This is a genomic window from Curtobacterium sp. MCBD17_035 (assembly GCF_003234815.2).
Classification (GTDB): domain Bacteria; phylum Actinomycetota; class Actinomycetes; order Actinomycetales; family Microbacteriaceae; genus Curtobacterium.
Window position 1 is genome coordinate 1,820,244 of record NZ_CP126279.1, and the last position, 230,686, is coordinate 2,050,929.

Consider the following 230,686-nt stretch of genomic DNA (forward strand, 5'->3'; position numbering starts at 1 on the left):
GCACGTCGGTCTGGGGCTGGGGGCTGGTGGCGGACATCTAGCCGACGGATCCTTCCATGCTCATCTCGATGAGCTTGTTGAGTTCGAGCGCGTACTCCATCGGGAGCTCCCGGGCGATCGGTTCGATGAAGCCACGGACGATCATCGCCATCGCCTCGTCCTCGGGCAGGCCCCGCGACATGAGGTAGAACAGCTGCTCCTCGCTGACGCGCGACACCGTGGCCTCGTGACCGAGCTGGACGTCGTCCACCCGGATGTCGATCGCCGGGTACGTATCCGACCGCGACACCGTGTCCACGAGCAGCGCGTCGCAGCGGACCGTGTTGGCGGCATGATGGGCGTCCGGATCGACCCGGACCTCACCGCGGTAGCCCGCGCGGCCCCCACCGCGGGCGATCGACTTCGAGACGATCGACGACGTGGTGTACGGCGCCATGTGGATCATCTTCGCGCCGGCGTCCTGGTGCTGACCCGGACCCGCGAACGCGACCGAGAGGGTCTCGCCCTTGGCGTGTTCACCGGCCAGGTAGATCGACGGGTACTTCATCGTGACCTTCGAGCCGATGTTCCCGTCGATCCACTCCATCGTCGCGCCCTCGTGGGCGATCGCACGCTTCGTGACGAGGTTGTAGACGTTGCTCGACCAGTTCTGGATCGTCGTGTAGCGCACGCGCGCGTTCTTCTTGACGATGATCTCGACGACCGCCGAGTGCAGCGAGTCCGACTTGTAGATCGGGGCCGTGCAGCCCTCGATGTAGTGCACGTACGAGTCCTCGTCCGCGATGATCAGGGTCCGCTCGAACTGGCCCATGTTCTCGGTGTTGATCCGGAAGTACGCCTGCAGCGGGATCTCGACGTGGACGCCCTTCGGGACGTAGACGAACGAACCGCCCGACCAGACGGCCGTGTTCAGCGCCGCGAACTTGTTGTCGCCGGCCGGGATCACGGTGCCGAAGTACTCCTCGAAGAACTCGGGGTGTTCGCGGAGCGCCGTGTCCGTGTCCATGAAGATCACGCCCTGGGCCTCGAGGTCCTCGCGGATCTGGTGGTAGACGACCTCGGACTCGTACTGAGCCGCGACGCCCGCCACGAGACGCTGCCGCTCGGCCTCGGGGATGCCCAGGCGCTCGTACGTGTTGCGGATGTCCTCGGGGAGGTCCTCCCACGACTGCGCCTGCTTCTCGGTCGAGCGCACGAAGTACTTGATGTTGTCGAAGTCGATCCCGGTGAGGTCCGCGCCCCACGTCGGCATCGGCTTGCGGCCGAAGAGCTGCAGGCCCTTGAGCCGGTTCTTGAGCATCCACTCGGGCTCGGACTTGAGCCGGGAGATGTCGGTGACCACCTCTTCGGAGAGACCACGGCGGGCGGAGGCGCCAGCGGCGTCGGGGTCGGCCCAGCCGAACTCGTACTGGCCGAGCCCTTCGAGCTCGGGACGGTCGATGAGCACGTCGGACATGGTCTCCCTCTATCTCTCTTCGGGCCGTTCGGTCCGTTGGACGACAACGCCGGGGTCTCCGGCACCATTCCTCGGACGCCGTCCGCGGTACCGGCCGTCTGACGATGGTCGCACCGGCTCCGGCCATCAGCGACGATGTGCGGCGGTTTCGAAGCCCGGAGTCAACTTCCAGCGCTCCGCTGAATACACTTGACTGCTCCGTCCCCGTCCGCCGGCCCCTGCGGGCCGACCCGCGGGGCCGTCGTGCCGAACCCGCTGAGTCTACAGGTTCGACCCCCGGAACAACAGGAAGGCACCCACTCCGTGACACGCGTCGGGACCCCGATCGACCGATCCACGCCGACCCGGTGGTGGGGGCTCCCCCGCACGGTCGACGCACGGGTCGTCGTCCTGGCCTGGGCGTCGTTCGTGATCGAGGTCGTGCTCATCGGCACAGGCGGGCTCGTCCGCCTCACCGCGTCCGGACTCGGCTGCCCGACGTGGCCCGAATGCACGAGCGGCTCCTTCGTCACGACACCCGAGATGGGCCTCCACGGGGTCATCGAGTTCGGCAACCGGCTCCTGACGTTCGTGCTCGTCGTGATCGCGATCGCCATGTTCCTCGCCGTCGTGCGACTCCGACGCACGCGGCCCGAGCTCTTCTGGCTCGCGTTCGCCCAGGGCGCGAGCATCCCCCTCCAGGCCGTGGTCGGCGGCATCAGCGTGCTGACGAACCTCAACCCGTACGTCGTCGGTCTGCACTTCGTCATCTCGACCGCGCTCGTGTCCATCACGGCCCGCCTCGTCTACCGCTCCCTCAACGGTCCGGGGCGCCCCGGCACACTCGTCCCCCGCTGGTACCGGACGGTCGTGGAGGCCCTCATGGGCGCCGTCGCGGTGACGGTCCTGCTCGGGATCCTCACGACGGGATCGGGGCCGCACGCCGGCGCGGGCGAGTCGGTGCAGGGCGGCAAGCTCGTCCGGACGGGCTTCGACCCGGCGGTCATCGAGGACCTCCACGCGGTCCCCGCCTTCGCGGTCTTCGCGTTGACGCTGGTCCTGCTCGTCGCCGCGGTGCGACTCCGCATCTCGAGCCGCTGGGTGCTGCTCCTGCTCGTCGTCGAGTTCGTGCAGATCGCCGTCGGCATCACGCAGGCCCGCAGCGCGCTCCCCGTCGGTCTCGTCGGGACCCACATGGTCCTGGCCGGGTTGCTCGTGGGTGCCACGACCGCGGTGTCGCTGTCCTCGCACCCGAGCGCTGGCCGGGACGCCGTCCGGTCCTGAGCGCCGGCACCGGCTGCGCTGCGCCCCGGCCCGGAGGCCCGCTGGCAGCTGAGCGGTGCGAGCGGACGACCCGCCTCCCGGCCGCCACGCCGGACTGGAGGCGCACTGCCAGCCGGTCCCGCGCCTCCCGTCGGCTGCGCCACGCGCGGCGGGACGGGGGCTGCCAGCCGGTGGCGGTCCTCCCGGATGTACCGGCGGCGTCGGGCGACCGCGCCCCGCGTCGCTCGGACCGCTACCGCGTCAGGGCGTTCTGCATCCGGACCGCTACCGCGTCAGGGCGTTCTGCAGGAGCGGATCGATGCCCACCGCCAGGAACAGGAGCGTCAGGTAGATGATCGAACTCCGGAACACGCGCATCGGGTGCACCTGCTCGACGTGCTGGATCGCCCGGCCGTACAGCTGGTGGGACTCGACGACGAACCACGCGCCGGCCGCGAGGGCGACGACCGTGTACAGGACGCCCATGTGCGCCACGGGCACGAGCATCACCGAGCAGACGACGGTCGCCCAGGCGTAGAGCACGACCTGCAGCCCGACGACCGTGCGCCCGCGGACGACCGCGAGCATCGGCACGCGCGCCGCGGCGTAGTCGTCGCGGTACTTCATCGAGAGCGGCCAGTAGTGCGGCGGCGTCCAGAGGAAGATGACGCCGAACAGGATGACCGGTGCCCAGCTGAGCGAGTCCGTCACCGCTGCCCAGCCGATGAGCACCGGCATGCAGCCCGCGACGCCGCCCCAGACGATGTTCTGCGGCGTCCGACGCTTGAGCCAGAGCGTGTAGAACACGACGTACAGCAGGATCGCCCCGACGCTGAGCGCCGCCGCGAGCCAGTTCACCAGGAGCCCGAGCTCGAGCGTCGACGCGATCGAGAGCGCCCACGAGAAGACGAGGGCCTCGCGGTCCGAGACCGCACCGGTGACGAGCGGACGGTCGCTCGTGCGCTTCATGACCCTGTCGATGTCGCGGTCGATGTAGCAGTTGAACGCCGAGGCGCCGCCGGCGGACATCGCGCCCCCGATGAGCGTCCACAGGACCAGCCAGAGGTCCGGCACACCGCGAGCCGCCAGGAACATCGTCGGCGCGGTGGTGACGAGCAACAGCTCCATCACGCGCGGCTTGGTCAGGGCGACGTAGGCGCGCAGTTTGCGGACGAGTGTCGGTTGGACGATCTCGGGCCGGGTCACGACGGCTGTCGGCATGGAACCTCTGTCTCGGGGAGTGGGCACCCGCGTCGGAGACCGGGCCGCCTCCCACTTTACGTGATGGTCCCCGCGGGCACGCTCGCGATGGTCCCCGCGGGCACGCTCGCGTTGCATCGGCTCCGCCGACGGCTGAACGCCGACTGAGTGCGTCTTCACTATGCTGGGAGACGCCTGCCCGCAGTGTGCCCGACGTCGTGCGCACCAGCGCACTCAGGGCCGCCGGACCACCCGACGACCACGGGACCCGGGTGGGCGTCATGTCCGTGCGGGAGCACGAGCCCTCGCACATGTCGCATCAAGAAGGGTCAATCCACCAGTGGCTGAATTCACATGGGATTCCATCGACAAGAAGGCCGTCGACACGGCCCGCGTGCTCGCCGCCGACGCCGTCGAGAAGGCGGGCAACGGCCACCCCGGCACCGCGATGAGCCTCGCCCCGCTCGCCTACCTGCTCTTCCAGAAGGTGATGCGGCGCGACCCGAGTGACAGCACCTGGATCGGCCGCGACCGCTTCATCCTGTCGGCCGGACACGCCTCGATCCTCCAGTACGTGCAGTTCTACCTCGGTGGGTACGGCCTCGAGCTCGAGGACCTCGAGCACCTCCGCAAGTGGGGCTCGAAGACCCCGGGTCACCCGGAGTACGGCCACACCGACGGCGTCGAGATCACCACCGGTCCCCTCGGCCAGGGTCTCGCCTCGGCGGTCGGCTTCGCCTACGCGCAGCGCTTCGAGCGGGGCCTGTTCGACCCCGACACCGCGCCCGGTCAGAGCCCGTTCGACCACTTCACCTACGTCGTCAGCGGTGACGGCGACAACCAGGAGGGCGTGACGAACGAGGCCGCCTCGCTCGCCGGCCACCAGGAGCTCGGCAACCTCATCGTCTTCTACGACTCCAACCAGATCTCGATCGAGGACGACACCGACATCGCCTTCACGGAGGACGTCGCGGCACGGTACGAGGCGCTCGGTTGGCACGTGCAGCACGTCGACTGGAAGAAGACCGGCGAGTACTCCGAGGACGTCGAGGCGCTGTACGCCGCCGTCGAGGCCGCCAAGGCCGAGACCGTCAAGCCGTCGCTCATCGTCCTCAAGACGATCATCGGATGGCCCTCGCCGAAGAAGCAGAACACGGGCAAGATCCACGGGTCGGCTCTCGGCGCGGACGAGCTCGCGGGCCTCAAGGAGGTCCTCGGATTCGATCCGGAGAAGACGTTCGAGGTCGCTCCCGAGGTGCTCGAGCACACCCGCGGCGCGGTCGAGCGTGGCCAGGCCGAGCACGCCGAGTGGCAGCAGGCGTTCGACGCCTGGGCCGCGGCGAACGCCGAGAAGAAGGCACTGTTCGACCGGGTCCAGGCGCAGGAGCTGCCCGAGGGCCTCGAGCAGGCGCTCCCGGTGTTCGAGCCGGGCAAGGACGTCTCGACGCGTGCGGCCTCCGGCAAGGTGATCAACGCGATCGCCGCGCTCATGCCCGAGTTCTGGGGTGGCTCGGCCGACCTCGCCGAATCGAACAACACCACGATCGAGGAAGCCAAGTCGTTCGTCCCGACGAAGTTCTCGACCAAGATGTGGAAGGGCGACCCGTACGGTCGCGTCCTGCACTTCGGCATCCGCGAGCACGCCATGGGCTCGATCCTCTCCGGCATCGTGCTGCACGGGAACACCCGCCCCTTCGGCGGCACCTTCCTCATCTTCAGCGACTACATGCGCCCGGCGGTCCGCCTCGCATCCCTCATGAAGGCGCCGGCCATCTACGTGTGGACGCACGACTCGGTGGCCCTCGGTGAGGACGGCCCGACCCACCAGCCGATCGAGCAGCTCACCGCACTCCGCGCGATCCCGGGGCTCGACGTCGTGCGACCGGCCGACGCCAACGAGGTCGCGTACGCCTGGCTCGCGATGCTGTCGCGTCGCGAGGGCCCGGCCGGCATCGCGCTGAGCCGACAGAACCTCCCGGTCTTCGAGCGCGGTGACGGCGACGCCACCGGCGACACCTTCGCCTCGGCGAAGAACGTCGCCAAGGGCGCGTACGTGCTCGCCGAGGCGCCGAACGGGACGCCGGACGTGATCCTCATCGCGACCGGCTCCGAGGTCCAGATCGCGGTCGCGGCTCGGGAGCAGCTCAAGGCCGAGGGCGTGAACGCGCGCGTCGTGTCCGCCCCGAGCCTCGAGTGGTTCATGGCCCAGCCGGAGGAGTACCGCGAGAGCGTGCTCCCGTCGGCGATCACCGCGCGCGTCTCGGTCGAGGCGGGCATCGCGATGAGCTGGCGCGACATCGTCGGCGACAAGGGCCGCAGCGTGTCGATCGAGCACTTCGGCGCCTCGGCGGACTACCAGACGCTCTACAAGGAGTTCGGTCTCACGGCAGAGGCCGTGGTCGCCGCCGCGAAGGAGACCATCGCGGCGTCCTGAGCCAGGAGGGCCGGGTCCGGTTCACCGGACCCGGCCCCTTCCTCGTCGGACGACGACACCACCAGACCGGACCCGCCCCGGCAGCTCGCCAGGGAACGGGTCGATGACGAAAGAGATGAAGCGAGAAATGACTGACACCACCCCCACCGCCGCGCTCTCCGCTGCGGGCGTGAGCATCTGGCTCGACGACCTGTCGCGCGAGCTGCTCCAGACCGGACGACTCGACAAGCTCATCGCCGACCGGAACGTCGTCGGTGTGACGACGAACCCGACGATCTTCGCGTCGGCCCTCGCCAAGGGCGAGCGGTACGACGACCAGGTCAAGGAGCTCGCCGCGGCGGGCACCTCGGTCGTCGACGCGATCTTCGAGATCACGACGCGCGACGTCGCCGACGCCAGCGACAAGTTCCGGTCGATCTACGAGTCGTCGAACGGCTTCGACGGCCGCGTGTCGATCGAGGTCGAGCCCGGTTACGCGCACGACGCGGCCGAGACCATCAAGGAGGCGAAGTTCCTGCACGAGAAGGTCGGCAAGGAGAACGTCCTCATCAAGATCCCGGCGACGATCGAGGGCCTCGAGGCCATCACCGAGGTCATCGGTGCCGGCATCAGCGTCAACGTGACCCTCATCTTCAGCCTCGAGCGCTACCGCGCCGTCATCGACGCCTACCTCGGTGGGCTCGAGAAGGCGAAGGCCGCCGGCCACGACCTCTCGAAGATCCACTCGGTGGCGTCCTTCTTCGTGTCGCGCGTCGACACCGAGATCGACAAGCGCCTCGACGCGATCGGCTCCGATGAGGCGAAGGCGCTCAAGAGCAAGGCCGGCATCGCCAACGCGCAGCTCGCGTACCAGGTGTTCGAGCAGGCGTTCGCTTCCGAGCGCGCCAAGGGCCTGCTCGAGGCCGGTGCGAACCCGCAGCGTCCGCTCTGGGCCTCGACCGGTGTCAAGGACCCGTCGCTCCCCGACACGCTCTACGTCGTCGAGCTCGTCGCACCCCAGACCGTCAACACGATGCCGGGCAAGACCCTCGAGGCCACGTTCGACCACGCCGAGGTCCGCGGTGACACCATCACGGGCTCCTACGACGCGGCCAACCAGGTCATGGACCAGCTCGCGGCGGTCGGCATCGACTACGACGACGTCGTGGCGCTCCTCGAGAAGGAGGGCGTGGACAAGTTCGACGTCTCCTGGGGTGAGCTCGTCGACACCGTGAAGACCGCCCTCGAAGGGGCGAAGTGACGGTTTCCATCGCCGCTTCGGGCGACGCAGCGACTGCGATCGAGACCGTGGTGTCCCGAGTCGTCACCGATCAGGTGGCCTCGGGCATCACGGTCGAGGTCGGACCGCTGTGTGGCCCGGAGGCCGAGTCCGAGGCGTCACGGCGCCGCGGCTGGGTCGAGGCGGTCTCGGCGTCGCGCCTGCTCGTGGAGCAGGTCGCGGCACTGAGGTCGGAACTGCAGGACGAGGGCGTCGACCACGTCGTCCTCGAGGGCATGAGCGGTTCGTCGCTCGCGCCCGAGATCATCGAACGGACGAACGACATCGAGCTCGTCGTCCTCGACGCCGGCGATCCCGCGCCGGGGCGATCGGCCGTCGGCGCGGCGCTCGAGCACGGATCGTGGCTCGAGCGGACCCCACGAGGGGCTGTCGACCGCGTCTCCACCGCCGACCCCGAGGTGGGCGGGCAGTACGAGGTGGGCGGGCAGTACTCGAGTGCCGTGCTCGCAGGCACCGATCCCCTCCGGGACGCGACCGAGATCGTCCCGGACGGCACCCGGAGCCGGAAGCCCCGGACTTCGTGGAACTGGGCGTCGCGATCCCGGACCGTCCGTCCACCTTCGGTCAGCTCGTCCAGGCCCAGGCAGCCCGTGACGCGAGCGTGCTCGCGGCACGGGGTCGCCCGGTCCTGACGCTGACCGTCTCCGACGTCGAGGTCGCGGCACCCATCATCGCCGCGGCCCTGCGTCCCCAGAACATCGAAGGAGCTCACCGACACATGTCACCGGTGGCCATCACTCCGGAGCACAATCCGCTCCGACTGCCGTCCGACCGACGCCTGAACCGGATCGCGGGCCCCAGCGCCCTCATCATCTTCGGAGTCACGGGGGACCTCTCCCGCAAGAAGCTGATGCCCGCGGTCTACGACCTCGCGAACCGCGGGCTGCTCCCGCCCGGCTTCGCGTTGGTCGGGTTCGCCCGGCGCGACTGGGAGGACCAGGACTTCTCGCAGGTGGTCCACGACGCCGTGCGGGACTACTCGCGGACGCCGTTCGACGAGGCCGTCTGGCACCAGCTCGCGCAGGGCATCCGGTTCGTCCAGGGGTCGTTCGACGACCCGGAGGCGTTCCGACAGCTCAAGGAGACCGTCGACGAACTCGACGCCGAGCGCGGGACCATGGGCAACCACGCGTTCTACCTATCGATCCCGCCCAAGGCGTTCCCGGTGGTCACGGAGCAGCTCAAGCGCTCCGGCCTCACCGAGAAGCCCGACGAGGCCTGGAGCCGGGTGGTCATCGAGAAGCCGTTCGGCTCGGACCTCACGACGGCGCGGGAACTCAACGCGATCGTCGAGACCGTGTTCGCGCCGGACGACGTCTTCCGGATCGACCACTACCTCGGCAAGGAGACCGTCCAGAACATCCTGACGCTCCGCTTCGCCAACCAGATGTACGAGCCGCTGTGGAACGCGAACTACGTGGACCACGTCCAGATCACCATGGCCGAGGACATCGGCGTGGCGGGTCGGGCTGCGTACTACGACGGCATCGGTGCGGCGCGCGACGTCATCCAGAACCACCTGCTGCAGCTCCTCGCGCTCACGGCGATGGAGGAGCCGGTCTCGTTCAAGGCGGGGGATCTCCGCGCCGAGAAGGAGAAGGTCCTGTCCGCGGTGCGGCTGCCGGCCGACCTCGCGACGGCGACCTCGCGCGGCCAGTACGCCGGCGGGTGGCAGGGTGGCGAGAAGGTGCTCGGGTTCCTCGAGGAGGCCGGGATGAACCCGGAATCCACCACTGAGACCTTCGCGGCGATCAAGCTCGGCATCGCGACGCGCCGGTGGGCCGGAGTCCCGTTCTACCTGCGGGCCGGCAAGCGCCTCGGCCGACGCGTGACCGAGATCGCGATCGTGTTCAAGCGGGTGCCGGAGGAGATCTTCGGCATCGGTGAGCGCTCGCCCCTCGGCCAGAACGCACTGGTCATCCGTGTGCAGCCCGACGAGGGTGTGACGCTGCGGTTCGGTTCGAAGGTCCCGGGCGTCGGTACGCACGTGCGCGACGTGACCATGGACTTCGGCTACGGGCACGCGTTCACCGAGGCGAGCCCCGAGGCGTACGAGCGGCTCATCCTCGACGTGCTCCTCGGCGACCCGCCGCTGTTCCCCCGTCACCAGGAGGTCGAGCTCTCCTGGAAGATCCTCGACCCGATCGAGGAGTTCTGGGCGACCCAGGGTCAGCCCGAGCAGTACCGTCCCGGCACGTGGGGTCCGGCGTCCGCCGATGCCCTGCTCGCCCGCGACGGCCGGAGTTGGAGGCGTCCATGAAGATCGATCTGCCGAACACCACGGTCTCGAAGATCCAGAAGTCCCTCATCCGCATCCGTGAGGAGGGCGGCGCGGTCGCACTCGGACGGGTGCTCACGCTCATCGTCGCGACCTCGCTCGGTCACGAGGAAGAAGCGATCGAGGCGGCCAACGAGGCCTCTCGCGAGCACCCGATGCGAGTCGTGATCGTGTCCCGGAACGAGGGTGACCGGAAGTCCCCGGGGCGCCTCGACGCGCAGATCCGAGTCGGAAGCGACGCCGGTGCGAGCGAGGTCATCGTCCTCCGGGCCTACGGCGAGACGGCGTCGGACGAGGAAGGCCTCGTCACGGGGCTCCTGCTGCCCGACGCGCCGGTCGTCGCCTGGTGGCCGGAGCGCGCTCCGGAGACCCCCGCGGACTCCGCACTCGGCCGGATCGCCCAGCGCCGGATCACCGACGCCGCCAACCAGCCGGACCCGCGGGTCGCGATCGAGGCGCTCGGGGCCTCGTACACGCCCGGTGACACCGACTTCGCGTGGACACGCTTGACCCTCTGGCGGAACCAGCTGGCTGCCGTGCTCGACCAGCCACCCTACGAGCCGGTGACCGCCGTGGAGGTCTCGGGTGCCAGCGACTCACCCTCCACCCACCTGCTCGCCGGATGGCTGCAGCTGCAGCTCCAGGTCCCCGTCACCCAGGTGACCTCGCCGCGGGCCACGGGCTCGAGCGGGATCCACGGTGTGACGTTGACGCGCGAGTCGGGGGACATCGTCCTCGAGCGGTCACTCGTCGATGTCGCGACGCTGTCGCAGCCGGGACAGCCGGTCCACGACCTGTCGCTGCCGCGCCGGAGTCTCCGGGACTGTCTCGCGGAGGAACTCCGTAGACTCGATCCCGACGTGCTCTTCGGAGACGTCGTCAAGCACGGAGTCCGCCAGCTCGGCGACACCGTCGCCGGCTGATCGACCGCGTCAGTCGCAATCGAAACGGAGTCACGTGACCAACGAACGACGGGTGCTGGTGCACCCGGACAAGCAGGCCCTCGGCGCGTCGGTCGCCGCTCGCTTCATCACGAAGATCATCGACGTCATCGACGACCAGGGGCAGGCGTCCATCGCCATCTCGGGTGGTTCGGTGTCGACGCTGGTCCTCGCAGCGATCGGGCAGTCTCCCGCCCGCGAGAGCGTGGACTGGGCGAAGGTCCACGTCTGGTGGGTCGACGAGCGATGGGTCCCGAAGGGCGACGCCGACCGGAACGACACCGGCACGGAGTCGGACTTCTTCGCCCACGTGTCCATCCCGGACGACAACATCCACCGGATGCCGTCGAGCGATGAGGGCCTGACGATCGACGAGGCCGCAGCCAAGTACGCCGAGGAGCTGGCCGGTTCGGCATCGTCCGACGCGATGGCGCCGAGCTTCGACATCACCCTCCTCGGTGTCGGGCCCGACGGCCACACGGCGTCGCTGTTCCCGGAGTTCCCGCAGCTGGCCATCACCGACCGCAGCGTCGTTCCCGTCGACGACTCCCCCAAGCCGCCGCCGCAGCGGCTCACCCTCACCTACCCGGTGATCAACGCGTCGCAGCGCGTCTGGGTGGTCTTGTCCGGCGCCGAGAAGGCTTCGGTGCTGGGTCTCGCCCTGGCCGGCGCCTCGGTCGAGGACGTCCCCGTCGGCGGTGTGCAGGGTCGGAAGCGGACCGTGTTCTTCATCGATCAGGACGCCGCGCGCGACGTGCCAGAGAACCTCATCGCGTCGACGTACTGACGTCCGCACAGCGTCGTCCGACGGCCCCGGTGCTCCCTCGAGGAGCACCGGGGCCGTCCTCGTTCCCCGAGCGCCAAGCTCCGCCCGAGGCCGCCGGATGGTCGCCCATGGGCGAGACGGACCCGGCGATCGCCGGGACGACGAAGCCCCGGCCTCCCGCGATGGGAGCCGGGGCTTCGTCGACGGGCGACGCCGCGGGCTATTCCGACTTGAGCGTCCCGCGACGAGCTCGGAGCTGCTGGAGCGCTTCCTCCAGGAGCTGCGCAGCTTCCTCTTCGGTACGACGCTCCTTGACGTACGCGAGGTGCGTCTTGTACGGCTCGGTCTTGGTCACGAGGGGTGGGTTGTCCTTGTCACGCCCGGCCGGGAGACCCGACGACGGTGAGTCGATGACCTCGGGGATCTCCTCGTCCGGCAGACCGGCGGCGAAGTACCGCACGGTCTCGTTGCCGAGCGCGTCCCAGTACGAGATCGCCACTCGGTCCGCCTGGATGCCGCGGTCCTGCTCCCCCATCGGGCCCGCGCCGACGCGTGACCCTCGGATTGCACTGCCTCCGGATGCCATGTATTCAGCTCCCCGCCGTGAACTTGCTGATGAGACCGAGCACGATGATGCAGACGATCCACACCAGCCCGAGGATCACCGTGATCCTGTTGAGGTTCCGCTCTGCGACGCCGGACGCTCCGAGATTGCTCGTCACGCCACCGCCGAACATGTCGGAGAGACCGCCGCCGCGACCGCGGTGCAGGAGGATGAGCAGCGTCAGCAGGAGGCTCGTGATGGCGAGCAGCACCTGGAGGACGACCTGGAGGATGACCACGCGGACCCTTTCGTGTCAGTCAGCTGTACGAGTATAACGGCACGGCCACGCCGAACAGCGCGCCGGACCGGGAACGTGAGGCACGGTACCGGCCGGAGTCGAGCCTCCCGGGCGGTGCCGGGCCGGCTGCCACGGCATGCGGAGGAACGCGTCCGGCACCGAGGTGTGGCCCGAGGCGAGACGTGCGGCCCGAGACGTGCGGCCCGCACCGACGGTGGTCAGAGGCCGACGTGCTGCCGGAAGCGGCAGATGGCCGCGAACTCGGCGACGTCGAGGCTCGCGCCGCCGACGAGGGCGCCGTCGATGTCGGGCTCCCGCATGAACCCCGCGATGTTGCCGGACTTCACGGAACCGCCGTAGAGCACCCGAGTGCTCGCGGCGATGTCGTCGCCCCATGCGGTCGCGATCGCACGACGGAGCGCGGCGCAGTCGTCCTGCGCCTGCTCGGGCGTCGCGGCCTGACCGGACCCGATGGCCCACACGGGCTCGTACGCCACCACGATCTCGGCGGCGGGCACGGCGCGGAGCACCACCTCGAGCTGCTCGACCGGTACCTTGCCGGCACCGTGGGACTCCCGGTCCTCGGCGGTCTCACCCACGCACACGACCGGAACCAGGCCGTGCCGGAGCGCCGCGGCCGTCTTCTCCGCGACGATCTCGTCGGTCTCCCCGTGTTCGGTCCGCCGCTCCGAATGCCCCACGATCACGTACGTCGCGTCGAGGGCGGCGAGGAACGCCCCGCTGACCTCGCCCGTGTGCGCGCCGGACGAGTGCCGTGAAAGGTCCTGTCCGCCGAAGCGGATGCGCAGCTTGTCCGCCGAGACGAGCGTCTGCACGCTCCGCAGGTCCGTGAACGGCGGGAACACCGCGACCTCGACGTCGTCGTGGTCGTGTCGGGCGTCCTTGAGCGTCCAGGCGAGCTTCTGCACCGTGGCGATGGCCTGGAGGTGGTCCAGGTTCATCTTCCAGTTGCCCGCGATGAGCGGCGAGCGGGTCATGCGCTCCACCCGAGGGCTTCGAGGCCGGGCAGGCTCTTCCCCTCGAGGAACTCGAGGCTCGCCCCGCCACCGGTCGAGATGTGACCGAACTGGTCGTCGTCGAAGCCGAGTGAGCGGACCGCGGCCGCGGAGTCACCGCCACCGACGACCCCGAGGCCCTCGACCTCGGTGAGCGCCTGGGCGACCGTCTTGGTCCCAGCGGCGAACGCCGGGAACTCGAACACACCCATCGGGCCGTTCCAGAACACCGTCCGCGAGCCGCGCACCGCGTCCGCGAACCGCGCCGCGGTCTCCGGCCCGATGTCGAGACCGATGCCGTCCGGGCCGAAGCGGGCGGACTCGATCGCGTCCGCCGCGACGACCTCGTGCTCGGCGTCGGCCGCGAATCCGGACGCCACCACGACGTCGGTGGGCAGGTCGATGGTGACGCCGCGCTGCGCTGCCTCGTCGAGGTAGCCCCGCACGGTGTCGAGCTGGTCGCGTTCGAGGAGCGACGACCCGACACCGTGGCCCTGCGCCGCGAGGAACGTGAACAGCATGCCGCCCCCGATGCACAGGGTGTCCACTCGCGGGAGCAGGTGCGCGATCACGCCGAGCTTGTCACTGACCTTCGAGCCGCCGAGCACCACGGTGTAGGGGCGCTCCGGTTCGCTGGTCAGGCGTTCGAGGACACCGAGCTCCTGTTCGATCAGGAGTCCGGCCGCGCTCGGCAACGCTCCCGCCAACTCGTAGACGCTCGCTTGCTTGCGGTGCACGACGCCGAATCCGTCGGAGACGAACGCCTCGCCCATGGCGGCGATGCGGTCCGCGAAGTCGCCGCGCACGCCGGCGTCCTTCGCGGTCTCCTCGCTGTTGAACCGGAGGTTCTCCAGTACCAGGACGTCGCCGTCCTCGAGGGCCCCGGCGGCTGCGGTGGCGGCGTCACCGACGGTCTCGTCGCAGAAGGCGACCGGCTTGCCGAGCAGTTCGGAGAGCCGCTGCGCGACGGGTGCGAGGCTGAACTCGGCCTTGCGTTCGCCGTCGGGCCGCCCGAGGTGCGAGATCACGATGACCCGTGCGCCGACTCCGATGAGTCGATTCAGGGTGCCGAGCGACGCGCGCACGCGGCCGTCGTCCGTGATGGTGCCGTCGGCCAGCGGGACGTTCAGGTCACACCGGACGACGACGCGCTTGCCCGCCAGGTCGCCGAGGTCCTCGAGGGTACGGAGTGCCATGGGTTACAGGCGCTCCCCGACGTACTCCGTCAGGTCGACCAGGCGGTTTGAGTAGCCCCACTCGTTGTCGTACCACGAGGTGATCTTGACCAGGTTGCCCATGACCTTCGTCAGGCCCGAGTCGTAGATCGACGAGTGCGGGTTCGTCGTGATGTCGCTCGACACGAGCGGCTCGTCGCTGTACTCGAGGATGCCCTTGAGCGGCCCCTCCGCGGCGGCCTTGTACGCCGCGTTGATGTCGTCGATCGTCACGTCGGAGGAGGTCTCGAGCGTGAGGTCGGTGATCGACCCGGTCGGCACCGGCACGCGGAGCGCGAATCCGTCCAGCTTGCCCGCGAGCTCCGGGAGCACGAGACCGATGGCCTTGGCGGCGCCGGTCGAGGTCGGCACGATGTTGAGCGCGGCGGCGCGGGCGCGGCGGAGGTCCTTGTGCGGGCCGTCCTGGAGGTTCTGGTCCGCGGTGTAGGCGTGCACCGTCGTCATGAGACCGCGCTCGATGCCGAACGCGTCGTTGAACACCTTGGCGAGCGGCGCGAGGCTGTTCGTCGTGCAGGACGCGTTCGAGATGATGTGGTGCGACGCCGGGTCGTAGGTGCCCTCGTTCACGCCGAGCACGATCGTGACGTCGTCGCCCGTGGCCGGCGCCGAGATGATGACCTTCTTGGCGCCCGCCTCGATGTGCTTCCGCGCGTCCTCGGCCTTCGTGAAGAACCCGGTCGACTCGATGACGATGTCGACACCGAGCTCGCCCCACGGCAGCTTGGCGGGGTCGCGCTCGGCCAGGACCTTGATCGGCTTGCCGTCGACGACGATGCTGTCGCCCTCGAGCCCGACCTCAGCCGGGAGCTTGCCCGTGATCGAGTCGTACTTCAGGAGCTGAGCGAGCGCCTTGTTGTCGGTGAGGTCGTTCACCGCGACGACCTCGAGCTCGCTGCCCTTGGCCAGGGCGGCCCGGAAGAAGTTGCGGCCGATCCGGCCGAAGCCGTTGATGCCGATCTTGACGGTCAATGGAACTCCTGTGTCTGTCGAGCGTGCTTTCGACGCTGGTGTTCGGAGTGCAGGTCGGGGCCTGCGCCTGAGGCTGACGATACGCCCGAGACGTCGTCGGGACGACAGTAGCAGTCGGCACAGACCCCTCGACGCACGCCGTCGAGCGACGTCATGGACGGGCTCGGGAGACGCGTCCGCGGGTCCGTGGCCGAGCGCTCAGGCCTCGTCGAGGTCGTCCGGCAGGTTCGCCTCGGTGCCCGGGACACCCAGGTCGAGCGCCTTCTTGTCGGCCATCGCGAGCAGGCGCCGGATGCGTCCGGCGATGGCGTCCTTCGTCATGGGAGGCTCAGCGTGCTGCCCGAGCTCGTCGAGGCTCGCATCGCGGTGGGTGAGCCGCAGTGCCCCTGCGTACTTCAGGTGGTCCGGGACGTCGTCGCCCAGGATCTCGAGCGCTCGCTCGACCCGGGCGCACGCGGCGACCGCCGCCTGCGCCGAGCGACGGAGGTTCGCGTCGTCGAAGTTCACGAGCCGGTTCGCGGTCGCGCGGACCTCGCGACGCTGACGGAGCTCCTCCCACTCCGCGCTGCACCGCGCTGCGCCCATGACGGTGAGCATCTGGCCGATCGCCTCACCGTCACGGATCACGACGCGGTGGACGCCCCGGACCTCCCGGCCCTTCGCGGCGACACCGAGGCGGGACGCCGCTCCGACGAGCGCCATCGCAGCCTCGTTCCCGGGGCAGGTGACCTCGAGCGCGGCAGCGCGCCCCGGGTCGGTCAGCGTGCCGGTGGCGAGGAAGGCGCCACGCCAGATGGCGGCGAGGTCGTCACGGTTGCCGGTCGTCAGTCGGTTCGGGAGGCCCCGAACCGGGCGACGACGGGCGTCCATGAGACCGGTCTGGCGCGCCAGGGTCTCGCCCGCCTCGAGCACGCGGACCAGGTAGCGGGTCCCGCGCCGCGCGGATGCGGACGAGCCGACGCTCGCCTCGCTCCGCACGCCGTACAACTCAGCGAGGTCCTTCCGCACGCGGTGCACGATGATCCGGGTGTCGAGTTCGACCTCGACCGCGATCCTGCCCGAGATGACGTGCAGGCCACCCGCGAACCGCAGCACCGTCGCGAGTTCCGCGGCGCGGACCGTGTTGCGGTTCACGGCCACGCGGGCCAGTTCGTCCTTGACCTCGGCAGTCAACGGCAATGCATCATTCCTTACGTTCGGGGGCACGCGGGAAGGGAGGGTCGGTCACTCCCTACCGAGGTCGCGGTTCTTGACGCGCACGGCCACGTTCGGCATCCCGCGGATGAGACTCGCCAGCTCGGCGACGATGGCGACGGACCGGTGCTTGCCGCCCGTGCAGCCAATGGCGATCGTAGCGTGTCTCTTGTTCTCTCGCTGGTACCCGGCCAGCACCGGCTCGACCGCCGCCGCGTAGCGGTCGATGAACGGACGTGCTCCGTCCTGGCCCAGGACGTAGTCCGCGACGTCGGCGTCGAGGCCCGTGTGCTCGCGGAGTTCCGGCACCCAGTAGGGGTTCGGGAGGAAGCGGACGTCCGCCACCATGTCCGCATCGGCGGGCAGTCCGTACTTGAACCCGAAACTCATCAGGGTCACCTGCACGCCCACGAACCGGTCCTCGGCGAACTGCTCCGCGACCCGGGCGGCGAGCTGGTGGATGTTGAGGTCCGACGTGTCGATCACGACGTCCGAGGCTTCACGGAGTCCGAGCAGACGCGACCGCTCTCGACCGATGCCGTCGAGGAGCGTGTCCTCGCCCTGCAAGGGGTGGGGCCGCCGCACCTGCTCGAACCGCCGGACGAGGACGGCGTCGGTCGCCTCGAGGAAGAGCACCCGGACCCGTGCGGTGGTGCTGTCCCGGAGTCGTCGGACGGCCCCCTCGGGGTCGGTGAAGAACCTCCCACCGCGGACGTCCACGACGGTCGCGATCTTCGGCAGCGACTCCCCCGCCCGCTCGGCCAGGTCGGTCAACGGACCGAGCATCTGCGTCGGCAGGTTGTCGACGACGTACCAGCCGAGGTCCTCCAGCGCCTTCCCGACGGTGGACCGCCCCGCGCCGGACATGCCGGTCACGATGAGCACGTCGTGCGAGGGACTACTGAGGTCGGTCATTCGTGAGCGCGCTCCGTGGTCACCGTGCGGTGTGGTCGTCATCGGACTGGTCCGCCCAGGCTAGCGGCTCACCGAATGGAGCGCGGGCAGATCCGGCGCTTCGGGCGCTGACCCGGGTTCGGGCGCTTCGGGCGCTGACCCGGGTTCGGGCGCTGACGTCGGTGCCGACGCGTCGAGCTGTCTCCGGACGGCAGCGGCCGTCGCCGGACCGATGCCGGGGACCTCGGCGATCTCCTCCGGTGTCGCATCGCGCAGCCGAGCCACGGACCCGAAGTGCTTGAGGAGACCGTTGACGCGCGTCGGACCGAGGCCGGGGATCTCGGCGAGCCGACTCCGGACATCGCGCTTGCGCCGTGTCCGCTGGTGGGTGATCGCGAACCGGTGCGCCTCGTCACGGATCCGCTGGATCAGGAACAACGCCTCGGAGTTCCGCGGCAGGATCACCGGGAAGTCATCGCCCGGTAACCAGATTTCCTCCAGGCGCTTGGCGATCCCGCACAGCGCGATGTCCGTGACGCCGGCGTCGGCCATCGCCCGGGCAGCGGCCTCGACCTGCGGCTGACCGCCGTCGACGATGAGCAGCTGCGGTCGGTACGCGAACCGCTTGGTGCGTGCGCCCTGCTCGACGACCTCGTCGCTGGTCGGGTCCGCCACGGTCGGGAGGTCGGCGTCCTCGTCGAGCCGCGCGAGGCGTCGTGACAGCACCTGGTACATGCTGTCCGTGTCGTCACGGGACTCGGCGATCGTGTAGCGCCGGTACTGGTCCTTCCGTGGCAGGCCGTCCTCGAAGACGACCATCGACGCGACGATGTTCGTGCCCTGCAGGTGGGAGATGTCGTAGCACTCCATCCGCAGCGGCGCGTCGGTCATCCCGAGGGCGTCCTGGATGTCGGCGAGCGCGGCGGAGCGGGTCGTGTAGTCGGCCGACCGCTTGGTCTTGTACAGCCTCAGGGCCTGGGCCGCGTTGACCGTCGCGGTCTTCGCCAGGCCGGCACGGTCACCACGCTGGGCTGTGCTGAGTCGTACCGCGCGGCCACCACGCTGTTCGGACAGCCAGGTCTCGAGGGCGTCGGCGTCCTCGGGCAGCGCCGGGACGACGACCTCGCGCGGCGGCTCCTCGGCTCCCGCGTACACGCTCTGCACGATCTGCTCGACGAGCTCGCCGGTGCTGATGTCGAGCTCCTTGTCGACCACCCAGCCCCGCACGCCTCGGATCCGGCCACCCCGCACCGTGAACTGCTGGACCGCGGCCGCGAGTTCGTCCTCGGCGACACCGAACAGGTCGAGGTCGACCGAGTCGCGGAGCACGACCGCGCTCTTCTCGAGCACCGCCTCGAGCGCCTCGACCTGGTCGCGGTAGCGGGCCGCTTCCTCGTAGTGCATGGCGTCGGCGGCGGCTGCCATCCGTGCACGACGTTCGCTGATGACCCGCCGGTCGTAGCTGCCCATGAAGCGGACGAACTCCTCGACGATCGCCCGGTGCTCCTCGATCGACACCCGACCGGAGCACGGACCGCCGCACTTGCCGATCTGCCCCGGGAAACAGGGCCGCCCGGTCTGCATCGCGCGCTTGTAGCTCGAGTCCGAACAGGTGCGGATCGGGAACACCTTGATCATCAGGTCGATCGTGTCGTGCACCGCCCAGATCTTCGGGTACGGCCCGAAGTACTTGGCGCCCCGGATCTTCCGGTTCCGCGTGACCATGACCCGAGGGGCTTCGTCCCCGAGGGTGATCGCCATGTACGGGTACGACTTGTCGTCCCGGAACTTGACGTTGAAGGGCGGATCGAACTCCTTGATCCACGTGTACTCGAGCTGGAGGGCCTCGATCTCGCTCCCCACCACGGTCCACTCGACGCTCGCCGCCGTGAGGACCATCCGCCGGGTCCGCTCGTGCAGGGTCGGCAGCGGTGCGAAGTAGTTGCTGAGGCGAGCACGGAGGTTCTTCGCCTTGCCGACGTACAACACGCGCCCGTCGGCGTCACGCCACCGGTACACGCCCGGGTCGGTCGGGATCTCGCTCGCTCTCGGTCGCCACGGGACGGTGTCCGCCACCTACCGGACCTCCGCCGCGACCCGACTGCGTCCGGCCACGTGGTCCGCCGACCGACGGTCGACCGCACGCTGCGCGCCCACTCGGGCGTCCTGGGCATCGAAGATCTCGCGGAGGAACACGCCCGTGTGACTCTCCGGCACGTCCGCGACGTGTTCCGGCGTCCCCGTGGCGAGCACCGTGCCACCACCCGACCCGCCCTCGGGGCCCATGTCGACGATCCAGTCCGCCGACTTGATGACGTCGAGGTTGTGCTCGATCGTGATGACCGTGTTGCCCTTGTCGACGAGCCCCTGCAGCACGAGCAGGAGCTTGCGGACGTCCTCGAAGTGGAGTCCGGTCGTCGGCTCGTCGAGCACGTACACGGTCCGCCCGTTCGAGCGACGCTGCAGTTCGGTCGCGAGCTTGACGCGCTGGGCCTCACCACCGGAGAGCGTCGTGGCACTCTGACCGAGACGCACGTACCCGAGTCCGACGTCGACGAGGGTCTTCATGTAGCGGTGGATCGCCGAGATCGGCTCGAAGAACTCGGCCGCCTCGCTGATCGGCATCTCGAGCACCTCGGAGATGTTCTTGCCCTTGTAGTGGACCTGCAGGGTCTCGCGGTTGTAGCGCGCACCGCCACAGACCTCGCACGTCACGTAGACGTCCGGCAGGAAGTTCATCTCGATCTTGATCGTGCCGTCGCCCGCGCAGTTCTCGCAGCGCCCGCCCTTGACGTTGAAGCTGAAGCGACCGGGCCCGTAGCCGCGGGTCTTGGCCTCTTGCGTCTCGGCGAACAGGTTCCGGATCCGGTCGAACACACCGGTGTACGTCGCGGGGTTCGACCGCGGGGTCCGGCCGATGGGCGCCTGGTCGACGTGCACGACCTTGTCGAGCTGGTCGAGGCCCTTCACGCGGGTGTGCTTGCCCGGGATGTGTCGAGCACCATTGAGCTGGTTGGCGAGCACCTTGTAGAGGATGTCGTTGACGAGCGTCGACTTGCCGGAACCACTGACCCCGGTGACGGCCGTGAACACCCCGAGGGGGAACTGCACCTCGACGTCCTTCAGGTTGTTCGCCCGTGCCCCCTGGACGGTGATGACGCGCTTCCGGTCGACGCGACGACGCTCTGCAGGGAGCTCGATGGCACGACGCCCCGCGAGGTAGTCCCCGGTCGTCGAACCGCGGTTGTCGAGCAGCTCCTGGTAGGGCCCCGAGTGCACGATCCGACCGCCGTTCACGCCCGCACCCGGGCCGACGTCGACGATCCAGTCGGCCGTCCGGATCGTGTCCTCGTCGTGCTCCACGACGATCAGCGTGTTCCCGAGGTCGCGCAGCTTGACCAGGGTGTCGATGAGACGCCGGTTGTCCCGCTGGTGCAGGCCGATGCTCGGCTCGTCGAGCACGTACAGCACGCCGGTCAGGCCCGAGCCGATCTGCGTCGCCAAGCGGATCCGCTGGGCCTCCCCGCCGGAGAGCGACCCTGCACCACGAGACAGGGTCAGGTACGACAGCCCCACCTCGAGCAGGAACTCGAGGCGCGCGCGGATCTCGCGCAGCACGGCGGCCGCGATGTGGGCCTCCCGAGGGGTGAGGGCGAGCGACTCCATGAAGGCGTGGGAGTCCTCCAGGCTGAGGTCGCAGACGTCGGCGATGCTCCGGTCCGCGACCGTCACGGCGAGCACCTCGGGCTTGAGGCGCGTGCCGTCGCAGACGGGACACGGGACCTCGCGGAGGTACCCCTGGAACCGCTGGCGCTGCGCGTCGGTCTCGGCCTCGCCGTACTTGCGCTCGATGTAGGGCATCACGCCCTCGAAACCACTGGTGTAACGCATCTCACGGCCGAACCGGTTGCGCCAGGACACCGACACCTCGAAGTCCTTGCCCGTCAGGATGGCTGCCTGGACGGTGGGGTCGAGCTGGTTCCACGGGGTGTCGAGCCGGAACCCGAGCTCCTTGCCGAGTCCCTGCAGGAGCTTCTCGAAGTAGCTGTAGAGGCCGCCCGTCCCCGTCCACGGCAGGACGACGCCGTCGGCGAGGCTCGCCTCGGGGTCGCCGAGCACGAGGTCCGGATCGACCGACATCCGTGTACCGAGGCCGGAGCACTCGGGGCATGCTCCGAACGGCGCGTTGAACGAGAACGTCCGGGGCTCGATCTCGGTGAGCGCGAGCGGGTGGTTGTTCGGGCACGAGAGGTTCTCGGAGTAGGTCCGAACCGCACCGGGGCCCTCGTGGTCGACGAGGTCGATCGAGACGGTGCCGCCGGTGAGCCGGAGTGCGGTCTCGAGGGAGTCGGTCAGGCGCCCGAGGACGTCGTCCGACGCGACGAGGCGGTCGACGATGACCGCGATGTCGTGCTTGACCTGCTTCTTCAACGTGGGCGGTGTGCTCAGTTGCACGCGCTCGCCGTCGACGATGGCCCGCGCGTACCCGGAGGCCGCGAGTTCCTGGAAGAGATCGACGAACTCGCCCTTCTTCTTCGACACGATGGGTGCCAGCACCTGGAACCGCGTACCGGTTTCGAGCGTCATCAATTGGTCGGCGATCTGCTGCACCGACTGCTTGCTGATCACCTCGCCACACACCGGGCAGTGCGGAACGCCGATGCGCGCCCACAGCAGCCGCATGTAGTCGTACACCTCGGTGATCGTCCCGACCGTCGAGCGTGGGTTGCGGTTCGTCGACTTCTGGTCGATCGACACGGCGGGGCTGAGTCCCTCGATGAAATCCACGTCGGGACGATCCACCTGCCCGAGGAACTGGCGCGCGTACGCCGACAGCGACTCGACGTACCGACGCTGCCCCTCGGCGAAGATCGTGTCGAACGCGAGCGAGGACTTGCCCGAGCCGGACAGACCCGTGAACACGACGAGGGAGTCCCGCGGGATCTCGAGGTCAACGTCCCGCAGGTTGTGCACGCGCGCACCCCGGACGCTGAGCGTCGAGGTCGAGGTCCCGGAGATGCTGGCGCCGGGGACGTGCGGCTCGCCGGGCTGCCCGAAGGCCGCCAGATCGGAGGAAGGAGTACCGCGGTCGGAGGTGATGGTCATCACCTCGATTCTACGAAGCCCGTCTGACATCCGGCCCGCCCCGCGCGTCCCACGGGGTTCGCCCCTCGCGGACAGCGGCGGCCGGCCCGGCACACGTCCGGGGTCAGACCGACGTGACGGCGGGCTCGCGACCCACGACCGCCGCCGAGGCCTCCCAGAGGCGCGCCGCCGCGGTGCGATCGTGGGCATGGGGTTCCGCGGGGACGACGGTCGCCCCTCCGCGCAACTGGAACCATCCGTCCGGGCCCCAGTACGCGCCGGATCGGACGTCATCGCCCACCGCGGCGTGCACGAGCGGGACGGCCCCGGCGTCCTTGCCCTGCGCGACCAGACGGCCCCCGACGCGGAGCCACGGTGCTCCGGGTCCGGACGGCACGACCCCCGGACGCGACGGCGACAGCGAGTCGAGCGCGAGACCCGGGTGCGCCACGACGCTCCGCACGGAGGAGCCGCTGTCCGCGAGACGCTGGGCGAGCTCGAACCCGAACAGCATCACGGCGAGCTTGCTCCGCGCGTACTGGAGGTAGTTCACGTAGGGATCCGCCCGGAAGGGGTCCCGCCCGTCGAGCCGGACCCAGCGGTGGCTGATGCTCCCGACGTGCACCACGCGACCCGCCGTCCGCTCGAGCAGCGGCAGCACCTGCGCCGTCAAGGCGAAGTGCCCGAGGTGGTTCGTCCCGATCTGCAGCTCGATCCCCTGGGCGGTGCGACGTTCCCGGCGCGACCCCACGACCCCCGCGTTGTTCACGAGGGCGTCGACCGGTCCGAGACCGGCGATGGCGTCGGCCGCCTCCGTGACGCTCCTGAGGTCGGCCAGGTCGACGAGGACCTGCGCGATCGATGCGTCCGGTGCCGCGCGACGGATCGCCTGCTCGGCTCGCGCAGCGCGCTCCCGGTCGCGGCACGCGAGCACGACGCGGTGCCCCGCCACGGCGAGCTGCTCGGCCGTGAAGTACCCGAGGCCCGCACTCGCCCCCGTCACGACGACGGTGCGCCGGACCGCCGGATCACCGGACATGTCCGGCGGCCTCCATCTGTCGCAGGGCCTTCTTCAGGTCCTGGACCTCGTCACGGAGCCGCGCGGCCAGCTCGAACTTCAGCTCGCCGGCCGCCTGCAGCATCTGCTCGTTGAGGTCCGCGATCGTCGACTCGAGTTGGCTCGCACCCTCGGCCGCGAGGCCTTCGCGGCGGAGGTTCGGCGTGGGCGAGCGACGGGCGTCGCCGGCCCCGCGGCGCTCCAGGAGCTCGCGCGTGTCGGCGCCCTCGCGCGCGAGGACCTCGGTGATGTCCGCGATCTTCTTGCGGAGCGGCTGCGGGTCGATCCCACGCTCGGTGTTGTAGGCGATCTGCTTCTCGCGGCGCCGCTCGGTCTCGTCGAGCGCCTGCCGCATCGAGTCCGTGATCTTGTCGGCGTACATGTGGACCTCACCGCTGACGTTGCGGGCGGCACGACCGATCGTCTGGATGAGTGAGGTGGACGACCGGAGGAAGCCCTCTTTGTCGGCGTCGAGGATCGCGACGAGCGACACCTCGGGCAGGTCGAGCCCCTCGCGCAGCAGGTTGATGCCGACGAGCACGTCGTACACGCCCTGCCGCAGTTCGGTCAGCAGCTCGACACGCTTCAGCGTGTCGACGTCCGAGTGCAGGTAGCGGACACGCACGCCCGCGTTCCCGAGGAAGTCCGTGAGCTCCTCGGCCATGCGCTTGGTCAGGGTGGTCACGAGGACGCGTTCGTCCCGGTCCACACGGATGCGGATCTCCTCGAGCAGGTCGTCGATCTGCCCCTCACTCGGCTTGATCACGATCTGCGGGTCGACGAGCCCCGTCGGCCGGATGATCTGCTCCACCACGCTGTCGGTCACACCCAGCTCGTAGCGGCCGGGCGTCGCCGACAGGTAGACCTTCTGACCGACGCGGTCGAGGAACTCCTCCCACGTCAGCGGGCGGTTGTCCATCGCGCTCGGCAGCCGGAATCCGTGCTCCACGAGCGTGCGCTTGCGTGACGCGTCGCCTTCGTACATGGCGCCGATCTGCGGCACGGTGACGTGCGACTCGTCGATGACGACGAGGAAGTCGTCCGGGAAGTAGTCGATCAGGCAGTGGGGCGCCTCGCCGGGGGCGCGGCCGTCGATGTGACGCGAGTAGTTCTCGATGCCGCTGCAGAACCCGATCTGCTCCATCATCTCGATGTCGAACGTCGTGCGCATGCGCAGCCGCTGGGCCTCGAGCAGCTTGCCCTGCTGCTCGAGTTCGGCCAGGCGCTCTGCCAGTTCCTCCTTGATGGTGCCGATCGCGCGGTGCATCACGTCGGTGGCGGCGACGTAGTGCGAGCCGGGGAACACGGTCACCGCGGGCAGCTCCTTCACGACATTGCCCGTGAGCGGGTGCAGCGCCGTCAGGGCCTCGATCTCGTCGCCGAACATCTCGATGCGGATCGCGAGTTCCTCGTACACGGGGATGATCTCGATCGTGTCGCCACGCACGCGGAACGTGCCCCGGGCGAAGTCGACGTCGTTGCGCTGGTACTGCATCGCCACGAAGCGGCGCACGAGCGTGTCCCGCGAGATCTGCTGTCCCACCTGCAGCGCGAGGGACGCGTTCATGTACTGCTCCGGCGTACCGAGGCCGTAGATGCAGGACACCGTCGAGACGACCACGGTGTCCCTGCGGCTCAGCAGGGAGTTCGTCGTCGAGTGCCGGAGCCGCTCGACCTCGGCGTTGATCGACGAGTCCTTCTCGATGAAGGTGTCGGTCTGCGGGACGTACGCCTCGGGCTGGTAGTAGTCGTAGTACGAGACGAAGTACTCGACCGCGTTGTTCGGGAGCAGACCGCGGAACTCGTTGGCGAGCTGCGCGGCGAGCGTCTTGTTGTGGGCGAGCACCAGGGTCGGCCGTTGCACCTGCTCGATGAGCCACGCGGTGGTCGCCGACTTGCCCGTCCCCGTGGCGCCGAGCAGGACCACGTCCGTCTCGCCCGCGTTGATCCGCCCCGCGAGTCCCGCGATGGCGGCCGGCTGGTCACCGCTGGGCTCGTACTCGGAGATGACCTCGAACCGACGGAGGGCTCGGGTGGGTTCGATCATCGTGGTCATGCCGTCGATGCTAAGCGCGACGACCGACAGCGGCCCGACTGGTTCGCGGCAGGCTGATCGCTCGCGCGTATCCTGGTGTGATCACGCTCCAAGATGGCTGATAGGGACCGGCGATACCGTGATCGACCGTGGGGAGGCGCTCAGGTCGTCGGCTCCACCGCTCCCCCGCTCACTCCGAAGAACAGGACCCGCGATGACCACCGCAGCGAAACCGGCCGCGGCCCCCGTACCCGTCAAGGCGAGCCCCTTCCGCGGACGCCTCCGCGGACGGGTCCTGCTCCTGCTCTGCGTCATGTACGCGATCTCGTACGTCGACCGGACGAACATCTCGACCGCCCTCCCCGAGATGGCGAAGGACCTGGACCTGTCGACGACGGCGCAGGGTGCGATCGTGTCCGCGTTCGCGCTCCCCTACGCCTTCGTCCAGATGGGCGGCGGCTGGCTCGGCGAGAAGATCGGTCCGCGCCGCTCGCTCCTCGCCATCGGTGTCCTCTGGGGCGTCGCGACGATCTGGACGGGCCTCGCGGGCGGCGTCCTCAGTCTCTTCCTCGCTCGCGCACTCCTCGGCCTCACCGAGGGATCCGCGTTCCCCACCGCGACGCAGGCGATGAGCCGGTGGATCCCCCGGGACCGCAACGGGTTCGCCCAGGGGATCGTGCACTCCGCCTCACGGCTCGGCAACGCCCTCGCCCCGCTCCTCGTCGCGGCGATCATCGCCGCCGCCGGCTGGCGCGAGTCCTTCATCTACGTCGGCCTGCTCAGCGCCATCTGGGCGGGATTCTGGTGGTTCCTCTTCCGCGATCGTCCGGAGACCGCACCCGGCATCTCGCAGCGGGAGCTGGACGAACTCCCGCCCGCCCAGGTCCGCGCCACGCGTCCGCCGGTCCCGTGGCGCCAGCTCATCAAGCAGATCCTGCCGGTCTCGTTCGTCGACTTCGGCTACGGCTGGACGCTCTGGGTGTTCCTCACCTGGATCCCGTCGTTCCTCGCGGACTCCTACCACCTCCCGCTCACGACGTACGCCGGCTACACGTCGGTGATCCTCCTCGCCGGTGTCATCGGCGACACCGTCGGTGGCATCGTCTCGGACCGACTCATCCGTCGTGCCGGCGACGCGCGCAAGGCCCGTCGCACGGTCCTCCTGATCGGGCTCGTGGGTTCCGCGGTGTGCCTGCTCCCGCTGCTGTTCTCGCACCACCTCTGGCTCGCGTCCGCCTCGCTCATGCTCTCGTTCTTCTTCCTCGAGCTGACGAACGCGAACCTGTGGGCGATCCCGATGGACGTCGCCCCCCAGTGGTCGGGCACCGCGAGCGGCATGATGAACACCGGCTACGGCTTCGCCGGCGTGTTCTCCCCCATCGTGTTCGGGTGGCTCGTCGGGGTGTCCGGGTGGCAGTGGCCGTTCGCCCTGTCCGTCGCACTCCTCCTCGGCGCCGCGATCGTCGCCTGGTTCATGAACCCGAGGCGCCTGACGGTCACCGACGGCGTGCTCGAGATCGGCGTCCCGGCGGCGGAACGCAGCGCCTGAGACCACGACGGACGGGCCGTCCCACCTGGGTGGGACGGCCCGTTCGCGGGTCACCGCTCGGCGTGCGACCCGCCGACGTCGTCCGTCTCGCCGACGAGCGCGTCATCCGGTTCGACTGCCTCGCTCGAGGGCTCGCGTCCCGCGTCGCGGACGGCACGAGCCGTCGTCGTGGTCGTACCGCCAGCGGACGCGAGCCGCTCCCGGCCGCGGCGCCGGGCCTCCCGGGCACCCCGGGACCCGAGCGACGGACGCCCGGTGAGCGGGATGCTGAGCGGCGTCCAGCGGAACAGTTCGGTGATCGCGACGGCGAGCACGATGACGAGCACGTACGTGACCGGCGTGAGCCACGGCTGCGCGACATGCCGCTCCAGCCAGCTGTCGCCGTAGAGCAGCAGGAAGATCACGAACGGGTGGCTCAGGAAGATGCCGAACGACCGGTCGGACCCGTAGTCGATGACGCGCGCCAGGAGGGTCGAGGGGTCGCGTCGGTCGGCCCACGCCGCGCCGAGCGCGAGGAAACCCATCCCGATCGCGGCGCTCCAGACGACCTCGATCGGCTGCAGCGGGGTGCCGGCCGCGTACAGGGACTGGCCGAGGAGCACCTGCCCCGCCCACACGGCGAGGGTGAGCACGCCGACCCCGGTGACCCCCCAGCCGATGAGTCGCCGACGCACCCGGATCCAGGTGAGGAACGCCTCCGCGTGGTCCGCGGCGACGGCACCCGAGACGATGAAGAAGACGTACATGAAGAAGAACTGCTTGCTGTACCCGTGCATCCAGTCGAACGAGTGCGGCCAGTACTTGTACGCGCCGTAGACGACCAGGTTGACCACGAGCGCGACGACCGTCAGCAGCACGTGGTGACGGCGCGTGCGTCGGACCAGCCACATGATCGCCGGGAGCAGCAGGTACACCTGCATGGTCACGAGCAGGAAGTACAGGTGGTACATCGCCGTGCCGGTCACGATCCCGTGCGCGAGGTCCGTCACCAGGAGCGGGACGTCCCCGCGCTCGGTCGCGCTGAGGAGCCACGCCGACCCGACGTACACGAGGGACCACGCCAGGTACGGCACACCGACGAGCAGGAACCGCTTCGGCCAGAACTGCGACATCGGCTTCGGTCGCAGTGTGTAGCTGTAGACGAGGACGAACGCCGTCAGCGAGAAGAACACGAGGCGGGTGAAGTGCAACAGCGCGAGCAGGGCGTAGTAGAAGTGGTTGTCCGACGCGGTCGTGTGGCTCGTCGTGTGGACGCCGATCACACACGCGAAGGTCAGGATCCGCAGGACGTCGACCTCGTACAGGTGACGCGGGCGGCCGTTCTGCCGTGTCGGTGTGGTGACGTTCGTGTCGGTGGCGGCGGGGGCGGGTTGCACCGCTCAAGGCTACGGCGTGATCCGATGAAGGTCCCGCAGGCGGTGACTACTCCACCGAGGCCATCGCCCGCACGCGCGCGCGCTGCACCTTGCCGGTCGGCGCCCGGGGCAGGTCCGGGACGACGATGATCTCGACCGGCCGGCGGAACCGGGTCAGCTGCGCCGCGCAGCGGGCGGTCAGGTCGGCGACGAGCGACGCGGCCGCCGTGTCCTCGCTCGGTTGCGGGATGACGTAGGCGACCGGAACGTGCCCGAGGATCGGGTCGGGGCGCCCGACGACCACGGCCTCGAGCACGCGCGCGTCGCCGAGCAGGACGTCCTCGACCTCGGACGGGTAGACCTTCTCGCCTCCGCGGTTGATGACGTCGTCCGATCGACCGGCGAGCGACACCCACCCGTCTGCGGAGATCGAGCCGAGGTCGCCGGTGGACAACCAGCCCTCGGCGTCGAACCGCTCGGGGGCCCGGCCGAACAGGTACCGGCTCACGACCCCGGGTCCGCGGATCCACAGCGCACCGACCTCGCCGGCCGGGAGGAGCGCGCCGTCCTCTCCACGGACCTGGACCTCGGAGCCGACGGGGACGCCGACGGAACCGGGTCGGGGCGCTGAACCGAGGGGGGTCGCGGTGATCTGGCTGGCACCCTCGGTCATCCCCCAGCTGACGACGAGCGGCGTCGCACCGAGGGCCGCTCGGACCGGGTCGGGAAGTGGGGCGGAGGCGCTCCGGACGAACCGGAGACCCGCGGGGAGGTCGAGCGGCCCCGTCTTCGCGAGGACGGCGAGGACCGCCGGCACGGCGTTGAGCCAGGTGATGCGACGCTCGGCCAGGAGCTCCCAGAAGCCGGTGCGTCGGAACCGCTTGTCGAGCACGAGCGTCGAACCGGCCACCATGGTGGCGAGCAGCCCGACGACCTCGGCGTTGACGTGGAACAGCGGGAGCGAGTTGAAGCCCCGGTCCTCCCGAGTGAGCTCGTTGTGGTCGGCGACCGCTCGTGCCACGAACACGAGCTGGGGTTCGGGCAGTTCGACGCCCTTCGGCGTGCCCGTCGAACCGGACGTGAACAGCACGACGGACCCGGTGTCGAGCGCGTCGGGAGCGCTCGACGGGACGGTGCCGGCCACGACGTCGGTCGGGTGACCGGTGGCGGGGTCGATGTGCGCCGCCGCGGTCCCGGCGATCGTGGCGTCGTCTGCACGGTCGGAGACGACGAGGGAGGCGCCATGGAGCAGGTCCGCGAGGCGCAGGGGCTCGGAGGTCGGCTGCCCGGTGTCCACCGGGACCGCACGACGGCCGGAGGACAGCGCTGCGAGGTGCACGACCGCGAACGACAGCGGGTCCCCGAGATCCACGAGGACCGCGCCGGAGGGGGCGATCCCGAGGTCGTCGAACACCGATGTCCAGGCCTGGACCGCTTCGGCGAAGGCCCGGTACGTCAGCACCCGGTCGGACCGGGCGTCCTCCAGGTAGTGGTGGTCCGGGTCGTCGGTTCCCCGACGTCGGATCAGGGCGGCGAGGGTGTCCGCTGACCTGCCCCCGGAGCCTTCCGGATGCCGGTCTCCGCTGACGTCGTCCACTCCACGTTGCACTCCCCCATGGTATTGCGGCTCCCTATGAACGTGCAGAGGCGCTGGATCCTCACCCCTGGGACGGCGTCGGTGCCGCGGAGCGCGTGGGGTTCGGCTCGTGGGTCTGCGGGAGCGGGACCCGCGTCAGCATCCAGTGCCACAGCGGGAGCATGCGCGGGGTCCCGTTCGCCTGGAGCGGAGTGGCGTCGTCGATGATGAGCGAGTGCGCCTGGTCGGGGTCACCGACGTCCAACCGGGTGAGGATCGCGTGCGGGTCGCCGGATGGAGGCCGCGTCGTCGTGACCGACGGGCCGTGCGGACCGTCGAGACCGAGCACGCGCCACGAGCCGCGGATGCGCGGCCCGAACACGTCACGCACGTCGTCGATCGCGTACTCGCGGGTGATCGGCGTGACACCCGGGCGGTCCATCCACGCCGCGTGCGCCGCCCCGTCGGACTCGACGGGCGACGAGAACATGAGCGCACCGAGCACCGGTCGGATGTGCGCGATGAAGGCCGCCTCGCCGCCGCCCTGGGAGTGGCCGGCCACCACGATGTGGTCCCAGGCGATGTGACCCGAACCGTCCACGAAGCGGTTCCATCCGCCCGCGGGGTCCGCGCTCGACAGGTGCGCCACGGCGTCCCGGAGGCGAGCGGTGATCGACCCGGCAGGTCCGACGTCGCTGAACTGGGAGGCATCGGTGCCGTCGAACCGGTTCCGCTGGACCTGCGTGTAGCAGCGGGGGTTGTTCTCGCACGTCCCGGACAGCGTCGTCCCGAGGTTCCAGTAGTCGAGGCCGAGCACGTTGTACCCGGCCTGGGACGCGACCGACAGGAACGTCCGGTAGTCCGCGGGGCGCGCCCGCGTGGCGGGCAGGAACAGCAGCAGGGGGCCGTCGCCGACCGATCGGGACGCGAAGTCCGTCGCGTTCGGCGTGAGGCGCTGCCCGTCGACGGCACCGATCCGGAACCGACGGAAGTCTTGCGTCTCCGCGGGCGGGCCGACGTGGCCGAGCGACCCCGACGGGCCCCGGGGAGCCTCGGCGGTGGCCTGCTGGTGCTCGGAGGCCGTGTCGACCACGACCACGACCGCGACCACGACGGTGACGGCGAGTACGACCACGAGCAGGGCATGGAGGGCGTGACGCGCGGCCGAGGACACGTGCGGGGACGTTACCGGACGTCGCCGCGCGCAGGCTGCTTGCTCCCTGACGGGTCAGAAGAACTACTCAGGTTGAAACGCGACGATGCGGTCCCACACCTCGTCCGCAGAGCGGATCGTGTCGGCTGGCGAACCGGTCGCGTCGACGACCAGGTCCGCGAGCGCGAGCCGCTCCTCGTCGCTCGCCTGTGCCGCGACCCGACGTTCCGCGTCCCCGCGCTCCATGCCACGGTGGCGCACCAGGCGCTCGATCCGGTCCGGAGCGGGCGCGTGCACGACGACCACGGTGTCGAAGCGGAGCGGCCGTCCCTCCTGGGCCTCGGCCAGCAGCGGCACGTCGTAGACCACCACGGCGTCGGGATCGGCCCGCTCGGCCTCGGCGAAGCGCTCCTTCGCGATGCGCCACACCTCGGGGTGGGTGATCGCGTTGAGGGCGGCGCGCGCCTCCGCGTCGCGGAAGACGACCGCGCCGAGGGCTGGGCGATCGAGGGACCCGTCCGGCGCGATCACCGACGGGCCGAACCGCTCACGGATCGCCGCGAGCCCCGGGCTCCCGGGCGCGACCGCCTCGCGCGCCAGGAGGTCGGCGTCCACGACCACCGCACCGCGCTCCGCCCAGCGCGCGGACACCGTCGACTTGCCCGCCGCGATGCCACCCGTCAGTCCGATGATCCGCACGTCCACCACCTTAACGGGCGAGAGCCCGGCACCCTCGTGGGTACCGGGCTCTCGGGACGCGTCGGGCGGTCAGCTGTTCGAGCTGAGCCGCTCGCGCAGCGCCGCGAGCGAGGCGTCGTCGGCCAGGGTGCCCTGACCAGCCGTCTCGCTCGAGAACGACGACCCAGCGGACGCGGCGGGCGCGTCGAAGGGCGTGGACTCCTCGGCGATCGACGCGGCGACCTGCTTCTTGTGCGCTTCCCAGCGAGCCTGGGCAGCCGCGTACTCCTTCTCCCACGCGTCGCGCTGGGTCTCGAAGCCCTCGCGCCACTCGTTGGTCTCCGGGTCGAAGCCCTCGGGGTACTTGTAGTTGCCCTGCTCGTCGTACTCGGTCGGCATGCCGTAGAGCGCCGGGTCGAACTCGTCGCCCTCGGGGTCGACGCCCTCGTTCGCCTGCTTGAGGCTGAGCGAGATGCGGCGACGGTCGAGGTCGATGTCGATGATCTTGACGAAGACCTCGTCACCGACGGACACGACCTGCTCCGCGAGCTCGACGTGCTTGTTCGACAGCTCCGAGATGTGCACGAGGCCCTCGATGCCGTCGGCCACACGGACGAACGCACCGAACGGCACGAGCTTCGTGACCTTGCCCGGCGCGACCTGACCGATCGCGTGGGTGCGGGCGAAGACCTGCCACGGGTCCTCCTGCGTCGCCTTGAGCGAGAGCGACACGCGCTCGCGGTCGAGGTCGACCTCGAGGATCTCGACGGTGACCTCCTGGCCCACCTCGACGACCTCGCTGGCGTGCTCGATGTGCTTCCAGGAGAGCTCGGACACGTGGACGAGACCGTCGACGCCGCCGAGGTCGACGAACGCACCGAAGTTGACGATCGACGAGACGATGCCCTTGCGGACCTGGCCCTTGTGGAGGTTGTTGAGGAACGTCGTGCGCGACTCGGACTGCGTCTGCTCGAGCAGGGCGCGGCGCGACAGGACCACGTTGTTGCGGTTCTTGTCGAGTTCGAGGATCTTCGCTTCGATCTCCTGGCCGAGGTACGGCGTGAGGTCACGGACGCGACGGAGCTCGATGAGCGAGGCCGGGAGGAAGCCACGGAGGCCGATGTCGACGATGAGACCGCCCTTGACGACCTCGATGACCGTGCCGGTCACCACGCCGTCGGACTCCTTGATCTTCTCGACGTCGCCCCACGCACGCTCGTACTGCGCGCGCTTCTTCGACAGGATGAGACGGCCTTCCTTGTCCTCCTTCTGGAGGACGAGGGCCTCGACGTCGTCGCCGACCTCGACGACCTCGTTGGGGTCGACGTCGTGCTTGATCGAGAGCTCGCGGGAGGGGATCACACCCTCCGTCTTGTAACCGACGTCGAGGAGGACCTCGTCGCGGTCGATCTTCACGACGGTCCCGGAGATCAGGTCGCCGTCGTTGAAGAACTTCAGGGTCTTCTCGACCTCGGCCAGGAAGTCATCAGCCGAACCGATGTCGTTGATGGCGACCTGCTTAGGAGCCTTGGTCGTGGTGGTTGTCATGTAGAGATTGCTCCGAACGGGCATTGATCGGGCCATGACGATCGGGGTCCCCCTGGCGAGCACGGGAGGTCCGTGCACGCTTCGGCATGGCGAAGTGGATGCTTGACGCGGATTGCGCCGCACCAGTCTAGCCGGGCCTCCCCCACGGTCACAACCGCGAGCGGGACCCGCGACGGCTCCGTCCCGGGACCCCCGACAGGGGGTGAAACCGCCCCGGGGCGGGGGTCATTCCCGCTCGGGGAGCAGCGCCGACCGGAGCGTGTCGAGTCCGACCCCGCCGAGGGCCAGGGCGTCGCGGTGGAAGGCCCGCAGGTCGAAGTCGGCACCGGCACGCGCCGCGGCCTCGTCGCGGATGGACTCCCACACACGCTGACCCACCTTGTACGACGGGGCCTGTCCCGGCCAGCCGAAGTAGCGGTCGACCTCGAACCGGACGAACGCGTCGTCCATGTTCACGTTCTGTCGCATGAAGTCGAGCGCGTACTCGTGCGTCCAACCACCGCCGTCGGGGTTCGTCTTCTGCAGGTGCACCCCGATGTCGAGGACGACGCGGGCCGCCCGCATCCGCTGGCCGTCGAGCATGCCGAGGCGGTCGCCGTCGTCGTCGAGGTGGCCGAGCTGCTCCATGAGCCGTTCCGCGTAGAGCGCCCAACCCTCGACGTGCCCCGAGGGGCCGGCGAGCTGACGCCGCCACGTGTTGAGCTCGCCGCGGTTGTAGACCGCCTGGCTGATCTGCAGGTGGTGGCCCGGGACGCCTTCGTGGAACACCGTCGTCTTCTCGCGCCAGGTCGCGAACTCGGTCACGCCGTCGGGCACGGACCACCACATGCGGCCCGGCCGGCTGAAGTCGTCGCTCGGGCCCGAGTAGTAGATCCCGCCGTCGTGGGTGGGGGCGATCCGGCACTCGAGGCGACGGATGGGGTCCGGGATGTCGAAGTACGTCCCCGCCAGGGCCTCGACCGAGGCGTCCGAGGTCTCCTGCATCCAGGCGCGGAGTGCGTCGGTGCCGTGGAGCTTCCGGGCCGGGTCCTCGTCGAGCACCGCGATCGCCCGGGCGACGCTGGCCCCGGACTCGATGCGGTCGGCGATGCGCTCCTGCTCGGACCGCATCCGCGCGAGCTCCTCGAGCCCCCACGCGTAGGTCTCGTCCAGGTCGACGACCGCGCCGAGGAACCGACGGGAGTGCAGCTCGTAGTCCTCGCGTCCGACTGCGTCCACCGGGGTGGCGAGCGGCATCAGCTCGTGCTCGAGGAACCGACCGAGCGATCGGTACGCGGCAGCCGCGACGGCGGCGCCACGGCTGAGATCGGCACGGACCGACTCCGGCAGCGCACCACCGTCGTCGAGGGCGGCGCCGGCGGCCAGCTCGTCGAAGAACCCGCCGTCGCGGGCGTTCCGGAGGGCCTGCTGCGCCACGGCGGCGACCTGTCGCTTCGCGGGGGTCACGCCCTCGCGCGTCCCCTGCAGCAGGGTCTCGCGGTACCCCTCGAGCGCGTCGGGCAGCGCGGACAGCCGGTTCGCGATGTCCGACCAGTCGTTCGCCGTCGCCGTCGGCATGAGGTCGAGGACGTCCCGCAGGTGCTGCGCCGGGCTCGCGATGACGTTGAGGTCCCGGAGGTGGAGTCGCCGGTCGTACGACTCGACGACCAGGTCGAGTTCCGCGCCGAGGTCCGTCTTCGTCACGCGGTCGATCGCGTCGACGGGCTCCGCGGCGTCGAGGCTCCGGCGGGCCGCGCGTGCGGCGTCCGCGAGGGCGTCCGCTCCCGCGGGCGACGTGTCACCGTACTCACCCTGCCGACCGCCCACACCGATGTAGGTCCCGATCGTCGGGTCGAGGTCGACGAGTGTCGTCACCCAGTCCTCCGCGACACGGTCGACGGCGGACGGCTTGCGGACAGGACGCTCGGAGCTCATGGTGCGACCATACCGACTCCGCGATCCGGGAGGCCCGGAGCGACCCCGGCGGATCGTCCGACCGGGCGATCGCGCCTGGTCGCTCAGTGCGCCGCTGCCTCCCAGTTCGGCCCCGTGCCGACCTGGACGTCGAGGGGCACGCTCAGGTCCGCGGCACCGCCCATGCGCCGACGCACGATCTCCTCGACCGCGTCCTGTTCGCCCGGAGCGACCTCGAGGATGAGTTCGTCGTGCACCTGCAGCAACAGGTGCGAGTCGTGGCCACCCGCGTCGAGGTCCGCCGCGACGCCGAGCATCGCGATCTTCATGATGTCCGCGGCCGAACCCTGGATCGGCGCATTGAGCGCGGCCCGCTCGGCGTTCTCCCGGAGCACACGGTTCGGGCTCTTGAGGTCGCCGAACGGACGCCGGCGACCGAAGATGGTCTCGGTGTAGCCGTCCTCGCGCGCCTGTTCCACGACGTTGCGGAGGTAGTCGCGCACCGCTCCGAAGCGCGCGAAGTACTCGGCCATGAGGCCGCGTGCCTCTTTCTGGTCGATCCGGAGCTGCTTCGACAGGCCGAACGCGCTCAGTCCGTAGGCGAGTCCGTACGACATCGCCTTGACCTTCGTGCGCATCTCCGGGGAGACGTCGGCGGGCTCGACCCCGAACACGCGGGCACCGACGAACCGGTGCAGGTCCTCGCCCTCCTTGAACGCCTGGATGAGGCCCGGGTCCCCCGACAGGTGCGCCATGATGCGCATCTCGATCTGGGAGTAGTCGGCGGTGAGCAGGGTCGTGTACGGAGCGGCCACCGTGAACGCGGACCGGATCCGACGGCCGACCGCGGTCTTGACGGGGATGTTCTGGAGGTTCGGGTCGGTCGACGAGATGCGTCCGGTGCTCGTCCCGGTCTGTTCGTAGGTCGTGTGCACGCGACCGTCGACCACGGCGGCGTCGAGGGTGTCGACGATCTGCCGCAGCTTGGTCGCGTCGCGGTGCTGCAGCAGCAGGCCGAGGAACGGGTGCGGGTGCTGCTCCTGGAGGTCCGCGAGCGACGCGGCGTCGGTCGAGAAGCCCGTCTTGGTCTTGCGGGTCTTCGGCATCGCGAGCTCGGTGAACAGGACCTCTTGGAGCTGCTTCGGCGACCCGAGGTTGACCTCGTGCCCGATCTCCGCGAACGCCTGCTGTGCGAGCTCCGAGGCGCGCTCCCCGAGTTCGCCGGACAGGTCGGCGAGGACCGCGTGGTCCATCGCGACGCCCCGGGACTCCATGTCGGCGAGGACGGACACGAGCGGGAGCTCGATGTCGTCGAGCACGCGCAACGACCCGGGGTCGATCCGGGCGCGGAGCGCGGTCTCGACCCGGAGGGTGTACCAGGCTCGTGTCGCCGCGCTCGCCGGCTCCGACTCGGGGACGAGCTGGTTCGGGTCGGCCGTGGGCATGGTCTCGCGGAGCTCGCCGTAGACGAGGTCCTCGAGCGACTGCCCCTGCCGGGCCGGGTTCGCGAGCCACCCCGTCACGCGGGGGTCGCCCGCGAGGCCGCCGAGCGTGAACCCCGCCGTCGCGAGCGCCTGGACCGCCGCCTTCGCGTCGTGCAGGTGCTTCGGCGCGTCCCCGGCGAGCCAGGTCTGCAACTGCTCGTAGTCACGCGCTCCACTGCCCCCGGGCACGAGCACGGCGTCGTCGTGCGTCGCGATGCCGATCGCGCTGAGACGCCCGTCGACGGTCTCGACCGACACCCCGAAGCCGTTGTCCGCGTCGTGCTCGGTCTTGGTGCGGAGCCAGTGTCCCAGCTCCTCGTCGATCAGGGTCCGCGCGGCCGGCGGCGTCGGAGCACCGTCGTCCACCCCGCCCTCGGTCGCAGCGTCGCCGCCGTCACCGGTCCCGGCGACCTTGAACACGCGGTCGAGGAGCGTGCGGAACTGCAGGCGGTCGAACAGCTCACGCACCACGGCCTCGTCGACCGGACGGATGACGACGTCGGCCGGCCCCACCGGCAGCTCGACGTCGCGCACGAGACGGTTCAGGCGGCGGTTCCGCACCGCGCGGTCCTTCTGTTCGCGGAGGTTGGCGCCCACGACGCCCTTGATCTCGTCGGCGTGCTCGAGGACACCGTCGAGCGAGCCGTACTGGGTGATCCACTTGACGGCGGTCTTCTCGCCCACCTTGTCGATCCCGACGAGGTTGTCGCTGGTCTCGCCCACGAGCGCCGCGATGTCCGGGTACTGGTGCGGTTCGATGCCGTACCGCTCGTACACCTTGTCGCGGTCGTAGCGGGTCAGTTCGGACACGCCCCGCACCGACGGGTAGAGCAGCGTCACGTCGTCGTCGACGAGCTGGATGGCGTCGCGGTCACCCGAGACGACGTACACGCGGTACCCCTGCTGCGCGCCCTGCAGCGACAGCGTGGCGAGGATGTCGTCGGCCTCGTAGTCCTCTTTCGTGACCGTGGTGATGCCCATGGCATGCAGGGCCTCTTGCAGGAGCGGGATCTGCCCCTTGAACTCCTCGGGGGTCTCGGAGCGGGTGCCCTTGTAGTCCTCGTACTCACGGGTGCGGAACGAGAACCGCGAGATGTCGAACGCCACGGCGATGTGGGTCGGTCGTTCGCGCTGCAAGAGCATGAGCAGCATCGAGATGAAGCCGTGGATCGCGTTCGTGTGCTGGCCTTCGCGGTTCACGAAGCTGTCGACCGGCAACGCGTAGAACGCCCGGAACGCCAGAGAGTGTCCGTCGATGACCAGGAGGGTAGGCTTTTCCGCGTCCGACACCCGGACAGCCTATCCACGGCCGGTGACAACCCCGGAGGCCACGAGTGACCGACAGCCCGACCATCACCGGCTCCCCCGAGGGCGTCGAGCGGTACGAACAGCGCGGGATCGGTGAACTCGCCGAGAAGATGGGCATGCAGATCCTCGAGCTGAGCGCCGAGCGCGCCGTCGGCACGATCCCGGTCGAGGGCAACCGTCAGCCGGTCGGGCTGCTGCACGGCGGGGCGTTCGTGGTCCTCGCCGAGAGCCTGGGTTCGATGGCGGCGACCGTCCACGCCGGCCCCGGGCGCATCGCGGTCGGCATCGAGCTGAACGCGTCACACAGCCGGAGCGCCACGACAGGCGTCGTCACGGGTACGTGCACCGCGATCCACCTCGGCCGCACCCTGTGCACGCACGAGATCGTGCTCACCGACGACGAGGGGCGACGCTGCTCGACGGTCCGCATCACCAACCTGCTCCGCGACGCCTGACCGCCGCCGCGCCGCTGGCCGGTCGCGCTACTTCTTGACGCTGAGCTGCTCGATGATCGCCTTGGCGACGTCGTGCATGGTGAGCCGCCGGTCCATCGAGGCCTTCTGGATCCACCGGAAGGCCTCGGGCTCCGTCAGGCCCATCTTCTCGTTGAGGAGCCCCTTCGCGCGGTCGACGAGCTTGCGGGTCTCGAACCGCTCGACGAGGTCGGCGACCTCGGCCTCGAGTGTGATGATCTGCTGGTGCCGAGAGAGCGCGATCTCGATCGCGGGCAGCAGGTCGTTCGGCGTGAACGGCTTCACGACGTATGCGAGGGCACCGGCCTCGGTCGCACGCTCGACGAGCTCCTTCTGACTGAAGGCCGTCAGCAGCACGACCGGCGCGATGTGGTTCTTCGACAGCCGCTCGGCCGCGGAGATCCCGTCGAGCTGCGGCATCTTGACGTCCATGATCACGAGGTCGGGCCGCAGGTCCGTGGCGAGCGCGACAGCGGTCTCGCCATCGCCGGCCTCGCCGACCACGTCGAAGCCGTTGTCCCGGAGGATCTCGACGATGTCGAGGCGGATGAGCGACTCGTCCTCCGCGACGACGACGCGACGGGGTGCGGTGGGGGTTGCTTCTGTGTCACTCACGCGGCAATCCTACTATGCGCATCCCGGCCCTCCCGGAGTCCCGGGACGGTCAGCAGGCGACGTCGTTCCGGCGACCGGTGATCCTGCCGGGCGCCGTCGGTACGAGTGGCGGGACTCGAACCCGCACGCCGTGAGGCAGAGCATTTTGAGTGCCCCGTGTCTGCCGATTCCACCACACTCGCGTCCTGCTCAGGCTAGCAGGAGGGCCGGACCGCACCAGGTGAGGCAAGCCTGTCCATGCTGGCGGTGCAGGTCCGGTGGTGGTTCCATTCCTGCATGTCGCACGCAACGGACCTCGCCCTGCCGGAGACGAGCGCCGTCGACGACGCGACGAGCGCCGGTCGACTCAACTGGCTCCGGGCGGGCCTCCTCGGTGCGAACGACGGGATCGTGTCCGTCGCGGCGATCGTCGTCGGCGTGGCGGGTGCCGGCGCGTCGACCGGAGCGATCGCCGCCGCCGGCACGGCCGGACTCGTCGGAGGCGCCATCTCGATGGCCCTCGGCGAGTACGTCTCGGTCAGCGGCCAGCGGGACGCACAGCGCACCGGACTGGCCGCACGCCAAGCGGAGCGCGCGGCAGAGGCCGAGGACGCCGGCGCGATCGCCGGTCACTACGCCGCCCTCGGCGTCGACCCCGACACCGCAGCGTCGATCGCGGCCGAGCTCGTGCGTCCCGAGGTGCGACGTCGACGCGCCGCCATCGCCCTCGCGGACGAGGAAGCCGACATGGTCAGCCCGTGGCGCGCCGCGTGGGTCTCGGCGGCGACGTTCACGGTCGGCGCCCTGTTGCCCCTGTTCGCCATCCTGATCCCGCCAGCCGGTGCTCGGGTGCCCGCGACGATCGTCGCCGTGCTCCTCGCCCTCGCCGTGACCGGCGCGACCGGGGCGACCCTCGGCGGCGCGGCCCGCGGCCGCGCGACGGTGCGGGTGGTGGTCGGCGGGGCCCTCGCACTCGCGGCGACCTACGCCGCCGGACTGCTCCTCGGCGCGCACGTCGGCGGATGATCGCGAGGTCCTCCGTCGGCTCGCTGAACACCCGCTGAGCGCGGCGCCCGCCCGATCGGTACCGTCTGCCCGGAACCCGGAACCTGGATCCGACCCCGAGCCCGGGATCCGACGGAGAGGGACAGCCAACGTGGACACACGTGCGGTCCGGACCTTCCGCGTGTTCGTGGTGACCACCGCGGTCGTCGCGATCGTGCTCGGCGGTGTCGGCATCCTGTGGCCACGCCCGACGCTCGTCGTGCTCGCACTCCTGTTCGGCGTCGATCTCGTCGTCGCCGGGGTCCTGCGGGTGGGCTCGGCGGCGATCGGCCGGGGCACGCACCGGGTCTGGCGCTGGGTGTCGATCGTCGGTGGCGTGTTCGTGGCAGCCGCGGGGCTCGTCTGCCTGCTCGACCCGGCGGCCCCGCTCGTCGTCCTGGCGACGCTCGGCGGGATCGGGTTCGTCGTCGAGGGCGTCGCGGCACTCGTCGGCGCGGTCGTCGGCCACCCGGGCTCGTCGCGCGGACCGAGTGCGGTGAGCGGTGCGCTGTCGATCCTCGCCGGTGTGGCGGTCCTGGTCGCACCCGGACTCGCGTTGGCGGCGTTCGTCGTCCTCGCCGGCATCGTCCTCGTCGTCGTCGGCATCGCGGCGCTGCTGCTCGTCCCGCCCCGCGCCGCCATCCGCGGATGACGCCACGGCACCGTGCGTCCCGCACCGGAACGTGCCGGCGGGAGGACGGCCGGGGACCGGACCACCCGGACGGTCAGATGCCGGCGGTCCCGAACAGCAACCCGAGCAGGTAGGTCACCGCTGCCGCACCGTACCCGATCGCGAGCTGCCGCAGGGCCCGCCGTGCGGGGGACGCACCGGAGAGCACACCGACGACCGCCCCGGACACGAGCAGCGCGATGCCGACCAGCACCGCGGCGACCGCGACGGCGGACCACTCCCCGAGTCCGAACAGGTACGGGAGGACGGGGACCACGGCCCCCGACGCGAAGAACACGAAACTCGAGAACGCGGCGCTCAGCCCGCTCCCGACCGCCTCGTGCTCCAGCGTGCCGACGGCCCCCGTCTCCGACGTCTGCCGGAGTCCGGTGAGCACCTCGTGGGCGTGCTGCGCCGCCGCGGCCTCGTCCATCCCGCGCGCTCGGTAGACGAGCGCGAGTTCGTTCTGGTCGACGTCGAGGTCGACCACGGCCTGGCCGGCCTCGGGATGCGGAGCGGAGGCGTCGAGCAGCTCGCGCTGCGACCGCACGGACACGTACTCCCCCGCCCCCATGGAGAGTGCACCGGCGAGCAGCCCCGCCACGCCGCTCAACGACACGACGTGCTGGTCGGCGCCGGACGCGCCGATGCCGATGATGAGCGCCAGGTTCGACACCAGGCCGTCGTTCGCGCCGAACACCGCGGCCCGGAAGGTGCCGGACAGACGGAGTCGCCCCCGGTTCGCCAGACCGCGCACGACCTCGCCGTGGATGCGCTCGTCCGCCGCCATCGCCGCCGAGGCGTCGACGTCCGCCCCGTACGGAGACCGGTCCTCGGTGCGCTGCATCAGCGCGAGCACGAACACCGAACCGAAGCGCTTCGCGAGGCCCGCGAGGATCCGGGTCCGCAGATCGCCACGGAGGGGACGCCCCACGTCGTCGCCGAGCAGCTCGAGCCAGTGCTGCTCGTGGCGCCCCTCGGCCTCGGCGAGGGCGAGCAGGATGTCCCGCTCCTCACCGGACCGCCGCGCGGCCAGGTTCCGGTAGACCGACGCCTCGGCGCGTTCGTCGGCGAGGTACCGGCGCCAGCGCCGGAGCTCGGTCGGCGGACGTCGCGCGCGACCGTCGGTCGACGTCGAGACCACGCCCCGTGCCTCCTGTTCGGATCCGGCGGTCAGTTGCGGACGTAGGCCGGAGCAGCCTCCGCGTGGGCGTCGCCGACGCGGTGCACGCGGAGGTCGTTCGTCGACCCCGGCAGCCCGGGAGGCGAACCGGCCGTGACGACGACGCGGTCGCCGGGCTTGGCGAGGCCGTGCCCGATGAGGAGGTCGTCGACCTGCGGGAAGAGCTCGTCGGTGTGCGTCATGCGCTCGACCAGGAACGAGCGGACGCCCCACGTCAGCGCCATGCGGCGTCGCGTCGCCTCGTTCGGGGTGAAGGCGATGATCGGCAGACCGTGGCGGAGCCGGGACATGCGGCGAGCCGAGTCGCCGGACTCCGTGAAGACGCAGAGGTACGACGCCTCGGTGAACTCCGCGATCTCGACGGCGGCGAGGGTGATCGCACCGCCGAGGGTGCGGGGCTTCGTGCCGAGCGGCGCGATCCGCTCGAGGCCGTGGTCCTCGGTCGACTCGACGATGCGGGCCATGGTGCGGACCGTCTCCACCGGGTACTCGCCGACGCTCGTCTCGCCCGAGAGCATGACCGCGTCCGCGCCGTCGAGGACCGCGTTCGCGACGTCCGAGGTCTCGGCGCGCGTCGGGATGGGGCTCGAGATCATCGACTCGAGCATCTGCGTGGCGACGATGACGGGCTTCGCCATGCGGCGGGACAGCTCGACGGCGCGCTTCTGCACGATCGGCACGGCCTCGAGCGGCAGCTCGACACCGAGGTCCCCGCGCGCGACCATGATCGCGTCGAAGGCGTCGATGATCTCCTCGAGCGCGTCCACGGCCTGCGGCTTCTCGACCTTCGCGATGACCGGGAGCCGCTTGCCCTCCTCGTCCATGATCTCGTGGGCGCGCTCGACGTCGGCGGCGTTGCGGACGAACGAGAGCGCGATGAGGTCGGCGCCCTGCCGGATCGCCCAGCGGAGGTCTGCCTCGTCCTTCTCGCTCAACGCGGGGACGTTCACGGCGACGCCGGGGAGGTTGATGCCCTTGTTGTTCGACACCGTCCCGGGCACGACGACCTCGGTGCGCACGCGGACGCCGTCCGAGTCGAGCACCCGGAGGCGGACACGGCCGTCGTCGATGAGGAGCGGGTCGCCGGGCTTGACGTCCTGTGGGAGCCCCTTGAACGTCGTCCCGCACACGTCCTTCGAGCCGGGGACGTCCTCGGTGGTGATCGTGAAGACGTCGCCGGCCGCGAGCTCGTGGGGGCCGTCCGCGAACCGCGCGAGGCGGATCTTCGGGCCCTGCAGGTCGACGAGGACCGCGACGGGCTTGCCGAGGTCGTCCGCCGCACGTCGGACGTTCTCGTAGTTCGCCTCGTGCACGCTGTAGTCACCGTGGCTGAGGTTCAGCCGGGCCACGTCGACGCCCGCCTGGATGATGTCCTTGACGGTCTCGTAGTCCGAGGTCGCCGGTCCGAGCGTCGAAACGATCTTTGCGCGTCTCAATGGTGTCCTTCGTGTGGTGGATGTCGTGCTGCGGTGGCGCCCGCACGGGCGGTCCCGGCCGGACGACCGGCCACCGGCAGCCTACCGGCCGGTGCCGCTCCGTCAGACGCTGATCGCGCGGTCGGTCGCACGGACCGGGGCCGGGAGGCGAGTGGATCCCTCGAGGTAGCGGTCCACCTCGGCGGCCGCCGCGCGGCCCTCCGCGATCGCCCAGACGATGAGGGACTGCCCGCGACCGGCGTCACCGGCGACGAACACCCCGGGCTCGTTGGTCGTGTAGTCGACACCCCGCTCGAGGGCGCCGGACGGCGCGAACGGGAGGCCCAGCTGCGGCTCGAGCGTGTCGCGTTCCGGTCCGGTGAAGCCCATCGCGATGAGCACGAGGTCCGCGGGGATCTCACGCTCGGTCCCCGACTTCGGCACACGGCGGCCGTCGAGGTACTCGGTCTCCGCGACCCGGAGGGCCCGCACCTCGCCGGCCTCGTTCGCCAGGAACTCGACGGTCGAGGCGAGGTACCGACGCTCGCCGCCCTCTTCGTGCGCGCTCGAGACCTCGAACACCGTCGGGAACATCGGCCAGGGCTGGTCCGACGGACGCTCGAGCGGCGGCTGCTTGCCGATCGCCAGGTTCGTCACACTGATGGCGCCCTGCCGATGCGCGGTGCCGATGCAGTCCGCGCCCGTGTCACCGCCACCGATCACGACGACGTGCTTGCCCTCCGCCGTGATCTGGTTGTCGACCACCGTGCCGGCACCGGTGCGGTTCTGCTGCACGAGGTACTCCATGGCGAAGTGGACGCCGGACAGGTCCCGGCCCGGGATCGGCAGGTCGCGCGGGACCGTCGCGCCCGTGGCGACCACGACGGCGTCGTACCGGCTCTTCAGGTCGGACCAGCTGATGTCCACGCCGATCTCCACGCCCGCGCGGAACCGGGTGCCCTCGGCCTGCATCTGCTGCAGACGGAGGTCGATCTGCCGCTTCTCCATCTTGAAGTCGGGGATGCCGTAGCGCAGGAGGCCGCCGATCCGGTCGTCGCGCTCGTACACCGCGACGGTGTGCCCGGCGCGCGTGAGCTGCTGCGCGGCGGCGAGTCCCGCGGGACCCGACCCGACGACCGCGACCGTCTTGCCCGTGAGTCGCTCGGGCGGGTGCGGCGTCACCCAGCCGTTCTGGAACGCCTGGTCGATGATCGAGACCTCGACCTGCTTGATCGTCACCGGTGGCTGGTTGATGCCGAGCACGCACGCGGCCTCGCACGGCGCCGGGCACAGCCGCCCGGTGAACTCCGGGAAGTTGTTCGTCGCGTGCAGGCGCTCGATCGCCTGTCGGCCCTCGCCGCGCCACATGAGGTCGTTCCACTCAGGGATGAGGTTCCCGAGGGGGCAGCCCTGGTGGCAGAACGGCACGCCGCAGTCCATGCAGCGCCCGGCCTGGCGCCGGAGCGCACCCGGTTCCTGCTGCTCGTAGACCTCTTTCCAGTCCATGAGCCGCACCGGCACGGGCCGACGGGGCGGCAGTTCGCGTTCCTGGACCTTGAGGAAGCCCTTCGGGTCAGCCACGGGTCATCACCTCCGGTGACGTGTGGGTCGATCGGGGTCGGACGGACCCCGTGGGTGGGACGGATCGGATCCGGGTGCGCTCAACCACCGGTGACCTCCAGGATGCGGTTCCAGACGACGTCGCCGTCGGGGTCGAGCCCCTCGTCGACCGCGGTCTGGCGGGTCTTGAGGACGGCAGCGTAGTCGCGCGGGAGCACCTTGACGAACGCGGTGAGGTCCGGGTCCTCGGCCAGGATCGACCGGGCCAGCCCGGAATCGGTCTCGGCCACGTGACGCTCGAGCAGATCGGTCACGATCTCGGCGTCCGCGCTGTCGAGCGACGACAGGACGAGCTCGCCGGACGCGAGGGCGTCCTGGTTGACGTCCTCCGGTCGGAGCCCGCGGACGTACGCGGTGCCGCCCGACATGCCGGCGCCGAGGTTGCGGCCGGTCGCGCCGAGGATCAGTGCGAGACCGCCGGTCATGTACTCGAGCGCGTGGTCGCCCACGCCCTCGACCACGGCCGTGGCGCCCGAGTTCCGGACGAGGAACCGCTCGCCGACGATCCCGCGGATGAACATCGACCCCTGCGTGGCGCCGTATCCGATGACGTTGCCGGCGATGACGTTCTCCTCGGCCGCGAACCCGGCACCCTCGGTGGGGCGGACGACGATCTCGCCGCCGGAGAGCCCCTTGCCGACGTAGTCGTTGCTGTCGCCGAAGAGCCGGATGCGGACGCCCGAGGGCAGGAACGCGCCGAGCGACTGCCCGGCGGATCCGCGGAGCGTCACCTCGATCGCGCCGGCCGGGAGGCCGTTCTCACCGTGTCGCACCGTCACCTCGTGCCCGAGCATGGTCCCGACCGCGCGCTCGGTGTTCCGGACCGGCAGGTCGAGCGCGACGTGGCCGCCGTGCTCGAGGACGTCGGTCGCGGCGTGGATGAGCCCGTTGTCGAAGTGGGCGTCCAGCTCGTGGTCCTGCTCGCGCAGGTTCCGGCGCGGCTCGTCGTCGGCGAACTCCGGCCCGCGCAGGACCGGGGCGAGGTCGAGCCCGGAGGCCTTCCAGTGCTCGACGGCGCGGTCGACGTCGAGGACCTCGGTGTGCCCGATCGCCTCCTCGAGGCTGCGGAACCCGAGCTCGGCGAGGTACTCGCGGACCTCCTGTGCCAGGAACTCGAAGAAGTTCACGACGAACTCCGGCTTGCCCGTGAAGCGCTTGCGGAGCTCCGGGTTCTGCGTCGCGACGCCGACCGGGCACGTGTCGAGGTGGCACACCCGCATGAGGATGCAGCCCTCGACGACGAGCGGTGCCGTCGCGAACCCGTACTCCTCGCCCCCGAGCAGTGCGGCCACCACGACGTCACGCCCGGTCTTCATCTGACCGTCGACCTGGACCACGACGCGGTCGCGCATCTTGTTGAGCATGAGCGTCTGCTGGGTCTCGGCCAGGCCGATCTCCCACGGCGTCCCCGCGTGCTTGAGCGAGTTGAGCGGGCTCGCGCCGGTGCCGCCGTCGTGGCCCGAGACGAGCACGACGTCGGCGAGTGCCTTCGTGACCCCCGCCGCGACCGCACCGATGCCCGACTGGCTCACGAGCTTGACGTGCACGCGCGCGGACGGGTTCGCTCGCTTGACGTCGAAGATGAGCTGCTTGAGGTCCTCGATCGAGTAGATGTCGTGGTGCGGCGGCGGTGAGATGAGGCCGACACCGGCGGTGGCGTGGCGGGTGCGCGCCACCCAGGGGTAGACCTTGGCCGGCGGGAGCTGGCCACCCTCGCCCGGCTTCGCACCCTGCGCCATCTTGAGCTGGATGTCCGTCGCGTGTGTCAGGTACATGCTCGTCACGCCGAAGCGCCCCGAGGCGACCTGCTTGATCGCGCTCCGGCGCTCGGGGTCGAGCAGTCGTTCGACGTCCTCCCCGCCCTCACCCGTGTTCGAGCGTCCGCCGAGCCGGTTCATGGCGATCGCGAGTGTCTCGTGGGCCTCCCGGGAGATGGAGCCGTAGCTCATCGCACCCGTGTTGAACCGCTTGACGATCGACTCGATGGGCTCGACCTCGTCGAGGGGCACCGGCGGGCGGAGTCCCTTGTGGAACGAGAAGAGTCCGCGCAGGGTCATGAGCTGCTCGGCCTGGTCGTCGACCGCGGACGAGTACTCGCGGAAGATGTCGTACCGGCGGGCGCGCGTGGCGTGCTGCAGCCGGAACACCGTCTCGGGGTTGAACAGGTGCGGCGGTCCCTCGCGGCGCCACTGGTACTCACCACCGGTGGCCAGGCGCTCGTGTGCGCTGACCGCACCGTCCTGCGGGTAGGCGCTCGCGTGCCGTTCGGCGTTCTCGCGGGCGATGACCTCGATGCCGACCCCGCCCAGGATCGACGACGTGCCGGTGAAGTACTCGTCGACGAACTCCTGGCTCAGTCCGACGGCCTCGAACGCCTGCGCCGCAGCGTAGCTCGACACCGTCGAGATGCCCATCTTTGACATGATCTTGAGCACGCCCTTGCCGAGCGCCTTGATGACGTTCTTGACGGCCTGTTCTGGCGTCATGCCGGGGAGCATCCCCGACCGGACGAGGTTCTCGCAGGTCTCCATCGCGAGGTACGGGTTGATCGCGGACGCGCCGTACCCGATGAGGGTCGCGACGTGGTGGACTTCGCGGACGTCGCCGGCCTCGACGATCAGACCGACCTTCATCCGCTGCTCGGTCCGGATGAGGTGGTGGTGCACGGCCGCGAGCATGAGCAGGCTCGGAACGGGCGCGAGGTCCACCGTGCCGTCACGGTCGGAGAGCACGATGAACTGCTTGCCGCCCTCGATCGCGGCGTCGACCTCGTCGAGCATCGCGCGGATCCGCGTCTGCATCGCCTGCTCGCCCGCGTCGACGCGGTAGAGCCCCTTGACCGTGACGGTGAGCTGCCGTCCGGACTCGGTCTCGAAGTGCTCGATCTTGGCGAGCTGGTCGTTGTCGATCACCGGGAAGTCCAGGACGATCTGCTTCGCGTGCTCCGGCGTCGCGTCGAGGAGGTTGCGCTCCGGGCCCAGCCCGAGTCCCATGCTCGTCACGACGGACTCGCGGATCGAGTCGAGCGGCGGGTTCGTCACCTGCGCGAACTGCTGGGTGAAGTAGTCGAACAGCAACCGGGGCCGCTCCGACAGCACCGCGATGGGCGTGTCCGACCCCATGGCGCCGAGGGGTTCGGCTCCCGTCTGCGCCATCGGACGCAGCAGGATCCGGACTTCCTCCTCCGTGTACCCGAAGGCACGCTGCCGTCGGGTCACGGACGCCGGGGTGTGTACGACGTGCTCGCGGTCCGGCAGGTCCTCGAGGTTGATCCGGCCCGCGGCCAGCCACGCGGCCCACGGCCCGGAGGCGGCCAGCTCACGCTTGACCTCGTCGTCCTCGATGATGCGCCCGGCCTCGGTGTCGACGAGGAACATGCGGCCCGGCCGCAGGCGCCCCTTCCGGACGACCCGCTCGGCCGGGACGTCGATGACACCCGTCTCGCTCGCGAGCACGACGAGGCCCTCGTCGGTCACGAGGAAGCGACCCGGCCGGAGGCCGTTGCGGTCCAGCGTCGCACCGACCAGCGAGCCGTCGGTGAACGTGATGGCGGCGGGGCCGTCCCACGGCTCCATGAGCATCGAGTGGTACTCGTAGAACGCCCGGAGGTCGGGATCCATGTCCGCGCGGTTCTCCCACGCCTCGGGCACCATCATCGACACGGCGTGCGGCAGCGATCGGCCCGACAGGCTGAGGAGTTCGACGACCTCGTCGAACGACGCCGAGTCGCTCGCGGCCGGACTGACGATCGGGAGCAACGGCGCCATGTCGCCGAGGAGCTCGTTCTCGAGCTGCGACTGCCGTGCGCGCATCCAGTTGCGGTTGCCGCGCACCGTGTTGATCTCGCCGTTGTGCGCGATCATCCGGAACGGCTGCGCCAGTGGCCAGGACGGGAAGGTGTTCGTCGAGTAGCGCGAGTGCACGATCGCGAGCTTCGAGGCGAACCGTTCGTCGCTCAGGTCCGGGTAGAACGGCTCGAGCTGGAGGGTCGTGACCATGCCCTTGTAGACGATGGTCCGACTCGACAGCGACATGAAGTACACGTCCTGGTCGCGCTCGATCCGCTTGCGGAGGCGGAAGGTCTGTCGGTCGAGCGCGATCCCCGACCGCGGCGTGCCGTCCTGGTCGTGGCGCTCGCTCGCGACGAAGCACTGCTCGAACGCCGGCATGGCAGCTCGCGCGAGCGTGCCGAGCTCGTCCGGGCGCACGGGCACCTCGCGCCAACCGAGGACCCGGAGCCCCTCGTCCGTCGCGACGGCCTCGATCGCCGCCTTGACGGCGGCGCGCGCGTCCGCGTTGGTCGGGAGGTACGCCGTACCCACCGCGTACCCGCCCGCGTCGGGCAGCGCGAACGGCACGACCTCGCGGAGGAAGGCGTCCGGGACCTGGCAGAGGATCCCCGCGCCGTCACCCGTGCCGGCGTCGCTGCCGATGGCACCGCGGTGTTCGAGGTGACGGAGGGCACCGAGCGCCGCGTCGACGATGTCGTGACCGGGCGTTCCGCGGAGCGTGGCGACCATGGCCAGACCGCAGGCGTCCTTCTCGTTCGCCGGGTCGTACGCGCCGACGGCGGCCGGGACCGCACTGAAACGCTGGTGGGGTGGCAGGAGCGCCATGGGAACCGTCCTCACGAGGAGATGGGGAACTGGGACGTCGAGCGGTCGACTGGACCCGGTGGTACGTCGCCGAGCGGCGAGGCGTGTGCCCGGGCACAGCCGCCCGTGACGGTGCTCCGGGCGGCGTGCGAGGTGTCGGGCCACTTGTGGTGACCCTACGACGGTCGGGTCCCGCGCGGGACCCGGACGACATCACGAGTTGCTGTGGACGTGCTGTCGTCGGACCGCGGCGCTGCCGCGGTCGGTCGGAGTTCAGCTCGGGTGTGCCCTAGCTGCGGTCGGCGGCGGTGGCGACCGGTTCCGGATCGGTGACGACGAGCGGTTCGTCGTCGGACTCCGAGTAGGTGTCGTCAGATCCTACACTGCTGGCCGCGCGCGGACCGCGACCGGGCAGGTACCCGCTGGGCTCGGTACCCGGGTGTCGCCGGGTCTGCACGACGAAGATGACGATGCCGAGCACGATCGCCGCGAGTGCGGCCCAGACGTTCGTGCGGACTCCGAAGAAGGTCTCGCTCGTGTCGACCCGGATCGACTCGAGCACGGACCGCCCCGCGCCGTACCAGATCAGGTAGAGCGCGAGGACGCGGCCCCACTGCAGGTGGAAGCGCCGGTCGATGAGCACGATGACCGCGAACCCGACGAGGTTCCAGATGATCTCGTAGAGGAACGTCGGGTGGAACAGCGTCCCGGCCGGCAGACCGACCGGGTACGCGGGGTTCGACTGCTCGATCTGGAGCCCCCAGGGCAGGTTCGTCGGCATGCCGAAGAGCTCGTGGTTGAAGTAGTTGCCGAGTCGGCCGAACGCCTGAGCGACGAGCAGCCCGGGCGCGACGGCGTCGACGAAGGTGGTGAACCGGAGCCCGACGTACCGGCAGGCCCACCAGGCACCGAGGGCGCCGGCGATCAGGGCGCCGAAGATGGCGAGCCCGCCCTCCCAGATGGCGAACGGTTCCCACCATGCGATGCCCGGCCCGAAGTAGTCCCCGACGTGGGTGAACACGTGGTAGGCGCGTCCGCCGATGATGCCGAGCGGGACCGCGCCGATCGCGATGTCGACGATGACCCACTTCTCGACGCCGCGACGCACCAGCCGACGGTCGGTGATGACGACGCAGGCGACGATCCCGAGCAGGATGCAGATGGCGTAGGCGTGGATCCGGAAGTCGAGTGGGAAGGACCACCCGAAGACCCGGTCCAGCCAGTTCGTCAGATCGAAGTACTGCCAGGCCGTGCTCGGGCTCGGGATGCTCAGGGGAAGCATGGAGGGGCGTACGCCTTTCGTCGCTGTTCCGTCAGACGACCGGCGAGGCCGGGCCGTCGTCGGAGATCACTGTAGCGCCACGGGTCAGGTCGGCAGCGCGGCGGCCGACGCCCCGGACGCCCTCGTCCTGCAGGGCCCGGACGAACGCCGAACCGATGATCGCGCCGTCCGCGTAGGCGAGGATCTCCGACACCTGCTCCGCGGTCGAGATCCCGAGACCGACGCAGGTGCGCTCGACCCCCGCGGAGCGCAGGCGCGACACGACCGAGCGCGCAGCGGCGTCGACGCCCGAACGAGCACCCGTCACGCCCATGGTGGACACGGCGTACACGAAGCCCCGGCTCGCCTCGACGGCCTGGCGCATGCGGTCGTCGGACGAGGACGGCGCGGCCAGGAACACGCGGTCGGCGCCGGTGCGCTCGGACGCTGCGATCCACTCGCCTGCTTCGTCCGGGATGAGGTCGGGCGTGATGAGCCCGGACCCGCCCGCGGCGGCGAGGTCGTCCGCGAACCGGTCGACGCCGTAGCGCAGCACCGGGTTCCAGTACGTCATGACGAGGACCGGGACGTCGGCCCGCTCGGTGATCGCGTGCACGGCGTCGAAGACGTGCGCCACGCGGAAGCCGTTCGCGAGACTCGTCTCGGTCGCGCGCTGGATGACCGGGCCGTCCATGACCGGGTCGGAGTACGGCAGGCCGAGCTCGATCGCGTCGACCCCGTTCTCGGCGAGGGCCACCGCGGCCGCCACACTCGTGGGCAGGTCCGGGAACCCCGCGGGGAGGTAGCCGACGACCGCCCCGGCACGCTCGGCGTTCGCGGTGTCGATGGCGGCGCGCACGGACCGCGACGGCGTGGTGCTCACAGCTGCTCCGCTCCCTCGTCGATGAGCCCGAACCAGCGGCTGGCGGTCGCGACGTCCTTGTCCCCGCGCCCGGACAACGACACCAGGACGACGGCGTCGGGGCCGAGCCGCGCCCCCAGCTTCACCGCGCCCGCGAGCGCGTGGGCCGACTCGATCGCCGGGATGATCCCCTCCGTGCGCGTCAGCAGCCGGAAGGCGTCCATGGCCTCGACGTCGGTGATCGGCTCGTAGGTGGCGCGCCCGATCGCAGCGAGGTGAGCGTGCTCCGGGCCGACGCTCGGGTAGTCGAGGCCGGCGGACACCGAGTGGCTCTCGATCGTCTGCCCGTCGTCGTCCTGCATGAGGTAGGACTTCGCCCCGTGGAGGACGCCCGACCGGCCGAGGGTGATGCTCGCCGCGTGCCGTCCGCTCTGCACGCCCTCGCCACCCGCCTCGAAGCCGTACAGCGCCACGGACTCGTCGTCGAGGAACGCCTCGAAGATGCCCATCGCGTTCGACCCGCCACCGACGCACGCCGCGACCGCGTCGGGCAGGCGCCCGGTGAGCTCGAGGACCTGGGCACGGGCCTCCTCGCCGATCACCTTGTGGAACTCACGGACCATCTCGGGGAACGGGTGCGGGCCGGCGACCGTGCCGAGCAGGTAATGCGTGGTGTCGACGTTCGCCACCCAGTCCCGCAGGGCCTCGTTGATGGCGTCCTTGAGCGTGCGCGAACCGGTCTCGACGGCGACGACCTGGGCCCCGAGCAACCGCATGCGCGCGACGTTGAGCGCCTGGCGCTCCGTGTCGACGGCACCCATGTAGACCACGCACTCCATGCCGAACAGCGCCGCGGCGGTGGCGGTGGCGACGCCGTGCTGGCCCGCCCCGGTCTCGGCGATCAGCCGGGTCTTGCCGAGCCGCTTGGCCACGAGCGCCTGCCCGAGCACGTTGTTGATCTTGTGCGACCCGGTGTGGTTGAGGTCCTCGCGCTTGAGGACCACCCGGGCACCACCGGCGTGTTCGGCGAACCGCGGGACCTCGGTGATGATCGACGGCCGGCCGGTGTAGTCGCGCTGCAGGGCGTCGAGTTCGGCGTGGAACGCCGGATCCGCCCAGGCGGCGCGGAAGGCCTGCTCGAGTTCGTCGAGCGCCAACACGAGCGACTCGGGGACGAACCGTCCGCCGAAATCGCCGAAGTACGGACCATGGAGGTCGCGGAGGTGGGTCACGTGGTGCTCCGGTGAGGAGGGTCCGGGCGGGCCCGGCGGATGGGTTCTAGACGACGCGGAACGCGGCGAGCGTCGCCGCCGGGTCGTCACCGGTCACGAGGGCCTCGCCGACGAGCACGGCATCGGCGCCCGCGGCGCGGTAGTGGGCGACGTCGGCGGGCGACGACACGGCGGACTCGGCCACGCGGACCACGCCATCCGGCACCGCACCGACGAGGCGCCCGAAGAGGTCGCGGTCGAGCGAGAAGTCGGTCAGGTCGCGGGCGTTGACACCGAGGATGCGCGCCCCGGCGTCGAGCCCGCGGCTGACCTCGTCCGCTGAGTGGGCCTCGACCAGTGCCCGCATCCCGAGCTGCTCGACGAGCGTGTGGAGTTCGACGAGCCGGGGCTGGTCCAGCGCGGCGACGATGAGCAACACGATGTCGGCGCCCGACGCCCGCGCCTCGAGCACCTGGTAGGGATCGGCGATGAAGTCCTTGCGCAGCACCGGGACGGCCACCCGGGCCCGGACGGCCTCGAGGTCGGCGAGGCTCCCCCGGAACCGGCGCCCTTCGGTCAGGACGCTGATCGCGCTGGCGCCGCCAGCCTCGTACCGGCTCGCGAGCTCGGCTGGATCGGCGATCTCGGCGAGCGGCCCGCGCGAGGGGCTGGCCCGCTTGACCTCCGCGATGACGTGCACGCGGTCACCGGGAGCGAGGAACGCGAGCGCGTCGCGCGGCGAGGACACGCGGTCGAGGTCGCGCTCGACGTCCGCCGCGGGACGGTCGAGCCGTCGCGCCGCGGCGTCCTCCAGCGCTCCCGCGACGAGCCCCGCGAGCAGATCCGTGGTCGGCTCGGCCGTCATCGGGTCACTCGTGGGTGCGCGTGACGTACTTCGGGCCGTTGACGCCGTACCCGAGCTTCGCGAGCACGCCGCCGAGGATGAGCCCGACGACGAGGAGTCCGGCGGACGCCCAGACCGCCCACGCGATGCTGAACCAGAAGCAGATGACGCCGATGGCGAAGGCGACCAGCATGATGATCACGGCCGTCCAGGCGGCGGGCGAGTGTCCCTCGCCGAGTTCTGCGGGCTCAGTGTTGCTCACGGTGCTCCTCGTGGTCCGGTGCGTCGTCCTCGGTGCGACGCTCCCCCGATCCTACCGTGCGGTCCTCCGCCGTCCCGTCAGCGGCGGCCACCCCGTCGACCCCGGCGGTGGAGGTCCCGGCAGCCGTGGGGTCGACGCCCGCGCTGAGGTCGTCCCAGTCGACGATGGCATCCCGCGGCGCGTCGGCCACCGGCACCCGTCCAGTGCCCCCGTACCGGCGACTCGGGCCGGGCCAGGACCGCTGGACGACGAGCACGAGCAGGCCGAGCGCCACGGCGAGCACGCCACCCGCGATGCCGACGTACGGCCACGGGGTGACGTCGATGCTCCGTACGATCGAGCGGATCGCGGGGACGTCCTGCACGCCGGTGACACCACTGATCGCGGACTGCGCGGCGACCACGGGATCGGTCAGACGGCCGATCCCCGTCACGACGACCGCGATCCCGAGCAGCACCTCGACGACCGCGAGCACGACGCGGAGCACGCGCCCCGCGATGGTCAGGGCGATCGACAGCGCCAACATGGCGATCGCGAGGGCTGAGTAGGGCACGACGGAGCCGTCCGCCGTCACCGTGCTCGCCGTCGCGCTCGTGGCGTCGAGGTGCGCCGTGAACCAGGTCTGCGTCCAGGACAGGAGCACGATGCCCGCGACCGCGAGACCGGCGAGGACGACGAGCGGGCGTGAGCGCCTCACGACCGGACCGCCCGCATGGCGTTGGCGGTCGCGACGGCGCGCAGCGGCGCCGCGGCCTTGTTCTGGGCCTCCACGTGCTCCGTGGCCGGGTCGGAGTCGGCGACGAGCCCCGCACCCGCCTGCACGCGGGCGACCCCGCCCTGGATCAGCGCCGTGCGGATGGCGATCGCCACGTCCGCCGAGCCCGCGAAGTCGAAGTAGCCGACGACGCCGCCGTACACGCCCCGTTGGGCGGGTTCGAGCTCGTCGATGATCGCGAGCGCACGCGGCTTCGGCGCACCCGACAACGTGCCTGCCGGGAACGTCGCGCGGAACACGTCGATCGCGCTCGCCCCGGGGCGGATCGTCCCCTCGACACTCGACACGAGGTGCATGATGTGGCTGAAGCGCTCGACCTGCATGAACTCGGTGACGGCGACGGTGCCGGGCAGGCACACCTTCTGGAGGTCGTTCCGCGCGAGGTCGACGAGCATGAGGTGCTCGGCCCGTTCCTTCGGGTCGAGGAGCAGTTCGTCGGCGAGACGCACGTCCTCCTCGGTGGTGCGACCGCGAGGCCGGGAGCCGGCGATGGGGTGGGTCATGGCGCGACCGTCCTCGACCCGCACCAGGGCCTCCGGCGAGGCACCGACGATCCAGTACGGCTCGTCGCTCGTGTCCGCGAGACTGAGGAAGTACATGTACGGGCTCGGGTTGAGCGTCCGGAGCACGCGGTAGACGTCGAGCGGGTCGGCCGTGACGGGCTGGTCGAACCGCTGCGAGATGACGACCTGGAACACGTCGCCGTCCCGGATGAAACGCTTCGAACGCTCGATCGCCGCCGCGTACTCCTCGGGGGTCGAGCGAGCGGACGGGGACGGCGCCGCCACGTCGAAGGCCTCGGCGACCGTGGCCACCGACGGCTGCACGAGGTCACGCTGGAGACGGTCGAGCCGCGCCTGCGCATCCGCCCACATGGCGTCGGGGTCGTCCGCGCCGTCGTTGAGGGCGCTCGCCACGAGGAGCACGAGTCCGGTCCGGTGGTCGATCGCCGCGAGCTCGGAGACGAACGCCACCGCTTGGCCCGGCACCGTGAACTCGGCCGGTGGCGCGTCCGGGAGGTGCTCGAGCTGACGGACGGCCTCCCATCCGATGAACCCGACGGTGCCCCCGACGAGCGGCGGCATGCCCGCGAGCCGCGGGGTCGCCCACCGCTCGTGCAGTCGTGCGAGCACGTCGAGCGGCGCGCCCTCGAGCGATCCGACCGCGCGCTCCGCGTCGATGCCCGTGTCGATCCACCGCGCCTCGGTACCGTCCTGCGTCAGGACGCCGAAGCTGCGGACCCCGACGAACGACCAGCGCGACCAGAGTCCGCCCTGGCCCGCGGACTCGAGCAGGAAGCTCCCCGGACGCCCCGCTGCCAGTTTCCGGTAGACGCCCACGGGCGTCTCGCTGTCCGCGAAGAGCGCTCGTACGACCGGGACGACGCGGTGGCCGTCGAGCATGGCCTCGAACTCCGCTCGCGCGGTCGTGTGCGGGTGGTCCACGGGTGCCGCCTCGGTGCCCGGGATGGTCGCCTCAGGCACCGGTCGCCTCCCTCGCGTCGACGTCGGCCGCGTCGCCACCGGCTGCGGCGGTGCGGGCCACGGCGGTGCCGGCCGTGCCCTCGGCGCTGCCCACGACCGGTGCGAGCGGGTCGACGTCGAAGCACCGGTGCGCACCGGTGTGGCACGCGGCGCCGATCTGGTCGACGGTGACGAGGATCGTGTCGGCGTCGCAGTCGAACGCCGCCGCTCGGACGAACTGCGCGTGCCCCGAGGTGTCGCCCTTGCGCCAGTACTCCTGCCGGGACCGCGACCAGAAGGTGACGCGACCCTCCGTCAGGGTCCGGCGGAGGGCCTCCCGGTCCATGTACCCGAGCATGAGGACGTCCTTGGTGGCGGCTTCCTGGATGACGGCGGGCAGGAGGCCGTCGGCCCCGAAGCGGGCGCGGTCGAGGACCGCCTCGGTGGACGAGGGGGACGGTACTGCGGTGCTGGTGCTGTCGGCCATGTCGTCCATGTCGTCCATCAGCGTACGGCGTGTCCGGCCGCGCGCAGGGCGTCCTTGACGTCGCCGATGGTCATCTCGGCTCGGTGGAACACGCTGGCCGCGAGGACCGCGTCGGCCCCGGCGTCGATCGCGGGCGCGAAGTGCTCGAGCGCGCCCGCGCCTCCCGACGCGATCACCGGCACCGAGGCGACGGCGCGCATGGCGGCGACGAGCTCGAGGTCGAAGCCCGCCTTCGTGCCGTCGGCGTCGATCGAGTTGACGAGCAGCTCGCCCGCGCCATGCTCCACGGCCTCCCGCGCCCAGGCGAGGGCGTCGATGTCGGTCTCGCGCCGACCGCCGTGCGTGGTCACGACGAACCCCGAGGGCATGCGATCGGCGCGCTTGACGTCGAGCGACAGCACGACGGCCTGGGCTCCGAAGCGGTCCGCGATCTCGCCGACGAGTGCCGGTCGGGCGATCGCCGCGCTGTTGACGCCGATCTTGTCCGCGCCGCACTGCTGGAGACGGGCGACGTCGTCGACGCTGCGGACGCCACCACCCACGGTGAGCGGGATGAACACCTGCTCGGCCGTCCGGGTGACGGTCTCGTACATGGTCGCGCGGCCCTCGACGGTCGCCGACACGTCGAGGAACGTGAGCTCGTCCGCGCCCTGCTCGTAGTACCGCGCCGCCAGCTCGACCGGATCGCCGGCGTCCTGCAGGTCGAGGAAGTTGACGCCCTTGACGACCCGGCCCGCCGAGACGTCGAGGCACGGGATCACCCGGACCGCGACCGACATGCCCGTGCTCCCGCTCACAGTCGCGCGGCGTGGATCGCGCTGACGAGGATCGCGCGCGCACCGAGTTCGTAGAGGGCGTCCATGATCGGGTTCGTGTCGGCCCGCGGGATCATGACGCGCACCGCGGACCACTCGGGGTCGTGCAGGGGCGACACGGTCGGTGACTCGATCCCGGTCGCGATCGCCGTGGCCTGGGGCAGGAGCACGGACGGGATGTCGTAGTCGAGCATCACGTAGCTCCGGGCCACCAGCACACCGTGGAGCCGTCGTCGCAGCACGGAGATGCCCTCGATCGACTCGTCCGTCGTCACGAGCACGGCGGTGGACTCGAGGATCACCGGCCCGAAGATCTCGAGTCCCGCGGCGCGCAGCGTGCTCCCCGTCGAGACGACGTCGGCCACCGCGTCGGCGACACCGAGCCGCACGGCGCTCTCGACCGCGCCGTCCAGCTTCACGAGGACGGCGGTCACCCCGTGCCGAGCGAGGAAGTCGCCGACGAGCCCCGGGTAGCTCGTCGCCAGACGCACGCCCTCGAGGTCCGTCAACTCCGTGAAGCGTCCGGGCGGCCCGGCGAACCGGAACGTGGAGTCCGCGAAGTCGAGCTCCTCGATCTCCGAGGCCGTCGAACCGCTGTCGAGCAGCAGATCGCGTCCCGTGATCCCGACGTCGAGCGCGCCGGAGCCGACGTAAGTCGCGATGTCACGTGGGCGGAGGAAGAAGAACTCGACCCCGTTGCGCTCGTCGACGAGGTGGAGCGCCTTCGGGTCACGCCGGCCGGCGTAGCCCGCCTCGCGCAGCATGTCGGTCGCGGTCTCGGACAGGGATCCCTTGTTGGGCACGGCGACGCGGAGCATCGGGTCTCGCTTTCTGGAGGAGCGGCTCGGGTGATCGGGGAGGCCGCCGGTGGTCACCGGCGCGGCTCACAGATGCTCGTAGACGTCCTCGGGGGTCAGGCCCTTCGCGACGAGCAGGACCTGCAGGTGGTACAGGAGCTGGGAGATCTCCTCGGCGGTCCGTGCGTCACCCTCGTACTCCGCGGCCATCCACACCTCGGCGGCCTCCTCGACGATCTTCTTGCCGATCTGGTGGACGCCGGCGTCGAGCTCGGCGACCGTCCCCGACCCCGCGGGACGCGTCCGTGCCTTCTCGGACAGCTCGGCGAACAGGTCATCGAACGTCTTCACGGCGATCAGGCTACCCGGCTCGCAGCCGCCCGCAGGCCCGCGATCCGCTCAGCCGGGTCCCCGCCGTAGACGGCCGAGCCGGCGACGAGGGTGTCGGCGCCGTTCGACACGGCCTCCTCGACCGTGTCGAGCGCGATGCCGCCGTCGACCTCGAGCCACACGTCGAGACCGGACGCCGCGACCGCCGCGCGGGCGGCGGCGAGCTTCGGCATGACCTGCGGCATGAACGCCTGACCGCCGAATCCCGGCTCGACGGTCATGAGCAACACCATGTCGTACGCGTCGAGGTGGTCGAGCACGGGCGCGATGTCCGTCCCGGGCTTGACCGCCACGGCCGCGCGAGCGCCGTTGCTCCGGATCGCCGCCGCGGTGGCCACGGGATCCGTCGCGGCCTCGATGTGGAACGTCACGCTGGCCGCCCCCGTCTCGGCGTACTTCGGTGCGTTGCTGTCGGCGTCGGAGACCATGAGGTGCACGTCGAGCGGGACGGGCGAGACCTGCTGCAGCCGCGTCACGACGGGCAGACCGATCGTCAGGTTCGGCACGAAGTGGTTGTCCATGACGTCCACGTGCACCATGTCCGCCGTCGCGATCCGCCCGAGCTCCCGCTCCAGGTTGGCGAAGTCGGCGGACAGGATGCTGGGCGCGATGCGGATCGTCACGCGACGAGCGTACCGGGAGCGCCCGGAGCGCGACGACGGGGCGGAGCCGCTCCCGCCCCGTCAGCGCCGACGCAGGAGGGCGATGAACATCGCGTCCGTGCCGATGCGGTGCGGCCAGAGCTGGACGGTGGCGCCGTCGGCGACCTGCGGGTCCCGAGCGGCGATGCTCCGCACCACGGAGGCCGTGTCGACCTGCTCGAGGACGTCGCCGTGCCGGGCGAGGAGCGCGTCCACCTGCCCACGGGTCTCGGCGAGGTGTGGCGAGCACGTCACGTACGCGAGCGTGCCGCCCGGTGCGAGCGACGCGACGGCGGCGTCCAGCAGTTCCGCCTGCACCACCGCGAGCTCCGAGACGTCCTCCGGGTCCTTCCGCCATCGCGCCTCCGGTCGACGACGGAGGGCGCCGAGGCCCGTGCACGGCGCGTCGAGCAGGACGCGGTCGTAGCTGCCCGGCGCGGTCGGTCCGGCCTCCCCCGGGCGTCCGAACCGGCGGCCGTCGCCTTCGGTGACCGTCACGGTCTCGGTGAAGCGTTCGAGCGCCGATCGGACGAGTCCCGCACGCGCCGGGACGAGCTCGTTGGCGACGAGCGTGGCGCCGGCGACCCGGGCCTCCGCGGCGAGCAGCGCGGCCTTGCCGCCCGGGCCGGCGCAGAGGTCGAGCCAACGCTCCCCCGGAGCGATGGCCGACGAGCGGGTCAACGCGAGCGCCGCGAGCTGCGACCCCTCGTCCTGCACCCGCGCTCGGCCGTCGGCGACCGCAGGGACCCGCGACGGGTCCCCGGCGACTCCGCGGACCCCGACCGGCGAGACGGGAGGCTCCGCCTCGGCATCCGGCAACACGTCGCCGGGTTCGACGAGCCCGGGCAGCGCCGCCAGGGTCACACCGGCCGGCACGTTGTCGGCCGCGAGCAGGGCGACGAGCTCGTCGCGGGCGCGCTCGGCGGCGAGGGCGTCGCGGAGGGCACCGACGACCCAGCGCGGGTGTGACCAGCGCCTCGCGAGCAGGTCGTCGCCCGTCAGGCCGCGGGTGATCTCGGCGTCCCAGCCGTCCGCGTCGCGCCCACCGACCTTCCGGAGCACGGCGTTGACGAACCCGCTCGCCCGACGCGCTCCGATCGCCCGGGTGAGGTCGACCGTCTGCGACACGGCCGCGTGGGACGGCACGCGCATCCCGACGAGCTGGTGGACGCCGAGGCGGAGGACGTCGAGCACGTCGGCCTCGATGTTCGCGACCTGGCGCCCGGACGCCGCCTCGATGATCGCGTCGTACGTGCCGATCATCCGGATGGTGCCGTACGTCAGCTCCGTCGCGAAGCCGGCGTCCCGGGCGGAGAGCCCCGCGCGTCGGATGCGGACCGGGAGCAACAGGTTCGCGTACGCGTCGTCCGCCTGGACCGCACGGAGCACGTCGAGCGCCACGCGCCGGGCGCTCGTCCCCGCACCGCGGTTCCCCCAGCCGCTGCCCTCGGGCGTCGTGGGTGTCACGCGAGCACCGCCGACGTGAGGTCCCCGAGACCGCGGGCCCACGACGCGCCGGGCATCGGACGCCCACCGGCCGGCTGCACCTCGAGGAGCTCGAGCGGCTCGGTCGCGGTGCCCACACGGAGCGCGCCGCCGACCAGCCCGAGCGCACCGGGTGCGAGCTCCTCGGTCGTCGTCACCAGGCCTGCCGGCCGTGTCGTCGGTGTCGTGCGGGCGGTCCGGAGCAGCTTGACCCGCGTGGCACCGAGGTAGGCGTACGCGCCCGGTTCCGGCGTCACCCCGCGCACGTGGGCGTGCACGACCGCAGCCGGACGGTCGAAGGCGACGTGGCCGTCGGCGGAGGTCGTCTTCGGAGCCGTGGTGGGTTCGCCCACCTGCGCGACGCCGACCGCACGGCCCGCCGCGACGTGGTCGACGACGCGCGCGACGAGCTCGGCGCCCGTCTCGGCCATGGCGGCGAGGACCTCGCCGGCCGTCGCGTCGGGCCCGATCGGGAACGGCTCGGAGGCGTACACCGGTCCGGCGTCGAGCTCCTCGACGAGGCGGAACACGGTCGCCGCGGTCGACCGCTCGCCCGCCATGACGGCGCGCTGGACGGGCGCAGCGCCCCGGAAAGCCGGGAGCGACGAGAAGTGCAGGTTGAGCCAGCCGTGTCGCGGGACGTCGAGCGCGGCACGACGGAGCAACGCACCGTACGCGACGATGACGCCGAGGTCCGGTCCGAGGAGACGGAGTCGCTCCGTGACGTCGGCGTCCACGCGGGACGCCGTGATCACGGGGAGCCCGAGTTCCTCGGCGGCGACCGCGACCGGGGTCGGGGTGAGCACGCGCTTGCGGCCCTGCGGCGTCGGAGGCCGGGTCAGGACGGCGACGATCTCGTGGTCCGTCGCGGCGAGGCGACGGAGAGTGGGGACGGCGGCTGCGGGGCTGCCCGCGACGACGAGACGCATGGACTCCGGGTGGTGGTCGGTGGAGGGGGCTCAGGGGCCCTCGGAGAACGGTTCGACGTCGTCGAGCCGCACCCTGAGTGTAGGTGCGGCGCGGCGACGGTTGCCCCCGGGCAGCACCCGACGGGTCGACGACCGCCGGATCACCTCGGCCTTGAGCGTCGCCGCGACCTCGGTGCCGTGCGCGTACGGGAACCGCACGATCGTCCGGACCGTCCCGGGTACGGGGTCGTCGACGGCCACCGGACCGAGCACGGGCCCGACGAGGGCGTCGCCGAGCGCCTCGACCGCGGCGGCCACCGCCTCGTCCGTCCCGGTCAGCGTCGCCACGCGGACGGCGGGCGGGAAGTGCAGGACCCGGCGGTCGGCGAGCTCGTCGTGCGCCGGGACCTCGAGCCGCCACGTGGCCATCGCCGTCGCCAGCCGTCCGCCGACGCCGACGAGGAACGTCGTGCCGCCGCGCGCCGTCCGGGCCGCCGCGTTCGCCCAGACCCGGAGGACGTCCTCGGCGACGCGCAGGCCTTCGCGGGCGAGCATGCGCTCGCCGTCGAGCAGGAGGACGCACGCGTACCCGCCGGGCGTCGACGGTTCGGCGCCGCGGGTCGCGACCACGACGGCGGGTCGGTCGTCGACCTCGTCCACCGGACGGGCGCCGTCGGCGACGACGATCCGCGTCCCGGGGAACGCCCGTCCCAGCTCGTCCGCGGTGCGCTGCGCGCCGTGGCCGACCGGACGGAGCGTGGACCCCTGGCAGGTGGGACACCGGTACCCGACCGCCAGGGCCCCGCACCAGCGACACTGCGGCACGCCGGACGACGTCGCCCGGCCGAGGGGTCCCCCGCACCGCGGACAGCGGGCCCGGTCGCCGCAGTCGGCACACACGAGCCCCGTCGCGAACCCCGGACTCGCCACCTGCACGAGCACGGGACCGGTACGGCTGGCCTCGCGTGCCGCACGCCAGGCCGCGGACGGGATCCGGGCGTGCGCGGCCCAGCCCTCCGCGGACGTCTGCTGCGCGGTCGGCACCACGCGCGGGACGACCGCGCGGACGGGCCGGACGTCGTCGAGCCACCCGAGTTCGACCAGACGCTGGACGTCGGTGCTCCGCGCGTGCGCTGCGAGCAGCAGGGCCGCCCCCGACTGCGCGGTCCGGAGCAGCACGGCGTCACGGGTGTGCACGTAGGGAGCGCGTTGCTCGACGAACGAGGGGTCGCCGTCGTCCCAGACGGCGAGCAACCCGAGGCGCTCGGCCGGTGCGTACACCGCCGCGCGGTTGCCGACCACGACGACCGGACCCGACCGGGCCGTCAGGAGTGCGCGGGCGCGCTGCCCGTTCGTCTGCCGCGCGTCGAACCGCACCACACGCTCCGCGGGGACGAAGGCGGCGACGGCGCGCTCGACCTCGGCGAGATCCCGGAAGTCCGGCACCACGAGGATCGCGGTCCGCTCCGACGCGAGCACCCGGGCCGCCGCCTCGGCGAAGGTGCGCGCCCACCCGTCCACCCAGGAGTCGTCCGGCAGCCGCACCGGATGCGCGATCGCGGTCATCGCGGCGCGACCGCCGTCCTCGAGCAGGGCCTCCACGCGGCCCTCCGGGTACGCCGTCACCACCGGCGCGGTGACGACCGGCGGCACCGTCGTGGTGTCCCCTGCGAGGAACGCCTTCTCGGCGCGGACCTGACGCGGTGGCACCGCCAACCGGAGGACGTCGCTCGCCACCCCCGCCGCGCGGTCCGCGACGGCGCGCGCCAGCCGCCAGACCTCCGGCGCCAGGACGGGGACGGGCGACACGACCTCCTCGAGCGGACTGAGGTCGCCGGGGAACGAGCCTTCGGTGGCGACCTCGACGACGAAGGCGTCCGCGATCCGGGCGCCCGTGCGGAGCGGGACGCGCACCCGGACACCCGGGAGGCACGCCTCGCGCATCGCGTCCGGGATGCGGTAGTCGAACAACCGGTCGAGCTGCGGGAGCGGTGAGTCGAGGACGACGCGTGCGATCCGCGGGGTCGCGGACGCGGGCGAGGCCGCGCCCGCGGGCGCCGCCGCGGCCTCGACCGTCGGCACCGTTGCGGCGCCGGGCAGGGGCGGCCGCGCGTCCGCGCGCGGAGACCGCGCCGCTTCAGCGGGCGCTGGCGCGTCCTCCGGCACGACGGACCGTCAGACCCCGGCCGTCACGAGGCCGGCGGCGACCCGCAGCGCCTCGACACGGTCGAGGGCCTCCCAGGTGAACCCGGGGAGCTCCCGACCGAAGTGTCCGTAGGTCGCCGTCGCGGCGTACGTGGGGCGGAGCAGGTCGAGGTCGCGGATGATCGCCGCGGGCCGCAGGTCGAAGACCGCCCGGATGGCGTCGACGATCACGGCGTCGTCCACGTGGCCGGTCCCGAAGGACTCGACGTACAGCCCGACCGGGGCGGCGCGGCCGATCGCGTAGGCGACCTGGACCTCGAGCCGGTCGGCGAGACCGGCGGCCACCGCGTTCTTCGCGACCCACCGCAGGGCGTACGCGGCCGAGCGGTCCACCTTCGACGGGTCCTTGCCGCTGAAGGCACCACCACCGTGCCGCGAGGCGCCGCCGTAGGTGTCCACGATGACCTTGCGACCCGTCAGCCCCGCGTCGCCCTGGGGACCGCCGATCTCGAAGCGGCCGGTCGGGTTCACGATGACGTCCACGGCGCTCGAGTCCAGCGCGACCGTGTCGAGCACGGGGCGGATCACCCGGGCCGTGATGTCGACGGTGAGTTGCTCGAGCGACACGGTCGGCGCGTGCTGGGTCGACAGCACGACGGTCTCGACGGTCCGCGGCGTCACGCCGTCGTACCCGATCGTGACCTGCGTCTTGCCGTCGGGTCGGAGGTACGGCAGCTCGCCCGATTTGCGGACCGCGGCGAGGCGCTCGGCGAGCCGGTGTGCGATCCAGATGGCGACCGGCATGTACTCGGGCGTCTCGTTCGTCGCGTAGCCGAACATGATGCCCTGGTCACCGGCACCCTGGCGATCGAGCGGATCCGTCGCGCCCGTCCGGGCCTCGAGCGCGTCGTCGACGCCCTGCGCGATGTCGGGCGACTGCGAGCCGATCGAGACCTCGACCCCGCAGGTGTGGCCGTCGAAGCTGACCTCGGACGAGTCGTACCCGATGCCGGTGATGACGTCGCGCACGATCGTGGGGATGTCGACGTAGCCGGCAGTCGTGACCTCGCCCGCGACGTGCACGAGACCGGTCGTCACGAGGGTCTCCACCGCGACTCGGGCGTGGGGGTCGACGGTCAGGAGCGCGTCGAGGATGCGGTCCGAGATCTGGTCACAGATCTTGTCCGGGTGCCCCTCGGTGACCGACTCGGAGGTGAAGAGGCGAAGTGCGGACGTCACGGATCAGGCGTCGGGCGTCTGCGGCGTGGCAGTCAGCTTGTTCTCGTTGATCTCGTGGAGCGCGACCGACAGCGGCTTGTCGTCGATGGTCGAGTCGACGAGCGGGCCGACGTTGTCGAACAGGCTGCCCTCGTGCAGGTCGGCGTAGTAGTCGTTGATCTGCCGCGCACGCTTCGACGCGAAGATGACGAGCGCGTACTTCGACTCGACCTTGGCGAGCAGGTCGTCGATGGGCGGATCGATGATGCCCTGGGAACGGTCGGCCATGGGAGCTCCTCGGTAGGTTGACGAGCGCCGGGTCACGGCGCGGAGAACAAGTCTACGACCTCCTGCGCAGCGGTACGGACATCGGAGTTCACGATCCGGACGTCGAACTCGTCCTGGGCGGCGAGCTCCACCTTCGCCGTGTCGAGCCGCCGTTGCTGCTCCGCGGGGCTCTCGGTCCCCCGCCCGATGAGCCGCCGGACGAGTTCCTCCCACGTCGGCGGGAGCAGGAACACCAGGAGCGCCTCGGGCATCGCGGCGCGGACCTGCCGCGCACCCTGCAGGTCGATCTCGAGCAGCACGTTGCGCCCCTGGTCGAGCGCGCGGTCGATGGGCGGTCGGGGCGTGCCGTATCGGTAGGAATTGTGGACCGTCGCCCACTCCAGGAGTTCGCGCTCGCGGACCATCCGGTCGAACTCGGCGTCGTCGACGAAGTAGTAGTGGACGCCGTCGACCTCGCCCGGGCGCGGTGCCCGGGTCGTCGCGGAGACGCTGAGGAGCACCTCCGGGTGGTGTTCCCGGATGTACGCCGAGACCGTGCCCTTGCCGACCGCGGTGGGCCCGGCGAGCACGACGAGCCGCGAGGCGCGTCGGCGACGACCGGACCGCGACGCCAGCCAGTCCGCGAGTTCCCCGCGCTGCCGCGTGCCGAGGCCGCCCAGCCGCTTCGTCGGCGCGATGCGGAGCGTGGCCATGACGCTCTCGGCACGCGCCGGACCGATGCCCGGGAGGCTCGTCAGGAGGTCGCGGACGCGGAGCGACTGCTCCGCGGTGGCCGCGTCGCTCCCCCAGGCAGCCCGCGCGACGTCGAGCCCGGACCGGGCACCGGAGGCCACGTCGGCCTTCACGGCTGCCCGCGCTCGGCGTGCGGCGACGGCGGCCCGGGCGGCCGCGGCCCGGTCGACCTCGGGCGGCCGGGACCCGCGAGAGCCGGACGCCCCGCCCGGGGGGACGTCCTCCTGGCCCGTGCCGTCCGCGTTCACGCGAGCGCCGCCGCGATGCGGTCGACCCGCGCGGCGACCTCGTCCTGGACCCCGTCGGGACCGGACGCCAGCAGGCCACGCGACTCGTTCACGAGGACCTGGTCGGCGACGGCGCCGAAGCGCTCCCGGAGGTCCTCGATCCGGGCTCCCTGCGCGCCGAACCCCGGCGCGAGCACCGGTGCCGACCCCACGGCGTCCGTGCGGAGACCGAAGTCGGCGAGGTCGAGCGTCGCGCCGATGACCAGTCCGACCGAGCCGAGCTCCCCCGGCCCGCCCGTGTGCTCCCCTGCCCTGCGTCGGTTCTCGTCTGCCACGTCCAGAACGATACCGGCGGCGACGGACGACCCGGAACGGGCCCCCTCCTGCATCACGGCGGTCTGCAGGACCCGGCCCTCGGGGTTGCTCGTGGCGGCCAGGACGAACACGCCCGCCCCCGCCGCCGCCGCGACGTCGAGCGTCCCGGCGAGGGCGCCGAACCCGAGGTACGGGGACACCGTCAGGGCGTCGGACGCGAGCGGCGAGGAGGGGTCGAGCCACGCGGCGGCGTAGTCGTCCCCCGTCGACCCGATGTCCCCGCGTTTCGCGTCCGCGATGACGAGGAGGCCGGCGTCCCGTGCGCGCCGGACCGTGGCCTCGAGCGCCCGGTAGCCGGCGGCGCCGGCGACCTCGAAGAACGCGACCTGGGGCTTCACCGCGGCGGCGCGGCCCACGGCGGCGTCGACGAGCACCGCGCCGAACGCGGTCAGACCGGCCTCGTTCCGTGGGAGTCCCCAGGCGCGGAGCGTCGCGGCATGCGGGTCGATCCCGACGCACAGCGGCGACCGCTCCCCCATGGCGGACCGGAGGCGCGCACCGAACCGTGTCGCGCCTCCCGTCCGAGCCGACGGAGCGGTCGCCTCGTCGATCACCAGGTCGCCCGCTCGAGGGCGTAGTCCTGGAGGCTGCGCACGCTGTGCGGGGTGCCGATCGTCTCGATCGCCGCGACCGCCGCACCGAGCTGCGCGATGGTCGTGAAGAGCGGCTTGTCCGCCGCCACGGTCGCGGCGCGGATCTCGTACCCGTCCGCGCGACCGGCCGCCCCGCTCGGCGTGTTGATGACGATGTCGACCTCGTCGCGGGCCAGGAGGTCGACGACGTTCTCGCCACCCTGGCTGTACTTGCCGACCACGCGGACGTCGATCCCGTTGCGGCGCAGGATCTCGGCGGTGCCCTCGGTCGCGATGATCGTGAACCCGAGCTGCTGGAGGCGGTGCACGGGCAGGACGATGGCCCGCTTGTCCGTGTCCGCGACGCTGACGAACACGGTGCCCGAGGTGGGCAGACCGCCGTACGCGGCGATCTGGCTCTTGAGGAACGCCCGCGGGAAGTCGCGGTCGATGCCCATGACCTCGCCGGTGGACCGCATCTCGGGGCTGAGCACGCTGTCCACGACCTGGCCGTCGCGGGTCCGGAACCGCCGGAAGGGCAGCACGGCCTCCTTGACCGCGATCGGGGCCTCCATCGGGACGACCGAGCCGTCACGCTCGGGGAGGAGACCCTCGGCGACGAGGTCGTCGATCGAGCTGCCGGTCATGACGCGCGCCGCCGCCTTGGCCAGCGGGATGCCGAGCGCCTTCGACACGAAGGGGACGGTCCGGCTCGCACGGGGGTTCGCCTCGATGACGTGGAGCACACCGGCCGCGATCGCGAACTGCACGTTGAGGAGACCCGCCACGCCGACCCCGCGGGCGATCCGCTCGGTCGCCGCGCGGACCGCGTCGATCTCGGCACGACCGAGGCCCACCGGCGGCAGGGTGCAGCTCGAGTCGCCGGAGTGGATCCCGGCCTCCTCGATGTGCTCCATCACGCCGCCGATGTAGAGCCGCTGGCCGTCGAACAACGCGTCGACGTCGATCTCCACGGCGTCGTCCAGGAACCGGTCCACGAGCAACGGCAGATCCGGGCCGATGATCGCCTGGTCGGCGACGCGGTCGAAGTAGTCGACGAGCGAGGGGCTGTCGTACACGATCTCCATGCCGCGACCACCGAGGACGAACGACGGACGGACGAGCACGGGGTAGCCGATCTCCTCGGCCACGGCGGTCGCGCTCTCGAGGTCGTGCGCAGTGCCGTTCCGCGGGGCCACCAGCCCGGCCTCGTCGAGGATGCCGGAGAACAGCCCCCGCTCCTCGGCCAGGTCGATCGACCGCGGGCTCGTGCCGAGGATCGGGATGCCGGCGGCCTCGAGCGGCTTCGCGAGCCCGAGCGCGGTCTGCCCGCCGAGCTGCACGACGACGCCGACCAGCTCGCCCGACGCCGCCTCGGCCTCGATGACCTCGAGGACGTCCTCGGCGGTCAACGGCTCGAAGTAGAGGCGGTCCGAGGTGTCGTAGTCGGTCGACACGGTCTCGGGGTTGCAGTTCACCATGATCGTCTCGAAGCCGGCGGCCGCGAGTGCGAAGGACGCGTGCACGCACGAGTAGTCGAACTCGACGCCCTGCCCGATCCGGTTCGGACCGGAACCGAGGATGACGACCTTCTTGCGGTCGCTCGGCGCGACCTCGGTCTCGGCGTCGTAGCTCGAGTAGTGGTACGGCGTCAGGGCCGGGAACTCCCCGGCGCAGGTGTCGACCGTCTTGAACACTGGGCGGATCCCGAGCTCGTGGCGGGTCGCCCGCACGGACTGCTCGTCGGTCCCGCGGAGCTCCGCGATCTGGGCGTCGCTGAAGCCGTGCTGCTTGGCCCACCGGACCGTGCCCGCGTCGAGCGTCGACGCCCCGCGGACCTCGGCAGCGACCTCGTTGATGAGCACGATCTGGTCGACGAACCACGGGTCGATCCCCGTCGCCGCGAAGACCTCCCCCGCCGTGGCACCCGCGAGGAGCGCCTGCTGCACCGTCACGATGCGACCGTCGGTCGGCACCCGGGAGGCCGCGAGCAGGACGTCCTTGTCGCCCGGTTCCGCAGGCCAGTGGAAGCTCGATCCGCGCTTCTCGAGGCTGCGCAGCGCCTTCTGCAGTGCCTGCGCGTAGTTGCGTCCGATCGCCATGGCCTCCCCGACGCTCTTCATCGTCGTCGTGAGCGTCGCGTCGGCCGCGGGGAACTTCTCGAACGCGAACCGCGGCACCTTGACCACGACGTAGTCGAGCGTCGGCTCGAAGCTCGCCGGCGTCTTCTGGGTGATGTCGTTCGGGATCTCGTCGAGGCGGTAGCCGATGGCGAGCTTCGCCGCGATCTTCGCGATCGGGAACCCGGTCGCCTTCGACGCGAGCGCGCTCGAGCGGGACACCCGCGGGTTCATCTCGATCACGATGACCCGGCCGGTCGCCGGGTCGACCGCGAACTGGATGTTGCAGCCGCCGGTGTCAACCCCGACCCGACGGATGATGTCGATGCCGATGTTCCGCAGGTTCTGGAACTCGCGGTCGGTCAACGTCAGGGCGGGCGCGACGGTGATGGAGTCGCCGGTGTGCACGCCGACGGGGTCGACGTTCTCGATCGAGCAGACGACCACCGTGTTGTCGGCGTGGTCGCGCATGAGCTCGAGCTCGTACTCCTTCCAGCCCAGGATCGACTCCTCGAGCAGGACCTCGGTCGTGGGGCTCGCGTGGAGGCCGTCCCCCACCATGCGGACGAGCTCGTCCTCGGTGTAGGCGAACCCGGAACCGAGACCACCCATCGTGAAGGACGGGCGGATGACGAGCGGGTAGCCGAGATCGAGCGCGAACGCCTTGGCCTCGTCGACGGTGTGGGCGATGTGGCTCCGGGCCACGTCGGCACCGGACTCGAGCACGAGCTGCTTGAAGAGCTGCCGGTCCTCACCGCGCTGGATCGCGTCGACCTTGGCGCCGATGAGCTCGACGCCGTAGCGCTCGAGGATGCCGGCCTCGTCGAGCGCGATCGCCGCGTTGAGCGCCGTCTGTCCGCCGAGCGTCGGGAGCACGGCGTCCGGGCGCTCGATCTTGATGATCTCCTCGAGCGAGTCGTTCGTGATCGGCTCGATGTACGTGGCGTCGGCGAAGTCCGGGTCGGTCATGATCGTCGCCGGGTTGGGGTTGACGAGGACGACCCGGACGCCCTCGGCGCGCAGGACGCGGCACGCCTGGGTGCCGGAGTAGTCGAACTCGGCGGCCTGCCCGATGACGATCGGCCCGGAGCCGATGACGAGGACGGATGTGATGTCGGGGCGCTTGGGCATCAGTCGTTGCTGCTTCCGGTCGTGGTGGCCGAGCTGTCGCTCGGCCGGTCGTGCGTCGGGTCGGCGGCGGGCGTGGTGGCGGCGGCCGTGACGGCGTCGAGCGGACGCCCCTCGCGCCGGGCGATCACCATGTCCCGGAACCGGTCGAACAGGTACATGCTGTCGTGCGGGCCCGCCGCGGCCTCGGGGTGGTACTGCACGCTGAACGCGGGGATGTCGAGCGCGCGCAGGCCCTCGACGACGTTGTCGTTGAGGCTGAAGTGGCTCACCTCGACCCGTCCGAAGCCGATCGGCGACTCGAGCACCTCGCCGACGGGTGCGTCCACCGCGAAACCGTGGTTCTGGCTCGTGATCTCGACCCGCCCGGTCGTCGTGTCGAGGACGGGCTGGTTGATGCCGCGGTGCCCGAACGGGAGCTTGTACGTCCCGAACCCGAGCGCCCGACCGAGCAGCTGGTTACCGAAGCAGATGCCGAAGAACGGCCGGCCGTCACGCAGGGTCTCACGGAGGAGCTCGACCTGGGCGTCCGAGGCCGCCGGGTCGCCGGGACCGTTCGAGTAGAACAGGGCGTCGGGGTCGAGTTCGCGCAGCCGGTCGATCGAGACGTCCTGCGGCAGCACGTGGACCTCGAACCCGCGCGCCGCCAGGTACCGCAGAGTCGACGTCTTCACACCGAGGTCGAGCACCGCGAGGGTCCCGATGCGGTCGCCCTCCGGCTCGAGCACGTACTCCTCGCGGGTCGAGACGGCCGCGGAGAGGTTCTGGCCCGTCATGTCGGTCTGCTCGCGCACGACACGGAGCTGCTCGTCGGGTCCGAGGTCCGCGTCCGCGCCGCTGAACACGCCGCCCTTCATGGCCCCGGCGTCGCGGATCCGGCGGGTGACCGCGCGCGTGTCGATGCCGGAGATCCCGACGATGCCGTCACGCTCGAGGTGGTCGTCGAGGCTCGCGTTCGCGCGGTGGTTCGACACGATGCGGCTCGGGTCCCGCACCACGTAGCCCGCCACCCAGATCCGACCGGACTCGGGGTCCTCGTCGTTCACACCCGTGTTGCCGATGTGCGGTGCCGTCTGCACGACGATCTGGCCGGCGTACGACGGGTCCGTCAGGGTCTCCTGGTACCCCGTCATGCCGGTGGCGAACACGACCTCGCCGAGCGTGCGGCCGCGGGCGCCGTAGGCCCAGCCCTCGTAGCGGGTGCCGTCCTCGAGGACGAGCAGTGCCCGTTCGCGTGTTGTCATCGTGTCGGTTCTCCTCCGTCGCCCGTGTCCGGGCCTCGCTCGCCCGTCACCGGGCTGGTCGTCTGGGTCAGTTCCCGCAGGGCCGCGAGCGGAGCCGCATCACCCGAGGGGAACCGGAAGTAGCTGTCGAGGTCCGTCGCACCCGCGGCGCCGGTCGCCCGCCATCGCAGTCGGACGAGTCCGCCGCGCTCGACGACGCGGTCGATCGTCCAGGTGGCGCGGTCCGCCCCGCGGACTGCACGACGATCCACGAACCGCTCGGGTTCGCCGGCGATCGAGAGCACGACGCCCTCGTCGTGGACCCTGAGCGCGGCGCGCCCACGGAACCCGAGGCCTCCGCCGACGATCCGCTCGAGCGGCTGGTCGGCGCGGGTCGTCGCCACGTACAGGCCGTCCCAGGAGCCGAGCGCCGTGTGCAGTCCCGGGGGCACCGGGACGGGAGGCACGACCGCGTCCTGCCCGCGTCCTCGCCGCCGCCACGTCCGCGCCATCACGACGAGCAGCGCGACGATCACGAGGAGGATCACGGCCTCGGTGGACCAGGTCATGCCGACACCGCCGTCGCGGCGCGCGCCGTTGCCGCGACGCGCTCGGCGTCGACCGCACGGCCGTCGAGGACCGTCGCGTAGCCGTGGTGGAACGTCGCCACCACCCGTCCGGGCAGGCGCATGCCGAGGTACGGGGAGTTCGTCGACTGGCCCGCCAGGTCCTGCCGCTGGAACGTCCGCGACGCTGCGGGGTCGTAGAGCAGTACCTCGGCCGGTGCGCCCGCCGTGATCGCCTGCCCCTGGCCGGCCACCTGCCCGATCCGCGCGGGCGCCGAGGACAACACGCGCGTCACGTCCGCCCAGTCGAGACCACCCGTGGCGACCACGGACTCGTGCACGACGCTGAGCGCCGACTCGAGCCCGGCCATGCCGTTCGCCGCGGCCGGCCACTCGCAGCACTTCGCCTCGTCGGTGTGCGGAGCGTGGTCGGTGGCCACGATGTCGATCGTGCCGTCGGCCAGCGCGGATCGCAGCGCCTCGACGTCCTCGCGACGGCGCAGCGGCGGGTTCACCTTGTACTGGGCGTCGTAGCCGTCGACGCCGTCCGGGCCCCCGGCGATGAGGTCCTCGGTGAGGAGGAGGTGGTGCGGTGTGACCTCGGCCGTCACGGCGATCCCGCGGGACTTCGCCCACCGGATGACCTCGACGCTGCCGGCGGTCGACACGTGGCAGACGTGCAGACGCGCGCCGACGTGGTCCGCGAGGAGGACGTCGCGGGCGATGATCGCCTCCTCGGCGACCGCGGGCCACCCCGCGAGCCCGAGCTCGGACGAGAGCGCGCCCTCGTTCATCTGCGCGCCGATCGTCAGACGCGGTTCCTGGGCGTGCTGCGCCAGGACGCCGCCGAAGCCCGTGATGTACTCGAGCGCCCGACGCATGAGGAGCGGGTCCGAGACGCACGAGCCGTCGTCGGAGAACACCCGCACCCGCGCTCGGGAGGTCGCCATCGCGCCGATCTCGGACAGCTGCGCGCCCTGGAGCCCCTGGGACACGGCCCCGATCGGGCGGACGGTCACGTAGCCGGCGGCGTCGCCGAGCGCCTGCACCTGCTCCACCACACCGGCGGTGTCGGCGACGGGCGAGGAGTTCGCCATGGCGTTGACCGCGGTGAACCCACCGACGGCCGCCGCGCGCGACCCGGTCAGGACCGTCTCGGACTCCTCGAAGCCCGGCTCGCGGAGGTGCGTGTGCAGGTCGACGAGCCCGGGCAGGACGAGCAGGCCGTCGGCGTCCACGACCTGCGCCGACCCTGCGTCCACGCGCGGGCCGACCTCCGCGATGCGGCCAGCGCGCAGGAGGACGTCGGCTCGGGTTCCGTCGGCGAGGGTGCCGCCGCGGATCAGGTGGGTGGTCGTCATGCCGTCGCCTCCTCGGCGGTCGGGGTGCTCGTCGTCGGGGCACCCGTGCGGTCCCCTCCGGTGAGGCAGAGGTAGAGCACGGCCATCCGGACCGACACACCGTTCGCGACCTGCTCGACGACGGTCGACCGGGGGTCGTCGGCCGCGATGCCCGCGATCTCGAGACCGCGGTTCATCGGCCCGGGGTGCATGACGATGGTCCGATCCGGCAGCGCCGCGAAGCGTCCCGCGGTGAGGCCGTAGTGCCGGGTGTACTCGCGGGGGTTCGGGAAGAACGCGTCGTGCATGCGCTCCTGCTGCACCCGGAGCATCATGACGACGTCCGGGGCCTCCGCCAGCGCGGCGTCGAGGTCGTGGTGCACCGCGGCACCGAACGGCCGTGGCGTGACCGGCAGGAGCGTGGGCGGTGCCGCGAAGGTCACGTGCGCACCGAGCGTGCGGAGCAGCCACGCGTTCGAGCGGGCGACCCGGGAGTGCAGCACGTCGCCGACGATGAGGACCCGCACGCCGTCGAGGTCCCGGCCCCGCGAGTCGGCGCCGTGGATCCGACGGCGCATGGTGAACGCGTCGAGGAGGGCCTGTGTCGGGTGCTCGTGGGTGCCGTCCCCGGCGTTCACGACGGCCGCGTCGACCCAGGCGCTGTCGGCGAGCACGCGCGGGGCGCCCGACGCGCCGTGGCGGATGACGATGCCGTCGACCCCCATCGCTCCGAGCGTCTGCACGGTGTCCTTGAGCGACTCCCCCTTCGAGACGCTCGATCCCTTCGCCGCGAAGTTGATGACGTCGGCGGACAGTCGCTTGGCGGCCGCCTCGAACGAGATGCGCGTCCGGGTGGAGTCCTCGAAGAACAGGTTCACGACGGTCTTGCCGCGGAGCGCCGGGAGCTTGCGGACCTCGCGGGTGCCGGTGTCGGCCATCTCCTCGGCGACGTCGAGCACCTCGATGGCCTCGGCACGCGGGAGGTCCCGGGTGGACAGCAGGTGCCTCATCGGACGGTGACCTCGGGTGCGGTCCGGGCACCCTCGATGACGACCTCGTCGACACCGTCGGTCTCGGCGAGGTGGAGCGAGATGCGCTCGTCCGCCGCGGTCGGCAGGTTCTTGCCCACGTGGTCGGCCCGGATCGGGAGTTCCCGGTGCCCCCGGTCCACCAGGACGGCGAGGCGGACGGCCCTGGGCCTCCCGATCGTCTGCAGCGCGTCGAGCGCGGCGCGCACGGTCCGGCCGCTGTAGAGCACGTCGTCGACGAGCACCACGACCTTGCCGTCGATGCCGCTCGCCGGGATGACGGTCCGGTGCGGCGCGCGACCGATGCCCCGGCCGAGGTCGTCACGGTGCATGGTGACGTCGAGGGTGCCGACCGTGCCGGCGCCCGTCTCGATCGACTCGAGCACCCGTGCGAGGCGCTCGGCGAGGACGGCGCCGCGCGTCGGGATGCCGAGCAGGACGAGGTCCGAGCCGCCGTGGTTCGCCTCGAGGACCTCGTGGGCGATGCGCGTCATCGCGCGCGTGATGTCAGCGGACTGCAGCACCGTGCGGGCGCCCATGCCGACCTCCTTCCCCGCCTCACAGGACGGCATTAAAGGACTCGATCGCCAGCAACCCTACCGACCCGGATCGGGCTCCGCCACCACACCGGCGTCGTCGGCCGTCGTGGCCGTCCGGGCCCGCGCGCGGCCGGCGACCGCCCCGAGGACCCCGTTGACGAAGCCGGCGGAGTCGTCGGTGGACAGCGACTGGGCGAGTTCGACGGCCTCGGCGATCGCAACCGCGTCGGGGACCTCGTCGTTCCAGCGGATCTCCCACACCCCCATGCGGAGGATGCAGCGGTCGAGCACGGGCATCCGCGCGATCGTCCAGCCCTGGGCGTGGTCCACGATGATCCGGTCGATCTCCGCGCGGTCGTCGTCCACTCCCGTGACGATCTGGCGTGCGTAGTCCCAGCTCGAGGCCCGCTCGGGCTGGTCGAGGTGGCGGACGGTCTCGGTCGCGAGGACCTCGGCGATGGGCAGGCCGCGGACCTCGGCGACGTAGAGCATGTCGAGTGCGCGTTTCCGCGCCTTCGAACGGGCGCTCATCGAACCCCCGCCTCAGTCGTTGACGCGGCCGAGGTAGTCACCCGTGCGGGTGTCGACCTTGACCTTCGTGCCGGTCTCGAGGAAGAGCGGCACCTGGATCTGGTAGCCGGTCTCGACGGTGGCGGGCTTCGTGCCGCCCGTCGAGCGGTCGCCCTGGAGGCCCGGCTCGGTGTACGTGACCTCGAGCACCACGCTGGCGGGGAGCTCGACGTACAGCGGGTTGCCCTCGTTCATCGCGATGGTGGCCATCGACGACTCGAGCAGGAAGTTCTTGGCGTCACCGACGATCTCGCTCGGGATCGTGACCTGGTCGTAGGTGTCGGTGTCCATGAACACGTAGCCGTCGCCATCCGTGTACAGGTACTGGAAGTCGCGTCGGTCCACCGTCGCGAACTCGAGCTTCGCCCCCGCGTTGAACGTGCGGTCGACGACCTTGCCGGACGTGACGTTCTTCATCTTGGTGCGGACGAACGCGCCGCCCTTGCCCGGCTTGACGTGCTGGAACTCGATGACGGACCAGAGCTGGCCGTCCATGTTGAGAACGGCGCCGTTCTTGATGTCCGTGGTGCTCGCCATGCGCGTGTGTTCCGTTCGATGTTGAGATGGTGGTGTTCGTCGGGTGGCCGGAGGCCTCGGACAAGTGTAGCGGAGCCGACCCGGTGCCCCTCCGGGCCGCCGCGGGAGGAGGGGCTAGACCCCGACCTCCTGGTAGGCGGTGAACAGGAGGGCCGGCTCCGGCCCCTCGAGCACGATCGGCTTCGCGAGGCCGTCCAGCACGATGAACCGCAGCATGCCGGCCCGTGCCTTCTTGTCGCGGCGCATCGTCGCGAGCAGGCCCTCCCATCGGCCGAGGGGGTAGGTCGTCGGCAACGAGAGCGACTCGAGCACGGTCCGGTGGCGGTCCACCGTCGCGTCGTCCAGGTGACCGGTCAGCCGCGCGAGTTCGGCCGCGAACACCATGCCCACGGCGACCGCAGCTCCGTGCCGCCACTGGTAGCGCTCCGCGTGCTCGATGGCGTGCCCGAGCGTGTGCCCGTAGTTCAGGATCTCGCGCTTGCCCTGCTCGGTGAAGTCCGACGAGACGACCCGCGCCTTGAGGTCGATCGCGAGCTCGACCACGCGACGGAACTCCGGGGTGGTCGGATCGGTGACGCGGTCGACGTCGCGCTCGATCGTGTCGAGGATCTCGGGCACGGCGATGAACCCGGCCTTCACGATCTCGGCGAAGCCCGTGAGGATCTCGTTCCTCGGCAGCGTCGTGGCCAGGTCGAGGTCGACGACGACGGCCCGGGGCGCGTAGAAGGCACCGACGAGGTTCTTGCCCTCGTTCGTGTTGATCCCCGTCTTGCCGCCGACGCTCGCGTCGACCATGCCGAGCACGCTCGTCGGCACCTGCACGAGCGCGACCCCGCGGAGCCACGTCGCGGCCACGAACCCGGCGAGGTCGGTGACCGCACCACCCCCGAGCCCCACCACGGCGTCGGTCCGCGTGAAGTCGGCCTGCCCGAGGATCTGCCAGCAGAAGGCCGCGACCTCGACCCGCTTGGCGGACTCGGCGTCGGGCACCTCGGCGATGAGGGCCTCCAGACCGGCGTCGACGAGACGCGCGCGGAGCACCTCGGCCTGCTCCGCGAGCGGCGCAGCGTGCACGATGAGCACCTTCGCGACGCCGCGCGGCAGGACCGTCGGCACCGCCTCGAGGAGACCGTGCCCGACGGCCACGACGTACCCGTCGTCCCCGCCCACCCGGATCTGCGTCGTGCCGTCCGGCAGCGCCGTGCTCGTCGTCATGGTTCCTCCTCTGGTGCCGGCGCGCCAGCGGCCGCCACTGGTGCCGATGCTGGTCCTGGTGTCTCGGCGGCGCGGACCCAGGCGACGACGTCGTCGACCACGCGGCTCATCGGACGCCGTGAGGTGTCCACGACCACGTGCGCGAGGGACGCGTACGTCGCTGCGCGCGCATCCGCGATCGCGGTCCACGCGTCGATGCCGCCGACGGCCAGGAGCGGGCGGTCGGTCCCGACGATGCGCTCGGCGACGGCGTCGGCCGAGACGGTGAGCAGCACCACCCGGCACGTCGCGATGGCCGCGCGGGTGGCGGCGTGCGTGACGGCGCCGCCACCCACCGCCACGACGCCGCCCGTGTCGAACGCGGCGTCGACCGCGGCCCGCTCGAGGTCGCGGAACGCCGCCTCGCCGCGTTCGGCGAAGATGCGGTCGATGGATCCGTGTTCCCGCACGATCTCACGGTCCGTGTCGGTGAAGGGCACGCCGAGCGCCTTCGCCGCGCGCTTGCCCACGGTGGACTTGCCTGCGCCCATCGGACCGATGAGCACCACGGGCACCGCCAGCCGATGCGGCCGGGTCCACGTGTCGTCGTGGCGAGCGACGCCCGACGGTCCGGAGCCCGGCGGCGTCGCGCTCACAGGGACGGTGTGGGCTGCTGAACGTCGGCGGACGACGTCACGCCACGCGCCCGCAACGACGCCGGGATCGCCGCGAGGTACGCGTCGAGGTTCCGCTTGGTCTCGCCGACGGAGTCGCCGCCGAACTTCTCGAGCACGGCGTCGGCCAGGACGAGCGCCACCATCGCCTCGGCGACGACGCCCGCGGCTGGAACGGCACAGACGTCCGAGCGCTGGTGGTGCGCCGAGGCGTCCTCGCCGGTCGCGACGTCGACCGTGTGCAGCGCGTGGGGCACCGTCGCGATCGGCTTCATCCCGGCACGGACGCGGAGGACCGTGCCCGTGGACATGCCGCCCTCGGTGCCGCCGGCGCGGTCGGACGTGCGGTAGATCTCGCCGTCGGCCTGGAACAGCTCGTCGTGGGCCGCGGAACCCCGCCGCGCCGCCGTCGCGAAGCCGTCACCGACCTCGACGCCCTTGATCGCCTGGATGCCCATGATCGCGGCGGCGAGCCGGGCGTCGAGACGCCGGTCCCACTGCACGTGGGACCCGAGCCCCGGCGGGAGACCGTAGAACAGCACCTCCACGACGCCGCCGAGCGTGTCGCCGTCCTTCTTGGCGGCCTCGACCTCGGTGACCATGCGCGCGCTCGTGGCGGCGTCGAAGCACCGCAGCTGGTCGTCGTCGAGCCGGTCGACGTCCGTGGGCACGGGCAGCGGCGCGTCGTCCGGTACCCGCACCGTGCCGACCTGCAGCGTGTGGCTCACCGACGTGATGCCGAGTTCCGCCAGGAACGACTTGGCGACGGCGCCGAGTGCGACTCGCGCCGCGGTCTCGCGCGCCGACGCGCGCTCGAGGATCGGACGCGCCTCGTCGAACGCGTACTTCTGCATGCCCACGAGGTCGGCGTGGCCCGGTCGGGGTCGGGTGAGCGGCGCGTTGCGACCGCGGGAGGCGTCCGTCGTCTCGACCGGCTCGGCGTTCATCACCTCGACCCACTTGGGCCACTCGGTGTTCCCGACGCGGATCGCGATCGGGCTGCCGAGGGAGGACCCGTGGCGGACACCACTCGAGATGTGCAGCTCGTCCTGCTCGAACTTCATGCGGGAACCACGACCGTACCCGAGCTTGCGGCGCGCGAGGTCGGCGCGGATCTGCTCGTACGACACCGGGACGCCGGCCGGCAGCCCCTCGAGCACGGCGATGAGTTCGGGTCCGTGGGACTCACCTGCGGTCAACCAGCGAAGCATGGTGTCCATCCTCCCACAGCCCGAACGGCCGGCCGCCGCCCGGGATCACTTGTAATCGGGGTGGGCCTTCATCCACGCCTGCCACTGGGCGACCGCGGCCTCGTGTTCCGCGTAGGTCGTCGAGAACACGGTCGCTCCGGTCTGCAGGTCGACCGTCACGAAGTACAGCCAGCTACCGGCCGCGGGATGCATGACCGCGTCGATGGCGATGTCGCCCGGGTTCGAGATCGGACCGGGCGGGAGCCCCTTGTGCTGGTACGTGTTGTACGGGTTGCCCGCGTCCGCGCGTTCGGCGTCGGTCGTGGTCACCCGGTCCGTGTGCCCGGTGCCGTACGCGACCGTCGCGTCCGACTGGAGCGGCATGCCCTGGTCGATGCGGTTCTGGAACACCCGGGCCACCTTCGGGTAGTCGGCGGCGAGTCCGGCTTCCTTCTGCACGACCGAGGCGAACGTCACGACGTGCGCGCGTTCGGCCACCGGCACCCCTGCGTCGTCGAGGTGCTGGTTCATGGTGTCGACCATCGACTGGAAGTACTGCGTTGCCGTCCACGACGGGTTGATCGGGTACGTGGCGGGGAACAGGTAGCCCTCGAGGCTCGTCACGCCCGCAGGGAGGCCGTAACCCGAGACGTCCGCGGCGGCGGCGGTCACCGACGCCTGCGTGAGGCCGGCCTTGCTCACGAGTGACGCCTCGACGTCCTTGAGCACCGCGCCCTCGGGGATCAGGACCGTCGCGGTCACCTTGTTCGCGCTGTCCTGCAGCGCCGCGAGGGCCGCCTTCGCGCTCATGTGGTGCTTGAGCTGGTACGAACCCGGCTGGAACTGGACGTCCTGCTTGGTGAGGAGGAGCTGGTAGAACGCGGTCGAGGTCTTGACGACACCGCTCCGGTGCAGGGTCTTCGCGACGTCGCTGCCGATGTCACCCTCCTTGATGGTGACCGTCACCTTGCCCGTGCCGCTCCCCGTGTAGTCGGTGGGTTCCTGCTTCTTCGTCAGGCTCGCGACGACCGACTGGACCTTCGGCACCACGAACAGGGTGGCGCCGGCACCCCCCGCGAGCACGATGGCGACGATCACGATGCCCGCGACGACCGCGCCCCGCGAGCGACGGCGGCGCGGCGGCTGCGGACGCCGGGAGGCCCCACCGCGACGCCCGGAGCGACGCCCGTCGCCGACTCCCCCGTCGCGGCCCGCCGCGGCTCCGACGGCGACCGCGGCGCCATCCTGCTCGGCCCGGCCGGGCGCGTCTCGGTCGGCGGTCTCGTCGTCGTGGTGGCCGAACAGCGCACGGACGTCGCTGTGGTGGTGGTCCTGTGGGTCGGTGACGACGTCGTCGCCCCCGCTGCTGCGGTCGGCCCGGGCCGCGGCCTCTCGAGCTGCGCGGCGGGTCAGGTGGGGAGGACGAGCATCGGCGGCGCTGGGTTCGAGCGGAGCTCCGGCTCGGTCCGGAGCGGAAGGTGCCCGGTCGTCGGCGGCCCCGACGGCGCGGTCGTCACGCTGCTGGTCGGCATCGTCGCCGGGCGCGATGATCGCACGCCAATCAAGGTCGTCTGCCACGCTGCTCGATGTTCCTCGGGTCGGTGTTGCTCGGATCGGGTCGCTCTCGCACGAGTCACGGGAGCAGTGACCCCGGCGGAGTGCCTCCCGAGCGCTCTCGGTCGAGCGCATGTTGCAGAATGATAACAGCGGCGGCTTGGTCGATGACGGCTCGCGATCTCCGGCTGTCCCGGCCCGCCTCGCGCATGCCCCGCTGGGCGCTCACGGTCGACAGCCGTTCGTCCACGAGACGCACCGGCACCCGGGTCGCGATCCGTGCGGCGAAGGCCCGCGCGTCCGTGGTCGATGGGGTGTCGTCTCCGGACAGCGACAACGGGAGCCCGACGATCACCTCGATCGCGCCGTACTCCGCCGCGAGCTCGAGGATCCGGGGCACGTCTCGCCGGTCATCGCGACGGACGGTCTCGACCGGGGTGGCGAGCAGGCCGTCGCGGTCCGACACCGCCACCCCGATGCGCGCCCGTCCGACGTCGACGCCGAGGCGCCTCCCGGTGCGCACGCCGGTCAGGCGCCGAGACGATCGGTGACCGCGCGGAGCGCTGCGGGGAGCGCCGCCACGTCGGTGCCGCCGCCCTGGGCGAGGTCCGGCTTGCCGCCGCCGCCCCCGCCGAGGACGCCGGCGGCCTCCTTCGCGAGGGGGCCCGCCTGGACGCCGTGCTGTCGAGCGGCGTCGTTGGTGGCGACGATGACGGCCGGTTTGCCGTTCACGACCGCACCGAGCACGACGACGGCCGCGTCCGTGCCGAGCTGCCCGCGCACGGCGGTCGCGAGGGACCGGAGGTCGTCCGACGAGTTCAGGCCCTCGACCGTCTGCGCGACGACGGTGGTGTCGCCGACCTTGCCAGCGGTCCGAGCGATGCCCGGGACGCGCTGCTGCAGGTTCGCCGACTCGAACTCGGCGATCCGCTTCTCGGCGCTCTTGAGGTCGGCCATCAGTCCGGCGACACGGGCGGGGAGGTCCTCGCGCGGCGCCTTCAACGCGCTCGACAGCTGCGACACGATGGTCCGCTCGACGGCGAGGTCGCGGAAACCCTCGAGCCCGACGAGCGCCTCGACACGGCGGTTCGTCGACCCGACGCTGCTCTCGCCCACGAGGTTGACGAGCCCGACCTGGGCGCTCGACGCCACGTGCGTGCCACCACACAGCTCGCGCGACCAGGGTCCGCCGATGTCGACCATCCGGACCTCGGACCCGTACTTCTCGCCGAAGAGTGCCTGCGCCCCGAGCGCCTTCGCCTCGTCGAGCGGCAGGACACGGGTCGTGACGTCGAGGTCGGACCGGATGGCGCCGTTCACGACGTCCTCGATCTCGGTCCGCGTCGCGAGGGACACGGGCTGGCTCCACGAGAAGTCGAGTCGCATGTACCCGGCCTTGTTGTACGAGCCGGCCTGCAGCGCGTCGGGCCCGAGGATCTCGCGCAGTGCCGCGTTCACCAGGTGCGTCGCGGAGTGGGCCTGGGTCGCACCGCGCCGGTACTCGGCGTCGACCACCGTGGTCGCGGCGTCACCGACCCCGACCTCGCCCGACCGCACCTGCACCGTGTGGCTGTACAGGCCCGCGACCGGCTTCTGCACATCGAGCACCTCGAGGTCGAAACCGTTGCCGACGATCGATCCCTGGTCGGCGTCCTGTCCGCCCGACTCCGCGTACAGCGAGGTCTCGGCGAGGACGATCTCGGCGATGTCGCCCGCCACCGCGCGGTCCACGCCCCGGCCGTCGACGATGATCCCGAGCACACGGGTCTCGGTCTCGAGGGTGTCGTACCCCGTGAACACGGTCTCGCCCTGGGCACGGAAGGCGCTGTAGACGCTGAGGTCCGCCAGCGCGCGCTTCTTGCTCTTGGCGTCGGCCTTGGCACGAGCACGCTGGTCCGCCATGAGGGTGTCGAACGCCGCGCGGTCGACACGCAGGCCGGCCTCCTCGGCCATCTCGAGCGTGAGGTCGATCGGGAACCCGAACGTGTCGTGCAGGAGGAACGCGGTGTCGCCGCCGATCGGCGCACCCCCGTCCTGCTTGGCGCGGTCGACGGCGACGTCGAGGATGGTCGTGCCCTGCTCGAGCGTGCGGAGGAACGCGTCCTCCTCGGCGAAGGCGAGCCGCGCGATGCGGTCGAAGTCGTCGTGGACCTCGGGGTACGCGGCCTTCATGGCGTCGCGGGACGCCGGGAAGAGCTCCGGGAAGGTGGCGTCCTGGACCCCGAGGAGTCGCATCGCGCGGACCGAACGCCGGAGCAGCCGCCGGAGGATGTACCCGCGGCCCTCGTTCGACGGCTGGACACCGTCCGACATGAGCATCAGCGACGACCGGACGTGGTCCGCGATGACGCGCATGCGGACGTCGTCGCCGTGGTCGGCGCCGTACCGACGACCGGAGAGCTCCGCGGCGCGGTCGAGCACCGGGCGGACCTGGTCGATCTCGTACATGTTGTCGACGCCCTGCTTGAGGAAGGCGACGCGCTCGAGACCCATGCCCGTGTCGATGTTCTTGCTCGGGAGCTCCCCGACGATCTCGAAGTCGTACTTCGAGCGGACGTCCTGGATCTGGTACTGCATGAACACGAGGTTCCAGATCTCGACGTAGCGGTCGTCGTCGGTCGCGGGGCCGCCGTCGGCGCCGTAGGCAGGACCGCGGTCGAAGAAGATCTCGGAGCAGGGGCCCGCCGGGCCGGGTTGACCGGTCGACCAGTAGTTCGTGTCCTTGTCGAGCCGCTGGATGCGCTCGTCCGGCAGCCCGGCGATCTGCTTCCAGTACCGGATGGCCTCGTCGTCGTCCTTGTACACGGTGACCCAGAGGTCCTTCGGGTCGAACCCGAGACCCCCGTCCGACTCGTTCGACGTGAGCAGCTCCCACGCGTACGTGATCGCCTGCTCCTTGAAGTAGTCGCCGAACGAGAAGTTCCCGTTCATCTGGAAGAACGTGCCGTGCCGCGGCGTCCGCCCGACCTCTTCGATGTCGTTCGTGCGGATGCACTTCTGCACGCTCGTGGCCCTGGGGAACGGCGCCGGCACCAGACCGGACAGGTACGGGATGAACGGGACCATCCCCGCGACGGTGAACAGCAGCGAGGGGTCGTCCGACACGAGCGAGGCGGAGGGGACGACGGTGTGGCCACGGTCCCCGAAGTACTCGAGCCAGCGGCGGCGGATGTCAGCGGTCTGCATGGTGCTTCCTGGTCGTGACGGTGGACTGGCGGGGTGACGGAACGGGCCCCCGGGCGGAGACCGGGGCCGGCCGCACCGATGGGGTCAGGCGTGGTCGCCGGGGCGTGCCCGCAACTCGGCCTCGCGCGAGCGGTAGCCATCGGCGACGGCGGATGCGAAGGCCTTCGCCGCCGATCCGGCCCGGACCACGGGGCGCTGGGCAGCCTGCGACCGGTCGACCCGCCGCGCGAGGACGAACCCCACCACGAGACCGACGGCGACGAAGAACAGCTGCTTCACGTCCGGCTCCCTCCCACACCCGCAGGCGTGCCCTGCCCAGCTTAGTGCGGTCCGCCGGAACGCCGGAGGGCGGGCCGTCCGCTGTGGACGACCCGCCCTCGGCGGTGGTGCTGTGGATCAGCGGGCGGCGTAGTACTCGACGACCAGCTGGACCTCGCAGGTCACGGGGACCTCGGCGCGCTTCGGGCGACGCACGAGGCGGGCCTGGAGCTTGTCGATCTCGACCTCGAGGTACCCGGGCACCTTCGGGAGGACGTCCAGGTGACCACCGGCGGCGGCGACCTGGAACGGCTCGAGCGACTCGGAGCGCTGCTTGACGTGGATCAGCTGCCCCGGCTTGACGCGGAACGAGGGACGGTCGACGAGCTTGCCGTCGACCAGGATGTGGCGGTGCACGACGAGCTGGCGTGCCTGCGCGGTGGTCCGGGCGAAGCCGGCGCGGAGGACGAGCGCGTCGAGACGCTCCTCGAGGAGCTCGACGAGGCTCTCACCCGTCAGGCCCTTCGACTTGCGGGCCTCTTCGAAGACGATGCGGAGCTGCTTCTCGCGGATGCCGTACTGGGCACGCAGACGCTGCTTCTCACGGAGGCGGACGGCGTAGTCGCTGTCGGCCTTGCGGCGGGTGCGACCGTGCTCACCCGGCCCGTAGGGGCGCTTCTCGAGGTAACGGGCCGCCTTCGGCGTCAGCGGGATGCCGAGCGCGCGCGACAGGCGGGTCTTGCTGCGGGATCGTGACTTGGTAGACACAGGGTCCTTTTCTGTACTGAACGAACGGATCACGGTGGCCCCGCCGTGCGCACACGACGATCACCTGCGGCGCTCCGCTGACGCGGATCGGACCGCCCGTGACGGGATCCAGAGGGATGAGCCTGTGGGATCGGACGGCTACAGTCCGAACCGCGGTCACTGCGGTCCTCGACGCAGCCGCACGCGAGGACCCGGACGTGGGCGCGAACAGCATAGCAGGGCGGCCGCGGCCGTCGGAAGCAGCGAGGCCGTCCGTGTCAGGATCCGCGGATGATGCGCCGCAGTCGGTCGAGTCGCGGTCCGACCTCGCGCTCGTTCCCGTTCGTCGTGGGGCTGTAGTACTCGGTGCCCTCGAGGACGTCGGGGAGGTACTGCTGTCGCGCCACCCCGTGCTCGGCGTCGTGCGCGTAGACGTACCCCTTGCCGTGGCCGAGCCGCTTCGCACCGGGGTAGTGCGCGTCGCGCAGGTGGGTGGGGACGACTCCCATCCGGCCCGCCCGGACATCGGCGATCGCCGCGTCGATGCCGGTGTACGCGGCGTTCGACTTGGGTGCGGTGGCGAGGTAGACCACCGCCTCGGCGAGGGGGATGCGGCCCTCGGGCATCCCGATCAGCTGCACGGCCTGGGCTGCGGCGACCGCGATCGGGAGCGCCTGGGGATCGGCCATCCCGATGTCCTCGGACGCCGAGATGATCACCCGGCGCGCGATGAACCGCGGGTCCTCGCCCGCCTCGATCATGCGGGCCAGGTAGTGCAGCGCGGCATCGACGTCGCTGCCACGGATCGACTTGATGAACGCGCTGATGACGTCGTAGTGCTCGTCCCCCTGCCGGTCGTACCGCAGGAGCGCGCGGTCCACCGCGGCCGCGATCGTCTCGGCCGTGACGACCGGCACGGTCTCGTGGTCGTCCGACGCCGCGATCGCCGACTGCGCGGCCGCCTCGAGGGCGGTCAGGGCACGGCGGGCGTCACCCGAGGCGAGTCGGACGAGCGCCGCACGGGCCTCGTCACCGAGGACGACGGTCCCGGCCAGTCCACGAGGATCCTCCACGGCGCGGTCGACCAGGGTCCCGAGGTCCGCGTCGGACAGCGGGCGCAGTGTCAGGAGCAACGACCGGGAGAGCAGGGGCGCGATGACCGAGAACGAGGGGTTCTCGGTCGTCGCGGCGATGAGGACGACCCAGCCGTTCTCGACCCCCGGCAGCAGGGCGTCCTGCTGGGCCTTGCTGAACCGGTGGATCTCGTCGAGGAACAGGACGGTGGTCGAGCCGTAGAGATCGCGGTGGGCGAGGGCGCGCTCCATCACCTCGCGCACGTCCTTGACGCCTGCGGTGACGGCGCTCAGTTCGACGAAGGCCCGACCGGAAGAACGGGCGATGGCCTGCGCGATGGTGGTCTTGCCGGTGCCCGGTGGGCCCCAGAGGATGACCGAGACGCCACCGGGACGGTCGTCCGCTCCGGACGCCAGGGACACGAGGGGTGATCCGCGCCCGAGCAGGTGCCCCTGCCCGGCGACCTCGTCGAGGCTCGTCGGCCGCATGCGCACGGCGAGCGGCGCCGCGCCTTGACCGACGCCCGGCGCGCTCTGCACGCCCGTCACCGACCGGTCCGCTGCCATGTCCCCCATGGTAAGCGGCGGCACCGACACGATGCGCGGGACCGGGAGGACGCCACCACCGCAGGCCGCGGCGATCGGTCATCGGGTCGTCCACTACGATCCTCCCTGGCACCGGGGCGGCCGGGACGCGGGACCAGGGCGGAGGACACGTGGCACCGAGGAACCAGGGCAGGGATGCCAGGGAGGCGCGCGACCGCCTCCGTCTGTACCAGGCGCGCCAGGGCCTCCACGACCGGCGACGCCGGAGGCGGCGGCGGGACGACCTCGTCGCACTCGTCGCACTCGTCGTCGTCGCGGCACTCGCCACGGGCTCACAGCTCGTGCACGACGAGCGGACGACGGCCTCCGCATCGGCATCGGCATCGGCATCGGCATCCGCCACGAGCACGCCGACCCCGTCCGCCAGCGCCACCGCGGCGGACACCGGGAACGTGCCGAGCGCGTCCATCGCGAAGGCCTCGACCTGGACCGGCAGGCTCACGCTCAACAAGACGGTCACGTTGGACATCGAACTCGACGGGAAGGCCGCACCCCAGTCGACGAGCGTCCTGGTCGACCTCATCCGCAAGCAGTTCTACGACGGCACGTCCTGCCACCGGCTCAGCGTCACGAAGGGGGCACAGTTCATCCAGTGCGGCTCCGCCAACGGCGACGGCACCGGGGACGCCGGGTTCGAGTACGGACCGCTCGAGAACGTGCCCGCGGACGGCGACTACCCGACCGGCACGATCGCCATGGCCAGGAGCAGCTCGCAGTACTCCCAGAACACGCAGTTCTTAATCACCTACGGCGACACGCACCTCGACGGCTCGACCGGCGGCTACACGGTCGTCGGCAAGGTGACCGCGGGGCTCCCCCGGCTCCGGAAGACGATCACGTCGAAGGGGATCGGCACCGCCGGCAGCGACGGTACCGGTGCGCCGAAGGTCCCCACGACCATCACGGGCGCGACCATCGCCATCGAGCGGTGACCCACGGCCTCCCCGGCGGACCGGTTGGTCCTGTGTCGGAGGTGCCGCCGCCACCGGCCGCCCACGCCCCTGGCAAGTGACCCGTCGCCATCACAGCCCGTGCAATAGGCTGGCGTCCTGACCGGCCGACGGTGACGTCGGCGAGCACGACCACGATCGAGGCGAGACCTGTGGGACCTGACGAAGCAACGAGCTGGGGGCGAGTCGACGAGACCGGGACGGTGTACGTCCGGTACGGCGACGACGAGCGTGCGGTCGGTGAGTACCCCGACGCCGCCCCGGAGGAAGCCCTCGCCTACTACGCCCGGAAGTACGCCGACCTCGAGGGTCAGGTGCGGATCGCCGAGCAGCGCGCGCAGCGCGGCGCTTCGGCGTCGGACATCGGCCGGACGGTCGAGCACCTCCGCACGGCGCTCGCCGACGCTCGGGTCGTCGGCGACATCCAGGCCCTCGAGCGGCGCGTGGACGTCCTCGGCGAGCAGGTCGGCTCCCTCGGTCGTGAGCAGGCCGAACAGGCCGAGCAGGCCCTGACCGACGCGCTGGCGTACCGACGGGGCCTCGTCGAGGAAGCCGAGGCACTGGCGGCGGTGGATCCGGCACGGGCGCAGTGGAAGCAGATCACCACGCAGCTCGACGACGTCTTCGCCCGGTGGCAGCGGCACCAGCACGATGGTCCGCGGATCCCGAAGAACGAGGGCAACGAGCTGTGGAAGCGGTTCCGCACCGCCCGTTCCACCGTCGACCAGCACCGCCGTGCCTTCTACGCCGACCTCGACGCGCAGCACCGCGAGGCACGGTCCCGCAAGCAAGAGCTCGTCGACCAGGCCGAGGCGCTCGCGACCCGCGGCTCGGACGGCATCCCCGCGTACCGCCAACTGCTCGAGGACTGGAAGCACGCCGGCCGCGCGGGCAAGCGGTACGACGACGCACTGTGGAGCCGGTTCAAGGCCGCGGGTGACGTCCTCTTCGCGCAGAAGCACGACGAGGTCGCCCGCGAGTCCGAGGAGTACACGGCGAACCTCGACGCGAAGCTCGCGCTGCTGACCGAGGCCGAGCCCCTGCTCCAGGAGACCGACCGGGTCGCGGCACGCCGACGCCTGACCGACATCCAGCGCCGGTGGGACGAGATCGGTCGCGTGCCGCGCGACCGCGTCCGCAGTGTCGAGGACCGCATGCGTGCGATCGAGTCGCACGTCCGCGGGCTCGAGGACGAGCACTGGCGCGAGTCGGACCCCGAGCGCAAGGCCCGGTCCGCCGGGCTCGCGAGCCAGCTCGAGGACGCCATCGGCAAGCTCCAGGCCGAGCTGAACGACGCCGAGGCCTCGGGTGACACCGCTCGGATCAAGGCCGCGCAGGAGGCCCTGGACGCCAGGAGGATCTGGCTGGACGCACTGGGATCGTGACGTCGTCGGCGACCCGCTCGTCGGACGTGCCCGGGTCGCGCCGCCGGCCGCCGGCCGCTGGTCGACCCACCAGCTAGTCGACGCCCAGGATCACCCGGATCTCGCGGTCGTCCTGCCGCATCTGCGCCGCGAGCGCGTCCATGCCGTCGAACGCGACCATGCCGCGCACGTAGGCGACGAACATCACCGTGATGACGTCGTCGTACAGGTCGATGTCGACGTCGAGCAGGTGCGCTTCGATCTGCTTCTCGGGGACGCCCTCGAACGTCGGGTTGTTCCCGACGGAGACCGCGGCCGGGTAGGTCCGGCCCCGATGCAGCACCCGCGCGGCGTACACGCCGTCCGCGGGCACGAACCCCTCGCAGTCGGGATCGAGGTTGGCGGTCGGGTAGCCCATCTCGCGCCCGCGCTCGTTGCCGTGCACGACCGTGCTCCGCACGGCGTGGTCGCGGCCGAGCAGCCGCGCGGCCTCCGCGACGCGACCGACGGACAGCAGCTCGCGGATCCAGGTCGACGAGACGCGCCGTTCCCCCGCGGACCGGCCGTCGTCGACGAGGTCTACGTCATCGATCAACCGGACGGAGAACCCGTGCTGCTCGCCGAGGCGCCGGAGCAGGTCGACGTCGCCGGCACCGCGGGCGCCGAACCGGAAGTCGCTCCCGACGAGCACGACCCGTGCGTGGAGGGCACCCACGAGGACGCGCGCGACGAACTCGGCGGCGGGCAGCGACTGCAGGGACTGGTCGAACGGCAGCAAGAGGGTCGCGTCCACCCCGGCCGCCTCGAGCAGCTCGCGCCGCTGCCGGATGCTCGTGAGCGCCGGTGGCACGTGCCCGGGATCGAGCACCGACAGCGGGTGACGATCGAAGGTCACGACGGTGGACACGAGGTCGCGTTCACGCGCGGCGTCCTCGAGCTGCGCGATGACGGCGCGGTGCCCGACGTGGACGCCGTCGAACTTGCCGATCGTGACCGCGCTCGGACCGAAGCCCGCCGGGACCTCGGCGAGGTCGGCGAAGTACTGCATGGTCACTCCCCCGAGGTCGCGGCGTCGGCACGACCGGCCGCGGCCCGCTCCGCGTCCGGCTCGGGCGCGACGCGCGACGACGGCGGGTCCGCCGCGATGGCCTGCACAGCGGCACGGTGGTGGGTCCGCAACCACCACAGCCCGGCGACCGGCAGGACGAGGGGCACCCAGTAGTACCCGGCTCCGAAGCCCGACCACACGGTGTCGTCGGGGAACAGGGCGTGGTCGAACAGCGACAGGAACCCGATGACGACGACCCCGACCATCTCGAACCCGATCGTCACCCAAGCGACGCGGTACCAGGTGCGGCCCGGGGCGATGAGCGCGACCATCGCGACGATGTAGACCACGGCGGACAGGGCACTCAACGTGTAGGCGAACGGCGCGTGGTGGAACTTCTCGATGATCTGCACGACGCTGCGTCCGGTCGCCGCGAGGGCGAGGATGCCGTAGACGGCGATGAGGACGCGACCGATGCCGGTCGCGCGAGAGGACTTGGTCGGCATCGCCCCGATTCTAGCGGCCGGGAGGCACGGCTCGGTCTGGCGCCGACCGGTCACGCCTGGGCGAACCAGATCTGGGACATCCGGTAGACCATGACCGCGACGGTGAAGGCTCCCGCTCCGAGCACCACGGTGCTCCACCGGGTGCGGTCGATGAGGGCCCAGACGATCGCCGCAGGTGGGACGAGCAGCACCGACACCGCGTACACCCCGAACTCGAGCGCGTTTCCCCTCGGCGGGTTGCCCACCGCGGGTTGCACGATCGCGACGACACCCTGGGCGATGAGCAGGAGCTCGATGAGCACGAGCGCGCCGACGGTCGGGTCGTTCGGCTTCCAACCGATCAGGCCGACCACGACACAGAAGAGGCCGGTGAGGGCCGCGAAGCCGACCTGGACCCAGGTGAACCAGTCGATCATGCGTCCGCTCCTGTCGGGAAGTTCGTGATGACCCGCAGCGCGCCACGTCGGACGGACACGAGTCCGACGAGGCGGTCGTCCGCCGCGGCGACGGCCGCGACCGGACCGTCGGTGTCGGCCAGGTCGGTCGGCACCCGTTTGCCGTCGCTGAGGTCCCGTGCCGCTGCGGAGTCGAGCACGACCTCCCGGAACAGGACGCGGGCGACGTCCGCCGGACGGCGCAGCCGGGCCCGGACGTCTACGTCGTCGTCCTCGAGCACGACGGCGTCGGCGACGGCGAACGGTCCGATCCGGGTCCTGCGCAGTGCGGTGAGGTGGCCGCCGGTCTCGAGGGCCACCGCGACGTCACGGGCGAGGGCGCGGACGTAGGTGCCGGAGGAACACTCGACGTCGACGTCGAGGTCGACGACCGGGGTCTCCACGCCCTCCACGGCCACGACCAGGTCACGCCGGGCCAGGACGTCGAAGCGCGCCACCGTCACACGTCGCGGTTCCAGCTCGACGGTCTCGCCCGCGCGTACCCGGGCGTACGCCCGTCGGCCGTCGACCTTGATGGCGCTGACCGTGCTCGGCACCTGCTCGATGGTCCCCCGCTGCGCGCCCACGGCCTCCTCGAGCCGGACGTCGTCGAGCGCGTCCGGGAGCAGTCCGGGGGACGCGACCACGGCACCGTCGGCGTCGTCGGAGTCGGTCGCGACACCGAGCCGGATCGTCGCGGTGTACCGCTTGTCGAGGCCGACCAGGTGCGTCAGCAGACGCGTCGACGGCCCGACACCGAGGACGAGCAGACCCGTCGCCATCGGGTCGAGGGTCCCGGCGTGCCCGATCTTGCGGATGCCGAAGCGTCGGCGCGCGATCGAGACCGACCGGTGGCTGGAGATGCCGCCCGGCTTGTCGACGAGGAGGATCCCGTTGGGGGCCGGTTCGAGCACCGGGAAAGGGTAGCAGCGCCGGCGCTCAGCCGACGTCGCGCAGGTCGCCTCCGGCTAGCACGCGTCCGCCCAGTTCCGCCGCGGGTGCTCGGGGTCCGTCACGTCGAGGACGGCCGACGCAGCACCCTTCGGGTCGTCCTGACGGACGTACGTGGTGAACGGGTCGTCGGCGCGCGGCTCGGACCGATCGTCGCGCTCGACCCACAGGGACCAGCGCCAGAGGGACCGCACGGACCGCGACAGCAGGCGCTTCCCCGTGACGACGAGGATCCCGGGGTCGGTGCCGATCGTCCGGAAGGGATCGACGACCTCGGCTCGGAGGCCATCGGCATCCGTCGAGGACGCCGCGGCGTGCATGGCCTTGACCCCCTGCTGCTCGAGTGCCGCGACGAGGCTCGCTGCGACGCGCTCCAGGTCGACGCCCGGCCCGCCGTCGACCGCGATCACCGTCCGAGCGGCGCCCGCGTTGTGCGCGACCTCCGTCGCGATCGCCTGCATGGTGTCGGTCTCCTGCGGTGCCCATCGTGCCATCGCTCCACCGTAGGCTCTCCTGGTGGTCCCCGTTCCGCGCCCCGAGCACCCCTCGGACGTCTCCCCAGACGTCGCCGCCCGGGAGGCCCGACCCGGCCCCGACATCGCGACCCCGCTCATCGCGTGGTTCCGCCAGCACGGCCGCGACCTCCCGTGGCGACGACCCGGGTTCCCCGCCTGGGGCACGATGGTGAGCGAGATCATGCTCCAGCAGACACAGGTCGCACGGGTCGTCCCACGGCTCGAGGCGTGGCTCGCGCGCTGGCCGACGCCAGCCGCCCTCGCCGCCGACCCGCCGTCCGAGGCGGTCCGTGCCTGGGACCGGCTGGGCTACCCGCGACGCGCGCTCGCGCTGCACGCCGCGGCGACCGCCATCGTCGACCGACACGAGGGCGTCGTCCCATCGGACGTCGACGCCCTCCTCGCGCTCCCCGGCATCGGCGACTACACGGCGCGGGCGATCGCGGTGTTCGCCTTCGGGCTGCGCCACCCGGTCGTCGACGTCAACGTCCGCCGGGTCCTCGCCCGGGCGCTGCTCGGGCAGGCCGAGCCGGGGCCGGCGAACGCTCGACGTGACCTGCCGCTGATGGCTGCGGTGCTGCCTCCCGATCTCGAGGACGCGGCTGCGACGAACGCGGCGGTCATGGAGCTCGGCGCGCTCGTGTGCGTCGCGAAGCGGCCCGCATGCGACGTGTGCCCGATCTCCGATCGATGCCGGTGGCGCGCGCAGGGGCACCCCGCGCACGACGGCCCGCGGGCGCCCCGGCAGTCGCGGTTCGCCGGGAGCGACCGACAGGTCCGCGGGCTGATCATGGCCGAACTCCGGGCCAGCGACGTCCCGGTGACCCTGGACGAGATCGCGATGGTGTGGCCCGACGCCGAGCAGCGCGACCGCGCGCTCCGATCGCTGGTGCGGGACGGGCTCGCCGTCGGGTCCGACGCCGTCGGCTACTCGCTGCCCGGGTCCGCCTGACGGGTGACGACGTCGGCCGAGTGCTCGTCGTCGTCCTCGTCGTCGTGTCGGTACGGGTCGGCGTCGCCCGCGTAGGACGCGGCGGACGCCTGTGCCCGCGCCGCGGCGTCGCGGTCACGCGCCTCGGCGAGCAACGCGTCGATGTGCGCAGCGTTCTCCGGCACGGCGTCGGCGATGAACTCGAGGGTCGGGGTCAGCCGAGCGGTGATGTTCTTGCCGACCTCGCTGCGGAGCATGCCGGTCGCGGACTTCAGCGCCGCCGCGGTGTCCTGCCGCTCCTCGTCCGAGCCGTACACGGTGTAGAAGACGGACGCGTGCTGCAGGTCGCCGGTCACCTGGACGTCCGTGATCGTGACGAATCCGAGACGCGGGTCACGGATGCCCTTGTCCAGCCGCCTGGCGACGATCTCCTGGATGCGGTCCGCCATCTTGCGGGCGCGCTGTGGGTCGGCCATGGGGTCCTCCTGGTGGTGTGGGAACGAGGGCGGGGCCCCGCCGGGACGCGGTGTGCGTCCCGGCGCGGCCCCGCCGGACGAGCGGACTCAGCCGCGCGGCTTCTCGACCATCTCGATGGTCTCGATCTCGTCGCCGATCTGGATGTCGTTGTACTTGCCGAGACCGACGCCCGCCTCGAAGTCCGTCCGGACCTCGGTGACGTCGTCCTTGAACCGGCGCAGCGACTCGATGGCGAGACCGTCGGCGAGCACGACGCCGTCACGGATGACGCGCGCCTTGGCGTTGCGCGTGATCGTGCCGGACCGGACCACCACACCGGCGATGTTGCCGAACTTCGACGAACGGAACACCTCGCGGATCTCCGCCACACCCGACTGGACCTCTTCGAACTCGGGCTTGAGCATGCCCCGCAGGGACTGCTCGATGTCCTCGAGTGCCGAGTAGATGACCGAGTAGAAGCGGATGTCCACACCCTCGCGAGCGGCACGTTCCCGTGCCTTCGTGTCGGGGCGGACGTTGAACCCGATGATGATCGCGTTGTCGACCGTCGCGAGGTTGACGTCCGACTCCGTGACCGCACCGACACCGCGGTGGATGATCCGGAGCTGGACGCTCTCGTCGACCTCGATCTTGAGCAGCGACTCCTCGAGCGCCTCGACGGCACCGGAGACGTCACCCTTGATGATGAGGTTGAGCGCGTCGACCTTGCCCTCTTCGAGTGCACGGGTGAAGTCCTCGAGCGAGATGCGCTTGCGGGCCTTGGCCAGCTGGGCGTTGCGCTCGACGGCCTCGCGCTTCTCGGCGATCTGGCGGGCCGTGCGATCCTCCTCCGTCACCAAGAAGGTGTCACCGGCACGCGGCACGCTCGACAGACCCTGCACCTGCACGGGACGACTCGGCGTCGCGGCCTCGACCGCGTTGCCGTTCTCGTCCATCATCGCGCGGACGCGGCCGTAGGCGGTGCCCGCGACGATCGCGTCGCCGACGTGCAGCGTCCCGGACTGGATGAGCACGGTCGCGACCGCACCGCGTCCCTTGTCGAGACGCGCCTCGATGGCGACACCGCGGGCGTCCTTGTCGGGGTTGGCACGGAGATCGAGTCCCGCGTCGGCCGTGAGCAGCACGGCCTCGAGCAGGGCATCGATGTTCGTGTTGTTCCGCGCGGACACGTCGACGAACATGACGTCGCCGCCGTACTCCTCGGCCACGAGCCCGTACTCGGTGAGCTGCTGGCGGACCTTGGCGGGGTTCGCGCCTTCCTTGTCGATCTTGTTCACCGCGACCACGATCGGCACGTTCGCCGCCTGGGCGTGGTTCAGGGCCTCGACCGTCTGCGGCATGATGCCGTCGTCGGCCGCGACCACGAGGATCGCGATGTCCGTCACCTGGGCACCACGGGCACGCATGGCGGTGAACGCCTCGTGACCCGGGGTGTCGATGAACGTGATCGGGCGCTCGATGCCCTCGTGCTCGGAGATGACCTGGTACGCACCGATGTGCTGCGTGATGCCGCCGGCCTCACCCGCGACGACGTTCGCGTTCCGGATCGCGTCGAGCAGGCGGGTCTTGCCGTGGTCGACGTGACCCATGACCGTGACGACCGGCGGACGGGCGACGAGGACCGAGTCGTCCTCGTCGTCGAGCTCGGCGTCGAGGTCGATGTCGAAGCCCTCCAGGAGCTCCTTGTCCTCGTCCTCCGGCGAGACGATCTGGATCTTGTAACCGAGCTCCTCGCCGAGGACCTCGAAGGTCGCCTCGTCCAGCGACTCGGTCGCGGTCGCCATCTCACCGAGGTGGAACAGCACCGTCACGAGGTTGCCGGGGCTCGCGTCGATCTTGTCCGCGAAGTCCGAGATGCTCGCACCACGACGCAGCCGGACGACCGTGTTGCCGTCACCGCGCGGGACCTGCACGCCGCCGATCGACGGCGCCTGCCGCATCTCGTACTCGGCGCGCTTCGTCCGCTTCGACTTGCGAGCGCGGCTCTTGCCGCCACCACGACCGAACGCACCAGCGGTGCCACCACCCGGACCACGGCCACGACCGCCACCGCCGGCCGGACGCGCGGGTCCGAAGCCAGGGCGCTGGAATCCGCCACCGGCACCGGCTCCGGCACCACCGGGACGCTGGAAGCCACCGCCCTGGCCGCCACGGCCGGGCCCACCCGGACGCTGGCCGAAGCCGTTCGGACGCGCACCCTGACCGGGCCCACCCGGACGCGGAGCACCGGGCCGGGGAGCGCCCGGACGCGGCGGCTGCGGACGCGGGATGCCACCCGTACCGCCACCCGGACGCGGCATGCCCTGGTTCTGCGAGAACGGGTTGTTGCCGGGGCGGGGCGGGCGCGAGCCCATGCCCTGACTCGACGAGTAGGGGTTGTTGCCCGGGCGCGCGCCGCCCGGCTTCGGGCCGGGGCGTGCGGCGCCCGGCTTCGGCGCCGTCGACGATGCGGCACCGTCGACCTTGTCGGCCTGGTTCTTCTGCGCCTGGGCCTTCTGGGCGGCCTCGGCCTGCGCCTGCCGCTCGGCCACCGACATGGGGGCGGCCGGACGCGGCGCGTCGTTCACCGAGGGCTGCTCCGCTTCGACGGGCGCGGCGGGCGCGGGTGCCGGTGCAGCGGGGCGCGGTGCCTGCGGGCGCGGCGCGGCCTTCGGTGCCGCCGGCTTGGTCGCCGACGACGACGTCGCGCCGGATGCCTCGAGCGCCGCGCGGAGCTTGCGGGCGACGGGCGGCTCGATGCTCGAGCTCGGGCCCTTGACGAACTCGCCGAGCTCCTTGAGCTTCTCGAGCGCGGTCTTGCTGTCGACACCGAGCTCGCTGGCGATCTCGTGTACGCGTGGTTTTGCCACTGTTCTCCTTCTCGGGTCCCACCCGAGAAGGGTGGGACTCACTGAGTGATGGGTCTCATTTCGAGCCGCTCATCAGTTGTCCATAAGCCGTTCAGCCTGTTCTGTCGTGTCGAGGTCCCGTACCGGGTCCTGGCCCGACCGGAGTCGTTCCAGGTACTCGCGGACCGCCGACGTGTCCGGTTCACGATCCAGCCGCAGCGCGCGTCGGAAGGCCCGACGCGAGACGGCCAGCTCGTACGCATCGACCGTCGGGGTGATCCACGCGCCCCGGCCTGGCATGACTGCCTTCGGATCCACCACGACGCGGTCGCCACGGGCGACGACTCGGAGGAGGGAGGATCGGGGTGCACGGCGACGACTGCCGATGCACGTTCTGACGGGTTCCACTCTACTCCCTGCCTCGGACGGACGCGATCCCGGCACGCCAACGAGGCGGTGCGGTCAGCGAACGACCGCGCGCGCTCCGCATCCGGCGCTCAGTCGCCCTCGAGGATGGAGTCCGGCTGGATGTCGATCCGGGCACCGGTCAGCTTCGCCGCGAGGCGGGCGTTCTGCCCCTCTTTCCCGATGGCGAGCGAGAGCTGGTAATCCGGGACGAGGGCGCGGACCGCCTTGGTGGACTTGTCGATCACGAACGAACTCGTGACCTTCGCCGGGGACAGGGCGTTGCCCACGAAGGTCGCGAGGTCCGGCGAGTAATCGACGATGTCGATCTTCTCGGCCCCGAGCTCGTTCGTGACCGAACGGACGCGCTGGCCGAGCTCCCCGATGCACGCACCCTTGGCGTTGACGCCGGGCTCGTTCGCCTTGACCGCGATCTTCGTGCGGTGACCTGCCTCGCGCGCCATGGACACGATCTCGACCACGCCCGACGCGATCTCGGGGACCTCGAGCGCGAAGAGCTTGCGGACGAGACCCGGATGCGTCCGGGACACGGTGATCTGGGGGCCCTTGTGTCCCTTGCCGACACTCGTCACGTACACGCGGAGCCGCTGACCGTGCGGGTAGGTCTCGCCAGGGACCTGCTCCTCGGGCGGGAGGATGGCCTCGATCGTGCCGAGGTCGACGTGCACCATGCGTGGGTTCGGCCCCTGCTGCACGACGCCGGCGACGATGTCACCCTCTTTTCCACGGAACTCGCCGAGGACCTTGTCGTCGCCGATGTCCCGGAGCCGCTGGTTGATGACCTGCTTGGCCGCGAACGCCGCGATACGACCGAAGTCGTTCGTCTCGTCGACGGACTCACCGACGACGGTGCCGTCGTCGTCACGCTCGGGGACGTAGACACGCACCTGGCCCGACTTGCGGTCGAGCTCCACCCGCGCCTGCGGGTCGGCCGGCTCACCGTTCTCGGCTGCGTGCTTCTGGTACGCGGTGAGGATGGCCTGCTCGATGATGGTGACGAGTTCGTCGAACGGGATCTCCCGCTCCCGTTCCATGAGCCGCAGCACCGCGAGATCGATCTGCATCGAGGGCCTCCAGTATTCAGATGATGGGAACCCCGCGCTCGGACACCGCGCGGAAGGCGGCGTCCAGGATAGCGCACGTCGACCGCCCGCCGGCGCCGCACTTCCTGTCCGACGACCGGGAGGCACGACGCAGGCCCGTCGATCCGGACCGGATCGAGTGGACGGCGCGATCAGATCGCGCGCACGGCCGCGAGCACCTCGGCGACCGGGACCTCGCGACGCTCCCCCGCTGCACGGTCCCACAGCTCCACCACGCCGTCGCCCGCGTTCCGGCCCGCGACGACGACCACCGGGACACCGATGAGCTCGGCGTCACCGAACTTGACACCCGGCGACACCTTCGGCCGGTCGTCGTACAGGACGTCCATCCCGGCGTGCTCGAGCTCGGCGATGATGCCCGACGCGACGTCGTAGGCCACCTGGTCCTTGCCCGTGGCCACGACGTGGACATCGAAGGGGGCGACGTCCTTCGGCCAGACGAGCCCACGGTCGTCGTTGTGCGCCTCGGCGAGGATCGCCATGATGCGCGTGATGCCGATCCCGTAGGAACCCATCGTCACCGTGGCGAGCTTGCCCCGCTCGTCCTGCACCTTGAGACCGAGCGCCTCGGCGTACTTGCGCCCGAGCTGGAACACGTGCCCGATCTCCATGCCGCGCGCCGTCTCGAGCGGACCCGAGCCGTCGGGAGCGGGGTCCCCCGGTCGCACGTCCGCGACCTCGACGACGCCGTCGGCCACGAAGTCGCGCCCGGCGACGAGCCCCGAGACGTGACGCCCGGCGGTGTTCGCGCCCGTGATCCACGTGGTGCCGTCGACGACCCGCGGATCGAGGAAGTACCGGAGTCCGGTCTCGCTGTCCGCGCCGAGGAACTGCCGCACCGAGCCCTCGGTCCCGTGCCCGGCAGCGGCCTCCTCGATGAACGACGCGGCCGTCGGACCGATGTAGCCCTTGACGAGCGACCGGTGCTTCGCGAAGTCCGCGTCCGTCGCGGGCTCCACCTCGGCCGGGGCGAAGGCGACCTCCGCACGCTTCAACTCGACCTCTCGGTCGCCGGGGAGCCCGACGACGACGATCTCGCGCGTGCCGTCGAGGTGGGTGAGCGCGAGCACCACGTTCTTCAGCGTGTCCGATGCGCTCCAGCCGCTTCCGTCGCGCGGCGCCACCGCGTTCGCGTGCTCCACGAGGCTCGCGATCGTCGGCGTCTCGGCCACGGGCAGGAGGACGGGTGCCGGGAGTCCGGTCGTGGGCGACGCCTCGGGCACCGGGGTCGTGTACGCCTCGATGTTCGCCGCGTACCCGCCGGCACTCCGCACGAACGTGTCCTCGCCGACGGCGATCGGGTGCAGGAACTCCTCGCTCCGGCTCCCACCCATCGCGCCGGCGTCCGCCTGCACGATCACGTACTCCAGGCCGAGGCGCGTGAAGATCCGCTCGTAGGCGTCGCGCATGACCTGGTAGCTGGCGTCGAGCCCGGCGTCGTCGATGTCGAACGAGTAGGCGTCCTTCATCGTGAACTCGCGCCCGCGGAGCAGACCGGCACGAGGCCGGGCCTCGTCGCGGTACTTGTCCTGGATCTGGAACAGCGTGACCGGCAGGTCCTTGTACGACGAGTACAGGTCCTTGACGATGAGCGCGAACATCTCCTCGTGCGTGGGCGCCAGCAGGTAGTCCGCACCCTTGCGGTCCTGGAGGCGGAAGATCCCGTCCCCGTACTCCGTCCAGCGGTTCGTCGCCTCGTACGGCTCGCGCGGGAGCAGTGCCGGGAAGTGGACCTCTTGTGCGCCTGCGGCGGTCATCTCCTGGCGCACGATGGCCTCGATCCGGCCCTTGACCCGCAGCCCGAGCGGCAGCCAGGCGAAGATGCCGGGCGCCTGCCGACGGATGTAGCCCGCGCGGACGAGCAGCTTGTGGCTCCTCACCTCGGCGTCCGAGGGATCGTCGCGGAGCGTGCGGAGGAAGAGGTGCGAGAGCCGTGTGACCACGCGGAAAGCCTACCGGCCGCGCAGGACGCCCGAGCGGCCCGCAGCAGGACCATCCGCGCGCCGTCCGGTCCGACGCATCTACGCGGTGACGACCTCGGGGCTGCCGACCTCTCCGGCGGGCATCTCGGCCGCGAGGCGGTTCGCCTCGGCGATCAGGGTCTCGACGATCTCGGCCTCGGGCACGGTCTTGATGACCTCGCCCTTGACGAAGATCTGGCCCTTCCCGTTGCCCGACGCCACGCCGAGATCGGCCTCGCGCGCCTCACCCGGTCCGTTGACGACGCAGCCCATGACTGCGACGCGGAGCGGGACCGTCATGCCCTGCAGGCCCTCGGTGACGTCGTTCGCCAGCGTGTAGACGTCGACCTGTGCCCGGCCGCAACTCGGGCACGAGACGATCTCGAGCTTGCGCTCGCGCAGGTTGAGCGACTGCAGGATCTGCAGGCCGACCTTGACCTCTTGCGCGGGCGGTGCGGACAGCGACACGCGGATGGTGTCGCCGATGCCTTCACCGAGGAGGATGCCGAAGGCGGTCGCGCTCTTGATCGTGCCCTGGAACTCCGGTCCGGCCTCGGTGACGCCGAGGTGGAGCGGCCAGTCCCCCCGCTGCGCGAGCAGTCGGTATGCCTGGACCATGACGACCGGGTCGTTGTGCTTGACGGAGATCTTGAAGTCGTGGAAGTCGTGCTCCTCGAACAGCGAGGCCTCCCACACCGCCGACTCGACGAGGGCCTCCGGCGTGGCCTTGCCGTACTTCTGCAGGATGCTGGGCTCGAGCGACCCGGCGTTCACACCGATGCGCAGCGAGACGCCGGCGTCCTTGGCTGCCTTGGCGATCGCACCGACCTGGTCGTCGAACTTGCGGATGTTGCCCGGGTTGACCCGGACGGCCGCGCAGCCCGCGTCGATCGCCTGGAACACGTACTTCGGCTGGAAGTGGATGTCCGCGATCACCGGGATCTGGGACTTCTTCGCGATGATCGGGAGCGCGTCGGCGTCGTCCTGGCTCGGGACCGCCACGCGCACGATGTCGCAGCCGGACGCGGTGAGTTCCGCGATCTGCTGCAGGGTGGCGTTGATGTTCGTGGTCGGCGTCGTGGTCATCGACTGCACACTCACGGGTGCGTCGCCGCCGACGAGGACCTTGCCCACCTTGATCTGGCGCGACTTGCGGCGCGGAGCGAGGGTGACGGGGGCCTTGGGCATACCGAGATTGACTGCTGGCACGGTCGGCAGCCTACGCGTTCCCGGTGACAGCCCGGTGACCGGCGGCCGACAGTCCGCTGTCGGCGTGCCTCCCGGGCCGGGGCGACGGGCGGGGCCGACGGCGGGGCCTCCCGGTCCACCTCAGCCGAACACGCGCACCGGACGCACGATGTCCGCGTAGATGAGGAGCAGGCTCATGCCCCCGAGCAGGACGACGACGGCGAACGTGAGCGGCATCGTCTTGGCCAGGTCGATCGGGCCCGGGTCCCCGCGGCCGAGGAGCTTGGCCGTTCGACGCTTGACGGCCTCCCACAGTGCGCCCGCGACGTGCCCGCCGTCGAGCGGCAGCAGCGGCACGAGGTTGAGCACGAAGAGACCGATGTTGAGCGCGCCGAGCAGCGACAGGATCGTGTAGATCTTGTCGACGACCGGGACGCCGCTCGCCGACGCCACGGTCCCGATGGCGCGGCCGACGCCGACGACGCTCACCGGGCTGTCCTGTGCGCGCTGTTGGGATCCGAACGCGGCGTTCCACACCGCGACGAGTCGCTGCGGCAGGTCGAGGATGAGCGACGCCGACGCCTCGGTCTGTGCCCAGACCGCGGGCAGGACCGCCGCCGGCGACTGCCGGACCAGCGTCTGTCCGATCGAGACGCCGACGACGCCGACGCGTTCCGTCTTCGTGCTGCCGTCCTGCTCCTTCGCCACCGTGCCGTCGGCGCGGTAGACGTCACGCGTCGCCAACCGGGGCGTCACGGTGATCGTGCGCCGCTGCCCGTCGCGGAGGACCGTGAGTCGCACGGGCGAGCTGGCCGACCGCTGCAGGATCGTCGTCAGCTCGGTCGTCGAGACATCCGACCGGCCGTCGACCGCGAGCACGGCGTCGCCGGCACGCAGCCCTGCCCGCGTCGCCGGGGACACCGGATCGTCACTCGTGCACCGGGTCGACTGCGACGTCGGCAGCACGCACGCGGTCGTGCCCGCGATGCTCGTCGTCGGCGCGCCGAAGCCGCACAGCAGGACCGCGAACAGCACGATGCCGATCACGAGGTTCATGGCCGGGCCCGCGATCATGACGATGATCCGCTTCCACGGTGTCAGTCGGTAGAACGCCCGCTCGTCCCCCTGCTCGGCGATCTGCTCCGCGCTGGCGTCTCGGGCGTCCTGCACCATCGCGCTGTAGAACCCGGTGTTCGTGATCGGTGCGGGTTTGCCGGACGCCCGCGGGGCGAGCATCCCGACCATCGAGATGTAGCCGCCCAGGAGGATCGGCTTGACCCCGTACTCCGTGTCGCCGCGGCGGAACGACCACAGCGTCCGCCCGAACCCGAGCATGTACTGCGTCACCTTGACGCCGAAGAGCTTGGCGAAGAACAGGTGTCCGAGCTCGTGGAGGCCGATCGAGACCAGCAGGCCGACGACGAACACGACGACGCCGAGGACGAACAGGAGCACGGATCCGGGGGTCACCGGGGTAGCGTACGGGACCCTCGCCAAGCAGCAGCCGAGGGACCGCTGAGCGGCGACTGCTCATCGCGGAGTCACCGTGCCGTGTCGGGCATCGACGACGGGTCGGGAGACGGGCGTCCTGCCGGGAGGCGCGGTGCGCGTCAGCGACGCAGCAGACGATCCGCCTCGGCGCGCGCCCACCGCTCGGCCGCGAGCACGCCCTCGAGCGAGGACTCCCCCGCGTCGTGTGCGTCGACGACCCGCTCCACGGTGTCGACGATGTCGAGGAACCCGATCGCGCCCGCGTGGAACGCCCCGACCGCCTGTTCGTTCGCGGCGTTGAACACCGCCGGGTAGGTCCCGCCGCGCTCCCCCACCTGCTTCGCCAGCCGGACGGCGCCGAAGGCGTCCTGGTCGAGCGGCTCGAAGGTCCAGGCGGACGACCGTGTCCAGTCGAGTGGCACGCCGACGCCCGCGACACGGTCGGGCCACCCCAGACCGAGCGCGATCGGCAACCGCATGTCGGGCGGGGAGGCCTGCGCGATCGTCGAGCCGTCGACGAACTCGACCATCGAGTGCACGATCGACTGCGCGTGGACCGTCACGTCGATGCGGTCGTACGGGACCCCGAACAGCAGGTGCGCCTCGATCACCTCGAGGCCCTTGTTGACGAGCGTCGCCGAGTTCGTCGTGACGACGAGACCCATGTCCCACGTCGGGTGCGCGAGTGCCGCGGCCGGGGTCACGTCGGCGAGCTCCGCCCGTGAGCGTCCGCGGAACGGGCCTCCCGAAGCGGTCAGCACGAGCCGGCGGACCTCGGTGGCGGACCCCGCGCGGAGTGCCTGCGCGATCGCGGAGTGCTCGCTGTCGACCGGCACGATCTGACCGGGTGCCGCCGCCGCCTGCACGAGCGGACCCCCGACGATGAGGCTCTCCTTGTTCGCGAGCGCGAGCAGGGCGCCCGTCTCGAGGACCGCGAGCGTCGGGCCGAGCCCGACCGACCCGGTGATGCCGTTGAGCACGACGTCCGCCTCGACGGCACGAACCAGCCGTTGGGCGTCGGCCGCGCCGAACGCGACCTCGGTCACGCCGAACCGCTCGGCCTGCTCGGACGCCAGTGCGCGGTTGGTGCCGGCCACGAGGCCGACGACCTCGAACCGATCCGGGTTGCGTGCGACCACGTCGAGGGCCTGGGTGCCGATCGACCCCGTGCTCCCGAGGACGACGACCCGACGCTTGCCGTCCGGGTGCGCGCTCGATCCGGCGCTCGTCACGCTCAGCCCTTGGCGAGGATGTCGACGACGAACACGAGGGGCGCGTTCTTCGGGATGTTCGATCCCTCGGGCGGGTTCGCACCGTACGCGTCCGCGGCCGGGATGGCGATCATCACCTGGGAGCCGACCTTCTGGCCGACGAGGCCGGTCACGAACCCCGCGATGAGCTGGCCGTCCTGCACGGTGAAGCTCGCCGGCTGTCCGCGCTTCCAGGTGGAGTCGAAGACCTTGCCGGTCGCGTAGACCTCGCCCTTGTACTGCACGAGCACGGTGTCACCCTTGGCGACCGTGTCACCCGAGCCGAGCTTGATCACCTCGGTCGTCGTCTTGGCGGGCGCAGCCGTCTTCGGGATCGTGATGGTCGGCTCGCCGCTCGAGGCGTCCTTGACGGTGGGGAGGGAGGGGTCCTGCGTCTGCGGGTGCCCGGTCGACTTCTTGGCGGTCGTGCCGATGACGTCCGCCACCACGACGATCTGGCCGGTGGTGCCGAACCCGAGCGCCTTGCTCGAACCCACCATGGCCAGGCGCGACCCCACGTTCGCGCAGCCGAGGACCTGACCGAACCCGGTGCCACCGACCGAGAGCACCTGCGGGTCGCCCTGATCGAACCCGACGGAGCCGAGCTTCTTCGCCGTCTTCGCCTGGTACACGGAGTACGAGACCTTGATGAAGTCGCCGTCGGCGAGCGCCTTGCCGCCACCCTTGACGACGCGCGACGCCTGCGTGGGGCTCGCCGACAGACCCTTGGCGAACGTGACCTTCGGCGCGGTCGTCCCGCCGAAGTCCCCCGAGACCCGGATGCTGCGCGACGCGGAGCCGGGCGACGGGCAGGCCGCCGACGACGAGCTCGCGCTGGCCGAGCTGGAGGCACCACCACCCGACCCGGACGAGGAACACGCGGCGAGGCCGAGGACGACCGCCGGGACGATCAGGAACGGGACGAGACGGAGACGCTTCACGAGGACCTTCGGTTGGGGTTGAGGTGCGTTCGGGCGGACGACGGCCGCTTCGACCGGACCAGTCTGCCGCACCGTTCCCGTGTGCTCGTCAGCGCACGCGGATCACGGGCTCGTGCCGGACCGGGAACGAAACGGACCGGGCGATGAAGCACAGGGACGAGGCCCGGGCGTGCGCGGCGGTCGCGTCGGCCACGCGGTCCGGCTCGAGGATGGTGACCACGGGTCGGAGCAGTGCATCGGTGAGCTCGCCGGAGCCGTCGGGGTGGACGTCGAGGTGCCCGGTGGCGCGGTCCTCGTACTCGACGACGGTGATCCCGGCGAGCGCGGCGACGTGGAGATAGCTCAGCATGTGGCACTGGGCGAGCGCCGCCACGAGGAGGTCCTCGGGGTTCCAGCGGTCCGCATCGCCGCGGAAGGGCTGCGCCGCCGAGCCGGGGAGGTCCGGTTTGCCCGCCGCGGACACCACGTGGTCGCGGCCGTAGGCACGGTGGTCGGACGTGCCGGTCCCCCGGTCGCCGGTCCACCGGACCTCGACGGTGTGGTCGTGGTCGAGCATGGAGCCTCCTGCCGAGGGGGTGGGACACCGCGGTTACACTCCCCATCATGCCGGGAACCGCCGACGTCCGCTCCGACCGCCACCCCCTCACCGCGGACGGGTCGGTCGAGCTGGCCGTCGTGTCCCGCTCGGGCTTCGACGAGAGCCGGCACGTCGGCGCCGGCGTGGTCGTCGACGCGGACGGGCGGATGGTGGACGTGGTGGGCGACGCAGCCGCGAGCGTCTGGACGCGGAGCACGCTGAAGCCGTTCCAGGCGTTCGCGGTGCGTCGGACGGGAGCGCGGTTCGAGGGAGCGCAGCTCGTGCTCAGCACCGCGAGCCACGCCGGTACGCCCGCGCACCAGGAGGTCGCCGCGGCGATGCTCGCCGCATGGGGTCACGACGAGGACACGTTGGGATGCCCCCCGGACTTCCCCTTCGACGGCGCGACCGCACGACGGATGACCGCACCCCGTCGTCTGGCGATGAACTGCTCCGGCAAGCACGCGGCGATGCTGGCCTCCTGCGCACTGAACGGATGGGACCGGTCGACCTACCTCGCCGTGGACCACCCGCTGCAGCGCGTGGTGGTCGACACGGTGGAGGACCTGACCCGTGAGTCGGTCGACGTCGTCGGCGTGGACGGCTGCGGTGCGCCCGTCGTCCCGCTGACCCTGCACGGCCTGGCCCGCGGCATCGCGACCGTCGTCGGCCCGACGGACGCGGACGGTCGGGCGTTGACGACGGCCGTGCTCGCGGAGCCGTGGGCGATCGACGGGCCGGGTCGCGCCAACACCCTCACCATCGAGCGTCTCGGGGTGTTGGCGAAGCTCGGTGCCGAGGGCGTCATGGTCATGGGGGTACCCGGCTCCGGTGCGGTCGCCGTGAAGGTGCTCGACGGATCACAGCGCGCCGGCACGCTCGCGGCGCTGACGCTGCTCGCCCGTTCCGGCATGGTCGACCCCGACGACGCGCGCGCCGTCATCGCGGCGTCCGTCCCGTCGGTCCTCGGTGGTGGGCAGCGCGTCGGGGGCGTGCGGCCCGGGCGCGGCCTGGTGGCCTGAGGTCGCGGGCGACGGACGGGGCTCGACCGGCGGTCGGCCTGGGACCGGCGGCAACACCGGCACGATGCCATCCGCACCGTCCGCCACGAGGTCGGTCGGCTCGACGGACCCGCCGGGCAGCAGACGGCAGCCCCCGGCGTCCACGAGCAGCCGGGTCCGGACGGCGGGCGGCACGTCGGCGCGCGTCGGGGCGAGGACGACCCAGCCGAGCGCGCCCGGCGGACCGTGCCTGGGGTGCACGACGGCCACCGCGGTCCCGTCCGGCGACCAGCCGAGCCCACCGGCGGGCGGCCGCCCGGCGGCCGGCAGGCCCGACACCACGTCGTCGCCCACACTCCGGATCTCGACGTGCTCGCCTCCGGCGCCGTCGGCCAGCGCCGTCACGACCGCACGGAACACGGCGCGTGCGGCGACGCCCCGGCCGACGACCGCGAGGCCGCCGGCCACGTCCGCGACGACGGCGGACCCGCCGATGACCTCGTCAGGCACGCCGTCGACGTGGTCCCGCATCGCACCGATCCGGGACGCTGCCCCGCTTCGCTCCGGCCGGTGACCGAGGAGCACGGGCAACCGACCGAGGTCCTGAGCATGCTGGGCACGGACGATGTCGAGGCCGGGTGCGCCATCGGGAGTCGACGGGGCCGGACCCGCCCGCCCCGTCGGAGACGGTCCACCACCCGGCCGACGCGACGCCCAGCGGACGGTCACGAGCGCGGCTGTGGAGGCGATGACACCGACGATGCGGGAGACGGCGGCATCAGCCGTCCCCGAGAGCGCGGACACGGCGCTGCCCAGGGCGACCACCGCCGTGGCGAGGGCCAGGACGGCGCGGCCACGGCCCTCCTGACCGTTCTGCATGGCACGAGCGTGACGCACACCGGACGCGACCCCGGCACCGAGGGGGCGCGCGGTGTGGGACCTCCGGATCCCCGCCGTCTGTGGAGGAGGAGCGTCGCGGGTCCTGACCTCGCGTGTTCTCGGATCCGGTCGTCGGCAGGGTCGACACCGCGACCCGTACGTGGACGCCGAGCCGCGTCGGGAGGGTTCAGGCCGCGTGCTCCTGGTCCCCGGTAGCGGGGCTCGACGATCGCGCGCGAGGCCGCGCCGACGTGCTCGTGTGCGACCATCGCGGCCTCGACGCCCTCGACGCCCTCGACGTCCTCGACGCCCTCGACGGACGAGCTCTTGTACAGGGTCGGCTGATGCGCCCGCGACGAACGCCCCGCCGATCGGGAGCCCTCGAGCGCGCGATGGCGGAAGCGCGGATCGACCGCTCGGTGGAACCGACCGCGGATCGCCGGGACGAAGGCCGAGTCGAGGGACACCACGACGCCAGCACGTCATCCCGGCCCCCGAAGGCCCCGTCCGCTCCGCCCGACGCGGCGCCTTCCGCCTACTGCACCAGGAAGAACTGCTCGCCGATGTCGACCCGCGCCCCGCGCTCGACTCGGTAGCGGCGTCCGGGCTCACACCGGCGGATGCTGCCGTCGATGTGCCGGATCACCGTGCCGTTGCCGGAGAACCGGTCGGACACCCACAGGTCGTCGCCCTCCCGCCCCAACTCGAGGTGCGTCTTCGACACCGACTTGCCGGGGTCGACGATCGTGATGACCTCGTCGATCCGCTCGCCCGGCTCGGGGCGCGGGAGGCGTCCGAGCAGCCCGGAACCGACGAGTCCGACCCGCTCGCCCGTGCTGAAGTGCAGGACGACGGGAGCGCGCTGGGGCGAACGGGCGACGATGCGTGTCGCCTCGACGTCCTCGCCGTCATCGTCCTGCCGCCGTCGGCTCCAGGTGCGGAGGGTGTCCTCGGCGACGGGCGACGGTGGGATGGGCGGCAGCGTCGGGCGCAGCGGTGCGGCCGCGGGCGGCTCGTCGAGGCGACCCGGCATCGGCGGGAGGTCGTCCGACGGCGCTGAGGCGGCGTGTCCGGCACGCATCCGGGACGCCGGATCCGGCACGGCAAGGGGTGCTGCGTCTCCGGAGTCGGCCTGCGGCAGCGGCTGCGCGACAGCCACGTGGTCCGCGTCGGCGACCTGGTCCGCGTCGACCTGGTCCGCCTCGGCGTCCTGGTCCGCCTCGGCGTCCTGGTCCGCCTCGGCGTCCTGGGACGCGTCGGCCTGGGACGCGTCGGCCTGGGACGCGTCGGTGTCCTGGTCGGGGTCGGGGTCGTCTACAGCGTCGGAGCCGGCGTCGGTACTGGCCTCGTCCGCGCTCCCGGACACGGGGTCCGAGTCGTCCACGATCGACCAGTCGGGTCGCTCCATCGGGAGCGGCACCACGGGGCCCGTGTACGCCGCGGTCACGGCCGGCACGACGGCGCCGCACTCCTCGCAGAAGATGTCGTCCGGCTCGAGGGGGTGGCCGCACACGTGGCACGTCGCTCCCTGCGCTCCCGGCGCCACGAGCGGCACGGGGCGTGGCGCGACGCGCCGCTCCGGGAAGGGCATGATGACCGCGGTGTCGCCCGGTCCCGGGACGTCCGTGGTGACGCCGGCTGCCCGGGATCGCGAGTCGTCGTCCCAGGTGCGATCGTCCTGGCCACGGGCGTCCCCGCGGCCCTCGAGTCCGTCGTGACCCTCGTCATGGCCGTCATGACCGCTCGCGGCTGCGTCATGACCGCGCTCGGCGTCGTCCGCGGGGCCGCCCACGGCGGCGGGAGCGTCTCCCGCGTTCGAGCGCTCCCCCGGCACCGCGTCGTCGTCTCGGCCCACCGGGTCGGCTTCGGTGCCGGAAACGGCTGCGGTGTCGGCATCGTGGCCCGCATCAGCCGCTGCGGTGGGCCGGTTCCGCCCGACCCACCACGTGGGAGCGGCGGGTTCGGGAACGACCGGATCGGGGACGCGGCGCTGCGGCGTGGGCGGCGCGACGAGCGTCACCTCGGGGTCCTCATCGAGCTGATCCGCCCGGGTGGCCGCACCGGGTGCGTCCACCGGAGCGCCGTCGTCGACCCGACCGGCTCGGTCGTCCGGGCGGTCGTCGACCGGAACGGGCCGGATGCGGTCCGGGTCGAGCGAGGGTTCCGTGGGTCGGCCGGCCCAGCTCGCGAGACCGCTGTCCGAGCCGTTCACATGGCTCGGTGCGCTCCGCGGCGCGAACCGACGGTCGCCGTCGTCGTCCGGGTCGTGCGGGCGCCGGATCTCGTCCTTACCGCGACCGGACTCGTCGCGCCGGTCGGACGCGCCGGTGAGCCAGGCACGCGTCGCGGGGTCCAGCGTGGTCTCCGGCAGCCAGGCATCGGCCGCGGGGTCCGGTCGCCCGGCCGAGAGGGCCGGCGGACGGAGCGGCGGTGGTTGTGGGGCGCGTCCGGGCTCCGGTTCGACGGAGCGACGTGCCGTCGCCACCGACACCGACCGACCACACTCACCGCAGATGATGGCCCCGTCCGGGAGCGGCGATCCGCAGTGCTCACATCTGATCACTCGTGACCTCTGTCCTCGTTCGAACTCCCGCCATGCTACCCAGCGGAACCCGGCGTCGAGGACGACCGAGCCGGAGCGGACGCGCGCGGCGACCGTGGCCGACGCAGGGAACGGAGCGACGTGGCGGCCCGGAACCGCTGCCACCGCGTCCGGCCGTCCTGCAGCGCCCGCACCGCGGTGTCGGTCGCGGACCACATGCGGTCCGCCGTGGCACCGTCCGCGTCGGCGGGGCCGAACACGACCCGGTCGGCGAGCGCGGCCAATCCCGCTGCCGCCGGGTCCGGTGCCATGCCGGCGACGTCCCGCCGTGTGGCCGCACGTCCGATCGGGACGCCTCGGTCGGTCAGGGCGTCGCGGTACTCGTCCCAGGCGCCGACGACCCGTGCGCGGCCCGTGGGAGCACGGCGGCGGCGACGTCGACGCAGGCGTTTGCGGGCGACGACCACGGCGAACGGCAGTGCGACGAGCGCCGCGACGGCCAGCACCCCGATGACCCAGGGCAGCGCCGCCAGCAGGATCCGGAGCCACAGCGGCGCCTCCGGCGGGGTACCGCGGTCGCTCTGTGGCGGGGTCTGGGTGTCCTGGTCCTCCTGTGCCGCGGGCGGTGGCGGCACGACCGTCTCGGGTCGCGTGACGGGCTGCGGGGTCTGGTCCTGGTCCTCGGGGATCGCCCGGACGGGCGGGTTCGGGTCGATCATGACCCAGCCGTACTGGGCGGTGTCGACCTCGATCCGAGCAGTGACGTCCGAACCACGGAAGGTCGTCCGACCGGTGTCGACGCGGTCGGCCCCGGAACCGCCCGACGCGAACCCGAGGACCACCCGTGCCGGGAACCCGAGGTCCTGCGCCATGAGGGACGCGGCGACGGCGTACTGTTCGCCGTCCCCGATCATGAGCGGCGCGGTGAGGAGCTCGGTGATGCGGTCGGCACCATGGCCCGAACGGCTCGGTCGGTCGTCGCCCACACCGTGGCTGACGTACCCGTGCGTGCGCAGCGCCGCGATCACCGCCGCGAGCTTGCGACCCGTGCCGGTGACGCCCTTCGTCGTCGCGGCGACGGTGTCCGACACGGCCTCGGGGACCTGTGTCGGGGTCGGGACCCGGGCAGCACCGGGGCGCGCGCCGGCGAGCTCCGCTGCGGACGGTCGGGCGGGGACCACCGCGGTCAGCGAGTATGCGGTCCCGCGGCCCACTCCGCCGACGACGGCCGCGGTGCCGGTGCTCCGGTCGTAGTAGAACGCGTTCCGTTCGGCATCGGCGTGGGAGCCGGTGAACCGGATCTGTTCGAGGTCACCGACCGTGGGCACCCAGACCCCGCCGTACCCGCGTACCTGCACGTCGACGTGCACCCGGCGGCCTCGGACACCGCTCGTGTCGACGGACGTCGGGACCCGACTGAACGTGCCGGACGCGGAGGCACCCGACGGCCCGCCGACGGAGTACACGACGCCGTCGTAGGTGTCGAGCGTCGCGATCCGGACGAAACCGTCGGCCGGGAGCCCAGTGACGGTGAGCTGCGGGGCGTCCGCGGTTCCCGCCTCCTCGTACGCGCGCAACCCGCTCAACGGGCTGACGTAGTCGCGGGGGTCGAACGGCGCGACGACGCTGCTCCGTGCGACGCGGCGGTCGGCGTGCGGGGTCGCGACCACCCCGAGCCCACTCGCGAGGACCCCGGCGGCGACGATGGTCGCGAGTCCCACGAGCGACGGGCGCACGATCGACCGACCGACATTGACCCGGCTCCCGGCGGTCCCCGCGACCGCGACCGCGCGACGCACCCGCCGGGACACGAGCGCCCACGCCAGGGCCACCCCCACGAGCACGACGCCGGACACCACGGGGTAGGCGAGCCGCGTGGGGCCGACGAGGACGCCGACCGCGAAGAACGCGAGCGGTGGAAGCGCCGCGATCTCCGGACGGGGTGTCCGGACGGCGATGGTCACGCCGACGACGACGACGACGAGCGCGGACGCGAAGTAGGGCACGAGGAGCGCCTCGTAGTCGCCCACCGGCGGCCCGATGGTGAGCAGGCGCTTCCACCCGAGGGCGACCGACGAGAACAGGTCCACGAGACCGGCCGGAGTCGGCAGGACCCCGGCGGCCTCGGTCGGGACCGCGGCGGGCACGCCGACGAGGGTGAACGCCGCCACCGTCAGTGCCAGGAGCACCGGGCCGGGGAGGCGCCACCACGAGCCCGCCAGCGCGATCAGCGCCCCGGCGACCACCGCCGCGACGCCGGCCCCCACCATGGCGGACGACCGGTAGAGCGGCCACCACGCGACACTCGCGAGGCCCACGAGCAGCACGACCACGAGCGTGCCGCCGACGACGCGCAGGACCGCGGGGCGCCGCTGCCGGCGCTCGCGCTCCGCCCGGCGCGAGGAGACGTCGGCGGCGGCCGCGACCGGCTGGGCGCTCACGCCGCTGCCGATCGTCGCAGGGCGTGCCGGAGGTCTTCGAGGTACCCGATCGTGATCACGGTGAGTCCGGGCACCCGGACGACACGCGGCGGCGACTCGGTCTCGCAGATCACCGCGACGACCTCGACGCCGACGGGGAACCGGGTCGCGGCGAGCCGCAGCGCACCGAGTCCGACGGCGGAGCCCACGACGAGGAAGGCGACGGACGTCCCGACGCTGTCGTCACCGACGATCCGGGCCACCTCGCTGGTGGGCAGGGAGGCATCGGAGGCCGCGACGCGCGCGAAGTCGTCGAGCAGCAGCGACGGCGATCGTGTCGTCAGCGGGTGCACCGCGTACACCCGACGCCGCGCGAACTCCGGTGTCCGCGCTGACACGACCACGGTGACCTCGCGACCGTCGCGGATGGCGCGGTCGCCGAGGGACGCCGCAGCGCTCACGGCGAGCTCGAACTCGTCGTCGTCGCCGAACTCGCTCCGGGCCGTCCCGAGCGCGACCACGAGGTGCGATCGGCGTGTCTCCTCGAACTGACGGACCATGAGCGCGCCGGTCTTGGCGGTCGACTTCCAGTGCACCGTGCGCGGGTCGTCGCCCGGCTGGTACTCGCGGATGGCGTGGAACGCGATGTCCGCGGGCGACAGGTCGCGCGTGACCTGCCCTTCGAGGTCGCGGACGAGACCGGTGCTGGTGGACGGGATCGCGATCGTGCGCGGGTGCACGATCACCTGCTCCCGCTGCGTCCAGACGACCTCGCGTCGGACGAGGCCGACCGGGTCGGCACGGACACCCCGGACGGGCCCGACGTCGAGGACGCCGCGGCGGAGGGTCGGGACCGGGACCTCCCGCTCGACCGTGTCCTGCGGGGCGATGCCCGGCAACGCGACGTCGACGAGTCCGGGTCCGACGGGGACCTCGACGCTCGTGGCGACCGTGGGCACGCGGCCCGGGTTCTCCGCCGTGATCCGGACCGTGGCCGTGCCCCCCACCGCGACCCTGCGGGTGGGCAGGTGCATCCGGACGGCCAGGCGCGACCGCCCGACCAACGCGACGAGCGCCACGACCGCGAGCACGACACCGGTCCAGCCGACGGCGACGACCTCACGCAGCCCGTACCGGTACCCGAGGACGAGCGCGACCGCCGTGAGCACCGCCACGGTCCAGCCGAGTCCGGTGACGACCGACGCGACCTGGTCCCCGACCCGCGCGCCGAGCCTCCCGACCGCTCGTGCGAGACGCGCCGCGCCCGCCACGGCGTCCGCCACCCCGCCTCGGGAGCCGCCGACCAGGTGGGTGCGCGCGTTCGTCGCGCCGAGCGTCGCGGTCCGTTCGACGCCCGGGCGACGCGACCGGGTCCCTCCCGGTCGACGGGACGCCGTCCCGGTCGGGGCCCGGTCGCGGGTGGCGCGGTCGGTCACGGAGCCACCCGGTCCACGGGCGGCGGTGTCTCGACCACGAGCTGCGCGACGACGCTCGTCGTGCTGACACCGTCGAACTCCGCCTCGGCGTCGAGCACGATCCGGTGTGCCAGGACCGGTTCGGCCAGCGCCTTGACGTCGTCGGGGGTCACGTAGTGCCGCCCGCTGAGCGCGGCGAAGACGCGTGCTGCTCGCATGAGCCCCATCGCGCCCCGCACGCTGACGCCGAGACGCACCTCACTCGCCGCTCGGGTGCCGTCGACGAGTCGCGCGACGTAGTCCGCGATGACGGGGTCGACGTGGACGGTGCGGGCGAGCGCGGCCATCTCGGTGATCGTGGCGGCGGGCACGACGCTCGCGAGCGGCACCGACGCGGAGGGTGCGGACGGGGTCTCGAGGATCCGCACGGTCGCCGCGTGGTCCGGGTACCCGATCGACGTCTTCATGAGGAAGCGGTCGAGCTGTGCCTCGGGCAGACGGTAGGTTCCCGCCTGTTCGATCGGGTTCTGCGTGGCGATGACCATGAACGGGGCGGCGAGACGATGCGTCACGCCGTCCACGGTCACGGCGGACTCCTCCATCGCCTCGAGGAGCGCGGACTGTGTCTTCGGGCTCGCCCGGTTGATCTCGTCGGCGAGCACGACGTTGGCGAACACCGGACCGCGGTGGAACTCGAACTCGCTCGTGCGCTGGTCGTACACGCTGATGCCCGTGATGTCGCCCGGCAGCAGGTCGGGCGTGAACTGGATCCGGGCAGTCGAACCCTGCACGCTCTGCGCGAGCGCTCGGGCCATGCTCGTCTTGCCCGTGCCCGGGACGTCCTCGAGCAGCAGGTGCCCCTCGCTCAGCATCGCCGTCACCGCGAGTCGGATCACGAAGGTCTTGCCGAGCAGCACCTGCTCGACGTTCGTGACGATGCGGCCGGCGACGTCGGCGAACCAGGTCGCCTGCTCGGGGGTCATGCTCATGCGGATGTCGTTCCTCTGCGGTGGTGGTGACGTCGGTCACGCGCCGTTCAGCCGTCGGTCGATTGTGGAACGGCCGGCGTGGTGATCGGCGCCGACGCGCCAGTGGGGTCCTGCTGTCCGTTGACGGTCGCCCGGACGCGGATGGTGTCGTACGCCGCCGGCACCGGATCCGTCGTGGTGAACGGCTCGCCCGACACCGGGTCCGTGTCGGTGCACAGCCCCGAGGCGCCACCGATGCAGTAGCTGACGTCGTAGCCGCTGGGCGCGAGCCGACCGTCGTTGTCCGGGGCGTTCACGACGGGCGCCTGGCCCTGCACGGCGCTCGCGATGGTCGCACGCGTGGTGAAGGGCTGGACGGACACGGGGTCGCTCGTGCTGCAGTAGTCGTCCGACGCCGTCGCGCAGGCCACCAACCGGATGGCCGCCTGGTCACCGTACCCGGTGCCGGTCGACCACGTGTCCCCGGTCAGCGGCACCGCCGAGCCACCGTTCACGGTGTAGGCGTAGTGGTCCACGCGACTGCTGGCCGAGGACACCCCGCTGATCCGGATCTGCCAGTTCGGCGAGGTCCGGTCCACCTGCTCGACGTCGACGCTGCCCGTCGGCGTCGCCGGCGGCGCGTAGCTCGTGACGCTCGTCGGGGCGCTGGCGCTGCAGAAACGGCCGTTGTCGGCGTACGCGACGTACTGGTAGTCGCCGTCGCCGCTGATCGTGTCGGTGTCGGTGGCTCCGAACGTCGCACCAGCTCCCGTCGGCGGGCAACCGGACGGGATCGCGGCGCCCGGATCGAACCGGGCGATCGTCAGGCGCGTGGCCGTGCCTCCGGCCCAGTCGGCCTCCGCGGAGGACAGCCGCACCGTGGTCCGTCCTTGGCCGTCGGGGCTGCCCGTGGCCGAGAGCGACGGGGTTGCCGGCTGACCGACGGCCGTCGCGGCGGCGGACGTCCGCTCGTTCCAGTCCGCGGTCGAGAGGACGAGGGCCGCGTTCCGCGCCGACACGGTGGCGGTGTACTGGCCGCCCGGCTGCAGGCCGTCGAACGAGGTGGACGTGGTCGCCGCGCCGACCGTCTGCGCCTGCGTGCCGGACGGCCCCTCGAGGGTGACGACGTAGTTCGCGACCGCGGACCCCGTGCCCGGTCGTGGGACGGCCGCCCACTGCACGACGAGCCGACGTGGCGTCTCCTTGGCCGGCGTGACCGTCACCGAGGCCGGGGCCGCCGGGATGAAGTCGTCGCTCATCACGGCGCTCGCCCCGGACGGCTTCGAGCTGCCGGCCGCGTTCACCGCGGTGACGGTGAACGTGTACCGCTCCTGCGGATCGAGGTCGGTGAGCGTGCAGACGGTGCTCGCACCGCAGTCGTGCGTCGCGGTGCGGCCGCCCGAGGTCCGGCTGGTCACGCGGTAGTCCGAGATGGCGGCGTTGTTGGCCGCCGGTGCGTTCCAGGTGAGCGACAACGACCCACCCTGGTACGTCCCCGTCCTGGTGGGCACGGAGGGCTGCTCCGGGACGTCCTGGACCGACACGGTGACGTCGCCCCAGACGTACCGGTCGCGGTCGTTCGTCGCGTCCGCGACCTCGTACTGCAGGTGGGTGTCGACGGGGCGAGCGGACGCGGCCACCCGGAGCGTCAGTCGCGCACGGTCGGCGCTCGGGGTGATCGACACGCCCGCGGGGACGCCGCCGGACAGTCCGCGGATCGCGACCACCCGCAGGGGCCGACCGGGGAACGGGTTGGTCGCGGCGTCGTTCGCCAGGACGTCGACGTCGGCGGTCTCTCCACGCTTGACGACGGCGCGGTCCGCGGCCGGCTGCACGAGCGGACGGGTCGACGCCACGACCTCCACCGCGATCGTGCCGCTGCGACCCGCCGCACTCCGGTCGGCGACGCCGACGCCGACGGACGCCGTCGAGCCCTTGGTCGCGTCGTCGTCGACCGCGAGCGTCATCCGCTGCCCGCTGATCGTCGCCGTGACGCCGCTGGCGGGGCGGCTCACGACGTCGTAGCGCAGCTCGCCGAGGTCCTTCGGGTAGGGGTAGTCCGTCAGCCTCGTGAGGTCCACCGTCCGGCGGTCACCCGGCTGCAGCTCGATCGTGCTCCCGGTGAACGACGGCGGCTGGTTGGTACGCGGGGTCACCTTGATCGGCAGGACGAGCGTCGCCACGCGGCCCTTGCCTCCGTTCGCGTCGGAACCGTCGGTGACCTCGAACGAGATCGAGGCGTTCCCGTAGTAGAGCTTGGCGGAGGTGAACGACAGGGTGGTCGGGTCGACGACGAGGTCGGCCCCGTTCGCATGGGTCGCCTTGACGGTGCTCGGGTCGGTCACGTGCGCGACGGCGCCGTTGGCCGTCACCACGTACTTCGACAGCGGGATCTGGACCGTCGACTCGCTCCGCACCGTGATCGCCGGGGCGGTGCGGTCGATCTGCGGCAGCGCGTCGTCGAGTCCGGGCACGTGCACGAACGCGTACGAGACGACGTCCGGATGGTCGCGACGCGCGACGGAGAACGGGATGATCCGGGACCGGGCCGTCACCGGGACCACGATCCGGCCCGACCGCGTGACCCGCGCGCCGTCCGCGTAGCCGCGGACGAGCCCGACGCGGAGGTCCGCGGTCGAGCCCTCGGCGAAGAACGTGTTCGCGAGGACGTCGACGGAGACCGCCTTGCGATGGAGGATGTCGACGAGGTCGAGGGTGGAGTCCGAGACCTCCGGCCGGAGCGGTGCGGCGTCCCGGTCGACGGTGACGGTGAGGAAGGCCGTGCTCGCACCGCCGTCGTCGTTCGCGACGGTGTAGAGGACCGCGAAGTCGCCGCGTCGGGCCGACGGCGGGGGCGTGACCTTGACCTCCTGGTGCCGCAACACACGGGCCTCGAGACCGGGACCGTTCGGCTCGGCTCGCGTGACCCGCAGGTCACCGCCGTCCGGATCGGAGTCGTTCTCGAGGACCCGGACGGTCACGCTGCCGCCCGGCCGGATGGTGACGTGGTCCGCCTGGGCGACCGGGTTCGACGCCTGTTCCGCCCGCGGCGCGATGCCGACGCGGATGGTCCCGGTCGCACGGGCGCCCAGGGCGTCGACCACCGTGTAGGTGAACTGGTCCGTCCCTGCGGAGTAGTCCCCCGCCGCGTAGTCGAGCGTGGACGCGGTGACGTCGCTGACGGAGCCCTTGTCCGGATTCGACGCGACTCCGACGAGCTGGACGGAGTCGCCGTCCGGGTCGATCCCCGACAACGGCACGGTCACCCGCACCGTCTGCCCCGCCACCGCACGGGCCGTGATCGTGTCCGGGACCGGTGCGGCGTTCGTGGCGGCGTCCCGCTCGCGCACGGCGATCGAGACGACGGCGTCCGCGTGTTGGCCGTCCGGTCCGTCCACGCGGTACACCGCCGTGTAGTTGCCAGGGGTGTCGGGGGCGAGGTACCGGAGGGTGTCTCCCGACACGAACAGCAGACCGGCACCGGCCGGCAGGTTCTGCACCAGGTCCGGCTCGAGCGTCAACGGCTCTCCGTCCGGCTGCGTGTCGTTCGCGAGCACGTCGATCGTCGCCACGTCGCCGACGCGGACGGTCGCGCTGTCGGGCTGGGCGACGGGTGGTTGGACGTGGTCCGGCTCGGGGACCTCGATGACGGTCACCGTGCCGGTGCTCGACGCGAGCCCGTTGGTCTCGGTGTAGGTGAAGGTCACGGGCCCGGAGAGCGGAGCGATCAGCGTCACCCGGACGGTGTGCTGGTCGAGCACGGTGGCCTGCACGCCGCTGCCGCCGTCGACCCCGCTGAGTCCCGTGACGAGCAGGACGCCCCCCGCCGGGTCGATGTCGGTGGCCGTGACGTCCGTGTCCTTCGTGGAGAGCGTGTCCACGAAGACCGTCTTCGGCGTCGTGATGGGCGCGGTCGAGGCGTCCGGCGCCGCCTCGACGGTGACGCGGACGACTCCGGTGGCGGTCTTGGTGCCGTCGGTCACGGTGTAGGCGAGCAGGTGGTCGCCCGGTACGGCGCTCGACACGACGAAGGTGCCCGCGTCGTAGCTCGGCGTCAGCGTGGTCCTGGCCACCGCCGGGACGCTGGTCAGGGTCACCGTGCCGTTGCCGCCGCGCACGTGGTCGAGCGGGTGCACCGTCAGGGGTTCACCCGCGTACGCCTGCACCGCGAACGAATCCGCGGACAGGGGCGCCTTGCCCTGTGCGTCCACGTCGACCGTGAGGGTCCCCCGTCCTTGCAGGCGCCCGTCGCTCACGACCAGCTGCACGGTGCGCTCGCCGGTGCGACCGGAGTGGTCGGTCACGTCCACGACCCCGTCGGGCGTCGTGGTCACGGTGTCGCCGTCCGGCGCGGAGGCAGAGGCCAGGTAGACGGGGTCGCCGTCGGGGTCGACCCAGTCCGACAGCACGTTCGTCGAGACCGTGCCGGCACGGACGACGACGGCGTGGGTGTCGCGGACCTGCACGGGAGCGCCGTTCTGCGCGGGGGTCTTCACGGTGACGCTCACGGTCGCCGAGGCGGTGCCGCCGTTGCCGTCGCTGATCTCGTAGCGGAAGCGGACCGTGCCCGTCGCTCGCGGCGACAGGGTGATCTGGAGCTGTTGCCGCTCGTCGATGCGGGCGACTGTCCCCGTCGTACGATCGATGCTGCCGAGGTCCTCGATGACGATCGGGTCCCCGTTGGGGTCGTAGTCGTTGAGGAGCACCGGCAGGACCGTCGTCCGGCCCGGCCGCGCACCGAGGACGTCGTCGGTGGCGACAGGCGGCTTCTGCTCGGTGTCCGCGGTCGCGTCGTCGGACGAGGCCTGTCGTTGCTGCCGGTCGTCCTGCTTCTGGATCAGGTCGCCCCAGTTGTCGATGAGCTGCCCGCTCCGGTCGATCGCCCAGGTGCGCCCGGACTCCGGGTCGTTGGCCACGACCGTGTCGCCGTTGTGCTGCACGGTGAGTGCCGCCCCCGACGGCACCGCGTCGAGTCGTTGCACGGCTCGACCGTCGCACGTGTCCACGGCCTGGCCCCCGCTCCACGCGCCGAACGTGCACGAGCCGTCGACGTAGGGGCGCGCGGGCGTGCCGGAGACGCCGAGGCGCACCGCCGTCACCCCGCCCGAGGGTGAGACCCGCAGGAGCCCGGCAGCACTCGCCACGGTCACCGCGGTTCCGGACGACGAGGACCGTTGGAGGGTCGCCCGACCGCTCACCCGGTCGCCGAGAGCGACGCGCCGGCCGTCGATCGCGAGCACGGAACTCGTGCGGTCCAACACGGCCAGGTGGTCGCCCACCACCGCGGTCTGGAGGTCGTGCTTCCGGGACATCGCGACGTCGAACGTCCGTCGGACGCTCAGGGACGTCCCCACCGCGACGAGCGACGCGGTGCCGGTGCGTGGCGAGTAGACGGCCACGTCCGAGTCATCGGCATCGAACACGGCGTCGGCACCGAGGGTGAGGTCGGCCTTCGTGGCGGTGTCGAACGCACCGATCGCGTCGGCGGGGGTCGCCCACAACTGCCCGGTGTCACCGTTGCCGATCACCCCCGTGCCGCCGGCCAGGAACACCTGCGGGGACCCCGAGGGCAACGTGACCGGATCCCCGAGGGTGGCGTCGGCGACGTCCACCCGCGTGAGCGTGCCCTTCGTCTCGTCGACACTCCACACCCGGTGGCCTCGCTGCACCACCGCGAGGGTGTCCGAGGCGGCCGCGACCGCCGTGTTGAGCTGGAGCACGCCGGTGTTCGCGCGGCCGACCGCTCCGTACTGTCCGCTCGGGACCCACACGGTCCCGTCGCCGAGGTCCACCCGCTGCGTGTGGTAGCCGCTCGAAACGATCGCGGTGGTGGCGACGACGACCATCACCACGAACGCGACGATCGTGGTGATGAGCACCGAGCGGTGCCGTCGCAGTACGACGCGCAGCACCTAGTCGTCCCCGATGGTGACGCACTTCTGGGCGCTCTGGTCGCCGTTCTTGCCGTCCCGGTTGACCGCGACGGCGACGCATTCCTCGTCGCCCCGCTTGCCCGAGACGACGAAGCTCCGCCCGGTCTGCTGGCTCGTGCCGCCGTTCGAACTGATGACGTACGTGTCACCGGCGCGTGTGCCCGGGTCACCCCAGCGGAACGTGACGGTCGTGCCGACGGTCGTCGCCCGGATGTCCGACACGGTCGGGATCGATCCCGAGCCGGTCCGGGTCAGCACCAGCGTCGCCGACACGGCGACCACGGCGACCACGACGGCGGCCAGGGCCGCCCACAGCAGGGTCGACCGCGACCGCCGGCCGACCCGGGCCGTCGACGCGCTGCGGTGCACCGTGCCGACGCTCCGGGACGCCGTGGTCGTGAGCCCGCCGCGCGGGGACTGCCGCGCACGGCGCCGACGGCCACCGGCGACCGGCGCGGCGACGTTGCGGAGCATGGTGCGGTCCGTGGCGTCACCGACCGACGCCATCGCCCAGTTCTCGACCTCGACCTCGGCCGGGGTCTGCGGGAGACCGAGTTCTGCCTCCACCTGTTGGAGTCCGCGGACGAACTCGATCGCCGTCGCGGGCCGCTGTTCCGGGCGTCGGGACATCGCCGCGGCGAGGAGCCGCTCGAGCGACGGGGGGACGTCGGGCCGCCCGGTCGGCTTCGGCGTGCCCTTGTCGATGCGGCCCATGAGGTCGTCCGCACCGTTCGCGCCACCAGGTACCTCGAAGGGGCTCCGGCCGGCGAGCAACGAGTACACCGTCGCGGCGAGCGAGTAGACCTCGGACTGCACCGAACCGCGGGACTCGTCCATGAGCACCTCCGGCGCGGACCAGGGGATCGACATCCCGATCGGTTCGTCCGGGTCGGCCTCGCCGATGGAAGCGGCGATACCGAAGTCCGACAGCACCGGGCTGCCGTACGCGGTGCGGAGGATGTTGGAGGGCTTGACGTCGCGGTGCAGGACGCCCTCGCGGTGCGCGGTCTCGAGGGCGGACCCGACGCGGACACCGATCGCGAGGACCTCGGACACCGGGACCGGGTCCCGACGGTAGCGCTCGCTCAACGACGCCGAGCAGAGCTCCATCACGAGGTACGGCCGACCGTCGGCCGCCACGCTGGCCTGGAGCACCGTCAGGATCGACGGGTGGGTGCTGAGCCGCGCCATGAGGTTCGCCTCGGACTGGAACGACTGCCGCACCCGGTCGTCGACGACCTCGTCGAGGAGGACCTTGACCGCGACCTGGCGACGCGGCATGTTCTGCTCGTACAGGAACACGTCGGCGAACCCGCCCGATCCCAGGACGTGCACGTACGTGAAGCCGGGGAGCACGGGTGGCGTGGACGGCAGGCGGCGGGCCATGACCTCTCCTTACGACCACGTGCTCCGAGCGCGACCGCGATCCGGCCCGCAACCCCTCGATTCTACGGAGCGGTCCCGGCGTCGTCGGTCGGTCTGTGGACAACTGCACGGCGTCGGCACCCCAGTTCGGGGGTGGTGACGGACCTCAGGCGGACCGGTGGCGGGGCAGGGTGTCCTCGACGTCGTCGGCGTGCGGCGCGGCGTCGACCTGCAGGACCACGACCGTCACGTTGTCGCGGCCACCGGCGACGATCGCGTCACCCACCAGGCGCTCGGCGAGCTGCTGCGGGTCGTCCACCTTCGCCGCGATCCGGGAGATCCCCACGTCGCCGATCTCCTTCGTGAGACCGTCGGAGCAGATGATGTAGCGGTCACCCGCGTGCAGCGGCAGCGTCCAGAAGTCGGGCTCCGGCGTCTCGCCGAACCCGACCGCGCGCGTGATGACGTTGCTGTCCGGGTGGGACTCGGCGTCCTCGGCGCGGAGCAGCCCGGCATCCACCATCTCCTGGACCACCGAGTGGTCGACGGTCACCCGTCGCATCGCGCCGTTCTCGACGCGGTAGGTCCGCGAGTCCCCGACGTTGAACACGAGCGCCGCGGGGACGCCCCCTGCCGCGATGATCGCGACGCCCGTCACGGTGGTGCCGGCACCGATCGCGTTGCCCCCGGCCGCGCGCTCGATGTCCGAGGTCGCGCGCACGAGCGCGGCCTGGATCGCGTCCTCCGAGGCGAAGACGTCGCGGAGCGCACCGAGACGACGGACCACCGCGTCGCTCGCCCGGTCCCCCGCGAGGTGGCCGCCCATGCCGTCCGCCACGACGAAGAACGGCGACTCGACGAGGTAGCTGTCCTCGTTGTGGTCGCGACGCCGACCGACGTCGGTCGCGGCCCCCCACGAGAGCGTGAGGGCACCGCCGTCCGCACCGGGCAGGGCCAGGGAGTGCGCCGACGTCGGTCGGCCGAGTTCCGTCACGGGTGGGTCGCTCTCAGTCGTGGTGTCGTGGGATCGGTGGGAGGTCGAGGGGGTCACCGGCCAGACCGCCGCGGGTCGCTTCCGGGATGCGGAGGTGACGGGACAGGATCTCGACGGTGTTGCCGTCCCCGATGTCCACCACCGTACCGGTGAGCACGACGATCGCGGCACCGGAGGGCATGCGGAACGGACGGGCACCGGGGGCACGCACGACCGTGCCGTTCGTGGACGCGAGGTCCTCCACGACGACGGCGGTTCCCTCAGCGCGGACGGCGAGGTGCGAGCCCGAGACCTCACCGTGCCGGGAGGGCACGGTGACGAGCAGCGGCCGTGCGGTGAGCGGCACCCGCGGTGGTGCGGGACGACGACCGATGACCACCGGCCGGTCGAGCCGGACGACCTGTTCGCCGACCCGGATCGCCGGGACGCGCCCGGACTCGACGCCGTCGGTGCCCGGATGCGGCGACCCGGTCGTGGTCGACCCTGCCGTGGGCCGCGCCGGACCGCCGTCGTCACGGGCGTGCCGCACGTGGGGATGCGGCGGGGACGGCCGCGTCACCGGACGTCCGAGGATGGTGTCGTCGTCCTCGCCCATGTCCACCTCCCCGGATCGGTCGTTCCACCGTAGTCGACCGTGCTCCCCTGCCCGCGAGGGGCGGCACTCGTCACACTGTCGCGGGTTCGAGAGTCTCCGCCACGAGGTCCCATCCGTCGGACGTCCGATCGAGCCCGATCCCGACCGTCCGACCCCAGTCGGCGAGGTCCGACATGGACCCCGGCTCGATCTGAGCCCGACCGAGTGCGGAGACGAGCCGGCCCTTCGCGGTCTTGTTCCAGTGGTTCAGCGCGCGGCGACGGCCGTCCGTCCCCTCCGACACGACGCGGAGCCGGACCGATCCGGACACCGGCCCGAGCGCACGGTACCCCTCGGAACGGAGGTCGAGCACGACGCCGTCGACTCCGCGCGATCCGAGCGCCCGCGCGGTCGACCCGGGCCACACGCTCCCCAGGCGGAGGTTCCCCAGCCGCGCGTCGTGGGACAGGCGGTAGGCCGGGATCGGATCACCAGCCGCGATGGGACCGAACATCGCGGACTGCACGATCACGTGTCGGTGCCACCACTCGCGGACCGCCGGCGGCGCGGAGGACGCGTCGAGTGGGTCGTACAGGACACCCGTGTACCGCTCCACGGCCGGGAGGGTCGGCGCACCCTCCAGGGAGAGGTTGCGGAGACGCTCCCCCACGGATCGCGGACCGAGTCGCAGCGCGTACCGCGCCGACTCGTCGTCAGAACTGACGGAGCGGGCCGCGGCGATCACCGCGACCCGCTCACTGGTCAGTTCCGGGAACGACAGCGCACCGAGGTCGAAGGGGCGCGTGTCGTCACCGCCCTCCCGCTTGGTCTCCGACGGCGGGAGGAGGATCGTCAGTCCGCTCAGGCCCGTCCTCCGGTGGACGCGAGGGCGGCCTGGCGCGCCACGATCGTGACGGTGTCGTGTTCGACCGACAGGAAGCCGTCTTCGGCGTCCGCGTGGACGGTGCTCCCGTCGGCGCGCGAGATCCGCACCTGCCCCTGCGCGAGGATGGCGAGCATGGGCTCGTGCCCCGCGAGGACACCGATCTGCCCCTCGGTCGTCCGGGCCACGACCATGGTGGCGTCGCCCGTCCAGACCTCTTGGTCGGCCGACACGACGCTCACGGTGAGACCGGCCATGATCAGCGGTTCTCCTTCTGGATCTGCGCCCACTTCTCCTCGACGTCGGAGATCGCACCGACGTTGAAGAACGCCTGCACGGCGACGTGGTCGAACTCGCCGTCCGCGATGGCGCGGAACGACTCGATCGTGTCCTTGAGCGGGACGGTGGAGCCCTCGACGCCCGTGAACTTCTTCGCCATGTAGGTGTTCTGCGAGAGGAACTGCTGGATCCGACGAGCACGCTCGACGGTGATCTTGTCCTCTTCGGAGAGCTCGTCCACACCGAGGATCGCGATGATCTCCTGCAGCTCCTTGTTCTTCTGGAGGATCTGCTTGACGCGGGTCGCGGTCTCGTAGTGGTCCTGGCCCAGGTAGCGCGGGTCGAGGATGCGCGAGGTCGACGCGAGCGGGTCGACCGCCGGGTACAGGCCCTGCGACGCGATCTCACGCGAGAGCTCCGTCGTCGCGTCGAGGTGTGCGAACGTCGTGGCCGGCGCCGGGTCGGTGTAGTCGTCGGCCGGCACGTAGATCGCCTGGAGCGAGGTGATCGAATGGCCCCGCGTCGAGGTGATGCGCTCCTGGAGCACACCCATCTCGTCGGCGAGGTTCGGCTGGTAGCCCACCGCGGACGGCATGCGACCGAGCAGCGTCGAGACCTCGGAGCCCGCCTGCGTGAAGCGGAAGATGTTGTCGATGAACAGCAGCACGTCCTGCCGCTGGACGTCGCGGAAGTACTCGGCCATGGTCAGGGCCGACAGCGCCACGCGGAGGCGCGTTCCCGGCGGCTCGTCCATCTGGCCGAACACCAGGGCGGTCTTGTCGAAGACCCCGGCCTCGTCCATCTCGCCGATGAGGTCGTTGCCCTCACGGGTGCGCTCACCGACGCCTGCGAACACCGACACACCGCCGTGGTCCTGGGCGACGCGCTGGATCATCTCCTGGATGAGGACGGTCTTGCCGACACCCGCACCACCGAACAGGCCGATCTTGCCACCCTGCACGTACGGGGTGAGGAGGTCGATGACCTTGATGCCCGTCTCGAACATCGTGGTCTTCGACTCGAGCTGGTCGAACGCCGGGGCCTTGCGGTGGATGGGCCAGCGCTCGGTGATCTCGATGTGCTCACCGGGCTGGGCGTTGAGGATGTTCCCCGTGACGTCGAACACCTTGCCCTTGGTGACGTCACCGACCGGCACCGAGATCGGCGCACCGGTGTCGCGGACCTCCTGGCCGCGGACGAGGCCGTCCGTCGGCTTGAGGGCGATCGCGCGCACCAGGTCGTCGCCGAGGTGCTGGGCGACCTCGAGCGTGATCTCCTGCTGGTTCTCGCCGAGCGTGATCGTCGTGTGGAGCGCGTTGTAGATGTCGGGGATCGCGTCGTGCGGGAACTCGATGTCGACGACGGGGCCCGTGACGCGGGCGATCCGGCCGACGCCGGGTGCCGACGACGACTCGACCGCGATGGTGGCGGTGTCGGTCATGGCTGGTGCCTTCCTGGGGGTGGTTTCTGACCCTGGTGGGGTTACTTCTTGGTGCCGGAGAGCGCGTCGGCACCGCCGACGATCTCGGAGATCTGCTGCGTGATCTCGGCCTGACGCGCGTTGTTCGCGAGCCGCGTGAAGTCGCGGATCAGCGAGTCCGCGTTGTCACTGGCGGACTTCATCGCGCGCTGGCGAGCAGCGTGCTCCGAGGCGGCGGACTGCAGCATCGCGTTGAAGATGCGGCTTTCGATGTAGACGGGCAACAGGGCGTCGAGGACTGCGTCCGCGTCCGGCTCGAACTCGTACAGCGGGAGCGGAGCGTCGTCCGCCGGAGCGTCGACTCCCTCGACCACCTCGAGCGGCAGCAGTCGCACGACCTGCGGCTCCTGGGTCACGAGGCTCACGAACCGGTTGAACACGATGTGGATCTCGTCCACACCGCCCTCGGACGTCTCCTGCAGGAACTTGCCGACGACCGCGTCGCCGATCTGCTTGGCCGTCGAGAAGGACGGCTGGTCCGTCCCGCCGATCCACTGCCGCTCCGAGTCACGCTGGCGGAACGAGAAGTACCCGACCGACTTCCGGCCCACGAGGTAGTAGACGACGTCCTTGCCCTCGCTGCGCAGCAGCGACGCGAGCTCCTCGGTCTGCTTCAGCACGTTCGAGCTGAACGCGCCGTTCAGCCCGCGGTCCGACGTGAACACGACGATCGCGGCACGCGTCGAGCTGGCCGGTTCGGTCGTCAGCACGTGCTCGACGTTCGAGAAGGTGGCCACGGCGGACACGGCACGCGTCACGGCCCGCGAGTACGGGCCGGACGCGGCCATGCGGGCCTGCGCCTTCTGGATCCGCGACGCGGAGATCAGCTCCATGGCGCGGGTGACCTTCTTGGTCGTCTGCGCCGAGCGGATGCGCTGCCGGTAGACCCGGAGTTGTGCTCCCATTGCTGTCCGTTCTTGTTCGGGAGGTGGAGTTCGTCAGGACGCGCGGACCCGGAGGTCAGCGGCGTCCGCGGACGATCTGCTCCTGATCGACGTCGTCGGCGTCCGCAGCGGCGAACTGCTCGTTCCCGACCGAGGCGAGCGTCTTGCCCTCGCCCGTCTGGAACCCCTTCTTGAAGTCGTCGATCGCGGCACCGAGCGCCGAGATCGTGTCGTCGTCGAGGACGTTCGTCTCGCGCAGCGTGTCGAGGATCGACGTGTTGCGCTTCAGGTGGTCGAGCAACTCGGCCTCGAACCGGAGGACGTCCGACACCGGGACCTCGTCGAGCTTGCCGTTGGTGCCGGCCCAGATCGAGACGACCTGGTCCTCGACGGGGTACGGCGAGTACTGCGGCTGCTTGAGGAGCTCGGTGAGCCGGGCTCCGCGGTCGAGCTGACGACGCGAGGCCTGGTCGAGGTCCGAAGCGAACATCGCGAAGGCCTCGAGCGCCCGGTACTGGGCGAGTTCGAGCTTGAGCGTCCCGGAGACCTTCTTGATCGACTTGACCTGGGCGTCGCCCCCGACGCGCGACACCGAGATGCCCACGTCGACCGCCGGACGCTGGTTCGCGTTGAACAGGTCCGACTGCAGGAAGATCTGCCCGTCCGTGATCGAGATCACGTTCGTCGGGATGTAGGCCGAGACGTCGTTGGCACGGGTTTCGATGATGGGCAGGCCCGTCATCGAACCGGCACCGAGCTCGTCGGACAGCTTCGCGCAACGCTCGAGGAGCCGGGAGTGCAGGTAGAAGACGTCACCCGGGTAGGCCTCGCGCCCCGGCGGACGACGGAGGAGGAGGGACACCGCGCGGTAGGCCTCGGCCTGCTTCGACAGGTCGTCGAAGATGATGAGGACGTGCTTGCCGCCGTACATCCAGTGCTGACCGATGGCCGAGCCGGTGTACGGGGCGAGGTACTTGAAGCCCGCGGGGTCGGAGGCGGGGGCGGCGACGATGGTGGTGTACTCCATCGCGCCGGCGTCCTCGAGCGCACCCTTGACGGAGGCGATCGTCGAACCCTTCTGGCCGATCGCGACGTAGATGCAGCGCACCTGCTTGTCGACGTCGCCGGACTCCCAGTTGGCCTTCTGGTTGATGATCGTGTCGATCGCGATGGCCGTCTTGCCGGTCTGGCGGTCGCCGATGATGAGCTGACGCTGACCGCGGCCGATCGGGATCATGGCGTCGATGGCCTTGATGCCGGTCTGCATCGGCTCGTGCACCGACTTGCGGGCCATGACGCCCGGAGCCTGGAGCTCGAGGGCGCGGCGGCCCTCCGACGCGATCTCGCCGAGGCCGTCGAGCGGCGTGCCGAGCGGGTCCACGACGCGCCCGAGGTACCCGTCGCCGACGGGGACGGAGAGCACCTCGCCGGTGCGGGTGACTTCCTGGCCCTCTTCGACGCCGGCGAACTCGCCGAGCACGATGACGCCGATCTCGTCCTCGTCGAGGTTCTGCGCGAGGCCGAGCGTGCCGTCCGCGAAGCGGATCAGCTCGTTGGCCATGACGCCGGGGAGGCCCTCGACGTGGGCGATGCCGTCGGCTGCGTCGATCACGTGACCGACCTCGGCCGTGGAGGCCTTCGTCGGCTCGTAGTTCGAGACGAAGTCCTTCAGGGCATCACGGATCTCATCGGGGCTGATGGTGATGTCTGCCATGGGGATATTCCTTGTTGGTTTTCGAGACCGGTGGCCCCGAGGTGTGTGTGCCCGTTCGAGTCGGACCTCGACGGCCCCACCCTGGTTCATCTCGGACGCGTTGCTGCTGACCGTGTGGTGTCGAGGGTACGTCCTGCCCCCGACCTCGTGCTCAACCGGCGAACTCGAGGCGCAACTGCTGGAGCCGCGTGTTGACGGTGCCGTCGATGACGTCGCCGCCGACCTGGACCCGGATGCCGCCGACGACGGTGGGGTCCACGACCTCGTTCAAGTTGATCGTGCGCCCGTACCGGTTGGCGAGCGTCCGGCCGAGGCGATCCCGCTGCTCGTGCTCGAGCGGTGCGGCGCTGATCACCACGGCGACGACCTGGTCCGCCTCCGCGGCGACGATGTCGGACGCGGCCCGCACGATCTCACCGATCCGGCGACCGCGCGGCTGCTGCACGAGGGCCGACAGGATCGCGATGGTCTGCGCCGAGGCCTTGCCGTCGAGCAGTCGCTCCACCAGTGCCGCCTTCTGCTCGGGGCTCCCGAGCTTCGTGCCGAGTGCGAGCTCGAGGTCGGCATCGGAACGGACGGCGGTCTCGAACGTGAAGAGCTCGCGCTCGATCGACGTCTCGGGTCCGGCACTGCGCGCGAGAGCGCGGATGCCCGCGTCCTCGATGCCCGCGAGGAGGTCCCGGTGCGACGACCACCGCTCCGCGACGACCGCCGAGAGCACCGCGCGGACCGCGTCCGAGCGCGACGCGAACACCCGCTGGACGAGCGCACGCTTGCCGTCGGCGTCCGCCGTGGCGTCGCCGAACACACCGAGGAGCTGGGGAGCGCCGGCGATGGTCCGGCCCGCCGAGAGGATCTCGACACCGGCGGACAGGTCCGCGGCGTCTCCGAGCTCCGCGAGGGTCTCGCGGACGGCCTCGAGTGCGGTCCTGGTGGCGCTGCGCATCCTCAGTGCTCCGTTCCGGCCTCGGACCGCGCGGACGACGCCTCGAGGTCGGCGAGGAACCGATCGACCACCGCAGCGGCCTTCGCGTCGTCCTTGAGGGACTCGCCGATGACACCGGACGCGAGGTCGATCGCGAGCGACCCGACCTCGGAGCGCAGCGACTGCACGGCGCTCGCACGCTCGGCCTCGATCTGGGCCTGCGCGTTCGCGGTGATACGCGCGGCGTCGGCCGCGGCCTGCTCGCGGACCTCGTTGCCGATCGCGGTCGCGTCGGCACGGGCCTGCTCACGGATGCGCGCGGCCTCGGCACGGGCGTCGGCGAGCTGCTTGTTGTACTCGTCGAGCGCGGCGACGGCCTGCTGCTGGGCTGCCTCGGCCTTCTTGATGCCGCCCTCGATGGCCTCCGTGCGCTCGTCGAGCATCTTCGTGATGCGCGGCGTGACGACACGCCAGAACACGATGAAGATGATGATGAACGCGACGAGCGACCAGAGGATGTCATACGTCTCGGGGAGGAGCGGGTTGTGCGTCTCCCCGGCCGCGGTAATCAGTGCGTTCTGCATCGGGAGCCTTACGCGAAGATGTAGTACGTGGCGATGCCGATGAAGGCGAGCGCCTCGGTGAAGGCGATACCGATGTACATCAGGGTCGTCAGGCGGCCCTGGAGCTCGGGCTGGCGGGCGACCGACTCGATCGTCTTGCCCACCACGATGCCGACGCCGATGGCCGGGCCGATCGCCGCGAGGCCGTAGCCAACCGTCGCGATGTTGCCGTTGATTGCCGCGAGAACGGTCGTTGCGTCCACGTGTTTTCCTTCCTGGGGGTCGGTCCCGGCGGACGCCGGGACCGGAGTGAGGTTCGTTAGTGCTCGTCAGCCAGCGCGAGCTGGATGTACACAGCGGTGAGGAGCATGAAGACGTAGGCCTGGAGGAGCGCCACCAGGATCTCGAAGAAGCTGAACGCGATCCCGAACGCGAGCGTCCCGATCCCGAAGACCTTGAACAGGCCGTGCGACTCCGTGAAGAAGAACCAGGTCGCCGAGAAGAACAGGACGAGCAGGAGGTGCCCGACGACCATGTTCATGAGGAGTCGCAGCGTGAGCGTGATCGGCCGGAGCACGAACGTCGAGACGAACTCGATCGGCGTCACGATGATGTACAGGTACCAGGGCACACCGGGCGGGAACAGCGAGTTCCGGAGGAACGTCCCGGCGTGCTTCCGGAGTCCGGCGTAGATGAACGCGATGTAGGCGATCACCGCGAGCAATGCCGGCATCGCGATGCGGCTGGTGCCCTGCAGGTTGAGACCCGGGATGAGTCCGCTGAGGTTCATGAACAGCACGCCGAAGAAGATCGAGGCGAGCAGCGGCAGGTAACGCCGACCCTCGCGCTCGCCCAGGTTGTCGAACGCGTTGCGCCGCACGACGTCGAAGCCGTACTCGATCATCGCCTGCCCACGGTTCGGGACGAGCTTGAGCGCCCGGGTCCCGGCGAAGGCGAACACGATCAGCACAGCGACCGCGATGAACCGGATGATGACGAGCCGGTCGATCTCGATCGGGGTCCCCGCGAAGAAGATCGGGTCGGGGAAGAACTCGTTGATCGAGGGACCCTGGAACGTCGCGGCGTCACTGCTCCCCGCCGCGACGGTCGAACCCGCAGCGGTGAGGGACAGGGGAAGAGCGTGGGATAGCAGCGCTGTCTCCTGTGTCGAGCGCGCAATGAGCACGCGGAGGTGGACTGAGTGGAGGCGATCCGATCGGAGCAACGGGGCTCGGCGACACGGACTTCCAGAAGCCTATCAGGTGTGGGAGCCTTCTCGGTCTCTCAGGCGCGAGGGTCCGACCGGCCGTCGCGGTCTCCCGGTAGCGGCACGTCGATGGGCACACGAGCGCGCGCGACCGCCGAGACGTCGATGACGAGGCTCCCGACGATGCCGACGATGATCGCGACCGCCATGACGACGCGGTCCACCCAGTCCTGGTCCCGCAGGACGGCGAGGATCACCACGAACAGGATGAACTTGACGAGCCAGGTGCCCATCACGATGCCGAAGAAGGCACCGCTGATCATCTGCCCGCGGGAGACCCGGAGCGCGACGAGCACGCTCGCGGCCGTCAGGCCCAGGAACACCACGCTCATCACGGCGCCGACGAGACCACCGGCCAGGCCGGGACCACCCGCGACGAGGAGCCCGACGACGCCGCCGACGACGGCGAGGACGACCGCGAGCACGGCTCCCTGGACGAGGATCCGGCGGAAGACCGGGCGGACGTGGTCGAGCGCGTTCGGCGCGGGGGTGCTCATCAGCGGGACTCTCCGGTGGTCGGTCGGCGCGGCGCTGGCGCCGCGTCCGGGATGGTGCGGGCGCCGTCGCGGCGGGACGCGGCGCGGTCGAGGGGATCGAGGGCCGGGTCGACCGGGACCTCGCCACCCGCCGCGCTCTGGGCGACGATCTCGGCGCGTTTCCTGCCGAGGGGCGCGAACGTGACGACGGCGCACACGAGGAAACCGACCGTCACGAACGCGAGCACCCAGTACCAGGGCAGGAACAGGAACAGCAGGCCCCCGACGGCCACGACGGCGGTCCAGCCGTAGAAGATGAGCACCGCGTGGAAGTGCGAGTGTCCCATGTCGAGCAGCCGGTGGTGGAGGTGCTTGCGGTCGGCCGAGAACGGGGACTTCCCCGCGCTCACCCGGCGGAACACCGCGAGTCCGAAGTCGAGCATGGGCACGACGAGGATCGCGAACGGCAGCAGGATCGGGATGAACACCGGGAGCAGCTGCGTCCGCGTGTGCACCGCCGCGGGGTCGATGTTGCCCGTGAGCGACACCGCGCTCGTCGCCATGAGGAACCCGACGAGCAGCGCTCCGGCGTCACCCATGAACAGCTTGGCGGGATGCCAGTTGAGCAGCAGGAAGCCGAAGCAGGCACCGACGAGGACCGCGGTCAGGAGGGACGGCAGGTTGAAGAAGAACTCGGTCTGGACGACGATGCGGTTCACGAAGAAGCTGTACAGGAAGAACACGCCGCCGCCGATGATCGCGACGCCCGCGACCAGCCCGTCGAGACCGTCGATGAAGTTGACGGCGTTCATGACGAGGACCACCGCGAGCACCGTGAAGATGAGCGACATGTAGCTCGAGCCGACCGTGAGCGAGTTGCCGATCGGGAGCGACACGATCGCGACGCCCTGCCAGGCGAGGATGCCCGCCGCGATGATCTGGCCGGCGAGCTTCGTCATCCAGTCGAGGTCCCAGATGTCGTCGGCGACCCCGAGCACGACGATGATCGTGGCGCCCGCCAGGACCGCCAGGACACGACCGGGCTCGGCGAACACGAGCCGGAAGTAGTCGACGCCCGCGATGTGCGGGAACACGAACCACGCGCACAGCAGCGACACGATGATCCCGAGGAACATCGCGATCCCGCCGAGGCGCGGGGTCGGCGTCCGGTGCACGTCACGCTCGCGGACCTTCGGGTACCACCGGTACCGCATCCCGAGCTTCCACACGACCCAGCTCAGCCCGAAGCTCACGGCGGCCGCGATGGCGCCGGCGAGCAGGTAGTACCTCATGTGACGAGGTCGCCACCGGCGACGCGCTCGATCTCGGCGTCGGGGATCACCCCGTGCCGGACGATGCGGAGCCCGCCCCCGGTCGCGAGACCGGTCGCGTCGACGATGGTCGAGCCGGTCGAGGCCGCGACGCCCTCGTGCGGGGCGAGCCGGCCACCGTCCAGGTACACCGCGACGCTGTCCCCGAGCATGGCCTCGGCCTCGTCGACGTCCATCGCGGCGGGCACGCCCGTGGCGTTGGCGCTCGACACCGCGAGCGGACCGACCTCGTGCAGGAGCTCGAGCGCGATGCGCTGGTCCGGCATGCGCAACGCGACGGTGCCCCGGGTCTCGCCGAGGTCCCAGTCGAGCGACGGCTGCGCCGGGAGGATGACCGTGAGGCCGCCCGGCCAGAACTCCGCGACGAGGTCACGCACGACCTCCGGGACCTCGGCTGCGAGGGCGTCGAGCGTGGCGATCCCCGGGATGAGGACGGGTGGCGGCGACTGCCGCGTGCGGCCCTTGGCGTCGAGCAGGCGCTGCACGGCCTTCGCCGAGAAGGCGTCGGCCGCGAGACCGTAGACGGTGTCGGTGGGGACGACGACGAGCTCCCCGCGACCGAGCGCGGCCCGTGCGAGCCGCATGCCGGTCAGGAGTCCGTCAGCATCGGAGCAGTCGTGTCGGGAGGCCATGGCCCGCCCATGATAGTGCGGGAGGATGGAGGCATCGTGGACCACCAACACCCTGTCTCCGGCGCGTCCTCGCACGCGACCGCCCCGGCACCGTCGCTCCTGTTCCTGTTCGACATGGACGACGTCCTCTACCGGTACGACTGGCGCACCCGCATGGCGGGCATGACGGCGCTCACCGGGCACGACCTCGACGAGCTGCGCCGACGGTGGTGGAACGACGAGGGTGAGTGGCGGGCCGAGGCAGGACACTGGCCGGACGGCGACTCGTACCTCGCGGCGCTCGAGACCGCGCTCGGGTGCCGCGTCCCCGAGCAGGAGTGGTCACGGATCCGCGGCTCGGCGATGACCCCGATCCCCCGCGCCCTCGACGCCGTCCGGATCGCCGCCCAGGCCGGGCGCGTCGCGCTGCTCACGAACAACGGCCCTCTCGCGGCCCGGCACATCGCGCGTTGGGCACCCGAACTGCCCGCGCTGTTCGGCGAGCACCTGAACACCTCGAGCGACTTCGGTGCCCGCAAGCCCGACCCCGAGGTCTTCCGCAGCGCCCTCCGTCACCACGGCGTGCCCGCCGTCCGCACGTTCTTCGCCGACGACCGGGTCGAGAACGTCGAGGGCGCGCGGCACGTCGGCATCACGGCCGTCCACGTCACGCCCGAGACGGACCTCGTCGCCGCCGTCGCCGCGTTCGTCGCCGGGCACGGCCGGCGGGGAGGCCCGGAGCAGCAGGACTAACGGGTCGCGGTGGTCGTGCGGTCCCGCCCGGTGAGGTCCTGGTGGGTCTCCGGACGCCGGAACCCCTCGGCAGCGAGCACGTCGCGCACCGCCGCCCCCTGGTGCTCCGCGTGTTCGACGACGAGTGCGCCGCCGGACACGAGCAACCGGCGGGCCGTCCGGGCGAGCGCACGGACGGCGTCGAGACCGTCCGGGCCTCCGTAGAGCGCGACCGCCGGGTCGTGGTCCCGGACCTCGGGATCACGAGGCACGGCGTCGTCCGGCACGTAGGGCGGGTTCGACACGACGACGTGCACGGTCCCGTCGAGGTCGGGCACCGCGTCGGCGAGGTCGCCCTCGACGAGCCGGACCGCCCCGCCGTGGGCGTCGATGTTCCGACGCGTCCAGGGCAGCGCCTCGGGTGACCGCTCGACGGCGACGACCCGGGCGGTCGGGACCTCGGTGGCGACCGCGAGGGCGATGGCGCCGCTCCCCGACCCGAGGTCGACCACGACGGGCTCCGCGACGGCCGTGGCCCGCACCGCGTCGATCGCGAACTGCGCGACGGACTCGGTCTCCGGACGGGGCACGAACACCCCCGGGCCGACCGCGAGCGTCAGCGCACGGAAGTGGGCCTCGCCCGTGATGTGCTGCAGCGGTTCGCGGGTCCGTCGACGCGCCACGGCCAGCCGGAAGGCCGCGACGTGCGCCGGCTGGACGAGACCGCCGGTGACCGCGCGGGCGAGCACCGCCCCGCGCGACGTCGTGGTCGCCCACGCGAGCAGCAGCTCGGCGTCGACGTCCGGGGACGGCACACCGGCCGCGGCCAACGCGGCCGCCGCTTCCCGGAGGAGGCGATCCGCCGGGAACGCGCCGTCGGCCTCGGTCGACTGCCGGGCCTCCCCGTCGGAGCGCCCGCCCGGGGTGCTCACGCCGTCTGGTCCCCGATGTCGGCCAGGCGCGCCTCCTCGTCCATGCGGATGCAGGACTCGATCACGGGCTCGAGGGCGCCGTCCATGACCCGGTCGAGGTCGTACGACTTGTACCCGGTGCGGTGGTCCGCGATCCGGTTCTCGGGGAAGTTGTACGTCCGGATGCGCTCGGAGCGGTCCATGCCGCGGATCTGCGACCGACGGGCGTCGGAGGCCGCGGCGTCGAGTTCCTCCTGCTGCCGCGCGAGGATCCGCGCGCGGAGGACGCGCATGGCGGCCTCGCGGTTCTGCAGCTGCGACTTCTCGTTCTGCATCGACACGACGATGCCCGTCGGCAGGTGCGTGATGCGGACCGCGGAGTCCGTCGTGTTCACGGACTGACCGCCGGGGCCGGAGGACCGGTACACGTCGATCTTGAGGTCGTTCTGGTTGATCTCGACCTCTTCGGGCTCGTCGACCTCGGGGAACACGAGCACCCCGGTCGTCGACGTGTGGATGCGGCCCTGCGACTCGGTCGCCGGCACGCGCTGCACGCGGTGCACGCCGCCCTCGTACTTGAGGTGCGCCCAGACGCCCTGGGACGGGTCCGTCGCGTTCGACTTGATCGCCACCTGGACGTCCTTGAACCCACCGAGGTCGGACTCGGTGCGTTCGAGGAGCTCCGTCTTCCAGCCCTTGGACTCGGCGTAATGGGTGTACATGCGCAGGAGGTCGGCCGCGAACAGCGCGCTCTCGGCGCCGCCCTCGCCGCCCTTGATCTCCATGATGACGTCACGGCCGTCGTCCGGGTCGCGCGGGATGAGGAGCCGCCGCAGACGCTCCTGCGTCGCCTGCAGGTGCTCCTCGAGCGCGGGGACCTCCTCGGCGAACGCGTCGTCCTCGCGCGCGAGCTCGCGGGCGGCGGCGAGGTCCTCCCCCGCCGCCTCCCACGCCTCGTACGCCGACGTGATCTGGCTGAGCTCCGCGTACCGACGGTTGATCTTCTTGGCCCTGGCCGCGTCCGCGTGGACGGCGGGATCCGACAGCTGACGCGTCAGGTCCTCGTGTTCGGCCAGCAGCACCGCCACCGACTCGAACACCCGTTACTCCTGGTGGCCGTTGTGGCCGCTCGTCGCGGGCACCGACTTCTGGACCTGGACGAGGAACTCGACGTTCGACTGCGTCTCACGCAGGTTCCGCAGCACGATCTCGAGCGCCTGCTGCGGATCGAGACCGGCGAGCGCCCGACGGAGCCGCCAGGTGATCTTGACCTCGTCGTTCGAGAGCAGCATCTCCTCGCGACGCGTGCCCGACGCGTTCACGTCGACCGCAGGGAAGATCCGCTTGTCCGCCAGGTGGCGGTTCAGCCGGAGCTCCATGTTGCCGGTGCCCTTGAACTCCTCGAAGATCACCTCGTCCATCTTCGACCCCGTCTCGACGAGCGCGGTGGCGAGGATGGTGAGCGAGCCGCCGTTCTCGATGTTCCGTGCCGCGCCGAAGAACCGCTTGGGCGGGTACAGCGCCGACGAGTCGACACCGCCGGAGAGGATCCGGCCCGACGCCGGGGTCGCGAGGTTGTACGCGCGGCCGAGGCGGGTGATCGAGTCGAGCAGCACGACGACGTCGTGACCGAGCTCCACGAGCCGCTTCGCCCGCTCGATGGCGAGCTCGGCGACGGTCGTGTGGTCCTCGGCGGGACGGTCGAACGTCGAGGCGATGACCTCGCCCTTGACCGTGCGCTGCATGTCGGTGACCTCTTCGGGACGCTCGTCGACGAGCACGACCATGAGGTGGACCTCGGGGTTGTTCTTCGAGATGGCGTTCGCGATGGCCTGCAGCGCGACCGTCTTACCGGCCTTCGGCGGCGAGACGATGAGGCCGCGCTGGCCCTTGCCGATCGGCGACACGAGGTCGATGATCCGGGTCGAGAGCTTGCCCGGCTCGGTCTCGAGGCGCAGGCGCTCCTGCGGGTAGAGCGGGGTGAGGTCCCCGAACTCGACCCGCGCGGCGGCCTCGTCGACCGTCTGGCCGTTCACGGAGTCGACCTTGACGAGCGCGTTGTACTTCTGGCGGCCCTGGTGGTCGTTCTCGCGCGGCTGCTTGATCGCGCCCACGACGGCGTCGCCCTTGCGCAGGTGGTACTTCTTCACCTGTCCGAGGGACACGTACACGTCGCTCGGCCCGGCGAGGTACCCCGTGGTCCGCACGAACGCGTAGTTGTCGAGGACGTCGAGGATGCCCGCGATCGGGATGAGGACGTCGTCCTCGGTGATCTCCGGCTCGAAGTCGTCGCCCTGACCGCCGCGCCCGCGCTTGCGGTCGCGCTGGCGTCGGGAGCGGGACTCCTCCTGCTGCTGCTCCTGCTGGCTGCCGCGACCGTTGCCGCCCTGGCCCTTGGCCTGGTCGCGCTGGCCGTTCTGCTGCCCCTGGTCACCCTGGGAACGGGCCTGCTCCTGCTGGCCCCGGCCCTGCTGCTGCTCCGCACCCCGGCCGACACCGTTCTGGCCGCCACCGTTCTGGCCGGCACCGTTCTGGCCGCCACCGTTCTGGCCGGCCGCGTTCTGGCCGGCGGTGTTCTGGGCCGCGCCGTTCTGGCCCGCCGTCGTGCCGCCGTTCTGCGCGTCGGCATTCTGGCCGCCACCGTTCTGGCCCTCTGCGCCGTTGCGGTCACGGTTGCGCCCACGACCACGGCTGCGGCGACCGCGGCGTTCGCCCTGCCCCTCACCCTGACCGTCGGCCTGAGCGTCGGCGCCGGCCTGTTCCGACGGCTGGCGGTCGGTGCCCTGCGGCTCAGCCGGCGAGCCGGTGCCGCCCTGCTCGACGATGTCGGCGGTGTCGGCCTCCACCGCGGATCCGGCGTCGGCCGGGGCGGTCGTCGTCGGGGCCTCGGTCCCAGCGGCCGGGTCCTGGCTGGTGGCACGGCGGCGACGCCGCGGCGTGCCCTCCTGCTGGGCGTCGCGCTCCGCGCGGACGGCGTCGAGTCCGGCGAGGAGGTCCTCGGTGCCGGTGTGGCCGGCGTTGGCGTGGGTGCCGGCGGGCGTGGGCTCGGTCGAGACCGTGCCGCCGCTCGTGGCTCGACGCGACCGCCCGCGACCGGTGGCGACGGCACCGGCCGGGGCGAGGTCGGCGCTGTCCGTGACCTCGGCGCCCGCGTCGTGGTGCTCGTGGCGGGCCGGCGCGGCGGTCTCGGAGACGGCGGCGGCCTCGCTGCCGGTGGCCGACTCGGGCTCGCCCGTCGGGTGCACCTCGGTCGGTGCCGACTCGGCGCGCTTGTCCTCGATCGCGGCAATGAGGTCACCCTTGCGGAGCTTGGAGAGGCCGCCGATGCCGAGGCCGGCGGCGATGCGCTGGAGCTCCGGGAGGCGGAGTGCCCGCAGGTCGGCTGTGGTGTCCGCCGCGGAGCCCGCAGCGGTGGTGACGTCGGTCAAGATGGATTTCCTTTCGGACCGCAGAACGCGGAGAAATTCGCCGTCCCCCGCGCGGGTACGCCACGACCGCCGTTCAGACGACGATCGGGAGACGGCTTCTGAAAGAGATGGTTCCCGATGCACCGGGCCCTGGGGATCCGCAGGACGTCAGACGCGGGCGATCGGGTTGTTCGCGATCACTTCGAGACGGGTACGACGAGCGGCACATTCGCCCCTGGGGCCGGGTGCGGCACCACTGTAGCACCTCCGAGGTCGACGGCGAGCATGAGCGGCGTCCAGGACGTGTGCGCGTGTCGCGCCACGAGATCGGCCGCCCGGAGGCGCTGCGCCGGGTCGCTCCCGAGCACGAGGAGGCTCGGTCCGGCCCCGCTGACGACCGCCGCGAGCTCGTGCTCGCGGAGCATCCGGATCAGCCCGTCGGTCTCGGGCATGGCGCTCGCGCGGTAGCTCTGGTGGAGGCGGTCCTCCGTCGCCGCGAGCAGCAGCTCCGGGCTCTGGATGAGGGCGGCGACGAGCAACGCCGACCGCGACACGTTGAAGGCAGCGTCGGCATGGGGCACGGATGCGGGCTGGAGGCTCCTCGCCAGCTTGGTCGAGAGCGTCGACGTGGGGACGAACACCACCGGTGACACCCCGCGGTGCACGAGGAGGCGCTTGTACGCCGGCCCGTCGGGTGTCATCCACGCGATCGTGAGACCACCGAAGAGCGCCGGGGCGACGTTGTCCGGATGCCCCTCCATCTCGGTCGCGACGGCGAGCATCGTGGACGCGGAGAGCTCGGTGACGCCGTCGAGCAGGCCCCGCGCCGCCATGAGCCCGGCGACGATCGCGGCCGCCGACGAACCGAGCCCGCGACCGTGCGGGATCGCGTTCGTGGCGCGGAGTTCGAGTCCGGGCTGCTCGACGCCGGCTGCCGCGAACCCGTGACGGACCGCTCGCACGACCAGGTTCGTCTCGTCCTCCGGTACCTCGCCGGCGCCGACGCCCGACACCGACACGACGAGCCCCGGCTCGGGCAGCACCCGGACCGTGACCTCGTCGTACAACGACAGGGCGAGCCCGAGCGAGTCGAACCCGGGCCCGAGGTTCGCCGTGGTGGCGGGGACACGGACGACGACGGTCCGTCCGGCCGGTGCAGTTCGGAGACCGCCGCCGGACCGGGACGGCGTCTCCTGCCGATCGTGTCCGGGGCGGTCCGCGCTCACCGAGGCGCCCCGACCAGGCCGAGCACGTCCGCCACGGCCGCGGTGTCCACGGGCACGGTCGTCGGCGTGACGTCGGTGCCCTCGGGGCCGCGCAACGCCCACTGCGGGTCCTTGAGACCGTGGCCGGTCACGGTGAGGACGACGCGCGCGCCACGCGGGACCGCGCCGGCCTCGGCCTGCTGGAGCAGTCCGGCGACGCTGATGGCGGACGCCGGCTCCACGAACACGCCGACCTCGGCGGACAGGATCCGCTGCGCGGCGAGGATCGCGTCGTCCTCGATCGCGCCGAAGTGTCCGTCGGTCTCCTCGCGGGCCTCCAGCGCGAACTGCCAGGAGGCCGGGTTCCCGATCCGGATCGCGCTCGCGACGGTCTCCGGGTGCTTGACGACCTCACCACGGACGATCGGCGCGGCGCCTGCCGCCTGGAAACCGAACATGCGCGGCAGCCGGGTCGTCCGTCCGGCGGCCAGGTCCTCGCGGTAGCCGCGCGCGTAGGCGGTGTAGTTGCCCGCGTTGCCCACCGGCAGGAAGTGGAAGTCGGGCGCGTCCCCGAGGACGTCGACGACCTCGAACGCGGCGGTCTTCTGTCCCTCGATGCGGTCGTTGTTGACCGAGTTGACGAGGTGCACGGGGTAGTTCGCCGCGAGGTCCCGGGCGATGTCGAGGCAGTCGTCGAAGTTCCCCTGCACCTGCAGCAACTGCGCGTCGTGCGCGACCGCCTGGCTCAACTTGCCCATCGCGATCTTGCCCTCGGGCACGAGCACGGCGGCGGTGATGCCGGCATGTGCGGCGTACGCAGCTGCCGAGGCGCTCGTGTTGCCCGTCGAAGCGCAGATGACGGCCTCGGCGCCGTGCTCGACGGCCTTCGAGATGGCCATGGTCATCCCGCGGTCCTTGAAGGACCCGGTCGGGTTCATCCCCTCGAACTTGACGTACACGTCGGCGCCCGTCCGCTCCGACAGCGCGCGGGCCCGGATGAGCGGGGTGCCGCCCTCGCCGAGGCTCACGACGGGGGTCGCGTCCGTGACGTCGAGACGGTCGGCGTACTCGCGCAGGACACCCTGCCACTGGTGGGCCATCAGGCTCCCTCTACTCTCAGGACACTCGTGACCGCGGCCACGACGGGTTCGGCTCGGAGTGCCACCACGGTCGCCGCGAGGTCGTGCTCGCGGGCCCGGTGCGTGCCGATCACCAATGTAGCGGTGGCCCCGGGGGTGCCCGCGTCCGACGCCGGGGCAGCCCCGGCCACGGTCTGCTCGACGGTCTCGACGCTGACCGAGTGCCGCGCGAGGACCCCCGCCACGGTGGACAACACGCCAGGGGCGTCCGTGACGCGCATCGTGATCTGGTACCGGGTCGAGACGACGCCGATCGGGAACACCGGCAGGTTCGACTGCGTCGACTCCGCCACACCGGGTCCGCCGATCACGTGCCGCCGTGCCGCCGACACGAGGTCGCCGAGCACGGCCGACGCGGTCTCGACGCCGCCCGCGCCGGCCCCGTAGAACATGAGGTCGCCGGCGGCCTCGGCCTCGACGAAGACGGCGTTCTTCGGGCCGTGCACGGCTGCCAGGGGGTGCCCCTCGGGCACGAGCGCCGGGTACACGCGTGCGCTCACGCCCTCGCGGCCGTCCGCGTCGGTCAGGCGCTCGCACAGCGCGAGGATCTTGACCACGTAGCCGGCCTTGCGGGCCGCGCGGACCTGCTCGATCGTGACGCTGGTGATGCCCTCGCGGTGCACGGCGGCCAGCGGCACGGTGGTGTGGAAGGCCAGGGACGCCAGGATCGCGGCCTTCTGGGCCGCGTCGTAGCCCTCGACGTCCGCCGTGGGGTCGGCCTCCGCGTAGCCGAGCCGGGTGGCGGTTGCGAGGGCGTCCTCGAAGCTCTCGCCCTCGCGGTCCATCCGGTCGAGGATGAAGTTCGTCGTGCCGTTGACGATGCCCATGATGCGGTCGATGCGGTCCCCGGCGAGCGAGTCGTGCAGCGGCCGGATGATCGGGATGGCCCCCGCGACCGCCGCTTCGTAGTAGAGCTGTGCGCCCACCTGCTCGGCGGCCGTGAAGAGCTCGGGCCCGTGGGTCGCGAGCAACGCCTTGTTGCCGGTGACGACGTCGGCGCCGGAACCGAGTGCCTGCAGCACGAGGGTCCGGGCCGGTTCGATGCCGCCGATGAGCTCGACGACGATGTCCGCGCCGAGGATGAGCGACTCGGCGTCCGTCGTGTACAGCGACCGCGGCAGGTCGACGTCACGGGGCGCGTCCACGTCGCGGACCGCGATCCCGACGAGTTCGAGCCCCGCTCCCGCCCGTGACGCGAGCTCGTCGCCGTGCTCGAGCAGGAGTCGCGCCACCTGGGCGCCGACGGAGCCGGCCCCGAGGAGCGCGACGCGGACGTTGCGGTATTCGATCATGGGGGTTCGTGTACCTCGTGCGGGTCGGGCGCGGACGGTGGTCAGGATGCGTCGCCGCGGACGCCGTGGGCGGTCGGGCCGCCGAAGGCGCCGCCGCTCGGGACGAGGCCGGCGTCGCGGGCGAGCAGGTCGTCGACCGTTTCGCCCCGCACGAGGATACGGGCGACGCCGTCGGCCACCGCCACCACCGCCGGGCGCGCCACGTGGTTGTAGTTGCTCGAGAGGCTCCAGCAGTAGGCGCCGGTCGCCGCCACCGCGAGCAGGTCACCCCGGTGGACGTCACCCGGCAGGTAGTCGTCCCGCACCACGACGTCGCCGCTCTCGCAGTGCTTGCCGACGACGCGCACGAGGGCCGGGGCGGCGTCGGAGGTGCGGGCGAGCCGGGCCGTGTAGTCCGCGTCGTAGAGCGCGGGCCGCGCGTTGTCGCTCATGCCCCCGTCGACGCTCACGTACGTCCGGACGGCGGTCGGTCCGAGGGGACGGTGCTCGGCGGTCTCGACCGGTCCGTGCGGCGCCTCCTCGGCACGCACCGGGTCCTCCGCTCCGGACCCGTCGCCCGGTGCAGCGGTCGAGGCGTCGAGTGCGAGTTCGACGGGCTTGACGGTACCGACGCGGTAGAGCGTGATGCCGGGCGGCCCGACGATGTACCGCCCGGGTTCGACGGCGACGACCGGCACGGGGACGTCCCGTGCCGCGCAGGCGTCCGCGATGATCCGTGCGAGGGCCTCGGCGATGTCCTCCGGCTCGAACGCCCGGTCCGACTCGGTGTAGTCGATGCCCCAGCCACCACCGAGGTTGAGCTCCGGCACGGGCCCCTCGGCGGCGAGGGCGGCGTGGACCTCGACGAGGCGACGGGCGGCCTCGCGGAACCCACCCTCGTCGAAGATCTGCGACCCGATGTGCGAGTGGAGCCCGACGAACGCCAACGCCGGCTCCGCCCGGACCGCCCGGCCCGCGGCGACCGCCTCGGTCAGGGGGATGCCGAACTTCTGGTCCTCGCGAGCGGTGGCGAGGTACTCGTGCGTCGAGGCGTGCACGCCGCTGTTGATCCGGATGCGGACGCGCTGGACCACTCCTGCGCGCTCGGCGATCCGCGCGACGCGGCCGATCTCCTCGACGCTGTCGAGCACGATCGTGCCGAGTCCGACCTCGACGGCACGCTCGATCTCGGCGTCGGACTTGTCGTTGCCGTGGAACCCGAGCCGTCCGGGATCGACGCCGCCCGCGAGCGCCACGGCGAGCTCACCGCCCGTGCAGACGTCCACGCGGAGGCCGGCCTCGGCCATCCACGCGGCGACCTGGGTCGTCAGGAAGGCCTTCCCGGCGTAGTAGACGTGCGCCGTCGAACCCACGCGGGCGAAGGCGTCCTCGAACGCGTCACGCACGCGCGCCGCCCGGGCGCGGACGTCGGAGGCGTCGACGACGTACAGGGGAGAACCGTGGCGCGCCACGAGATCGGACGCGGTGACCCCGCCGACGACGAGGTCACCGTCGTCCGTCCGTGTCGCCGAGGCCGGCCAGATGCGGGCGACCAGGGCGTTCGGGTCGTCGGGGACGGACAGACGTGCGGGGGCGAGGGGGTTGCCGGTCACGGGGGCCTTCCGGGGTGGTACGGGGCCCGGGACCACCGGGCCGGTCCAGCCTACCGAGCCGCGGCGGGCCTCCCGGCCGGGTGGACGCGGGGCGTCACGACGGGCCGACCCGTGGGATCAGGAGCACGACCCGGTCGTGCGGAGCGCGTCGTCCGACAGCGGCACGTGCGCGGCGTCGATGCGGATCGTGGCGGCCGAGGCCGTGATCGCGATCGACCGCAGACGCAGCGCGGCCGGGAGGTACCGGGCCGTGCACACGTCGACCGGCGTCCCGGAGACGCCGGGGATGCGGCCGCCGACGTCGATGCCGAGCGCGCTGTTCGTGACGCGCACCTGGTGTGGGGTGATCGTCACGCCCCGTCCGCTCGCCGCTGCGGCGACCGCGGCCGTGACCTGGTACCGGATGTCGGTGCCCAGGAAGCGGGTGCGCCCGGCGTACGCGACGCCGCCGTCGCGGAGACGGACGTCCCCCGCCACCTGGTCGAGCACGCCGGCCTGCCGCACCGCGGACGCGGTGAGACGCACCGTGCCGTCGGCGCGACCCGTCCGTCCCGTCCCCCGCACGGGCACGTCGTGCACCGTGGCGTCGAGCGCGAGCGGGACGCCGCGCACGGTCAGGTCGTGCGTCGTGACGTCGACGTCGTCGAGTCGCCCGGCGACGAGCTGCGGGATGACCACGCCGTGCGCGTCGGCGACGACGTGGCCGGCCGTGCCGGACGGGAGGGACGACTCGATCCGGTCGGCGATCGTCCGGTCGACGACGTGCCGCAGGACGAGCTCGGCGACGACCGCCAGGACGGCGAGGACCAGCACGAGGACGACCAGGACGACGACGACGCGGCGCCCGCGGCGCCGGCCCCGAGCGCCGCCGGCGGTCGCCGTCGCTGCCGACACGCGCTACATCCGCTCGGGTGCGGTGACCCCGAGCATCGTCAGGCCGTTGCGGACGACCTGCCCCGTGGCGTCGTTGAGCCAGAGGCGCGTTCGGTGCAGGTCCGTCACGGGTTCGTCGCCGAGCGGCGTCACGCGGCAGGCGTCGTACCAGCGGTGGTACAGACCGGCCAGCTGCTCGACGTACCGGGCGACGCGGTGCGGCTCCCGGAGTTCCGCCGCCTGGCGCACGACGCGCGGGAACTCGGCGAGCGCGCCGAGCAGTGCGCTCTCGGTCTCGTGGGTGAGCAGCGAGCCGTCGAAGACCGACCGGTCCACGCCGCTCGCCGCGGCGTTGCGGTCCACGGCGCACGTCCGGGCGTGGGCGTACTGGACGTAGAACACCGGGTTGTCGTTCGTGCGCTTGACGAGGAGGTCGAGGTCGATGTCGATCGCCGTGTCGGATGCGAAGCGGACGAGGGCGTACCGGGCGGCGTCGACGCCGACCGCGTCGACGAGGTCCTCCATCGTGACGACGTTGCCGGCCCGCTTCGACATGCGCACGGGCTCGCCGTCCTTGAGCAGGTTGACGAGCTGGCCGATGAGGATCTCGAGGTTGACGCCGGGTTCGTCGCCGAAGGCGGCGCACATCGCCATCATCCGGCCGATGTAGCCGTGGTGGTCGGCGCCGAGCATGATGAGGTTCCGCTCGAACCCGCGTTCGCGCTTGTCGAGGTAGTACGCGATGTCGCCCGCGATGTACGCGGGCTCGCCGTCGGACTTGATCACGACGCGGTCGCGGTCGTCACCGAACGTGGTCGTGCGAAGCCACAGGGCGCCGTCTGCCTCGTACATGTGCCCGAGCTCGCGGAGGCGGGCGATGGCGCGCTCGACGGCCTTCGACTCGTGCAGCGAGTTCTCGTGGAAGTAGACGTCGAAGTCGACGCCGAAGTCGTGCAGGGACGCCTTGATGTCGGCGAACATGAACTCGACGCCCTCGCGCCGGAAGAGCTCCTGCGCCTCGTCCCGCGGGAGGTCGGCGACGTCGCCGTCGAAGGTGGCGAGGACCCGGGCGGCGATCTCGGTGATGTAGGCACCGCCGTAGCCGTCCTCGGGGGTGGGCTCGCCGAGGGCGCTCGCGAGCAGGCTGCGGGCGAAGCGGTCGATCTGGCCGCCGTGGTCGTTGAAGTAGTACTCACGGGTGACGAGCCCGCCCTGCGCCGTGAACACGCGCGCGAGGCTGTCGCCGACCGCGGCCCAGCGGACGCCGCCCATGTGGATCGGGCCGGTCGGGTTCGCGGAGACGAACTCGAGGTCGATCCGGACGCCGTCGTAGAGGTCGCCGCGCCCGAACGCACCGCCCTCCTCGACGATGGTCCGCGCGATCGCTCCGGCGGCGGCGGCCTCGAGCGTGATGTTGATGAAGCCGGGGCCGGCGACGTCCACCGCGTCGACGCCGTCGAGCTCGGTGAGCTCCCCGGCGATCTCGGTGGCCAGCTCACGCGGGTTCGTCCCGAGGCGCTTGGCGAGCTGCATGGCTGCGTTCGAGGACCAGTCCCCGTGTGCCCGGTTGCGGGGGCGTTCGAGGGCCGCGTGGGACTCCCCCACCACGACGGTGTCGGCGGCGCCCCGTCGCTCGACGATCCCGGCGAGGAGCGACAGGTACGCGGCGGAGAGTTCGGCTGGGGTCACGGCGGTCGAGTCTACCGGGGCGTCGTCGCACGGTCCGCGCCGCGGCGACGGCTCGTGCGCGCCGCGCTGCGAGCGGGGTTCGCGCGTCGGGTACGGGGTGCGTCATCATGGTCGGATGACCTCCCGCACCCTCGTCCGGGCGATCACCACGGTCGCGATCGCCGCTGCGAGCGTGCTCGCCGTCAGCGGGTGCACCGGTGGCCACGCGTCCTCCGCCGGACGGAGCGGGACGACGTCCTCCTCGACACCCCCGGCGCCGATCGGCACCCGCGTCGACGTCCCCTGCGCGGCCCTGGTGCCCGAGCAGGTGCTCGCCACGTACGGCCGGACCTTCACGCTCGACACGGACGCGACACCGGCGCACGGCAGCACGGCGGCCGGCATCGCGGCGGAGCGCGGGGACGTCTGCACCTGGCGGGACGCCAGCGGCGGCGCTCGTCTGACGCTGGCGGTCGCCTCGCTGCCGGAGTCGACCCTGACGAAGCTCAAGGACACCCTGTACGAGGACAGCAACAGCGTGCCGACGTACACCGTCGAGGGCTACTTCGAGGCGCGGAAGGGCATCGGGCGGGCCGATGCGTTCACGGATCCGTACTGGATCCACGTGGAGTCGACGGTGTTCGGTGAGCCGGGCGACGCGCAGCCGGTCGTCGACGCGGTCCGCACGGCCCTCTCGTCCGCCACGGCGAGCGCGTCTGCGACGCCGCAGGCCGGGTAGCGCGGTTCAGAGGCCGATGTGACACGTGCCCTCCGGGGCCGGGCAGGGGACAGTCCGTCGACCGCCTCGTGGCGCGCAGCGGTGGCGCGGCCCCGGCGCTGACGTCGACGACGGCGAGCAGCGGGCGACGGATCGGAGCGGGTCGTCCATCCGCTGCCCGGGCAGCGTCACCGGTGTCCGGGAGCGGTCGTGGGACCTGCTACGGTGGGAGCACCCCGGGCCCCCATAGCTCAGGGGATAGAGCACTGCCCTCCGGAGGCAGGGGCGGAGGTTCGAATCCTCCTGGGGGCACCATCGGTCGCTCAGGCCGTCCGTCGCTAGGCCGTCCGTCGTTCACGGCACGACCACGATCCGCTGCCCCGGCTCCTCGTCCCGACCCCACGCCTGCTCGATCTCGCCGAGCGCGACGGGAACGGGCTCGACCACGATGCCGCCCGCGTCGATCTCCGCGACGAGGGACGGCAGCTCGGCCAGGTAGCCCGCCGGCGAGACCGCACCCTGCCCGTTGCCGAGCAGCCGGAGGTCCGCGCCGCGGAGCACGGCCGACGGCAGCGTGATGTCGGGACCGGCCACGGACCCGATCTGGATCCAGTGGAGCGCGGCGCTCCGGTCCCTCCTGGCGGTGAGGACGGCGCGGATCGCCTGTTCGGTCGGCGCGCCCCAGAGGTAGTCGAGCACGATGTCGACGTCAGCGGCCGCCGCACCGAGCGCGGCGTCGGCGGCCGGTACCCCGAGCTGCACGAGGCTGTCGGCGCCGACCTCGGCGAGGGCGTCGAGGCGACGCCGGTCCCGACCCGCCGCGACGACCCGCCCCGCGCCGAGGTGCTTCGCGATGCGGACCGCCATGGAGCCCGCGCTGCCGGTGGCGCCGAGCACGAGGACGGACTGTCCCGGGCGGACGGGGACGCGGCGGCGGAGCGCGACCCACGACGACATCGCGGGGTTCATGGTGGCGGCGACGCGGAGCGGGTCGATGCCGTCCGGCAGGACGACGGAGCGACGACGGTCGACGACGGCTCGCTCGGCCATCGTCCCGATGACGTCGTCGTCCGCGACGAAGTACACGAGCGCCCCGTCCGCACGCCGTCCGACGGCGTCGACGCCGGGGACCATCGGCAGGACGCCGGTGCTCGTGTAGTGGGCACCCGCCGCACCCGAGCGAGTGCGCGGATGGAGGCCGACGGCGACCACGTCGACGAGTTCCTCGTGGCCGGAGCGCGGTTCGGGGACCGGGACCGCACCGCTCCGGGGTGGCTCGCCGAACGCGGTGACGACGGCTGCGTGCATGGTGGGCATCGGTTCCTCCTCGCGCCACACCGATTTGGTACGTGGCACAAACCAGTTTAGTTGGCGCCACGTACAACCACAAGTACGATGTCCGTGTGACCACTGCTCCGGACCCCGACCTCGGGATCGTCGACGCACTCGCGCAGCTGTCGTTCCTCGTCCAGAACACGCTCGCCCGCACCGCGGACGCCGACGACCTGTCGCTCGTGCAGACCCGCCTGCTCGGCGTGCTCCGCGACCGGGAACCGGGCATGCGAGAACTCGCGGCCCTGCTCGACCTCGACAAGTCGAGCGTCACCGGACTCGTCGACCGAGCGGAGCGGCGCGGCCTGGTCCAGCGCGTGCCGTCCCGGGAGGACCGACGCATGGCCCACGTGCGACTCACCACCGCCGGACGCGACGTCGTCGACCGCGTCACGGCCGCCTTCGGTCAGGAGGTCGAGGACATCGTCGCTCCGCTCGGACGGGACGACCGCGACGCACTCCGAACGCTCGCCACCCGGGTGCTCGCCGCTCGGGCCGAGACGACCGGCGTCGAGCTGGTGCCGACCGCACCGCGTCCCTAGGCTCGGCACGTGTTCACGTTCCCCGAGCCCGACGTCCCTCCGCTCCGCGGTGGCCCCGCCCTCCGGTGGGGCGTGATCGGGCCCGGGGAGATCGCGAACGACTTCACCGCCGCCCTGCACGCGGCCACCGACCAGCGCGTCGTCGCCGTCGGATCACGATCGCGTGACCGGGCTGCGGCCTTCGCCGACCGGCACGGCGTGCCCCGGGCCCACACCTCGTACGAGGACCTCGTCGGCGACCCCGAGGTCGACGTCGTCTACGTGGCGACCCCGCACGTGCACCACGCCGAACAGGCACTCCTCGCGATCCGCGCCGGCAAGCACGTGCTCGTCGAGAAGCCGTTCACGACCTCCGCCGCAGACGCCGTCCGGGTGGCGGACGCCGCACGAGCGGCAGGGGTGCTCGCGATGGAGGCGATGTGGACGCGGTACCTGCCGCAGTCGGCCGTCCTCCGGGCCTGTATCGACCGTGGCGACCTCGGCGAGGTCCACCTCGCGCTCGTCGACGTCGGCTGGCCGCACGACCTCGGCGGCCTCGACCGCATCACGGACCCGGCGCTCGGCGGCGGCGCGCTGCTCGACGCGGGCGTGTACGGCCTGTGGTTCGCACAGTTCGCGACGGGGGCACCGGTGCGCATCGACGCGACGGGACGGACCAGCCAAAGCGGGGTGGACCTCCAGTCCGTCGCCGTGCTGACCGGCGCGACCGGCGCTCAAGCGTCGGTGACGACCACCATGCTCGCCTCGACCGACGGGCTCCCGACCATCGCGGGCACCGAGGGCACGGTCCGGTTCACCGAGCACTTCGTGTTCCCGGCCGCGTTCACGCTTCGCCTCGGGGACACCGTGCACGCCTGGCGCGACCGCTCGGGCCTCCGCGGCCGGCAGGGACTCGTCTGGCAGGCCGTCGCCCTGGCGGCGTGGGCCACCGAGGGCCGCACGGACTCCCCCGTCCACTCACTCGACGACTCGATCACGCTCATGCGCACACTCGACGAGGTCCGACGACAGGTCGCGCTCGCGCGCACGTGATCCCGCCGCGCGCCACACCGTCGCCCGCGCCGATGCCCCTGACGACGGGCCCGGACGGCGTCGGCCCACCACCGCACGAAGCGGGGCGGGCCGACGACGACGGGGCCGCTGATCAGGCGTGGGTCAGCCCGATCAGGCGTGGGTCAGCCCGATCAGGCGTGGGTCAGCCCGATCAGGCGTGGGTCAGCCCGATCAGGCGTGGGTCAGCCCGATCAGGCGTGGGTCAGCCCGATCAGGCGTGGGTCAGGGCGATGAGCGCGACGTTCATGGTGGAGTACATCCCCTCGGACCGCGTCGCCTGACGCACCCGTCCTCGGAGGACCTCGTACCGCCCGTCGCGCTCGCGCACGAACCCGATGACACCGCTCGCCGGTGTCGACACCCGGTGGAACCCGTCCTCGAGGGGGACGACTTCTGTCCTGGTCGCTCGCTCCATTGCCCGCTCCCTTCGTCGCCGATGCCGGTCCATGCTACTCCCAACTCGGGGGACATGGACGCCGGACCCGGAGGTCCTGCCCGGGACCCGCGGGAGGAGCGACGCGCCCCGACGGGGTACGAACGCCACCCCGCGCGGACGCGGTCCACCGACCGCCCGGCGACACGGCCACCCAGCGGTGCGGCTCGCTAGACTCCGGGGTCCCAGGGTCCTGCGGCCCACCGCCCGCGGCACGAGGAGGACGGATGCGCGGAACCCGCGACGGCAGCACACGACGAGGACGACACCCGTACGCTCGTCGGGCCGCCGGGCTCGTCACCGTGCTGCTCGCGGCGCTCACCGTCCTCGGGCCGGCCGCCGGCGCATCGGCCACCGCACCGGTCGACCTCGACGGCGCCTACGTCGTCGACGACGCGAACGCCCTGAGCACCGCCCAGGAGCACCGGGTCCGGAAAGCGCTCGACGACCTCTACGACCAGACCCACACCCGGCTGTTCGTGGTCTACGTGCCGCGGTTCACGGACCCGTCCGACCAGGCGGCGTGGGGACGCGCGACGCTCGAACGGAACCAGCTCGACACCGACAGCGTGCTGCTCTCCGTCGCGGTCGACGATCGCGTGTACAACGTCACGCAGTCGGACACGTCCACAACCCTCTCGAAGGACGACGTCCGGACGGCCACCGACGACGACCTCGTCCCGAGACTGCGCGCCGACGACTGGGACGGCGCCGCGACCGCGTTCGCGCAGGGACTGGCGGCCACCCAGGCACCGCCCGACCTGACGTGGCTCTGGGTCGTGCTCGCGGTGGTCGTGGTCGGTCTCGTCGTCCTCGTGCTCGTCATCCGGGCCCGGAACCACCGCCGCGCTGCCCGTGCCGCCGCTGCCGAGGCCGCGGACCTCGCCGCCCTCGAGCGTCGTGCCGGTGTGGCCCTCGTCACCATCGACGACGAGATCCGCAGCGCCGACCAAGAGGTCGGGTTCGCCGTCGCACAGTTCGGCACCGACGCCGCCGCACCGTTCACCGCAGCACTCGACCGCGCCCGACGCGCGGTGCGCGAGGCCTTCACGCTCCGCCAGCAGCTCGACGACGAGGTGCCGGACTCCCCCGCCGACCGTGCCGCGTGGTCGCGGCGCATCGTCGAGATCTGCTCCCGCGTGCACGGGGAGCTCGCCGAGCAGACGGCGGCGTTCGACGCGCTGCGCGCACTGGAGGACGGCGTCGAGGCGAACGCGGCCCAGGTGACCGCCGCGCTGCCCACGGCGAGACGGCAGGTCGCCGACGCGGACGCCACGCTCACCACGCTGCGCGGCCGGTGGACCGGACGCACCATCGCGACGGTCGACGGCAACGTTGACCAAGCACGCGACGTCCTCGCGTACGCCGACGAGCGCGCACGCGCCGCGACGGACGCCATCGCGAGCGGCGACCGTGGTCAGGCGGTGATCGCCGTCCGCGACGCGCAGCACGCCCTCGCCCAGGTCGCCCAGCTCGCCGGGGCCGTCGCGAGCGCACCTCGGACCTTCGACGAGACCGCCGGTCGTGTCGAGGCCCTCCGTGCCGATGTCGAGGCCGACGTCGCAGCCGGTCGATCGCTCCGCGACCCCGGTCCGGACGTCACGACCGCCGTCGCGCGCGCCGCGACCGTGCTCCGCCAAGACCTCGACCCCCGCGATCCGATCAGTGCGCTCGACCGCCTCACGCAGGTCAACGCCGCCATCGACACCGCACTCGCTGCCGCCCGGTCGCGCGAGGAACGCCGCCAGCGGGCCGCGGCCGCGCTCGACGCCGCACTCCGTGACGCCCGGGCCCGGATCGACCAGGCACGGGACTTCATCTCGATGCGGCGTGGCGGCATCGGGCCCCGCGCCCGGACCCGCCTGTCCGAGGCCGAGCGCGCCTTCGACGACGCCGTGCGCGCCGCCACCTCCGACCCCGACACGGCGATCCGCGCAGCGCGCGCCGCCGAGCAGTACGCCGCCGCGGCGATGGACGAGGCCGACCAGGACATGGGCGGTTGGCCGGGCGGCGGCGGCTCGAACGGCGCGCAGCTGGGCGGGCTCGTGACCGGTCTCGTGCTCGGCGGCATGTTCGGCGGTCGCGGCGGGGGCTTCGGCGGCGGGTACGGCGGCGGCTTCTCCGGCGGCGGCCGGTTCTGATGACCAACCGGACGCACGGGCGTTCCGGGACCAGTGACGACACCACCACCAGAAAGGACACGACCATGGCGAAGCAGACCATCTTCGGACGGATCGCGCAGCTCGCGAAGGCGAACATCAACGCGATCATCGACAACGCGGAGGACCCCAAGCTGGCGCTCGACCAGCTCGTCCGCGACTTCACGAACAACATCGCCGACGCCGAGAGTGCGATCGCCCAGACGATCGGGAACCTCCGTCTCCTCGAGCAGGACCACGCGGAGGACGTCGCCGCCGCCGCCGACTGGGGCCAGAAGGCAGCGAGCGCGAGTGCCGCAGCGGACCGCTACCGCGCCGAGGGCAAGACCGCGGACGCCGACAAGTTCGACGACCTGGCCAAGATCGCGCTCGGTCGGCAGATCAGGAGCGAGCAGGAGGCGAAGGACGCCGAACCGCAGATCGCCGCGCAGACGGAGGTCGTCGATCGGCTCAAGTCCGGACTCGAGCAGCTCAAGCAGAAGCTGGTCGACCTCAAGGCGAAGCGCGACCAGCTCGTCGCGCGGCAGAAGACCGCCGAGGCGCAGTCGCGCGTCAACGAGGCCATCGGCAGCATCGACGTCATGGACCCGACGAGCGATCTCGCCCGGTTCGAGGACAAGATCCGCCGCGAGGAGGCCCGGGTGCTCGGGCAGCAGGAACTCCAGGCCTCGAGCCTCGACGCGCAGTTCCAGAGCCTCGACGACCTCGGCAAGGACGCCGAGGTCGAGGCGCGACTGGCGGCCCTGAAGAACGGACACTGAGCCGCACCGCCCCGCTCGGCGACGACGCCGGACCGAACTGACAGGATGGGGACGTGCAGTTCCTCGTGGTCGGTCAGTGGCAGGGTTCGGCGTCGTCCCGCGCGATGCGACTCGCCGACGGCGCGAGCGCGATCGCCGCGGACCTCCCACGGTCGGCCACCACGACCGTTCCGATCCCGGCGGGCGCCGGCGACCGGCTCGAGACAGCCGTCGCCCGCTACACCGCGGTCCGCTCCGTCGCCGAGGCGGTGAGCGAAGAGGTCCGGGTGGCCACCGAGCCGGTCCTCACGATCGGTGGGGACGGCGCCGTGGTGCTCGGCGCGACCGCCGTGTGCACGCCGACCACCGCCCTGGTCCGCCTGTCCGGGTCGAGCGGGTTCCGGCCCCTGAACCGCGCGCAGCCCGTCGCCGCCGAGACCGCCGCGGTCCGCCTGCTGGTCGACCGCCCCGACGACCTGTTCCCGGAGGCGGTGACGTTCGCCGCGCCGATGGTCGTCATCGCGGGTACCCGCGGCCTCGACGACGTCGAACGTGCGGCGCTCGCCCGTGCCGACGTGCGCGCCCTCGACGCGGACGACACCGACACGGCCTCCCTCCGCGCGGCTGTCACGGCCACCGGGGCCGACAGCGTCTTCGTGCACGTCGACCTCGACGTCCTCGACCCGTCCGAGGTGGACGGCCTGCTCGAACCCGTGCCGTTCGGTCTGGGCGGGGGGACGCTCGTCGACCTCATCGCCGCCGCGACGGACGGCCGACGCCTCGTGGGCGCCGCGCTGACCGGCTTCGCGCCGGTGGATCCCGACCGGGCCGTCGACGACCTCGGTGTGATCCTCCGGGTCGTCGGGGCGTTGTCCGCCGCCGCACGCATCTCCTGACCCGTCCGCACCAGCCGGGAGCCCGCCCGGAGCGGAGCGCCCCGTCTCGCGTACGCTCAGCGGCATGACGGACTACGACCTCATCGTGATCGGCGCCGGAGCGGTCGGCGAGAACGTGGCGGACTACGCCCACAAGCGTGGCCTGTCCACCGCCATCGTCGAAGCGGAACTCGTCGGGGGTGAGTGCTCGTACTGGGCCTGCATGCCGTCCAAGGCACTCCTCCGCAGCGGGCACGCGGTCCGCGCCGCCCAGCGGCTCGGCGGCGCGGCGGAGGCCGTCACCGGGACGGTCGACCCCGCGGCCACGTTCGCGCGCCGCAACGGGTTCACGAGCAACTGGCAGGACGACAGCCAGGTGTCGTGGCTCGACTCGGCCGACATCGCCCTCATCCGCGGCCACGCCCGCATCACCGGACCGCGCACCATCGAGGTCGACGGCGTCGAGCACCGGGCGCGTGCCGCCGTCGCCGTCGCCACGGGCTCCCTCCCGCAGCTCCCCGACATCCCGGGGCTCGCCGACGCGGCGCCGTGGGGCACCCGCGAGGCCACGAGCGCCCAGTCAGCGCCGGACAGCTTGCTCGTCATCGGCGGCGGAGTCGCCGGCTGCGAACTCGCCACCGCGTACGCGTCGTTCGGCACCACCGTGACCCTCGTGGCCCGCGGCGGCCTCCTCGGTGCGATGGAGCCCTTCGCGGGCGAGATGGTCACCGACGCACTCCGCGAGCTCGGAGTCGACGTCCGCATCGGCGCGACGCCCGTCCGGGTGGATCGCGACGAGCACGGGCTCGTCACCGCCACGTTCGAGGACGGCTCGACGCTCGTCACGAGCGAGGTCCTCGTGGCGACCGGACGGACCGCGCACACCGCGGAGCTCGGCCTCGAGACGGTGGGCCTGACCCCCGGCGCGTGGCTCGACGTCGACGACACGATGCTCGTGCACGGGACCGACTGGCTGTACGGCGTCGGTGACGTCAACCACCGCGCGCTCCTCACGCACCAGGGCAAGTACCAGGCCCGGGCGGCGGGCGAGGCGATCGCCGCCCGGTTCCAGGGGACGCCCCTCCAGACCGCTCCGTGGGGCGCGCACGTCGCGACCGCCGACCACGCCGCGGTCCCCCAGGTCACGTTCACCGACCCGGAGGTCGCGAGCGTCGGACTGACCGAGGCGGCCGCCCGGCAGCAGGGCCTGAACGTCCGCGCGGTCGAGTACGACCTCGGTGCCGTCGCCGGCTCGGCGCTGCAGGCGGACGGCTACACCGGACGGGCGAAGGCCGTCGTCGACGAGGACCGCCATGTGCTCGTCGGCGTCACGTTCGTGGGGCAGGACGTCGCCGAGATGCTGCAGGCCGCGACGGTCGCCGTGGTCGGGGAGGTCCCGATCGACCGGCTCTGGCACGCGGTCCCGGCGTACCCGACGATGAGCGAGATCTGGCTCCGACTGCTCGAGACCCTCGGCCGACCGTAGTCGGAACGGAGACGACGCCATGCGGACCGACCACCCCCGTACCATCGCCCTCACCGGCGCCAGCTCCGGCATCGGTGCCGCCGCGGCGCGCGCCCTCGTCGCCGACGGCCATCGCGTCGTCGTCATCGGGCGCGACCCGGATCGCACGGCCCGGATCGCGGACGAACTCGGGATGCCGCGGTTCGTCGCGGACCTCGACCGCCTGGAGGCCGTGCACGGCCTCGCGGCGGACCTGCGGCGGGAGGTCCCGGACCTCGACACCCTCGTCAACAACGCCGGTGGCCTCGTGTCCCACCGCTCGCGGACCGTCGACGGGTTCGAGACGACCCTGCAGCGCAACGTGATCGCGCCGTTCGTGCTCGCGAACGCACTCGCGGACGTGCTCACCGCGGCACAGGACGGTCGGATGGTGGTCACCGCGAGCCTCGCGCACCGCTTCGGGCACGTGGTGCTCGACGACCTCGACGGCGCGCGGCGACCCTGGTTCGGCGGCTGGCGCGCGTACGGCACCGCCAAGCTCGCAGCCGTCCTCCTGACCCGGCAGTGGACCCAGCGCACCGGCGTCCCGGCGTACTCGTACCACCCGGGGCTCGTCGCGACGGGCTTCGGGGCCGACTCCCCCTCGATGCGGCTCATGTCGTTCGCGACGGGTGGGAACTACGGTCTCTCGCCGGAGGCGGGTGCGGTCGGACTCGTCCGGCTCGCTGGCGACGACGTGGTCGAGGAGCGGCCCGGCACGTACCTCGACGGGCTCAACGCCGGGACGCTGTCCCGCGAGGCCCGGGACGACCGCGTGGGTGCCGCGCTCTGGGAGCGACTCGCGGCCGTGGTACCCGGCTGGAACTGAGGCGGGTCAGTCCGCCTCGCGGACCGTCGCCGACTCGGCGTCCCCACGGACGGTCGAGGCGGCGCGCCCGCCGGTGCCGTCAGCGCCCCGTGCGGCCGAGCGCGCGGCCGCGGCGGCGCCCGCGCGCGGGACGACGAGCGGCGTGCCGGTCTCCGGGTCCGGGACGACGACGCACGGCAGACCGAAGACCCGTTCGACGAGGTCGGCCGTGAGCACCTCGGCGGGCGGCCCCTGCGCGACGATCCGCCCGCGGTCCATGGCCACGAGGTGCGTCGCGTACCGGGCGGCCTGGTTGAGGTCGTGCAGCACGGCGACGACGGTGCGCCCCGCCGCGTGCAGCGAGGCCGCGAGCTCGAGGACGTCGTACTGGTGTGAGATGTCGAGGAACGTCGTCGGTTCGTCGAGGAGCACGACGTCGGTCTGCTGGGCGAGGACCATCGCGATCCACACCCGCTGGCGCTGGCCACCCGAGAGCTCGTCCACGCTCCGGTCGGCGAGCGCCGCGGTGCTCGTCTGCTCGAGCGCCGCGTCCACGGCCGCGCGGTCGTCCGCGGACATCGGGTGCCAGAGGTCCTGGTGCGGGTAACGACCGCGCGAGACGAGGTCGCGCACCGTGATGCCGGCCGGCGCGACGGGGGTCTGCGGGAGCATCGCCACGCGTCGGGCCACGGCTTTCGACCGGTACGAGCGGATCGGCCGGCCGTCGAGGGACACCGTGCCCGCGGTCGGGGTGAGCGTGCGCGCGAGCGCCTTGAGCAGCGTCGACTTGCCGCAGGCGTTCGGCCCGACGATGACGGTGAGCTCCCGGTCCGGGACGTCGATGTCGAGCGACTCGACGACGACGCGGTCGTCGTACGCGAGGGTGAGCCCCCGCGCCGCGAGCACCGGGCTCGGTGTGCCGGTCGTGGTCCCGCTCAGCACTCGGCGCGCCCGCGGCGCCAGTACCCCATGAAGGCGACGGAGCGCCGGTCCATGCCGGCACCACGGACGAGGTGGCGGCGGATCTCCTTGACACATCCGGCCTCGCCCGCGATCCACGCGTAGACGCTGTCGTCGGCACGGTCGTCGTCCGGGACCTCCCAGAGGATCCCGTTGTCGACGTCGACGTCCGCCAGGACCGGTGCCGCGGCCGCGGCAGCCCGGGAGGCCCGGTGTGCGAGCGCCCACGACCGCACCTGCTCCGTCATGTGGAGGCCGTGGTCCGCGCCGTTCCGCGGGAGCCAGGTGACCTCGACCCCGCGCGGTGCGGCCACCGGGAGCCGGTCGGCCTCGGTCGGGACCTCGATGAAGACGTGCCCGACGGTCCCCGCGTCGAGGGCTTCGAGGATCGCGCAGATGGCCGGGGCGGCGGTCTCGTCGCCCGCGATCATGACGCGCTGCGCGCTCCCGGGTGCGAACTCGGCGGCGCCCCGTCCGGTGTCGGCCTCGGCGCGGGTCCCCCGCGCGACGACCGGTCCGACGACGCGGAGCTCGTCACCGACCGTGGCGCCACCGACCCAGCGCGACGCCGGTCCGATGTCGCCGTGGTCGACGAAGTCGATGTCGAGCTCGCGCGCGCCCGGCCGGAACGACCGGACCGTGTAGGTGCGGATCGGGTTGCGGCGCTCGTCGGGCAGCGCACGCCAGGCGGTGAACCAGTCCCCGGCGTCGTCGCCCGGGACGCTCTCGTAGCCACCGTGCGGCAGTGGCAGGACGACCTTGATGCGCTGGTCGAGACCGACGGCGGCGAAGTCGGCGAGTTCGTCACCCGTCAGCGTCACGCGGACGAAGTGCGGCGTGAGGGGCGTGATGCGCAGGACGCGCACCGCGAAGGTCCTGTACCGGGTCGACACCATCCGAGTATGGCATGCCTTACCTAAATCACCGCAGCCGGTCCAGCAGGTGATCGGCGGACTGCCAGGATGTCGGGGTGACCGAGCCCGACCCCGACGAGTTCAGCGACCTTCCCGCACTCGCGGCGCACCTCGGCGTGACGGAGCCGCTCCGCGCCTCCCGGCTGACCGCGACCGTCGGCGACGGTGCCACGGTGAGCGCCGTCCGTTGGCGCGCCACCACCGCGGCGACCCGGGATGCCCACGACGTCCGCGTCGTGTTCCTGCACGGCGTCGGACTCGAGGCGCACACGTTCGACGCGACCGCGCTGCTGCTCGGCGTACCGGCACTCGCGGTCGACCTGCCCGGACACGGCCGGTCCTCGTGGCGGGCGGACGCCGTCTACTCGGCGGACACCGTCGCGCCGGCCGTCGTCGACGCGCTCGACGCGCTCGGCACGCCCCCCGTGGTGCTCGTCGGCCACTCGCTCGGTGCGATCGTCGCCGCCCGCGTCGCCGCGATCGCGCCGGGCCGCGTGACCGGTCTCGTGTTGCTCGACATGTCACCGGACTTCACCCAGCGCGCCGTGGACCGCATCGTCCGCGCCCTCGAGGAGGAACCCGACTTCGCCGACCTCGAGGAGGTGGTCGTGCGGGCCCTGGCACTCCGGCTCGGCGACGACCCCGTCGCGCTCGCCCGGGAGGCCCGCCACGCCACCCGGCGCGCCCCCGACGGCCGGTGGGTGCGGCGGCACCACTTCCCGCACCTCGAACCGGGGGCGGCGCACATCGGTCGGTTCGCCGACGCGTGGGACGACCTCGAGTCCCTCCCAGTACCCGTCCTGCTCGTGCGCGGGGACCGCGGCTACGTGTCCCCGGCCCTCGCCCGCCGGTTCGCGGAGCGATTGCCGTCGGCCCGGATCGTCACGGTCCCCGCGCGACACACGGTGCAGACCCAGGCGCCGCGGGAACTCGCGGACGTGCTCCGGCGTTGGGAGCCGTCGAACCCCCGGTGACCGCCTGCCGGTACGCTCGTCCGAGCGCACCGCGGCGACCGCCGCCGTCCGCACGGAAGGAACCCCCACGACATGCGTCCGCTCCGCAGCTCCGGGCCGCGCCGCTCCGGCCTCATCGCCGCCGCACTCGCCGTCACCGCGGCACTCGCCCTGACCGGCTGCTCCGGCGCGTCGGACGACACCTCCGGCGGCCGGGACGCCACCGTCCGGGTGGGCCTGGTGCTCGAGCCCACGAGCCTCGACATCCGGAAGCAGTCGGGCGCCGCGCTCGACCAGGTGCTCATCGACAACGTGTACCAGGGCCTCGTCGGACGCACGCAGGACGGGGGCATCCGGAACGTGCTCGCGTCGAAGCGGTCGGTGTCGGCGGACGGTCGCACGTACACGTTCACGCTGCGCGACGGCATCCGGTTCCAGGACGGCACCCCACTCACCGCATCGGACGTCGCGTGGTCGCTCGACGACTTCCGCGCGAGCTCGACCTACGTCGACGCGGGTGACCTCGCGTCGGTCTCGGACGTCACGGCGCCGGACGACCACACCGTGGTGGTGCGGCTCGCCCGTCCCGACTCGAACCTGCTGTTCGCGCTGACCGGTCGCGCGGGTGTCGTCCTCGAGCGTGGCGCCCACAACGACCGCTCCGACAGCGCGATCGGCACGGGGCCGTTCCGGGTCAGCAGCTGGAAGCAGGGCGACTCGCTGACGTTCACCCGCTGGAAGGGCTACTGGGGCGCGAAGGCGAAGGTGGCCAAGGTCGTCTTCCGCTACATCACCGAGGCGTCGACCGCCGTCAACGCCATGGCGAACGGGGACCTCGACGTGGAGACGGCGGTGGACGGCACCCTGAAGGGCCAGCTCCAGGGGGCCTCGGGCATCTCGCTGCACACCGGCGAGACGACCGACAAGTACACCCTCGCCTTCAACGACCGCGAGGCGCCGTTCACGGACGTGCGGGTCCGGCGGGCCATCCGCGAGGCTATCGACCCGAAGGCGCTCATCAAGGCCATCGGCGGCACGGGCGTCGAACAGGGCGGACCGATCCCGGCGCTCGACCCGGGGTACCAGGACCTGACGGACATCGATGCGTACGACCCGGCCGACGCGCGGAAGCTCCTGCAGGAGGCGGGGAAGCACGACCTCGACCTCACGCTCACGTACGCGAACATCTACCCGTCGACGATTGGCGACGTCCTCACCTCGCAGCTCGCGAAGGTCGGGATCACCCTGCACGTCAAGCGCGTCGACTTCACCACCTGGCTCGACCAGGTGTTCGGGAAACACGACTTCGAGTTGAGCATGGTCGACCACACCGAGTCGCGCGACTTCGGCAACTGGGCGAACCCGGACTACTACTTCGGGTACGACAACCCGCAGGTGCAGCAGCTCTACGCCGACTCCCTCGCCACCACGGACACGAGCGAGCGGGACGCCGACCTGCGGAAGGCCGCCCGCATCGTCAGCGAGGACGCCGCGGGCGAGTGGCTCTACACCGCGACGACGATCACCGCCATCCGCCACGGCGTGACCGGCTTCCCCACGAACTCGACGAGCACGCGACTCGACCTGTCGAAGCTCGCCGTCACGGGGTGACGCCGCTCGTAGGCTTGACCCCGTGACCCGATTCCTCGTCGGGCGGCTGCTCCTGCTCGCCGTCGGCCTCCTCGTCGCGAGCGTCATCGTCTTCGCCGCGCTGCGGGTCCTGCCCGGCGACGTCGCACAGGTCGTCGCCGGGACGCAGGCGTCGGCCGCGCAGGTGTCCGCCGTCCGTCGGCAACTCGGGCTCGACCGTCCGCTCGTCGTGCAGTACCTCAGCTGGATCGGTGGGGTCCTGCACGGCGACCTCGGCCGTTCCCTCGTCACGGGTGGCGCGGTGGCACCGCAGATCGCGCAGAAGCTCGCCGTCACCCTGCCGCTCGCGGGCCTGTCCCTGCTCTTCGCCCTCGTGCTCGGGGTGCCGCTCGGCGTGGTCGCCGCGGTCCTCCGACGTCGACCCGCCGGCGTGGTCATCTCGATCGTGGCGCAGGCCGTCGCCGCGATCCCGGTCGTCTGGGCCGCCATGCTCCTGGTCGCCGTGTTCGCGGTGCGGCTCCGGCTCCTGCCGACCCAGGGGTTCCCGCTCGACGGCTGGCACGAACCGGGGCGCGCGTTCGCCGCCCTCGTCCTGCCGGCGCTGACGATCGGCGCGGTCGAGGGTGCGGTCGTCCTCCGGTTCACGCGCTCCGCGACGCTCGGCGTCCTCGGTGCCGACCATCTGCGCACCGCGGCGGCGGTCGGGCTCACCCGGCGGGCAGCGCTCCTGCGGCACGGGCTGCCGTCGGTCGCGCTCACCGTGCTCGCGGTCCTCGGCGTGCAGATCGCGGGGCTGCTCGTCGGCGCCGTCCTCGTGGAACAGGTGTTCGCGCTGCCGGGCGTCGGACGCATGCTCGTCACGGACGTCGGTCGCCGGGACCTGACGAAGGTGCAGTCCGAGCTCCTCGTGCTCACCGGGCTCGTGCTCGTCGTGGGCTTCGCGGTCGACGTGGCGCACCGCCTCCTCGACCCCCGTCTCCGGGAGGCAGCGTGACCGCCCGGGCCGCGGGACGGGGCGAGCACGGCTTCCTCCGACGGCTCGTCACCCGGCCGTCCGGCGCGGTGGCGGTCGTCGTGCTCGGGCTCCTCGTGGTGGCCGCGGTCGTCGCGTCGTTCTGGACGCCGTACGACCCGTTCGACACCGACCCGTTCCACCAGTGGCGAGCGCCGAGCGGCGCCCACTGGTTCGGCACCGACGCCGTCGGCCGTGACATCGCGAGCTACGTGCTCGCGGGCGCGCGGACGACGGTCCTGGTCGCCGTGGGGTCCGGCGTCATCGCCTCGGTGGTCGGGATGCTGCTGACCGCCGTCGGGTCGTTGACGAGCCGGTGGGTCCGCGAGGGCATGGCCGTGCTCCTCGACGTGCTCGTCGCGTTCCCGACGCTCCTCACGGCGATGCTCCTCACGGCCGTGTTCGGCGGCTCGCTCGGCGTCGTCGTCGTGTCGGTCGGCCTGAGCTTCGGCGTGACGATCGCCCGGGTCGCCCGCGGCGAGATCCGCCGCATCGCGCGGAGCGACTACGTGACCGCGGCACGCGCCGCCGGCGTCGGACCGGTCGGCGTGCTCCTCCGCCACCTCGTGCCGAACGCGGCACCGCTGTTCACCGTGCAGCTGTCGCTCGCCATGGCGACGGCCGTGCTCGCCGAGGCCGGGTTGTCGTACCTCGGGTACGGCGCGTCGTCGTCCACCGCCTCGTGGGGCAGTCTCCTCGCCGACCTGCAGACCTACATCGGCGTGCACCCGTGGAGCGCGGCCTGGCCGGGGGCGGCGATCGCCCTCGTCGTCGTCGCGCTGTCCCTGCTCGGCGACGCCGTGCGCGACGCGTCGGACCCACGACTGACCGGACGACGGCGCGACCTCGATGCCGACACCGGCGCGACCGCCGGTGCGGCCGACGCCCGGGAGGCCCGTCCTGCGCCCGCAGGGATGCCCGCCACCGCCGACGCCACGGTCGAGGTCCACGGAGGGACCGCATGACCGCCGTCGACCGCGCCGAGCACGCCGGCGGTCCGGGTCATGGCGCGACGGCGGACCTCACCGTGCGCGGCCTCACCGTGCGGATCGGCGGGCGGACCGTGCTCGACGACGTCTCGTTCGCCGTCCCCGCCGGGGCCCGTGTCGGTGTGATCGGCGCGTCGGGGTCGGGCAAGTCGATGACCGCGTTGGCGGTGATGGGCCTGACGCCCCCGGATGCCGCCGTCTCGGGCAGCGTGCGCCTCGGCCCCGACGAGCTCGTCGGTCTGTCGGACCGCGAGCACGCCCGCTACCGCGGTCGTCGGATCGGCATGGTGTTCCAGGAGCCGGGGACGGCACTCGATCCGATCCGGCGGGTCGGGTCGCAGATCGCGGAGCCGCTGCGGCTGCACCGCGGACTCGACCGCCGCGCCGCCGCGCAGGCCGCCGTGGACCTGGCGGTCGCGGTCGACCTGCCCGACCCGGAGCGCCTGCTGCGGCAGTACCCGCACCAGCTGTCCGGCGGCCAACGGCAGCGCGTGTGCATCGCCATGGCCCTCGCGGGCGAGCCGGCCTTCCTCCTCGCGGACGAGCCGACGACGGCGCTCGACGTGACGACGCAGGCCCGGGTCCTCGAGCTGTTCGACCGCACCGCCGACGAGCGGGGCACCGGTCTGGTGTTCGTCACGCACGACCTCGCCGTCCTGGCGCGCATCGCCGACACCGCGGTCGTGCTCGACGCGGGACGAGTGGTCGAGTCGGGTCCGGTGACGGGCCTCCTGGCCGCGCCGCGGCACCCCGCGACCGCCGCGCTCGTCGCTGCCGCCGCCGCCACCGCGAGGAGGACCCCGTGAGCGAGGACACCACGAGCGGCGGGAGGGGGGTCGGGACCGCCGCGGCGGGGCACACCCAGCACGAGGACTCGCCCGCGCTCGAGGCGCGCGGACTGTCACGGACCTACCGGCTCCCGCGTCGCGGCCCGTTCGAGCCCGGCGCGACGCGGACCGCCGTCGACGCCGTCGACCTCACCGTCCCCGCGGGTGCGCGCCTCGGCGTCCTCGGCGCGTCGGGCTCGGGCAAGTCGACGCTCGTCCGCCTCCTCACCGCGCTCGAGGCACCGACGTCCGGGAGCGTCAGCGCCTGGGGTCGCCCGCTGTCGGCAGCCGCCTCCGCGCGCACGACGCGCTGGTTCCGGCGCCGCACGGGCATCGTGTTCCAGGACCCGTACGCGTCGCTCGACCCGCGCATGCGCATCGGTCGGACCGTCGGTGAGCCGTTGCGCGCCCTCCGCGTGCCGGGCGACCACGCGGCGCTCGTCGCCGAGGCCCTGCACCGGGTCGACCTGCCGGACGACGCCGCCGACCGGTTCCCCCACGAGTTCTCCGGCGGTCAACGCCAGCGCATCGCGATCGCCCGCGCGGTGGTGCACCGGCCCGCGCTGCTCGTCGGCGACGAACCGATGAGCGCGCTCGACGTCGTCGTTCGTGCCCGGGTGATCGACCTGCTCGACCGCCTGACCGAGGACCTCGGGATGACGCTCGTGCTCGTGTCGCACGACGTCGGCGTCGTGCAGCGGCTGTGCGACCGGGTCGCGGTGATGGACGCCGGGCGGATCGTCGAGCAGGGCCCGGCGACCCTGCTCGACGACCCGCGGCACGACGTCACGCGGGGACTCGTCGCGGCCGCGCCGACGCTCCCGCCGGTCTGAGGTCCGGCCCGACCGCTGCGCCGGACGGGAGGCCGTCGCCCTGCACCGCGGACGGCGTCCGGCCCACCGACCTCACCACTGCGGCGGGTGCCGCCGCTGCCATCGCACCCGACGCTCGAGCTGGGCGCCGAGGGCGAGGACCGTGCGCTCCCCACCGGGGCGGCCGATGAGCTGCACGCCCATGGGGAGGCCGGCGTCCGTGGTCGACACCGGCAGCGTGATCGCCGGCAGCCCGGCGACGTTGCACATCGAGGTCCACGACGAGTACCGGCACTGGTCCGCGAAGTTCTCCTCGGGGTCGTCCGAGTACCAGCCGAGCGGTCGCGGCGGGAGCGCGAGCGTCGGGGTGAGCACGGCGTCGTACGACGCGAACGCCTGCACCAGGGCGACCGAGAACGCATCGAGTCCGGCCATGGCCTCGAGCACCGCCACGCCCGAGAGCTCCCGTCCGCGTTCGACGAGCCACGCGGTGAGCGGTTCCAGGCGTGAGGGGTCGAGACCGGGCACGTCCGGGATGCGTGCCGCGGAGGCCTGCCAGGCGACACGGAACCACCGGGCGTACTCCACCCGCGGCATCGCGACGTCCTCGACGCCGTGCCCGAGCGCGTCGAGGAGCGCCAGGGTCTCCGCGACCGCCGCGGCGGCCTCGGGACTCGTCCGCACGTCGACGGCGTCGTCCCACGGTGACCCGTGCAGGAGCCCGACCGTGAACCGGCCCTCACCGCGGGTCGCCGCGGCCGTGAAGGGACCCTCGCCCTCGTCCGGCGTGCGGAGCGCGAACGGCTCCGGGACCGCGCGACCGCTCGGCGCCACGAGGGCGTCGAGCAGCATCCCGGCGTCCGCGACCGACCGCGTGATCGGCCCGGCCACCACGAGTCCGCCGAGTCCGGCGCGCCCGGGCATCGCCGGCACCCGCCCGCGGGACGGCTTGAGCCCGACGAGGCCCGTCGCGGCGGCCGGGATCCGCACCGACCCGCCGCCGTCGGACCCGACCGCGGCGGGCAGCAACCCGGCCGCGACCGCCACCGCCGCACCACCGCTCGACCCACCCGGGCTCGCCGACGTGTCCCACGGGTTCCGCGTCGCACCGGTCGCGAGCGATTCGGTCGTCGACGACAAGCCGAACTCCGGGGTCGCGGTGCGGCCGAGGGACACCGTCCCGGCGTCGTCGAGCGCCCGCACGAGCGGGCTGTCCGCGACCGCCGGCGTCGCGGCGACCGCTCGGGAGCCCGCCCGCGTCACGAATCCGGTTCGGTCCACCAGGTCCTTGTCACCGCTCGGGAGGCCCCACAGCGGCCTGGACGTCGGCACCCGTTCGGCGAGGTGGGCAGCACGATCACGGGCGGCGTCGGCGGTCACCGCGGTGAACGCCCCGAGTCCCGGGTCGATGCGCTCGATCCGGCCGAGGTAGTGCTCCGCGACCTCCAGCGGGGAGGCCTCGCCCCGACGGATCCAGTCCCACAGGTCCTGCGCGCTGAGGTGGTGGAGTTCGAACACGGCTCCCGAGCCTAGCCAGCGGCGCCGGCGGCGGCGCGGAGGCGGATGCTCCCGGCGGTGCGGACGGTCATGCGAGCGGGCGTCGGCCCCGGCCGCCCCGCAACCGGAGCTGCATGGTGACCGTGCCGAGCCACCGTTCGTACTTGTAGCCGACGCGCGCCATCCGTCCGGTCTCGGTGAAGCCGAGCGACGCGTGCAGCCGGATCGACGCCTCGGCGGCCCGGTCGGCGATCACCGCGACGACCTCGCGCACCCCGGCGACCGCACTCTCCTCGAGCAGCGCGGTCAGCAGGGCACGTCCGAGCCCCTTGCCACCCGACGCCGGGCGGAGGTAGATCGAGTCCTCCACCACGCGGTTCGAGCGGTCCCGGGGGTTCCAGGGCGTCACGAGCGCGTACCCGAGGATCTGCCCCGAGGGGTTCTCGGCCACGAGGAACGGCAGCCCGCGGCGGCGCACGTCGTCGTAGCGCTGCTTCCAGGCCGCGAACGAGAACGCCGACGCGTCGAACGTGACCGACGAGTTCCGGACGTAGTGGCCGTGGATGTCACGGACGTCGGGCAGGTCGCTCGGCTCGGCCGCCCGGATCACGTAGGTGAACGCCGGTTCGGGTGTGGTCGCGGGCCGGAGGTGCCGGGGCAACCGCCGACGCGGCTGGTATTCCTCTTCGAGCACCGCACCCGTCCCTCCCGGCCGCGGTGGCCGCGACGCCCGCCAGCCTACGGACCGGCGAGGCGGGGCGTCCGGCGCTCACACCGTGTCGGGGAGGGTCCAGTCCATCGGCTCCGCGCCCTGTGCCTCGAGCAGCGCGTTCACGCGCGAGAACGGGCGCGAGCCGAAGAAGCCGCGTGCGGCCGACAGCGGACTCGGGTGGGCCGACGCCACCACCGGTGTGTCCCCGAGGAACGGCTGCACCGCCGCCGCCTGCGCACCCCACAGCACCGCGACCAGGGGCGCCTCGCGGGCGGCCAGCGCCCGCACGGCCTGCTCGGTCACGCGCTCCCAGCCCCGCCCGCGGTGCGACGCCGGCGCGCCGACCCCGACCGTGAGCACGCGGTTGAGGAGCAGGACGCCGCGCGACGACCAGGCCCGGAGGTCGCCGTGCACCGGCGGCTCGACGCCGAGGTCGTCCCGGAGCTCCCGGTACACGTTCGCGAGGCTCCGCGGGACCGGCCGGACGTGCGGGTCGACGGCGAACGACAGACCGATGGGGTGCCCCGGCGTCGGGTACGGGTCCTGACCGAGCACGAGCACGCGGACGTCGTCGAACGGGTCGGCGAAGGCCCGCAGGACGGACGGCCCCGCCGGCAGGTACGGACGTCCGGCGCGGACCTCCTCCCGGAGCCACGCCCCGATCGCGTGGACGTCGTCCTCCACGGGTGCGAGCGCCCGCGCCCAGCCGGGGTCGACGAGCTCGGCGAGGGGGTGCACCGCGACGCCGTCGGTCATGCGCCGATCGTCGCCACCGAGACGAACTGGTCGCCCTCGCCGTCCTCCGATGCGATGACCCGCCAGACGCTGCCCGAGCCACGGACCTCGAGCGCGCCCTCGCCGACGATGAGGACGGTGTCCTCGTCGATGGCGACACCACCCGCGACGACGCCGGCCTCGGCGGCTGCGACGAGCCGCGAGAGCGTGCCCGCCTGCGCCGCGTGGACGTCGATCGCGAGGTCGACGAGGCCGAGGCCCTCCTGCAGCGTGACCTCGTCGAGGCCCTCGCTGGTCCACTCCGGCGAGACGTCCACCCCGCCGATGCGGAACCCGCCGACGAGCGCTCGGTCCGCCGCGATCATCGCGCCCGCCGAGTACCCGAGGTACGGCAGCGAGTCGGCCACGAGCAACCGGATCTGGTCGACGAGCGGCACCGTCGCCGTCACGTAGTCCGGCGTGCGACCACCCGCGATCACGAGGCCGTCGACGTCGCTGAGCACGCGGGTGTCGAACGTGGCGCCGGCCGCGACGACGTCGGGGAGGAGGTCGCCACCGCCCGCCTCGCCGAGCAGCGCGACCAGGGTGTCGGCCGCGTCGGGTGCGCCGACCGCGAGCACGGCGACCCGCGGCGCGGACCGGCCGACGATCGCGCCGCGCTGTGTCGCCTCGGCGAGGAACCGTCCGTACACGTCGGAGGCCTGGGTGGCGTCGGTGCCGCCACCGACCAGGTGGACGCTCACGATTCGGCCGTCACGGGTGCGAGGGCGCTCCACGGGAACGTGATCCACCCGGAGACGCGCCGCCACACGTGGTCGGGCTCGAGGACGGTTCCGGGCTTGGAGTAGAGGCAGGCGCTCCGGACGTCCGCCCCCGCCTGCCGGACGATGTCGACGACGAGCGCGAGGGTGCGGCCGCTGTCCGACACGTCGTCGACGACGAGCACGCGCTTGCCGGCCAGGCTCGGCGCGTCGAGTGCCGGGGGCAGGACGATCGGCGCGGCGAGCCGTTGCTCGACGTCGGTGTAGAACTCGACGTTGATCGACCCGCACATCTTCGTGCCGAGGGCGTAGGCGACGGCACCGCCGATGAGGAGTCCGCCGCGGGCGACCGCGACGACGACGTCCGGCACGAACCCCGCGTCGAGGACGTCCTTGGCGAGGTGCCGCGCGGCGTCCCCGAACTCGAGCCACCCGAGCACCTCGGCGTGGGACGGGGGTGCGTCGGCACCCGCGGACGTGACGGTGGCGGGCGCCGGATCGGCGGGCGCTGCCGCGGGGACGGCGTCGGCGGGGCAGGTCATCCCGCCACGCTATCGCCCTCACGGTCCGCGGGCGCTACCGGGTGCGGAGTTCGCCCCGGGCGACCTTGTGCTGCGCGGACTGGGCGACGGGCTTGATCGTCACGAGGTCGAGGTTGACGTGCGCGGGGAGCTCGACCGCGTGCACGATGGCGGCGGCGACGTCCTCGGCGACGAGCGGGTCGGCGACGCCCTGGTAGACGGCGTCCGCGCGGTCCTGGTCGCCGCCGAACCGCACGAGCGAGAACTCCTCGGTGCGGACCATCCCCGGGGCGATCTCGACGACCCGGATCGGCTCGCCGCTCAGCTCGAGGCGGAGGACCGCGACGAGCGCGTGCTCCGCGGCCTTCGCGGCGTTGTAGCCCGCGCCGCCCTCGTACGGCACCGTCGCCGCGGTCGACGTGACCGTCACGACGTCCGCGCCGCCCGTGACGTCGGCCCGGGTCCGGAGATGGGGCAGCAGCGCGCTCGTCACCTGCTTCGTGCCGATGACGTTGACCTCGAACATGGCACGCCAGTCGTCGACGCTCGAGGTCTCCACCGGCTCGAGCCCGAACGCGCCACCCGCGTTGTTGACGAGGGCGTCCACGCCGCCCAGCTCCCCGACCCGTGCGGCGAGCGCCGCGACGGCCGATGCGTCGGTGACGTCGGCGACGAACGCCTCGCAGTCGGTCTCCTCGGCGAGCGCCGTCAGCCGGTCCTCGCGCCGGGCGACCGCCACGACCTCCCATCCGTGCGCGCGGAACAGGCGGACCGTCGCCGCTCCGATGCCCGAACTCGCTCCCGTGACGACCGCGCGTCGTGCTGCCATGTGCTGTGTCCTCCTGTGCCGACTCCGGTGCCGACTCCTGTCGTCCAACGGTACCGGGGCGACCCCGAGGGGGCGGTCATCATGGTGCGCGTTCGGGTAGCGTGGCGGGGCATGAGCACGGACGTCCTCTCGACCGCGCCCTCGGCTCCTCCGGTCGCTCCCGACGGGCCTGCACCAGCGCGGGTGCGGGTGCCGTTGTGGGACACCGCGCGGTTCCTCGCGGTGACGCTGGTCGTCATCGGGCACGCGATCCAGCGGCAGACGACCGCGAGCGACCACGCGATGGCGCTCTACACGTTCATCTACGCGTTCCACATCCCGGCGTTCGGTGTGATCAGCGGGTACTTCTCGTCGTCCGCGACCCCGACCGCCGTGCGGATGCGACGCACGATCGCCGAGATCGTCGTGCCGTACATCGTCATGCAGACGATCTGGACGGTGGTGGAGTCGATCGTCGAGGGCCGGAAGCAGTTCAACCCGACGCAGCCGACGTGGACGCTCTGGTTCCTGCTCGCGCTCGGGATCTTCCGACTCGTGCTCCCCTACCTGGCGCAGCTCCGGTGGCCGCTGCTGTGGACGGTCGCCGCGAGCATCGGCGTCGGGTACCTCGACAACGTCGACTCCACCCTGTCGCTGTCCCGTGCGATCGGACTCATGCCGTTCTTCGTCCTCGGCTGGCAGCTCAAGGGCTGGGGGGTGATGGACCGGTGGGCCGGCGCGCCGCGGCGGGTGGTCGTGTGGGTGCGGTCGGCCGCGGTCGTGGTGCTCGCGGCGTGGGGCTCGGCGTGCGTCGTGTTCGTCCGGCCGTTCCGCTCGTTCGAACTGCACCACTGGTTCTTCTACGACGACTCGTACTCGGGGCTCGGGCAGGACGCCTGGTGGGCCGGGTTCTTGCGACTGGGGCTCATGGTGCTGGCGAGCGCCCTCACGGCGTCGTTCCTGCTGCTCGTCCCGCGGCGGCGGGTGTGGTTGTCGGCCTTCGGGCAGGCGACGATGTACGTGTACCTGCTGCACACCTTCGTGCTCTACCCGATCCGGGAGTCCGGGGTGCTGTCGGGTCCGCACTCGGCCTGGCCGTACCTGCTGCTCATGGTGGCGCTCGCGATCACGGTGGCCGTGCTGCTCGCGACGCCACCGGTCCGGGCCGCGACCCGGTGGCTGCTCGAGCCGCGGGTGCCGCTGCTGTTCCGGCGCGACCCGGACCAGGAGCCGACGTCGGAGGCGACGCGCGCCTCCTGACCCGACCCGCGCCTCCCGACCCGACCCGCGCCTCCCGGAGCGGGTCGCCGACGAGTTCCGACGCCGCCGTGTTACGCGCGCTGACGCCCGACGTTGCCGCGGGTGGAGGGCGGTCCTAGCCTGGCCGGACCGCGAGGGTGCGCCGTCCCTCCCGACGTCACCACGGCGCGTGCGGACTGCGAGGACGGACACCATGACCGAGACCACCGACCCGACGACCTGGCGTTTCGAGACGACGCAGGTGCACGCGGGTGCCCGACCGGACCCGACGACGGGGGCGCGCGCGACGCCGATCTACAAGACGACGTCGTACGTCTTCGAGAGCTCGGACCACGCCCGCGACCTGTTCGCCCTGGCCGCGCCGGGCAACATCTACTCGCGGATCATGAACCCGACGAACGACGTCGTCGAGCAGCGCATCGCGGCGCTCGAGGGTGGTACGGGCGCCCTGCTCGTGTCCTCCGGGCAGGCGGCCGAGACGTACGCCGTGCTCAACATCGCGGGCGCCGGCGACCACATCGTGTCCTCGTCGTCGATCTACGGCGGCACGTACAACCTGTTCAAGTACACGCTCGCCAAGCTCGGCATCGAGACGACGTTCGTCGAGGACCAGGACGACCCGGACGAGTGGCGCCGGGCCGTGCGGCCGAACACGAAGCTCTTCTTCGCCGAGACGATCGGCAACCCGAAGATCAACGTGCTCGACATCGCGACGGTGTCCGCCGTCGCCCACGACGCCGGTGTGCCCCTCATCGTCGACAACACCATCGCGACGCCGTACCTCATCCGTCCGTTCGAGCACGGCGCCGACATCGTGGTGCACTCGGCGACGAAGTTCCTCGGCGGCCACGGCACCGTGATCGGCGGCGTGCTCGTGGACGGCGGCCGGTTCCCGTGGTCACAGCACGCCGAGCGGTTCCCGGAGCTGAACCAGCCCGACCCGTCGTACCACGGCGCCGTGTTCACGCAGGCGGTCGGGGACGGCCTCGCGTACGTCGTCAAGGCGCGGGTGCAGCTCCTCCGCGACCTCGGTGCTTCGAACTCGCCGGACACCGCATTCGCGCTGCTCCAGGGCATCGAGACGCTGAGCCTGCGGATCGAGCGACACGTGCAGAACGCGCAGGAGATCGCGGAGTGGCTCGACCGTCACCCGGACGTCGCGACGGTCGCGTATGCCGGACTGCCGACGAGCCCCTGGTACGCCGCGGCCACGAAGTACGCCCCGAAGGGCGTCGGCGCGGTGCTGTCGTTCGAGCTCAAGGGCGGCGTCGACGCCGGCCGGGCGTTGGTCGACAACCTGTCGCTGTTCAGTCACCTGGCGAACATCGGTGACGTGCGGTCCCTCGTGATCCACCCGGCGTCGACGACGCACTCGCAGCTCACGCCCGAGCAGCAGCTCACCACGGGCGTGACGCCGGGTCTCGTCCGCCTGTCGGTGGGCATCGAGAACGTCGCGGACCTCATCGCCGACCTGGAGGCCGGGCTCGCCGCCGCGCGTCGGGTCGCCGAGGCGGGCCTCACCGCCTGACGACCGACCGGCCCGGCTCCGACGCCCTCCCGCCGACATCGCGCAACACGCCGCTTCGACCGCTGCGACAACGGCGTGTTCTGCGATCTCGGCCGAGGAGGGCGAGCGGCGGCGGCCCGGCCGACGAAGGCTAGCGGCGGCGGCCCCGGCCGACGAGGAGCGCCTCGGCGACGCCGAGCCCCACCGCGATCACGAGCTGGGACGCGCCGAGGCGTCGCCACCGACCGCCGACGAGCAGCAGCGGCAGCATCGAGACCGCGTGGGTCGCATCGACCACGGCGGCGACCGTGTGTGCGTCGGGGGTGTCGACCCGGCGCAGCACCACGGCCTCGACGAGTTGCCGCAGACCGAGCACCCGGTGGAACGCGGCGACCCCGCCCCGACGCGCACCCGTTGCCCGGTCGGGTGCACCGCCTCGCGCCGCGAGGAGGTGCAGGACGCCCAGGCCGCCCCGCACCACCTCCACCGCGGCGGCGGAACCGGGCCGTGCGGACGGGTGCCGGGCCTCCCGAGCGGTGCGGCGCCCCGGTGCTGCACCGAGACTCATCGGCCGCGACCCACGGAACGGGTGGCGGTGGCGACGACGCCGGCCACGCCGATCGCGCCCGCGAGGATCGCGGACCCGAGGCGGCGGTGCTCGACGAACCAGGTCTGCGGCGACCACGCGTGGGCGGTGTCGTCGAAGATCCCGTGCGCACCGTGGTCCCCCGGCACCGGCTCGTAGAGGTTGTCGGGCAGCATCGGCTCGTCCTTCTGTGGCGCCTGCTGGCCGTCGACGAGCGTGCGGGCGGCGTACCAGTCCGCGAACCGGCCGCTGATCCGGTTCCCGATGATCGTGTAGACGGTCGACTCTCCGACCCACGTCCGCGGGCGTGGCCGCTCGGCGACCGTCGCGATGGCGCGGGCCCCGACCTCGGGCTGGTAGATCGGCGCCACGGGCTGCGGGTGGTGTGGCAACTTCGACTTCACCCAGTTGAACTGGATCGTGTTGAGCGCGGGCATGTCGACCCGCGAGACCGTGACGTTGCTGCCCTCGTTGCGCAGCTCGCTGACGACCGACTCGGTGAACCCGACGATCGCGTGCTTCGCGCCGCAGTACGCCGCTTGCAGTGGGATCCCGCGGAACCCGAGCGCGGAGCCGACCTGGATCACCTGTCCGCGGTCCCGCGGCCGCATGTGACGCAGTGCGGCACGGGTCCCGTTGACGAACCCGAAGTACGTCACCTGGTTCGCCCGCGCGAAGTCGTCCGGGTCGGTGTCCATGAACGAGCCGAACACGCCGACCATGACCCCGTTGACCCACAGGTCGATCGGCCCGAGCTCGGCCTCGACGCGGTCGGCGGCGGCCTCGACGGCCTCGCGATCCGCGACGTCCGCGACGAGCGCGAGGCCGCGCCTCCCGGCTCGCCGCACCTCGGCGACCGCCGCGTCGACGCCCTCCTGCCCGCGGGCGAGGACGGCGACGTCCCAGCCCCGTGCGGCGAGTTCCCGCACCGTCGCCCGGCCGAGTCCGGCCGAGCCTCCCGTCACCACGGCGATCCCACGAGCCATCCGGTCCTCCTCGCGTCCTGCCGTCGCCCGAGCGGCGCGGCCCTCCACGTCTACCGGACGGCCGTCGGCGGCGCTCAGCGAGCGTGGGGCGGCGCACGTCCGATCGCTCCGCTCCCTGAGACGGACATGGATCCCGGCCGGGGCCGGCCGGGAGGCCCGGAGCCCGCCCGCCACGCCCCTCGCGTAACAAAGCACCCACGCCGTCCGCGACCCCGGGAGAATGGGCGGACGATGGACTGGCAGACGACCCCGGAGGACTCGGTCCCCTCGACCCTGGTCCCCGGTCCCGCCCTGCTCGGTGGCGGCCTCGGGATCGTCGGCAAGCCACCGGTGACGGGCGCCTGGCGACCCGGCGACCCGGCGGGCTCCCGCCGGTTCCTGGACCTCGGCGCCGTGACCGTCCGCGGCGGGGTGCTCCCGTCGACCCGCGTCGCCTACGAGAGCTGGGGCGAACTCGACGCCGAGCGCTCGAACGCCGTGCTCGTGTTCCACGCGCTCACCGGCGACTCGCACGTCACCGGCCCGGCGGGGCCCGGACACCGGACTGCCGGCTGGTGGGAGGACGTCGTCGGCCCCGGTCGGGCGATCGACACCGACCGGTGGTTCGTCGTCGCGCCGAACATGCTCGGCGGCTGCCAGGGCACGACGGGGCCGTCCGCACTCGCCCCCGACGGCGTCGAGTGGGGATCGCGGTTCCCGTTCCTCACCGTCCGCGACCAGGTGGGCGTCCAGGCGCGCCTGGCGGACCATCTGGGCATCGACCGGTTCGCGGCGGTCGTCGGCGGTTCGATGGGCGGCATGCACGCCCTCGAGTTCGCCGTGACGTACCCGGAGCGGGTCGAGCGGCTGGCGGTGCTGTCGGCACCGGCGCAGACCACGGCGGACCAGATCGCGGGGAACTCCCTGCAGCGCGCCGCGATCCAGATGGACCCCGGGTATGCCGGCGGCGACTACTTCGACGCCGAACCCGGCGACGGCCCGCACCGCGGCCTCGCGCTCGCCCGCCGGATGGCGCTCCTGACCTACCGCGCTCCCGACGAGCTCAACGGGCGGTTCGCCCGGAGCTGGCAGAGCGATGTGTCGCCGCTCGGCGACGACGGACGGTTCTCGGTCGAGAGCTACCTCGACTTCCACGGGAACAAGTTCACCCGGCGGTTCGACGCCGACTCGTACCTGACGCTCCTGCACGCGATGGACTCCCACGACGTCGGGACCGGCCGAGGCGGCGTCGTCCCGGCACTCGGGCGGGTCCGTGCCCGCACCCTCGTCGTCGGGATCACGAGCGACCGCTTGTTCCCCCTCGAGGACCAGGACCGCATCGCCGCGGGCATCCCGGACACCCTCGACGGCGACCGCGCGACGGTCATCGCGAGCGCGTACGGACACGACGGCTTCCTCATCGAGCACGAGGCCGTGGGGCGACACCTCCGGCGGCTGCTGCACGACGCGTGACCGCGGCGATCGTTCGCTGGTGATAACGATTCAGCACCAGACCGGGGACCCGGACCGTGCCGGATCCCCTCGAACGGGTGCCGTCTGTGCGAGCATGGTCGAACGCGAAGGAACCACCTCGCGGATCCGTTTCCCCCTGCAGGACATCGATGGACCTCATCGCGCAAGAACGTGACCGGTTGCTCCGGACGACGACGCGCGTTGTCGGCATCGTCTGCGCACTCGTCAGCGTCGTGGCGGTCCTGTGCGCGGGCAGCATCCCGACCGCGCCGCTCGTCGTCGGGCTCCTCGGCGTCGCGGTGCTCGTCGGCGCGCTCTGGGGTGTCGGTGCGAACGGTGCCTGGTACTGGACCGTCCTGGCGGTCGTGGGCGGCGTCGGTGCCCTCGTCGCGCTCACCCAGTCGGTCGGCGACGCCGGCGACCGCGACGTCGTCGCCGCGGGCCTGGTCCCCCTCGCCGCGGGTGGCCTGTCGTCGCTCGTCATGTCGCAACGCGGCCGTCCGGCGCTGCTCGTGCTCGTGCTCCTGTCCGGCGTCGCCGCGGTCGGCATCGTCGTCTGGACGTGTCGCTCGCCGTTCGCGAGCCCCGTCGGCGGCGTGCTGCTCGGCTGGGTGCTCACCTGCGTCATCGCCTACTGGGTGTCGCTGAGCATCCCGCGGGTCGCTCGCAGGATCTTCAGCATCGGCAACGCACACCGCGCCGAGCGGCAGGCGAGCGAGACCGAGGCCCAGCGTCGCCAGGGGGCCCGCCTCCTGCACGACACCGTCCTCGCGACCCTGACGCTCCTCGCCCACTCCGGGGTCGGCGTCTCGGAGCAGGCGATGCGCGAGCAGGCAGCGGAGGACGCCCGACTGCTCCGCCACCTCCGCCTCGGCGCGACCCCGCAGCCCCAGGAGTCGAACGGCTACACGCTGACCCAGACCGAGGAGTCACCCCTCGGGCAGACCCTCGAGTCCGTCAAGCAGCGGTTCGGCCGCATGGGACTCGAGGTGAGCTGGCACGGCACCGGTCAGGTCCTCCTGCCCACACACGTGCTCGACGCATTCCTGCTCGCGCTCGCCGAGTGCCTGGAGAACGTGCGCCGCCACGCGGGTGTCGCCGAGGCGCACGTCACGATCGTCCACGACACGAGCATGGTCCGCGCCATGGTGACCGACTCTGGCGTCGGGTTCGAGATCGACTCCATCAACGAGGAGCGCCTCGGGTTCAAGGAGAGCGTCGTGAACCGCCTCCGCGAGGTCGGCGGCGACGCCCGCCTGTTCTCGGCGCCCGGCTCGGGCACGACGGTCGTCCTGGAGGCCCCGCGATGACCTTCCCCGAGGACACCATCGGCCGCGAGACCATCGGCAGCCGGGAGGAACCCCCACGCACGCGGCGCGAGGCCCGCGAGCGCGCGAAGGGCAACGACCGGCGCCAGGCGCGTGGTCTGCCGTCGACCTCGACCGGGGCGCGCTCGTTGCAGCAGGCGGCGCAGCCCGGGGCGTCGCTCGGCACCGGTCACCTCGGCCTCGGTGCGGCCGTGCTCACCGCCCTGCAGGCCGTGTCGGGCATCGTGCTGTTCCTCGTGCACTGGCCCGACTACAGCGACCCGTACGCCGCCGCGGCCGCGTGGCTGCTCTACATCGTCGCCGCCATCGGGGTGACCGCGACGGTGCTGACGTACGGCGAGCGCCTCACCGGGCTCGCGTTCACGCTCATCTGCCTCGTGCTCGCCTGCGTCGTCGCCCTCGACTTCATCGCGGTCTGGCCGGAGCACGACATCGCCCACACCGCGACCGCGTCGATCGCCGCCGGATTCGCGCTCCTGCCGATGACCACGCTGCGTCCCGCCCGCGAGGTCGTCGTGGCGATCGTCGCGCTCGGTGTGGCGTTCGTCGTCATGACGTTGGTCTCGACGCCGATCGACCGGACGACCCTGCCCGGGCAGGTCTCGATGCTCGCGCTCGTCCTCGTCCCGCCGTCGGTCGCGCTCTTCATCGTGCATCGGTTCCGACAGCTCGTGCAGCGCGAACTCGACCGTGTGCTCGTCCAGAGCACCGTGACGGCGCCGCAGTTCGCCGTCGGGATGCTCGCGTCCGAGGAACTCGCGCGCCTCGACCTCGCCGCCGAGAAGCTCCTGGACAGCGTCGCGAACGGCACCGATCCCCTGCCGCTCTCCCCCGCCAGTGCGTCCGTGGCCGCGCAGCTCGCCACCGAGCTCCGGCTGCACCTCATCGAGGGGCGCCGGGAGACCTGGCTGTACCACGCGATCACGGAATCCGACCACCTCGGGCGCGCCGTGAGCGTGACCGATCCGGGCTCGCTCGCCGGCCACCTGACCCCCGCGCAGCGCGACGGTCTCCTGCAGGCGATCTGGCTCATGGTCGGCGACGGACGCGCCGCGACGACCGGCAGCGCGACCGTGTCGGTGACCCTCGGTCCGATGGGCGCCGCCGGTCATCCCGTGTCGGACGAGACGATGGACGTGCCCGTCGTCATCGAGTCACGCGGCGTCCCACGACGTCGGCTCGGCCCGGCGGCGTGGAGCGCGCTCCAACGCGTGGGGCCGTACACGGACACCGTCCGCGACGGCGTCCTGCACGTCGTCGTGCACTGCGTGGTCAACCGACACCCGTCGATGTGACCGCCGTCACCGGATCCCGGGCACCAGCCGCGACACACTGACCGCCTGTTCCTCCACCGCCGATCGATCCACCTAGGATCCCGGTACCGCCAAGAAAGGACGCCGCTCGTGGCAGCTCCCGAGGACCCCATCCGACTCGCACTCGTCGACGACCACCGCATGCTGCTCGGAGCGCTCACGGAGTGGATCCGTGGAGCCGCCGACGACATCACGCTCGTCGCGGCGGTCACCACGTGGCCCGAACTCCTGACCAATCCGGCGTTCCCCGTCGACGTCGTGCTCCTCGACCTCGACCTCAAGGACTCCATCCCCATCTCCCTCAAGATCTCCACGCTGAAGACCGCGGGCGTCACGACCGTCGTCATGAGCACCTACTCGGAGCCGAACGTCGTGCGCGAGGCCCTCGGCTCCGGTGCGATGGGCTACCTCGTCAAGAGCGAGGGCGCCGAGATGATCGTCGAGGCGATCCGCTCCGCGCACCGCGGCGAGCCGTACATCTCCGCCGAGCTCGACCTGGCACTCAACGCGGGGGACGTCGGCGGCGTGCCGAAGCTGAGTGCCCAGGAGCGCCGCGTCATGGCGCTGTACGGCGGTGGCGAGCCGGTCAAGAGCGTCGCCTACCAGCTGGGGATCTCGGAGGAGACCGCGAAGAGCTACCTCAAGCGCATCCGCGAGAAGTACCGGGTCGCGGGCTTCGACGTCGGCACGAAGGTCGCCCTGCGGAAGCGTGCGATCACCGACGGCATCATCATCCAGACGGACGCTCCGCACGGGCTTTGAGGATCCGCGACGGCCGAGACCCCGAGGGGTCTCGGCCGTTTCGCACGTCAGACGGTCGGCACCGGCGACGTGATCGGGCCGGTGCGCGGGTGCTGGTCCCGCGCCAGGGCCGTGCGACGGTTCGTCCGCCGCTCCATCGAGAAGCTGATGGTGATGATGCCGAGGCCGAGCAGTGCCAGGACGATGCCGATCCAGCCCGGGGCGGCGTAGCCCCAGCCGGCGGCGATCGCGCTGCCTCCGAGGAGCGCGCCGAGGCTGTTCCCGATGTTGAACGCCGAGTGGTTGAGCGCCGCGGCGATGCCCTTCGACTCCCCCGCGACGTCCATGAGCCGCGACTGGACACTCGGCGAGATCATGGACGAGGTGGCACCGAGGGCGAACATCCCGACGAACAGCCCGACGACGGTCGCGGCGGTGAGCGTCACGAGCAGGAGCGCGGCGATGAGCGCGGCGAACCCGACGTACGTGGCCCGGCGCAGGTCGACGTCGGCGAAGTGACCACCCGCGATGTTGCCGACCGTCATGCCGACGCCGACGGTGACGAGCACGAACGGAACGAACGACACGGGCAGGTGCGTGACGTGCTGCACCAGCGGTGAGATGTACGAGTACACGGCGAAGAAGCCGCCGAAGCCGATGGCACCGCACGCCATCATGATCCACACCTGCGGGACCCGGAACGCGCGGAGCTCCCGCCGGAACGACGCGCCCGGCTCGGCCGGGTGGAACGGTACGAGCGTGGCGACCGCGACGAAGGTGAGCGCGAACAGCGCCGCGACGATCAGGTACGCGGCGCGCCATCCGGCGTGCTGACCGATGAACGTGACGAGCGGGACGCCGACGACGTTCGCGATGGTGAGTCCGCCGAGCACCATCGACACGCCCTTGCCGCGGCTGCCCGGGCCCATGATCTCCGCGGCGACGAGCGAAGCGATGCCGAAGTACGCCCCGTGCGGCAGGCCGGCCACGAACCGCGCCGCGAGGACGAGGCCGAACGACGGGAGCACCGCACTGGCGACCGTGGCGAGCGTGAAGCCCACGAGCAGGCCGAGCAGGAGCTGCTTACGGGGGAACCGCGCCGCCGCCGCCGCGATCGTCGGAGCGCCGACGACGACGCCGAGCGCGTAGGCGCTGACCAGCCAGCCTGCGTGGGCGATGCCGGCCTCGGGGTCGACCACGTACTGGTGGTGCAGCAGGGAGGACGCGAGGTTCGGCAGGAGGCCCATCGCGACGAACTCGGTCGTGCCGATGGCGAACCCACCGAGGGCGAGCGCGAGGAGCGCCGCGGTCTTGCGCGCGGGCGTGAGCGTGGTCATGGCGTGTCTTCCGGCGGGGGTCGGACGGGATCGCACCGCGGAGCTGGTGTCAGGGCCCCGCTGCTCCCTCGCCGCGCCGACGGGGCCGTCACGACCGGCGGAGCCGGGGCGCTCGGCGGCGAGCAAGCCCGTTCGCAACGGGCTCCGTCCATGCTAGGTCGGCATCAGTGGCCTCGGAAGCACAGCTCGGCGTGTCCGGTCGAATCGGTTCGACCTGCTCGACGTCCGGCCCACGCCTCGGTTCGAGCCGTGCATGCGCTCAGGCCGCGCGAGCCGCGACCTCGTTGTCGTCGCTGCGGTCACGGCCGGACGTCCTCGGCTCGGGAAGCGCGTCACGCCAGGTCCAGCCGACACCGCACTCGGTGCAGGTCGCCCACGCCTGCTCGCCGTGCTCCGGCCCGTCGCCGGTGTCCACCAGCACGGTCTGCAGATCGCAGTCGGGGCACCATCCCTCGAAGATCATCCGAGCCTCCTGTCCGTGACCACGTCGTGGCCCGTCGCGCTTGGTCCTGTCGACCGGGTCGGGCAGGTCCCTGGTGTGGGGATCACGTCCGCCCCGATGATCCAAGGACACACCCGACCACCGACATCACCGGAACCACCGCGGCGTGTCGCCCGATCGCACGCAGCGCTCCCAGGTGTGCGCATGCGCCGCTCGCGGTGAGCACCGGAGCGGCCGAGGTCGCGGCCCGGTCAGCGCTCAGCCGCGGCCCCCGCAGCGCTCAGTCGCGGCGCCAGCAGCGCTCAGTCGCGGCGCCAGCAGCGCTCAGTCGCGGCGCCAGCAGTGCTCAGTCGCGGCCCAGAGCGCGCTCGAGGCGGGCGAGCTTGCCGTCGATCTCGCCCGAGTGCCCTGGCCGGATGTCGGCCTTGAGCACGAGGGACACGCGCGTGCCGAAGGGGGCGACGGCCTCGGTTGCGGCCTTGACCACGGCCATGACCTCGTCCCACTCGCCGATGTGATCGGGCATTGAGCAGTTGGGCTGCCCTGGCCCCCTTCTCCTCCGACACATCGTCGAGAGGAGTTCCCATGCGAGTAGTTGGATACGCCCGTCTGTCCCGGGCCACGGAAGAGAGCACAGCAATAGTGCGACAGGGCCAGGCGATCGCTGACACAGCGCGGGCCCGCGGCTGGGAGCTCGTCGGGATTGAGGAGGACAACGATGTTTCAGCGACTCGGACACGACTGAACCGGCCGGGCCTCAACGCCGCCCGTGAGCGCCTAGCACGTGGCGAAGCGGATGCCGTGCTCGTCTGGAAGCTTGACCGCCTAGCTCGGTCCGTTGTGGACTTCGGTCTGCTCTTGGACGCCGGGCTTCAAATCATCTCCTGCACGGAATCGCTCGACACGACCACGGCGATGGGCCGCGCAATGGCCGAAATCCTTCAGGTGTTCGCCGCTATGGAAGCCCGCACTATTGGCGCGCGCGTCTCGTCCGCTCGTCGTCACCTTCCAACGGTCGGCCGCTTCCCTGGGGGAGTTGTGCCCTACGGGTACAGGGTGGTCCCGCACCCGTCCGGAGTCGGCCGAGCGTTGGAGCCGGAACCCGCGGAGGCGGAGGCGGTCCGCCTCGCTGCCACGCATGTCCTCGGCGGTCAATCGGTCTACGCGGTCTGCAAGAGCCTGAACGAGGCCGGGATCAAGCCCCGTCGGGCGGCTCAGTGGAGCGCTTCGTCCCTTCAGCGCCTCCTCCGCTCCGACGCCGTCCTGGGTCGTGTGCGCGTCGGCACGGAGTATGCGAAGGGGCCCGACGGCAAGAAGCGCAAGGTCCGCTCTGCAACGGTGCTCCGAGATGAGCACGGCATGCCCGTTCAGCAGTGGGAGCCGATCCTCTCCCTCGACGAGGTCGAGCGTCTCAGGGCGCTGACGCAGCGGACGACGACGCCGGGCCGCGCGAAGGCGACTGCTGAAGGTCGGCGGCGCAAGGCTTCCCGTGTGCTGTCGGGATTGATCTCGTGCCCCGGATGCGGCGGCACTCTCGTTGCGAAGATTCGCCGCTCGGCCGGAAATCCCGTTTACGCATGCCAGGCGTCCGCCCAGGGGCGGAAGTGCGAGCGCGGTGTCGTCGTGGAGTGCGACCGCGTCGAGGCTGAAGTCGAACGGCAATTTCTCGCCGTCTTCGGTCGGTACGCCGTCGTCGAGGAGCGGGTCCGTGTTCGGGAGACAGGAGAGCTCGCGCGAGTGACAGAGGCCATCCGGACCACGTCTGAAGAGCTCCAGCACCCCGGCGCTGACATCCGCGCTCTCGCTGAGCGACTTACGAAGCTGCACGCTGAGCGCGTGCGCCTCGATGCGGTTCCGAGCAATCCGGTGTCGGAGCTCGTCGAGACCGGAAGGTCGTTCGCCGAGGAGTGGGGAGCTCGCGACTACCTCGGTCGCCGCGAGCTTTTGATCGGGTGCGGCGCCGTGATTGAGCTTGCGTACGCGAAACAGCGCGGCAAGTGGGACCCGACACGGGTGTCGCTCTCGTTCGACCGTCGCTAGTCGCCGCCGGTAGCCCCTCTCCGCCCCCACCGGAGCGAGGGGGCTCCGTTGAGTCCGGAGTGGTGAAGGTGCCGGAAGTGACGGTGTCGCCGGGGTCGCAAGCGAGCCGGAGACGCTCCAGCGCCCTCGCCGGGTGACGAAGTGACGGAAGTGGACCCCTCTTGGTATCTCTCTCTCGAGTTCAGTTCACCTTAAGAACAGAACCGGAGGAGGGTGCACTTCCGTCACTTCGTCACTGACCCGCCTCCGGCGCCCCGCGCTCGTGAGCAGCTCAACGCGCCTGGCCCCCTTCTCTTCTGTCCCCATCACTGACAGAAGGAGCCCCGATGCCTACCCCAGAGGATCACGTGCGGCGGGTGGCGGCGAGGTTCGACGACGGCTCCGGCGAGACAGTCGCCTCCGCTCTTCGAGCTCTCGCCCGCCGCCAGGCGCGGTCCGGGAAGACATGCGCCGCGTGCGGTGAGCGGAAGCCGCTCTCGGCGTTCGGCGCTGACTCGCAGAAGCCGGACGGGCTACGGACCCGTTGCCGGTCCTGCCGAAAGCGTGTGTAAACGCCTTTGTCTGGCACCCCCCTGGCCCCCTTCTCTTCTGAGGAGAAGAGAAGTCACCACGACTCTTCTGTCCCAGGGGCGAAGCGCCCGTCTTGATCCACGCGACCGGGGCGGGCGCTTTTTCGTCCGGAAGAGCCGTGCGCACGACAAGGAGGCCACCTATGCGTACCTGCAATCTGTGCGGCGTGAGCCTCGAAGGCACACGCTCGGACGCCCGTTACTGCTCGCCCGCGCATCGTCGCGAAGGCTACCGAGTCGAGCACCGCCCACTTGCCGCCCGTGACGCCGCCGCAACGTCGCTCCTTCTCCGCCAGACCCGCGCCCTCGCCGATCGCGAGGCCGCCGCCGTCTGGGGGGACGCCGTCGCGCGGTCGACCGCCGACGCCGAGCTCCGCGAGATCGCCTCGCACGTCCGACGCCTCTTCGGCGCCTGACCCACATACCCGCGCCCGGACGCGCGCCCGCCGTCCGGTCCTCCTACCGCAAGGAATCCATGCCTAATCAGCTCCTCACCCCTGACAACATCGCCGGGACCGCCGCCGCTCTCGTCGGCAAGGGCCTCGGCCTCGCCGCGCTCCTGCACCGCGACCTCGAAGCCGACTTCAGCGCAGGCTCCGGCGACACCGTGAAGGTCCGCGTGCCCGGCGCGATCGCTGTCCAGACCAAGGGCATCTACGACACGACGACCCCGCTGGTCCGCGGCTCGATCTCCGAACAGTCGATCGACGTCAAGCTCACCACGCACGCCTACGACAGCGTCGTGCTCTCCGAGGGAGACATGGACCTGGAGATCGGCGACTTCGCGAAGCAGATTCTCCTTCCGCAGGCCGACGCGATCGTGAACTACGTCGAGCGCACCGTCGCCGCGACGCTGAAGGCGACGCCGGAGACCGAACTGAGCTACGACCCGGCCGCCCCGGCGCGAGTCTTCACGCAGATTCGCCGCCAGCTCCGCGACAACGGAGTCCCCACCACGGCGACGCTGATCGCTGCCGTCGGCTCCGGCGTCATGGCCGACCTGATCGACGGGCCCATCGGCTCGTCCGGAACCACGTTCGACGCCGACGGCAAGGTCCGCGGCTTCCAGATCGTCGAGTCCACCCGTCTCGCCGCCAACGAGATCGTGGCCTTCGTCCCCGAGGCATTCGCCCTCGTCGTCCGCGCCCCGGCATCGCCCGACGGCGCGCCCTACTCCGCGTCGGTCAAGTCGGAAGGCTTCGCCCTTCGCCACATCCGTAGCTACGACCCGAGCCTCGCGGTCGACACGTCGCTCCTGAGCGCCTTCGTCGGCGTTCAGGCGATGCCGCTGGCGATCGACAACGAGGACGGGACCGTGACGCTGAAGCCCAACGCAGGCGCCGTGCGCGTCCTGACCGCTTCGGCCTGAGAGGAACACCATGCCTAGCCTCGAAGCAATCACCTCCGCGGTGGACGACGTCCTCCGCAACAGCCCAACGCCGACCGTCGACGAGTTCGGCCCCGCAACCGCCGCACGCATCCGCGCCGAAGCCACCCGACGGGGCATGACGCCCGCCGAGATCATCGCCGAGGGCCGCCGCCTCGATCGCGAGCAGCGCGAAGCGACTCTGCGCGCGGAGCGCATCAGCTCCCGCGCCCGCCGCGCGTACCGCGAGAGCGGCACCCGCCGGACCGTTTACACGGCCCAGGCGTGACAGCCGGAGGGGCCGCATAGCGGAGCGGCCCCTCCCTCCTCTTCCTCCTCCTCGATAGTCGAGCGTGCGATACGCGCTCGACGGCGGTTAGGACCCGCCTCGCATGACTGCCAAGCCCACCCCCTTCGCCCCTCAGATCGCCGCGCTCCTCAGCCCCCAGGCTCGCCGCGAACTGCCGAGCCTCGCGACGCGCTCCGCCGTCCGCACCGTCCCGCTGGAGGCAAGCGCACCGATGGCACGGAAGGCGTGGGCAGCCGCGACTGCTCACGAGCGCCGCGCGCACGTGGAGCGCCTTGCGCTTCGACTCGTCGCCGAGCACGGAGCGGAGATCGCATCAAGCAAGATCGCTCAATACGTCGCGGCGACGCACGGCGACAAGGTCGCGCACCGGACGAGCCCCCCGGCTCCCCTGAAGAAGGCGACCGCGAATGCCAACCCAGTTCCGACCCCGACGCCGACGGCCGAGGACCGCCCCGCAGCCGCGCTCGTCGGTCTCGGCTACTGCCTCCCGTGCTCGTGCGGATGCGGCGCCTGGAGCTTCACAGGCTCACCCCGCCCGGCGCGGAAGCTCGCGCACACCGGCCTGGCGGACGGGACTGCCAAGTGAGCGGCACCCCTACCCCCGCCGAGCTCACCCGCCCCGTCCCCACCCGGCGTCCGCTGCCCGCTCAGGTGCGGCGCCACGCGACCATCGCTCTCCGGCTCAGCCAAGCCCTCGTCGCCGTCGACGAGGCAATGTCGTCGACACAGGGCCGAACGACGGTCCGGACCACGAACGAGCTCGGCATCCCTGACCCCGTCGGCGAGACCGTCGCGGCGATCGACCGGCTGACGCTCGCGCGTCGTGCAGCCGAATCGCAGCTCATGCTGGAGCGCACGGCACAGGCCCTCGAAGCCTCGCTTCGCATCCTGGAGGGCGCAGTGGCCGAGTGGGAGGGCGACCGGCGCTAGCGAGAGCTCCCGGACCCTGGGGGGCGCCTCCCCCGGGGCCGGGGTCTCCCCCACCGAAACGGCATAGCACCCGTCCGCGCGCGCGGGTCTGAGGGTTTCAAGCAGTGCGAGACCTAGCTCTTCCCGATCTGGACCCAGAGGTGATCCAGAGCGGACGCGCCTGACGCGTTTAGCTCGTCCGTGACCGCAGCTACGCCGTCCAACAGCATCTCGACCGGACCGTTCCCCGTATAGGAGCCAGTGCTGACGTTTCGGAAATTATGCGCTTCGAGAACGGCACGGCACCTATTCATCGTCGTACTTGCGTAATCGTATTCAAGCGAGATTCGAACATTCGCGGTTGCCATAGCTCCCCCTGGTCACGAGCGCGGGCGCGCCCTTGCTATGCATACCAGGTCGCCCGTTGGCAGCGGTAGTCCCCTTACAGCCGCTGCCGGCGCTACGCTCCGCCGCCCCGCAGGGGCCCGCCCCGAAGATCACGCCCTGATCGAACTTCCTCCGGCAAGTCGAAGTCGAGCTCGTTGTCGGCTGCAGCTCGGAGGGCCTCCGCCCGCGTCCAGTAGGTGGCCTGCATCAGGTCATGCAGCTTTGACACGACAGCGTGCTTGACCGTCATGTCGGTAGTCGTGTCGGTGAGGCGCGCGGCGGCGTCCTTGTCCTCGTGCAGCAGTCGACCATAGAGGTAGTCCATTGCAATCTGATCGTTTCCGTGCAGTTGGCCCGCGTTCTCGCCATTCTCGCCTTCGAGCCGACCGGAGTACATGTGCGCTCCGACGAGCTTGCCGTCTCTGACGCGGGCCCCCACGAACTTCTTCAACAGCGCGAGCTCCTTGCGACGTTCTTCGCCGACTGACTGACGGAGCACGTTTACCACGGAGGGGAGGTAGTTGTCCTCCTCCTCGATGAAGAGCACGCGGCAGCGTGACGCGTTACCCCCGAGGACGTCGTCGTCGAAGTCAGGAACGCCGAGCCCCAGTCCGGTCGCCCTTTCTGCACCCGTCGCGGGATCGCGCTCGATTCGCAGTTGCAGCTTCCAACCGAACTCGCTCATCGGCCGAACCTCGAACAGTGGCCCCTGCAAAACCCAGTCCGCCCTCGTAATGAATTTCAGCAATCGAGCTCGGCGACTTTCAGCGCTCGGCATACCCCACTTCTCACCCACGGGCCGATCCTCGCATGGCCCGCCGATCTCACGTCTACGCGGAGGCCCCCTTGTCCGCGGACGTCGGCTACTCGACGCTCGACCTGATCCCGAACACGGAGGGCTCCAGCTCGTCGCTCGCGGGCGGGATAGGTGGCGAGACGTTGAAGCCGCTGAAGGACGCGGGCCGCGGGAAGCTCCTCGGCGCAGGACTCCTCCACGCTGCGAGCGGCGCGCTGTGGCGCGGGTTCGCGGCATGTCCGGGACGATCCTCATCGTCGTGTTCGCGGTCCTCGTGCTGGCGATTCTCGTACTGCCGCTCGTCACGCAAGCGCGGCAGAACACGCAGCGCGACGCTGAGCCGCGAGCAACGATGCTGCGCGAGCAGACCGAGCGCGACATCGCTCTTGAGGACGAGAAGGCTGCGATCCGCACGGCCAAAGACACGGGAACCGACCAGCGTCAACTGGGCTACCGTCGCGGCGCACGCTGATGGCACACGGGAACGCGCCGCGGCTGAAGTTGCGTCAACTTCTCAATGGGCGATACTTCCGGGGTGGGACTTCCAGATTTCGGCGTGGCGGGTGAGGTCCCTGAGGGCAGGCACGCCTGCACACTCGACGAGTTCGAAGCGACGTTCGTCCTCGACTCGCGGTTCGCAACCTCCTCGACGCGTCAACGCATCTTCGAGGACTTCCTCGCGGCGATCGAACTTCTGCGGAGCTTCGACGAGGACCTTCTTGAACGGGCGTGGATCGGTGGGGGATTTGCGAGCGCCAAGCTCGACCCGTCCGACATCGACGTGACCTTCGTACTCGACGCCGACCGACACCGTGCCCTCTCCGGTCGCAAGCGGGATCGCATTGCGAAGCTCTGCCGGAAAAATGGCTTCGAGCCTCTCGACCTCCTCGTCGACGGGTTCTTCTTCGCACGTGAGCGCTTCGCGAACCCGTGGCAGGGCGGTGGGGTAGCGGAGGAAGCACGCGGCTACGCGACCGCCCGCGGAGCGTGGGACGATTGGTGGACGCGGTCCCGCAATGTCGGAGGCAAGGACGATGATCCTCGTCTTGAGGACGCCGATCCGGTACGAGGCTACGTGGAGGTGATCTTCGATGGTGCAATCTAGGCCGAGGCGCACCGCCGTGGAGCTCGCAGCACTTCTCGACGAGCTTCCGGATGGGTCTGAGCTGGACGCAACGACGTCCGCCCTAACCGAGCTTTCCGCGACTCGCATGCGTGAGCGCCACGGCGTCGTGAGCAAGGCGCTTCGAGCTCGTTTCACCGGCTCGCTTCCGGCGGCCCACGAGCTCGGCGTGCGATCCGCGACCACCGTCATCGGGTCGTTGCAGGACGTGCTCGCCGAGATCGCCGCGACGATACGGGAAGTGGTACCCAAGCGTGGCCCGCTGCCCGCGCCGATTCTCGACGCGACCGAATTGCGCTTCTCACCGTCCGTCAGCGAAGGGTCCGTGATCTTCACTCTCCGCCGCCCGGAGCGTACCGAGCTCTGGGACGCGGAGCGAGGCGACGCCGACCTTCTGGAAGAAGCCTTGCGGTCGCTATTCAGGATGTTCGACGAGGTCGAAAAGCCTGCAACGTCAGGGCAAGGGGACGAGCTCGTTCCACGCACGCTCGGCGACCTCGGCCCCCGAACTGCGCGTCACCTAGCTCGATTCGCCCGTGCTCTATCAAGTGACGAACTGAATCTTGACCTCGGGTGGACGCAGCCTGGAGGACGATCCCTTTCGTCTCGTCTGTCGAGCGCTGGCGCCGCCTACCTGGGGAAGCTCGCCAATGAAGCGACCACTCGAAGCCGCCCCGTCACGCTGCATGGCACCGTTCACCGACTTGGTAACGACAACAAGCACCGGTTCGCAGACGACGAACGGGGGCTCCTGTCCATCGCCAGTTCGTCAGACTTGACCGACGAACTGGCGCGGACCTTCCGGCGCGGACGAGTAGCGCTGTCTGCAACCGAGACCGAAAGCATCAATATCGCCACCGGCAAGTCCACGTGGCAGTTCGTGGCCACCGGAGTAGCCCTGATCCCCGACGACGACGACACCGACAACTCCGACGAGCCAGGGCAAGGGCAAGGGCAAGGGCAAGGGCGCTGATCCTGTCGGACGCGGCATGAAAATCCGCCAGACAGACGAACCGCCCCTCTCCAGCCGCCCGGCCCAGGAGGGGCGTTTCGTCGTTTCTGTGAGGCTCTCGCGCGGTGCCTTTACCAGCGCGGCATCCGCGATCCATCGGCGGCCTTACCATCACCGTCCCACCGGGCCGCGCTCTCAATCTCGACTAGCTCCCCCAATCAGACACACTGAACGCGTGATGCTCTTCGGGTCCGCGGAGCGGGGCGGCCGGGCCGCTTCGCTTCTGTCATGCGCCAAGAGCATCCGTGTTGCGGAAGTCGGCGACCTGTGAAGGGATTGGCAACCCCGAAACTCGACCCAGAGGCCAAGCAGGGCTGGCCGCACCGCCCGCAGCTTCACTCTCACGACGACGCCCGCGGGGCGCACCCTCACGACCTACTCGGACGGAAGCATGGTCCTCGACTGGGCGCCAGACCTGCGCTTCGACACCGCAGCCGACCGCTACCTCGCCCCTAGGATCGGAGCATGGACACCGTGACTCTCGTTGTATCGATCGCAGCTCTCGCCGTATCGCTCGTCGCCCTCAGTGCGGCGGTCCGCGGAGCTCGCCGACAGTAACGGCACAGACAAGGCCCCCACTCGCGTACCGCGGGCGGGGGCCTTTCGTCGTCTACGGGGCTTCGTCGATCGCAGCTTCGAGGCGCTCAACCTTCGCGTCGAGCTCACCTGAGTATCCCGGGCGAATGTCGGCCTTCAGCACGAGCGACACCCGGCTTCCGAACGGCGCGACGGCCTCCGTTGCTCGCTTGACGACGTCCATCACCGAGTCCCAGTCGGGACCCTCGATTTCCGTGAACATCGACGTAGTGCGGTTCGGAAGCCCGCTCTCTCGGACGACTCGGACGGCAGCGGCGACGGCGTCGTGAACGGACCCGTCCGCGCTTCCGTCGCCGCTCGGCGACACGCTAAATGCGACCAACATCACGCGACCTCTCTCATGTCCATTTGCGCTACTCTCGTCCCCTCGAGCTCGGTGAACATCGACGAGGTGCGGTTCGGGAGCCCGGACGCCCGCACGACGCGGACGGCGGCGGCGACGGCGTCGTGCACCGAGCCGTCCTCGGCGGCGGCGGGACCGCCGGACGGGGCGACGGAGAACGCGACGATCATGCGTCCATCGTGCCACCGACCCGTCGACCGTCCTCCCGGTCGCCGGCGGTGACGGGACGTCGCATGCGGACGAGCGCGACGACCGCCCACACGAGGATCGCCAACTCGAGCGCGTTCCGCACGGACAGGACCGCGAGGGTCACCGGGTCGAGCGCCAGCAGCCGGTCGTACGGGGCGGGGTACACCAGCTGCGTGGTGAACGCGGTGACGAGGGCGAGCCCCGCCGGCGCCAGGAAGCGCAGGGCGCTCGCCCGACCCGCCAGGAGGCCCCACACCACCGGCACCGCGAACCACCCGATGTACTGCGGGGACCCGACCTTGTTCGTGACGAGCAGCGCGCCGACGAGCGCGGTCGCGAGGACCGGAGCGACCTCGGCTCGTCGTGCACCGCCGGTCACGGCCCACAGCGCGAGGAGCACCACGGCCACGACGACGAGTGCCATGAACGGTGTCGAGAGGGCGGCGGCGGCGGCCGTCCCGGATCCGCGCACCTGGAAGGTCAGGATCGTCTGGTCGTAGTACACGACGGTGCCGGGCACCCCGGCGTGCGCGCGCCACAGGAACGCGGTCGCCAGCGGCGCCTCAATTTGGAGGCCCCGCCCCGTCTGCTGCCCGACGAACGACAGCAGGTGGGCGCCCCCGCCGAGCACGAGGTCGACCAGCACCACGACGAGGGTCGTCGCCCCGGCCGCCATGAGCACCGGCCGACGATCGCGCCGCAGGAGCACGAGCGTCCCGACGAGCACGGCCGGCCACACCTTGATCCAGGCGGCGAGGGTGAACAGGGACGACGCGACGGCCGGACGCGCGGCGAGGACGACCACGCCGGCGAGGGCGAGACACGTCGCCACGGTGTCGATCCGACCGAGGGCGATCGGTCCGAGCGCCACGAGGAACGCCGTCCACCACCATGCGACGCGCACCCCGAGGACGCGGTGCCGCCAGAGCAGCACGAACACCCCGAGGTCCAGCACGGTCATGAGCACGAGCCAGCCGGTGCCGATGGTCGCGACACCCCCCGCCGCGGCGAGCACCATCGGCACGAGGGCGACCACCGGGTAGACCCAGTCGCGGTCGATGCCGACCCAGGTGCCGGATGCGGCGCCCTCGGCGACCCAGTTCCGGTAGGTGTACGTGACGTCGCCGAGCGGCAGGTTCGGGAGCACGCGGTCGAGGTACCAGAGCAGTGCGTGCACGCCGAGGAACGCGACCACGAGCGCGATGTCCGCCGAGCGGGCGACGAGGGCGCGACGCGCGTGCGACGCGACGGCGTCAGGCGGGGCGGTCACCACCGGACGAGCGTAGCGGTGGCCGGTGCGGGTGCCCGCGGCGACGGGCGGCGTTCCTGCGGTCCGTGGCGGGGTCTCCAGGGGCCTCCCAGGGGTGACGCAGCGCGCCGTGCCACGGTTCGGCCATGCGCAAGCGGACGATCTGGATCGGCATCGGCGTCGTCGTGGTGGTGTTCGCGGTCATCGCCGCGGTCGTCGGCCCGGTGGTGTACCGGAACCACGTGGATGCCCAGGCCGAGGCGACCCCGAGCGTCGCCGCGAGCCGGGCACCGTCGACGCTCCACACCGCGGAGATGGACGGCACCTGGCGCGTGGCGAGTGGCTCGACCGCGGGGTACCGCGTGCACGAGGTCCTCAACGGGCAGCCGGTCACGGTCACGGGTCGGACGGGGCAGGTGTCCGGCACCGCCACGGTGGCGGGCACCGCGATCACGGCCGCGACGATCCGGGTCGACGTGGCGAGCATCCACACGGACTCCAGCCAGCGCGACGCGTACTTCCGGGACTCGGCGATGGACGCCGATGCCTTCCCGACCGCCACGTTCACCACGACGGCGTCGATCCCCGGTGCGGTGCCGTCCTCGTCGAGCAGGACGACGACCAGCCGGGTCACCGGGGAACTCACCCTGCACGGCGTGACGCGGACGGTCACGGCGACCATCCAGTCGGGACTCGACGGCGACGGTGCGGACGTGTCCGGCACGATCCCGATCCGGTTCGCCGACTACGGCGTGACCGCCCCGAGTCTCGGGTTCGTCAGGGTCGAGGACACCGGGTCGGTCGAGTTCGAGGTGCACGCGACCCCGGCCTCCTGACCGTCCCTGCCGCACGTCCGCGCACGTGCCTCCGCGTACGGTCCTCGGCATGGGCACCCCGAGCAGCGGAACGATCGACATCCCGGGCCTCGGCCCCGTGGACTGGCGCGGCGAGGACGAGGTGGACGACCGCGGTGGACCGACGAGCCGGGTCGTGCACGAGGCGAAGCGCGCGGACGGCACGAACCTCACCCCTCCCGAGCTGAGCCAGGTCAAGCGGCAACTCGACGCGCGGTAGCCCCGCGCGGGCAGCCTCCGACCCCGCTGCCGTGTCCCCAGGACTGGCGGTCGCGCCGGACACCCGAACTGCGGTCGGATGGTCGAGTGACCGAAACCGCGCTGGACGGGGCTCCGACCGTCGACGACCGCCGCACCCCGATCCTGGAGGCGGCGATCGCGATGTTCCGCGATGTCGCGTTCCACGAAGCGTCGCCCGAGCTGCTCGCGGAGCGCGCGGGGACGACGGTCGCGGAGCTCGAGGAGACGATCGGGCCCTGGGACACCCTCGTGCTCGCCACCATCGAGCACTGGAACGCACAGCGGATGGCACCGATCCTCCCGCTCGCCGAGCGCTACGGCGCCGTGCGGTTCCTCCGCGGCATCGTCGAGGCGAACGTCGAGGACCCGGCGCTCATGCGTCTGCTCACGGCGATGCTCAACATCGCCGCGACGCCCGGGCACCCGCTCGCGCCGCGCCTCCAGGACCGGTGGCTGACGTTCCAGCTCATGGTGCAGCGGCAGCTGTCCCGCGACATCGAGGCCGGACGGGAGCCGGACACCATGGTGCCGGCGTACGGCTCCGAGCAGCTCATCGCGCTCTACGAGGGCCTGCAGCTGCAGTCGATGGTGCGACCGGGCATGGACCTGGTCGAGGCGTTCGACCGCGCGATCACGCGCATGCGCGAGGGGTGGTCCCGTGCCTACATCCCGCCCGTGTGGGAGATCGACCTGCCGCTGTAGCGCTCCGCCACGCTCAGACGGTCCGTCCGGTGGCGAGGTCCGCGACGACACGCGAGACGTGTTCCGCGAGTGACGTCATCGTGAACGGGCCACCGTCCGAGGCACGGACGGCGGCGGTGCCGTGCAGCACGGCCGCCGCCGCGGCCAGATGCGCCAGGTCCGTCGGTGTCAGGGGCCCCCGCGCGGCCCGCGTCGCCACGAGCGCGCCGAGCACGCCGCCGAGCGCGTCCCCGGCGCCCGCCGCCGCGAGCCACGGGGTGGCGCTGTCCGCGGTGAACGACGGCCCGCCGTCGGGTGTGGCGACGTGCGTGATCCGGCCCTTGAGCAGGACGGTCGAGCCGGTCCGGTCGGCGGCGCGACGCGCGGATCCACGCGGATCTGCCTGCACCGCGGCCCGGTCGACGCCGAGGAGCTTCGCCAGCTCGCCCGCGTGGGGCGTCAGGACGGCGGCCGGTCCGAGGTCGACCGCGCCGAGCGCCCCGGCGTCCACGACGACCGGCACGCCGTCGTCCGACGCGTGCGCGAGCCCCTCACGGGTCTCGGCGTCGAGGGCGTCGGCGTTCGTCCCGGAGCCGACGAGCCACGCCTGGACGCGTCCCACACCGGACACGACCTCGGGGCGTCGCGCGAGCACGAAGTCCGTCGCCCGCTCCGGACCGACGTACCGCACCATGCCGACGCCCGTGTGGACGGCCGCGTCGACACCGATCACGGCAGCGCCCGGGTACGCACTCGACCCCGTCGCGATGCCGAGCACGCCGCGACCGTACTTGTCGGTGTCCGGCTCGGGCGGGGTGATCCAGTCGGCGGCGTCCTCGATGCGGAAGGGGCGGAATGCGTTCACGTCCCCCACGTTACGGTTGAGTGGAGGAGTCCGTTCCGCTCGGGCCCACGGAGGACGCCGGGCCGACGGCGCCACGACGCCGTCCCCGTCCCGCGGGCACTCCCCCACACCCTCGCCGCACCGTCCGGCGCGGCGGGCACCCCCGACACGAGGAGACCACCGCGTGACGCACGCCCTGTTCGAACCCATCACCCTCCGCGGACTCGAGGTCCGCAACCGCATCTGGGTCTCCCCGATGTGCCAGTACTCGGTGGAACGACAGGACGGCGTCCCGACGCCGTGGCACCTGGTGCACCTCGGGTCGTTCGCGCGTGGGGGCGCGGGCGCCGTGCTCGCCGAGGCCACGGCCGTCGTGCCGGAGGGACGGATCACCCCGCACGACCTCGGGATCTGGAACGACGAGCAGCGCGACGCGTTCCGTCCGATCGTCGACTTCATCCACAGCCAGGGTGCAGCCGCCGGCATCCAGCTCGCGCACGCCGGCCGGAAGGCGTCGACCCACCGCACCTGGGCCGAACAGCACGGCAGCGTCCCCGCCGACGAGGGCGGATGGACGACCGTCGCGCCGAGTGCGATCGCGTTCGACGGCTACGCCGAGCCGGCCGCGCTCGACAGCGACGGCATCCACGAGGTCGTCCGGGCATTCGCCGCCGCCGCTCGCCGTGCCGTCGACGCGGGCTTCGACCTGCTCGAGGTGCACGCCGCGCACGGGTACCTGCTCCACCAGTTCCTCTCGCCGCTGAGCAACACGCGGACCGACGCCTACGGAGGCTCCCTCGAGAACCGGGCACGCGCGCTCGTCGAGGTGGTCGACGCCGTCCGGGCCGAGGTCGGCGCCGACGTGCCGATCGTCGTGCGGTTCTCGGCCACCGACTGGGTGGACGGCGGATGGACGATCGAGGACACCGAGCAGGTGACACGCTGGGTCGCCGAGCACGGAGCCGACATGGTGGACGTCTCGACGGGTGGCAACGTCCCGCAGGCCACCATCCCCGTCGGTCCCGGCTACCAGGTGCCGTTCGCGGCGGCGATCCGAGCGGCGACCGGCGTGCCCACGGCAGCGGTCGGGATGATCGACGAGCCGCACCAGGCCGAGCAGGTCCTCGTCACCGGGCAGGCGGACGTCGTCATGATCGGTCGGGCACTCCTGCGCGACCCGAACTTCGCCCTCCGGGCCGCGGCGGCGCTCCGCGTCGAGCTGCCGTACGCGCCCAAGCAGTACCACCGCGCGCCGATCGTCTAGTCCGGCCGAGCGGGCCCGCTCCGGGGCCCGCTCCGGACTATCGTGAGCCCGTGAACCGGACCGACCGCCTGTACGCGATCGTCGAGGAACTCCGTGCCGTCGCACCGCGCCCGCGGAGCGCCGCGTGGCTCGCCGACCGGTTCTCCGTCAGCCGACGCACGATCGAACGCGATGTCAGCGCGCTGCAACAGTCGGGTGCCGCGGTGTGGGCCGAGCCTGGTCGGACGGGTGGGTACTGCATCGACCGCGCGCGGACGCTCCCGCCGGTCAACTTCGGTCCGGACGAGGCGGTCGCGGTCGCGGTCGCCCTGCAGGCCCTCGCCGGCAGCCCGTTCCGCGACGCAGGAGCCGTGGCACTGCGCAAGGTCCTCGCGGCCATGCGGTCCGACGACGCGGACGCCGCGCGGGACCTGGCCGACCGGGTGCACTTCCTCGGCGCGGTCCCGCTCGACGCCGCCGCCCCGCCCGCGCTCGGGCACGCGGTCTCGGCGCGGCGCGTCCTCCGGCTCCGCTACACGGACCGTGCGGGGCGCGCGACACTCCGGGACGTCGAGCCCGTGGGGTGGATCGGCGCCGCCGTCGGGTGGTACCTCCTCGGCTGGTGCCGCCTCCGCGACGACCTCCGCGCGTTCCGCGTCGACCGGATCGACGGCCTCACGGTGACGGCCGAGACCGCGCCGCGCCGGACCGTGCGCCCCGAGGAGATCGCGGTGCCGGACGGGGACCTCCGGACACTGACACTCGTCTGACGCGGATCGGCCATCGGCACCGGAAACACCGACACAGGGCTGTCGCTCGCGCCCGCGATCCTGGTCGTCGCCGCACTCCGCGGCCGTCACCGTGCCGCACCAGCGGCGCCACCGAACCGGGAGCCCCACCGTGAACCTCGTCTCCGTCCGCCTCATCACCGACGACGTCGACCGCCTCGTCGCCTTCCACGAGCGCGTGACCGGTGTCACCGCCGTCCGCCCCGCACCGGACTTCGCCGAACTCCGGACCGCCGGCGGGACCCTCGCGATCGGCAGCACCCGCACGATGGTCGCCGTGCTCGGCGGCCGGTCGGACCGGAGCACGGGCCGGACGCCGATCGTCGAGTTCCTCGTCGACGACGTCGACGCGCTCGCGGCCGAACTCGACGACGGCACGGTCGAGGTGGTCGCACCGCCGACGACGATGCCGTGGGGCAACCGGTCGCTGCTCCTCCGGGATCCCGACGGCACGCTCGTGAACTGCTTCACGCCGGTCACCCCCGCCGCGATCACGAAGTTCGAGGGCGTCCCGCGCTGAGTTCCCGCGTGCCGGCACGAGCCGACCGCGCGCGCCGCCGTCCGGGAGGCGCGACCCGGCTCAGCGACGCCGGGTCGCGTCCTCGACCTCGCCGACGAGTTCCTCGAGGATGTCCTCGAGGAACAGCACGCCCGTCGTCCGACCGTCGGCGTCGAACGCGCGCGCCAGGTGGACACCCGCCGCCCGCATCGTCGCGAGTGCGTCCTCGAGGTCCATGTCGCGGTACAGCGAGATGAGCTGGCGGATGCGCTTCGGCGGCACCGGGTCGTCGAACTCGTCCTCGCGCAGGTCGATGACGTCCTTGACGTGCACGTAGCCCGTCGGGTCGCCGTCGTCGCCGACGAGCACGTACCGGGAGAACCCACGGGTCGCGACCGCCCGTTCAACGTCGCCCGGCGTGGCGTCGTCCGGGAGCGTGACGAGGTCGGGCATCGGCACCGCGACGTCCCGCACCTTCTTCGCCGTGAACTCGAACGCGGCGGCGAGCGTGCCGGCGGCGTCGACGAGCGTGCCCTCGCGGCGGGACTGCTCCACCATCGTCTGGACCTCGTCGACCGTGAACGCGCTGACGGCCTCGTCCTTCGGCTCGACCCGGAACACGCGGAGGAACCCGTTCGCCAGTGCGTTCAGGACCACGGTGATCCCGCGGACGCCGTGCCCGAGGTACCAGAGCGTCGGGACGAGCACGAGCGCGGCCCGGTCCGGCATCGAGAACGAGATGTTCTTCGGCACCATCTCGCCGAACACGACGTGCAGGAACGACACGATCACGAGCGTGATGACGAACGCGATGGTGCCGGTCACCTCGACGTCCCACCCCGTGAGGTGCAGCGGCCCCTCGAGCAGGTGGTGGATCGAGGGTTCCGAGACGTTGAGGATGAGCAGCGAGCACACGGTGATGCCGAGCTGCGTCGTCGCGAGCATGCGGGTGGCGTGCTCCATCGCCCAGAGCGTGCGCTGCGCGGCCCGCGAGCCCTGCTCCGCGCGCGGTTCGATCTGGGACCGTCGCGCCGAGATGACGGCGAACTCCGCAGCCACGAAGAACGCGTTGCCGAGCAGCAGCACGACGAGCCAGAGGATGCCGAGCCAGTCGCTCATCGCGGGACCCCCAGTCGGACCCCGACCTCGTCGGGCACCTCGGGCGCGATGCTCGACGACCCCGGCACCGCCGGTTCACCCTCGTCGACCGCCGTCGGCGTGGGCGTGAACCGGATGCGGTCGATCCGGCGGCCGTCGAGGCGCTCCACACGGAGCATCCCGCCGTCGACGGGGACCGTGTCGCCGACCACCGGGAGGCGCCCGAGTCGGCTCATCACGAAGCCACCGATGGTCTCGTACGGGCCGTCGTCGGGGACACGGACGCCCGCACGGTCCTGCAGCTCGTCCGGGCGCAGCAGGCCCGGGAACGTCAGCCAGCCCCGTGACCGCACCACGTCGACCCGCGTCCGGTCGTGCTCGTCGGAGACCTCACCGACGAGCTCCTCGACGAGGTCCTCGAGCGTGACGACCCCGGCGGTGCCGCCGTACTCGTCGACGACGATCACCATCTGGTACCCGCGACCGCGGACGGCGGTGAGCAGGGAGTCGAGGTGCATCGTCTCGGGGACGCGCTCGGCCTCGGTCCGGAGCGCACCGACCGGCACCTCCGCCCGTTTGTCGCGCGGTACGGCGACGGCTGCCTTGACGTGCACGATGCCGACGACGTCGTCCGCGTCCTCGTCGATCACCGGGAACCGGCTGAACCCGGTGCGGCGGGCGAGGGCGATGACGTCGGCGGCGGACTCGGCCACCCCGATCGTCGACACCCGCGGGCGCGGCGTCATGACGTCGCTCGCGGTGTGCTCCGAGAACGCGATCGTGCGGGTGAGCAGCGTCGCGGTGTCCTGCTCGAGGCTGCCCTCCATCGCCGATCGGCGGAGGAGGCTCGTGAGCTCCTCGGCGCTCCGGGCACCGGACAGTTCCTCTTGCGGCTCGATCCCGATCGTGCGGAGCACGGCGTTCGCAGTGCCGTTGAGCAACGCGACCGCGGGTCGGAACACCGTCGTGAACACGATCTGCACGGGCACGACGAGTCGGGCGGTACCGAGCGGCAGGGCGAGCGCGAAGTTCTTCGGCACGAGCTCTCCGAGCACCATCGACAGCAGGGTCGCGATGACGAGCGCCACGACGGACCCGACGGGCTCGACGACCTCGTCCGGCAGACCGAGCGCCGTGGACGGGCCCTCGATGAGGTGCGCGATGGAGGGTTCGAGGAGGTACCCGCTGAGGAGCGTGGTGAGCGTGATGCCGAGCTGGGCGCTCGACAGGTGGGTCGCCGTCACCTTGAGCGCCTGGATGACGGGCGTCAGCCCCGCTGCGCCGCGCTCACGCCGGGCCTCGAGGTCGGCGCGGTCGAGGTTGACGAGCGCGAACTCGCTCGCGACGAACACGCCCGTCCCGAGGGTGAGGAGGACGCCGCCCACGAGCATGAGGAGGTCGACGACGGTCATACCGAGGGCCTCCTGAGCAGGAGGAGCTGGCGGCGCGGGCGGGCATGTCGGGCCGCGTTCGGATGTCGGCCCGGCGACGTGCGATCAGGAGGGTCGTCCACAGTGTGGTCAACAGTAGCGCCCGGGGGGCCGCCCTGGCCGGGAATCCCCCCAGCGCGGAACCGATGCGGTCGGCGCGGTGCCGCTCAGCGGGACACGGTCCGGTTCACCAGGACACCGGGACCGGCTTGCCCTCCTCGTACCCCGCGGCGGACTGGATGCCGACGAGCGCACGGTCCGCGAACGCGGGGAGATCACGTGCGCCGGCGTACGTCGCCGAGCTCCGCACTCCGGCCGTGATCATGTCGAGCAGGTCCTCGACGCTCGAACGCTCCGGGTCGAGGTAGATGGTCGAGGACGAGATCCCCTCGGCGAACAGGGCCTTGCGCGCGCGCTCGTACGGGTCGAGCCGCTCGAACCGCTCGCGAACGGCCTTCGCGGACGCCATCCCCCAGCTCTCCTTGTACCGTCGCCCCTGCGCGTCGACCTTGAGGACGCCCGGCGCCTCGACCGTGCCGGCGAACCACGACCCGATCATGACGCTCGCGGCGCCGGCCGCCAGGGCGAGGGCGACGTCGCGCGGGTACCGGACACCGCCGTCCGCCCAGACGTGGGCGCCGAGCGCCCGCGCCGCCGCCGCGGTCTCGAGCACCGCCGAGAACTGCGGTCGCCCGACCGCGGTCATCATGCGGGTCGTGCACATGGCCCCGGGGCCGACACCGACCTTGATGATCGAGGCGCCCGCGTCGACGAGGTGCGTCACCGCGTCGGCGGTCACGACGTTGCCCGCGACGAGCGGGACGCCGAGTCCGAGGTCGGCCACGGTGCGCAGCGCACGGAGCATGCCCTCCTGGTGCCCGTGCGCGGTGTCGAGGACGAGCACGTCGACGCCCGCGGCGACGAGCGCGGACGCCTTGCGTGCCACGTCGCCGTTGATGCCGACCGCGGCGGCGACCCGGAGCCTCCCGTCCGCGTCGACCGCGGGCCGGTAGATGCCGGAACGGATCGCACTCGTGGGACTCGTGGTGCCCACGACGCGACCGTGCCGGAGGACGGGCGCGAAGTCGACCTCGGCGGCGGCGAGCAGGTCGAACACGGCCCGCGGTGAGTCGACGTCGTCGGCGTCGATCGCGGTCACCGCGCCGTGCAGGAGGTCCCCGACCGTCGCGTCCTCGCCGGCGGTCGCGAGCCGGACCGCGGGGACGCAGCCGAGGTACTCCCCGCCGGCGTCCTGCACGACGACGCCGTGCCCGGGGACCGGCGCGAGCTGCGTCAGCGCCTCGGCGACGGTCGTGTCGGGCGTCATCGTGACCGGGGTGTCGTGATCGACCGGCTGGGCCTTGACCCAGCGGATGGCGGCGTCCAGGTCCTGCGGGTGCATGTCCTGCGGCAGGACCCCGAGGCCGCCGCGCCGCGCCAACGTGGCCGCGAGCCGCGGACCCGTGACCGAGTTCATGTTGGCGCTGACGACCGGGATGGTCGCGCCGGTGCCGTCGGGCGGCGTGAGGTCGACGTCGAACCGGCTCGACACTCCGGAGCGGCTCGGCACGAGGAACACGTCCGAGTACGTCAGGTCGTGGGTCGGTCGCGTCTCGTAGAACCTCATGCGCTCACCGTAATACGGCCCTCCTCGGGGGCGACCGTGCCGCAGCGGGGTGACGGCCACCGGGGCGGACGGGTCCGTCCCGACACCCTGGGCGCTCCCGCCGAGGCGGCCCGCAGGCGGGTTAGGCTTGACGGGCGCGGGCGATGCTGCCCGCACGGTGCACGGGTCGTGTGTGTGCGACCGGCACCAGCATCAATCGACGGAGAGTGGGCGATCGGCTGTGTCGAGCCATCTGACGGGGACATCGGACGAGACCGCAGGCGAATTCGGCGCGAACGAGTGGCTGGTGGACGAGCTCTACGAGCAGTTCCTGGTCGACAGGGACGCCGTGGACCGGTCCTGGTGGCCGGTCCTCGAGAGCTACCACCGGACGCAGGTGAGCGACCCGGGCGCGTCCGACGACCGCCCGGGAGGCCCGTCCCCGGCTGCCGGGTCCGCTCCCGACCCGGCGGGTCCCGTCGAGCCGGCCGCGCCGGTCGCGCAGCCCGCGCGCGCCGCGGACGGCGGTGCCCCGCGCACCTCGTCGACCCAGATGCCGGCACGGACCACGTCGAAGCAGCCGACCCCGGCCCCGATCCCGGCCGACCCGAGCGACGAGCGGGACGACCACGAGGAGACCCACGAGGACGTCCGAACGCCGCTGCGGGGCATGGCGAAGACCCTCGCCGCGAACATGGAGGCCTCGCTCCAGGTACCGACCGCGACGAGCGTGCGGACGATCCCCGCGAAGCTCATGATCGACAACCGCATCGCCATCAACAACCACCTGCGGCGGACGCGCGGCGGCAAGGTGTCCTTCACGCACCTCATCGGCTGGGCGCTCGTCAAGGCGGTCCAGGAGTTCCCGAGCCAGAACGTCTACCACGACGAGCAGGACGGCAAGCCCGTCGTCGTGACCCCGGCGCACGTCGGCCTCGGCATCGCCATCGACGTCCCGAAGTCCGACGGCACCCGTGCGCTGCTCGTCCCGAGCATCAAGCGGGCCGAGACCCTGACGTTCTCGCAGTTCATCGCAGCGTACGAGGACCTCGTCAAGCGCGCGCGGGCGAACAAGCTCACGGCCGAGGACTTCGCCGGCACGACGATCTCGCTGACGAACCCGGGCGGCATCGGCACGGTGCACTCCGTGCCGCGGCTCATGAAGGGGCAGGGGTCGATCATCGGTGCCGGTGCCCTCGAGTACCCGGCGCAGTTCCAGGGCTCCGCGCCGAAGACCCTGGTCGAGCTCGGGGTCGGCAAGACGATCACGCTGACGAGCACCTACGACCACCGCGTCATCCAGGGCGCCGGGTCCGGGGAGTTCCTCAAGACGGTCCACGAGCTGCTCATCGGCGAGCGCGGCTTCTACGAGGGCATCTTCGCGGCGCTCCGGATCCCGTACAAGCCGATCCGCTGGGCGAACGACATCAACGTCGACCTGTCGTCGCGCGTCAACAAGACCGCACGCGTGCAGGAGCTCATCAACAGCTTCCGGGTGCGCGGACACCTCATGGCGGACATCGACCCGCTCGAGTACCAGCAGCGGACCCACCCGGACCTCGAGATCGAGAACCACGGGCTGACGTTCTGGGACCTCGACCGCGAGTTCGTCACGGGTGGCCTCGCCGGCACCACGAGCGCGCCGCTCCGGGACATCCTCGGGATCCTCCGCGACTCGTACTGCCGCACGATCGGCGTGGAGTACATGCACATCCAGGACCCGGCCCAGCGCCGGTGGATGCAGGACCACGTCGAGGTGCCGTACGCCAAGCCGGGCAAGGACGAGCAGCTGCGGATCCTCGGCAAGCTCAACGAGGCCGAGGCGTTCGAGACGTTCCTGCAGACGAAGTACGTCGGCCAGAAGCGGTTCAGCCTCGAGGGCAGCGAGTCGATGATCGCGTTCCTCGACACGCTCATCCAGGAGTCCGCGCGCGAGGGTCTCGACGAGGTCGCGATCGGCATGGCGCACCGTGGTCGGCTCAACGTGCTCACGAACATCGCGGGCAAGACCTACGGGCAGATCTTCCGCGAGTTCGAGGGGACGCAGCTGCCCGGCGCCGTCGCGGGCCAGGGCTCCGGCGACGTCAAGTACCACGTCGGGACGGAGGGCGTGTTCCGCTCGGCCGAGGGCACCGCGATCCCGGTGACCATCGCCGCGAACCCGTCGCACCTCGAGGCCGTCGACGGCGTGCTCGAGGGCATCGTCCGCGGCAAGCAGGACCGGACCCCGATCGGCACCTTCGGCGTCCTGCCGGTGCTCGTCCACGGCGACGCGGCGATGGCCGGACAGGGCGTGGTCGTCGAGACCCTGCAGCTGTCGCAGTTGCGGGGCTACCGCACGGGCGGCACCGTCCACGTCGTGGTGAACAACCAGGTCGGGTTCACGACGTCGCCGAGCGCGTCGCGGTCGTCGGTGTACTCGACCGACGTCGCCAAGACGATCCAGGCGCCGGTCTTCCACGTGAACGGGGACGACCCGGAGGCCGTCGCACGCGTCGCCGAGATCGCGTTCGCGTACCGGCAGCAGTTCCACCGCGACGTCGTCATCGACCTCGTCTCGTACCGCCGCCGCGGCCACAACGAGGGCGACGACCCGTCGATGACGCAGCCGCTCATGTACAACCTCATCGAGGCGAAGCGCTCGGTCCGCACGCTCTACACCGACGCCCTCGTCGGTCGCGGCGACATCACGCAGGACGAGTACGACCAGGCGCACCGGGACTTCCAGGACCGCCTCGAGCGTGCGTTCGCCGAGACCCACGAGGCACAGACGGGGTCGATCCCGGTCGTCCCCGCGGACGGCGGCGCGGTGCAGGGGCTCGAACGGCCCTCCGCGCAGCGCGACGACTCGGAGCACGAGGTGCACGAGACGGCGGTGAGCGCGGACGTCCTCCGACTCGTCGGCGACGCGCACGACAACCCCCCGGCGGGGTTCACGGTCCACCCGAAGCTCCAGCAGCTGCTCACCAAGCGGGTCGAGATGTCGCGCAGCGGCGGCATCGACTGGGCGTTCGCGGAGCTCGCCGCGATCGGGTCCCTCCTCGTCGAGGGCAAGCCGGTCCGGCTCACCGGCCAGGACACCCGGCGTGGCACCTTCGTGCAGCGCCAGGCGGTGTTCCACGACCGCGTCAACGGCCAGGAGTGGCTCCCCCTCGCGAACCTCACCGAGGACCAGGGCCGGCTGTACATCTACGACTCGCCGCTCAGTGAGTACGCGGCCATGGCGTTCGAGTACGGCTACTCCGTGGAGCGGCCCGAGGCCCTCGTCATGTGGGAGGCCCAGTTCGGCGACTTCGCCAACGGGGCGCAGACGGTGATCGACGAGTTCATCTCGTCGGCCGAGCAGAAGTGGGGCCAGCGGTCCGGGCTCGTGCTGCTCCTCCCCCACGGCTACGAGGGCCAGGGGCCGGACCACTCCTCGGCTCGGATCGAGCGCTACCTGCAGCTCTGCGCCGAGGACAACATGGTCGTGGCGAGGCCGTCGACCCCGGCGTCGTACTTCCACCTGCTCCGTCGGCAGGCCCACGCGCGTCCGCAGAGGCCGCTCGTGGTGTTCACGCCGAAGGCGATGCTCCGCATGCGGCAGGCGACGAGCGCGGTCGAGGAGTTCACGACCGGCGGCTTCCGCGAGGTGATCGACGACCAGCGGATCGCCGACCGCCAGGCCGTGCGGCGGGTCGTGCTCCACTCGGGCAAGATCCACCACGACCTCGCTGCCGAGGTCGCCAAGCGCGGAGTCGAGGACATCGCACTCGTCCGACTCGAGCAGCTCGCGCCGCTCCCGCTCGACCAGATCCTCGCGACCCTCCGCTCCTACCCGCAGGCGGACCTCGTCTGGGCGCAGGAGGAGCCGGAGAACCAGGGCGCCTGGCCGTTCGTCTGCATGGCGCTGTCGCGCCACCTCGACGGCCTTCCGCTCTCGGTGTCCTCACGTCCCGCCAGCGCGGCTCCGGCGACGGGGTCGTCGAAGCGCTCCGCGAGCGAGGCGGCCGAGGTCATCGACCGCGCGCTCACCATCTGATCGCGCGTCGGCCCCGACCGGCTGGGAGGCCCGCCCACCGCCGCCGACGAGGCGGACGGCGGGCGGGCCTCCCGGTCGGGTCAGTGGGTCGCCTGCGCCTCGCGCAGCGCGGCGATGACCTGGGTCCGCAGGTCCTCCGGGGCGGTCTCCTTGCAGGCGCGCTGCACGGCCGTCATGAGCACCACGCCGACGCGGTGCTCGCTCGAGCAGTCCTCGCAGCCGGCCATGTGCTCGCGGATGTCCGCGAGGTCGTCGCGCTCGAGCTCGTCGTGCAGGAACTCCTCGAGCTCCGCCTTGGCCTTCGAGCAGTCGCAGCCGCTCATCGTCCGTTCCTCCCCGTGCTCCGGCCCGTCGTGGCGGGCGTCTTCGTGGTGCGGGTCCGCGGTCGCATCGTCTCCGTCGACGCTGCGTCGGGCACCACACCGGTCTCTCGTGCGTGGTCGGCCAGGAGCCCGCGGAGCAGGCGCCGGCCGCGGTGGAGCCGGCTCATGACCGTGCCCACCGGGGTCTTCATGATGTCGGCGATCTCCTGGTACGAGAACCCCTCGACGTCGGCGAAGTAGACCGCCATCCGGAAGTCCTCGGGGATCGCCTGCAGGGCGTCCTTGACCGCGGACGACGGCAGGTGGTCGATCGCGTCGGCCTCGGCCGACCGCGACGAGATGCTCTGCGTGACGCTCTCCGCCCCGCCGAGCTGCCAGTCCTCGAGCTCGTCGATGGTGCCCTGGTAGGGGTTCCGCTGGTTCTTCCGGTAGCTGTTGATGAACGTGTTCGTCAGGATCCGGTACAGCCAGGCCTTGAGGTTCGTGCCCTGCCGGAACGACCGGAACGCCGCGAACGCCTTGACGAAGGTCTCCTGCACGAGGTCCGACGCGTCGGCCGGGTTCCGTGTCATCCGCATCGCCGCGCCGTACAGCTGGTCCATGAACGGCAACGCCTGCTCCTCGAACAGCCGGCGGAGCTCCTGCGCGTCGGGGGTCGTGACCGCGTCCGCACCGTCCGTCTCGGCGAGCGCGAGGGACTCCTCCTCGACGGCGTCGAGCTGCTCCTCCGTCTCGTCGACCGGGGGTCGTCCGAGCGGACCGTCGGGGTTCGTCGCGTCGTCCTGGCTCGTCATCGCCCGCCATCGTAGTCGGCGGTCGTCGTCGAGGTCCCCGATCAGCGACGTCGACGCGGACGGGAACGTCCGCACCCGTGGACGCTCCGTTGTCAGCGCGGTGGCCATGGTCCTCCTGTCCGGCACGCACCTCGCCAGGCAGGCGGGGCACGCGCATCGCTATCCTGGGGAACCGATGCAGGCTCCCGTTGATTCCCGCTCTGTCCCCGCCGGTGACGACTGGCCGGCGCCCGTGGCGCGCGGTCCCCTCCACGGCGACGTCGCCCTGCCCGGGTCGAAGTCCCTGACGAACCGCGAGCTCGTGCTCGCGGCCCTCGCCGACGGTCCGTCCACGATCCGGCTCCCCCTGCACTCGCGGGACTCGGCGCTCATGGTCGACGCCCTCCGCGCGCTCGGTGTCCGGATCGACCCGGCGGGTGGGGCCGGCCCGTACGGCCCGGACCTCCGCGTGACCCCCGCGCCGCTGCATGGCGACGTCCGGGTCGACTGCGGGCTCGCCGGCACCGTGATGCGGTTCCTCCCGCCCCTGGCCGCGCTCGCCGACGGTCCAGTGGTGTTCGACGGTGACGAGGCCGCGCGCCGGCGCCCCATGGACACCACCATCGCGTCGCTCGTCGCGCTCGGTGTGGACGTCACCGACGACGGCGGGGGCAGCCTGCCGTTCGCGTTCACCGGGACGGGCCGTGTGCGCGGTGGCGAGCTGACGATCGACGCGAGCCGTTCGAGCCAGTTCGTGTCGGGCCTCCTGCTGTCGGCGCCCCGGTTCGACGAGGGCCTGCTGCTCCGGCACCGCGGGGAACGGCTGCCGAGCATGCCGCACATCGCGATGACCGTCGCGGCGCTCCGCGACCGTGGGGTCGTCGTCGACGAACCCGACACGGGCGTCTGGCACGTGCACCCGGGTCCGATCGCCGCCCGCGACGTCACGATCGAGCCGGACCTGTCGAACGCGGCACCGTTCGCGGTGGCCGCGCTCGTCGCCGGAGGGACCGTCCGCATCCGGACCTGGCCGACCGCCACCACCCAGGTGGGCGCGGACCTCGAGACCCTCCTGCCGCACTGGGGCGCGACCGTCACGCGCGACGGCGCGGACCTCGTCGTCGACGGCGGCGTCGGTGTCCGTGGCGGGGCGTCGCTGCCCGGCGTCGACCTCGACCTGTCGCGCGGCGGCGAGCTCGCGCCCGCGCTCGTCGCGCTCGCGGCCCTCGCCGAGGGCCCGTCGACGGTCACCGGCATCGGGCACCTGCGCGGACACGAGACCGATCGGCTCGCCGCACTCGCCGCCGACGTCGTCGGTCTCGGAGGCGCGGTGACGGAACTCGACGACGGCCTCCGGATCGAGCCCCGTCCGCTGCACGGGGGCGCGTGGGGCGCGTACGAGGACCACCGGATGGCGACCGCGGGCGCGATCATCGGTCTGGTCGTCGACGGCGTCGCGGTCGACGACATCGGGTCCACCGCGAAGACCCTGCCGCAGTTCCCGGAGCTGTGGGACACGCTCGTGGCGACGTCGGGCGCATGAGCTGGTTCGACGGCGGGGACGACGACGACCTCGACGAACCGTACGGGCAGTACGACGAGTCCGCGGTGCGGGTGCGGCCGAACCCGAAGGGCAGTCGTCCGCGCACCAAGCAGCGCCCCACCCACGAGGACGCCACGCCCGGCTGGGTGACGAACGTCGACCGCGGACGGTTCGGCGTGCTCGTCGGGGGCGGTCCGCTCGACGCCGAGTCCGGCCAGGCCCGGGTGATCACCGCCACGAAGGCGCGCGAGCTCGGCAAGAAGGCCGTCGTGACCGGTGACCACGTGTCGCTCGTCGGCGACGTGAGCGGCGACGAGGGCTCCCTCGCCCGCATCGTGAAGGTCGCGGACCGCTCGACGTTCCTCCGCCGCAGCGCGGACGACACGGACGACGTCGAACGCGTCATCGTCGCGAACGCGGACCAGATGCTCATCGTCATCGCCGCGGCGGACCCCGAGCCCCGGCCCCGGCTCGTCGACCGGTACCTCGTGGCCGCCTTCGACGCCGGGCTCGACCCGGTGCTCTGCATCACGAAGACCGACCTCGCCGACCCGGAGCCGTTCCTCGCGCACTTCGCGTGCCTCGACCTGCGCGTCGTCACGAGCGCCGCGGGTGACGTGCCGTTCGACGCGTTCGCGGCCGTGCTCCGTGACCAGGTGACGGTGACGGTCGGACACTCGGGCGTCGGCAAGTCCACGCTCGTGAACGCCCTGACCGGGGCCTCCCGGGCGACCGGCGTCGTGAACGCGGTCACCGGACGCGGGCGCCACACGTCGTCGTCCTCGATCGCGCTGCCGGTGCACGGCGGCGGCTGGATCATCGACACCCCCGGCGTGCGGTCGTTCGGCCTCGGGCACGTGCAGCCCGAGAACGTGTTCCGCGCGTTCGCCGCGCACGCGGTGCCGGTCCGCGAGCCCGCCGACGGCATACCGCTCGACCAGGCGCACGACTGGGAGATCGTCGACCGGGTCCAGGACGGCGAGCTCGGCCCCACGGGCATCGAGCGGCTCGACTCGTTCCGCGCGCTGCTCACGGGCATGGGCGAGCTGGACCCGGGCGCGGACTGACCTGCCCCTCTCCCTTCCTTTCGCCGCCATCGCAGTCGTTGCCGCTCCGACCGGTCTGCGAGCGGCAACGGGCGCGATCTCGCGGGGAAGGACGGCCGGGCCAGCCGCACCGTCGGTGCTCGGTAGGCTCGGCGCGTGGACCTCGCCGCCGACCTCGCGTTCGCCCGTTCCCTGGCCGACACGGCGGACGCGATCAGCCTCGCCCGCTTCCGGGCGGCCGACCTGCACGTCGACGTCAAGGCCGACCGCACGCACGTGACCGACGCCGACCAGGCGGTCGAGGCGGCCCTCCGCGAGCGGATCGCGGCCGAGCGCCCCGACGACACGTTCCTCGGCGAGGAGTCGACCGCCGCCGCTGGGACCACCGCGAGGAGTTCCGGACACCGGCAGTGGGTGATCGACCCGATCGACGGCACGGCGAACTACCTGCGCGGCGTGCCCGTGTGGGCGACGCTCATCGCCCTGGCCGTCGACGGCGTCCCCCGGGTCGGCGTCGTGTCCGCCCCCGCGATGGGCAAGCGGTGGTGGGGGGCGACGGGACTCGGGGCTTCCTCGTCGGAGGGTCCCCTGCGGGTGTCGGGAGTGGCGGAGCTGGCGGACGCCTCGGTGAGCTACCAGAGCCTCCAGGACTGGGACGAGGCCGGGCGGCTCGACGGCCTCCTGCGGTTGTCCCGGTCCGTCTGGCGGACCCGTGCCTACGGCGAGGCCTGGGCCTACATGATGGTCGCCGAGGGCACCCTCGACGTCGCGGGCGAGGGCGACCTGAAGCCGTGGGACATGGCGGCGATCGTCCCCGTGGTCGAGGAGGCGGGCGGGCGGTTCACGTCGCTCGACGGCGAGCCCGGCCCGTGGCACGGCACCGCCCTCGCGACGAACGGGCTCCTGCACGACGCGGTCGTGCGCACCATCCGCGGGTAGGCGCGACGACCCGGCGACGTCTCAGGCCTCCTGCGGCACGGGCGTCTCCTCGCCGCGCTTCTTCCGCGACACGAGGTCGACGATCGCGAGCGCGAGCACGAGCACGACGAGTCCGACGGTGAACGCCGTGCCTGCGCGGAACGCGTCGTGGTACGCCGTGAGGTCCCCCGCCTTCCGGTCCTCGCTCCGCACGATCCCGTAGAAGACGCTCGTGGCGACGGCCGTGCCGATCGCGGTGCCCACGCGCTGGCCGAGCTGCTGCATCGACCCCGCGACACCGGAGTGCTCGACGGGGACCTGCGCGAGCGTCAGAGTCTGGTTCGGCGACACGACGAGGCCACCGCCCGCGCCACCGATGAGGAACGCACCCGCCATCGCCCATGGCGTGACCGACGCGGGGGTCGTGGTCGCGGCGACGAGCAGCGCCACGAACCCGACGACCACCGCGCAGAGCCCCCAGACGACGAGCGCCCTGCCGATGCGGTTGACGAGGCGACCGCCGAACCACGCGCCCGCGGCGGCCGTGGCGGCGAACGGGATGCTCACCATGCCGGCGAACAGCGGCTCGAGGTGCAGGCCCTCCTGCAGGTACAGGGTCACCATGAGGAACGTCGCCGGCAGCGCCGCGAAGTACACCGCGGCGATGAGCAGGCCGTTCCGGTAGGACGACAGCCGGAACAGGTCGAAGTGCACGACCGGGGACCGTCCCGTGTGCGCGTAGTGCCGCTCCCACCAGACGAACAGGGCCCCGGACACCGCGGTGCCGACGAGTGCGAGCCACCGCAGGGGCGAGTCGCCCGTGCCCGAGGTGAGCACGAACGGCAGCATGAGCGTGACGACCGCGACGCCGAGCAGGACGATCCCGACGAGGTCGAGCTCGCGGTCGCGTGACGGGTCCTGGCGCTTCCGGGGCAGCAGGCGGACCGCGAAGTACAGGGCCGCGAGGCCGTACGGGACGTTGAGCCAGAAGATGTAGCGCCATCCGGTCTGTTCGCCGCCGAGGGCGATGAGCGCGCCGCCGATCGTCGGACCGAGCGCGGTGGAGATGCCCACCATCGCCCCGAAGATGCCGAACGCGCGCCCGCGCTCCTCCCCACGGAACAGCTGCTGCACCAGGCCGATCACCTGGGGCATCTGCGTCCCCGCGGCGAAGCCCTGCAGGATCCGCGTGACGACGAGCACCTGGATGGACGGCGCGATCGCGCACAACAGGCTGGCGGTCGTGAACGCGATCAGGCCGACCACGAACATGAGCCGGCGGCTCCGGAGGTCACCGAGGCGCCCGGCCGGGACGAGCGCCAGGCCGAACGCCAGTGCGTAGCCGGCGACGATGAGCTGCAGCTCCGAGTTCGACGCGCCGAGCGACCGCTGGATCGACGGCAGCGCGACGTTCACCGTCGACAGGTCGATGATCGTGATCCCGGCGACCGCGATGCACACCGCGAACGCGTGCCACCGCTGCCGGTCGCGCTCGGTGTCCTGGTCGCCGGCGTCGGATCGGGAGGTCGTCGTCACCCGTCTCGTCTACTCCCCGTCGACGCCGTGGTCGCCGAGCGGACGTCCCCCATGCCGGCGCGCGTCTGCCACCGCGGCTCCACCAGGAGCGCCGATCGGCGGCGGCCGGGGGTCGCCCCCCCCCCCCCGCGTTCCCAGGCTCGACATCGGCCGGGTGCGCGAAGATCCCCGGGTGCCGTCCTCCGCGCTCCTGGTCGCCCTGCTCGTCGGGGCGGCGCTGCCCTTCGTGCCCGCCGTCGGACGCGTCGCCCGGATCGCCACGACCATCGTGCACGAGGTCGGCCACTGCGTCGTCGTCGTGCCGTTCGGCGGCCGCATCCGCCGGATCGACCTCCACGCGGACGGCTCGGGAGAGGCATGGGTCGACCTCGGTCGCGTCCCCCGCGCCGCGCGGTGGGCGGTCCGGCTCGGCAACCTCTACGCCGGGTACTCGGCACCGCTCTGGGCCGGGGCCCTGCTCGTGATCGGGTCCGTGCACGCCGACCGCGTGCTCACGACTGCCGTCCTCGGCGTCGCCGCCGTGGTCGCCGTCCTGTTCGTCCGGAACGCCTTCGGCGTCCTGGTCGTCGTCGGGTTCGCGGCCGTCGCCGTCTGGGTCGCGGTGCGTCCCTCGGAGTGGACCGTGCTCGTCGTCACTGCGATCGGCGCGCTGTTCGTCGTCGACGGTGTGCGGTCGGTCGTGCGGGTGGCCGGCTGGATCGCCACCGGCGCTCCGGTCCGGACGGACTTCCACATCGTCGCGAGCGAGTACCGGCTCCCCGCAGCGGTCTGGTACGTCCTGTTCGTGCTCGTGGAACTCGGCGTCGTCTGGCTGGCGCGTGCCCCGCTCGGCGCGGTCGTCGACACGGTCGCGGTCGGTCTGCGGACGCTCGTCGTGGGGGTGGTGCCGTAACCGGACGACGCCGGTCGTGCCTCCCGGCTCCGGCAGTGGGAGGATCGCCCGATGGGCGCAGGTGCGCCGGCAGAGGCAGAGAGAGGTGGGACGTGCCCGAGAGCGACACGGCGACGGCGGGGTTCGGGTTCAGCACCGAGCAGGTGCACGGCGGGGTCGTGCCCGACTCGGCGCACGGCGCGCGGATCACCCCGATCCACATGTCGTCCGGCTTCCTGTTCGACGACTTCGGGCAGGCGCGCGACCGGTTCGCCGGCGACGACGCCGGGTACACGTACACACGGCTCGGCAACCCGACGAACGCATCGCTCGAGCGCCGCGTCGCCGTCCTCGAGCGCGGGGTCGAGGCGATCCTCGTCGGCAGCGGACAGGCCGCGGTGACCGTGGCGCTCCTCGGTCTGCTGCAGGCCGGCGACCACGTCGTGTCGGCGTCGAGCATCTACGAGGGCACCCGCGGCCTCCTGCTGCAGAACCTCGGACGACTCGGGATCAGCGTGGACTTCGTGGACGACGCCCGTGACCCGGACGCCTGGCGGGCGCTGATCCGCCCCGAGACGCGGCTCCTGTTCGGCGAGTCGATCCCGAACCCGAAGAACGACGTCCTCGACATCGCGATGGTCGCCACGGTGGCGCACGAGCACGGCGTACCGCTGGTCGTCGACAACACACTCGCCACGCCGTACCTCGTCCGGCCGCTCGAGCACGGCGCGGACATCGTGGTGCACTCCGCGTCGAAGTTCCTGGCGGGACACGGCTCCGCCATCGGTGGGGTCGTCGTCGACGGCGGTCGCTTCGACTGGGCTGCCACGGGCGGCCGGTTCCCCCATCTGACCGAACCGGACCGCGCGCTCGGCGGCCGGAGCCACGTCGACCGCCACGGGCACCGGGCGTTCGTCGTGTACGCACGCGACGTCGTCGCCGCACGGCTCGGCCCCACCCCCTCGCCCTTCAACGCGTTCCTCATCCAGCAGGGCGTCGAGACGCTCTCGCTGCGCATGGAGCGCCACGGCGCGAACGCGCTGACGATCGCCCGGTGGCTCGACGCGCAGCCCGAGGTCGCGAACGTGGACCACGCGGGGCTGGAGTCCAACCCCTACCACGACCTCGCGACGCGCTACCTGCCGCGTGGGGCCGGTTCGGTGTTCGCCTTCTCGCTCGCGGGCGGACGGGACGCCGCCCAGCGGTTCGTCGACGCACTCGGCCTGTTCAGTCGCATGACGCACCTCGGCGACGTCCGGTCACTCATCCTGCATCCGGCGTCGACGACGCATGCCCAGCGGACGCCCGAGGAACGCGCCGCAACCGGCATCGACGAGGGCCTGCTGCGCGTCTCGGTCGGCATCGAGGACGTCGAGGACCTGATCCGCGACCTCGAGCGCGGCTTGGCGGCGGTCCGGTCCGCCGAGGGGCCGGGGGTCGGTCTGCCCGCCGACGGTCCGGGAGGCCCGACACCGGTCGCGGAGACCGCGACCGTGGACGAAGACGTCCGGTCCGGCGAGTTCGGCGCTCCCCACATCGTGCTCGAGGAGATCTGATGCCACGGATGCAGCACTTCGGGTGGTTCTTCGCCCGCGGGTTCGGCCCGCAGGGGTGGGGTCGGCCCGACTGGGACTGGGGGTACGACTGGACCCGTCCGGACCTGTACCAGCAGTCCGTCCGGACACTCGAACAGGCCGGCCTCGACCTCGTCATCGCCGAGGACGCGATCTCGCTCGGCAACCCGTCGACCCTCGACCTGCGCGTCCGGCAGACGTACGGCGGCCCGAAGCACGATCCGCTCCTGCTCGCGCCGTACCTCTTCGCAGCGACGCAACACATCGGCGTCGTGCCGACCGTCAACGCGGGCATCACCCCGCCGTACCTCGCGGCACGACAGGCGTCGACCCTGGCGCACCTGTCGGGCGGTCGGTTCGGGCTCAACGTCGTCACCGACGTCGGGAGCGCGCGGCACGTCGGCGCCGCGCCGCTGCCCCATGACGCCGCGTACGACCGCGCCGAGGAGTGGCTCGGCGTCATCCGGCACCTGTGGCACAGCTGGGGCGAGGACGCCGTCGTGGCCGACACCGACACGTGGCACTTCGCCGACGGCGAGCGCACCGACGGCTCACGGCGTCAGGGCACGTACTTCGACGTCACCGGCCCCCTCAACGCGCTCCCGCTCGCGGACGACCCGGTCATCGTCTCGCCGGGTGGCTCAGGCCGTGGGCTCGCGTTCGCGGGCACCCACTCCGACGTGCAGCTCGCCCTCGCCCCGCTCGACGCCGCCACCGTGCGTGGGTACCGGTCCCGCATCGCCGAGGCGTCCGCCGCTGCGGGCCGGGCGCCGGGTGCTGTCCGGACGATGTTCGTCGTGAAGCCGGAGATCGTGTCCTCGGCGGCCGAGGCCGACCGGCTCGTCGACGCCTCGCGGCACCCGAGCGACGAGGACCTGCTCGTCGTCGCGATGGGCCAGTCGAGCGACCTCGAGACGGACCTCACGACGCTCGACCTCGACGCACCCCTGCCCGCGGGACTGTTCGGCGACCACGTCTCCGCGGGCACGATCCGCGGTCTCGTCGGCGACACCCCGGACGCCCCGCTCCGCGCGCTCCTGACCCGCAAGGCACGGAAGGGCCGGCTCGCGGACCGCACCGGCTTCGTCGGCACGGCGGAGGAGTTCGCCGACTTCGCCGAGGAGCTCGGCGACGACGCCGACAACGACGGCTTCATCCTCTCCGGAGACCTCCACCCCGTCGCGGTCACGCGGATGCTCGCGGACCTCGTCCCGGTCCTCCGTCGCCGCGGTCTGCTCCGTCGCGAGTTCGGTGACGGCGGCCTCCGGGCCAACCTCGCCGACTTCTGACGCTCGACCGCGCCGCGATCACGGGTCCGGGAGCGACGAACGGGAGGCGGTGCGCACGTCGTGCGCACCGCCTCCCGTTCGAAGTGAGCGGAGACCGCGATCAATGGGTGGGCACGGCGTCGACGACGCTGGTCTCCTCGGTCTCGCGGACGTCCTCGGCGGTGCGGAGGATCTCCTCACGGCTCGAGGCGCTGTTCACGGCCCAGTAGTAGATCACGATCGAGAACACCGCGGTGACCGCGATGTCCCACCAGAGCGGGAACCACGGGTGCTTCAGCGGACCGAAGTCGCTGAGGAACACGATGAGACCCATGCCGATGAGGTACGGGAACAGCCACTGCGCGGCCCGCCAGTCCCAGCGCGGCTGGACCGCACGGTTCCCACCGAGCACCCGGTTCAGGATGATGATGACGAAGCCGAGCGCCACCGCGATCCCGAGCTTCCAGTCCGTGGACCAGCCCGTCCACAGGATGATGAGGTTCGCGACGATGAACGACAGGGGTGCGAGGACGCTGGCGGCCGGCAGCCGGTAGGGGCGCTCGGCGTCCGGGATCCGCTTGCGGAACGCACCGAGCGCGAGCGGGGCACCGCCGTACATGAGGACCGAGGCGCTCGTGATGAGGCCGACGAGCGACTGCCAGGACGGGAACGGCAGGAAGCACACGACGCCGATGACGAAGGCGAAGATGAGGCCGAACCATGGCACCGCGCCCTTCGTGATCCACTCGAACGCCCGCGGGAAGTACCCGTTCTTGCTGAGGCCGTACGAGACACGCGACGACGCCGTGACGTAGATGAGGCCGGTGCCACCGGGCGAGATGACCGCGTCGATGTAGATGATGACCGCGAGCCAGGTGATCCCGGCGCCCATGGCGATGTCCGCGAACGGGCCGGTGAACTTCGTGTAGGCACCGGACAGCCAGGTGTGGCCGATCTCGGACGGGTTGAGCGCACCGAGGAAGAAGATCTGGAGCAGCAGGTAGATCACGAGGCCGATGACGACCGAGCCGATGACCGCGCGCGGGATGTCACGCTTCGGGTTGCTCGACTCACCCGCGAGCTGGTCGGCCTGCTCGAACCCGAGCAACGAGAAGATGATGCCCGAGGTCGAGACCGCGGCGAGGATGCCCTTCGCACCCTCGGGAGCGAACCCGTCGGCGGCCGTGAAGTTGCTGCCGTGGAACCCGGAGAACCCGAGCACGATGATGACGAGGACGGGGATGCCGACCTTCCACCAGGTCGCCGCGGAGTTCGTGTTCGCGAGGATCTTGACGCTGAACAGGTTGATCACGGTGAGGATCAGCATGAGGAAGATCGCGACGGCGATGCCCGAGCCCGTGAGGACGCCCGTCGATGGCGTGACGAAGGTCTGCGCCCACTTCCAGTGCTGCGCGTAGTTGATCATCGCCTCGACCTCGATCGGGGCGACCGTCGCGGCCTGCAGCCACGAGAACCAACCGAACGACGCGCCGGCGACGCCACCGAACGCGATGTGCGGGAAGCGAGCCGTGCCTCCGGCGATCGGGAACATGCCGCCGAGCTCGGCGTGGACGAGTGCGAGCACGAGGATCGCGACACCGCCGATCGCCCACGAGATGATCGCCGAGGGACCAGCTGCCTCGAGGGCATGCTGGGAACCGAAGAGCCACCCGGAACCGATGATCGATCCGGTCGAGGCCCAGATGAGCCCGATGAAGCCGACGTTGCGCTTGAGTCCGGTGTCCGGCGGCGTCGTCGTGGTGGTGGTCGTAGCCAAAGTCGCTCCTGTGTCGGATTGCTGAGGACTATGCGACTCTTCCACCATCCGCACCCGGGGAACGTTCAGGCAACGCGATCGGAACACAGCCGTAACCGGATGGAAACACGGCGCCTGTACGATCCCACAGGTTCACTGGCCTTTCTTCGACCCGCCCTTCTTCGGCCCGCCCTTCTTCGACCGGTCCTTTTTCGCCGACGGGTCCTTCCGCTTCGACTTGTCCTTCTGCTTCGACTTGTCCTTCTGCTTCGACTTGTCCTTCTGCTTCGACCGGTCCTTCTGCTTCGACCGGTCCTTCTGCTTCGACTCGTCCCTCTTCTTCGAGGCGTCCCTCTTCAACCGGTCGGGCTGCTGCGCGGGAGCGATGCTCGGCTCGCCCGAAGGCGGCGTGGGGAGCGGCGGGGCCTCGGTCACCGCGACCTGCGGCACGACTCCCACGACGACGGGCGCGTCCGCCATGAGCGCCGCCTCGTCCGGTGTCTCGGCGACGACCACCGCGTCCCCCGGTTCGGGCACGTCGTCGACCACGTGCCCCTCGACCGCCGGGGCAGCGGGGTCGACCACGCGCTCGACGACGACCATCGCACCGTCCTCCGCCAACCGGACGAGCGCGCTCGCGGCCCGGACGCGTGCGGTCAGACGCCCGGCAACCACGTCGGTGCGGGCGTCCTCGAGGAACCGGCGAAGCGCCCGCTCGGCAACACTCCGACCGCGCGGCGCACTGCGATCGAGGCGGTCGAGCTCGCCGACGACTCCCGCGGCACCGTCGACCCGCTCCCCTGCGGCGGTCGCGATCGCCGACGCGACGACCACCGCCGCCCGCTCGACGGCCGAGGACCGGTCATCGAGCACGAGCACCATCTCGAAGCCGTTCGCGGTGCTCACGGTCTCGACCCGCACCGGGTCGCTGCCACGACCACGCAGGACGAGACGCGCCTCCGGCGTGGGCAGCCAGCGGACGACCGCGGCGAGCGTGGCGACGGCCTGCACGGTCCGCTCGTAGTCGGACAGCCCGAGCCGCTCCCGAGCGGCGAGCCGGACCCGGATCGCGATCTCCTGCACGTGCGTCCTCCCGTCGACGGGCCACCCGCACCGCGGGACCCTCGTGTGAGCGAGCGGACCGGCGTCCGCCGACCCGACGCCGACGGTACCGACGGGAGGCGCTCGATCGATCGTGCTACGCAGGCAGCCCACAGGAACCCGGCCTCGCAGGTACCCAGGCCGGGAGTACCTGGGTCTCCGAGCACCGATGAGCCCCGGAGAACCGCCGGGCCCCGGAGAACCGCCGGGCGCCGGAGAACCGCTGGGTGCTGGAGATGGGGGCGCTGAAATGTCCGAGGCCGCACCGGCGCCCGCGGAGCGGAACCGGTGCGGCCTCGGACGACCACGTGTGTGACAGTGACCCCGCGGATCGATCCGCAGTGGTGGAGATGGGGGGAATTGAACCCCCGTCCATCGCTGTGATTCGACGTCTTCTACGGGCGTAGCCAGATGAGGCGTTCTGCTCGACTCCGTCCTTTGCTACTGGCTTCTAGGACGACGAGCCCAGCCCGGATGCAAGTCCCGCGTGACCTCCGGACGGAATCACGCAGCGAGTCCCCTGGATGACGCCGGACACGGGATAGGGAACGATCACCCGGCCGACGGACTTCATGTGGCTCTACTGCTTACGCAGCGAGAGCGAAGTCAGTGCGCTTGGAATTGGCACTTGTTGTTTTCCACGGATCGTTGACGAGATGACCGTGGATCCTCGGCCCGCTTCCCGTCGGCACGCAGGCGATGTCGAAACCGATCATCCCCATGACGGAGGGCCACTGTCACACTGTGGAGTTGTCAGCGCCGCGTGAGCGGCACCACACGCCTCGTGGTGGAGGCGGTTGCCCAGTCTAGCGCGCTCACACCGGACCCTGCCAGGCCAGCACGGTCCTCCCGGGTCCGCCCGGGGCGAACGGCGCCGGAGCGAACGGCTCGGGAGGCCCGCCCCGTCACTCCCCGAGGTGCCCGCGCGTCGAGATCGCGCGCTCGGCCTCACGGCGGTCCTGGCGCTCACGCAGCGCCTGCCGCTTGTCGTACTCGCGCTTGCCCTTCGCCACGGCGATCTCGACCTTGGCCCGGCCATCCGAGAAGTAGATCTGCAGGGGGACGAGCGTGTACCCGCCCTCCTTCGTCTTGTGGCTGATCTTGACGATCTGCTGCTTGTGGAGGAGCAGCTTGCGCTTGCGGCGGGGCGCGTGGTTGTTCCAGGTGCCCTCGGTGTACTCGGGGATGTGCACGGCGTCGAGCCAGGCCTCACCGCCGTCGATGAAGGCGTACCCGTCGACGAGCGAGGCCCGGCCCTGTCGCAGCGACTTCACCTCGGTGCCCGACAGCACGATGCCGGCCTCGTACGTGTCCTCGATGAGGTAGTCGTGCCGCGCGCGCCGGTTCGTCGCGACGACCTTCTCCCCGCGTTCCTTCGGCATGTCGAGTCCTCTCCGCCGGCCACCGGTGTGTGGCGGCCGCCCAGTCTACCCAACCGGTGTCGACCACCCACGCTTCCCGAACGACAGCCGCAGCAGCGCGCGGGAAGGTCAGACCTTGAGGTACCGCCGGATCGCGACGCTCGCGGACAGCGCCGCCAGGATGCCGCCGATGACCACCACCGCTGGCACCACCAGCACCGTCTCGCTCATGCCGATGAACGGCGTGCCCGTGAACCGCGTCGCGAGGTAGCCACGCACGAAGAACCAGACGACGGCGACGATCGCTCCCCCGGCGAGGACCGCCCCGATGAGCGAGGCGATCACCCCCTCGAGGATGAACGGTGTCTGGATGAACCGGTTCGACGCACCGACCAGCCGCATGATGCCGAGCTCTCGACGTCGCGAGAACGCCGACAACCGGATGGTCGTCGCGATGAGGAGCACCGCGGCCACGAGCATGAGGGCCGCGATGCCGACCGCCGTGTACGACGACGCGTTGAGCACCGAGAAGATCGGCTGCAGGTACCCCCGCTGGTCGACGACGCTCTGCACCCCTGCGAGCTTCGACAGGCTCTCGATGAGCACGTCGGACTGTGACGGGTCCTTGAGGTTCACCCAGAAGGTCTCGTTGAGGTACTGCGGCTTGACGAACTCGGTCGCCGGGGAGTCCTTGAACTGCGACTTGAAGCGTGTGTACGCCTGGTCCTGCGTCTCGAAGTAGGTCTTCTGGATGAACGGCTTGAGCGTCGACGAACGGAGCTGCTCCTCGACCTGCTGACGCTGGTCGGCCGTCGCCTTGGCCCCGGTGCAGTTCCCCGTCGTGTCCGTGTCGGTGCACAGGTACACGGCGACCTGCGCCCGGTCGTACCAGTACCCCTTCATCTGGGTGATCTGCATCTGCAGCAGGATCGCGGTGCCGACGAACGTCAGCGAGATGAACGTCACGAGCACGACCGACACGACCATGGACGCGTTGCGGCGGAGGCCGGAGCCGACCTCCGACATGACGAGCCCGAGCCTCATCGGACCATCCCCGGCAGCGTCTGGATGCCCGTGGTGGTCGACACCGGCTGCTGCCGCACGATCGGCACCGCCTGCGTCTGGTAGCCACCGGACTGCTCGTCGCGGAGCACGTTGCCCGCCGACAGCTCGATCACGCGACGCTGCATCTGGTTCACGATGCCGGCGTCGTGCGTCGCCATGAGCACGGTGGTCCCGCCCTGGTTGATGCGCTCGAGCAGGGCCATGATGCCCGCCGAGGTCGTCGGGTCGAGGTTGCCCGTGGGCTCGTCCGCGAGCAGGATCGCGGGCTTGTTCACGACCGCACGGGCGATCGCGACGCGCTGCTGCTCACCACCGGAGAGCTCGTGCGGCAGGCGGTTCGCCTTGCCCGACAGTCCGACCATCTTGAGCACGTCCGGCACGGCCTCGCCGATGAACCCCTTGCTCTTGCCGATCACCTGCAGCGTGAACGCCACGTTGTCGAAGACGTTCTTGTTGGGCAGCAGCCGGAAGTCCTGGAACACCACCCCGAGGTTGCGGCGGAAGTAGGGGACCTTGCGCGATGACAGGGAGCCGAGCCGCTGCCCGAGGACGTGGATCTGACCCTTGGTGGGGCGCTCCTCCTTGAGGACGAGCCGCAGGAAGCTGGACTTGCCGGAGCCGGAGGCCCCGACGAGGAACACGAACTCGCCCTTGAGGATCTCGAGAGTGAGGTCGTTGAGCGCCGGATTCGGGTTGCCCGAATACACCTTGGTGACCTGGTCGAATCTGATCATGACCCGATCAGGGTAGGTGCCGTTCCTCGGAACGCAAGTCAGGCGCGCGGTTCGCGGCCGGGAGGGACGGGGCCGGTCCCGGCGCCGTCGTCACGGGCTCCTCAGGCGGCGACGCGCAACGCTGGCGCGTTGCCTGTCAGGCGTCGCCGCGCTTGCGCCACCGGATCCCGGCGTTGAGGAAGCCGTCGAGGTCGCCGTCGAACACGGCACTCGGGTTGTTGACCTCGTACTCACTCCGGAGGTCCTTGACCATCTGGTACGGCGCGAGCACGTACGAGCGGATCTGGTCCCCCCAGCTCGCCGTGATGTTCCCGGCGAGCTCCTTCTTCTTCGCGTTCTCCTCTTCCTTCTTGAGGAGCAGGAGGCGCGACTGCAGCACGCGCATCGCCGCGGCGCGGTTCTGGATCTGGGACTTCTCGTTCTGCATCGAGACGACGGTGCCGGTCGGGATGTGCGTCAGGCGGACGGCGGAGTCCGTCGTGTTCACCGACTGTCCACCCGGGCCGGAGGACCGGAACACGTCGACCCGGATGTCGTTCTCGGGGATGTCGATGGCCTCGGTCTCCTCCATGAGCGGGATGACCTCGACCGCGGCGAAGGACGTCTGGCGCTTGCCTGCGGCGCCGAACGGCGACATCCGGACGAGGCGGTGGGTGCCGGCCTCGACCGACAGGTTGCCGAACGCGTACGGGGCGTCGACCTCGAACGTCGCGGACTTGATCCCGGCCTCTTCCGCGTAGCTGGTGTCCATCACCTGGACCGGGAACCCGTGCTGCTCGGCGTACCGGAGGTACATGCGCAGGAGCATCTCGGCGAAGTCCGCGGCATCGACACCGCCCGCGCCGGCGCGGATCGTGATGACGGCCGGGCGTGCGTCGTACTCGCCGTCGAGGAGCGTCTGCACCTCGAGCTCGCCCATCGTCCGCGAGAGGGCGGTCAGCTCGTCGCGGGCCTCCTGCGCGCTCTCCTCGTCCTCGGCCTCGTTCGCCATGTCGACGAGGACCTCGAGGTCGTCGAGGCGCTGCTCGGTCTCGGTGATCTTCTTGAGCTCGGCCTGCCGGTGGCTCAACGCGCTCGTCACCTGCTGCGCGTGCGCGGTGTCGTCCCACAGATCAGGCGCGCCGGCCTGCTCGCTCAGCTCGGCGATCTCACGCTCGAGGCGGTCCACGTCGACCACCGAGCGGATGTTCCCGAACGTCTCGCGGAGGGCGGAGATCTGCTCGCTGATGTCCAGTTCGACCATGATCGACAAGCCTACCGGCCCAGCCGCCACCGTCCCCGCGGCCGGGGTCGGCAGTGGAGCATGCGCGGCGGCACCGTCCGCGCCACCGTCGTCCCGGCTGGCGGCCTCAGCGGGCGCCGATGGCGGGCGCGTGTCCGGCCATGCCCGCGCGGGTGGCTCGTCGGACCGCGTCGGGCAGTGCATCGAGGAACGCGGCCACGTCGTCCGCCGTGCTCGTGTGCCCGAGGGTGATCCGCAGCGCGCCGCGAGCGGTCTCCTCGGACAGACCCATGGCGAGCAGGACGTGCGAGGGCTCGGGCACCCCGGCCTGGCACGCCGACCCCGTCGAGACCGCGACGCCTGCCGCGTCGAGCAGGAACAGCAGGGAGTCCCCCTCGCACCCCGGGAACGTGAAGTGCGCGTTCCCCGGCAAGCGGTCCACCGGGTCGCCGCGCAGCACCGCGGTCGGGACGCGCTCCGCGACCCCGGCGACGAGCGCCTGCCGGAGCGGCGTGAGGTCCGGGTGGGGCGCCGACGCGGCGACGCCGAACGCCGCGGCCGCCGCCGCGTCCTGCGTCCCGGACCGGACCTGCCGCTGCTGCCCACCACCGTGGAGGAGCGGCTCGACCACGGCGGTCCGCGACAGGACGAGCGCACCGATCCCGACGGGGCCGCCGATCTTGTGCGCCGAGACGCTCATGGCGTCGACACCGCTGCTGTGGAAGTCGACGGGCACCTGGCCGAACGCCGAGACCGCGTCACAGTGGACGGGCACGCCCGCCGCGTGCGCCAGGCGGACGACGTCGGCCACGGGCTGGATCGTGCCGACCTCGTTGTTGGCCCACAGGAACGTGACCAGGGCGACGTCCGCGGGATCGGCGAGCGCCGCCTCCAGGGCGACGAGGTCGAGGCGACCCCGCTCGTCGAGCGGGACCACGTCGACGACCGCGCCCTCGTGCCGGGCGAGCCACTCGACGGTGTCGACGGTCGCGTGGTGCTCCCCGGCGGGTACCACGACGCGTGGTCGACGGGCGTCGCGCTGCCGGGCCCAGTACAGGCCCTTCACGCCGAGGTTGACGCTCTCCGTGCCACCCGAGGTGAAGACGACCTCGACCGGATCGGCGCCGAGCGAGCGGGCGACCCGTTCCCGGCCGGTCTCGAGCGTCGTGCGCGCCCCCTGGCCTGCGCTGTGGATGGACGCGGGATTGCCGACCACCGACAGCGCACGCGTGTACTCGGCGAGCGCGGCGGGCAGCATCGGCGTCGTCGCAGCGTGGTCGAGGTAGACCGGCACGGTGCCTCCCGGGTGGTGCGTCCTCGCGCCCCCGGCCGTGGGCGCCTCCACAGGGTACGCCGGTCGCTCGCTAGCCTTGATCGGGTGCAGACCGTCGACATCGTGCCCGAGCCGGGGCTCCGTCCCGACGCTGACGGCGCGTCGTTCGCCGTCCGTTCCGCCACCGCGACCGCGGTGACCCTCGTGGTCGACGCCTCCGCGTCCCACGGTCCGATCCGCGTCCCCCTGCAGCGCGACGGCGACGTCTGGACCGGCCGCGCCGACGGCGCCCGTGTGGGCGACACCTACCACCTGCTCGCGGACGGACCACGGGGTGCGCGCGACGACTTCGACCCCCTCCGTCCGCTGCTCGACCCGTACGCGCGCGGGATCGAGCCGGCCGGCGACGGCTGGACCTCGGTCGTGGTGGACGAGGGCTTCGACTGGGGCGGCGTGCCGAAGCCGGGCACGCCCGTCGACCGGACCGTCCTGTACGAGGCACACGTCCGCACCCTGACCGCCGGCAACCCGGCCGTGCCCGAGCACCTGCGCGGCACCTATGCGGGACTGGCGCACGAGAGCACGATCGCCCACCTCCGGCGGCTCGGGGTGACCGCGGTCGAGCTCCTGCCCGTGCACGCCTTCCGCTCCGAGGAGTGGCTCCGGCGAGCCGGGCGCGAGAACGCCTGGGGGTACAACACGCTCGGGTTCCACGCCCCGCACGCGCCCTACGCGTCGGCGAGCGCCCGGGCGGCCGGGGCGACCGCGGTGCTGCGCGAGTTCAAGGGCATGGTCCGGCTCCTGCACGAAGCCGGCATCGAGGTCGTGCTCGACGTCGTCTACAACCACACGGCGGAAGAGGGCCTCGGCGGCCCGACGTCCGGACTGCGCGGGCTCGACGGGGCGACGGCGTACCGCTGGGCGGAGGAACCAGCGGCGGGCGCCGAGCGGTACTTCGACACCTCCGGATGCGGCAACACCCTGGACACGTCCCAGCCGGCGATCGCGGACCTCGTCGTCGACAGCCTGCGGTACTGGGCACGTGAGGTCCAGGTCGACGGGTTCCGGTTCGACCTCATGGCGGCCCTGGCACGGGACGCCCACCACCGGTTCGACCCGGCACACCCGCTCCTGCAACGCCTGCGCGACGACCCGCTCCTGCAGGACGTCAAGCTCATCGCCGAGCCCTGGGACGTGGGGCCGGACGGGTGGCGGACGGGTGCCTTCGGCCCGCGCATCGCCGAGTGGAACGACGGCTTCCGCGACACGGTCCGGCAGTTCTGGCTCACCGACATCGCCCGGGAGCGCCGCGACGGCAGCCCGATGACGGGCATCGGTGCCCTCGCGGGTGTGCTCGCCGGGTCCCGTCACGTCTTCGGCGCGGACCGTGGCCCCACGGCGGCGGTGAACTTCGTCACGGCGCACGACGGCTTCACGATGCGTGACCTCGTGTCGTACGACCACAAGCACAACGAGGCGAACGGCGAGGACAACCGCGACGGCACGGACGACAACCGCTCGTTCAACCACGGCGTGGAGGGGCCGACCGACGACCGCGGGGTCCGTGCCGCACGGCAACGGTCCCTCCGGAACCTCATGGGCACGCTGCTGCTGTCCGCGGGCGTGCCGATGATCACCGCCGGCGACGAACGAGGTCGGACCCAGCACGGCAACAACAACCCGTACGCCATCACGGACGCGTCGATGTGGGTCGACTGGAGCCCGGACCCGGACGTCGAGTGGATGGTCGAGCAGACCGCGGCCCTCGTGCGTCTCCGGGCGGCGCACCCGGCCCTCCGGCCGTCGCGCTTCGGCACCGACGGCGCCGACACGCCCTCGGCGACCAGGATGACCTGGTACGCGACCGACGGCACCCCGATGACGGACGACCGATGGGACGAGCCGACGCACCGGGCGCTGCAGTACTTCGCCGAGTCGACGCCCGAGGACGAACCGGACGACCGCGTGCTCGTGATCGTCCACGGCAGTGGACGCACCCGCGACATGACCCTCCCGGCGCACGGCGACGTCGACGCCTACCGCCTGGTCTGGTCGAGCGAGAAGCACCGCGACCACGAGCGGCACCGGTCCGTCGGCGCGGTGTTCACTGCCTACGGACCGGGCATCCACGTGTTCGAGATCGTCTGAGCGTCGCCCGCGCCAGGGCCCGCGGCGGACCCGCCCGCGGTCCTCCGAGTACGGTCGAACCGTGGCCACTGCAGACCGACCCGTCATCGGGCGCATCCCCATCACCGCGATCGAACCCTCGACGCCGAACGGCTTCCCGAGCAAGGCGTTCGACTCCGAGGTCGTCACCTTCGCCGCGACCGTGTTCCGAGAGGGCCACGGCGTCATCGGGGCGGACCTCGCGCTCGAGCGCCCCGACGGCGCCGTCCGGGCGGTGCCGATGGCACTCGTCGGCGAGGGCACCGACCGCTACGCCGCGACCGTGCAGGTCGACTCGGTCGGTCTCTGGACCTGGCACGTCGAGTCCTACGCCGACGACTGGGCGACGTGGATCCACGCGGCACGGTTGAAGATCGCCGCGGGCGTCGACACCGAGGCGACCCTGCTGGACGGCGCGGTGCTGCTCGACCGACTCGCCGACGAGGCCGAGTCGACCGCGGCCGCCGACGCGGCCGCCGTGATGCGCGACACGGACCGCTCCCCCGCCGCACGCCTGGCCGCCGCCGACGACCCGCGCGTGACCGCCGCGCTCGTGGACGCACCGCTCACCTCGCTCCGCACGACCTCCGCGACGCAGGAGCTCGACGTCGAGCGCACCCGCGCCGGCGTCGGGGCCTGGTACGAGTTCTTCCCGCGCAGCGAGGGCGCGCGCCGACAGGCCGACGGCACATGGCGGAGCGGGACGTTCCGCACTGCCGCGCGCCGCCTCCCGGGAGTGGCGCGCATGGGGTTCGACGTGATCTACCTCCCCCCGATCCACCCGATCGGCGTCACCGCACGCAAGGGGCCGAACAACACGCTGCACGCCGGCCCGGCGGACCCGGGCAGTCCCTGGGCGATCGGCAGTGCCGACGGTGGACACGACGCGATCCACCCCGACCTCGGCAACGAGGAGGACTTCCGCTCCTTCGTGGAGACAGCGAAGAACACGGGCATGGAGGTCGCGCTCGACTTCGCGCTCCAGTGCTCGCCGGACCACCCGTGGGTCACCGAGCACCCCGACTGGTTCACGCAGCGCGCCGACGGCTCGATCGCGACCGCGGAGAACCCGCCGAAGCGCTACCAGGACATCTACCCGATCCAGTTCGACACCGACCCCGAGGGCATCGTCACCGAGGTCCTCCGTGTCCTCCGGCACTGGATCTCGTTCGGCGTCGGCATCTTCCGTGTCGACAACCCGCACACGAAGCCGCTGTGGTTCTGGGAGCGCGTGATCCGCGAGATCCGCACGGAGAACCCGGAGATCGTGTTCCTCGCCGAGGCGTTCACGCGTCCGCCGATGATGCGCGCGCTCGCCGAGGCCGGGTTCACGCAGTCCTACACGTACTTCACGTGGCGCAACACCAAGGAGGAGATCGAGTCCTACCTGGACGAGCTCGCGCACGAGACGAGCGCCTACCTCCGGCCGAACCTGTTCGTGAACACCCCGGACATCCTCTCGGAGTACCTGCAGTTCGGCGGGCGCGCGGGCTACAAGGTGCGGGCCGCGCTCGCGGCGACGGGTGCCGCCACCTGGGGCATGTACGCCGGCTACGAGCTGTTCGAGGACGTCGCCCGGCCGGGCAGCGAGGAGAACATCGACAACGAGAAGTACGAGTACAAGCCCCGGGACTTCGGTGCCGCCGAGGCCGCCGGAGCATCGCTCGCGCCGTACGTGACGATGCTCAACCGCTTCCGGTCCGCCCACCCCGCGCTGCGTCAGCTCCGCAACCTGCACGTGCACCACACCGACAACGACGCGATCGTCGCCTACTCGAAGCACCTGCCCGGCACGTACACCCGGTCGGGCCGCTCGGACACCGTCATCGTCGTCGCGAACGTCGACCCGCACTCGGCCCGCGAGGCGACCGTGTTCCTCGACCTCGCCGCGCTCGGGCTCCCGACCGACAGGCTGTTCGACGTGCGCGACGTCGTCACCGGCGCCCGCTGGACCTGGGGCGCCGCCAACTACGTGCGCCTGGACGCCTTCCAGGAACCCGTGCACCTGCTCGTCGTGGAGGGACCACACCGATGACCGAGACCACCGAACCCACGCGCGAGCCCGACGAGGACCGCCCCGCACGGCGTTCGACCTTCGTCCCGACGGCGTCGGCGCCCCGTGACGAACCGAACACGTCCGCGCCCGGCGAGGACCTGCCCGGCGCGCCCGCGACGGCCGCCGAGGCCCCGGACCGCTCGGTCGCCGAGGCCGACACGCTCGCCGGCCACGGGGCGAGTGCCACGACCGACGACACGGACGCCGCGGCCACGGCGACCGACGCAATCGTCCCCGCGGGCGCGACGACGCCGGGTGCGACCAGGACGGACACCCGGGTCGAGCCGACGGGCGCGGGCACGGCCTCCCGGCCGACCGACACCGATGTCGACACAGACGCCGCCGGAGCGAGGACCGATGTCGCACCGGCCGCGGAGCCGGTCCCCGGCACCGTCGATGAGTGGCTCCTGCAGCAGGTCGCCGAGGGCCGATGGTCGCAGCCCCACGACGTCCTCGGCCCGCACCCGGTCGACGGCGGTACGAGTGTGCGCGTCGTGCGTCACCTCGCGAACGCCGTCACGCTCGTGCTCCCCGACGGCACGGCCGCGCCCCTGCACCACGAGGGGTTCGGGGTCTGGGCCGGTGCCCTGCCCGGCACCGTGACGAGCTACCGCGTCGAGGCCGAGTACGACGACGAGACGTGGACGAGTGACGACGCCTACCGCTTCGCCCCGACCCTCGGTGACGTCGACCTGCACCTGTTCGCCGAGGGCCGCCACGAGCAGCTCTGGCACCTCATGGGTGCGCACCTCCGGTCGATCGACGGCGTCGAGGGCGTCTCGTTCGCGGTGTGGGCGCCTCGTGCCACGGCGGTGCGGGTGATCGGTGACTTCGAGGGCTGGTCCGGTCGGACCACCTCGATGCGCAAGCTGGGCGGTCTGGGCGTGTGGGAGCTGTTCGTTCCCGGCGCGAAGGACGGCCAGCGGTACAAGTTCCAGATCCTGACCGACGGCGGCTGGGTGGAGCGAGCCGACCCGTTCGCGCGCCGGACCGAGGTCCCGCCGCTCACCGCGAGCGTCATCACCCGCGCCACCCACGAGTGGAGCGACGGCGATCGCGCCTGGATGGAACGGCGGGCTCGGACGAGCACGCACGACCACCCGATGAGCGTCTACGAGGTCCACCTCGGGTCCTGGCGCCCCGGCCTGTCGTACCGCGAGGTCGCGGACGACCTCATCGGGCACGTGCAGCACCTCGGGTTCACGCACGTCGAGTTCCTGCCGCTCGCGGAGCACCCCTTCGGCGGTTCGTGGGGCTACCAGGTCACCGGCTACTACGCCCCGACCGCTCGGTTCGGCAGCCCCGACGACCTCCGCTACCTCATCGACCGTCTGCACGAAGCCGGCATCGGCGTCATCATGGACTGGGTGCCGGGACACTTCCCGAAGGACGAGTGGGCGCTCGCCAAGTTCGACGGCTACGCGCTGTTCGAGCACCCGGACCCCCGGCGCGGCGAGCAGCTCGACTGGGGCACGTACGTGTTCGACTTCGGTCAGCCGCAGGTCCGGAACTTCCTCGTCGCGAACGCCCTGTACTGGCTCGAGGAGTTCCACATCGACGGTCTCCGCGTCGACGCCGTCGCCTCGATCCTCTACCTCGACTACTCGCGCACCGAGTGGCTGCCGAACAAGTACGGCGGACGCGAGTACCTCGAGGCGATCTCGTTCCTGCAGGAGACGAACGCGACGGCCTACAAGCGCTACCCGGGCATCGTCATGATCGCCGAGGAGTCCACCTCGTGGCCCGGCGTCACCCGTCCCACGAGCGAGGGCGGCCTCGGGTTCGGGCAGAAGTGGAACATGGGCTGGATGCACGACTCGCTCGAGTACATCCACCGCGAGCCCGTGTACCGCTCCTACCACCACGACGAGATCACGTTCTCGTTCGTCTACGCGTTCAGCGAGCAGTTCACGCTGCCGATCAGCCACGACGAGGTCGTGTACGGCAAGGGCTCGCTGTACGGCAAGATGCCCGGCGACCAGTGGCAGCGCCTGGCGAACGTCCGCGCGTACCTGTCGTTCATGTGGGCCCACCCCGGCAAGCAGCTGCTGTTCATGGGGCAGGAGTTCGCGCAGCCGAGCGA

The 230,686-nt window shown here is 71.7% G+C and carries 199 protein-coding genes, 2 tRNA genes, 1 other RNA gene and 1 pseudogene (2 of these 203 only partly in view); 62 read left to right on the forward strand and 141 right to left on the reverse strand.

From position 1 onward, the window contains the following. Both sufD and sufB read right to left on the reverse strand, forming a co-directional pair. Positions 1 to 37, reverse strand: the 5' portion of a protein-coding gene (gene sufD / locus DEI93_RS08685) for a Fe-S cluster assembly protein SufD (protein ID WP_111009108.1). The gene continues 1,217 nt to the left of window position 1, outside the view; only the first 37 of its 1,254 coding nucleotides appear in the window; its start codon is at positions 35 to 37; the stop codon falls past the left edge of the window. Beyond that, on the reverse strand, positions 38 to 1,456 hold the full coding sequence (sufB, locus tag DEI93_RS08690; RefSeq protein WP_111009109.1) for a Fe-S cluster assembly protein SufB: 1,419 nt from the start codon (positions 1,454 to 1,456) through the stop codon (positions 38 to 40). A 303-nt stretch (positions 1,457 to 1,759) separates the two neighbouring features. On the opposite strand from sufB, the gene DEI93_RS08695 reads away from it, so the two are divergent. Further along, complete coding sequence (locus tag DEI93_RS08695) at positions 1,760 to 2,719, forward strand: COX15/CtaA family protein (RefSeq protein ID WP_111119367.1); 960 nt, start codon at positions 1,760 to 1,762, stop codon at positions 2,717 to 2,719. A gap of 264 nt (positions 2,720 to 2,983) precedes the next feature. Here the strand turns inward: DEI93_RS08695 and DEI93_RS08700 are convergent, their stop codons facing one another. Next, positions 2,984 to 3,919, reverse strand: a complete 936-nt coding sequence (locus DEI93_RS08700; RefSeq protein ID WP_111009111.1) for a heme o synthase — start codon at positions 3,917 to 3,919, stop codon at positions 2,984 to 2,986. A gap of 319 nt (positions 3,920 to 4,238) precedes the next feature. Between DEI93_RS08700 and tkt the strand changes: the two genes are divergently transcribed. The 6 genes from tkt (at position 4,239) to pgl (ending at position 11,617) form a co-directional block, all read left to right on the forward strand. Further along, a complete protein-coding gene (tkt, locus tag DEI93_RS08705; protein WP_111009112.1) occupies positions 4,239 to 6,332 on the forward strand; it encodes a transketolase in 2,094 nt (697 codons plus the stop codon). A 127-nt stretch (positions 6,333 to 6,459) separates the two neighbouring features. Beyond that, positions 6,460 to 7,572, forward strand: coding sequence for a transaldolase (gene tal, locus DEI93_RS08710; RefSeq protein ID WP_111009113.1), 1,113 nt, complete (start codon positions 6,460 to 6,462; stop codon positions 7,570 to 7,572). Beyond that, positions 7,569 to 8,243, forward strand: coding sequence for a hypothetical protein (locus DEI93_RS08715; protein WP_146244006.1), 675 nt, complete (start codon positions 7,569 to 7,571; stop codon positions 8,241 to 8,243). The genes tal and DEI93_RS08715 overlap by 4 nt, the downstream gene beginning before the upstream one ends. An 86-nt stretch (positions 8,244 to 8,329) precedes the next feature. Continuing rightward, positions 8,330 to 9,871 carry a glucose-6-phosphate dehydrogenase gene (zwf, locus tag DEI93_RS08720; protein ID WP_111009347.1) on the forward strand — a complete coding sequence of 514 codons (1,542 nt, stop codon included), beginning with the start codon at positions 8,330 to 8,332 and terminating at the stop codon, positions 9,869 to 9,871. After that, on the forward strand, positions 9,868 to 10,812 hold the full coding sequence (locus DEI93_RS08725; RefSeq protein ID WP_111009115.1) for a glucose-6-phosphate dehydrogenase assembly protein OpcA: 945 nt from the start codon (positions 9,868 to 9,870) through the stop codon (positions 10,810 to 10,812). The genes zwf and DEI93_RS08725 overlap by 4 nt, the downstream gene beginning before the upstream one ends. Before the next feature lie 34 nt (positions 10,813 to 10,846). After that, positions 10,847 to 11,617 carry a 6-phosphogluconolactonase gene (pgl, locus tag DEI93_RS08730; RefSeq protein WP_111009116.1) on the forward strand — a complete coding sequence of 257 codons (771 nt, stop codon included), beginning with the start codon at positions 10,847 to 10,849 and terminating at the stop codon, positions 11,615 to 11,617. Between the two features lie 199 nt (positions 11,618 to 11,816). Here the strand turns inward: pgl and DEI93_RS08735 are convergent, their stop codons facing one another. The 11 genes from DEI93_RS08735 to uvrB all read right to left on the reverse strand — a co-directional run bounded on the left by DEI93_RS08735 (position 11,817) and on the right by uvrB (position 25,944). Further along, entirely contained in the window at positions 11,817 to 12,182 is a 366-nt protein-coding gene (locus DEI93_RS08735; protein WP_111009117.1) for an RNA polymerase-binding protein RbpA, read from the reverse strand. 4 nt (positions 12,183 to 12,186) lie between these two features. Next, positions 12,187 to 12,438 carry a preprotein translocase subunit SecG gene (gene secG, locus DEI93_RS08740; protein WP_111009118.1) on the reverse strand — a complete coding sequence of 84 codons (252 nt, stop codon included), beginning with the start codon at positions 12,436 to 12,438 and terminating at the stop codon, positions 12,187 to 12,189. A 218-nt stretch (positions 12,439 to 12,656) separates the two neighbouring features. Continuing rightward, complete coding sequence (tpiA, locus tag DEI93_RS08745; protein ID WP_111009348.1) at positions 12,657 to 13,436, reverse strand: triose-phosphate isomerase; 780 nt, start codon at positions 13,434 to 13,436, stop codon at positions 12,657 to 12,659. After that, positions 13,433 to 14,650, reverse strand: a complete 1,218-nt coding sequence (locus tag DEI93_RS08750; protein ID WP_111009119.1) for a phosphoglycerate kinase — start codon at positions 14,648 to 14,650, stop codon at positions 13,433 to 13,435. The genes tpiA and DEI93_RS08750 overlap by 4 nt, the downstream gene beginning before the upstream one ends. A 3-nt stretch (positions 14,651 to 14,653) precedes the next feature. After that, positions 14,654 to 15,658, reverse strand: coding sequence for a type I glyceraldehyde-3-phosphate dehydrogenase (gene gap, locus DEI93_RS08755; RefSeq protein ID WP_111009120.1), 1,005 nt, complete (start codon positions 15,656 to 15,658; stop codon positions 14,654 to 14,656). A 198-nt stretch (positions 15,659 to 15,856) separates the two neighbouring features. Further along, complete coding sequence (gene whiA / locus DEI93_RS08760; protein WP_111009121.1) at positions 15,857 to 16,837, reverse strand: DNA-binding protein WhiA; 981 nt, start codon at positions 16,835 to 16,837, stop codon at positions 15,857 to 15,859. Positions 16,838 to 16,882: 45 nt separating this feature from the next. Continuing rightward, on the reverse strand, positions 16,883 to 17,767 hold the full coding sequence (rapZ, locus tag DEI93_RS08765; RefSeq protein WP_111009122.1) for an RNase adapter RapZ: 885 nt from the start codon (positions 17,765 to 17,767) through the stop codon (positions 16,883 to 16,885). Between the two features lie 60 nt (positions 17,768 to 17,827). Further along, entirely contained in the window at positions 17,828 to 19,822 is a 1,995-nt protein-coding gene (gene uvrC / locus DEI93_RS08770) for an excinuclease ABC subunit UvrC (protein ID WP_111009123.1), read from the reverse strand. Then, entirely contained in the window at positions 19,823 to 22,852 is a 3,030-nt protein-coding gene (gene uvrA, locus DEI93_RS08775) for an excinuclease ABC subunit UvrA (protein WP_258372186.1), read from the reverse strand. 103 nt (positions 22,853 to 22,955) lie between these two features. Next, positions 22,956 to 23,870 carry an SDR family NAD(P)-dependent oxidoreductase gene (locus tag DEI93_RS08780; protein WP_111009124.1) on the reverse strand — a complete coding sequence of 305 codons (915 nt, stop codon included), beginning with the start codon at positions 23,868 to 23,870 and terminating at the stop codon, positions 22,956 to 22,958. Next, positions 23,860 to 25,944, reverse strand: coding sequence for an excinuclease ABC subunit UvrB (gene uvrB / locus DEI93_RS08785; RefSeq protein WP_181435991.1), 2,085 nt, complete (start codon positions 25,942 to 25,944; stop codon positions 23,860 to 23,862). The genes DEI93_RS08780 and uvrB overlap by 11 nt, the downstream gene beginning before the upstream one ends. A 193-nt stretch (positions 25,945 to 26,137) precedes the next feature. On the opposite strand from uvrB, the gene DEI93_RS08790 reads away from it, so the two are divergent. Next, positions 26,138 to 27,472, forward strand: coding sequence for an MFS transporter (locus tag DEI93_RS08790; protein WP_111009125.1), 1,335 nt, complete (start codon positions 26,138 to 26,140; stop codon positions 27,470 to 27,472). Between the two features lie 50 nt (positions 27,473 to 27,522). On the opposite strand, the gene DEI93_RS08795 is transcribed toward DEI93_RS08790, so the two are convergent. The 7 genes from DEI93_RS08795 to polA form a co-directional block, all read right to left on the reverse strand. Further along, entirely contained in the window at positions 27,523 to 28,848 is a 1,326-nt protein-coding gene (locus DEI93_RS08795; protein ID WP_111119368.1) for an acyltransferase, read from the reverse strand. A gap of 46 nt (positions 28,849 to 28,894) precedes the next feature. Continuing rightward, positions 28,895 to 30,436 (reverse strand): class I adenylate-forming enzyme family protein, encoded by a 1,542-nt coding sequence (locus DEI93_RS08800; RefSeq protein WP_111119369.1) that lies wholly within the window; start codon positions 30,434 to 30,436, stop codon positions 28,895 to 28,897. Positions 30,437 to 30,485: 49 nt separating this feature from the next. Beyond that, entirely contained in the window at positions 30,486 to 31,577 is a 1,092-nt protein-coding gene (locus DEI93_RS08805) for a BPSS1187 family protein (protein WP_111009128.1), read from the reverse strand. Positions 31,578 to 31,640: 63 nt separating this feature from the next. Beyond that, entirely contained in the window at positions 31,641 to 32,255 is a 615-nt protein-coding gene (coaE, locus tag DEI93_RS08810; protein ID WP_111119402.1) for a dephospho-CoA kinase, read from the reverse strand. Positions 32,256 to 32,324: 69 nt separating this feature from the next. Continuing rightward, on the reverse strand, positions 32,325 to 33,782 hold the full coding sequence (gene rpsA / locus DEI93_RS08815; RefSeq protein WP_111009129.1) for a 30S ribosomal protein S1: 1,458 nt from the start codon (positions 33,780 to 33,782) through the stop codon (positions 32,325 to 32,327). 225 nt (positions 33,783 to 34,007) lie between these two features. Then, positions 34,008 to 35,696 (reverse strand): DUF885 domain-containing protein, encoded by a 1,689-nt coding sequence (locus tag DEI93_RS08820; RefSeq protein ID WP_111119370.1) that lies wholly within the window; start codon positions 35,694 to 35,696, stop codon positions 34,008 to 34,010. A gap of 83 nt (positions 35,697 to 35,779) precedes the next feature. Further along, on the reverse strand, positions 35,780 to 38,449 hold the full coding sequence (gene polA, locus DEI93_RS08825; protein ID WP_111119371.1) for a DNA polymerase I: 2,670 nt from the start codon (positions 38,447 to 38,449) through the stop codon (positions 35,780 to 35,782). Between the two features lie 128 nt (positions 38,450 to 38,577). On the opposite strand from polA, the gene DEI93_RS08830 reads away from it, so the two are divergent. Next, on the forward strand, positions 38,578 to 38,922 hold the full coding sequence (locus DEI93_RS08830) for a PaaI family thioesterase (RefSeq protein WP_111009352.1): 345 nt from the start codon (positions 38,578 to 38,580) through the stop codon (positions 38,920 to 38,922). 27 nt (positions 38,923 to 38,949) lie between these two features. Here DEI93_RS08830 and DEI93_RS08835 read toward each other — a convergent pair whose 3' ends face one another. Continuing rightward, positions 38,950 to 39,555 carry an ANTAR domain-containing response regulator gene (locus DEI93_RS08835; RefSeq protein WP_111009132.1) on the reverse strand — a complete coding sequence of 202 codons (606 nt, stop codon included), beginning with the start codon at positions 39,553 to 39,555 and terminating at the stop codon, positions 38,950 to 38,952. Between the two features lie 100 nt (positions 39,556 to 39,655). Next, positions 39,656 to 39,737: transfer RNA gene (locus DEI93_RS08840), tRNA-Leu, on the reverse strand. A 94-nt stretch (positions 39,738 to 39,831) separates the two neighbouring features. Here DEI93_RS08840 and DEI93_RS08845 point away from each other — a divergent pair. Together DEI93_RS08845 and DEI93_RS08850 are read left to right on the forward strand one after the other, a co-directional pair. Further along, positions 39,832 to 40,560, forward strand: a complete 729-nt coding sequence (locus tag DEI93_RS08845) for a VIT1/CCC1 transporter family protein (RefSeq protein WP_111013390.1) — start codon at positions 39,832 to 39,834, stop codon at positions 40,558 to 40,560. A gap of 130 nt (positions 40,561 to 40,690) precedes the next feature. After that, complete coding sequence (locus DEI93_RS08850; protein ID WP_181435992.1) at positions 40,691 to 41,230, forward strand: HdeD family acid-resistance protein; 540 nt, start codon at positions 40,691 to 40,693, stop codon at positions 41,228 to 41,230. A gap of 73 nt (positions 41,231 to 41,303) precedes the next feature. Here DEI93_RS08850 and DEI93_RS08855 read toward each other — a convergent pair whose 3' ends face one another. The 40 genes and pseudogenes from DEI93_RS08855 to DEI93_RS09050 all read right to left on the reverse strand — a co-directional run bounded on the left by DEI93_RS08855 (position 41,304) and on the right by DEI93_RS09050 (position 87,313). Further along, on the reverse strand, positions 41,304 to 42,392 hold the full coding sequence (locus DEI93_RS08855) for a VIT1/CCC1 transporter family protein (RefSeq protein WP_111119373.1): 1,089 nt from the start codon (positions 42,390 to 42,392) through the stop codon (positions 41,304 to 41,306). A 29-nt stretch (positions 42,393 to 42,421) separates the two neighbouring features. Beyond that, positions 42,422 to 43,867: a pyruvate kinase gene (gene pyk, locus DEI93_RS08860; protein WP_111009135.1), complete on the reverse strand. Its 1,446-nt coding sequence runs from the start codon at positions 43,865 to 43,867 to the stop codon at positions 42,422 to 42,424. A 102-nt stretch (positions 43,868 to 43,969) separates the two neighbouring features. Further along, positions 43,970 to 45,427, reverse strand: a complete 1,458-nt coding sequence (locus DEI93_RS08865) for a glutamate synthase subunit beta (RefSeq protein WP_111119374.1) — start codon at positions 45,425 to 45,427, stop codon at positions 43,970 to 43,972. A gap of 80 nt (positions 45,428 to 45,507) precedes the next feature. Continuing rightward, entirely contained in the window at positions 45,508 to 50,082 is a 4,575-nt protein-coding gene (gltB, locus tag DEI93_RS08870; RefSeq protein WP_111119375.1) for a glutamate synthase large subunit, read from the reverse strand. Positions 50,083 to 50,350: 268 nt separating this feature from the next. Continuing rightward, complete coding sequence (gene lgt / locus DEI93_RS08875) at positions 50,351 to 51,343, reverse strand: prolipoprotein diacylglyceryl transferase (RefSeq protein WP_111009138.1); 993 nt, start codon at positions 51,341 to 51,343, stop codon at positions 50,351 to 50,353. A 31-nt stretch (positions 51,344 to 51,374) separates the two neighbouring features. Next, positions 51,375 to 52,205, reverse strand: coding sequence for a tryptophan synthase subunit alpha (gene trpA, locus DEI93_RS08880; RefSeq protein ID WP_111025639.1), 831 nt, complete (start codon positions 52,203 to 52,205; stop codon positions 51,375 to 51,377). Next, positions 52,202 to 53,416 carry a tryptophan synthase subunit beta gene (gene trpB / locus DEI93_RS08885; RefSeq protein WP_111025640.1) on the reverse strand — a complete coding sequence of 405 codons (1,215 nt, stop codon included), beginning with the start codon at positions 53,414 to 53,416 and terminating at the stop codon, positions 52,202 to 52,204. The genes trpA and trpB overlap by 4 nt, the downstream gene beginning before the upstream one ends. A gap of 46 nt (positions 53,417 to 53,462) precedes the next feature. Then, positions 53,463 to 54,236, reverse strand: coding sequence for an indole-3-glycerol phosphate synthase TrpC (gene trpC, locus DEI93_RS08890; RefSeq protein WP_111009354.1), 774 nt, complete (start codon positions 54,234 to 54,236; stop codon positions 53,463 to 53,465). 28 nt (positions 54,237 to 54,264) lie between these two features. Continuing rightward, a complete protein-coding gene (locus DEI93_RS08895) occupies positions 54,265 to 54,501 on the reverse strand; it encodes a DUF6704 family protein (RefSeq protein WP_111009141.1) in 237 nt (78 codons plus the stop codon). Continuing rightward, positions 54,488 to 55,198: a Trp biosynthesis-associated membrane protein gene (locus DEI93_RS08900; RefSeq protein ID WP_111119376.1), complete on the reverse strand. Its 711-nt coding sequence runs from the start codon at positions 55,196 to 55,198 to the stop codon at positions 54,488 to 54,490. Before DEI93_RS08900 ends, DEI93_RS08895 begins: the two co-directional genes overlap by 14 nt. Then, complete coding sequence (locus tag DEI93_RS08905) at positions 55,195 to 56,679, reverse strand: anthranilate synthase component I (protein ID WP_111119403.1); 1,485 nt, start codon at positions 56,677 to 56,679, stop codon at positions 55,195 to 55,197. The genes DEI93_RS08900 and DEI93_RS08905 overlap by 4 nt, the downstream gene beginning before the upstream one ends. Positions 56,680 to 56,842: 163 nt before the next feature. Further along, positions 56,843 to 57,226: pseudogene (gene hisI, locus DEI93_RS08910) on the reverse strand (phosphoribosyl-AMP cyclohydrolase); the annotation flags it as partial. A 17-nt stretch (positions 57,227 to 57,243) separates the two neighbouring features. Then, on the reverse strand, positions 57,244 to 58,005 hold the full coding sequence (gene hisF, locus DEI93_RS08915; protein WP_111119377.1) for an imidazole glycerol phosphate synthase subunit HisF: 762 nt from the start codon (positions 58,003 to 58,005) through the stop codon (positions 57,244 to 57,246). Between the two features lie 14 nt (positions 58,006 to 58,019). Next, positions 58,020 to 58,859: an ATP phosphoribosyltransferase gene (gene hisG, locus DEI93_RS08920; RefSeq protein ID WP_111009144.1), complete on the reverse strand. Its 840-nt coding sequence runs from the start codon at positions 58,857 to 58,859 to the stop codon at positions 58,020 to 58,022. A 66-nt stretch (positions 58,860 to 58,925) separates the two neighbouring features. Beyond that, complete coding sequence (locus DEI93_RS08925; RefSeq protein WP_111009145.1) at positions 58,926 to 59,189, reverse strand: phosphoribosyl-ATP diphosphatase; 264 nt, start codon at positions 59,187 to 59,189, stop codon at positions 58,926 to 58,928. Positions 59,190 to 59,194: 5 nt separating this feature from the next. Next, positions 59,195 to 59,851: a ribulose-phosphate 3-epimerase gene (rpe, locus tag DEI93_RS08930; protein WP_111009146.1), complete on the reverse strand. Its 657-nt coding sequence runs from the start codon at positions 59,849 to 59,851 to the stop codon at positions 59,195 to 59,197. A 60-nt stretch (positions 59,852 to 59,911) separates the two neighbouring features. After that, positions 59,912 to 61,336 (reverse strand): RsmB/NOP family class I SAM-dependent RNA methyltransferase, encoded by a 1,425-nt coding sequence (locus DEI93_RS08935; protein ID WP_258368472.1) that lies wholly within the window; start codon positions 61,334 to 61,336, stop codon positions 59,912 to 59,914. Further along, on the reverse strand, positions 61,333 to 62,283 hold the full coding sequence (locus tag DEI93_RS08940) for a methionyl-tRNA formyltransferase (RefSeq protein WP_111119378.1): 951 nt from the start codon (positions 62,281 to 62,283) through the stop codon (positions 61,333 to 61,335). Before DEI93_RS08940 ends, DEI93_RS08935 begins: the two co-directional genes overlap by 4 nt. Before the next feature lie 30 nt (positions 62,284 to 62,313). Then, positions 62,314 to 64,344, reverse strand: coding sequence for a primosomal protein N' family DNA-binding protein (locus DEI93_RS08945; protein WP_111119379.1), 2,031 nt, complete (start codon positions 64,342 to 64,344; stop codon positions 62,314 to 62,316). A gap of 93 nt (positions 64,345 to 64,437) precedes the next feature. Continuing rightward, positions 64,438 to 65,646 carry a methionine adenosyltransferase gene (gene metK / locus DEI93_RS08950; RefSeq protein ID WP_111009150.1) on the reverse strand — a complete coding sequence of 403 codons (1,209 nt, stop codon included), beginning with the start codon at positions 65,644 to 65,646 and terminating at the stop codon, positions 64,438 to 64,440. A 3-nt stretch (positions 65,647 to 65,649) separates the two neighbouring features. Continuing rightward, positions 65,650 to 65,913: a DNA-directed RNA polymerase subunit omega gene (rpoZ, locus tag DEI93_RS08955; RefSeq protein WP_111009151.1), complete on the reverse strand. Its 264-nt coding sequence runs from the start codon at positions 65,911 to 65,913 to the stop codon at positions 65,650 to 65,652. 32 nt (positions 65,914 to 65,945) lie between these two features. Continuing rightward, positions 65,946 to 66,893 (reverse strand): guanylate kinase, encoded by a 948-nt coding sequence (gmk, locus tag DEI93_RS08960; RefSeq protein ID WP_111119380.1) that lies wholly within the window; start codon positions 66,891 to 66,893, stop codon positions 65,946 to 65,948. Continuing rightward, positions 66,890 to 67,801: an orotidine-5'-phosphate decarboxylase gene (gene pyrF / locus DEI93_RS08965; protein ID WP_349815058.1), complete on the reverse strand. Its 912-nt coding sequence runs from the start codon at positions 67,799 to 67,801 to the stop codon at positions 66,890 to 66,892. Before pyrF ends, gmk begins: the two co-directional genes overlap by 4 nt. Beyond that, complete coding sequence (gene carB, locus DEI93_RS08970) at positions 67,798 to 71,070, reverse strand: carbamoyl-phosphate synthase large subunit (RefSeq protein ID WP_111009152.1); 3,273 nt, start codon at positions 71,068 to 71,070, stop codon at positions 67,798 to 67,800. The genes pyrF and carB overlap by 4 nt, the downstream gene beginning before the upstream one ends. After that, entirely contained in the window at positions 71,070 to 72,311 is a 1,242-nt protein-coding gene (gene carA / locus DEI93_RS08975; protein ID WP_111119381.1) for a glutamine-hydrolyzing carbamoyl-phosphate synthase small subunit, read from the reverse strand. The genes carB and carA overlap by 1 nt, the downstream gene beginning before the upstream one ends. Then, on the reverse strand, positions 72,308 to 72,859 hold the full coding sequence (locus DEI93_RS08980; protein ID WP_111048822.1) for a PH-like domain-containing protein: 552 nt from the start codon (positions 72,857 to 72,859) through the stop codon (positions 72,308 to 72,310). Before DEI93_RS08980 ends, carA begins: the two co-directional genes overlap by 4 nt. Beyond that, on the reverse strand, positions 72,856 to 74,217 hold the full coding sequence (locus DEI93_RS08985; RefSeq protein WP_111119382.1) for a dihydroorotase: 1,362 nt from the start codon (positions 74,215 to 74,217) through the stop codon (positions 72,856 to 72,858). Before DEI93_RS08985 ends, DEI93_RS08980 begins: the two co-directional genes overlap by 4 nt. Further along, entirely contained in the window at positions 74,214 to 75,206 is a 993-nt protein-coding gene (locus DEI93_RS08990) for an aspartate carbamoyltransferase catalytic subunit (protein ID WP_111013251.1), read from the reverse strand. The genes DEI93_RS08985 and DEI93_RS08990 overlap by 4 nt, the downstream gene beginning before the upstream one ends. Further along, entirely contained in the window at positions 75,203 to 75,763 is a 561-nt protein-coding gene (pyrR, locus tag DEI93_RS08995) for a bifunctional pyr operon transcriptional regulator/uracil phosphoribosyltransferase PyrR (RefSeq protein ID WP_181434791.1), read from the reverse strand. Before pyrR ends, DEI93_RS08990 begins: the two co-directional genes overlap by 4 nt. A 57-nt stretch (positions 75,764 to 75,820) precedes the next feature. Beyond that, positions 75,821 to 76,294: a transcription antitermination factor NusB gene (nusB, locus tag DEI93_RS09000; RefSeq protein WP_111119383.1), complete on the reverse strand. Its 474-nt coding sequence runs from the start codon at positions 76,292 to 76,294 to the stop codon at positions 75,821 to 75,823. A gap of 12 nt (positions 76,295 to 76,306) precedes the next feature. Further along, the gene (efp, locus tag DEI93_RS09005; protein ID WP_111009159.1) at positions 76,307 to 76,870 is read right to left on the reverse strand and encodes an elongation factor P; all 564 of its coding nucleotides are present in this window, start codon (positions 76,868 to 76,870) and stop codon (positions 76,307 to 76,309) included. A gap of 114 nt (positions 76,871 to 76,984) precedes the next feature. Continuing rightward, the gene (aroB, locus tag DEI93_RS09010; RefSeq protein WP_258368474.1) at positions 76,985 to 78,085 is read right to left on the reverse strand and encodes a 3-dehydroquinate synthase; all 1,101 of its coding nucleotides are present in this window, start codon (positions 78,083 to 78,085) and stop codon (positions 76,985 to 76,987) included. Continuing rightward, positions 78,082 to 78,615 carry a shikimate kinase gene (locus DEI93_RS09015; protein WP_502868542.1) on the reverse strand — a complete coding sequence of 178 codons (534 nt, stop codon included), beginning with the start codon at positions 78,613 to 78,615 and terminating at the stop codon, positions 78,082 to 78,084. Before DEI93_RS09015 ends, aroB begins: the two co-directional genes overlap by 4 nt. Before the next feature lie 101 nt (positions 78,616 to 78,716). Beyond that, entirely contained in the window at positions 78,717 to 79,949 is a 1,233-nt protein-coding gene (aroC, locus tag DEI93_RS09020; RefSeq protein ID WP_111119384.1) for a chorismate synthase, read from the reverse strand. Between the two features lie 45 nt (positions 79,950 to 79,994). Beyond that, the gene (mltG, locus tag DEI93_RS09025) at positions 79,995 to 81,506 is read right to left on the reverse strand and encodes an endolytic transglycosylase MltG (RefSeq protein ID WP_258372188.1); all 1,512 of its coding nucleotides are present in this window, start codon (positions 81,504 to 81,506) and stop codon (positions 79,995 to 79,997) included. Positions 81,507 to 81,561: 55 nt separating this feature from the next. Then, positions 81,562 to 82,014, reverse strand: a complete 453-nt coding sequence (ruvX, locus tag DEI93_RS09030; protein WP_111025716.1) for a Holliday junction resolvase RuvX — start codon at positions 82,012 to 82,014, stop codon at positions 81,562 to 81,564. After that, entirely contained in the window at positions 82,011 to 84,668 is a 2,658-nt protein-coding gene (gene alaS, locus DEI93_RS09035; protein ID WP_111009161.1) for an alanine--tRNA ligase, read from the reverse strand. The genes ruvX and alaS overlap by 4 nt, the downstream gene beginning before the upstream one ends. A gap of 84 nt (positions 84,669 to 84,752) precedes the next feature. Then, the gene (locus DEI93_RS09040; protein WP_111009162.1) at positions 84,753 to 84,947 is read right to left on the reverse strand and encodes a hypothetical protein; all 195 of its coding nucleotides are present in this window, start codon (positions 84,945 to 84,947) and stop codon (positions 84,753 to 84,755) included. 117 nt (positions 84,948 to 85,064) lie between these two features. Further along, positions 85,065 to 85,694 (reverse strand): 30S ribosomal protein S4, encoded by a 630-nt coding sequence (gene rpsD / locus DEI93_RS09045; protein ID WP_111009163.1) that lies wholly within the window; start codon positions 85,692 to 85,694, stop codon positions 85,065 to 85,067. Between the two features lie 257 nt (positions 85,695 to 85,951). Then, the gene (locus DEI93_RS09050; protein ID WP_111009363.1) at positions 85,952 to 87,313 is read right to left on the reverse strand and encodes a replication-associated recombination protein A; all 1,362 of its coding nucleotides are present in this window, start codon (positions 87,311 to 87,313) and stop codon (positions 85,952 to 85,954) included. 149 nt (positions 87,314 to 87,462) lie between these two features. Here DEI93_RS09050 and DEI93_RS09055 point away from each other — a divergent pair, with 149 nt between their 5' ends. Beyond that, positions 87,463 to 88,284 carry a peptidylprolyl isomerase gene (locus tag DEI93_RS09055; RefSeq protein ID WP_111119385.1) on the forward strand — a complete coding sequence of 274 codons (822 nt, stop codon included), beginning with the start codon at positions 87,463 to 87,465 and terminating at the stop codon, positions 88,282 to 88,284. Positions 88,285 to 88,454: 170 nt separating this feature from the next. After that, a complete protein-coding gene (locus DEI93_RS09060; RefSeq protein WP_181435995.1) occupies positions 88,455 to 89,687 on the forward strand; it encodes a DUF349 domain-containing protein in 1,233 nt (410 codons plus the stop codon). Between the two features lie 73 nt (positions 89,688 to 89,760). On the opposite strand, the gene DEI93_RS09065 is transcribed toward DEI93_RS09060, so the two are convergent. The 5 genes from DEI93_RS09065 to DEI93_RS09085 are packed head-to-tail and all read right to left on the reverse strand — an operon-like array spanning position 89,761 to position 93,099. Then, positions 89,761 to 90,714, reverse strand: coding sequence for a bifunctional riboflavin kinase/FAD synthetase (locus DEI93_RS09065; protein WP_111025653.1), 954 nt, complete (start codon positions 90,712 to 90,714; stop codon positions 89,761 to 89,763). Between the two features lie 2 nt (positions 90,715 to 90,716). Then, positions 90,717 to 91,220, reverse strand: a complete 504-nt coding sequence (locus DEI93_RS09070) for a hypothetical protein (protein ID WP_111009166.1) — start codon at positions 91,218 to 91,220, stop codon at positions 90,717 to 90,719. Positions 91,221 to 91,270: 50 nt separating this feature from the next. After that, complete coding sequence (locus tag DEI93_RS09075; RefSeq protein WP_111009167.1) at positions 91,271 to 91,636, reverse strand: hypothetical protein; 366 nt, start codon at positions 91,634 to 91,636, stop codon at positions 91,271 to 91,273. Continuing rightward, positions 91,633 to 92,568, reverse strand: a complete 936-nt coding sequence (gene truB / locus DEI93_RS09080; protein WP_111009168.1) for a tRNA pseudouridine(55) synthase TruB — start codon at positions 92,566 to 92,568, stop codon at positions 91,633 to 91,635. The genes DEI93_RS09075 and truB overlap by 4 nt, the downstream gene beginning before the upstream one ends. A 54-nt stretch (positions 92,569 to 92,622) precedes the next feature. Continuing rightward, entirely contained in the window at positions 92,623 to 93,099 is a 477-nt protein-coding gene (locus DEI93_RS09085; RefSeq protein WP_111119386.1) for a hypothetical protein, read from the reverse strand. Between the two features lie 103 nt (positions 93,100 to 93,202). Here DEI93_RS09085 and DEI93_RS09090 point away from each other — a divergent pair, with 103 nt between their 5' ends. Further along, complete coding sequence (locus DEI93_RS09090; RefSeq protein WP_220035627.1) at positions 93,203 to 94,072, forward strand: iron-sulfur binding domain-containing protein; 870 nt, start codon at positions 93,203 to 93,205, stop codon at positions 94,070 to 94,072. On the opposite strand, the gene rbfA is transcribed toward DEI93_RS09090, so the two are convergent. The 10 genes from rbfA to DEI93_RS09140 form a co-directional block, all read right to left on the reverse strand. Continuing rightward, positions 94,048 to 94,527, reverse strand: a complete 480-nt coding sequence (gene rbfA / locus DEI93_RS09095) for a 30S ribosome-binding factor RbfA (RefSeq protein WP_111119387.1) — start codon at positions 94,525 to 94,527, stop codon at positions 94,048 to 94,050. The two genes, DEI93_RS09090 and rbfA, sit on opposite strands and share 25 nt — an antisense overlap. An 87-nt stretch (positions 94,528 to 94,614) precedes the next feature. Next, entirely contained in the window at positions 94,615 to 97,377 is a 2,763-nt protein-coding gene (gene infB / locus DEI93_RS09100) for a translation initiation factor IF-2 (protein WP_111009172.1), read from the reverse strand. Positions 97,378 to 97,449: 72 nt separating this feature from the next. Then, complete coding sequence (locus DEI93_RS09105; protein ID WP_349815059.1) at positions 97,450 to 97,800, reverse strand: YlxR family protein; 351 nt, start codon at positions 97,798 to 97,800, stop codon at positions 97,450 to 97,452. A gap of 53 nt (positions 97,801 to 97,853) precedes the next feature. Beyond that, entirely contained in the window at positions 97,854 to 98,846 is a 993-nt protein-coding gene (gene nusA / locus DEI93_RS09110) for a transcription termination factor NusA (protein WP_111009174.1), read from the reverse strand. A gap of 170 nt (positions 98,847 to 99,016) precedes the next feature. Beyond that, positions 99,017 to 100,828: a proline--tRNA ligase gene (locus tag DEI93_RS09115; RefSeq protein ID WP_111119389.1), complete on the reverse strand. Its 1,812-nt coding sequence runs from the start codon at positions 100,826 to 100,828 to the stop codon at positions 99,017 to 99,019. A 78-nt stretch (positions 100,829 to 100,906) separates the two neighbouring features. Beyond that, positions 100,907 to 102,055 carry a flavodoxin-dependent (E)-4-hydroxy-3-methylbut-2-enyl-diphosphate synthase gene (gene ispG / locus DEI93_RS09120; RefSeq protein ID WP_181434785.1) on the reverse strand — a complete coding sequence of 383 codons (1,149 nt, stop codon included), beginning with the start codon at positions 102,053 to 102,055 and terminating at the stop codon, positions 100,907 to 100,909. A gap of 120 nt (positions 102,056 to 102,175) precedes the next feature. Continuing rightward, positions 102,176 to 103,504, reverse strand: coding sequence for a M50 family metallopeptidase (locus tag DEI93_RS09125; protein WP_258372189.1), 1,329 nt, complete (start codon positions 103,502 to 103,504; stop codon positions 102,176 to 102,178). A 140-nt stretch (positions 103,505 to 103,644) separates the two neighbouring features. Next, positions 103,645 to 104,757, reverse strand: a complete 1,113-nt coding sequence (locus DEI93_RS09130; protein ID WP_111119391.1) for a 1-deoxy-D-xylulose-5-phosphate reductoisomerase — start codon at positions 104,755 to 104,757, stop codon at positions 103,645 to 103,647. A gap of 2 nt (positions 104,758 to 104,759) precedes the next feature. After that, positions 104,760 to 105,716: an FKBP-type peptidyl-prolyl cis-trans isomerase gene (locus tag DEI93_RS09135; protein WP_146242826.1), complete on the reverse strand. Its 957-nt coding sequence runs from the start codon at positions 105,714 to 105,716 to the stop codon at positions 104,760 to 104,762. An 88-nt stretch (positions 105,717 to 105,804) separates the two neighbouring features. Beyond that, a complete protein-coding gene (locus DEI93_RS09140) occupies positions 105,805 to 106,272 on the reverse strand; it encodes an OsmC family protein (protein WP_111009180.1) in 468 nt (155 codons plus the stop codon). Positions 106,273 to 106,319: 47 nt separating this feature from the next. Between DEI93_RS09140 and DEI93_RS09145 the strand changes: the two genes are divergently transcribed. Continuing rightward, positions 106,320 to 107,315: an asparaginase gene (locus DEI93_RS09145; RefSeq protein WP_111119392.1), complete on the forward strand. Its 996-nt coding sequence runs from the start codon at positions 106,320 to 106,322 to the stop codon at positions 107,313 to 107,315. A gap of 1,393 nt (positions 107,316 to 108,708) precedes the next feature. Here the strand turns inward: DEI93_RS09145 and DEI93_RS09150 are convergent. The 20 genes from DEI93_RS09150 to DEI93_RS09245 form a co-directional block, all read right to left on the reverse strand. Further along, complete coding sequence (locus tag DEI93_RS09150) at positions 108,709 to 110,658, reverse strand: FHA domain-containing protein (protein WP_284158393.1); 1,950 nt, start codon at positions 110,656 to 110,658, stop codon at positions 108,709 to 108,711. A 113-nt stretch (positions 110,659 to 110,771) separates the two neighbouring features. Beyond that, complete coding sequence (locus DEI93_RS09155; RefSeq protein ID WP_111025659.1) at positions 110,772 to 113,156, reverse strand: transglutaminase TgpA family protein; 2,385 nt, start codon at positions 113,154 to 113,156, stop codon at positions 110,772 to 110,774. Next, positions 113,153 to 114,571, reverse strand: a complete 1,419-nt coding sequence (locus tag DEI93_RS09160) for a DUF58 domain-containing protein (protein WP_111025660.1) — start codon at positions 114,569 to 114,571, stop codon at positions 113,153 to 113,155. The genes DEI93_RS09155 and DEI93_RS09160 overlap by 4 nt, the downstream gene beginning before the upstream one ends. After that, positions 114,568 to 115,539 carry an AAA family ATPase gene (locus DEI93_RS09165; protein WP_111009185.1) on the reverse strand — a complete coding sequence of 324 codons (972 nt, stop codon included), beginning with the start codon at positions 115,537 to 115,539 and terminating at the stop codon, positions 114,568 to 114,570. Before DEI93_RS09165 ends, DEI93_RS09160 begins: the two co-directional genes overlap by 4 nt. 47 nt (positions 115,540 to 115,586) lie before the next feature. Continuing rightward, complete coding sequence (locus DEI93_RS09170; protein ID WP_111119394.1) at positions 115,587 to 121,430, reverse strand: Ig-like domain-containing protein; 5,844 nt, start codon at positions 121,428 to 121,430, stop codon at positions 115,587 to 115,589. Continuing rightward, positions 121,431 to 122,837 (reverse strand): serine/threonine-protein kinase, encoded by a 1,407-nt coding sequence (locus tag DEI93_RS09175; RefSeq protein ID WP_111013231.1) that lies wholly within the window; start codon positions 122,835 to 122,837, stop codon positions 121,431 to 121,433. It abuts the gene before it with no gap. A 145-nt stretch (positions 122,838 to 122,982) separates the two neighbouring features. Then, on the reverse strand, positions 122,983 to 123,810 hold the full coding sequence (locus DEI93_RS09180) for a PP2C family protein-serine/threonine phosphatase (RefSeq protein ID WP_111009188.1): 828 nt from the start codon (positions 123,808 to 123,810) through the stop codon (positions 122,983 to 122,985). A gap of 13 nt (positions 123,811 to 123,823) precedes the next feature. Further along, entirely contained in the window at positions 123,824 to 124,405 is a 582-nt protein-coding gene (locus tag DEI93_RS09185; protein ID WP_111025662.1) for an FHA domain-containing protein, read from the reverse strand. Between the two features lie 70 nt (positions 124,406 to 124,475). Further along, a complete protein-coding gene (locus tag DEI93_RS09190; protein ID WP_111009365.1) occupies positions 124,476 to 125,249 on the reverse strand; it encodes a YaaA family protein in 774 nt (257 codons plus the stop codon). After that, positions 125,246 to 125,524 carry a F0F1 ATP synthase subunit epsilon gene (locus DEI93_RS09195; RefSeq protein WP_111009190.1) on the reverse strand — a complete coding sequence of 93 codons (279 nt, stop codon included), beginning with the start codon at positions 125,522 to 125,524 and terminating at the stop codon, positions 125,246 to 125,248. Before DEI93_RS09195 ends, DEI93_RS09190 begins: the two co-directional genes overlap by 4 nt. A 2-nt stretch (positions 125,525 to 125,526) precedes the next feature. Then, positions 125,527 to 126,987 carry a F0F1 ATP synthase subunit beta gene (gene atpD, locus DEI93_RS09200; RefSeq protein WP_111009191.1) on the reverse strand — a complete coding sequence of 487 codons (1,461 nt, stop codon included), beginning with the start codon at positions 126,985 to 126,987 and terminating at the stop codon, positions 125,527 to 125,529. Positions 126,988 to 127,028: 41 nt separating this feature from the next. Then, complete coding sequence (locus DEI93_RS09205; RefSeq protein WP_111009192.1) at positions 127,029 to 127,931, reverse strand: F0F1 ATP synthase subunit gamma; 903 nt, start codon at positions 127,929 to 127,931, stop codon at positions 127,029 to 127,031. Positions 127,932 to 127,986: 55 nt separating this feature from the next. Next, on the reverse strand, positions 127,987 to 129,624 hold the full coding sequence (atpA, locus tag DEI93_RS09210; protein ID WP_111009193.1) for a F0F1 ATP synthase subunit alpha: 1,638 nt from the start codon (positions 129,622 to 129,624) through the stop codon (positions 127,987 to 127,989). A 151-nt stretch (positions 129,625 to 129,775) separates the two neighbouring features. Further along, positions 129,776 to 130,570, reverse strand: coding sequence for a F0F1 ATP synthase subunit delta (locus DEI93_RS09215; RefSeq protein WP_111009194.1), 795 nt, complete (start codon positions 130,568 to 130,570; stop codon positions 129,776 to 129,778). Positions 130,571 to 130,572: 2 nt separating this feature from the next. Next, positions 130,573 to 131,133, reverse strand: coding sequence for a F0F1 ATP synthase subunit B (locus tag DEI93_RS09220; protein ID WP_111009195.1), 561 nt, complete (start codon positions 131,131 to 131,133; stop codon positions 130,573 to 130,575). Between the two features lie 8 nt (positions 131,134 to 131,141). Beyond that, positions 131,142 to 131,375, reverse strand: coding sequence for an ATP synthase F0 subunit C (gene atpE / locus DEI93_RS09225; RefSeq protein WP_092096151.1), 234 nt, complete (start codon positions 131,373 to 131,375; stop codon positions 131,142 to 131,144). Positions 131,376 to 131,431: 56 nt separating this feature from the next. After that, on the reverse strand, positions 131,432 to 132,292 hold the full coding sequence (atpB, locus tag DEI93_RS09230; RefSeq protein ID WP_111009366.1) for a F0F1 ATP synthase subunit A: 861 nt from the start codon (positions 132,290 to 132,292) through the stop codon (positions 131,432 to 131,434). Between the two features lie 104 nt (positions 132,293 to 132,396). Further along, complete coding sequence (locus DEI93_RS09235) at positions 132,397 to 132,876, reverse strand: Cg1360 family ATP-synthase-associated protein (RefSeq protein WP_111009196.1); 480 nt, start codon at positions 132,874 to 132,876, stop codon at positions 132,397 to 132,399. Continuing rightward, the gene (locus DEI93_RS09240; protein ID WP_111009197.1) at positions 132,876 to 134,147 is read right to left on the reverse strand and encodes an MraY family glycosyltransferase; all 1,272 of its coding nucleotides are present in this window, start codon (positions 134,145 to 134,147) and stop codon (positions 132,876 to 132,878) included. The genes DEI93_RS09235 and DEI93_RS09240 overlap by 1 nt, the downstream gene beginning before the upstream one ends. Then, positions 134,144 to 134,818, reverse strand: coding sequence for an L-threonylcarbamoyladenylate synthase (locus DEI93_RS09245; protein ID WP_111009198.1), 675 nt, complete (start codon positions 134,816 to 134,818; stop codon positions 134,144 to 134,146). The genes DEI93_RS09240 and DEI93_RS09245 overlap by 4 nt, the downstream gene beginning before the upstream one ends. Positions 134,819 to 134,854: 36 nt before the next feature. Here DEI93_RS09245 and DEI93_RS09250 point away from each other — a divergent pair, with 36 nt between their 5' ends. After that, a complete protein-coding gene (locus DEI93_RS09250) occupies positions 134,855 to 135,550 on the forward strand; it encodes an HAD family hydrolase (RefSeq protein WP_258368478.1) in 696 nt (231 codons plus the stop codon). Here DEI93_RS09250 and prmC read toward each other — a convergent pair. From prmC to argS, 9 genes are all read right to left on the reverse strand, one after another. Further along, complete coding sequence (gene prmC, locus DEI93_RS09255) at positions 135,547 to 136,359, reverse strand: peptide chain release factor N(5)-glutamine methyltransferase (RefSeq protein WP_258368502.1); 813 nt, start codon at positions 136,357 to 136,359, stop codon at positions 135,547 to 135,549. The two genes, DEI93_RS09250 and prmC, sit on opposite strands and share 4 nt — an antisense overlap. Positions 136,360 to 136,457: 98 nt before the next feature. After that, positions 136,458 to 137,540 carry a peptide chain release factor 1 gene (gene prfA, locus DEI93_RS09260; RefSeq protein ID WP_111009201.1) on the reverse strand — a complete coding sequence of 361 codons (1,083 nt, stop codon included), beginning with the start codon at positions 137,538 to 137,540 and terminating at the stop codon, positions 136,458 to 136,460. 3 nt (positions 137,541 to 137,543) lie between these two features. Beyond that, positions 137,544 to 139,868, reverse strand: a complete 2,325-nt coding sequence (gene rho / locus DEI93_RS09265) for a transcription termination factor Rho (RefSeq protein ID WP_111009202.1) — start codon at positions 139,866 to 139,868, stop codon at positions 137,544 to 137,546. A 176-nt stretch (positions 139,869 to 140,044) separates the two neighbouring features. After that, positions 140,045 to 141,073: a homoserine kinase gene (thrB, locus tag DEI93_RS09270; RefSeq protein ID WP_111013223.1), complete on the reverse strand. Its 1,029-nt coding sequence runs from the start codon at positions 141,071 to 141,073 to the stop codon at positions 140,045 to 140,047. After that, entirely contained in the window at positions 141,070 to 142,152 is a 1,083-nt protein-coding gene (thrC, locus tag DEI93_RS09275; protein ID WP_111009204.1) for a threonine synthase, read from the reverse strand. The genes thrB and thrC overlap by 4 nt, the downstream gene beginning before the upstream one ends. Further along, positions 142,152 to 143,483: a homoserine dehydrogenase gene (locus DEI93_RS09280; protein ID WP_111009205.1), complete on the reverse strand. Its 1,332-nt coding sequence runs from the start codon at positions 143,481 to 143,483 to the stop codon at positions 142,152 to 142,154. Before DEI93_RS09280 ends, thrC begins: the two co-directional genes overlap by 1 nt. Positions 143,484 to 143,524: 41 nt before the next feature. After that, positions 143,525 to 145,075 (reverse strand): diaminopimelate decarboxylase family protein, encoded by a 1,551-nt coding sequence (locus tag DEI93_RS09285; RefSeq protein ID WP_284158395.1) that lies wholly within the window; start codon positions 145,073 to 145,075, stop codon positions 143,525 to 143,527. Positions 145,076 to 145,192: 117 nt separating this feature from the next. Beyond that, complete coding sequence (locus tag DEI93_RS09290) at positions 145,193 to 145,969, reverse strand: hypothetical protein (RefSeq protein ID WP_284158396.1); 777 nt, start codon at positions 145,967 to 145,969, stop codon at positions 145,193 to 145,195. Positions 145,970 to 145,972: 3 nt separating this feature from the next. Next, positions 145,973 to 147,637, reverse strand: coding sequence for an arginine--tRNA ligase (gene argS, locus DEI93_RS09295; protein ID WP_111120602.1), 1,665 nt, complete (start codon positions 147,635 to 147,637; stop codon positions 145,973 to 145,975). A 115-nt stretch (positions 147,638 to 147,752) separates the two neighbouring features. On the opposite strand from argS, the gene DEI93_RS09300 reads away from it, so the two are divergent. Further along, a complete protein-coding gene (locus tag DEI93_RS09300; RefSeq protein WP_111013772.1) occupies positions 147,753 to 148,355 on the forward strand; it encodes a hypothetical protein in 603 nt (200 codons plus the stop codon). Positions 148,356 to 148,574: 219 nt separating this feature from the next. Next, positions 148,575 to 148,649 (forward strand) — tRNA-Arg (locus DEI93_RS09305). Between the two features lie 39 nt (positions 148,650 to 148,688). On the opposite strand, the gene DEI93_RS09310 is transcribed toward DEI93_RS09305, so the two are convergent. Then, entirely contained in the window at positions 148,689 to 149,651 is a 963-nt protein-coding gene (locus DEI93_RS09310) for a quinone oxidoreductase family protein (protein ID WP_258372349.1), read from the reverse strand. An 86-nt stretch (positions 149,652 to 149,737) separates the two neighbouring features. Here DEI93_RS09310 and DEI93_RS09315 point away from each other — a divergent pair, with 86 nt between their 5' ends. After that, positions 149,738 to 150,208, forward strand: a complete 471-nt coding sequence (locus DEI93_RS09315; RefSeq protein ID WP_111120601.1) for a MarR family winged helix-turn-helix transcriptional regulator — start codon at positions 149,738 to 149,740, stop codon at positions 150,206 to 150,208. A gap of 9 nt (positions 150,209 to 150,217) precedes the next feature. Continuing rightward, a complete protein-coding gene (locus DEI93_RS09320) occupies positions 150,218 to 151,240 on the forward strand; it encodes a Gfo/Idh/MocA family protein (RefSeq protein ID WP_111035928.1) in 1,023 nt (340 codons plus the stop codon). A 232-nt stretch (positions 151,241 to 151,472) separates the two neighbouring features. Here DEI93_RS09320 and DEI93_RS09325 read toward each other — a convergent pair whose 3' ends face one another. Next, positions 151,473 to 151,676: a hypothetical protein gene (locus DEI93_RS09325; protein WP_111013770.1), complete on the reverse strand. Its 204-nt coding sequence runs from the start codon at positions 151,674 to 151,676 to the stop codon at positions 151,473 to 151,475. Between the two features lie 245 nt (positions 151,677 to 151,921). Between DEI93_RS09325 and DEI93_RS09330 the strand changes: the two genes are divergently transcribed. The 5 genes from DEI93_RS09330 to DEI93_RS09350 all read left to right on the forward strand — a co-directional run bounded on the left by DEI93_RS09330 (position 151,922) and on the right by DEI93_RS09350 (position 157,801). Beyond that, complete coding sequence (locus DEI93_RS09330; RefSeq protein ID WP_284158398.1) at positions 151,922 to 153,835, forward strand: TPM domain-containing protein; 1,914 nt, start codon at positions 151,922 to 151,924, stop codon at positions 153,833 to 153,835. Positions 153,836 to 153,900: 65 nt separating this feature from the next. After that, positions 153,901 to 154,614: a PspA/IM30 family protein gene (locus tag DEI93_RS09335; protein WP_111013768.1), complete on the forward strand. Its 714-nt coding sequence runs from the start codon at positions 153,901 to 153,903 to the stop codon at positions 154,612 to 154,614. Positions 154,615 to 154,667: 53 nt separating this feature from the next. Then, positions 154,668 to 155,489 carry an arginase family protein gene (locus DEI93_RS09340; protein ID WP_111120599.1) on the forward strand — a complete coding sequence of 274 codons (822 nt, stop codon included), beginning with the start codon at positions 154,668 to 154,670 and terminating at the stop codon, positions 155,487 to 155,489. 64 nt (positions 155,490 to 155,553) lie between these two features. Further along, positions 155,554 to 156,954, forward strand: a complete 1,401-nt coding sequence (locus DEI93_RS09345; protein WP_111048845.1) for a dihydrolipoyl dehydrogenase family protein — start codon at positions 155,554 to 155,556, stop codon at positions 156,952 to 156,954. Between the two features lie 19 nt (positions 156,955 to 156,973). Continuing rightward, positions 156,974 to 157,801 (forward strand): SDR family NAD(P)-dependent oxidoreductase, encoded by an 828-nt coding sequence (locus DEI93_RS09350; protein WP_111009216.1) that lies wholly within the window; start codon positions 156,974 to 156,976, stop codon positions 157,799 to 157,801. A 6-nt stretch (positions 157,802 to 157,807) separates the two neighbouring features. Here the strand turns inward: DEI93_RS09350 and DEI93_RS09355 are convergent, their stop codons facing one another. Next, on the reverse strand, positions 157,808 to 158,719 hold the full coding sequence (locus DEI93_RS09355; RefSeq protein WP_502868543.1) for an ABC transporter ATP-binding protein: 912 nt from the start codon (positions 158,717 to 158,719) through the stop codon (positions 157,808 to 157,810). After that, positions 158,716 to 159,636 carry a siderophore-interacting protein gene (locus DEI93_RS09360; RefSeq protein WP_111025680.1) on the reverse strand — a complete coding sequence of 307 codons (921 nt, stop codon included), beginning with the start codon at positions 159,634 to 159,636 and terminating at the stop codon, positions 158,716 to 158,718. Before DEI93_RS09360 ends, DEI93_RS09355 begins: the two co-directional genes overlap by 4 nt. Before the next feature lie 74 nt (positions 159,637 to 159,710). Between DEI93_RS09360 and DEI93_RS09365 the strand changes: the two genes are divergently transcribed. The 6 genes from DEI93_RS09365 (at position 159,711) to DEI93_RS09390 (ending at position 165,858) form a co-directional block, all read left to right on the forward strand. Continuing rightward, on the forward strand, positions 159,711 to 160,628 hold the full coding sequence (locus tag DEI93_RS09365) for an alpha/beta fold hydrolase (RefSeq protein ID WP_111120597.1): 918 nt from the start codon (positions 159,711 to 159,713) through the stop codon (positions 160,626 to 160,628). Between the two features lie 72 nt (positions 160,629 to 160,700). Next, on the forward strand, positions 160,701 to 162,218 hold the full coding sequence (locus DEI93_RS09370) for an ABC transporter substrate-binding protein (RefSeq protein WP_111120596.1): 1,518 nt from the start codon (positions 160,701 to 160,703) through the stop codon (positions 162,216 to 162,218). 22 nt (positions 162,219 to 162,240) lie between these two features. Further along, positions 162,241 to 163,191 (forward strand): ABC transporter permease, encoded by a 951-nt coding sequence (locus DEI93_RS09375; RefSeq protein WP_111009221.1) that lies wholly within the window; start codon positions 162,241 to 162,243, stop codon positions 163,189 to 163,191. Next, positions 163,188 to 164,174: an ABC transporter permease gene (locus DEI93_RS09380; protein ID WP_111120595.1), complete on the forward strand. Its 987-nt coding sequence runs from the start codon at positions 163,188 to 163,190 to the stop codon at positions 164,172 to 164,174. Before DEI93_RS09375 ends, DEI93_RS09380 begins: the two co-directional genes overlap by 4 nt. Beyond that, a complete protein-coding gene (locus tag DEI93_RS09385) occupies positions 164,171 to 165,004 on the forward strand; it encodes an ABC transporter ATP-binding protein (protein ID WP_111120594.1) in 834 nt (277 codons plus the stop codon). Before DEI93_RS09380 ends, DEI93_RS09385 begins: the two co-directional genes overlap by 4 nt. A gap of 92 nt (positions 165,005 to 165,096) precedes the next feature. Continuing rightward, entirely contained in the window at positions 165,097 to 165,858 is a 762-nt protein-coding gene (locus DEI93_RS09390; RefSeq protein WP_111120603.1) for an ABC transporter ATP-binding protein, read from the forward strand. 72 nt (positions 165,859 to 165,930) lie between these two features. Here the strand turns inward: DEI93_RS09390 and DEI93_RS09395 are convergent, their stop codons facing one another. The 6 genes from DEI93_RS09395 to DEI93_RS09420 all read right to left on the reverse strand — a co-directional run bounded on the left by DEI93_RS09395 (position 165,931) and on the right by DEI93_RS09420 (position 170,892). After that, on the reverse strand, positions 165,931 to 167,355 hold the full coding sequence (locus DEI93_RS09395) for an amidase (RefSeq protein ID WP_111120593.1): 1,425 nt from the start codon (positions 167,353 to 167,355) through the stop codon (positions 165,931 to 165,933). Positions 167,356 to 167,422: 67 nt separating this feature from the next. Further along, entirely contained in the window at positions 167,423 to 168,028 is a 606-nt protein-coding gene (locus DEI93_RS09400; RefSeq protein ID WP_111013757.1) for a GNAT family N-acetyltransferase, read from the reverse strand. Positions 168,029 to 168,103: 75 nt separating this feature from the next. Continuing rightward, positions 168,104 to 168,802 (reverse strand): uracil-DNA glycosylase, encoded by a 699-nt coding sequence (locus DEI93_RS09405; protein WP_111013756.1) that lies wholly within the window; start codon positions 168,800 to 168,802, stop codon positions 168,104 to 168,106. Further along, on the reverse strand, positions 168,799 to 169,524 hold the full coding sequence (locus DEI93_RS09410) for a Type 1 glutamine amidotransferase-like domain-containing protein (RefSeq protein WP_111013755.1): 726 nt from the start codon (positions 169,522 to 169,524) through the stop codon (positions 168,799 to 168,801). Before DEI93_RS09410 ends, DEI93_RS09405 begins: the two co-directional genes overlap by 4 nt. Then, positions 169,521 to 170,084 (reverse strand): phosphoribosyltransferase, encoded by a 564-nt coding sequence (locus DEI93_RS09415; RefSeq protein WP_111009228.1) that lies wholly within the window; start codon positions 170,082 to 170,084, stop codon positions 169,521 to 169,523. Before DEI93_RS09415 ends, DEI93_RS09410 begins: the two co-directional genes overlap by 4 nt. 34 nt (positions 170,085 to 170,118) lie before the next feature. Next, positions 170,119 to 170,892 (reverse strand): SDR family oxidoreductase, encoded by a 774-nt coding sequence (locus tag DEI93_RS09420; protein ID WP_111009229.1) that lies wholly within the window; start codon positions 170,890 to 170,892, stop codon positions 170,119 to 170,121. A 111-nt stretch (positions 170,893 to 171,003) separates the two neighbouring features. Between DEI93_RS09420 and DEI93_RS09425 the strand changes: the two genes are divergently transcribed. Then, entirely contained in the window at positions 171,004 to 172,131 is a 1,128-nt protein-coding gene (locus DEI93_RS09425) for an acyltransferase family protein (protein ID WP_111009230.1), read from the forward strand. A gap of 193 nt (positions 172,132 to 172,324) precedes the next feature. After that, on the forward strand, positions 172,325 to 173,659 hold the full coding sequence (locus tag DEI93_RS09430; protein ID WP_111120592.1) for a bifunctional o-acetylhomoserine/o-acetylserine sulfhydrylase: 1,335 nt from the start codon (positions 172,325 to 172,327) through the stop codon (positions 173,657 to 173,659). A gap of 130 nt (positions 173,660 to 173,789) precedes the next feature. Here the strand turns inward: DEI93_RS09430 and DEI93_RS09435 are convergent, their stop codons facing one another. Both DEI93_RS09435 and DEI93_RS09440 read right to left on the reverse strand, forming a co-directional pair. Then, positions 173,790 to 174,206 (reverse strand): hypothetical protein, encoded by a 417-nt coding sequence (locus tag DEI93_RS09435; protein ID WP_146244478.1) that lies wholly within the window; start codon positions 174,204 to 174,206, stop codon positions 173,790 to 173,792. Further along, positions 174,203 to 175,210, reverse strand: a complete 1,008-nt coding sequence (locus DEI93_RS09440; protein WP_111009233.1) for an SDR family oxidoreductase — start codon at positions 175,208 to 175,210, stop codon at positions 174,203 to 174,205. The genes DEI93_RS09435 and DEI93_RS09440 overlap by 4 nt, the downstream gene beginning before the upstream one ends. A 231-nt stretch (positions 175,211 to 175,441) precedes the next feature. On the opposite strand from DEI93_RS09440, the gene metX reads away from it, so the two are divergent. The 4 genes from metX to DEI93_RS09460 all read left to right on the forward strand — a co-directional run bounded on the left by metX (position 175,442) and on the right by DEI93_RS09460 (position 180,065). After that, a complete protein-coding gene (gene metX / locus DEI93_RS09445) occupies positions 175,442 to 176,662 on the forward strand; it encodes a homoserine O-acetyltransferase MetX (protein ID WP_111120590.1) in 1,221 nt (406 codons plus the stop codon). A gap of 149 nt (positions 176,663 to 176,811) precedes the next feature. Beyond that, positions 176,812 to 177,972, forward strand: coding sequence for a sensor histidine kinase (locus tag DEI93_RS09450; RefSeq protein WP_111009235.1), 1,161 nt, complete (start codon positions 176,812 to 176,814; stop codon positions 177,970 to 177,972). Then, the gene (locus DEI93_RS09455; protein WP_111009236.1) at positions 177,969 to 179,285 is read left to right on the forward strand and encodes a hypothetical protein; all 1,317 of its coding nucleotides are present in this window, start codon (positions 177,969 to 177,971) and stop codon (positions 179,283 to 179,285) included. The genes DEI93_RS09450 and DEI93_RS09455 overlap by 4 nt, the downstream gene beginning before the upstream one ends. 108 nt (positions 179,286 to 179,393) lie before the next feature. Next, positions 179,394 to 180,065, forward strand: coding sequence for a response regulator (locus tag DEI93_RS09460; RefSeq protein WP_111009237.1), 672 nt, complete (start codon positions 179,394 to 179,396; stop codon positions 180,063 to 180,065). Between the two features lie 47 nt (positions 180,066 to 180,112). On the opposite strand, the gene DEI93_RS09465 is transcribed toward DEI93_RS09460, so the two are convergent. The 3 genes from DEI93_RS09465 to DEI93_RS16530 form a co-directional block, all read right to left on the reverse strand. Beyond that, positions 180,113 to 181,381: an MFS transporter gene (locus DEI93_RS09465; protein WP_111009238.1), complete on the reverse strand. Its 1,269-nt coding sequence runs from the start codon at positions 181,379 to 181,381 to the stop codon at positions 180,113 to 180,115. 259 nt (positions 181,382 to 181,640) lie between these two features. Continuing rightward, on the reverse strand, positions 181,641 to 181,844 hold the full coding sequence (locus tag DEI93_RS09470) for a hypothetical protein (RefSeq protein ID WP_111025693.1): 204 nt from the start codon (positions 181,842 to 181,844) through the stop codon (positions 181,641 to 181,643). A 325-nt stretch (positions 181,845 to 182,169) separates the two neighbouring features. Next, positions 182,170 to 182,424: a thiamine-binding protein gene (locus DEI93_RS16530; RefSeq protein WP_502868544.1), complete on the reverse strand. Its 255-nt coding sequence runs from the start codon at positions 182,422 to 182,424 to the stop codon at positions 182,170 to 182,172. Between DEI93_RS16530 and DEI93_RS09480 the strand changes: the two genes are divergently transcribed. The 6 genes from DEI93_RS09480 to DEI93_RS09505 all read left to right on the forward strand — a co-directional run bounded on the left by DEI93_RS09480 (position 182,409) and on the right by DEI93_RS09505 (position 187,038). Beyond that, positions 182,409 to 183,863, forward strand: coding sequence for a recombinase family protein (locus DEI93_RS09480; RefSeq protein WP_111120588.1), 1,455 nt, complete (start codon positions 182,409 to 182,411; stop codon positions 183,861 to 183,863). The genes DEI93_RS16530 and DEI93_RS09480 overlap by 16 nt on opposite strands. 736 nt (positions 183,864 to 184,599) lie before the next feature. After that, the gene (locus tag DEI93_RS09485; RefSeq protein WP_111120586.1) at positions 184,600 to 184,848 is read left to right on the forward strand and encodes a hypothetical protein; all 249 of its coding nucleotides are present in this window, start codon (positions 184,600 to 184,602) and stop codon (positions 184,846 to 184,848) included. A gap of 191 nt (positions 184,849 to 185,039) precedes the next feature. Beyond that, a complete protein-coding gene (locus DEI93_RS09490; RefSeq protein WP_349815060.1) occupies positions 185,040 to 185,801 on the forward strand; it encodes a hypothetical protein in 762 nt (253 codons plus the stop codon). Positions 185,802 to 185,841: 40 nt separating this feature from the next. After that, positions 185,842 to 186,087 carry a hypothetical protein gene (locus tag DEI93_RS09495; RefSeq protein WP_111120584.1) on the forward strand — a complete coding sequence of 82 codons (246 nt, stop codon included), beginning with the start codon at positions 185,842 to 185,844 and terminating at the stop codon, positions 186,085 to 186,087. A gap of 103 nt (positions 186,088 to 186,190) precedes the next feature. Continuing rightward, positions 186,191 to 186,694 carry a hypothetical protein gene (locus DEI93_RS09500; RefSeq protein WP_111120583.1) on the forward strand — a complete coding sequence of 168 codons (504 nt, stop codon included), beginning with the start codon at positions 186,191 to 186,193 and terminating at the stop codon, positions 186,692 to 186,694. Further along, positions 186,691 to 187,038, forward strand: a complete 348-nt coding sequence (locus DEI93_RS09505; protein ID WP_284158399.1) for a DUF7169 domain-containing protein — start codon at positions 186,691 to 186,693, stop codon at positions 187,036 to 187,038. Before DEI93_RS09500 ends, DEI93_RS09505 begins: the two co-directional genes overlap by 4 nt. 439 nt (positions 187,039 to 187,477) lie before the next feature. On the opposite strand, the gene DEI93_RS09510 is transcribed toward DEI93_RS09505, so the two are convergent. After that, positions 187,478 to 188,200: a hypothetical protein gene (locus tag DEI93_RS09510; RefSeq protein ID WP_146244443.1), complete on the reverse strand. Its 723-nt coding sequence runs from the start codon at positions 188,198 to 188,200 to the stop codon at positions 187,478 to 187,480. 235 nt (positions 188,201 to 188,435) lie between these two features. On the opposite strand from DEI93_RS09510, the gene DEI93_RS09515 reads away from it, so the two are divergent. The 3 genes from DEI93_RS09515 (at position 188,436) to DEI93_RS09525 (ending at position 190,296) form a co-directional block, all read left to right on the forward strand. Next, positions 188,436 to 188,672, forward strand: a complete 237-nt coding sequence (locus tag DEI93_RS09515; RefSeq protein WP_146244444.1) for a hypothetical protein — start codon at positions 188,436 to 188,438, stop codon at positions 188,670 to 188,672. 84 nt (positions 188,673 to 188,756) lie between these two features. Continuing rightward, the gene (locus DEI93_RS09520) at positions 188,757 to 189,305 is read left to right on the forward strand and encodes a DUF6932 family protein (protein WP_111120142.1); all 549 of its coding nucleotides are present in this window, start codon (positions 188,757 to 188,759) and stop codon (positions 189,303 to 189,305) included. A 16-nt stretch (positions 189,306 to 189,321) separates the two neighbouring features. Continuing rightward, positions 189,322 to 190,296 carry a hypothetical protein gene (locus DEI93_RS09525; RefSeq protein ID WP_111120143.1) on the forward strand — a complete coding sequence of 325 codons (975 nt, stop codon included), beginning with the start codon at positions 189,322 to 189,324 and terminating at the stop codon, positions 190,294 to 190,296. A 649-nt stretch (positions 190,297 to 190,945) separates the two neighbouring features. Here DEI93_RS09525 and DEI93_RS09530 read toward each other — a convergent pair. From DEI93_RS09530 to DEI93_RS09540, 3 genes are read right to left on the reverse strand one after another with little or no spacing between them, the layout of a single operon-like run. Then, positions 190,946 to 191,257 carry a thiamine-binding protein gene (locus DEI93_RS09530; RefSeq protein WP_111120144.1) on the reverse strand — a complete coding sequence of 104 codons (312 nt, stop codon included), beginning with the start codon at positions 191,255 to 191,257 and terminating at the stop codon, positions 190,946 to 190,948. Next, positions 191,257 to 191,445 (reverse strand): thiamine-binding protein, encoded by a 189-nt coding sequence (locus DEI93_RS09535; RefSeq protein WP_502868529.1) that lies wholly within the window; start codon positions 191,443 to 191,445, stop codon positions 191,257 to 191,259. Before DEI93_RS09535 ends, DEI93_RS09530 begins: the two co-directional genes overlap by 1 nt. Further along, positions 191,442 to 192,734 (reverse strand): glycosyltransferase 87 family protein, encoded by a 1,293-nt coding sequence (locus DEI93_RS09540; RefSeq protein ID WP_146244445.1) that lies wholly within the window; start codon positions 192,732 to 192,734, stop codon positions 191,442 to 191,444. Before DEI93_RS09540 ends, DEI93_RS09535 begins: the two co-directional genes overlap by 4 nt. 125 nt (positions 192,735 to 192,859) lie before the next feature. On the opposite strand from DEI93_RS09540, the gene DEI93_RS09545 reads away from it, so the two are divergent. The 3 genes from DEI93_RS09545 to DEI93_RS09555 all read left to right on the forward strand — a co-directional run bounded on the left by DEI93_RS09545 (position 192,860) and on the right by DEI93_RS09555 (position 194,509). Then, positions 192,860 to 193,549, forward strand: coding sequence for a YceI family protein (locus DEI93_RS09545; RefSeq protein WP_111025696.1), 690 nt, complete (start codon positions 192,860 to 192,862; stop codon positions 193,547 to 193,549). 49 nt (positions 193,550 to 193,598) lie between these two features. Further along, positions 193,599 to 193,787: a hypothetical protein gene (locus DEI93_RS09550; protein WP_111120146.1), complete on the forward strand. Its 189-nt coding sequence runs from the start codon at positions 193,599 to 193,601 to the stop codon at positions 193,785 to 193,787. An 86-nt stretch (positions 193,788 to 193,873) separates the two neighbouring features. After that, on the forward strand, positions 193,874 to 194,509 hold the full coding sequence (locus DEI93_RS09555) for a TetR/AcrR family transcriptional regulator (protein WP_111120147.1): 636 nt from the start codon (positions 193,874 to 193,876) through the stop codon (positions 194,507 to 194,509). A 13-nt stretch (positions 194,510 to 194,522) separates the two neighbouring features. On the opposite strand, the gene DEI93_RS09560 is transcribed toward DEI93_RS09555, so the two are convergent. Further along, entirely contained in the window at positions 194,523 to 195,353 is an 831-nt protein-coding gene (locus DEI93_RS09560) for an ADP-dependent NAD(P)H-hydrate dehydratase (protein ID WP_181435323.1), read from the reverse strand. Positions 195,354 to 195,516: 163 nt separating this feature from the next. Between DEI93_RS09560 and DEI93_RS09565 the strand changes: the two genes are divergently transcribed. The 3 genes from DEI93_RS09565 to DEI93_RS09575 all read left to right on the forward strand — a co-directional run bounded on the left by DEI93_RS09565 (position 195,517) and on the right by DEI93_RS09575 (position 197,883). Further along, a complete protein-coding gene (locus DEI93_RS09565) occupies positions 195,517 to 196,596 on the forward strand; it encodes an NADH:flavin oxidoreductase/NADH oxidase (RefSeq protein ID WP_258372282.1) in 1,080 nt (359 codons plus the stop codon). Between the two features lie 50 nt (positions 196,597 to 196,646). Beyond that, on the forward strand, positions 196,647 to 197,345 hold the full coding sequence (locus tag DEI93_RS09570; RefSeq protein ID WP_111120150.1) for a helix-turn-helix transcriptional regulator: 699 nt from the start codon (positions 196,647 to 196,649) through the stop codon (positions 197,343 to 197,345). A gap of 130 nt (positions 197,346 to 197,475) precedes the next feature. After that, the gene (locus DEI93_RS09575; RefSeq protein ID WP_111009248.1) at positions 197,476 to 197,883 is read left to right on the forward strand and encodes a VOC family protein; all 408 of its coding nucleotides are present in this window, start codon (positions 197,476 to 197,478) and stop codon (positions 197,881 to 197,883) included. 60 nt (positions 197,884 to 197,943) lie between these two features. Here DEI93_RS09575 and DEI93_RS09580 read toward each other — a convergent pair whose 3' ends face one another. The 3 genes from DEI93_RS09580 to guaB1 form a co-directional block, all read right to left on the reverse strand. Then, a complete protein-coding gene (locus DEI93_RS09580; protein WP_111009249.1) occupies positions 197,944 to 198,981 on the reverse strand; it encodes a hemolysin family protein in 1,038 nt (345 codons plus the stop codon). Beyond that, positions 198,978 to 200,372, reverse strand: coding sequence for a hemolysin family protein (locus tag DEI93_RS09585; RefSeq protein WP_111009250.1), 1,395 nt, complete (start codon positions 200,370 to 200,372; stop codon positions 198,978 to 198,980). Before DEI93_RS09585 ends, DEI93_RS09580 begins: the two co-directional genes overlap by 4 nt. A gap of 205 nt (positions 200,373 to 200,577) precedes the next feature. Continuing rightward, positions 200,578 to 202,017 (reverse strand): GMP reductase, encoded by a 1,440-nt coding sequence (gene guaB1, locus DEI93_RS09590; RefSeq protein ID WP_111120151.1) that lies wholly within the window; start codon positions 202,015 to 202,017, stop codon positions 200,578 to 200,580. A 220-nt stretch (positions 202,018 to 202,237) separates the two neighbouring features. Here guaB1 and DEI93_RS09595 point away from each other — a divergent pair, with 220 nt between their 5' ends. Next, positions 202,238 to 206,017, forward strand: coding sequence for a multifunctional oxoglutarate decarboxylase/oxoglutarate dehydrogenase thiamine pyrophosphate-binding subunit/dihydrolipoyllysine-residue succinyltransferase subunit (locus DEI93_RS09595; RefSeq protein WP_111120152.1), 3,780 nt, complete (start codon positions 202,238 to 202,240; stop codon positions 206,015 to 206,017). Positions 206,018 to 206,097: 80 nt separating this feature from the next. Here the strand turns inward: DEI93_RS09595 and DEI93_RS09600 are convergent, their stop codons facing one another. Further along, on the reverse strand, positions 206,098 to 206,340 hold the full coding sequence (locus DEI93_RS09600) for a zf-HC2 domain-containing protein (RefSeq protein ID WP_111009253.1): 243 nt from the start codon (positions 206,338 to 206,340) through the stop codon (positions 206,098 to 206,100). Next, positions 206,337 to 207,242 (reverse strand): sigma-70 family RNA polymerase sigma factor, encoded by a 906-nt coding sequence (locus tag DEI93_RS09605; RefSeq protein ID WP_284158401.1) that lies wholly within the window; start codon positions 207,240 to 207,242, stop codon positions 206,337 to 206,339. The genes DEI93_RS09600 and DEI93_RS09605 overlap by 4 nt, the downstream gene beginning before the upstream one ends. 67 nt (positions 207,243 to 207,309) lie before the next feature. Here DEI93_RS09605 and aroA point away from each other — a divergent pair, with 67 nt between their 5' ends. The 3 genes from aroA to DEI93_RS09620 all read left to right on the forward strand — a co-directional run bounded on the left by aroA (position 207,310) and on the right by DEI93_RS09620 (position 210,641). Beyond that, complete coding sequence (gene aroA / locus DEI93_RS09610) at positions 207,310 to 208,656, forward strand: 3-phosphoshikimate 1-carboxyvinyltransferase (protein ID WP_111120153.1); 1,347 nt, start codon at positions 207,310 to 207,312, stop codon at positions 208,654 to 208,656. After that, positions 208,653 to 209,723 (forward strand): ribosome small subunit-dependent GTPase A, encoded by a 1,071-nt coding sequence (rsgA, locus tag DEI93_RS09615; protein WP_111009254.1) that lies wholly within the window; start codon positions 208,653 to 208,655, stop codon positions 209,721 to 209,723. The genes aroA and rsgA overlap by 4 nt, the downstream gene beginning before the upstream one ends. 135 nt (positions 209,724 to 209,858) lie before the next feature. Continuing rightward, entirely contained in the window at positions 209,859 to 210,641 is a 783-nt protein-coding gene (locus tag DEI93_RS09620) for an inositol monophosphatase family protein (protein ID WP_111013740.1), read from the forward strand. 21 nt (positions 210,642 to 210,662) lie between these two features. On the opposite strand, the gene DEI93_RS09625 is transcribed toward DEI93_RS09620, so the two are convergent. Next, on the reverse strand, positions 210,663 to 212,156 hold the full coding sequence (locus DEI93_RS09625; RefSeq protein WP_111027165.1) for an MFS transporter: 1,494 nt from the start codon (positions 212,154 to 212,156) through the stop codon (positions 210,663 to 210,665). A 172-nt stretch (positions 212,157 to 212,328) separates the two neighbouring features. Between DEI93_RS09625 and DEI93_RS09630 the strand changes: the two genes are divergently transcribed. The 3 genes from DEI93_RS09630 to DEI93_RS09640 all read left to right on the forward strand — a co-directional run bounded on the left by DEI93_RS09630 (position 212,329) and on the right by DEI93_RS09640 (position 215,890). After that, positions 212,329 to 213,048, forward strand: a complete 720-nt coding sequence (locus DEI93_RS09630) for a M50 family metallopeptidase (protein WP_181436082.1) — start codon at positions 212,329 to 212,331, stop codon at positions 213,046 to 213,048. 92 nt (positions 213,049 to 213,140) lie between these two features. Then, positions 213,141 to 214,583, forward strand: a complete 1,443-nt coding sequence (locus tag DEI93_RS09635; protein ID WP_258372283.1) for an O-acetylhomoserine aminocarboxypropyltransferase/cysteine synthase family protein — start codon at positions 213,141 to 213,143, stop codon at positions 214,581 to 214,583. After that, positions 214,583 to 215,890, forward strand: coding sequence for an LLM class flavin-dependent oxidoreductase (locus DEI93_RS09640; RefSeq protein WP_111120154.1), 1,308 nt, complete (start codon positions 214,583 to 214,585; stop codon positions 215,888 to 215,890). Before DEI93_RS09635 ends, DEI93_RS09640 begins: the two co-directional genes overlap by 1 nt. A 100-nt stretch (positions 215,891 to 215,990) precedes the next feature. Here DEI93_RS09640 and DEI93_RS09645 read toward each other — a convergent pair whose 3' ends face one another. From DEI93_RS09645 to DEI93_RS09680, 8 genes are all read right to left on the reverse strand, one after another. Then, complete coding sequence (locus DEI93_RS09645) at positions 215,991 to 217,646, reverse strand: APC family permease (RefSeq protein ID WP_220035624.1); 1,656 nt, start codon at positions 217,644 to 217,646, stop codon at positions 215,991 to 215,993. Positions 217,647 to 217,778: 132 nt separating this feature from the next. Then, positions 217,779 to 218,708, reverse strand: a complete 930-nt coding sequence (locus DEI93_RS09650; protein WP_111027162.1) for a hypothetical protein — start codon at positions 218,706 to 218,708, stop codon at positions 217,779 to 217,781. A gap of 360 nt (positions 218,709 to 219,068) precedes the next feature. After that, positions 219,069 to 219,446: a transfer-messenger RNA gene (ssrA, locus tag DEI93_RS09655) on the reverse strand. A 185-nt stretch (positions 219,447 to 219,631) separates the two neighbouring features. Next, a complete protein-coding gene (gene smpB, locus DEI93_RS09660) occupies positions 219,632 to 220,108 on the reverse strand; it encodes an SsrA-binding protein SmpB (RefSeq protein WP_111013736.1) in 477 nt (158 codons plus the stop codon). Between the two features lie 108 nt (positions 220,109 to 220,216). Then, positions 220,217 to 221,131 (reverse strand): permease-like cell division protein FtsX, encoded by a 915-nt coding sequence (ftsX, locus tag DEI93_RS09665; RefSeq protein WP_111009261.1) that lies wholly within the window; start codon positions 221,129 to 221,131, stop codon positions 220,217 to 220,219. Then, positions 221,128 to 221,886: a cell division ATP-binding protein FtsE gene (ftsE, locus tag DEI93_RS09670; RefSeq protein WP_111120155.1), complete on the reverse strand. Its 759-nt coding sequence runs from the start codon at positions 221,884 to 221,886 to the stop codon at positions 221,128 to 221,130. Before ftsE ends, ftsX begins: the two co-directional genes overlap by 4 nt. Before the next feature lie 136 nt (positions 221,887 to 222,022). Further along, the gene (prfB, locus tag DEI93_RS09675) at positions 222,023 to 223,129 is read right to left on the reverse strand and encodes a peptide chain release factor 2 (RefSeq protein ID WP_111009263.1); all 1,107 of its coding nucleotides are present in this window, start codon (positions 223,127 to 223,129) and stop codon (positions 222,023 to 222,025) included. Between the two features lie 106 nt (positions 223,130 to 223,235). Further along, positions 223,236 to 224,402 (reverse strand): cysteine desulfurase family protein, encoded by a 1,167-nt coding sequence (locus DEI93_RS09680; protein ID WP_111009264.1) that lies wholly within the window; start codon positions 224,400 to 224,402, stop codon positions 223,236 to 223,238. An 84-nt stretch (positions 224,403 to 224,486) separates the two neighbouring features. Between DEI93_RS09680 and DEI93_RS09685 the strand changes: the two genes are divergently transcribed. From DEI93_RS09685 to glgB, 3 genes are all read left to right on the forward strand, one after another. Further along, positions 224,487 to 226,529, forward strand: coding sequence for a glycogen debranching protein (locus DEI93_RS09685; RefSeq protein ID WP_111120156.1), 2,043 nt, complete (start codon positions 224,487 to 224,489; stop codon positions 226,527 to 226,529). Between the two features lie 61 nt (positions 226,530 to 226,590). Continuing rightward, positions 226,591 to 228,582 (forward strand): maltotransferase domain-containing protein, encoded by a 1,992-nt coding sequence (locus DEI93_RS09690; RefSeq protein WP_111120157.1) that lies wholly within the window; start codon positions 226,591 to 226,593, stop codon positions 228,580 to 228,582. Continuing rightward, on the forward strand, positions 228,579 to 230,686 hold the 5' portion of the coding sequence (gene glgB, locus DEI93_RS09695) for a 1,4-alpha-glucan branching protein GlgB (protein ID WP_111120158.1). The gene runs 442 nt beyond the window's last position; only the first 2,108 of its 2,550 coding nucleotides appear in the window; its start codon is at positions 228,579 to 228,581; its stop codon lies off the right edge, out of view. Before DEI93_RS09690 ends, glgB begins: the two co-directional genes overlap by 4 nt.

Coding starts and splice junctions, on each gene's coding strand:
- sufB (WP_111009109.1), bottom strand. CDS start 1,456: ATGTCCGACGTGCTCATCGACCGTCCCGAGCTCGAAGGGCTCGGCCAG.
- DEI93_RS08700 (WP_111009111.1), bottom strand. CDS start 3,919: ATGCCGACAGCCGTCGTGACCCGGCCCGAGATCGTCCAACCGACACTC.
- tal (WP_111009113.1), top strand. CDS start 6,460: ATGACTGACACCACCCCCACCGCCGCGCTCTCCGCTGCGGGCGTGAGC.
- zwf (WP_111009347.1), top strand. CDS start 8,330: ATGTCACCGGTGGCCATCACTCCGGAGCACAATCCGCTCCGACTGCCG.
- DEI93_RS08725 (WP_111009115.1), top strand. CDS start 9,868: ATGAAGATCGATCTGCCGAACACCACGGTCTCGAAGATCCAGAAGTCC.
- DEI93_RS08735 (WP_111009117.1), bottom strand. CDS start 12,182: ATGGCATCCGGAGGCAGTGCAATCCGAGGGTCACGCGTCGGCGCGGGC.
- tpiA (WP_111009348.1), bottom strand. CDS start 13,436: ATGACCCGCTCGCCGCTCATCGCGGGCAACTGGAAGATGAACCTGGAC.
- DEI93_RS08750 (WP_111009119.1), bottom strand. CDS start 14,650: ATGGCACTCCGTACCCTCGAGGACCTCGGCGACCTGGCGGGCAAGCGC.
- rapZ (WP_111009122.1), bottom strand. CDS start 17,767: ATGACCGACCTCAGTAGTCCCTCGCACGACGTGCTCATCGTGACCGGC.
- uvrA (WP_258372186.1), bottom strand. CDS start 22,852: ATGACCATCACCTCCGACCGCGGTACTCCTTCCTCCGATCTGGCGGCC.
- DEI93_RS08780 (WP_111009124.1), bottom strand. CDS start 23,870: ATGTCCGGTGATCCGGCGGTCCGGCGCACCGTCGTCGTGACGGGGGCG.
- uvrB (WP_181435991.1), bottom strand. CDS start 25,944: ATGACCACGATGATCGAACCCACCCGAGCCCTCCGTCGGTTCGAGGTC.
- DEI93_RS08790 (WP_111009125.1), top strand. CDS start 26,138: ATGACCACCGCAGCGAAACCGGCCGCGGCCCCCGTACCCGTCAAGGCG.
- rpsA (WP_111009129.1), bottom strand. CDS start 33,782: ATGACAACCACCACGACCAAGGCTCCTAAGCAGGTCGCCATCAACGAC.
- DEI93_RS08820 (WP_111119370.1), bottom strand. CDS start 35,696: ATGAGCTCCGAGCGTCCTGTCCGCAAGCCGTCCGCCGTCGACCGTGTC.
- DEI93_RS08830 (WP_111009352.1), top strand. CDS start 38,578: ATGGGCATGCAGATCCTCGAGCTGAGCGCCGAGCGCGCCGTCGGCACG.
- DEI93_RS08845 (WP_111013390.1), top strand. CDS start 39,832: ATGTCGCACGCAACGGACCTCGCCCTGCCGGAGACGAGCGCCGTCGAC.
- gltB (WP_111119375.1), bottom strand. CDS start 50,082: ATGGCGCTCCTGCCACCCCACCAGCGTTTCAGTGCGGTCCCGGCCGCC.
- lgt (WP_111009138.1), bottom strand. CDS start 51,343: ATGCTTCCCCTGAGCATCCCGAGCCCGAGCACGGCCTGGCAGTACTTC.
- DEI93_RS08905 (WP_111119403.1), bottom strand. CDS start 56,679: ATGCTCGACGGCCACCGCGTCGTCCCGGTCGTACGAGCGCTCTTCGCG.
- hisF (WP_111119377.1), bottom strand. CDS start 58,005: ATGTCGGTCGCGGTCCGGGTGATCCCGTGCCTCGACGTCTCGGCGGGC.
- hisG (WP_111009144.1), bottom strand. CDS start 58,859: ATGCTCCGCGTCGCCGTGCCCAACAAGGGATCCCTGTCCGAGACCGCG.
- DEI93_RS08940 (WP_111119378.1), bottom strand. CDS start 62,283: ATGCGTCTCGTCGTCGCGGGCAGCCCCGCAGCCGCCGTCCCCACTCTC.
- rpoZ (WP_111009151.1), bottom strand. CDS start 65,913: ATGGCCGACCGTTCCCAGGGCATCATCGATCCGCCCATCGACGACCTG.
- carB (WP_111009152.1), bottom strand. CDS start 71,070: ATGCCCAAGCGCCCCGACATCACATCCGTCCTCGTCATCGGCTCCGGG.
- carA (WP_111119381.1), bottom strand. CDS start 72,311: ATGACAACACGCGAACGGGCACTGCTCGTCCTCGAGGACGGCACCCGC.
- DEI93_RS08980 (WP_111048822.1), bottom strand. CDS start 72,859: ATGACCTGGTCCACCGAGGCCGTGATCCTCCTCGTGATCGTCGCGCTG.
- DEI93_RS08985 (WP_111119382.1), bottom strand. CDS start 74,217: ATGACGACCACCCACCTGATCCGCGGCGGCACCCTCGCCGACGGAACC.
- DEI93_RS08990 (WP_111013251.1), bottom strand. CDS start 75,206: ATGAGGCACCTGCTGTCCACCCGGGACCTCCCGCGTGCCGAGGCCATC.
- pyrR (WP_181434791.1), bottom strand. CDS start 75,763: ATGGGCGCCCGCACGGTGCTGCAGTCCGCTGACATCACGCGCGCGATG.
- nusB (WP_111119383.1), bottom strand. CDS start 76,294: ATGAGCGCCCGTTCGAAGGCGCGGAAACGCGCACTCGACATGCTCTAC.
- efp (WP_111009159.1), bottom strand. CDS start 76,870: ATGGCGAGCACCACGGACATCAAGAACGGCGCCGTTCTCAACATGGAC.
- aroB (WP_258368474.1), bottom strand. CDS start 78,085: ATGACGACGAGCACGGCGCTGCCGGACGGCACGACGCAGATCCGGGTG.
- DEI93_RS09015 (WP_502868542.1), bottom strand. CDS start 78,615: ATGGGCGCAGGCAAGTCCACCGTGGGCAAGCGCGCGGCGAAGGCGCTC.
- aroC (WP_111119384.1), bottom strand. CDS start 79,949: ATGCTTCGCTGGTTGACCGCAGGTGAGTCCCACGGACCCGAACTCATC.
- alaS (WP_111009161.1), bottom strand. CDS start 84,668: ATGCAGACCGCTGACATCCGCCGCCGCTGGCTCGAGTACTTCGGGGAC.
- DEI93_RS09050 (WP_111009363.1), bottom strand. CDS start 87,313: ATGGCAGCGGACCGGTCGGTGACGGGCGTGCAGAGCGCGCCGGGCGTC.
- DEI93_RS09065 (WP_111025653.1), bottom strand. CDS start 90,714: ATGCAGTACTTCGCCGACCTCGCCGAGGTCCCGGCGGGCTTCGGTCCG.
- DEI93_RS09070 (WP_111009166.1), bottom strand. CDS start 91,220: ATGCCGACCAAGTCCTCTCGCGCGACCGGCATCGGTCGCGTCCTCATC.
- DEI93_RS09075 (WP_111009167.1), bottom strand. CDS start 91,636: ATGATCGACTGGTTCACCTGGGTCCAGGTCGGCTTCGCGGCCCTCACC.
- DEI93_RS09085 (WP_111119386.1), bottom strand. CDS start 93,099: ATGGCACGATGGGCACCGCAGGAGACCGACACCATGCAGGCGATCGCG.
- rbfA (WP_111119387.1), bottom strand. CDS start 94,527: ATGGCCGACCCACAGCGCGCCCGCAAGATGGCGGACCGCATCCAGGAG.
- nusA (WP_111009174.1), bottom strand. CDS start 98,846: ATGCAGATCGATCTCGCGGTGCTGCGGCTCATGGAACGGGAGCGGGAG.
- DEI93_RS09140 (WP_111009180.1), bottom strand. CDS start 106,272: ATGCTCGACCACGACCACACCGTCGAGGTCCGGTGGACCGGCGACCGG.
- DEI93_RS09145 (WP_111119392.1), top strand. CDS start 106,320: ATGCCGGGAACCGCCGACGTCCGCTCCGACCGCCACCCCCTCACCGCG.
- DEI93_RS09165 (WP_111009185.1), bottom strand. CDS start 115,539: ATGAGCATGACCCCCGAGCAGGCGACCTGGTTCGCCGACGTCGCCGGC.
- DEI93_RS09175 (WP_111013231.1), bottom strand. CDS start 122,837: ATGGCCCGCCGCCTGCCGTCCACGCCACCCGTGCTCCCCGGCTTCACG.
- DEI93_RS09185 (WP_111025662.1), bottom strand. CDS start 124,405: ATGGGCGAGGACGACGACACCATCCTCGGACGTCCGGTGACGCGGCCG.
- DEI93_RS09195 (WP_111009190.1), bottom strand. CDS start 125,524: ATGGCCGGTCTCACCGTGAGCGTCGTGTCGGCCGACCAAGAGGTCTGG.
- atpD (WP_111009191.1), bottom strand. CDS start 126,987: ATGACCGACACCGCCACCATCGCGGTCGAGTCGTCGTCGGCACCCGGC.
- DEI93_RS09205 (WP_111009192.1), bottom strand. CDS start 127,931: ATGGGAGCACAACTCCGGGTCTACCGGCAGCGCATCCGCTCGGCGCAG.
- atpA (WP_111009193.1), bottom strand. CDS start 129,624: ATGGCAGACATCACCATCAGCCCCGATGAGATCCGTGATGCCCTGAAG.
- DEI93_RS09215 (WP_111009194.1), bottom strand. CDS start 130,570: ATGCGCAGCGCCACCAGGACCGCACTCGAGGCCGTCCGCGAGACCCTC.
- DEI93_RS09220 (WP_111009195.1), bottom strand. CDS start 131,133: ATGCAGAACGCACTGATTACCGCGGCCGGGGAGACGCACAACCCGCTC.
- DEI93_RS09235 (WP_111009196.1), bottom strand. CDS start 132,876: ATGAGCACCCCCGCGCCGAACGCGCTCGACCACGTCCGCCCGGTCTTC.
- DEI93_RS09240 (WP_111009197.1), bottom strand. CDS start 134,147: ATGAGGTACTACCTGCTCGCCGGCGCCATCGCGGCCGCCGTGAGCTTC.
- DEI93_RS09245 (WP_111009198.1), bottom strand. CDS start 134,818: ATGGCCTCCCGACACGACTGCTCCGATGCTGACGGACTCCTGACCGGC.
- thrC (WP_111009204.1), bottom strand. CDS start 142,152: ATGGCCCACCAGTGGCAGGGTGTCCTGCGCGAGTACGCCGACCGTCTC.
- DEI93_RS09280 (WP_111009205.1), bottom strand. CDS start 143,483: ATGATCGAATACCGCAACGTCCGCGTCGCGCTCCTCGGGGCCGGCTCC.
- DEI93_RS09300 (WP_111013772.1), top strand. CDS start 147,753: ATGACCTCCCGCACCCTCGTCCGGGCGATCACCACGGTCGCGATCGCC.
- DEI93_RS09310 (WP_258372349.1), bottom strand. CDS start 149,651: ATGCCCACCATGCACGCAGCCGTCGTCACCGCGTTCGGCGAGCCACCC.
- DEI93_RS09325 (WP_111013770.1), bottom strand. CDS start 151,676: ATGGAGCGAGCGACCAGGACAGAAGTCGTCCCCCTCGAGGACGGGTTC.
- DEI93_RS09330 (WP_284158398.1), top strand. CDS start 151,922: ATGCGCGGAACCCGCGACGGCAGCACACGACGAGGACGACACCCGTAC.
- DEI93_RS09335 (WP_111013768.1), top strand. CDS start 153,901: ATGGCGAAGCAGACCATCTTCGGACGGATCGCGCAGCTCGCGAAGGCG.
- DEI93_RS09345 (WP_111048845.1), top strand. CDS start 155,554: ATGACGGACTACGACCTCATCGTGATCGGCGCCGGAGCGGTCGGCGAG.
- DEI93_RS09350 (WP_111009216.1), top strand. CDS start 156,974: ATGCGGACCGACCACCCCCGTACCATCGCCCTCACCGGCGCCAGCTCC.
- DEI93_RS09360 (WP_111025680.1), bottom strand. CDS start 159,636: ATGGTGTCGACCCGGTACAGGACCTTCGCGGTGCGCGTCCTGCGCATC.
- DEI93_RS09370 (WP_111120596.1), top strand. CDS start 160,701: ATGCGTCCGCTCCGCAGCTCCGGGCCGCGCCGCTCCGGCCTCATCGCC.
- DEI93_RS09385 (WP_111120594.1), top strand. CDS start 164,171: ATGACCGCCGTCGACCGCGCCGAGCACGCCGGCGGTCCGGGTCATGGC.
- DEI93_RS09405 (WP_111013756.1), bottom strand. CDS start 168,802: ATGACCGACGGCGTCGCGGTGCACCCCCTCGCCGAGCTCGTCGACCCC.
- DEI93_RS09415 (WP_111009228.1), bottom strand. CDS start 170,084: ATGACCTGCCCCGCCGACGCCGTCCCCGCGGCAGCGCCCGCCGATCCG.
- DEI93_RS09420 (WP_111009229.1), bottom strand. CDS start 170,892: ATGGCAGCACGACGCGCGGTCGTCACGGGAGCGAGTTCGGGCATCGGA.
- DEI93_RS09425 (WP_111009230.1), top strand. CDS start 171,004: ATGAGCACGGACGTCCTCTCGACCGCGCCCTCGGCTCCTCCGGTCGCT.
- DEI93_RS09430 (WP_111120592.1), top strand. CDS start 172,325: ATGACCGAGACCACCGACCCGACGACCTGGCGTTTCGAGACGACGCAG.
- DEI93_RS09435 (WP_146244478.1), bottom strand. CDS start 174,206: ATGAGTCTCGGTGCAGCACCGGGGCGCCGCACCGCTCGGGAGGCCCGG.
- DEI93_RS09440 (WP_111009233.1), bottom strand. CDS start 175,210: ATGGCTCGTGGGATCGCCGTGGTGACGGGAGGCTCGGCCGGACTCGGC.
- metX (WP_111120590.1), top strand. CDS start 175,442: ATGGACTGGCAGACGACCCCGGAGGACTCGGTCCCCTCGACCCTGGTC.
- DEI93_RS09450 (WP_111009235.1), top strand. CDS start 176,812: ATGGACCTCATCGCGCAAGAACGTGACCGGTTGCTCCGGACGACGACG.
- DEI93_RS09455 (WP_111009236.1), top strand. CDS start 177,969: ATGACCTTCCCCGAGGACACCATCGGCCGCGAGACCATCGGCAGCCGG.
- DEI93_RS09465 (WP_111009238.1), bottom strand. CDS start 181,381: ATGACCACGCTCACGCCCGCGCGCAAGACCGCGGCGCTCCTCGCGCTC.
- DEI93_RS09470 (WP_111025693.1), bottom strand. CDS start 181,844: ATGATCTTCGAGGGATGGTGCCCCGACTGCGATCTGCAGACCGTGCTG.
- DEI93_RS09480 (WP_111120588.1), top strand. CDS start 182,409: ATGCGAGTAGTTGGATACGCCCGTCTGTCCCGGGCCACGGAAGAGAGC.
- DEI93_RS09500 (WP_111120583.1), top strand. CDS start 186,191: ATGACTGCCAAGCCCACCCCCTTCGCCCCTCAGATCGCCGCGCTCCTC.
- DEI93_RS09515 (WP_146244444.1), top strand. CDS start 188,436: ATGTCCGGGACGATCCTCATCGTCGTGTTCGCGGTCCTCGTGCTGGCG.
- DEI93_RS09530 (WP_111120144.1), bottom strand. CDS start 191,257: ATGTTGGTCGCATTTAGCGTGTCGCCGAGCGGCGACGGAAGCGCGGAC.
- DEI93_RS09535 (WP_502868529.1), bottom strand. CDS start 191,445: ATGATCGTCGCGTTCTCCGTCGCCCCGTCCGGCGGTCCCGCCGCCGCC.
- DEI93_RS09545 (WP_111025696.1), top strand. CDS start 192,860: ATGCGCAAGCGGACGATCTGGATCGGCATCGGCGTCGTCGTGGTGGTG.
- DEI93_RS09550 (WP_111120146.1), top strand. CDS start 193,599: ATGGGCACCCCGAGCAGCGGAACGATCGACATCCCGGGCCTCGGCCCC.
- DEI93_RS09580 (WP_111009249.1), bottom strand. CDS start 198,981: ATGAGCGACTGGCTCGGCATCCTCTGGCTCGTCGTGCTGCTGCTCGGC.
- DEI93_RS09585 (WP_111009250.1), bottom strand. CDS start 200,372: ATGACCGTCGTCGACCTCCTCATGCTCGTGGGCGGCGTCCTCCTCACC.
- guaB1 (WP_111120151.1), bottom strand. CDS start 202,017: ATGAGGTTCTACGAGACGCGACCGACCCACGACCTGACGTACTCGGAC.
- DEI93_RS09600 (WP_111009253.1), bottom strand. CDS start 206,340: ATGAGCGGCTGCGACTGCTCGAAGGCCAAGGCGGAGCTCGAGGAGTTC.
- DEI93_RS09605 (WP_284158401.1), bottom strand. CDS start 207,242: ATGGCCACCGCGCTGACAACGGAGCGTCCACGGGTGCGGACGTTCCCG.
- aroA (WP_111120153.1), top strand. CDS start 207,310: ATGCAGGCTCCCGTTGATTCCCGCTCTGTCCCCGCCGGTGACGACTGG.
- rsgA (WP_111009254.1), top strand. CDS start 208,653: ATGAGCTGGTTCGACGGCGGGGACGACGACGACCTCGACGAACCGTAC.
- DEI93_RS09640 (WP_111120154.1), top strand. CDS start 214,583: ATGCCACGGATGCAGCACTTCGGGTGGTTCTTCGCCCGCGGGTTCGGC.
- smpB (WP_111013736.1), bottom strand. CDS start 220,108: ATGCCGAAGGAACGCGGGGAGAAGGTCGTCGCGACGAACCGGCGCGCG.
- ftsX (WP_111009261.1), bottom strand. CDS start 221,131: ATGAGGCTCGGGCTCGTCATGTCGGAGGTCGGCTCCGGCCTCCGCCGC.
- ftsE (WP_111120155.1), bottom strand. CDS start 221,886: ATGATCAGATTCGACCAGGTCACCAAGGTGTATTCGGGCAACCCGAAT.
- prfB (WP_111009263.1), bottom strand. CDS start 223,129: ATGGTCGAACTGGACATCAGCGAGCAGATCTCCGCCCTCCGCGAGACG.